We start from the raw sequence: 186,121 nt of genomic DNA, 5'->3' as shown, positions 1-186,121 counted from the left end.
AGAATAAATCAGGTTGGAATGCATGGAAATCTGTACCGGGTCTCCGTTCATCAGTGCCTGGATTCCCTCGGACTGGTTTCCGTTTGTCAGCTGGTCTGCTGCATATATGTTTACTTTTACTTTTCCTCCTGTAGCTTTTTCCATCAGCTCGCCGAACTTGCGGCCGCCATCAGCCCAGGTAGAAGTCTCAGTTGTGGAGCATGCAAAATTCCAGGTAGTCTCCTCCCAGCCAAGGTCACTGTAATCGCCAATTCCGGTAAATGCCTCTACCAGCTCTTCTGCATCCTCGTATCCCTGGGATTTCAATTCCTCAATGAACCACTCATCTACACCGTCAACAGCTTCCTTAAAGGACTCAATGTTCATATCCTCTTTTGCAGTGAAGGTAACGCCGTTTTTGTCTTTCCAGCGGTTCATGATCTCTTCATCACCGGAGCGGTTGATGTAACGTTCGTACTCTACGGCTTTCTGTCCTGCCTCGTCTACAACAGCCTGCTGTTCCGGTGTAAGACCATCATAAATCTCCTGGTTGATACAGAAGAACAGGCAGTCATAGATGGCATCCCACATGGAGCAGTATGGCTGAACCTCCTGTACACTGGCTGCGTCAATTGCAGGAAGCGGGTTCTCCTGACCCTCAACTGTGTTCTGCTGAAGGGCTGTGTAAGTCTCAGACCAGTTCAGGTTGGTTGCATCTGCGCCCCATCTCTTATAGCATTCCATAAGAAGGTTGGAACCGGCAACACGGATTTTCAGGTTTTTCATATCATCCACAGATTTTACTTCGCGGACACTGTTGGTCAGTTCACGGAAACCGTTCTCTGCAATACCCATGCAATGGAGTCCGTACTCACCAAGAATTTCTTTTAATTTCTCACCAGCCTCACCGTCAAACTTAGCATCTGCATCTTCTACAGAGTCATAAATAAACGGCAGGGAAACTACGTTAAATCTTGGGTCAAATGCAGAATAGATCAGGTTGGAATGCATGGAAATCTGTACCGGGTCTCCGTTCATCAGTGCCTGGATTCCCTCGGACTGGTTTCCGTTTGTCAGCTGGTCTGCTGCATATATGTTTACTTTTACTTTTCCTCCTGTGGCCTTTTCCATCAGCTCGCCAAACTTGCGGCCGCCGTCCGCCCAGGTAGAAGTCTCAGTTGTAGAGCATGCAAAATTCCAGGTGGTTTCCTCCCAGCCAAGATCACTGTAATCTGCGATCTCATTGAAGGAATAATCCCCGTCTCCGGCTGCAGAAGCTGCGGATGAGCCGCTGTCACCAGAGGAAGAATCTCCGGAATATGCACCATTTTTAGCAAGTGCTCTCGGAAGAGCCGTTGAAGTTACCGGAATATAGGTAACCACAAGAAGCACGGCCACACAGGCTGCCAGCATGGGCATAACTGCTTTTGAAATTTCCTGAAGGGTAACCTCCATGCCTTTTTTGATCTTGATTCCGATTGCCACAAACAGGTTGACACCAACCGGCGGAGTTACCTGTCCAATTGCAAGGTTTACAGTTGCCATCACACCAAATGCAACCACATCATAGCCAAGTGCTTTGCATACCGGAAGCATAACCGGAATAAAAATGTACATAGCAGAGTTTGCATCGATGAAGCAGCCTGCAATCAGGAAAATAATGTTTACGATCAGAAGGAAGGTAAACTGGTTATGTGCAATGCTTCCAAGAAGCGCTGAAGCTGCGTCTGCGATACCGAATTTGGTACATACATAGGAAAACAGGGAAGCACTTGCTACGATCAGCATGATTCCACCAGTTGTTTTCGCAGAATCCACGCAAATGTCAAACAGGTCTTTTAATTTAACCTCACGATAAATCACCATACCTACAAACAGACCGTATACAACAGATACAGCCGCTGCCTCAGTAGGAGTAAAAATACCGCCATAAATACCACCCAGAATAATAACCGGCATTAAGAATCCCCAGAAAGCATCCTTAAATGCATCCCAGCGCTCTTTTGCAGTCGCTTTCTTCTGGGCTGGCTGAATGCCTTTTTTTCTGGCTTCCACCATAACCACGATCACAAGGGCAACGCCCATCAGAATTCCAGGTACGATTCCTGCCATGAACATATCTGCAATAGATACGCCTGTGATAGAAGCATATACAACAAATGCAATACTTGGCGGGATGACAATGGCGATGGAGCTTGATGTTGCCATCAGGGCTGTGGAAAACGGTGCGCTGAAGCCTCCCCACTCTACCATTGCCGGAATCAGAACTGCTCCAAGTGCTGCTACAGTTGCAGGTCCGGATCCGGAAATTGCGCCGAAGAAGCAGGCTACAATAACGCATACAATGGCGATGCCGCCTCTTTTATGTCCCACGCAGGTATCTACGAATCTGACAAGTCTTTTGGAAATTCCGGCTTTTGCCATGATATTTCCGGAAAGTACGAAAAACGGGATAGCCAGAAGGAGAAATTTACTGATTCCGGCATACATATTGGTTGCAACGATGGTAAGGGAGGTTCCGGAGTACAGGATTGCACAGACGGAGGACAGTCCCAGACAGATTGCAATGGGAACTCCCATGATCAGGAAAACAAAAAATGAAATAAAAAGAACTGCACTTATCATTTATTTATCCTCCTTTTTCAGATTGCCTGTACAATAGTCAAGACAGTATTCAATAAAATGTAAGATCATACATCCGGATCCGATTGGCACGAAGGACCAGAATATCCACTCCGGCCAGTTCAGAACGAAGGTACGTTTTCCGTTTTCCAGCTGTGTGATTACTTTTTCCATACCGAACCAGAATAAGATTGCGGTAAAAATAATGCACAGAACAGTGGTAAGGATAACAGATGGTTTTTTCAGTTTCTCAGGGAGACGGTCTGTAACCAGTGACAGGTTAACCAGTTCTCCTTCGCGGCATGCAAGTGCTGCAGCCATTAAGGTAATCAGTACAAAGACTGCGACCACAAGTTCCTCGGTAAAGGACCAGGAACGATGGATCACTTTTCGGGAAAAAACATTTCCCACGGTCAGAACCAGTATCAGCAGGGTAGACACTACCAGAATACAATTTTCTACTGCTGCTACTGCATTCATGATTTTTTTGAAGACTTTCATGATCTCTCCTCCTCTTAATTTACTTGTCAGGTTTTCGTCTTTCGTAAAATGGAACTATCTGTTATGCAGCCGCAGTACGATCCTGCCCGGCAGAGCTTTTGTGTAACAGGAAGTTCCAACGGAATTTCCTGTTACACAAAAAAAATCCGCCCCTGAACTAGGGACGGACCATATTAGACCGCAACCACCCTGTTTCCCCTTTGAAACAAGTACGAAAAGACAACGTACCGACATACGCGATTCCGATAACGGGGAACAACCGTGGAAACCTACTTGATGCAGTTCTTCACTTCGTATCTGGTTCCTGTTTGAAAAAACGGATACTTATGAAGCGTTCGGCTTCCCTTCTCGGGGATGATCTTCAAAACAGACCTGACGCTGCTTTCCACCGACACAGCTCTCTGTAGACAAGGTGCTTCTGTTTCTACTTCTTCCCTTCAAGGAATTTAATCCTTTTTTAATTTAGTTGTTTAACGAACTGAAGTAATTTTACTACCAAAATATTAGGAAGTCAAGTGTAATTATGCAAGTTGCTATTTAATGTGTTGAAAGTTGTTCAAGGCGGACGCATTCGGACAATGGTGATTGCTCACTCGCCGGCGCAACGCTCCAGCGAACTAACTGCTAACTGCGACTAAATCGTTCAGGAGAGCCTTCACGATTAAGTCTCCGTAAGCAGTGGATTTCGCCTACGCTAAAACCGCGCCTGAAATGGCTCGCTAGAGCAATCACCATTGCCCGAATACTGTGTACTGGCTGGGACTTATTTGTACATAGGAACTTTCAACAGGTGGGGGAGGGTGAGTGATTGGCTTCCCTATACTGTATCGGAAACGAAAATTTATGGGAAATTTGCCGGAAATTAGCGACTTTTACAATTTCTATGAAGTATTTACACATTTTAAGGACTGTTTTGCAAGTAAAAAACTTGACATATTATTTTATGCGCCTTCGATATCCCATTTAGATGCTTGATACTTCGTAGCTTTATTGTTTTTACCTGATCTATCATTGCCAAAAAAAGTATCGGGAAACCAATCACTCCCCCTCCCCTCTTCATTAAAAGTTCTTATCAACCAGCAAGTCTCAGCCAGTACACAGCATTTGGGCAATGTGTATTACTCCAGCGAGCCATTTCAGGCGCGCTCTTAGCGTAAGCGAAATCCAGCGCTTACGGAGACTTATGCGTGAGGGCTCTCCCGAACGCATTAGTCGCAGTTAGCGATTAGTTCGCTGCAGCGTTGCGCCGGCGAGTGAGTAATACACATTGTCCAAATGCGTCCGCATTGAAGAACTTTTAATCAACTAAATAGCAACTTAGCTAAGTACCTTTCTGGACTCCTCATCCGCAAATTGCTGCCGTACCAACTGGTAATAGTAGCCTTTCTTCGCCAACAGTTCCTTGTGTTTTCCCTGCTCTACGATCTTACCGTCACGGACTACCAGAATCAGGTCGGCATTACGGATTGTAGATAATCTGTGAGCGATCAGGAAGGAAGTGCGGCCTTTCAATAGTTTGTCTGTGGCCTGCTGGATCAGCTGCTCGGTTTTGGTGTCGATAGAGGAAGTTGCTTCGTCCAGAACGAAAATGGCGGGATCTGCCAGCACTGCGCGGGCAAAGGAAAGAAGCTGCTTTTCTCCGGTGGAGAGACGGTCGCCGCCTTCACCTACGTCACTGTCATAACCTTTGTCAAGCTTTTCGGCTACCTCATCGGCATGAACTGCCTTCGCAGCAGCCTTTACTTCTTCATCAGTGGCATCCAGTCTTCCATAACGGATATTCTCCATCACAGTCCCGGAGAACAGATGGGGATTCTGAAGCACATACCCGATGTTGCTGTGCAGCCACAACTGACTTCGCTCACGGTAATCTCTGTCGTCGATGAGGATTCTTCCCTTAGTGGGCTCAAAGAAACGGCAGGCCAGGTTCACCAGCGTACTTTTTCCTGCACCGGTCTCTCCGACGATTGCCACATTGGTACCAGCCGGAATTTTCAGGTTGAAGTTGCTGAGCACCTCTTCTTTTCCATCGGGATACTGGAATGAAACGTTTTCAAACTCAATGTCGCCTTTAATGGGTTCCCAGTTCTCCTTGTGGGGATCAAAGAAATCTCCATACTTTTCCAGAACCTCTGGGGAGTCTATCACCTGGGGCTTCTCTTCCAGAAGGGAGGTCACCCGCTCAATATTTGCCTGAGCAGAAATGCACTGGGACAAAATTCCTGCAAGCCTCTGAATTGGTTCAAAAATTCCAACTGCATATGCAGTAAATGCAGCAAGTGTTCCTATGTCCATACTTCCATTCAGAACCATAATGCCGCCACGCTCCAGTACAAGGGCAGTTGCCAGAGCTCCAAAGAAAACTACCAGCGGAATATAAATTGCATTTAATCTGGCAGCCTTGATAGACGCACTTCTCATCTCCTCAGTGACAGAGGCAAACTCCCGGAAGTTTTTCTCCTCCACAACCAGGGATTTCACAGTTTTCGCGCCCATAATTCCTTCGTTGTAGCCACTTGTGATCTTGGAATTGATTTTTCTCACCTGACGGTTCCATGTGAGGATCTTATTCTGGAAATACCAGGTAAGGACTGCAATAGCTGGAACGATCAGCATGATCACCAGAGCCAGTTTCCAGTTCAGAAACAGCATTGCAACAAACACACCCACTACATAAAAGATAGCCCACAGCATATCGATCACATCCCAGGCGATCAACTCTGTGATCCTGGCTACGTCGTTCATTACCCTGGACAGGATATATCCAACCGGAGTTGCATTGTAGTAGGAAAAAGACAGCTTCTGAAGATGAACAAACAATGCCCGTTTCATATCACGGCCTGTTTCCACATCAAGTGTCATGCAGCCTCTGGTGAAACAGATGACGGACCACATCTGAAAGACGATCACTGCAATATACAGCGCAATAAATCCTCCAAGTCCTGCCAGAGTATTTTTCTCGATAAAGGAATCAATGGCCTGTCGCTGAAATAACGGCATGATAATATCCACTACGGAGCAGAGAATATTCATCACAATTACCATAATCAGCACATTTTTCCGAGGTGCAAGGAAAGGGAAAACTTTTTTCCAGATGGAAATGTCAATGGACTTTGTATATTCTTTTTCTTCTATTCGCATGCTGCACCTCCTTCCATGAGACGGATGTCACTGTTCATCTGGATCTCATAAATGTCTTTGTATGGTCCCTCCTGGTGGATCAGTTCCTCATGGGTACCCATCTGCTGGATTACTCCCTTGTCCATCACAATAATACAGTCAGCCTGCATAAGAGATGTGATCCGGTGGGAAATCATAATAACCGTTGCTTTCTCCATCTCTTTTTTCAGTTCTTTGCGGATTTTGTTGTCTGTCTCCGTATCTACTGCGGATAGGGAATCGTCAAATACCAGGATCGGAGCTTCTTTCATCAGCATTCTGGCAATTGCAACACGCTGCTTCTGTCCACCGGACAAAGTGACGCCACGCTCACCTACGATGGTGTCATATCCGTCTGTAAAATGGAGAATTGACTCATCTACACAGGCAATCTCCGCTGCATGGCGGATTTCTTCATCCAGAAGCTTCTCCTTTGTGATGCCAATATTCTCACGGATGGTTCTGGAGAAAAGGAACGGTTCCTGGAGTACCATGCCGATATTCTGGCGCAGGTACTGACGGTCAATGTCACGAATGTCTGTACCGCCAATGGTAATACTGCCGCAGTCTTCCGGCAGATCATATAAACGGTTCAGTAAATGGACCAGAGTTGATTTTCCACTTCCAGTTGTGCCAAGGATTGCAAAGGTGCTTCCGGATGGGATTGTGAAATTGATATTTTTCAGAACCGGGTGGTCTGGAGAATAACCGAAAGATACATCGCGGAAGCAGATATCGCCATCCATGGCAGGTTTCATTCCACTGACAGGTCCCAAAGTCTGCTTTTCTCCACAGCCTTTATTTTCGGAATCCTCACTCGTTTGCTCTGCTGTCCGCGCAGGAATCTTATAAGCCAGAGTTGCCTCACTCTGTCCTGCCTTCTTCTTTTTCGCAATATTCTCTGCATTTTCATTTCTGTCTGTAGACTTAGCTTCACACTTTACAGCAGCATCTTCTTCCTCAGCCTCCAGAATATAAGCCACACGTTCCATGGAAACCCCAGCCTTACTCATATCTGAAATAATCCTTCCCAGGCTTCGCACCGGCCAGGTCAGGGACGCATTATAGGAAATAAATGCCATAAACTCGCCCAATGTGATCTGTCCATTCACGGCAAAAACAACACCAGTCACCATAACCACCAGCACCTGCAGGTTGGTGATCAAATCTCCCGATGCCCAGTAAACGCTCATCAGTTTTCCAAGATATACCCATAAATTGGAGTAGGCATTATTTTTCTCATCAAACCGATCGATCTCATACTTTTCTCTACCAAAAGCACGCACTACACGAACTCCAGTCAGATTCTCCTGCACGGTACTGGAAAGTGCCCCCTCCGCCTCATCAGCATCCTGAAAACGTTTCCCGATCCTGGAATAGAAATAGCAGGAATAACCGATGATCACCGGGAAAAAAGCTGCCGCAGCCAGTGTGATCTGCACATTCATGGAAAACATGATTCCCAGATACAGTACGATCAGGAAACAGATTCGAAACACCTCCGGCAGCTGCCTGCACACAAAGTTACGGATCACTTCCACGTCAGAGGTACATCTCTGAATGATCTCCCCGGTCTGGTGCTTTACATGCCAGGAAAAAGGCAGATACTGGGTGTGGTGATACAAGGTGTCACGGATGGATTTCAGGAAATTCTCTGAGCCTTTTGCCAGGCACATTTTACTTAAGTAATTAAAAACTCCCGAAAGAACTGCCGAAGCAGCTACCAGAAGTGCTGCCAGAAGCAGTGTCTGCCGCACATTCAGACCATCCGGAATTCCATCCAGCACCAGAATATGGTCTGCTGTGTATTTCACGATCTGTGGGATCAACGCATTACATGCTGTAAACAACACCGAAAATAATAGCGTTCCCACAAAAAACCGGATATTTCCTTTCAGGAAACGGAAAATGATCCGGAATTTCCCGGTTTTATTCTTCGTATTCATACTTTCCCCCCATTTTATAGAAAAAGGACACTCCCTGAACGAATCAAGGAATGTCCTCCTTCACTCCAAAAGTTTTACATATTCTTTCCAATGCATCATATTCCAAGGCCTGGTTTCCTACATAACTCTCAAAGGCTCCAAAAAATTCCCAGGCTGCAGGCTGCAGATACAGTTCTTTTTTCACATATCCATCCAGGATCACTGCTTCTGGCAAAAAGCTTTTATAGGCGGCGCTCTGTGCCCCCAGCACATAAATCCTGTGCTCCTTCGACAGCTGCTCCAAAGCTTTTTTCTGCTCTGCAGTTGGTGCAAGCTCACCATTTACCAGAATACTTCCCGGAACCGGCTTTTGTACCAGCTTCATGGAAATACGCTCTCCCTGCAGGTTCCATTTCCCACACACAAGGTAAGTCTCACCATTGTAGGAAACCGTTTCCACCTGGTTCTCCTCTGGTCTGGCTGCAGCAAATACCGGAAGGCGCATTATCCGAAGGCGGTTTTCCTTTCCGTAGTCTCCCAGCTGCTGGCAATCTGCCGGAGCATATATCCGGTCAAATACAGTAAGGGCTTTTCGCCATCTTGCCGGATATTTTTCATGGATGTAAGGCAGAAAATCAAGATCCACCAGAACTTTCATTTTCGCCGGTGCCTCTGCTGCCAGATAATATGGCAGATACCCTATACTTCCAGCCATGATCACCACATCCCAGGAACTGCTGCCGAACAGCCTGTCCCACTCTCTTTTGGCAAGCATTCGCATATATCTTCGTATTTCCGGATTTTCCAGATAAAGAGCCGGATTTTTCTCAATCATACGGTAATTCAGGAAATCTTCCTCACTCAAAGTCATCCTTCCTGCGCCCATCACTTTTGGAAGCTCTTTTTCAAAGGCGAGAAATTCTTTCACATCTCCCCTGCTTCCAAGCCAGCCACTATAAATAACCGTATCATATTTTTCCCTGTCCATACTGTCTGCAAGCTTTCGGACAACAAGCTTAGCCTCCCGCTCGGCTTTCCAGCTGCTAAGGATCAGGACTTTCTTCCTTTCCTCCTGATTTCGAAGGGAGAAAAACTCCATTCCAGGCACTGCATTCTGACTTCGGATACACTCCAGAAGACTGCCTCTGCCTTCTTTTAATCCTTCCTTTTTCTCTATGATCACATTTCCATCATAGACTTTTCCCAGGGTGCATTTTTCCAGCCATGCTTCCTTCGCTTTGCTCTTAGACGGAGCGTAGATATAATCTGTTTTCAGAAGCTCCCTTGCCGTAACTGAGAGAAACTCTGCTGTCTCCACAGACTTCCTATCATAAATTTCCAGCATGGGATTAAAATAAACCTGTGTTTCTTTTTTCACAAAAGAGCCTGGCAAAACCATATTACCGATAATGTAACCTGCCTGGGAAAGCGCCTCCAGATATTCACGACTTTCCTCTTTTACATAGTCCACACCTGTTTTTTTCACCAGATGAAAACCGCCTTTTATGCAGGCCGTAACACTCGCCTTCTCAGAGGAAACATAATTCTTCAGCGAATAGTCCAGCATTTCCAGAAGCAGGTCACTGCCAGGCTTTTTTTCATCTATAAGGAAGAAAAAATGGGAAGCATCCACCGGATTCCCGCATATCTCTGCGTAGGCATAGTTTTTGGAAAGTTCTTTCTTATTCTCATGAATGAATTTCAGAGCCTGACGTTTCACGCTCTCATAATCCTCCATATTATCTTTCAAAATCTTCTCTATCTCATTCATCTGAAGTCCTCTTACCTTCTATCAGCTCATCCAGCTTCTCACTCTGTTCCTGATTCCAGGACCTGGCCTGAAAGCTGTAAGGCATCTCTGTTGTGCAGTCTTCTGCTAGCAGCTTCATATTCATGGTTTTTGCAGCAAGGGTACCCAGGCTTTCTTCTTCCCCTTCCGGGCAGATAAAATAATCGCACAGATTCATAAATGCAAAGGGTTTCTCAAGCCATCCGGTAAGAATCACCCTTCCCTCCAGGTGAAGCTCTGAAACCATAGCTTTCAGCTTCTGATACCCTTTCCCTTTTCCGGTAATGTAAAGACAGGTATTTTTCTCCAGACGGCAAAAGGCTTTCAGAACGTTCTGGGCTTTCTGCTGGTACATACAGATATAATTGACTTTCTCTGTATCCGGTGCCGGAATGGCTTCCACGGTAATAACAGCTGGATTGTTTCCCTGGTATCTGGCAATAAAGTAGCTTTCTGTGGCAGATACGATTACCTGCTGGCCTGCCAGCTCCTTTGCAATCTGTTTTTCCCGGACAAAACGTGCATTGTATTGGAAAAACCGAACGCCATCCATCTCCTTTGCCACCACTGAAAACAGGCTCTTTTTCCCGGTAAGGTCAATTGCACAGTCGAATTTCGCCTCTCCAAACAGGCGCCTTGCCTCTCTCTTGTAAAAAGCATGTGGAATATCTTTTATTTTTCCCTTCAAAAACAGCTCATTCTGCGCGATTTCCTCCGCTTTTCCGTTAAAAGGCTGACCACGGTAAAGGATCCGAAGCCCGGCAGGAAGACCTATGATCTGTTCTTCTGCAAAATCGTCTCCACCACCGCACACAAGCAGGGTAACATCGTATTTCTGAAAATCCAGGTTCTCTGCAAGTCCAAGAAATGCTTCGGTGTCATCTCCCTCCGAAAAATCACCGGCATACATCAGAAGCTTTTTCTTTGGTGACTGCGCCTCATCCTGACAGGCTATACACCGGGAATCTTCTTTTCCGTGGAACACAATGTCTGCAAGGCGGCGGCAGACCTCTCCGTCATCTTGCGGACACGCCCAGGCTGCTTCCCTTTCGTAAACCTTCCGGTATGGCTCCATGGCTCTTTCGGCATCCTTCACATAATCTCCAAACTGCTCATAAGTTTCTGCAACAGGACCCGGCAGCTTATCAATTCCGAAGTATAAGCCTCTGTAATTTTTATATTCTGCAAGATCCGGGATAAAGAACAAAATGGGCTTTTTCGATACCAGATAGTCAAAATAAATACTGGAATAATCGGAAATCAGAACATCTGTAGCACGAAGAAGCTCATTGGTATCTACGGTTGCAGGAATATACTGGCCGGTTATCCCTACTGTGTCTTTAATGTGGTAGTATACAATCTGATGAGGCTTCACCAGCACCTGGTACTCCCTGGTATCCACATTCTCCTCGATAGTGCGGATCATCTTCTCATAGGCATCCAGGCTGGTATCAGGGCTGGAATACCTGCTGCCCTTCCAGGTAGGCGCATAAAGGATCAGCTTCTTCTTTGGATCTGCCTCCACGCCTGCCATCTGCAGCTTCTTAAATATGGCCTCCCGGTCTGTGTGAAAATAGCTGTCATTACGGGGCTGCCCGATTTCCAGGATTTTTCCGGGATAAAGATTTTTCATTTTGAACGCATTCTCATAAATCTCTGTCATAAAATGATTGGGCGCGATCAGATAGTCTGCTGCAAGGAAATTCCTTACTGTATTTCCTGCACTCACCTTGCCTGCCGGAATGTCAAATCCAATGGTTTTTAACGGGATTCCGTGCCAGGTATCCACAAAGATCTGCTCCTTGCGTTTGGTAAAATATCCGGGAAAGCTTACATTATTGATCAGATATTTGGCTGTAGCCAGATATTCCCTGTATTCTACAGACTGGAATTTAATAAATTTCACATTTGGATCATCCCTGTAAAGTCCCATCCATGGTTCATTATCCGAAAAATCGTCAATGACCCAGACATGGAGATACTCCTGAAATTCTGTCTGGGTCAGTAAATACTTGAAAATGGCATGAGGGCTGCAGGTCATGCCTCTGCCCCCAAATGCCTCGTATAGTATACATTTTTCCTTTATGGGACTGTCAAGAAAATCCACGTACTTCTCCCGAAGCTCCTCAGTAAGATTGTATTTTGCCTCATCCCTGGCTCTCTTTAAGGCAGCCTCAAAAGTGTCCTTCTCTTTACCGGAATTTCCATCCGGGCGGACCATCTTTTTCACCAGCTTCTTCAGGTTGTTCACAGTGATCTTCATGTCACTTCCCCCTCTTCTTTGCAACTACACGTTCAAAAAGTCCGTCCCATTCTTTCACAGCCTTGTCGATAGAGAAATCATCAGACTTGGCAATGGCATTCGCAGACATCCGGGCACGAAGCTCTTCATCATGTGCCAGTTTCAGCATAGCCTGGGCAAATTTGTGGGGATCAAACGCTTCAGGAAGGAAACCGGTCTTTCCGTCATCAATGATCAGATCCATGGCGCCCATATGATAAGCGATCACCGGAAGGCCAAACTCAAAGGCTTCCATAATCACCATAGGCCAGCCTTCCCATCTGGATGGAAGAAGGAAAACAGAAGAATTCAGATAATACTTCTCAGGCTCATTGGTATATCCTACAAAATGGACTCGCTTCTCCAGATGACGCTTCTTCGCGTCTGCCCTGATCTGGTCAAAAAGATCTCCGTCTCCGATGATATCAAGCTCCCACTCCGAATCCTCTTTGCAGAACTCTTCAAAGGATTCCATCATCAGATCCAGTCCTTTGGCATATACGAAACGGGTCGCCATGAGAAAACGTTTGGATTTCACATCGCACTTCTTTTCACTGACAAAGCTTCTGGGATTGATTTTTACTTCACAATCTATTCCAAGCTTCTCCATATAATCGCGCTTATCATAATCACTCAACACAATGTAGCGGTCCAGATTTGGCAGATACTGCTGAAGAAGGTTCTCCTGCTGCCAGAAAACGACAGGCTTCACATGAAGATATCCGTCATAGCAGTTATGCTGCCACCCGATGGTTGCGGCTTTCAGCCGGGGCGCGATCATGGCAAGTCTCAGGCTTAGGGATGCTGTGGTAAGGATCACGTCATAATCCTGGGAATTAAAATATTCCACCCATTTCTCTCTTGTTTTTTTGGGAAAAATTGCTTCTGCAAGAATGGAATTCAGGCTTTTTTTATTAAACAGACCAGATCTGTCATTGAGCTTCTTCACCAGATAGCGGGCGCAGAAAGCCGGGGTATGATGCTTATTCACGAACTGGCTGTTGTCAATGAAATCCACATTGATATCTTCACTTAAATGATACATGGTGCGGTCTTCACGAAAGCGGTCTTCATAAGTCATGATCGTCACTTCATGCTCTTTCACCAGCTCGTTGGCCAACAGGGAAACCACTCTCTTGGTTCCGCCCAGATCAAAGATTTTTGTTATCCAGATACATATTTTCATGTTATATACCACCCCTGCAGGGGCTTCCTCCTTTTGCGGGATAAATCCTGAAGCATGTAAAAAAGGCTTTCGTATTTTCTCTGTTATACCGTAATTTTGAAATAATCCAGAACACGTTTGCAGTAATTATCTGTTACATTATGAGTCTTTGCAAGAATTGCCTTACGCTGATTCTCATAGTCATCTTTTCCATTTTTGACATCCAGAACAAACTGTTCAAACTGCTGTACATTGTAAATATGTTCTCCTGGCATGTATTCCAGTGGATTTTCAAATACCCATCCTCTGGACTCCGTATAGGCATCATAGTCATCCAGAGTAAATCCAATAGGTCTGTTGAGAAGCAGATAATCAATTGCCACAGAGGAATAGTCAGAAATCAGGGCATCCGAACAGTTGATAAACTCATAAAGCTGCAAGCCATTGTCTTCCAGATCCTGATTTTCCAGGTAAACAATGTTTGTCAGCACATTTTCTCCGAAGTCATATGGAATCTGGAGATAATGCTTCTTAATTACCACAAGTACATGATTATCACGACAGAAATTATTAAAAGCAAGAAGCCGCTCCTTATCGTCCAGGATCGGGATATTAAATTCATTGTTCAGCGTTTCCTCATTCAGTCTCTCGCTGCTTGCATGACGGTAGGTAGGCATCCACAGGATCAGCTTGTCACTGTCAGCTGCTTTCAGAAGCTTTTCCTTATATGCTCTTGCGGCGTCGCTTCCCTTCATCATCTGATCGTAACGGGGATAGCCAAGTGCAAGAAGCTTCCTGGAACTGCAGCCAAAGAACTCTTTCTTCGTCTCAATAAACACATCTCCTGGCACCAGACAGTAGTCGAAAAATACCTTGCGGTTGTTCTTGTTCGCCTTGTAGCCGCAGCCATGCCAGAGATTTACAAAAGTCTGACCCTTTCTTGCCATTCCGATCCAATTAAACGCCTGGGTGTAGAAAATAAAGGCTGAGGTCAATGCATAGCGGTAAGCTGCTGCCCTGCGGATCGTCGTGTTCTTCTTGAAATTGCGAACAAACTTCACATTCTCCGCCTGGTATTTCTTATACTTCTCCGGCTCATGAACCAGCCAGACAAGCTCATATTTTTTATTATATCCATTTGCAACCATATAATCAAAAAGAGCCCGGCAATTGTCTGTAAAATCATCATTTGTCTCAAACAGGATTCTGTTTTTCACCATACGCGGGGGGAATTTGCGAAGTCTTCTCACTTTCCAGCGGTCATATAAAGCGTAAGTCACATAGCCTTTGAAAGTGGTGAACAAAGGTCCTGCGCCCTGCTCTTTCAAGATTTTTGAAAATTTCTTTAGAATTCTCTGTGCTCTTTCCATGGATTTTACCTTTCTTAATATATTACAATCCAGAGCCTGTTTGAAAAAAGGCTCTAAATCAGTCCGCATTAATACTCTTTCAGTTTCTCACGAAGCATTGTAGAAGAAGTATCTTTGGTGTAGGGAAGATAAACCAGCCTGGCTCCCAGGGCTTCCATCTCTTTCCCGGTGCGCTCCCAGCGCTCATTTCCCTTCCAGTCATCTCCGATATAAATTTCATCGAAACGGATCTTATCCCAGATTTCTTTTTTATCAAGGGTATTTGTGATGATCACCTCGTCCACATATTTAATAGACCGGACGATCTCTGCCCGCTCTTCCAATGGCACGATAGGTCTTTTATTCTTATAGCTTTCCACAAGCTCATCTGTATTTACGCCTACGATCAGATAATCACATCTTCTCTTGGCATTTTTGATCAGGTTCAGATGACCGATATGAAACATATCGTAAGTTCCCTGTGTGTATCCGATTACCTTTCCCATTTATCCCTCTCCTGTATCTGTTTTTTTCGAAAAAATAATCATAGCACATTGTTTTCTAAATAACTATACCACTCACTTGTCTGTGAATCCGATTGATATAATTATTTACGAAATGATGTACTAGAACCTTTTTGGATGGGTAACTTCTGCTTTTATTTTACTTTATATTCAAATACTCTGCAAGTGCCTCGCAGTAACCTGACTTCTTTGGCATAGTGTGCATTGCAGGCAATAATCTTCTTCTCTCTTCTTTAAAAGGATCCTCTCCCACTGCGATATGGGAAAAATAGTCCTTCAGATCCTCTAAATTGTAAATCTTCTCACCTGGCATATATGCTTCCGGATTTTCAAATACAAATCCTCTTGTATTTCGATAGCTTTCCAGGTCTGTGAGCACATAGCCCAGAGGTCGGTCAAGAAGCATATAGTCTACTGCAATGGAGGAATAATCCGAAATCAGTCCATCCATAAGTCCCACCAGTTCATACAGCTGAATGCCCGATTTCTGAAGCATTTCTTCTGTCACATAACGGATATTGGTATACGCACCTTCATCCAGGGACCAGCCAGACTGAAGGGGATGTTTTTTGATGATCAGAAATATTCCGCATTCCCTTAAATGAACATCCAGTGCTTTCAGCTCCGCCTCGCTCTCCAATGCAGGAAGCTGAAAGGGAAGTTCAATTTCATTCTCTGCGCTGATCAGCACCTCACTTTTTCGGAAAGTAGGCATCCAGATCACGGTTTTCATATCCTTATGGGAAAAAAGCTTCTCCAGCGCCTCCCCACGGCTGACAGATGGATGGAGCATCCAGTCATATCTTGGATAGCCAAGGGCAAGAATCTTCTCTTTCTCACAGTTCCAGTAACGGGATTTTGTTTCCACAAACACAGGTCCCGGCACCATGGCATGGTCAAAATGCATCATGCTTTTTCCTTCTGGCGGCTTGTTGTCTTTGGCTGCATCTTTATAGCCGCAGCCATGCCACATGTTCACTGTGGTCTGCCCTTTACAATGGTAAAAATTCAGGTAAGCTGTATTGTTTGTATAGAAAAAAAATCCTGCAACAGCACCATAATAATAAGAAAGGGGGCTGGACCAGCCATATTTATTCTCTGCCGTTACAAATTTAACATTCTTGCATTTCAGTTTCTTACATTTTTTCTTATCGGAAACCATCCAGATAATCTGATAGTTCTCATTTATTTTATTCTGAATCAGATATTCATAAAAGGCCCTGGGATTGTCTGTCATGTCCTGCATGGTACGGTTTTTCAGCACAATGCAGTTCTGACGGAGCTTCCCGTGATTCCCGAACCATTTTCCCACCATGGCAAGCTCCGCTTTTGAACAAAAGCGGCCCAGATAATAAAGAACACTTCCAGCCAGACCCTCTTCTTTTATTTTCCTTTTAAGGGAATCCTTTGTCATCTCTTACCCTCGTTTCTATAATTTGCCTGACAAAAATTACGATACACCAGAGCCTGTATGAAAAAGGCTTTCTGCAATTACATCTCAAAAGACGATTTCTCTGGAAAAATCACTTCAAAGCTTCTCTGAATTTCTTTCTTCTGCTTCTCAAAATCGCCCACATTCACATCATCATTAAGGCAGATCATCTTACACGCCTGTCTGCGAATGGTATGGTGAATCTGCTGATCATGTTTTCCTATGGTGTAAAATCTTCCAAGCTTCGGTGACTGGGGCGTGAATTTTCCTTCCATGTACTGCCAGTATTTCATCACGTACTGGTTCACATCGAATACTGTGCGGAAACGATTTTTACAAACCTCATCCAGAACAGCGCCTTCTTCGTCCCATACTTTCCAATAGGTTGCTTTCAAAAAAGGACTTGGAAGATGTGAATATTTAAAACTGGAAAATTCACGATAAGGCAGCATCAGCACATTGCGGAAGAGCATTGCTCCATAAGCCGGGCTAAACCATTTTTTTGCCTGCTTTTTGATCACTTCTTTTTTATTATAATGCATATTGACAAGAGCTGCATCATTCATAAGAATATTGGCAAAAGGATTGCGGATATTGTCCTGCACAAGGGCAGTCTCAATACAGCAGTCACAGGGGAGTCCGTTTTTGAAAAAATCTTCCTGTTTCACGGAATCAATGAGAAACATATCATCATTAAAAAAGACGAAATGCTCTGACAATCCTTTTATTCGGTGAAGATTCAGTTCTATAGAATTAATATTAAAGGTAGGAAGATAAGCAGGCGCCATAAAATCCTCATGCTTTACAATCTGAATCTTTTCATGCGCTGTGTTCAGCCACTTTGGAACATGTCCCCATGTAACAAAATATATTTTATTTACCCAGGGAGCAAATTTCTCCACACCGCGGAACCAGTACTGAAGATTGTCCCAGTCGCGGTATCTGCTCTCCCCTGCATCTGTTCCTCTGCCAGGCTGATATTCCCTGCGCTGTGCAAGCCAGTCAGGGTCACTGCCATCCACCCAGGTAAGCACAAAATCTATTTTTTCCATTTACGTTCTCCTGCTCTTTAAATGATTGCGGGCTAGAGCGTGTCTGAAAAAGGCTTTCTGCAAGATGTGCGTCACAATTTGTGGGAGGTTTCGCCCGGATGAGGGCGCCGTAGCGGGCTACGGCAACCGAATTCGGGTGAAATATACCGCAAAGTGGGGCGTGCAGATTGCGGGAATGATTTTTCAAACACGCTCTAGAGCCTTCTCAGTCAGCTTATCTGCCATACAGAAGCATCAGCTTCTGCCCTTCCTTATGGATGTCAAATCCTGCTTCTGCCAGCCTTCTGGCCGCTTCTTCTCTTTCGATTCTCCCGGCTTCCTTCATCTTAAACACAGCTTTGGCCCATTTCTCCGGGCTTTCTGCCAGAGAAATCATCGTCACATTTTCCCGGGAGAGTACTGCTTCTCCTGTGATCTGGTCTGAAATCACACAGGGCAGGCCATTGGCCTGAGCTTCCAGAAGAGTAAATGGAAGTCCTTCAAATAAAGAAGGAAACAGGAAAACATCCATGGCGCTTAAGTACCGCTCCACGTCCTGACATACTCCCGTAAATATGATTTTATCCAGGACACCCGCCTTCTTAGCCTGCTCCTGGATCTGTTCCTTTAATTCGCCGTCACCTATAAGGCAAAGCCTTGCAGCTGGCTCTTTTCGTTGGATTTCATGGAAAATACGAAGAATGGCCTCATGATTCTTCTGAATCTGAAACCTGCCTACATGCCCTACTACCAGGGCATCCCCAGAAATCCCCAGCTTTTCTCTGATTTTCCGCCTGTTTGACTCTGAAAAGCCATATTTATCTGTCTCAATTGCGTTTGCAACCAAAGTTACTTCGCCCCGTTCAAAAGCCTTATCTCCGAACAACCATCTGCCTGCTTTTTCGGAACAGGCAAACTTCTCATTCACATAATGCTTCATTCTGGGACGATTCACGCCATCCATCAGCTTACGCACAATTCCCGGTGCTGAAGCGTTATGGGAATGTGCGATCACCTTTCTCACTCCTGCCTGCTTCGCCAGGCGAAGTGGTACGATATTGGCTGCTGAAAGCATATTCACATGCACGACATCGTACTTCTCCCGGGAAAGGAGCTTCCGAAAGGCCTTTATATAGCCAAAGTAATCTTTTTTTACATTGGGGACATAGAAAACCCGTCCCCCAAGCTCCAGGATTTCTTTCTCATAAGCAATCGTTCCATACATGGATACAAAATCAAAGGATACTCCCTGTCTGGCCAGTTCCCTGAAATAATTCATTACAAATGCTTCCATACCGCCAGGATTATTTCCCAGCCCTACCTGCAGGATTTTCATTCAGCCACCTATCATTTTACTGTATTGCTCAGAGATCGGATCAATGTCGCCGTATGCGATCAGCTTGCCTTTTTCCAGAATCATGGCCTTATTGCAAAGGCGCTGTACCTGTTCCAGAGAATGGGATACAAAAAGGACGGTAACACCTGAGTCAAACATACTCATGATCTTCTTTTCACTTTTTTTACGGAACTTGGCGTCACCTACGGAAAGGACCTCGTCCAGGATCAGGATCTTCGGTTCTACTACTGTGGCAATGGAAAAGCCAAGTCTGGATTTCATACCGGAGGAATAATTTTTCACCGGAACATCCATGAATTTCTGAAGTTCAGAGAATTCTACAATCTCATCATATTTGCTGTCAATAAATTTCTTGGTATATCCAAGCATGGCACCATACAGGTAAATATTCTCTTTTCCTGTATACTGCGGGTCAAAACCAGCGCCAAGTTCCAGAAGGGGAACCATTTTCCCATGTTTGTCCACATGACCCTCTGTAGGCTTGAATACACCGGAAATCACCTTCAGAAGAGTACTTTTTCCAGCTCCATTAAGACCAAGGATACCTACACGGTCTCCCTTTTCCACGCTGAAGCTTACATTCTTCAGAGCCCAGAATTCATTGTACTGGATTTCTCTCTTGATGGTTTTAAATATATAATCTTTTAAACTGTCAACCTTCTCACGGCTCAGGTTGAACTTCATGCTTACGTTATCGACTTCAATGGCTGTCTTGCTCATATTTTCTCCTTAACATGTTCCTGTAAATGGTAGTTTAGAGCGTGTTTGAAAAATACTTTCTGCAGGGAATGATTTTTCAAACAGGTTCTAGATGTACAGAATAAAATTATCCTGTTTTTTCTTGAAGCATACAAGTCCGATGATGGTGATCACTACGCTGAATGCAGCTGCATAAATTACATATGGCGCATACATAGGCTCTCCGAAGATTGCAGATCGGAAAATCTGAATGGTACAGTACAGAGGATTGAACTTCAGGATCCATGCCCAGCCACTCTTCAGCAGCTTGCTTGGATAATAGAAGATGGCACATGTATACATGATCAGCATCAGGGCAACAGACCAGAGGTACTCAATATCTCTGAAAAATACACCGATAGTTGCAAGGAACATTCCACTTCCGTAGGAAAGGATCAGAATGATGATCAAGGCAACCGGTGCCTGAAGCAGATAAATAGTCGGTTTCACACCCAGGATCACGCCTACAATGGCAAGCACAACCAGGGAGATCAGAAAAATAATATAATTATAAATTACAGTTGAAAGTGGATACAGATATTTCGGTACATACACTTTCTTGATCATTGCTGCATTGGACCGGATGGATTTCAGCGCAGCTTTGGTTGCAGAGGAATAAAAGCTGTACAGAAGACGTCCGGAAAGAATGTATACAGGGAATGTTTTGTCCGTGTTTCCATACAGGGTTCCGAAGACAATGGTCAGTACCACCATGGAAAGCAGTGGTTCTAGCATGGACCACAAAATACCAAGGTAGGAACGACGATATTTCAGCTTGATTCCTTTTTTGACCAATTCACTTAACAGGAACTGATACTGTCTGAGATTATCTAAATATTTCTTCATATTCACTCCATTATATTTTGAAAAATTTGGCTTTCTGTTTTATCCAAAGCATTCGTATATAAACTTCTTTTTGGAAAAAAGCCAAACTGTATTGTAACATACTCTTTCCCAGGTTGCAATATTGCGATTTAACCTGGAAGCGATCAATCAGTTACTGTGTTACTCCGTGACCAATAACATCAATCATTCCAGATTCTTACTTGCATCTACTGCCATCTGGTAGGCTTCTGCATAAGAAATTCCAGTCTTTCTGCAGATTTCCGCCAGGCTTTCATACTCCGGATAGCATTTCTCTGCTCCTTCTGAACCGCAGATTTTCACTTCCACCTCACCGAAGGGAATCATTACTTTCCGCTTTCTCCGGGGCAAAATCGTGCGCTCCATCTTGACCCTGCGGATACCAATACTGGTAGTTTCTGCAAAAATCAAAGCTTCCATTCCCGGGACATCTTCTTCCTTACAGATTACGGTAAGAAGCCATGCAGGACGGTTTTTCTTCATATATACAGGAGTATAATGCACATCCCTTGCACCGGCCTCAAAAAGCTTCTCCATGACAAAGCCAAGTACTTCACCGCTGCAGTCATCGATGTTTGTTTCCAGCTTGTAGATGTAATCTGCACAATCCGCGCTTTCCGTAACACCGGTCTGAATTTTGGCAGCAGCTTCCCGATTGAAAATTTCAGCAGTTTCATTTGCCGCACTTTCATTTCCTGCCGGAATTCCCACCGTTTTTTCCGGTTTATGGGATTCTTCCGGGTGAATCAGCATTGCACGCAGGATTCCCGGACACTCATACGTCCTCTTGCCAGCTCCGATACCTGTTTTCTCAATTGCAAAGGTCTCCGGTAATTTGCAGGAAGTACGTACTGCTGCCACAATTGCCGCACCTGTAGGAGTTACCAGTTCACCCTGTACCGGAGTGATCCGCAGATCCAGGCCACACTGCTGTACAATATGGGTTACCGCCGGAACCGGAACTGGTAAAATGCCATGCTGGCAGCGGACCGTACCCATTCCTTCACATAATACAGGTACAATGACCTCTGTAATTCCAAGATTGTCCAGGCAGACTGCCACGGACAAAATATCTACAATGGAATCCACAGCTCCAACTTCGTGGAAATGCACCTCCTCCACCGGAACATTGTGGGCTTTTGCTTCTGCCTTTGCCAGAATCTGAAAAATTTTAAGAGCAATATCTCTGGCGCCGTCAGTCATCTTTGTGTCAGCAAGTATCTGACAGATTTCGTTCATACCGCGATGTTTGTGATGACGATGGGGCTCGTGAGTATGTGCTGCTATCTCATCTCCATGATCATGTCCATGTGCTGCCACATTCTTTACAGCTGCCTCATGGCTATGCTCATACTGGTGATTATGTTCTTCTGCCATATGCGTATGACTGTGATTATGTTCTTCTGCCTCATGCGTATGACTGTGATTATGTTCTTCTGCCCCATGCGTATGACTATGATCATGTCCATGCAGATACTCCATATCATGGTCATGTCCGTCTATCTCTGCATCCAGGATTACATCGAAATCACAGGCATCAATCCCGGATTTCGTCACCCTGCTTACTTTTATCTCAAATCCCTGCACCGGAATACTTTCAAGTACATCCTCCAGCACCTTCTGATCTGCTCCCAGATCCAGCAGCGCTGCCACTGTCATATCTCCACTGATTCCGGAATAACACTCCAGATATAATGATTTTCCCATAATTCTCCTCGTTGCAAATTTATCAAATTGCTTTTCAATTTGTGTCTCTTACTTACCAAGCGCCAGCCGGTTCATCTGCGTTGCCAGATATCCGGCTCCATATCCATTGTCAATATTCACGGTGGCAATTCCATTGGCACAGGAATTGATCATGGTCAGAAGTGCTGATAATCCATGGAAATTCGCTCCATATCCCACAGACGTAGGCACCGCGATCACCGGTCGGCTTACAAGACCGCCCATAACACTGGCAAGAGCACCCTCCATGCCAGCCACAGCCACAACACAATTCGCGTCCTGAATGATCTCCAGCCTGGAAAACAGCCTGTGCATTCCACTTACACCAACATCATAAATCCGTTCCACGTGAGTTCCAAAATATTCTGCAGTCTGTGCTGCTTCCTCGGCCACTGGAATATCTGCAGTGCCTGCAGTACAGACAGCCACCTTTCCCTCATGAATCTTATCTGGTTTCTCTATTTTCAGGATTCTGGAAACAGGGTCATACTGAACTTCCGGAAACTTCTCCTTCACCAGCTCATACTGTGCCTGGGAAGCCCTTGTTCCAAGTACTTCTCCCTCTTCCATATATAAACGCTCAAATATTTTCAGCAAATGGGCATCTGCCTTATTGCTGCAGTAAATCACCTCTGCGAAACCAGTACGGGCTTTTCTCCCCGTATCCAGCTTGGCATAATCCATTTCCTTGTAACCATCCTGTCGAATCAGCTTCCCTGCTGCTTCCGGAGAAAGTCCTCCCATTTGCACCTGGGCAAGGATTTCTTCTAGTGTCATGTACAAATCACTCCATTTCCTAAAACGTATTTGAAAAAGGCATTCTGCAAAATGTACGTCACAATTTGCGGGAATCTTTTTTCAAACAGGCTCTAAAATGCAACACAATTATAACGTTTTCTGCTCTTTTATTCAACAAAAAAATCCTGCCTCATTTTGCTGAAGCAGGATTTCTATGCATCGCGAAGCGTGTTACTTGTCACGGAGCGAACCGTAACGGATTTCTTCCAAAGCCGGCTGTTCTGAGCGTAATCAGCGCTCCCAGGACGTCTGATTATGTTTTATTTCGCTTTGGCTGCCTTTTTATCTCCAAGGAAACCAATAGATGTAACACAGATCAGTTTATCGAAGATCATAAACATAGCTGGTAAGATAAACAGTACAACTACCATACTGATGATCGCACCACGGGCAAGCAATGTACAGATAGAACCGATCATCTCAACCTGTGAATAACAGGAAACACCGAAGGTTGCTGCGAAAAAGCTGAGACCACTGCTGATAATGGACGGCATGCTGGTCTTATGGGCAATGCTGATGGCTTCCATCTTATTCTTACCGTGCTGTCTCTCTCTCTGATAACGGGTAGTCATCAGGATCGCATAGTCAACGGTTGCACCCAGCTGGATGGCACCAATAACAATACTTGCAACGAACGGAAGGCTGATTCCCTGATAGTACGGAATGGCCATATTGACAAAAATCGCAAACTCAATAACCGCAACCAGAATGATCGGAAGGGAAATTGATTTAAAGATAATCATAATGATCAGGAAAATGGCACCGATGGAGATTACATTTACACGAACCAGATCGGCATCTGTGGTATCCTGAAGATCTTTCATAAGCGGTGCCTCACCGATTACCATTGCAGTATTATCGTATTTCTTTACTATTTTATCAATTTCTGCAAGCTGGGCATTTACCTCATCTGTAGCAGAACCATATTCAGAGCATACAAATGCAAGCTCATATTGATCTCCTTTGAAAATCTTCTTCAGATCATCCGGGATCATAGACTCCGGAACGGTAGGTCCGATCAGGGAATTCATACCCAGACTCCACTTCACACCCTCAACCTTATCAATATCATTTAACATCTGCTGTTTCTGCTTGGAGTCCATATTCTTATCCATCATAATCATATGGATATTGCCTACTGCGAAAGTTTTCTCCAGCTCATCATTGGCAATGTTGCAATCCAAAGTGGATGGAAGAGATTCTGCAATATTATAGTAAATTTTTGTATGATTGTTTCCATAAATAGCCGGAAGCAGAAGCACCAGGAAAATCACAGTCCAAAGCTTGTAATGCTTCGTAATAAATGCAGACGGTTTATCCAGTCTGGCCAAAAGCAGCTTATGCTGTGTTTTCTCGATTGGTTTGTCGAAAAACAGAACCAGTGCGGGAAGAACGGTTACACAACAGATAACACCAATGATAACGCCCTTCGCCATTACAATACCAAGGTCACGTCCAAGAGCAAAGGTCATAACACAAAGTGCAACGAAGCCGGCTACTGTGGTAACAGAGCTTCCAGCTACAGACTTAAAAGTATTGGCAATGGCATGACCCATGGCACGGTCCTTTTCTCCAGGAAACCGCTTCTTATTTTCCTCGTAGCTGTTCAGAAGGAAAATGGAATAATCCATGGTAACACCAAGCTGAAGTACTGCGGTAAGTGCCTGTGTAATATAAGAGGTCTCGCCCAGAATAATATTGCTTCCCAGGTTATAAAGGATAGCAAGTCCGATACTGAGCAGGAACAAAAACGGAACAACAAAGGATCCGCTTGTCAGCTCCAGAACGATCAGACTGAGTACCGCCGCGATCACAACGTAAATCGGCAGCTCCTGCATGGCAATGTTCTTAATATCTGTAACAACTCCTGTCATGCCACTGAGGAAGCACTGCTCGTTGGCAATCTTACGTAGTTCTGTGATAGCTTCCATGGAAGTATCTGAAGATGTGGTATTATCGAACAGAACCAGCATCATGGTTGCATCGCCATTTATAAATACCTTTCTGTACTTCTCAGGAATCATCTCTACCGGAAGAGTGATATCCGCCACATCATCATACCAGAGAACATCCTTTACATGCTCTACTTCACTGAATTTCTCTTCCAGCTTCTGGACATCCTTCATATCCATATTCTCCACAATTACCATGGAAAAGGCGCCCATACCAAACTCATCCACCAGAATATCCTGACCTTTTACTGTCTCAAGGGTATCCGGAAGGTAACTTAACAGATCATAATTGACTCTCGTCTCTGCGATTCCGATCACAGACGGGATTACCAGCAAAAGTCCGATCAAAAGCACCAGGACCTTATGCTTGGCTATCCATTTTCCTACTTTGACCATTGATGTCATCTCCTTAAATTCATTTCTTTCGTACTATAGTATAACCCAAAATGACCAATAGTCAATATTATTTTTAACAAAAATGAAAAATAGTCATTTTTCTCAAAATCCGATCAAAACGCCGACGATTTTTACCAAAAATGCCGCAATCCAGGCGATCACACACTGACCGATCACCACTCCTGCTGCCCACTTTCCGCCAAGCTCACGTTTTACAGAAGCGATTGCGGCTACACAAGGGGTATATAAAAGGCAGAAGGTAAGAAGGCACACTGCTGCCAGCGGAGAAAGCACCTCCACCAGTGCCGCTGTGCTTCCAAATAATATGGACAATGTGGAAACCACGCTCTCCTTTGCCATGAAACCTGTTACAAGAGCTGTGGAAAATCTCCAGTCTCCAAAGCCAAGAGGCCCAAATATCGGTGCAATAAATCCGGCAAGTACTGCAAGAATACTGTCTTTGGAATTTGTCACAATATTCAAATGCAGATCAAAGGTCTGTAAAAACCAGATCACAATGGTTGCCACAAAAATAACAGTAAAGGCTCTCTGAAGAAAATCCTTTGCTTTTTCCCAAAGAAGCTGGCCAACGTTTTTTGCACCTGGAAGACGATAATTAGGAAGCTCCATTACAAAGGGAACCGCTTCTCCCTTAAACATGGTTTTTCCAAAAATCAGTGCCATCAGGATTCCCATAATAATTCCGCCGAAATAAAGTGCTATCATTACCAGTGCACCGTATTTCGGGAAAAAGGCAGCTGTAAAGAAAGCATAAATAGGAAGCTTTGCCGAACAGCTCATAAAAGGAGTAAGGAGGATCGTCATCTTACGGTCACGCTCTGAGGGCAGGGTTCTGCTTGCCATAACGCCGGGAACTGTGCATCCAAAGCCTACAAGCATTGGGACAATGCTTCGTCCGGAAAGTCCAATCTTTCGAAGCAGCTTATCCATTACAAATGCCACTCTGGCCATGTAGCCACTGTCTTCCAGAAGTGACAGGAAGAAAAACAGGGTGACGATAATCGGCAGAAAGCTGAGCACACTTCCAACTCCATTGAAAATACCGTCAATCACAAGAGAATGAAGCACATTATTTACGTTCCAGGCAGTCATTGCCTGATCCACCACTGCAGTCAGCCAGGTAATTCCCATATCCAGAAGATCCGAAAGTCCCTTTCCGATCACACCAAAGGTCAGCCAGAAAACCAGAGCCATAATACCTGCAAAGCATGGAATAGCTGTATATTTACCTGTAAGTATTTTATCCATCTTCTGACTACGCAGATGCTCCTTGCTCTCATGAGGCTTAATCACGGTCTCCGCACAGACCTTTTCAATAAAATCAAAGCGCATATGGGCAATCGCTGCGGACCGATCAAGCCCACGCTCCGTCTCCATCTGCTTTACAATATGCTCCAGGGTTTCTTTTTCATTCTGATCCAGTCCAAGTTTTTCCAAGATCAGTTCATCCCCTTCTGCCAGCTTACTGGCAGCAAAACGTACCGGGATATCTGCCTGCTGAGCATGATCCTCAATGAGATGCATAATTCCATGAAGACATCTGTGAACGGCTCCGCCGTCATCGTTTGCATCACAGAAATCCAGCCGCTTTGGTTTTTCCTGATATTTTGCCACATGAATGGCATGTGCAACCAATTCATCAATACCTTCATTTTTCGCTGCTGAAATAGGTACTACAGGAATTCCAAGCGCCTCTTCCATCTGGTTCACACGTACAGAACCGCCATTCTGCCTTACCTCGTCCATCATATTCAATGCCAGGACCATAGGAACATCCAGTTCCATCAGCTGCATGGTAAGATATAGATTTCTCTCAATATTGGTTGCATCCACAATATTGATAATTCCTTTTGGATGCTGTTCCAGAATAAAGCTTCTGGTTACGATTTCCTCGCTGGTATAGGGGGACATGGAGTAAATTCCCGGCAGGTCTGTCACCAGAGTATTCTTTTTTCCACGGATAATACCATCCTTGCGGTCTACAGTAACTCCAGGAAAGTTGCCTACATGCTGACTGGAGCCGGTTAACTGATTAAACAGGGTTGTTTTACCGCAGTTCTGGTTTCCTGCCAGCGCAAAGGTAAGAAGCTCACTGTCAGGAAGGGGATGTTCATCTGCTTTTTCATGATATTTACCGCCCTCGCCCAGACCTGGATGAGGAATCGCCCTGACACGGCTGCCTCGTTTCTGTTCTTTTTCATCCCTTACATTATCAATCTGAATCTGGGCAGCATCTGCAAGACGCAGGGTCAGCTCATAGCTATGTATCCTGACTTCAACAGGGTCACCCATAGGTGCATATTTTACCATGGTCACGTCAGCCATGGGAATGATTCCCATATCCAGGAAATGCTGCCGCAGGGCACCCTCTCCTCCTACTACTGTAACTGTGGCAGTTTTCCCGATGGGAAGGTCTTTTAATGTCATATGTACTTGTCCTCTTTTCCCATATGTAAGATTTTTGTTGCTGTTCAAAACTAAGCAGCAACCATTTTTGATAAAATTCGTCTGCTAATGATAAATTTTATCATTAATGTTACAGGAGTTAGTTTATTCTAATATCATCAGGATGTCAATATTATTGAGAAAAATTATTGACAATTTTATCATTATCTGATAAAGTTACAAAACAAGGTTTCCCTGTGAGGGAGTAGCAAGCGTGTCCATAGACGCGTGGCAAGTCAACATACCGACCGTATGAATCTGTTTGTATAGATTGCTGTTCACTGAATGAACAGCAGCTTTTAAAGCAGTGTTTCGATCTGGCTTGCATTAAATTGCGAGACTCATGTATAACGTTATGCTATACATGGAGTCTGTCCTTTTATAAGAATGCAGATGACCCATATATAGCCTGTGGTTATATATTGGGTCTTTTTTCATGCTGTAAGAGGCTTTACTAAACGATCTGTTTCCATAGCAAATTAAAAAATGGAAACCAGCAATAAAATACATTACGGAGGAATGTAAAAATGAACTACAGTTTTGTGTTTTTTCTGAACAGCGCCCTGCTTGGAGTCGGACTTGCAATGGATGCTTTTTCTGTGTCCCTGGCAAACGGCCTTCACGAGCCCAAGATGCGCATGAAAAAAATGTGCGGCATTGCGGGCACATTCGGTGCTTTTCAGGCCATCATGCCAATGACCGGATGGTTATGTGTCCACACCATTGTAGAATACTTCCGGACATTTGAGAAATTTATTCCATGGATTGCGCTGATCCTTCTTTGCTATATCGGAGGCTCCATGCTGATCAATGGTATCCGGGGAACCGATGAGGGTGATGAAATTCCGGGAGTTGGTCCCAAAGCCCTTTTCGTTCAGGGCATTGCAACCTCCATTGATGCCCTGTCCGTAGGATTCACCATCTCAGAGTATGACTGGCTGATGGCTCTTGTCTGTTCCCTGATCATTGCCATAGTCACATTCTTTATCTGCATGACCGGACTTTCCCTTGGAAAACGCTTCGGAACCAGGCTTTCCAACAAGGCGGATATTCTCGGCGGCGTCATTCTTATTGCAATTGGTCTGGAAATTTTTATGAGCAATATGTTTTAATTTTTTCAGCATATTTATCACTATTTAATAGGTACTGTTCCGCAAGGTGTTTTACTATATAAGCGTTGATTTTTACCTGTTGTCCAATCAAAAAAAGCTTTCATCTCTCCCTTTGCGGGATAGATGAAAGCTTTTTCTGCTTTTATTAACGGGCAATAATATATGCGCAATAAACCAAATATACCACTACCATTATAATACCCTCTTTGCGCTCAATTTTTTTCCTGGTTCCTGCAAAGATCCAGACCATAACCGAAAATACCATAAGAAGCACTATATCGATTATGTTTTCCCGGATCAACGCTACCGGACTGATAGCAGATGAGATTCCAAGAACCATCAGAATATTGAAAATATTGGATCCGACTGCATTTCCAACAGCCATATCAACTTCATTTTTTCTTGCTGCAACTACAGAGGTTACAAGCTCAGGAAGTGAAGTTCCGATAGACACAATGGTAAGCCCGACCAGAGTCTGGCTCATTCCAAGCTCTATTGCAATCCTGCTGGCTGTATCAACGGTAAGGTCACCGCCAAAAGCAATTGCAGCTGCACCCACGATCAGAAAGAGAATACTTTTGCCGTATGACAGCTCTTTCATATTGTCACATTCTTCAACGCCTTCTATTTCAACCTTCTGTCCTGCAGCACGCGCTTTCATTGCGCTTCGTACCATTGTGAAAATGTATCCTGCAAACACGATCAGGAAAATAACTCCATCTGCATGACCCAGCGTCATTCCCGTCTTATCTCCCAGTCCTGAAATTCCCAGTACAAGCAGAAATAGTGCACAGCCTAAAGACAAGGGAATATCTCTTACCACAGTTGCTTTCTGGACCATAATCGGCGTCAGAATTGAACAGACACCAATTACAAACATCAGATTAAAAATATTGGATCCTACTACATTGCTGACCGCAAGTTCATTATTCTGTACCAGAGAAGCAGTCACACTCACGGCTGTTTCTGGCAGTGAAGTTCCCATAGCCACAATCGTAAGACCAATGATGATGGGCGGAACCTTTAACTTCTTCGCAATGCTGGAACTTCCCTCCACAAAAAAGTCAGCCCCTTTTACCAGAAAAGCAAATCCCACTGCCAGCAGCAGAATAACAGCTGCAATTGGCAATCCATTAATAATATTTTGCATAATACTCTCCTTTTGTTATCCGCATATTTTTACCTTTACAAATTCTCCAGAGTGTGTTTGAAAAGGCTTTCTGCAAAATGAATGCTACAAAACAGCATTTACTTCATAAGCCTTCTTCTTTGGAATCACATCTGCCGCAAATGTAAAAAGACCCATGTATGCCATAACATGCATACATGAGTCTCATTCTTTAAGATTTGCCAGGCCAGAATCAGATCCGATCAAAGCCGCGACTGTTGACAAACCACGTTTTCACGCAAACTACTCCCTCACAGAATCCATATGTGTAGTTAATATACCAAATTGCCGTTAAGAAGTCAACCTCTAATCTTCCTCTATATGCTCTCTTCCCTGGTCAATGATTGTCCGAACATGCTCATCTGCCAGAGAATAGAATATAGATTTTCCATCCCTGCGGCTTTTTACCAGTTTATTCTGTTTCAGGATACGAAGCTGGTGGGAAATAGCTGACTGGGTCATGTTCAATGCCTTTGCCAGGTCGCACACGCACACCTCTGCTTCAAAAAGTACAAACAGGATCCGGATCCTGGTAGAATCTCCAAACACCTTGAACAGCTCTGCCAGATCATACAGCTCGTTTTCCTCCGGGATGGTCTCGTTTACAATTTGCAGAAGATTTTCATGAACCTCACAGCAATCACAGATTTCCACTTCTTTATCTATGTCTTTTTTCATTCTGAATACCTCGATATCATCATCAAAGATTTTTCACAAACAAAGTACGGATTGCATTGAGCACTGCCAGTACCATAACTCCTACATCTGCAAAAATGGCTATCCACATGTTTGCAATGCCGAGGGCACCAAGTACCAGGCAGATCAGTTTCACGCCAATTGCAAAATAAATATTTTCATATACAATTCGCATACACTTCTTGGCAATGCGAATGGCTTTCCCAATCTTCAACGGGTCATCGTCCATCAGAACAACGTCAGCCGCCTCGATTGCAGCATCAGAACCAAGCGCCCCCATTGCAATACCAATATCCGCTCTTGAAAGAACCGGTGCATCATTGATTCCGTCTCCAACAAAGGCAAGCTTCTCTTTTTCAGACTTGTTTGAAAGAAGCTCTTCCACCTTGGAAACCTTATCCGCAGGAAGAAGCTCGCTGTGAACCTCTCCGATTCCAAGGTCAGCTGCTACAGACTCTGCTACTTTTTTTCCGTCACCGGTGAGCATAACCGTTCTTGTAATGCCTGCTTTTTTCAGGTTCTCAATTGCCTCTTTGGCATGAGGTTTGATAATGTCAGAAATCAGGATATGACCTGCATATTTTCCATCCACAGCCATATGGACAACCGTTCCTACATGATGGCACTCTTTGTACGCAATACCAAGACGGTTCATCAGCTTCGCGTTGCCGGCAGCTACAGACACACCGTCCACCTTTGCAATAACACCGTTTCCACCGATTTCCTCAATGTCTGTGACACGGCTGCGGTCAATTGGCTTGCCATATGCTTTCTGAAGGCTCTTGCTGATGGGGTGTGAGGAAGAGCACTCTGCATATGCTGCATATTCCAGAAGCTTTGCATCCTCCATCTCATTATGGTGGATTCCGCTGACCTCGAATACGCCCTTTGTCATAGTACCTGTTTTATCAAAAACAACAATCTTCGTCTGGGAAAGTGTCTCCAGATAGTTGGAGCCCTTTACCAGAACGCCCTGATTGCTGGCACCACCGATTCCAGCAAAGAAACTGAGGGGAATGCTGATCACCAGTGCACATGGACAGCTGATTACAAGGAACGTCAGGGCACGGTAGATCCAGTCTCCCCATTCCGGAGAAAGTCCCATAAACAGCATTCTGCAAAGAGGCGGAATAACTGCAAGTACCAGAGCACTGTAGCAGACTGCCGGGGTATAATATCTTGCAAATTTTGAAATAAAGTTTTCAGATCTGGATTTCTTGGAGCTGGAGTTCTCAACAAGGTCCAGGATCTTGGAAACCGTAGATTCACCAAATTCCTTCGTGGTGCGGATTTTCAATACACCTGTCATGTTAATGCAGCCGCTGATGATCTCATCTCCCACTTTTGCATCTCGCGGAAGGCTTTCTCCTGTCAATGCGCTTGTATTTAATGTGGAATTTCCGTCTTCAATCATTCCGTCAATTGGAATCTTCTCTCCCGGCTGAACCACAATGATAGTTCCAATCTCTACCTCGTCCGGATCTACCTTTTCCAGCTTGCCGTCCTGCTGGATATTTGCATAATCCGGACGGATATCCATCAGCTCGCTGATATTTCTTCTGCTCTTTCCAACGGCATAACTCTGGAAAAGTTCTCCGATCTGGTAAAACAGCATAACCGCAGTGCCTTCCTGATAATCGCCGAGAGCAATGGCACCAATTGTGGCAACTGCCATCAGAAAGTTTTCATCAAATACCTGACGGTTCCTAATTCCCTTAAACGCTTTTTTCAGAATATCATAACCGATCACCAGATATGGGATCATGTAAAGTGCCATTCGAAGAAAGCCATCTACCGGAAGAAAGCGCAGCAAAACCAAAAGGACAAAAGCAATAATAATTCTGGTCAATACTTTTTTCTGCTTCTTGTTCATATTCTTTCACATGCCCTGAGGGCACGGCCTCCATTATAATGATGTCGCTGGCACGCGACATATTCGCTTAATTCATTTGCGTGACTGAACAGAATACATCCTGTCCGGTTATTGTCTTACTGTTCACTCTGTGCCTAGAGCCTGTTTGAAAAATCATTCCCGCAATCTCCCACAAATTGTGACGTACATCTTGCAGAAAGCCTTTTTCAAACACGCTCTAGTAACTGCTTTTCCTCATTGTTTTTATAAGAAGATCTCGCAGTCGTCTTCTACTTTCTTACAGTTCTTCAGGACTTCCTGCATAACAGCCTTCGGCTCCTGTCCATCTTCAAACTCAACGATCATTTTCAGAGTCATGAAGTTTACAGTCGCATCCTTAACACCAGCAGTGTTCTTAGCAGCTTCCTCCATCTTGTTTGCACAGTTTGCGCAGTCAACATCAATCTTGTAAGTTTTTTTCATGGTAGTGGTCTCCTTTTGAAAATGTTCTCTTTTTCATATGAACAATTATTCATATGTTTGTTTTTATTATAGCATTTAAATAACTTCTGTCAATAGGTTTGGAATAAAATCTTTCTTTTTCCTGTATTAATATAGTAATTTCTTTTTTTGCTCTGTTCAATTCTATTTTTTTCGTGTATAATAACCCAGATGTTATTGGAATGAAATTAGAGGAGATTTTAAACATGAAAAGTTATTTAATCGTTTTTCTCATTTCTATGGTACCGCTGATCGAGCTGCGTGGCGCGATTCCGTATGCTGTAGGTTTCGGAATTCCGCTGGTTCCGGCGTACATTATCGCCATTATCGGAAACATGCTTCCAGTACCTTTTATCTATTTCTTCGCCCGCAAGGTTCTGGAGTGGGGCAAGGATAAACCGGTGATCGGGCGCTTCTTTACCTTCTGTCTTGAAAAAGGGGAAAAAGGAGGAAAGGCCCTTCAGGCAAAGGCCGGCCGCGGATTATTCGTAGCGCTTCTGCTCTTCGTAGGAATTCCTCTTCCCGGCACAGGTGCCTGGACCGGAACCCTGGCTGCTAGCCTTCTGGACATGGACTTTAAGTCAAGTGTTCTGGCTGTAATGCTTGGTGTCATTCTGGCTGGTCTTATTATGGGCGCTGCAAGTGCAGGACTTTTTGGGGCATTATTTGCAGTATTCAGCTGACAGGATTACAAGAAAAAGTATATGAAGTTTATCTGATTACGAATAAACTCATATACTTTTTTTATACCTTAAAAGAAACTAAAACAAGCCTCTGTCGTTTTCGCTCGTCTTAGAGCCTGTTTGAAAAATCATTCCTGCAATCTGCACGCCCCACTTTGCGGTATATTTCACCCGAATTCGGTTGTCGTAGCCCGCTACGACGCCCTCATCCGGGCAAAATCTCCCACAAATTGTGACGCACATCTTGCAGAAAGCCTTTTTCAAACACGCTCTAGTTTCTTTTCCCACTCATTTTTTAATTAATGTTTTTGTTCCTGTTCACAGAAAACCCGAAAATTGCGACGCAAAATCATGCGAATACATGATTTCTGTGCATCGCGAAGCGTACTGCTGGTCAGGTCGTAAGCAGTAACATGTTTTTAGCTTCAGAAATTGTAATACGGTTCCTCATCCCGTGCCCGGTACTCATGCTTCTCATAATAGCCTATCAAAGTTCCGTCCTCATCACGCAGGGCTACCATATATACGTCCTTCGCCTGTTTCTCATTATAAAAAGTATGGATCCGGTTGTGCTCCTTATCTTCTTCAAACCAGGCAACCACTTTTTCAATTATTTCCTTTGACTTCGGATTGTGACAATTCATAAGACTTTTTCCAAGCAGTGCCTCACCACCCCATTTATGATAACTCTCCACAGCCTTCGGATTCATGTAGATAATTTCATGCTTCAGGTTGCAGATGACAACGGATGCAACATCCTGATCGATAATACTTTTAAAATATGGTGTCAGATTCATTTTAAATTTTCCCTCCTGCTATAAAGCCTTTTTCAAACACGCTCCAGATAATGGATCTGGTTTCTGTTTACTTCAATAATCCCTTCTTTTCGCATTTTGCCAAGCTCATTGGAAAGCGCACTTCTGTCTACTCCAAGATAATCAGCCAGTTCCTGCCGGTTAAAGGGGATCATAAACTGGCTGCTGCCCTGCTGCACCATCTCCTGGGAAAAATAGGAAAGCAGCCTCCCCCGGATGGATTTCGGTGCCGTATGAAGGCTTCTTCTGGAAAGTTCCAGGTTCTTCTTCGCCATGACCATCAGCATGTTACGGATCAGTTTCTCATGGCAGGGACAGGTATCCGGACAGGTGTGAAAAATCTTTCCCACCTCCAGAAAAAGGATCTGGCAATCCTCTGCAGCCGTCACCCCTATGAGCAGCTTTTCCCCTGGAATGCAGGCATATGTCTCTCCGAAAACCTGGCCTGGCGCAATCCGATTCAGAATACTCTTGTTTCCCATCATGTCAATGCTCTCAATATGAACACTGCCGTTAAGCACAAGTCCCATCGTCTTCACCTGGTCTCCCACCTGCCAGATCGTGCTGCCCTTGGCATAGCTTTGCGGAGTGGCTTTCAGACAGGAAAGCATGTGCTTTGTTTCTTCTGGACTTGTTCCCTGAAAGAGAAAAGTCCTGGAAAGAAATTCATAATTCATTTTTCTCCTTTTGTTGTTATAACAACATACTTGTTGGTTGGATTATATTATAGTATGCGTACAAAGTCAAGGGCGGAGGCAGAAATAAATTATCCATCTCTGACTTTCTCATGCGAAGCGAAAAGAATTTCCTGTTACTTTTCCTTTCGCAATTACAAAACATTCAGAAACCAATCAACTTATTTTCACGAAATACTTATATCTTATAGAACAATATGATCAAATTCAGGAGGAAACTATTTATGGAACAGAACATGTTTTGCTTTCAGTGTGAACAAACAGCCGGATGTACCGGCTGTACAGGTGCCAAAGGAGTCTGTGGAAAGACCGCGGATACAGCCAGACTTCAGGATGAACTTACCGGAGCTCTCATCGGACTTGCCCATGCAGCAGATGAGAATACACCACTTGCAGAAACCACATGGAAACTGATGGTGGAAGGTCTATTTGCTACCCTTACCAACGTAAGCTTCGATGACAAAGCCATCGCAGAAATCACAGACCGCATCCACCAGGAAAAAGCCCGGCTTCGCCCAGACTGTGGCGGCTGCGCTTCCCCTTGCGGACATAACGACGACTACGATATGAAGCTTCTCTGGAACGCCCAGGAAGACATCCGTTCCCTGAAATCCCTGATTCTCTTTGGAATCCGTGGAATGGCAGCTTATGCCTACCATGCAATGACACTTGGTTATACTGACACAGAAGTAAATGAATTTTTTGCAAAATCACTTTTTGCACTGGGCGAGGACTGGGATATGGACCTGCTTCTTCCTATTGTAATGGAAACAGGTAAATACAATCTTTCCTGCATGGAGCTTCTTGACCGCGCTAACACTGCCACTTACGGCACACCAGCTCCTGTTACAGTACCTCTTACTGTGGAAAAAGGCCCATTCATCGTCATTACCGGTCACGACCTCCATGACCTGAAACTTCTTCTGGAACAAACAGAAGGAAAAGGCATTAATATTTACACCCACGGTGAAATGCTTCCCTGTCATGCTTATCCGGAACTGAAAAAGTACAGTCACCTGAAAGGAAACTTCGGTACTGCATGGCAGAACCAGCAAAAAGAATTTGCAGAGCTCCCAGCTCCTGTTCTTTTTACCACAAACTGCCTGATGCCGCCGAAACCAAGCTACATGGACCGGGTATTTACTACAGGAACTGTCACTTTCCCTGGAACTGTTCACATTAATGAAGAAAAAGATTTCACACCAGTTATCCAGCGTGCCCTGGAGCTTGGCGGATATCAGGAAGACCAGCATTTTACCGGAATCAACGGCGGAACTTCCGTTACAACCGGCTTCTCCCATGGAACCATTCTTGGCGTTGCAGATCAGGTAATTGAAGCTGTAAAAGCAGGTGCTATCCGCCACTTCTTCCTGGTAGCAGGCTGCGACGGCGCAAGAAGCGGACGCAATTACTATACCGATTTTGTAAAGCAGTCTCCTTCTGATTCTGTAATTCTTACACTTGCATGTGGAAAATACAGATTTAACGATCTGGACCTTGGAACCATCGGTGGGCTTCCAAGACTGATGGATATGGGACAGTGCAATGATGCTTACGGCGCGATCAAAGTTGCGGCCGCTCTTGCAGAAGCATTTGGATGTGGGGTAAATGAGCTTCCTCTTTCCATGGTGCTCTCCTGGTATGAGCAGAAAGCAGTTTCCATTCTGCTTACCTTGCTTCACCTTGGAATCAAAAACATCCGTCTCGGCCCGACCCTTCCGGCATTTTTATCACAGAATGTGCTCAATTATCTGATAGATAACTTTGGGATTGCTGCGATTACTACGCCAGAGGAAGATTTGAAAACGTTATTGGGATAAGGAGGATACTCTCATGATCAGAAAAATCATTCATATAGATGAAGAAAAATGCAACGGCTGCGGGCTCTGTGCCCGCGCCTGCCACGAAAGTGCAATTGGAATTATAGATGGAAAAGCAAAACTGCTTCGGGAAGATTACTGCGACGGTCTGGGAGACTGCCTCCCTGCCTGTCCAACAAATGCCATTTCTTTTGTAGAAAAGGAGGCAGCTGCTTACGACGAAGCCGCAGTTCTGGAAAATAAGAAAAAGCTGGAAGCACACTCCCAGCTTCAACAGTGGCCGATACAGATTAAGTTAGTTCCCATCAATGCTCCATATTTTGACGATGCTGACCTTCTTATTGCTGCAGACTGCACAGCCTATGCTTACGCAAACTTCCATCAAGATTTTATCAAAGGTAAGATTACTCTTATCGGCTGTCCGAAACTGGACTCTGTAGATTACAGCGAAAAGCTCACCGAAATCATCCGTCAGAACAATATCAAGAGTGTTACCATCGTGCGTATGGAAGTTCCATGCTGCGGCGGAATCCAGAATGCAGCCATAAATGCCATGAAAGCCAGCGGAAAATTTCTTCCATGGCAGGTGTACACCATCTCCACAGATGGAAGGATTCTTGCCTGATTTTGCCCCACAAAAATCCGGACTGCTCCACACAGCCCGGACTTTTTATCCCTGTAATCCCTTTGATTGATGAATCATATCTTCCACTACAATATCAAAGATTTCTCCAATGGAATTACAAAATTGAATGTACTCCCATTTCTTTATTCTTCTTTTCTCTTATAACTCCAAAATCATCTTTAACACATTCAGTACGCTGTCCGGACCTGGTTTCTCCAGTACGTATCTGGCGGCCTGCTTGGCTTCCTCGCGGGCAGTAGTAACTGCATAGCTCTTTCCAGCTTCCAGAAGCATGCTCACATCATTGCAGTTATCTCCGAAAGCAACAACCTCTTCTCTCTTCGTAATTCCAAGACGGTTACAAAGTTTCTGAAGAGCATTTCCTTTTCCGGAATGTACATCCACGAAATCCACCCAGTAATCACCGGAAGCCATGATCTGAATCTTATCTCCAAAACGCCGCTTCGCTTCCTCTGCTCCTACAGCTGCATCCACTTCTTCATTGTACATGGCAACTTTTGTCATAGTTTCTGGAGCATTCAGTACATCGTCCACTTCATTTACATGAAGCTTGTACCCTTCCCGAAGTTTCTTCACAAAAGCCTGGTCTGCCCGCTCCACGTATGCCTGGGCACTGCCTGCTGTCATGAAAGAAGCTCCCTCCTGGGCTCTCACATACTCCACAACCTCTTTGAGTATATCGGCAGGAATTGCCATTTTCTCAATAATCTCTCTCTGATAGGAAATGATTCCACCGTTTCCTGCAATAAAATAAATATCATCTTTCACAGGTGCAAACACTCTTTCAATACTGTCATATTCTCTGCCGCTGACAGCCGCAAATACAATTCCCTTAGCCTTCAGCTTTCGGATAATGTCATAAATTTCCGGATTAATATCCATGGTGCCTTCTTTCAGAAGTGTACCATCCAGATCTGATGCGATCAGTTTTATCATAGCTCTACCTCATGTATTCTGCTAGTACATAACAGGGGATTCCAACATATTTTCTATTCCATAAAAATCCACAGAACTCCCAACCTTTATCTGTCAGAAATCCTGTGGACTATTATACTATGAAAGGAACACTTTATCCAGAGTATATTAAAAAAATCATTCCTGCAATTCCAAAGACAGTGTTACTGTTCACTCCGTTCACAGTAACACGCTTCGCGATGCACAGAAAGACGAACCTTCTTGTGACAAGCACAAGAAGTAGCGTTTGCTGCGCAAACTTAATTCTCGGGTTTTCTGTGAACTTTGTTCACAAAAAACACCTCGCGGAACGTTACCAGTGAACAGTAACAAGACAGTTACTGTTCCTTCTGTACTTCTATAATATTAGCACAATCTTCATAGCCAGACGGAATCCTGTCTGTAATTATCGTAGATCTGTAAAAATCTGCAAAGGTCACAGAACTGATATTGTCAAACTTGGAACTATCGCAGAGCACATAGCACTCCCTGCACTGCTCCATGGCAGCTGCTTTAACTGCCGCTTCATTGGCATCCGGGGTAGTACAGCCACTCTTTCTGGTAAGTCCATTGGTTCCAAAAAAGCCTTTGGTAAAATGATAACCACGAATCGTATTCATAGCCTGATTACCAATTACTGCTTCTGTAGTGCTCTTCAGCTCTCCACCTACAAGAAGAACCTTAAAGCCTCTTCCTGCCAGTGTCTGGGCATGTACCACTGCATTGGTAACAAATACTGCCCTTGTAACCTTAAGAAACTTCAGGATATCCCCAGTAGTAGTACCTGCATCAATATAGACAAAATCCTCATCCTGGATAAGACCTGCTGCATATTTTGCGATCCGGTCCTTCTCCTCCAGCTTCAGTCCCATTTTCTCGGCAACTGAATATTCATATGCAGTTACCCGCTCCTTCAGTTCCACGGCACCACCGAAAACTTTCTCCAGCTTGCCTTCCTTATCCAGTGCGGTAATATCTCTTCGCACTGTTGACTCTGATGTATCTAAAAGATCCTTCACTTCTGTGACAGTAATACTTCCTTTCTCTCTCAGAAGCTCCAAAATGATCTCATGTCGCTGCTGTGTTAACATTCTTTTCCCGCCTTATAATCTGTAACATTGGTTTCCAGAATGATCTTACGCAGTGGAAGAATACTTCCCGGTGAAACAGAAAGCTCGTCCACTCCCATTGCCAGAAACTCTTTTGTAAGTGACTGGTCAGCACCAAGTTCTCCACAGATTCCAGCCCAGATACCAGCCTTATGAGCATTCTCCATAACCAGGGAAATCATGCGCAGCACTGCCGGATGATGAGGATCAAAAAACAGGTCAAGCTGAGGATTCTGACGATCGATTGCCATAGTATACTGGCTGAGATCGTTGGTTCCGATGCTGAAGAAATCAACCTCTTTCGCAAGATCATCACTGATGATTGCTGCTGCCGGAGTCTCAATCATAATTCCCTGTTCCGGATTACCAAACTCTACGCCCTGAGAGGTAAGCTCCGCTTTCACTTCCTCTACGATTTCCTTGATCTTACGCACTTCCTGTACGCTGGTGATCATAGGATACATAATTGCGATCTTGCCAAATGCACTGGCACGGAATAAAGCACGAAGCTGTGTCTTGAAAATCTCCGGTCTTGTCAGACAGATACGGATTGCCCTGCATCCCAGTGCCGGATTCTCTTCATGCTCCATGTGGAAATAATCGCATTGCTTGTCTGCACCAATGTCCAATGTACGGATGATCACTCTCTTGCCTGCCATAGTCTGTGCAACCTGTCTGTAAATCTGGAACTGTTCTTCCTCTGTTGGGAAATCTTCCTTCTCCAGATAAATAAACTCACTTCTGAAAAGACCGATTCCACCAGCATCATTCTGAATGACTGTTGCCAGATCCTTGATGTTGCCAATATTAGCGTACAGCATTACTTTCTGTCCGTCAAGTGTAACGTTCTCTTTTCCTTTAAGGGTCAAAAGAAGCTGCTTTCTGGAAAGATCTTCTTCCTGGCGCTTCTTCATCTCTGCCAGAGTCTCCTCATCCGGATCTACATAAAATGTACCGTCTGCCCCGTCTACAATTCCAAGTCTGCCATCCATCTCACTCTCAAGAGACACGGAAGTATTTACAAGTGCAGGAATCGCCATGGTCCTTGCAAGAATCGCTGTATGGGAATTCAAGGAGCCTTTCACTGTAACAAAAGAGAGAACTTTATCCTTATCCAGCTGTACAGTCTCTGATGGCGCCAGATCCTCTGCCACAATGATCTTCGGCTCGTCTGCATCTACAGCCCCTGTCTCTTCTCCATTTAAAATGGTGAGAAGCCGCTCAGAAATATCACGAACATCTGCCACACGCTCTCTCATATAATCGTCATCCATTGCAGAAAACATCTGCGCGTAATTGTCACCTGTAGTTGCCACTGCATACTCTGCATTTACGCCCTGGCTGCGAATGATATTCTCTACAGATTCATTATATCCATCGTCCTCCATCATCATCTGATGAACTTCGAAGATTGCTGCATTGGCTTCCCCGACTTCTCTCAAGGCCTTATCGTAAAGTCCCTGAAGCTGTTTAATCCCTTCTGCCTTAGCTTTCTCATAGCGCGCCATCTCCTGTTCTGGATCATCAATCTTCACACGCTTAACCTGCTGCTCTTTTTTCTGATATACGCTGATCTTACCGATGGCAATACCACCGAAAACACTTTTTCCATTATATATCTGCATTTTTTCTCTCCCACTTATTTGATCTGCTGACAGGAGACCAAACGCTCCTTACAGCATTTCCCGTTCTCGTGATACTTACCAAAGACTCACGCAAATATCACTTTGACAGGCTGTTTACAAACAAACAGGGACATACCCGCAGGTATGTCCCCTTCCTGTCTTACAGAGTTTCCTGCATGAATTTGCTCACTGCCTCATATGCAGCGTCTTCATCTGCGCCTTCAAATGTAAGAGTAACCTCATCGCCTTTCTTTACTGCAAGTCCCATAATTCCGAAGATTGCCTTACAGTTCATAGCCTTGCCGCCCTTTGCGATCTTGATATCAGAAGAAAAAGCCTTTACTGCTTTTACAAGTTCTCCTGCTGGACGTGCGTGGATTCCTTCCGGGTCTGTTACAACATACTTAAATTCTCTCATGATTCATTCCTCCATTTTTCTTTTTATCTTTGGTCTCTATTGATTTTCTTATTATTTAATTTCTTTATATCGGATTTCACATTCTGTGTCAATCACTATTCACGATTATGTTACTGTTCATGACCTTCACAATAACACGATTATATCTGCATATCTTTTCCAGACATGGGTTACCATTCATTCCGCAGCCAATATTAGAGCCTGTTTGAACATCCATTGTCAGGCATTTTTCTTTTTCAGAACTCCCAGGAGCACTGCGGAAACAACAGTTCCCACTACCAGTGCACTCACATACTGCACTGCATTTCCCATAACCGGAACTACGAAGATTCCACCGTGAGGTGCCATCAGGGTACAGCCAAATGCCATGGACATTGCACCTGCAAGACCAGATCCCACAATACATGCCGGAAGCACATGAAGCGGGTCGGCTGCTGCAAAAGGAATGGCTCCCTCTGTGATAAAGGCAAGTCCCATAATAAAGTTGGTAGGACCAGACTCCCTTTCTTCTTTCGTAAATCTGTCTTTAAAAAGAAGTGTAGCAAGTGCGATGGCGCATGGCGGAACCATACCACCAACCATAACGGCTGCCATAATATCATAGTTACCAGCTGCAATCGCTGCAGTACCAAATACATATGCTGCCTTGTTAAACGGGCCACCCATATCGATTGCCATCATTCCGCCAAGGATCAGTCCAAGAATGATCTTACTGGAGCTTCCCATGGAGGTAAGTCCGTTATTCAGTGCTGTATTGATACCCCCCATGATGGGCTCTACAACAAACAGCATCAGAAGTCCCATGATCAGAATACCAACAACCGGATAAATCAGAACCGGCGCAATCTTCTCAAGGGCTTCCGGAAGCTTCTCACATACCTTACGAAGTCCCAGAATAATATATCCTGCTGCAAAACCAGCTACCAGAGCACCAAGAAAACCTGAAGTTCCGCTGTGTGCCATCATTCCACCCACAAAGCCAAGTGCAAGTGCCGGTCTGTCACCGATTGCCATGGCAATAAATCCCGCCAGAACCGGAAGCATAAAACCAAATGCCACATCACCGATTTGTTTGAACATAGCTGCCGCCGGAGTAATAGACCCAAAATTAGAGCGCTCGGCTACATCCAGGGCATTCATATCTACCATAAGACCATCGATCAAAAAGGCAATGGCGATCAGAATACCACCGCCAACTACAAACGGAAGCATATGGGAAACACCATTCATCAGCTGGGTGTAAATCTTGTGTCCCACACTGCCGCCGGCCTTATTCTGACTCTGTGATGAGGCTGATGCATTTCCGCTGTGATAAACCGGTACGTTTCCAGACATGGCAAGCTCTACAAGCTCATCAGCCTTATTGATTCCATCAGAAACCTGACGCTGAATCACTTTCTTTCCATCGAAACGATCCATGGGAACCTGGGCATCGGCCGCAACGATAATGCAGTCTGCATCCTGAATCTCCTGCTCTGTAAGCACATTCTTGGCTCCGCCAGAGCCTCTTGTCTCAATTTTCACAAAACAGTTCTTCGCCTTGGCAGCCTTCTCAATTCCTTCTGCTGCCATGTAGGTGTGGGCAATTCCTGTAGGACAGGAAGTAACAGCCAGAATCTTAAACTGATCCGCTTCAGCCTCTCCCATATCGGCCAGACGCTCATCTACGCTCTTCTTCTCCTCATCTGCCTGATCAATGATCGCAAGAAATTCCTCTGGTGTCTTCGCTGCACGAAGGCTCTTGGTAAAGTCCTCATCCATCAGCATCATGGAAAGCTTGCTGAGCACATCCAGATGAACATTATCCTCTGTATTTGGCGCAGCAATAAGAAACAGCAAGGTAACCGGCTCTCCGTCAAGAGAGTCAAAGTCAACCCCTCCCGGGATCACCATAGCGGCAAGTCCTGGTTTCTCTACTGCATCACATTTACCATGAGGAATGGCGATTCCCTCCCCGATTCCTGTAGTACTTTCTTCCTCTCTGGCATAAACCTGCTTACGGTACGCTTCCTCATCATTAATCTTGCCACTTCTGGTCATAAGGGAAACCGCTGCATCCAGAGTCTGAGACTTATCTGCTGGGGCAGCATTTAACGAAATACTTCTTACGTCCAGTAAATCTGTGATCCTCATTTCTTCCTTTCCTCCTGATCCTTTCCTGTGATCTGCTGATATACAGCTTCAATCTCTTCTCTGGTAGCAAGATTCTCAGAAAACGCACTGGCACTTCCAGCTGCGATTCCCATGTGGAACGCATATTCATAATCCTGCTTCTCCATATATCCTGCCATAAATCCGGCAACCATGGAGTCTCCGGCTCCAACACCATTAATCAGCTTGCCTTTCGGTGCAGGCTCCTCATAAACGTCTCCATTCTCAGCAATAAGGACCGCGCCCTCTCCTGCCATGGAAATCAGTACATTCACAGCTCCCATCTCCTGGAGTTTCTTACCATATGGGATCACGGACTGGCGGTCTTTCAGTTCTACGCCGAAGATCTCACCAAGTTCATGGTTATTTGGCTTAATAAGAAATGGATGATAGGGGAGAACCTTCATCAGAAGATCTCTCGTCGCGTCCACTGCGATTCTTACGCCTCTGCCGTCCAGCATAGCCATGATCTTCTGGTAGGCATCATCCGGCATGGATGATGGAATGCTTCCGGAAAGGAAAAGTACATCGCCTTGTCCAAGCTCTCCTAACTGCTTCATCAGCAGATCCACCTTATCAGTTCCGATCTTCGGTCCCTGTCCATTGATTTCTGTACCGTCTATACTCTTCAGCTTCAGATTGATTCTGGAAAAGCCTTCCCCTACCTGGATGAAACCATTCCTCACACCCATCTCCTCAAGACGTCTGATAATCTCATCTCCGGTAAATCCGGCTGTAAATCCAAGGGCTGTACTCTCAATTCCCAGATTCATAAGAACTGTAGAAACATTAATTCCCTTGCCTCCCGGCAAAAGCATCTCCGAACTGGTTCGATTGGTAAGACCAAGCTGGAAGTTCTCTACCGACACGATGTAATCCAGTGACGGATTAAAAGTCACAGTGTAAATCATTTCTGCCTCCTGCTTATTTTTGCTTGTTTTTGATTTGTTGTGCTTATTATACTTTCATATACAGTCAAAGTCAATCAATCTTTTTCACAAGATTTTCACTTATGATTTATTACAATTGCACAAATATGAATTATTTTGACTGTTTTTGATTTTTTATATGCAACGATGTGCCAGAGCATGTTCAAAAAAGCTTTCTGCAAGATGTACGTCACAATTTGTGGGAGATTTTGTCCGGATGAGGGCGTCGTAGCAGGCTACGGCAACCGAATTCGGGCGAAACATACCGCAAAGTGGGGCGTACAGATTGCGGGAATGATTTTTCAGACGCGCTCCAGTACAGTGAAAATTAAGTATCTGCCACATTGGCGCAGTATATGACAGATCAGACAGGTCAATATAGCGGTTATTTACTATTGGCTGTACGAATAGTAATATCCATAAATCACAAAAAAATGCAGATATCAGGCTGTGCCCCAACCTGAACCCTGCATTTTTCTGTATTTTATAATGATGGTCAAAATCAGTCATCAAATTCTGTTATTTTAATCAGTTCGAAGCGCTGTCACCGGATCACTTTTAGCAGCTTTTCTTGATGGAATCAGTCCGCCAAGAAGAGTCAGAACCACGCTCAGTCCGATCAGAACTACTGCTGCTACAGGAGGAAGAGCCGCCTTCACATTCACTCCGTCAGCCAGTGACCGGATAATGCTGTTCGCAGGAATGAGAAGAAGCAATGTAATTCCAATCCCCATAGCACCTGCGCAAAATCCGATAATAAACGTCTCCGCATTGAACACCTGTGACACGTTGTGCCTGGAAGCACCAATCGCTCTTAGAATACCAATTTCTTTTTTCCTCTCCAGAACACTGATATACGTGATAACACCGATCATAATGGAAGAAACCACAAGGGAAATCGCTACAAAAGCCACCAGAACATAACTGATAATATTTACAATATTCGTAACTGACGACATCAGCGTTCCCACAAGATCCGTATAAGTGATCACCTTCTCATCCTCTCCTGCCGCTTCCATATCCGCGTTATACTGATCCAGAATACCTACAATTTCTGATTTACTTTCAAAATCCTTTGGATAGATATTAATTCCGCCAGGAACATTTAGATCTGCATATCCAAGCTTTTTCAGATTTCCGTCATAAGAAGAATTTTCAGATGACAGCAGGGACATCATGAGCTCTGAGAGGTCGTCCTCATTCATGTTCATCTGAATTGCTTTTGCAAAAGCCTCCGGATTAATGGAAAGCGCATCTTCCATATTTCCCATGCCGCTTCCCAATCCGCCAAGTCCGCTCATAGCCTGGCTCATGGCAGAAGTAAGACTCGATGATACACTGGTCATCACAGACTGCATTGCCTCTTGCATACCGGAGCTGATATTTCCAATCATCTGCTCCATAGCAGTCTGGATTCCCTTCGTAAGCTGTTTTTCCACCTGTTCCATTATCTCTGTAAATTTTGACTCAATCCCCTTTGCGATTGCATCTGTGAAAGAAGTCATCATGGATTTCATGTAAATTTCCATTGCCTGGGAAAACTGCGTCTGCACCTCGCTGGTATCCACAAGAGTCATAAGTCCATTCATGAGACGATTCTGCCCATCCTCTGTCTGCATATATTCCAGAAAATAGGTTCCCAGATTAGCCGGGTCCGGAAGGGAATTATTCCTGGCATACTCCGGATAAGCAGCTACAACGTCCTGCATAAGAAGATCCCGTATCTGTTTTGTGGTAATATTCACTGTCACGCTGTTTTTAACCAGATTCTCTGCTTCCTCTTTGATCTGCTGCTGGATTTCCCCCTGACTTAAAAAGGCAAGAATGCTAGCCACATCTGTCTGGGTGATACCATTTGCCTTGGCATACTCCTGATACTGGTTCATCAGCCCCACAGCCACTGCGATCAGTTTTTCCGAAGACATATCCACGTTCACGTTATTTTTCACCAGCTCCTGCAGATCCTTGCACAGACGTTCGTTCATCTCTTTTGATGTCAAATACTGCTTCAATGCTGCCTGCATTTTATCCATATCTGCTTCCGGTTTATCTTTAATGCTTTCCTGATAACCAGTAAGAACCTCTTTCAGCAAAGCAGTTACCTTCTCTTCTGTAAAATCAAACTTCACTGACTTCAGCGCCTGACTCATATCCGGAACCTGGTCTGCCGGAAGATTTTTCAGAATTTCTTCCGGATCAATCATATGGGAAAGATCCAGATCAAGGTCATCCAGCTTGATAAGCTTGGAAAGATCCGGCATACTGCTCTCATCCAGATTTATATTTCCAGCCAGAGCTGACATGTCAGGCATATCCGGCATTTCCACATTCAATCCGGAGGACAGCCCCGAAAGACTGGACAGGTCCATATTAAATCCACTGAGATCTACCTGAAAGGCCTCCTGCAGGGCATCCGCGTTAATGGAAAAAAGGGATTCCATGTCAAACTTACTGTTCTCATTGTCTTCTTTTCCAAATTCCTCTCCGGTAAAAACATTTATCTTTTCATCCGCCAGCTGCTGCTTCACAATTTCACTGGAAGCAGCCTTCTCGATCACATGTTTGGTAAGCTCCGGGGTATAACAGATTCCTGCAGTGAGCATGGAAGCAGTGGCACCTTCCACAGGCTGGACAATTCCCACAATTGTCAGATCTTCTCCGTTTTTCACCAGTTTTTTCATATAAGAGCTGTTGTCTGATTTATCCTTCCAGACCTTATATTCTTCATCATATTCATAATAATCGGTACTGTTTACCAGCTTAAATTTCTTCCCCAGGATTTCATCATAGGTGTATGGGCCCTCGTTTTCTGGCGTTTCCACTGCCTCTTCTGCCATAAATTTCTGAACCATATCATCCAGTTCCTTACCGTCCCGAAGCCCAAGAGTGTACTGGAGAAAATCACTGATATCGCCCTGTGAAGTAAGCACCAGTACACATTCTTTATAATTTTCAGGCCATCTTCCCGCTTTCACGTCATATTGATCCTTATAAAGATCAGCATCTTCCGGCATTTCATGAAAAACATCAGTGCTCATGGTAGAAGACATAATGCTGTTGGAGGAACCAGAGCCCAAACCCATAGCCGAAAAAGATTTGTCCGGATTTACCTGTCGGATATTTTTTCCATTTTCCAGAAAAATCTGGGGAGAAACAGAATACGTATACTCCACCGAATTTGCATACTGGGAAATGCTGCTTTCATTACTGTCCAGGTAAACCTTCAGAGACTCCAGATCATTGGAATTCATTTTGGAGAACATATTAGTCACCATCTGGGCAACTCCTACTTCCCCATCTTTTTTCCCACTCTGCGCTGTGGCTGCTCCCATCATCATAGAGGTAAGATCCACTCCTGTGCTTTGTATCTGCAACGGATATTCTGAAAGTGTTTCTTCTTCCATATTTGTAATGTATTTGTCTACACCATTTGATATGGAAAGGATCAGCGCAATTCCGATAATACCGATGGAGCCTGCAAAAGAAGTAAGTAAGGTCCGGGCTTTCTTAGTCTTCAGATTCTGAAAGCTAAGGGAAAGTGCAGTAAAAAAGGACATGGAGGATTTTCCCATATTCTTGTGAACAGGAGGTGCCATGCTCTCGCTGTCTATCACAAACGGATCTGTATCAGAAAGGAGCCGCCCATCTTTTACCGTCACGATTCTGGTGGCATAAAGCTGAGCAAGCTCCGGATTGTGGGTGACCATTACTACCAATCGTTCCTTTGCGACCTCTTGCAAAAGATCCATAACCTGTACACTGGTATCTGAATCCAGGGCTCCTGTTGGCTCATCCGCCAAAAGAATTTCCGGGTCATTTACAAGTGCTCTGGCAATTGCCACTCGCTGCATCTGACCGCCTGACATCTGACTTGGCTTTTTGTGGATCTGGGCACCAAGGCCTACTTTTTCCAGAGCTTCTTTTGCACGGCGTCTCCGCTCACTTTTTGATACACCGGAAATGGTAAGGGCAAGCTCCACGTTTGCAAGAACTGTCTGGTGTGGGATCAGATTATAACTCTGAAACACAAATCCTATGGTATGATTTCGATAAGAGTCCCAGTCCCTGTCTTTATATTTTTTCGTAGAAATCCCATTGATGATCAGATCGCCTCTATCGTACCGGTCAAGACCACCAATAATATTCAGAAGAGTGGTTTTTCCCGAACCGCTGGGACCAAGAATTGCAACAAATTCATTGTCCCGAAGACTAAGGCTCACTCCGTCCAGGGCACGCTGTACCAAATTTCCTGTTCTGTATTCTTTGTGTATGTCTTTGATCTGAAGCACTTACTACTTCCTTTCTGTCGCATAATAAATGTTTATAACCATTCACCAATTCAGGCAAAATATACCGCAAAGTGGGGCGCCGAAGATTTCGATTTTTATGTGAGTCAGATTCACATAAAATACCTTGCGGAATAATATTTGCTGAATAGTTCAAATATTTTTTATTATAATCTTAAATTGTGAACATATTGTGTTTTTAAAATAAAACCATTCTCTTGAAATCCAACTATTTCTATCGTATAATAAGAAGATACATTACCGCTTTAGAGAGATGATGCATGCAGATTGCGGCTATCGCAGTCTGATATAACTTACTTCAGAAAGGATGAAAAACATGAAGGTTTTACTCTTAAATGGCAGCCCGCGCAAGGAAGGCTGTACGTTCACCGCACTTAGTGAAGTGGCAAAAACACTGAATCATAATGGAATTGATACTGAGATTTTCCAAGCTGGAAATCCGGATACAGATAATGTAAAAGCCGCCGCGGCGAAATTAAAAGAAGCAGATGCACTTATAGTTGGTTCTCCGGTATACTGGGCTTCCCCATCCGGACAGATCATTGAATTTATGGATAAGCTTTGCTCCATGGCAGGCAAAGACATGCTCCACAAACCAGCTGCAGCAGTTGCTTCTGCAAGAAGAGCCGGCACCACAGCTACTTTAGACGTTCTTCAGAAATATTTCAGCTATCATGAAATGCCTGTTGTATCTGCTAACTACTGGAACATGGTTCACGGAAATACTCCTGCAGAAGTTGCGCAGGATGAAGAAGGACTTCAGATCATGCGCTCACTTGGAAACAATATGGCATGGCTTCTGAAATCCCTGGAAGCAGGGAAAGCGGCAGGTATTGCAGTTCCTCAGGCGGAAGATAAGATCAAGACAAATTTTATCCGCTAAATATGGTGCAGTAGTTGTCATATCTTCACATAAATGAAGCTCCAGAGCATATCTAAAAAAGGCTTTTTGCAAGATGTGCGTCACAATTTGTGGGAGTTTTTGCCCGGATAAGGGCGCCGTAGCAGGCTACAGCAACTGAATTCGGGCAAAATTTCCCACAAAGCGGGCGTGCAGATTGCAAGAATGATTTTTCAAACAGGCTCTGGCTGCACCAGTTTAATAATGTGTGTGACATGGAAGCAGTTTCGTTCACATACATCCAAAAAAACTTCCAGAGAGGTATTTTATGCTGCAAATAATCGAAACCATCAACACCGCTGTAAATAATTTTATCTGGGGCGTTCCTGCAATGGTCTGTATTTTCGGAGTTGGTCTTTATCTTAGTATCCGCACCAATTTTCTTCAGATCCGCAAATTCCCCTACGCAATCAAAACAACCCTTGGACGTATTTTCCGCAAACGCGACGCATCTGACGGTGCTATCACGCCTTTCCAGGCAGTGTGTACAGCACTTGCAGCCACGGTCGGTACTGGCAATATTGCCGGTGTAGCAGGCGCTATCGCAATCGGCGGTCCCGGAGCCATATTCTGGATGTGGGTTTCTGCACTGTTTGGCATGTGTACCAAATATGCTGAGGTCACCCTGGCGGTACACTACCGCGAGATCAATGCCAACGGTGAACTGGTAGGCGGTCCCATGTATTACATCAAGAACGGTCTTAGCAAAAAATGGCACTGGCTGGCTTATCTGTTCGCAGCATTCGGCGTGCTCACTGTATTTGGTACCGGCAACGCCACACAGGTCAACACTATCACCACTGCGATCAATTCTGCATTGCTGAATTATAACGTGATCAGCGAAAGCGCCGTTTCCACTTCCAACCTGATCATCGGAATCATAATTGCCATTCTGATCGCCATGATCCTTCTTGGAGGAATCAAACGAATTGGCCATGTTACCGAAAAGCTTGTTCCATTTATGGCTCTGCTTTACATCCTTCTCGGACTGGGAGTTATCCTTCTGAACATTCAGAATGTACCAGCTGTATTCGCTTCTATTTTCAGAGGGGCATTTCAGCCCAGAGCTGTAACAGGCGGCATTGTTTTAAGTATGTTCACCAGTTTAAAAAAAGGTGTTTCCCGTGGTATCTTCTCTAATGAGGCCGGTCTTGGTACCGGATCCATTGCCCATGCGTGTGCAGATACCAAAAAGCCTGTAAAACAGGGTATGTTCGGTATTTTTGAAGTCTTTACAGATACCATCGTGATCTGTACACTGACTGCACTGGTTATCCTTTGCAGCGGCGTTGCTGTTGATTATGGAAAAGCAGCCGGTGCAGAGCTTACGATCCTTGGATTTACTTCTACATATGGAAGCTGGGTATCCATTTTTACAGCAATTGCCATGTGCTGCTTCGCTTTTTCCACAGCAGTCGGATGGGGACTTTACGGTGCCCGCTGCATCGAGTTCCTGTTCTCTGAAAAAGTGATCAAACCTTTTATGGTTATTTATTCCCTGGTTGCCATCCTTGGCGCAACTGCCAACCTTGGACTGATGTGGAGCATTGCCGAGACATTTAACGGTCTTATGGCAATTCCCAACCTGATTGCTTTGTTCCTGCTTTCCGGTACAGTTGTGAAGCTGACAAAAGAATATTTTGCCGGTGAGGGCAAAACAAAATAAATATAAAAAGGGACATCGCATGAACCGTTTTCGCTCATGTGATGTCCCTTTCAGATTATTGATCAATCCTTATTCTCTTCCTCGGCAGCTGCATCTGTAGTTGTATCAGCATCTTCGCTTTTCTCTTCCTCACCGATCTCAACTGCATTTTTTTCTTCCTCAGTCTGCTCCTGCACATCCGTAACGCTTACCTTATGGTCATACCATTTGCCCTTTTTACCAATGATTGCCAGGTCAAATTCTTCATCAAGCTTCTCTACTGGAACATTGAATCCATAAACCTCCTCTGTCATGCCATCGCTGTAAGTTACCTTATCAATAGTAGGCTGAATCAGTTCGGCACCGTCTTTCTGTGCATCCTCTGCTGTTCCAAGAAAAACATTCTCAATATTCTTGGAAACGAGAGTAATATGAACGGTCATTTTACCATCCTTTACAGTGAGGGTAGCTCTTCCGTTGCAAGCCTCATTTACATGGAACATACTGCTGTCTGTGTCAAACTCTACACCATAAACACCGTCTTCAAGTTCGCTGTCTGCGGCATTCTCTGCACCATCTTTGGTTTCCTCTGCCTCAGCCTCTGTGGCTTCTGCAAATGCCGGGAATGCAGTTCCTGCTGTCATAGCGGAAATACTTACAGCTGTTAATAAAATGACTAATGAACGTTTCATAATAACTCTCCTTGCTTTTTCTTTATTTACGGTGCACTTGTGTGTACCGTATTTGTTTTATTACTCAAACAGCTGCCCCACAGTGTAGGAGCAGCTGCTTTTGTTCTGTTGCAATAACAATTTATACCAGAATAATTATTTCGCGATGGAATCAATAGCTGCCTGAGTATGAGCTACATAAAGCTGCTCAACAGCGTCAATTCTTCCAAGACCTTCGATCTGGCAGTCAATCTCATCGAAATTTCCAGAAGCCTCGAACATGCTCTTCCAGGAATCGTCATCATCACCAGCCATATCATTGTTTGCATGGTCACCAGCAACAACCATAAGCGGACGAAGGATTACTTTCTTGAATCCGGCATCTTTTACTTTATTGATAACTTCATCACAAGCTGTATCCTCTGGCTCACCTTCTACAGTACCGATGAATGCGTTTGTGAATCCAAGTTTCTCCATCTGGGTCTGCATCTGGTCATATGTAACGTTTGCTGTATGGGAAGTACCATGTCCCATGAATACAAATGCGGTTCCATCTTCTGCAGCTGCTTCCATGCTGTCATATCCAGCTTCTTTTACAGCTTCATCTGTGATTGCCTGAGCAACAGCAGCTTTGTCATCGTTGATAACGGTAGCGTCATCGCCAACCTCACCAAGCATTGGCTCAGCGATTGCTACAGATTCAAATTTATCTTTGTAAGCATCAATAGCTTCTACCATCTCATCGTACTCAGCACCATGCATAAGATGTGTAGGCTGAACTACAAGATTCTTAACACCGTTTGCTACTGCACGGTCAAGTGCCTGCTGCATGTTATCAATCTTCTCATCATCTCTTGCCTGTACATGGTTGATAATGATCTGAGCGGTAAATGCTCTTCTTACAGACCAATCCGGGAATGCTTCTGCAAGAGCATCCTCGATTCCTTTGATATCCTCTGCACGGCTGTCGTTAAAGGAAGTACCAAAGCTTACTACAAGAAGCTCATTCTCACCGATCTCGTCCTGATTACGCGGATCATCCTTGGAAGCATCACCTGTGTCACGTCCGAAATACTCTGGACTTGCCTCTTCTCCCTCTACAAGCTCTTTCTGAGCATCTGTAAGGGCATCCCATGCTTCTTTAGCTTCCTTGCACTGCTCATCTGTATCATCTGTTCTCTCCTGAACATAAATAGCATCGATAAGTGCTGCTACTTTATCAGCCGCTTCCTTATCTGCATCTGCAGTGTCATCAGCTGCTTCTGCATCGTCTGTTGTCTCAGCATCATCAGCTGCTTCAGCATCATCAGCTGCCTCAGCATCATCAGCTGTCTCAGCATCGTCTGTTGTCTCCTCTGCTGCTTCCTCTGTCTCTGCAAATGCAACAGTTGCTGTTGCTGCTGTCATGCTTGCTGCCATAGAAGCTGCAAGAAGGATTGCTAATAAAGATTTTCTTTTCATTTCTTTTTCCTCTTTTTTTTGTATTTCCGGATAGAATCACGTATAAAGAATCCTATGGGAAATCTATCACCAATCTCCCATTGCATAAAAACAGCCGCATTTTCTGCGACTGCACACATTCTCATATACACACTTTTCTTCCAAAAAACATTCAGGAAATATTCATGTATCGTTATGAGAATACAAGTTCTGTGTACCGCAGACCTAAGATTCCACGCAAAGGCAGTTCTCCTGACTTCGGTCAACACTGCTCCCCCTTCCCGGTTTCCCAGTGGGCTCTGAAGCAGCTCCCTTACACAGTGACGGCATCGTTCCGGACTCTCACCGGATTCTCTTTTGCGCATCATGTTTATGATGCAACCTTTGCGCTATAACCATTATACATATTCGACTCGGATATTTAATATGTACCATATTATTATATATTTTTTATGAACTTTTTATGTATTTTCTATGAACTATAGTGTATTTAGAAAATGCGTTCCGCAAGATGTGCGGCACAATTTGTGGGAGATTTCGTCCGGATGAGGGCACCGTAGCATGAAGACGCCGTAGCTGGCTACGCAAACAAATTCGGAAGAAATATACCGCAAAGTGGGGCGTGCAGATTGCGGGAATAATTTTTCAAACAGATTACTATTCACTCCGTTCATAGCAACACGCTTCGCGATACACAGGAATCATGCTTTCGCATGGTTTCGCGCCGCAATTCTCAGGTTTTCTGTGAATTACTTATTGACAAATACCCCGCCAGGGTATATATTGGTTTCATCAAATACATACCCCTGAGGGGTATATAAGGAAAGGAGTCCGCCTATGACAGCTGATTATAAATCCGAATCCTGCTGCAGCCACACCGCAGCCGATCCTGCAACTCTTTCCAGCCAGGAACCTACCAAGAAGGTCTGTTCCTGCTGTTGTACCAAGCACACCGATCGTTCCGAAGCAGAGCGCAGGAAGCTGGTAAACCGTCTGAAACGTATTGAAGGCCAGATAAGGGGTATTATAGGAATGCTGGAGAATGACGCTTACTGCAACGATATTCTTATTCAGTCAGCAGCTGTAAATGCCGCTGTGAATGCATTTAATAAGGAACTTCTCGCCAATCATATCCGAACCTGTGTGGCAAGAGATATCCGTGATGGTAAAGACGAAACCATTGATGAGCTGGTTGCAACTTTGCAGAAGCTAATGAAGTGAGATACCAGCGCATTCCGAATGTGTACCTGCCTGCGGAGGTACGAATGCGCAGAGCAGTCCGTTGGTATCGAAACACTGTATTCGAAGGAGGAATTTATTATGGAACAATACAACGTCACCGGCATGAGCTGTGCAGCCTGCAGCGCCCGTGTGGAAAAAGCGGTAAACAAGGTTCCGGGAGTTACTTCCTGCTCCGTAAGCCTGCTTACCAATTCCATGGGAGTGGAAGGAACTGCCTCAGCCTCTGCCATTGTCTCAGCTGTAGAAGAAGCCGGATACGGCTGCAGCCTGAAGGGTGCTTCCGGTCAGACGGAATCCGTTTCCGATGCTGAGAAAGCCTTGGAAGATCACGAAACGCCACTCCTCAGGAAACGGCTTATTGCCTCAGTAGGTTTTCTTCTGGTGCTGATGTACTTTTCCATGGGACACATGATGTGGGGATGGCCGCTGCCAGCCTGGTTTGATGGCAACCATATCGCCATGGGACTTGTACAGCTGCTTCTTGCAGGAATCGTCATGGTCATCAATCAGAAATTTTTCATCAGTGGCTTCAGGAGTCTGTGGCACCGCTCTCCGAACATGGATACCCTGGTAGCTCTCGGCTCCATGGCCTCCTTTGTATGGAGTGTCTACGCCCTGTTCGCCATGACCAGAGCCCAGGTTGACGGCAATTCCGAACTTGTCATGCACTACATGATGGAATTCTATTTCGAATCTGCCGCTATGATCCTGACCCTGATCACCGTTGGAAAAATGCTGGAAGCCCGTTCCAAGGGCAAGACCACGGATGCCTTAAAAGGTCTTATGAAGCTTGCTCCCAAGACTGCCGTTGTCATCCGAAACGGCCAGGAAGCCACCGTTCCCATTGACCAGGTTGTAAAAGGTGACACCTTTGTTGTTCGCCCTGGTGAAAACATCCCGGTGGATGGTGTGATTATCGAAGGCTCCAGTGCAGTCAACGAATCTGCCCTTACAGGTGAGAGTATCCCTGTTGACAAAGCTGCCGGAGATCTTGTCTCCGCAGCCACAGTCAACCAGTCTGGTTTCATCAAATGTGAAGCTACCCGCGTTGGCGAAGACACCACCCTCTCCCAGATCATCAAAATGGTCAGTGATGCTGCAGCCACCAAAGCTCCTATTGCAAAAATCGCAGACCGTGTTTCCAGTGTTTTCGTACCTGCTGTTATCACCATTGCAATTATAACAACTATTGTCTGGCTGCTTACCGGTCATGAGGCTGGCTACGCCCTGGCAAGAGGAATTTCCGTTCTGGTCATCAGCTGCCCATGCGCCCTTGGTCTTGCCACTCCGGTTGCCATTATGGTTGGAAACGGAATGGGTGCCAAAAACGGTATCCTTTTCAAAACAGCCGTCTCCCTTGAGGAAGCCGGAAAGGTTCAGATCGTAGCCCTTGACAAAACCGGAACCATCACAAACGGTCAGCCGGAGGTTACTGACATTCTCCCTGCAGACGACGTATCTGAGAACGATCTTCTCACCCTTGCCTACGCCCTTGAAAAAAAGAGCGAGCACCCTCTTGCGAAAGCCATTCTGGAAAAAGCTGCAAGCCTTGGTCTTACAGCCCAGGAAGTCACAGAATTCCAGGCTCTTCCCGGCAATGGACTCTCTGCGAAGCTTGGCGCTTCCACGCTTATCGGCGGAAGCATGAAATACATCAACACTCTGGCAGCTGTCTCTCCGTCTCTTATGAACCAGGCCGAGAAGCTTGCCGAAGCAGGAAAAACTCCTCTTCTTTTCGCAAAAGATGGAAAACTTCTTGGAATCATTGCAGTTGCTGATGTAATCAAACCGGACAGTGCACAGGCGGTCAAAGAGCTTCAGAATATGGGTATCCACGTAGTTATGCTTACCGGAGACAACAAGCGCACGGCCAGAGCCATCGGCGCACAGGCAGGTGTTGACCAGGTTATTGCAGGCGTCCTTCCAGATGGAAAAGAGAGCGTCATCCGCTCCCTGAAGGAAAAAGGCAAGGTTGCCATGGTTGGCGACGGAATCAACGACGCACCAGCCCTTACCAGAGCAGATATTGGTATTGCCATCGGTGCCGGAACGGATATAGCCATCGACGCAGCAGATATTGTCCTTATGAAAAGCCAGCTTTCCGACGTGCCAGCTGCTATCCGTATGAGCCGCGCTACTCTTCGCAACATCCACGAGAATCTCTTCTGGGCGTTCTTCTACAATGTAATTGGTATTCCGCTGGCTGCCGGCGTATGGATTCCAATTTTCGGATGGACCTTGAACCCGATGTTCGGCGCTGCTGCCATGAGCCTTTCCAGCTTCTGTGTAGTTACCAACGCGTTGAGGCTAAACCTGTTTAAAATTCATGACGCAGTTAAAGATAAAAAAATCAAAAATCCGGTTTCCATAGAATCCAATTCTGGAAATATTGCTGATTCCTCTGAAGCATCATCTGCTGTTTTCTCAAAATCATTCAATGCAGATAAAACTTCAGATGCAGAACAAACGATTAATAACAGCTGCAAGCTTTTGAACGAATGCAGCGATATTAATAACAATACTAACAAAAAGGAGAATAATACCATGGTAAAAGTGACAGTTAATGTAACAGGAATGATGTGCGGACATTGCGAAGCACACGTAAACAAAGCAATCCAGGAAGCATTTGGGGTACAGGATGTTGTATCCTCCCATGATGCCGGAACTACTATTTTCTCAGCACCAGAGAAAGTGGACGAGGACAAAATCCGCCAGGTAATCAAAGACGCTGGCTATGAAGTAACCGGAATTACACAGGAGTAATCCATCCCTCACATTCAACTTGACCAATGCAGAAACCTATTGCAAAGGTCCGTTCAAACAGCCGACAGAAACATTTTTCAGCTTCTGTCGGCTGTTTTTTTACTTCTATCCCCTCTTTTTCTCCAGCTTTTATGTTCTTTTTTTCATATCAGCCCCATTCTTTCTTATATTAATGTTAATTTTTCAAGAATCTTCATCCTTGCATTGAAATTCTATAAATTTTTCAGTATAATGATTTCGATACGGGTCTCACAGTGAGACTCCTTTGAGAGCATAATCCGTTGCTGAACAAGCTTTGAACAGCAACTATAGTCTCAACCATTTAAAGGAGGAATTATATTATGGCAACATGGAAAAATCTTGACACACTTGATTCTTTTGGCAAACTGAAAGAGCTTAAGAATCACGTAGACATTGCGGCAGCTCTGTCTGGTGAAGAAGGTGGCAAGCGTGTAGCTGATTATAGTACACCAATGGCAGCTGGTCTTTCTTACAACTATGCAGCCAAAGAAGTAGACGAAACCGTTTTATCCGCACTTGCGAAACTGGCTGACGAGGCACAGCTGATCGACAAATTTCAGGAATTATATAATGGTGCAGTGATCAACACCGGAGAGAACCGTATGGTTCTTCATCACCTTGCACGTAAGCAGCTTGGTAACCCGGTTGTTGTAGATGGTGTAGACAAACGTGAATTCTACGTTGCCCAGCAGAAAAAAGCTGCTGATTTTGCAAATAAGGTTCATGCTGGTGAGATCACCAACGAAGCTGGTGAGAAATTCACCACAGTCGTTCAGATTGGTATCGGCGGAAGTGACCTTGGTCCCCGTGCTCTTTACATCGCACTGGAGAACTGGGCGAAGGCCAATAACACATTCAAGATGGAAGCGAAGTTCATCAGCAACGTTGACCCGGATGATGCAGCTGCAGTACTTGCTTCTGTAGACCTTGCACACTCCTTATTCATCGTTGTATCCAAATCCGGTACAACCCTTGAGACACTGACCAACGAAGCATTTGTAAAGGATGCCCTGACAAAAGCAGGTCTGAATCCTTCCAAACACATGCTTGCCGTTACAAGTGAGACTTCCCCTCTTGCAAAGAGTGAAGATTATCTTACCGCCATCTTCATGGATGACTACATCGGAGGCCGTTACTCTTCTGTTTCCGGCGTAGGCGGAGCAATCCTTTCCCTGGCATTCGGACCGGAAGTATTTGCTCAGCTCCTTGAAGGTGCTGCAGCTGAGGATCAGCTTGCAACAAACCGTGACCTTATGAAGAACCCAGATATGCTGGATGCCCTGATCGGTATCTATGAGAGAAATATGCAGGGATATCCTTCCACAGCTGTTCTTCCATATTCACAGGCATTAAGCCGCTTCCCGGCACACCTTCAGCAGTGTGACATGGAGTCCAATGGTAAAACCGTAAACCGTTTCGGCGAGCCGGTTAACTACGTAACAGGTCCGGTTATCTTCGGAGAGCCAGGAACCAACGGTCAGCATTCCTTCTATCAGTTATTGCATCAGGGCTCTGACATTGTCCCGCTTCAGTTCATCGGCTTTAAGAACAGCCAGCTTGGCGTAGATGTTGACATTGAGAACAGCACCAGCCAGCAGAAGCTCTGCGCTAACGTGGCAGCTCAGATTGTTGCATTTGCCTGCGGTAAAGAGGATGAGAACCTGAACAAGAACTTCAAGGGTAAACGTCCGTCCAGCATTATCATCGGTCAGCAGCTTACCCCTGCTTCCCTGGGTGCATTGCTTGCTCACTTTGAGAACAAGATCATGTTCCAGGGCTTCGTATGGAATCTGAACAGCTTCGACCAGGAAGGCGTTCAGCTTGGTAAAGTTCTTGCGAAACGTGTACTTGCACACAATACAGACGGTGCTCTTAAGGTATTCAGCGATCTTCTGAACATCTGATCTTTCAAACAGGCTCTAAAGCGTGTCTGAAAAATTTACGGCAGCCCGGAAAGTACCGGGCTGCCGTTTTTTTTGCCACATACTATAAAAACAGACCGCAGAAATCCTGTATTTTCATAATCCTCTGCGATCTGATTTCCATATTGACTTGTCTTGCAAAGAACCTTTTTCAAACCATTAATAAACTGACACTCAGGCAACCTGCACGCCCCAGATTTTCTTTGTTTCCAGGCCTCTGCCAGGCTTTCCTGTTACACAGATGCTCTTATTTCTCCAGTTTCCAACACCATTATCCGAGAAACAGATTCCAGCACCATCTGCAGTCTTTTTCACCTGAATCTTCATTTCCAGATTCCGTACCTTGCCATACATCAAACTGGTCTTTACAAGCTCATCCAGATCTTTTTCCAGCTGTGCTTTATCCATATACACGCTAATCTTTTCCTCCGCCAGCTCTGCTTCCAGCCATTCCTGACCTGGTGTAAAGTATTTCTGTCTTGCCTTTACAAATTCATCTATAAAACTGTTAAGCTCCACTTTCTCATTTCTCTGTAATATCTTTCTCATAAAAGAAGCCTCCTTGCCTCAAAAAGCGTTACTGTTCGCTTACTTCGCAGCAACTCAAAAATATCATTCTTTTTTCCTTTTCTGAAAGATATTATAGCTGTCTATGTTAAATTCTGTGTATTGCCAATGTTAAACATATTTAAAATAATTATACCTATTGTAAAGAGCAATATTAAAGTATCTTTTTTATAAAAAATCCCGCAATCCGTTATCATCAATACGGACTGCGGGATTTTCCACTAAAAGGCTACGAGCCAGGGACTTTGGGAATGCGCTTTAAATTTTCCAGTACCCCGTACCACAAACAGCGCATTCAACCAGAGAACCGTCTTCTCTACTGAAAATTGTTTTCGCTTCTGTACTCCCACATTGTGGACAGCAGTTTCGCGCATTCTCCTCGCATCCTCCACCGGACACATTGTCCAACTCATCATCTGAAAGCTCTCTTTTTGTTATTTCGTCTTCCATCAAAAATATCCCTCCATCCAAAATCAATTAATTCTGTGTTTTGGTGGAAGTAGGATCCCAGTAGGTTGCACCGCAGCAGGCGCAGGTTACATAGGTGCAGCCATAAAGTGGCTCTCTGGAAGAAGCCTCCGTACTTCCGCATTTCGGGCAGCTGTATCCTACGTCGCAGGAATCACCGCCTGTTACATTGTCCAGCTCATCATCTGAAAGTTCCTGGGTTACCGGGTGTAATCTGGCATACATTTCTTCTGCCTGTGCAGCATCAAGCTCCATGCCGTTTTCCTTCGCCAGTTTCTGAAGTTCTTCCACAGATCCGGTTCCCTTTGCAGCTTTTAAAACTTCCTTTGTCATTTTGTTCTCTGCCATAGTCAAGATTTACAGCCACCTTTTCCCCGGCAGGTCCACTCCATATGTATCTGCGGTCTGCATCATGCCTGAAAAAATGTGCTCTAAATTTCCATTAAATATCAGTACCCGGATTATAAGCAATTTCCGTATAATTCTCATATTCCTGCAATGCACTGACAGTTTTCTCATAATATCCCTGTCCGAAAAACACACATTTGGAGGGATCTGCCCCCAGTTTGTCCCCGGTCAGCACAATAAAACTTAAGTTAATGGATTATTTACCCATCTGCTTTGCAAAGTATTTGTGAACAGCCTTTATTTATATGGATTTGCGAGGTTCTGCCCATAAAGCTTACGCAAATTTGACGCAACTTACTGAATAAACTGGGGGGTTCTGAACTTATTCTAATTCAGAATGGAGCCGGCTCTTTTTTTCATACCTACCAGCCAAACGCATCACGAATCAGTGCCCCCGTTTCCCCGTCTATGTAAAACAGTTCCTGTTCGTCCGGGGAATCTTTCCACTGGTAAGGGCAGCGAAAGCTCCAGACAGGTCTGTATGTGATTCCGTCTGCGGTTTCATCAATATAGTATTCCAAACATATTTTTGTAACTGGAATCGTGGTGGATTCTGTTTCCTCCGCAGTGTCCTGTTCCGTGAAGAGACCAATTTTGCCTTCTTTTACATATTGTTCCACTGACTTCATAATTTCTTCCATTGGAAGCATAGTAACTGTTTCTTCCACTTTCAACTGAAGCGGAATCGGTATGTTGAAATAACAGTCTTCAGGCGCAGGGCCAAAGCCTGCAGTTCCCAGATAACCATGCTGAGAAAGCCCGCCCACCGGGATCCCATTCAACAGAATCTCTGTATCGTAATAATCATATCCCTCCGTCATGTTGCTGATTGATTTTCTTACAGAAGTTCCCGTTAAATTAGCTTTGGAAAGCAGCTGATTTATAATATTTAATTCCCCTTCCGTATTGTTTTCTAAAGCTCCCAGGTCTTTTTCACTTAATCCGTCACACTGTATTCTTCCGTCTGAAATGAATAACTGCAATCCTTTCTCTTTATTTTCCCAGCCCGTTTCATCTGTCTCAGATTTTTCCCAGCCATCTTCCCCGCCAAACCAGGAGCAGATTTCTTCCTCTGATACGCTGCGTTTTTCCAGAATTCCTTTCGAAACATCGGTGGTACTTCCGGTAATATCAGCCTCTATCGTAAGAGTTCCAGATTTTCCCGGCAAAGAAGCTGTTACATGGCTTTCCTTTACCTGTAATACTGCTGTTTCCGGATCATATTTCTCATTCGCTCCCGTAGCATCTGAAGGATTTTCTGAGTCTGTTGTTTCCTGTGTACTCTCTTCCGTAGAATCCGAAATGGGTTCTACACCAGTATCTTCCGCCTGCATCTTTCCTTCTTTTCTGTATTTTTCTATAATATCCCGTACTTCATCATTTAACGGAAGGGTTACTGTAAGGGTCTGCGGCGTATATCCTCTGTAAGCATCCTCCGCAGGCAGTGCATAAGCCAGCATTCCTTCTGAATCTGTAAAAGAACCAGTTTTAAAAATCTTTCTGAAAGCTTCATCATCTTTCCAGGTGTAATAGATCCTGCCGTTATAATCCGGATATGCCTGAATGGTCATGGAAACCTCTACCTGGGAATCTTCATTTAATATTTTCTCTGTCAAAGCATCATCATACAGGGTAATATGTCCATAATAGAGATCTTCCCCGTCTATCTTATTCAAAGTTGCAAGTGCATCTTCTCCATTCACTGTCGCATGGTCACGGCAGCTGAGCGTATAATTCTCCACCGCCCCGGAAGGATCTCCAAGAAAGCTGAAACCGCTGCCATCAAAATACGCTTCTGTAACAGACAGCATAGACTGGTTCCAATCCCTCTCCTTTGGCGTTATATGATAAGAAGTCACATCTTCCACATTTTCTGCAGTTGAATCAGGTTCTGTGACAACCATTTGAACAGCTTCCTGTTCTGTAACCCCCTGCTGCTCCAGTTCTTTGTGAAGCCATCCAAGTTTTGTTGCAAGTACGCCGGTGCTGACGCCTAATACAGCAGCCACAGGAAGAAGAATCCGGATTATTTTTTTCTTATTCCCTGAATTTTTTGATCTTCCTTTATCTGATTTTACAATTAGATTCTTCGTGCTGCTCATTCTCTCATCTGGAGAATCCAAAATTCCCTTCAGAACATCTTCCATAGCTTTATCAATATTGTCCGGTATCACAGTTTCTTCTTTTAAAATTTTTCTGATTTCTTTTTCATCCATAGTCTTCACCTCCTGATCACCTTTTTTAATTTTGCTCTTGCCCGGGAAAGTTTGGTTGATACGGTGTTGTTGTTCATTTCAAGAAGATTACCAATTTCCTTTACGGAAAATTCATCAAAATAATAGAGTTCCACGATTTTCCGGCTTTCTTCATCCAGACATAAAAGCAATTGTTTCCATTCGCAGAGATCCAGATCTTCACACTGTACACCTTCTGAGAAATTATCCAGTTCCGCGTCATGGTTCTTTTGACGGAGAATGTCTTTGCATTCATTTATCAGAATCCGCATCAGCCAGGTTTTAAAATATTTCACTTCCCTTAATCCCTGTATCTTTTCATAACAGGACAGGATCGTATTTTGCAGTGCATCTGCAATGTCCTGTTCGTTCCGAAGATAAACCCAGGCAGCTTTATACATGCTCTGCTTATTTATCCGGATCAGCTGAACGAACGCTTCTTTATCTCCATTTTTAGCAGCTGTTACCAAAGCCTCCATTTTATTCCCCCTTTTTGTTTTTATAACTATTAGACTTAAAATATGGGAATTTGCTTTCAAAAATTTTTTATTTTTACAAAACAAGACACAGGCAATCGAAACTTGACTGTCTGTGTCCTTTTTATATCTGACTATCATTCTTAAATGTTATTTTGTACAGCAGTTCAACCCTTTCGTTTACATCTGCCTTCCCTGATATTGCACTGTCAATACAAATACTTTTTTCTTGTTTTCATCAACTTTAAAAATAGCAATATAATTGTCAATGATCAGCTGTTTATATTCTTTTCCGGCATAGCGGCCTACCAGACGGTCCTGGTGCGATTTTGGAAACAGTTCCAGCTTTTTTATTGCCTGCCAAATCCGATCCGTCTGTTCTTTTGCAGTTTCAGGTGACAATCTTTCAAGTGCAATATAAGCATAAATATCATGAATATCCCGGTACGCTCTTGGATACAGCATTACCTCATATTTATCCATAATATTTCTTGTTGAGCTGTTCCATTGCACTTTCTAATGAAATCGGCTCTGCTCCTTCTGTGACTTCCTGTTCTGCTTCATAAATTGCCTGATCGATCTTGTTTGTCTGGGCAAAACGTTCATACAGCTCTGAACTCATTACAACTAAGTCACTATATCCATTTTTCGTAATAAATATTGGTTCCTGCTTTTTATGTGCCAGTTCCGATATTTCACTGGTTTTTCTTAAATCTCTAATCGGCATAATTGTTGGCATAATGAACACCTCTCTTTCTTGTGCTATAATTGTATCATAATTATGAGTCGGTGTAAATTCTTATTCTAGAATTTTTGAAAATTATGTATGAACTTCCAGAAATTTTCCGCCTAAAACTCGCACCACAGCCGCAGCTGTGGTGCATTCTTGTCTATTATTTTTTATAACCTTACGACAACTAAAATCTATTCTTAGATCTCGAAATTTTAATTTTTCCGTTTTAGTATTCTGAATCTGAAAAGACTTTACACCTATGCCTAAACATGACACAATCCAGTCAATCATGTTCTCTTCATAATCCTCAAATGTCAAAATCAACATTTTCCCAATATGCTTCACCTCGCAAACGTTTATATCTAATTTCTAATTCAAATGCGCTATACGTGCCATAACTTCTTCCATTGTAATCTGTCTCACAGTTTTAATCCTGCCATCATCTTCCCGTTTCACTATCAGATATATCTTATTATCTTTTGCCTCCTTGCTTCCATTCTGGTAAAAACTTCCATCCTCGTCCATTAGTAAATGAACTTCTTTTCCATGCCACATCCAGCTACCTGTCGCAGAATCGAGGTCTATGCCATTCTGCTTATATTCCTGAATCTTTATTTCTGAATTAAGATTATCTCCTACTACACAGGTACCCTCTGCTGTTTCCACTGCATTTTCAACTGTATCCTTCTGTTCCGCATAATTTGACACCACATCTTCTGTCACTACTGCTGTTTCCGTCGCTGACCCATCATTGGCTTCCGTTACTGTTTCCTCATCGTAAGCAAACATATGAATACTACTTCCCGTTTCTGTATCCACAGCTTCTTGTACATAAGATGATTCTTTTCCAGCCGCTGCTTCCATTTCCTTTGTCCGCTGGTCATATTCTTCCTGTGTAGCAATCCGAACGCCCGTTAATCTGTAATCGTCTTCCCTTACCGTATAGACATCAATTTCACCTTCCGGCATCTGGATCGACTTATAAGTATCCTCAAGCTGTCGGTCAATCAGCCATCTTACGGTTTTCCCCTGATAATACAGTGTATCACTGTCTGCATCATAAGTAACACCGTAGCATTCAAGATAAGCAAGTTCATTACGCATTTCTTCCTTATGCCAGTCGGATAATTTTTCCTTTTCTTCCTCTGTCAGATTGGAAGATGAAGAATCTTCGGAGATAAATACCTTTCCTCCCATATCATATCCGTAAGTCATTGCCTGCACACTGTAGCCGCATACTGCCACAGATAAGGTAGTTCCCATTAATAAAGCTGCAATTTTTCTTTTCATTGTACATCCAACTCCTTTACATTTTTTATTATGTCCATACCATACCATTGAATTTTGTAATGTAATTGGAGTTTATATGTGATTCGTGTGTGATTTATAGAGAAAAGGAAAAACAAACCCCATCACATGTATTACCCATACGATAGCTTGCTCCATGCTGGTCCAAGATCATTTTTACAATATAAAGACCCAATCCGCTTCCACCGGTCTGGCGGTTACGGGACTGTTCCATACGATAAAATGCTTCAAACAAATGGACTAATGCTTCTTCCGGAATAAACACCCCGGTATTTTCAATCTGGCAATATACCGTCTCGGTATCTGTTCCCGGTTTCAGCAAAACTCTGATATGATTTCCTTTTTCTTCCGGCGTATAACGGATGGCATTAAGCAGAAGGTTAGAAAAAACTTTGTCCATCATCACCGGATTCACATCTGCATACAAATGTTCTGGGATCTCCACTTGCAGTTCCAGTTTTTTATTTTCTATCAGTTCAGCCATATCAGCAATCTGCAAGCGGAGCTGTTCTGCTATATCGGTCTTTTGTGTAATAAATTTGTTATTCTCGATCCGTGAAACAGTCAGAAGTTCCTTTACCATGTCTTCCATTTTTTCTGTGGTTTCCAGTGACCGCTGCAAATAGTAATTTCTGTCCCTGTATTCCCCTACTCCCTGCAGCATTCCGGACAAGTGCCCTTTCAATATTGTAATCGGTGTTTTCAGTTCATGGGACACTGCTGAAAAAAATGCAATTCTCTTTTTCTCTATCTTGCGTTCCATTTCGATATCTGACTTAAGCTTTTCATTTGCACTCTTCAGTTCTTCCAATGCTCGTGAGAGGTTTTTGGAAAGCTCATTCAAGCTTTCCCCTAATACTCCTACTTCATCTGTTCTTTTCCCCTGATAGGAACTGTCAAAATCAAGCGCAGCCATATTTTGAGCCAGTTGACTTAACCTAACGATCGGAAATGTCAAATAAAGGGATGCCCCCAGTGCAAACAATATGGAAACTACAATAGCGATTCCAAGGATATACGGCAGTATCTGATATAATATTTCAAGAGCCTGATTGACTGGCTGCATTCCCCCAGAAACAATCATTGTATATGTTTCTCCACCCACTGTAACGCTGTACCGTTTCACTGCTGAATTATCTCCGACTTCTGCAATTCCATCAGCCTGTTGGACGACATCCTCTGTTACGACGTCCGCCTGGCCGATTACTCCCTCTTCATAGGCCGCATTTTCTTCCTGTACGATAGTGGTTTGCTCTGCGCTATTTTCGTGTGTCAATATCATATCACCCATATAACCCTGCTCTACCACACCATTATCCAATACATCTTCTGTCACGGCTGTACTCTCAGCCGGCCATATCCTATTTCCCTGTTCATCCAAAATCACGACTGAAACTTTCGAACCTGCTTCAAACAATTCAATGGCATAAGAAGCTTCATTAATCGTTTCATAAGAATGAATGGTTTCAATCATTTCCTGTGAAACCGAATCAATATCCTTCTGTAGCTGTTTACTATAATAGGTTGGAAGGAATCCTACAATTACCGCATATGTAATTCCACTGGATACTGCCAGTAAGACAGCAATCAGTGTGCAAATTTTTATGGTCAGACTGTTTTTAATTCTCTTTATCAATCCGGTATCCCACCCCTCTTATTGTACTAATCAGATTTACTCCCAGCTTTTTGCGGATATTCTTAATATGTGTATCCACAATTCGCTCTTCCCCATAATAATCTTCTCCCCATACCATATTTAGAAGTTTCTGGCGTGTCAAAACGATTCCTTTGTTAATCAGCAGAACATATAGCATTTCAAATTCTTTCTGTGTTAATTCAACCTCTATCTGTTCTCCCTTTTCTGCTTTACTAATATAAACATGATGCCCCTTCACATCCACGCTTAACGTTTTATAAGAAATCACCTGCAATTCATCTTCTCTTTGTGTCCTTCTCAAGATTGCTGCAATTTTTCTCAATAAAATGGGTATAGAAAACGGCTTGGTGACATAATCATCTGCATTCATATCAAAGCCTTTGATCTGATACGCTTCTTCATCTAATGCCGTAAGCATGATAATTGGTACATTCGATTCTCTACGGATTAATTCACATACTCCAAAACCGTCTATCTTTGGCATCATAACATCCAACAGCACAAGATCAAACTCGCCATTGTGAAATTTTGCAATCCCATCCACACCATCATACGCCAGTGTAACTGCATATCCTTGATCTATCAAATAGTTTTCTAATATTTTCTGAATGTCATCCTCATCTTCAACAACCAATATTCGATACATAAAATCACTCCCCACAATTTCTTTTTAATATTTCCTGTAATTATACATTAGATATATGGAGTTACGATGGAGTTAATAAAAAATATAGAATTATTTTCACACATAAAATCTATATCATTATAATAAAACCATTTTCTTTTCATGGCAATGCGTTTTAATCATTCCGATGTTACAACATAATTGGCTAAGTAATCGGAACACTACTCCAAGATTGATAGTGGTAGTGGTCTTTCCTCCACCTTCCTGCAGACATTCTGGCTTCACACTGCCATTTTTAAAATCATAAATTTTGTTAACGTGTTTTCGTGTATCTCTGTCAATTCCAAGACAATATACCAATGCTTCATGATATACGTCTTTCCATCTGCATTTAGGCAGATATTCCAAATAGAATTCCTTATGTTCTTTGCTCATAAAAGTTATTGTGCGAGCATCCTCGCCAGCTGCGCCTATCGCTGTACTTGCCATATTGATTTCCTCCTTATGCAATTAGTTTTTAAGTTTATAATTTGATTTTTGAAAATTATGGCGATCTGATGAAACCGCTGATAATTTGAGTAACTTCGCTGAAGATTGCAAGCCTTTGCTTTTACTCAGTTTTTCCTTACTCAATACTCAATTTTTGGAGATTCTTGGTGATTTCCAGCGATGCTTGGCGGTATTTAGGACTTTTTTAGAAAAATATAGAAAAAAGCCCCGAAAACCTTATAATCACTGTGAAACGTAGTGTTTATAAGGCTTTCAGGGCCTTTAAATACTTAAATTCAGACTTATTAAAATAATAGAAAGAAAACTTAAGTTAATGGATTATTTACCCATCTGCTTTGCAACTTCCTCAGCAAAGTTCTCTTCTTTCTTCTCGATTCCGTCTCCGGTCTCGTAACGAACGAAGCCTTTGATTGTGATCTTAGCGCCGTTTTCTTTAGCAACCTGTGCTACGTAGTTTCCAACGGACTGTTTTCCGTCTTCTGCTTTTACGTAAATCTGGTCAAGAAGGCAGATCTCTTTAAGCTCTTTCTTGATACGTCCTGTGATCATTCCCTGAATAACCTTCTCCGGTTTCTGGGATTCCTTAGGATCGTTCTGGATCTGAGCCATAAGGATTTCTTTCTCATGCTCGATATACTCAGCACTTACTTCGCTGTCGCTTGTGTAAAGAGGTTTCAGAGCTGCAACCTGCATTGCAACGTTCTTAGCCATCTCTTTAACAGCGTCGTTTACAACATCTGTCTCAACGTCAACAAGAACGCCGATCTTTCCGCCCATATGTGTGTAGGAAGCAACGAAACCGTTCTCCTCTTTCATCTGAGCGAATCTACGGATGTTCATGTTCTCACCGATAACTGCGATCTGAGCTGCAAGAGCTTCTTTAACAGTCTTAGTGGTATCAAGTGCCCATGCCTCTGCAAGGAAAGCATCGATATCAGCTGCTGTAGTTGTCAGAGCCTGAGCTGCAACATCTGCAACATACTGCTGGAATTTCTCGTTCTTAGCAACGAAGTCTGTCTCGGAGTTAACCTCAACAACAACTGCGTTCTTAGCATCGTCAGCAACAAGTGTCTTGCAAAGACCCTCTGCTGCAACACGGTTTGCTTTCTTCTGAGCGGTAGCAAGACCTTTCTCGCGAAGGAACTCTACTGCTTTATCCATATCGCCTTCTGTAGCTGTAAGAGCTTTCTTACAGTCCATCATACCAGCGCCGGTCATCTCTCTTAACTCTTTTACCTGTGCTGCTGTAATAGCCATTTTCATTTCCTCCTGATTGATAGTGTGTTGTAAGGACCTGTCCGTCAGCTGTGGATATGCCTATGCAGGCATAGCTCATTCACAGCTGACGTCCAGAATTTTCACAAATTATTCCTCTGTAGCGAACTCTTCAGACTCAGCCTGGATTTCTCCCTCAGCGTCTGTCTGTCCCTGGTTTGCTTCGATAACTGCGTCAGCCATCTTGGAAACGATCAGTTTTACAGCACGGATAGCGTCATCGTTACCCGGGATTACGTAATCCAGTTCTTCTGGGTCACAGTTAGTATCGCAGATTCCGATAAGCGGAATTCCCAGTGTATGAGCTTCCTGAATGCAGATTTTTTCCTTCTTAGGATCTACTACGAAGATAGCATCTGGAAGTCTCTTCATTTCTTTGATACCGCCAAGGTTCTTCTGAAGTTTATCTAATTCTTTTCTTAAAGCGATAACTTCTTTCTTAGGCAGAACATCGAATGTTCCATCAGACTCCATGGTCTCGATCTCTTTCAGTTTCGCAATACGGCTCTGGATAGTCTTGAAGTTGGTAAGCATACCGCCTAACCATCTCTCATTTACATAGAACTGTCCGCAACGCTCAGCCTCTGTCTTGATAGCGTCCTGAGCCTGTTTCTTAGTACCAACGAAAAGGATATTTCCGCCGTTAGCTACGATATCAGCGATTGCATTATAAGCATCGTCAACCATTCCTACAGACTGCTGTAAGTCGATGATGTAGATACCATTTCTCTCTGTGTAGATGTATGGAGCCATTTTAGGGTTCCATCTTCTTGTCTGATGTCCGAAATGAACACCTGCCTCTAAAAGCTGTTTCATTGAAATAACGCTCATGTCTTTTTCTCCTTTTGGTTAAATTCTTCCGCATGGATCCTTTTCCTCTCGGACCCAGCCTCACACCGCAGGGCACCATCCTGGGAATCTCCATGCGTGTTTGATGGTTTACAACTTTTGCATTATAACATGACAAAACCCTCCGTGTAAAGAGGGTTTTTGCAAATTTTTCCGCTAATTTTTCCGCTATTTTACAGTGAAAGTCCCAGACGACAGCCATGAATGAGCCGGGCTTGCATGAGCGAATTCATGGATATCGGGCGGACTATACCGTATGAGTAAGTAGGACGATAGCCCGAATTACGAATACGGTCGGCAGCTGCAAAGCAGCTGACTTTCATATTCAACAATATCTGCGTAAACAGACATATCCTTTTAGGAGTTTTAGCATTTCAGAGCCGACAGTTCATCAGGCGTCAGTTCCCTGGCCTGGCCTTTCAGCAGGTCATCTGGCAAAGTCAGCGACCCCATAGAAATCCGTTTCAGATAAATTACTTTCTTTCCAACAGCTTCCATCATTCGCTTCACCTGATGAAAACGACCCTCGTGGATTGTCAGAAGAATTTCAGAACACCAGATGCTGCCCTCCGGATCTGCCTTATGTCCTGCAGCATTTGAATTGGCTATCACTGCTCCTGATTCACCTTCGATATTTTTACGGTCAACATTCTCTTCCCATGTTCTGAGAATCTCCAACTTCCCCGGCAAGGTCGGCTCCTCATCTCCAATATCCACACCTAACCGTATCTTCTCTATATCCTCCGGCACCACTTTTCCTTCTGTCACCGCGAAATACGTCTTATCCACATGTTTCTTCGGAGAAAGCAGCTGGTGGGCCAGCTGGCCGTCATCTGTAATAAGAAGCAGGCCTTCCGTATCCTTATCCAGACGTCCTACAGGAAAAAGATTCCGCCTGCCATCCTTTGGCACCAGTTCCAGAACTGTCTTTTCCCTGGTATCTTCTGTGGCACTTACATATCCGGCAGGCTTGTGCAAAAGATAGTACACAAACTCTGCCCTTGCTCCAATATGCTCTCCGCCAAATTCTACCACGTCCGTCTCCGGATCTATTTTCAGTTCCGGTTTTTTCGCTTTCTCACCATTTACCTGAACCATTCCTTTCTGGATCAGCTTCTTCACTTCCGTTCTCGTACCTGCTCCTGAATCCGCCAGAAATCTGTCCAGTCTCACTGCTTTTCCCATTCTTTATAGTAGCTCTCCTTCTTTATTCCTTTTCAAAAACCTCAAAGGATAATGCCCGCTGTGAATCCTCTTTCATAAATTCCGGAACATCCTTCGCCATTATGGACCACGCTGCCTCTGATTCCACTCCGTCAATCACAACCTTCAGGCTGGCCCATTTATCAGCTTCCCTTTTTTCCCAGAATGGCACCATCTGGTAACATCTCAGAACCTTTTTCAGTTCTTCCAGCTGTTCCGGTTGATCGTAAACTACAGGAGAAGAATATTCATTGTGCTCCTCATTCATATAATATTCCACTTCCACAGCGCTCAGCTTCACATCCTCCATAGAGACAGGATACCCTGTTTCCTTCAAAATTCCAACTGTCCTTTTGAACTGCGGGAATACATAAAAGCATGCGGAAAAATAATAGTCTCCGGTTCTGCCAGGCACCATGGCATCAACTGATTCTGCAGATGGTACTCCGGAATACTCAATGTTCAGGCTTGCACATGGCTCTCCGGTCAGCACTTCCGGATCCGCCTCCTCTACATCCTGACGAAATGCATCCACCAACAGCTGTCTCTTTGCCTTATTGTCCTGGAAAAGGGAAATAGATTCTCCTGTAATAAAATCACAGCGCACCTCATCCACATATTTATCATCCAGCTTTAAAATGGAATAGCGCTCAGACTTTAAGGTTCCCTCCGCATATCCCTCTTTATACAAGTTCTTCTGATTCTCTGTGCTGACCATATAAGAGCGATAAACAGTTTTTCCGGATTTCAGGTCATAACGCATCTGAAGTCTTGATGTATCGTTAGAAGAATCCCATATATCGCCGTTCCACAGCGCTCTGTTGTCACTATCTTCTGAAAGGGATCGGCATATAACCTTGTTTTCCTTCACAATCTGCTCCACACATGCATAAATATCAGGACTAATGCCCAGATTATTGCCCAGAAGATCTCCATTCCTATAATATCCGGAATCCTGTGTGGAAATCTTGCCATCTTCATTTATTTCAACGCTATAAGTATTCTCCCATCCACCGCCATCCGTAAATTCAGCTGCAATATTTTCGATTTTATCATAAGAAGGGATATAGTTGTCGTATCCAGTCAGGTCAAATAAGAACATACAGGCCACAAATGCTACACAGGCCCCGCTTACCACAAACTGTATTTTATTGGAGAAAAATTTCCGGAAATCCCTGTAATAAATAATTCCCATTATCCCACCTGAAAAAAGGGTTCCAAAAATCAATCCGAAAATCCACCATACAATTCTGGAATTGTCACTTGGAAGCATATAGAAAATAAGTCCGATTCCAAGTCCTCCGGGAACCACAATCATAAATCTTATGATTGTGCCAACCCATGGAAAAACAAAGGCCATACCGGTTCTTTCGGATTTTCTGTTTACAAATGCATAATATCCAAGAACGCCAAAAGCGATTGTCACCAGAAGCACAATTCCCAGAATGCCACCATAATTTCCTTCTGCATATTTTCCCACAAAGGTGTAGGCAAGGATGACTGGTGACGCCATTTCTCTCAAGCCTTTTATAAAGCCATAGACACCTACACTGCTGGTATAATAAAAGACTTTTTCGTAAAACTGCAGAGTAACAGAAAGCACCGGTCCATAAGCAGCCACTGCAATAAGCAGAAGAGCTCCCATAAGCAGATGGCCGGTAATGCAGATTACAAACACAACCGAAAAATACAAAAGCAGATATAAAAGCAAATGAAATACCATCATCAAAAATGCCAGTTTCATAAGATGAAGGCTGAAAAATCCCCTCATTGCCCCGATGCAGACGGAGAAAAATTCCATTGCCAGATATGGAAGCAAATAATACAAAAGGGACTGCAAAGTCTTATGCCAGAACATTCTGCTTCGTTTCACCGGAAGACTGTGATAGAAATCAATTTTCCGCGGTGAATAAAGATACCAGAACTGGCTGATTCCGTTAAACAATGCTGCAGTTGCCGCAACTGCAAGTCCGGTGAGCATAAATCCATCCTGCCACAGATTTGCATAAAGTGCATTGATCTCACTGGTGGTGTATCCCATTCCAAACCAGTTTCCCAGCATGATCAGCTCTGCCACCGGAAATGCCAGAAGAAATCCGATGGTCACAAAAGCCGGAATCCACATCATGCCTTTTGATGACACCTTCATATATCTGCTAGAATAAATTTTTGATTTCATAGCCTGCCACCTCCGTTTCACTGATAAAAATTTCCTCCAGGGTCAGAGGAAGCACCTCCATAAAGAGAGGATTTTTGGCCTGGATCTTCTCTATGATCTCACTTCTGGTTCCCCGGGCTGTTATCATAAGAAGAGACCCCTGATGCTGCACCTTCAAAACCTGAAGTTCCTTTTCCAGTTCTTTTTCCTGCTGTCTTCCGCTAAGCACACACTGTATCTTGTGAATGTGAAATTTCATGTCTTCCAGATCTTTGGAAAGAAGAATCCCCCCTTTATGCAAAAGCCCGACATGGTCGCAGATATCCTCCAGTTCGCGCAGATTGTGAGACGCGATCACAGGAGTAAATTCCCGGTTCATAATCTCCGACGCAAACAGGCTCTTTACTGCCTGACGCATTACCGGATCAAGTCCATCAAAGGTCTCATCGCAAAACAGATATTTCGTTGCCGCGCACACACCGATGATTACCAGAACCTGTTTTTTCATACCTTTGGAAAAAGTTGCAATTCTGCGATTTTCTTCCAGATGGAATTGTTCCATCAGTTCATGAAAAAACCTGGTTCGAAACTGAGGATAGAAGTTCCGGTAAAAGCGCACCAGATCCATTGCTGTATAATTTGCCGGAAAATAACTGTCATCTGAGATATAGAAAAACAGTTTCTTTGCTTCTTCATTTTCATACACTGGCATACCGTCAATCTGGATTTCCCCTTCATCTGGCCTTATAATTCCAGCCATCATCCGAAGCAGGGTGCTTTTCCCGGCGCCGTTACTGCCCACAAGACCAAACACTTCCCGCACTCCAACATCCAGAGTTGCTTTATTGACCGCTTTGACAGTGCCAAACGCCTTACTGCATTCTTTGACTTCTATCATGGCTTCTCCTCCTTGTAACACTCCCCGATAATATAGATCAGCTCTTCCTCATTCATTCCCATAGCCTTTCCCTTCTGAATCATGGCTTTTAGTTCTTTTGTATAGGAAGCTTTGCTAAGCTTACGCACTTCTTCACTGTCTGCGATAAAATTTCCTGTTCCTTTAACCGGGTAGATCAGTCCCTCCTGTTCCAGCTGCATGTAGGCTCGCTGGATGGTGTTGGGGTTGATCGATAATTCCATGGCCAGCTGCCGCACAGAGGGCATTCTGGAGCCTGGCTCCAGTACTCCCTTCAGGATCAGGTTCCGGAATTTCTCCTCCACCTGCTCGTACAGTGGCCTTCTGTCCTGATAATCTAAAACGATCATAGACAGGCCTCCTCCTTTCTAAGTGTATTAATACGTTTAATACACTTAAGATAGCATATGTGTACTTTAAATTCAAGACGGGAAATTCTTAAATGTTTATAAAGTGGAATGCGCCAACAAAAAACCTTCTCACAATCTCCCCTGTTTTTCCAGGATTTTGTAAGAAGGTCTTCTATTTTTCTTAATATATTTCTGATTATGCTTTATATCAGCCTCGTACATCCTCGTTTCTGATAATTCTTATAGCATCTCCAGATACCATAAGTTCCTGCAAAAACAAGAAACAGATTCAGTGCAATTACGGATGTGGCTCCTGTATGATCCAGCATGTACAGCATCACATCACTGACCAGCAGGCTCCAGATATTTGCCCCCATATGAAGAAATACACTGGCAAACAGATTTCCTCTCCATTCCAGGATCAATGCGAAAAGCAATCCCATAATAGTTGCATACACTCCCTGGAGCAGATTCATATGGTAAATTCCAAATGTCAGTCCTGAAAACAGTGCAGCTGTGATCACGCGCATATTATCTCTCATACGAAGAAATACCAGCCAGCGGAAAATAACCTCTTCTGCAAAAGGTGCTGCAATCCCCATCCAGAAAATCAGACTCCAGATACTTTTCCCCTCGGAAATCAAGGACTGAGTTTCCTGATAAGCTTCCGGATTCAAATATTGCTGAAAAAGCCCTACCAGAATGTTTCCATATTGACCAAGAAATGCGCCAATTATAAGAAACCCCAGAATTTCAGGAACAGGAAGGTGACGATCAGCTGCAGGATATAATATCCCGGTTTCTTTTCTTCTTGAAAAATCGCCCCGATACAACAATATGCAGGGAACTGCAGCCAAAATCCCTGTCAGACCAGTCAGCATAAGCACATGCTGGTAATATGCACTCATATCTGCGCCAGTCCGCTGCACCAGAAAATACAGTCCCAGATAGGAGACAAGCTGGGAAAGCACAAAATGGATTCCCACCGGATACAGACACTTCCATGCCAAAACCGGCATTTTCTGTTTTCTTCTGGGGCTCAGGCGAAAAAATCCAGTATTTCCTCTGCCGAATTCACAATTTTAAAAGGATGGGCATTTTTCAGTTCTTCTTCGGTTCCGTACCCATAGGAAACTGCAATGCATTCCAATCCGGCGCGTCTTGCCCCAAATACATCATGCTCTTTATCCCCCACCATGATCACCTGGTCACGGTGTTCCGAAAATCCCAGCCGCTTCAGAGTTTCCTCGATCACCTCTGTCTTATTGGTTCGTCTACCCTCAGGCTCACTTCCAACCATCTCGTCAAAATAAGAATCAATATGGAAATATTCCGCAACGATCTTCACGAAATTCTCTGGTTTGGAAGACGCAATGGCAAGCTTGTATCCTCTTTGTTTCAGTCCGGATAACATTTCCGGAATGCCAGGATACAGTTCATTCTCATAAATCCCCACTGGTGCGTATCGTTCTCTGTAAATCTCAACTGCCTTTCTTGCTGTTTCTTCGTCAATTCCCGCATATTCCTGAAACTGCTCCAAAAGGGGCGGTCCCACAAAAATGCGCAGCTTCTGAAGATCTGGTTCTGGTTTTCCTACCTTCTCCAGAGCATATTGTACGGATTTGGTGATTCCCTCCCCGGAATCGGTGAGAGTTCCGTCCAGATCAAATAAAATAGCTTTGTACATCTGTGTTTTGCCTCCTGTACCGTCATGTAATTTTTGTCGTTGATTTTTCAAGTCTTTCGCTATATGGGTGTTAATTATAACATCATTTCTTTATAACGTCCAGATGGCAAAATCTTAGTTAATGGTTACCATTCACTCCATGACCAGTAACAATTGATGCACACTTTCAAAACTCCCATATAGGCATATGCACAATTCTTCTCCCATCTATTACAGCAATCACCTTCACAGTATTTTCCTTCGCTGTAATCGGCTGGTCAAATATAAGGGTATCCCCCTCCTGGTGCCAGAAAATCTCATCACCATTTAAGTTCAAAGACAGAATTGTAACATCCTGCTCACCGGTAGTTCTTATAACTTGTATTTCAGGATATTCATTTACAGGGACTGTTTCTTCGTGTACAAAACGTATTGTGCCGTTTTTATTATCATTTATGTTATTGTTTTTATTTATGTTTTCATTTTTTTCTCTATTTTCATCATTTCTGTTATAGAATCCAAGTCCATGAGATGTCTTTGCCATTCCTACTGCTGTAAAAACCGTGCCGACCCCCGTGAGCTTCAAGTACTCACTGGTATTTTCTTTTTTGGAACTTTCCGTAATTTTTGCTTTGACCCTATTCTCTTTTTTCCGATCAGTATTCTTTGTTTCTCTGGCAGTAATCCTGCTTTCACTTATATTTTCATCTGCTGCGGTATCTTCTGACTTTTCTTCTTTGCTTTTTGAGCTATCCTTCTTTACACGAGAAGTGTTTTTTGTAGTATTGCTTTTAGACTCAATTCCATTGGCACTGTTGTCTGCATTTATATTCGTTTTCTTATTCTCTGCGTTTTTGTTTGCCGGTGAGGCTGCCGTGACACTGTTTTCTTTCTTTATTTCTTTCCTATTTTCTTTTGGTCTTCTCTCAGAACCCGCAGCTTGAGGTTTTTCCCAGCCCTCCTTATCACCTGTGTTGTCACCGTTCTCTGTTTTCGACAAGCCAGCTCCTGCGTTGCTATTATTGCTATTATTGTTGTTACTGTTATTATTCCCGCTGTTGTTATCGTTACTGCTGCCGCTATTATGACTGTTATTATTACCGTCATTTTCTATGTCATTACTGCTAATACCGCCATTCGCGCTGTCATTATTGCTGTTGTTATTACTCTCATTACCATTGCTGCTCCCATTTTCTTTCTGCTCTGGCTCCGTAGTTTCCTGATTTCCTTCAGCCTCCTCCCAATTATCAAATATACCTTCATCAGCACCAATATCGATATCAAATCCTCCAAATTCCCCACCATAAGTGTAAAGTATACCAACTTTGGTAATAAGTAAAATCACTGTCACCATCAGATAAATTCCAGGTTTCCGAAAGTTATTCCAGATGCTGTGCGAATATATACCTTTTCGATTTGAATTTTTCGCAATTTTTCTCCTTATGCTTCTCCATCTTTTCATTTTCCCTCACCTGTTTCACTTTCCATCTGTTTTTCCCAGATTTCAACGCTCTTACAATCCGTCCCATCTGCCTTACTGCTTCTGTATAAAACATAAAGTCTCCTGCTGGAATTCTTCTGACCTCTTCGCAAAAGGAACAGTCCATATTTCCCATACCCTTCTGCAAATTCCGGCGCATACAAAAGCAGCTGCTCATAATACACGGCGGCCCGTTCCCACTCTTTCTGAAGTTCCGCATTTACCGCCAATAATAAAAGCATTTTTCTCTGCTCTTCATCTTTCGTATATTCTTTTTGCAGTTTTTGCAAAGCACTTTCTGCATGCTCGCATTTTTTAAGAAGAAATTTATCTACTTCTTTGTCTGTACTTTTTTTATCCGCTTCTGCTGCAAATTTCTTTGACAACGAAGAGGACTCATTTTCCTCTATCTCGTAATATCCTTTCGTTACTTCTGCCAATGCACTTTCGAAAGCTGCCTGCTGCTCTGATCCTGCAAGAAATACACCTGCAGCCAGCAAAATCCCCGTAGTTCCAATCACCACCGCTGCATTTTTTCTGGCAAGCCCTTTTCTTTTTCCTATACCAGAAAGCATTTTTCTTGCCTGTGCCGCATTTTCAAATCGTCTTTTCCCCTGAGGCCGGGTACATTTATAGAGAAACAAAGCAAACCCAGGAACTTTCCACAAAACAGATAACCAGTTTTTTCCTGCCAGCGCCTGTAATGTTTTTCCCAAAGCATAAAGATCACTGGAGCTGTTTACTTTTCCCTCATATTGTTCTGGAGCTGCAAAGCCTTCTGTTCCCATACAGATCCGCTGATTTTCTCCAAATCCAAACACCGCGCTCCCAAAATCCACCAGATACAATTTGCCCGAATCTGAAAGCATAAGATTATCCGGTTTCAAGTCCCCATAATATACCGGCGGCTTTTGCCCATGAAGATATTCCAGAACTGCAAGCACAGTGTCTCCGTGGGAAAGAAGCTCATCCGCTGCAAAAACATGTCCCTCCTTTAACATCTGTCCAAGGGACTTTCCACGAATATATTCCATGATCAGATAACAATGATCCCCATTTTCCACATAATCTACCATCCGTGGAATGGATGGATGTTCCAGAAGCCGCAGCAGTCTGGCTTCACGCTTTTTCTCAAGGGGAAGTTCTTTTACTGCCCAGTAATTTCCAAGCTCCATATCCCTGGCAAGGTACAAATGCCCCTCCCCACCTGCGCCTACCTGCTCCAGGATACAGTAACGCATTTTCAAGATCATACCTGTAAGATTGATGATAATCACCTCGATTTTCACATAAAACGCAACCCTTTACCAACAACAAAAACGAGACAAAAAAGGCTTCAACTCCTTGTCCGCGTAAATTAAGTGAATGCTGCCGATGACTTCCGGCAAATGATAAATATAAACAGAATAAAAATTAGTGATTATGAAATGCCCGCTATTCTGAAGCATGATAAAAAACTCCAGATCAGACATGTAAGAATGTAATCAGAATTATAACATTTAAAGTCCACTGTGAAAAGCACTTTATAAAAATTTTATAAGTGCTTTTCACAATCTCAGATTAAATCTGAATCGTCCTTCCCAGTTCTGCGGACGTTCTGTGTGAAATGGAAATAACGGTACGATCCTTTGCCACACGTTTCAATGCGGCCAGAACAGCCTTCTCTGTCTCCGCATCCAGGTTTGCAGTGATCTCATCCAGAAGAAGCAGTTTGGGCTCTGCCACTGCTGCCCTGGCGATGGATAGCAGCTGCCACTGTCCCTGGGAAAAAATCTCCGGGGTGCAATAAGTATCGTAACCATTTTCCAGACTCTCAATTGCCTCTTTTAAACCTGTAAGCTCTGCAACAGCCTTTACCTGACGCTCAGAGATCCGGTCATCATATAATGTAATCTGGTCGCGTACGGTTCCCGGCACCATGTGAAAAGTCTGCTCTACGTATCCAAAGAGTTTCCGTCGTTCTCCAGCCCTCACAGCCGTTGCCGGAATGCCGTGGAGCAGTACCTGTCCCTGATCCGGCTCATAAAGTCCAAGAAGCAGCTTCAATATCGTACTCTTTCCTGCACCAGTTCGTCCGAGTAGAGTCACCTGATCGGTATCCATCACCTTGAAATTCAGATGTTCCAGCACCACATGCTCATCATAGCCGAAGGTTACATTCCGGAATTCTACAAACGGAAAACTATTACTGCCAGAAGCTCCCAGTCTGTGCCTTTCTTCCATATCAGCCATCGCTTCCTTTCGGCTAATCTTTTCATTTCTGTTTTCTTCTATTTTTGTTGCCGGATTATTCCAGGTTTTCTCGGTATCTCCATTCTCCTGTGCGCCATTTTCTTTCTCCTCCAGCCCAAAGAATTCATTAATCCTATGGATTCCAGCTACCGCGGACTGGATGGTCTGAATCTCCATTCCAAGACTTTCCACCGGCGAAAAAATCTGTGAAATATAGTTGATCACAGCCACTGCAGTTCCCGCAGACATTCCAAAAAACGTGAGCACCATCTTATTTCCAGATGCTGAAAGCAGCATCACAGCTGCAACCACGACTGCATTTAAAATCAAGATCACCGGTGAATATACTGCATCATAAAAATTGGTTCTCTCCATTGCCTGGTAACTTTCACCGATGTAAGTGTCGTAACGCTCTTCCATATATTTTTCCCTGCCAAGGCAATGGATGGTACGGATATTATGAAGGGTTTCCGGCACATGTCCAGAGGCTCTTCCCACAGCCTTACGGTTTTCGATCTGGGCTGCCAGCATGTTTTTCTGCACATGTCTGGTAAACCAGAAAAGAAATGGCAGTATTACAAGAAGCACCACAGCGAGACCCTTATTTTCAAACCAGATCACCACCAGAATACTGATAATCTTGCAGGCGTCAGCAAACATACTGATGATCCCTGAGGTAAAAAGATTTTCCACAGTATCTACATCACCAACAAAGCGTGAAGCCAGAGTTCCAGGTTCCAGCCCTGTCAGTTTGTCAGAAGTAAGGCATATGAATTTTTCCATAAGGCTGCTTCTAAGTGCATGTGTGATTTTCTGCCCAAATACGGTAAGCAGACCTTCCCTGGCAGATTCCATGAATCCGGTAAGTGCAAGCATTGCAAAATAAAGGAAAATCACCCAGAATGTCACGGCTTTTCCCGCTGTGACTGTATCTACGATTTTTGCCAGGATCAGCGGCGGGATAAGAGCCGTTACCACTGCGCCTGCTACAGCAAAGACAATACCCATAGCCAGCCATTTCTGCTGCAGAACTGTTTTCCAGATCACACCTTTTACCTGTCTTTTTTTCGCTTTTGCAATTTTCCCTTTTCCCTTGTTTTCTACCGGAAAAACATTTGCATCTGACCTTCTGCTCTTTTCCAAAATCATATTTTCTTCTGATTTCACGTTGTTCTTATTTCTGTCTGTCTTCACTCTCTGCACCTCCTTCCTCAGTAAATAATTTCTTATACTCCGGTACCTTCACAAGTAATTCTTCATGCGTACCCACCACTGTTTTTCCATCTTCCATCCAGATGATCTGATTCATCTGCGGAAACAGATACAGACGGTGGGAAATCAGCAGCACAATATTCTCTTTCGCCTGTGCTTTCAAATTGGCAAAAATCTGTCTCTCGGTGCTCTTATCCAAAGCCGAAAAAGGATCATCCAGAACCAGAACTGGCTTTTTGTGGCAAAGAGTTCTTGCAAGAGCCAGACGTTTTCCCTGTCCGCCCGAAAGACGTACGCCACCATTTCCTACCAAAGTCTGTAAACCATCATCCATCTCATTTACTTCTTCTGCCATGCAAACCATTTTCAGGAAATCCTCTGTCTTTTTCTGTTCACCCATAAGCACATTGTTTTCCACGCTGTCGTTAAACAGCTCCGGATCATGACCAAGATAGCCTATGATATTCGTCTGCCAGGATTGGGGCATATTCTGAAGCTCTTTGCCATCCACAAGAATCTGACCTTCATATGGATACTCGCACAAAAATACTTTTCCCAAAGTAGACTTTCCGCAGGCCACTGGTCCGGTAATTCCGATTATCTGCCCTTTTTCAGCCTTGAAGGAAATATCCTTCAGAATCTGTTTCCCATCCGGATAAGCAAAATTCAGATGACGGACCTGCAATTGTTTTACGTTCCTGTAACGAATTTCTGACTGGGCTATCTCTAGCTGAGATAGCTCTTTCTGCGACAAGGTTTCTTCTGCCTGTTTAGCAGACATATTTTCCTGCCTTTCCACTTTCCCATTTTCCAGAATTCCAGACACATTTTTCTCACTCTTTGGGATTTCTTCCTGCTTTGTCAAAAGCGGCTTAATACGCTTCCAGGAAACCTGCGCCTTATGCACTGCATTAAACAGCTTCGCTGCACTGGATGACTTCACAGACAGCTTCACAAAACATGCCAGGAAAGTAGTAAAAGATGCAATCGTCCATGTGCTCCAGCCTGTTCCCAGAACATTTTTCTGTCCAAAATACAGGATAAACAGTACCCCGGTCATGGAAATGATCCGGTACAAAGGCGGCATGATGGAATTCCAGATATTCGCTTTTACTGCTGACTTTTCATAAGCGGTAAGATTTTCTTCATATGCCTTGCGGCGCTCCTCTTCACATCCAAAAACACGGTATGTAACAGCATTTTCCGCCCGGTCCAGAGTCGCTGTACTTAAATGTCCAGACTGCTCTTTGTATGCAGTTCCGGTTATCTGGATCATTTTTTTCATTTTTTCCGCCGTCATATAAGAAACCGGCGGGAAAATCATGCAAAGCAAGGCAAGCCTGAAATCATACCACAAAAGCATTCCTGCATAAGCAGCCAGGGCAACTCCTGTATCAAAAATCTCCGTAGTGAATTTGCGCATTCCCTCTACGCAGTCATCCACATCCAGGATTGCCTTGGTCATAATGCTTCCCTCGCCCTCTTCCCGAAGGCTTGCACGACTTTTCCGCACCAGACTGGCATACAGGATTTCTTTCATTCTGCCATTTACATTGTTGGCAAAACGCCGCACATAAAACCGCTTAATATACCTGGCAGTCTGGACAATTGCAATGGCGATCACATAGCCCGGCACCAGAACCAGCATATCTGAAAACTGGTCAGCCCCTTTCAGGATATCCACCAGGCATCCGGTCATTTTCCCCTCAAACCAGGGGCCTGCCAGAAGGCCGATATTATAAATCAAACCGGATATAGCCACTGCCAGAAGCACTTTCCATTCTTTCAGGAAATAGGAAAACACCCTGTCCGGCTGAAAATTTGTATGATGTTTCGCTTTCATCTGACATTTCCTTTCTGCCTTAGAGCGTGTTTGAAAAATCATTCCCGCAATCTGCACGTCCCACAAATTGTGACGCACATCTTGCAGAAAGCCTTTTTCAAACACGCTCTAAAGCATAACGATACAAAAAAGGAGCCGCTCACTTCCAGCTTTTCCAGAAAGTGCCGCAGCTCCATACCACAGACCATGCCCTCATAATCTGCTTATTATTTTATTACATCTTATCCGGTGCCTCGAATCCAAGAAGATCAATACTTGTCTCAAGCACTCTCTTGGTCAGCTGCAGAAGACGGATATAGGATTCCTTCTGCGCCTGATTCTCTTCACTGAGGATCTTGGTCTCATGATAAAAGCTGTTGAATGCATTGGAAACCTCATAAATATATGCACAAATTTTATGCGGGGCTTTTTCCTCAAATGCACTCTCGATCATACTTCCAAATCCACTGAGCTGAAGCATCAGGTTCTTCTCGCTGCCGTTAGATGCCGGAAGGATCTCACCTGCTTCAAGATTTCCGCCTGCTTCCACATAACGGTTCAGGATGGATTTGATACGAACGATTGTATAAAGGATGTACGGACCTGTATTTCCCTCGAAAGAGGTGAAGCGGTCTACATCAAAAATATAATCCTTGGTAGCCTGATTGGAAAGATCGCCATATTTAATTGCTGCCAGACCTACAATCTTAGCAGTATCTCTTGCATCTTTATCACGGACACTTCTGTTCTCTACGATCTTTGTGAACATTTCCTCATCAATATCGGCAATCAGGTTCTCAAGGCGCATAACACCGCCCTCTCTTGTTTTAAACGGTTTGCCATCTTTTCCATTCATAGTACCGAAGCCAAGGAAGGAAAGCCTTGTGTCTTCTTTCACAAGACCGGTCTTTCTTGCGCAGCGGAAGACCTGGATAAAATGAAGCTCCTGACGTTTGTCAACAACGTAAAGGATCTCATCTGGCTGGAACAGCTTCATACGCTCTACAATTGTGGCAAGGTCTGTAGTAGTATAAAGAGATGCTCCATCTGATTTCAGAAGCATACATGGCGGGATTTCCTTGGTATCGGTCTCCTCTTTAACGTCTACAACAAGCGCTCCCTGATCCTCATATGCAAAGCCTTTTTCCTTCATCATCTCTACCATGTCCGGAATGTAAGGCTGCGCATCAGACTCTTTTTTCCACAGATCAAAGGATACGTTCAAATTCGCATAGTTTCTCTTAAGGTCTGTAACAGAAACACTCATAATGTGGTTCCAGAGAGCCATGTACCCCGGCTTACCCTGCTGAAGAAGATGAGTTGCCTCCAGTGCTTCCTGACGGTATGCCTCATCCTCCTTGGATTTGCCGCTTGCACATGGATAAATCTCCTCAAGCTCACTGATAGTAAAAGGTGCCTCTGCAGGATATTCACCTGTATAGCTGTCATCAAAATATACAAGCTCCGGCTGTCTGTGCTTCAGCTCTGTAATGATCAGTCCCATCTGAAGTCCCCAGTCACCAAGATGAACATCACCGATCACCTTATGGCCTACGAAACGACCGATTCTCTTAATACTTTCACCAATAATTGCAGAACGGAGATGACCTACATGAAGAGGTTTGGCAACATTCGGTCCGCCGTAATCGATTACGATGGTCTTCGGCTCTTTGGCTGTGTCTGCACCAAGCTTCTCATCCTTCTCCATCTCTTTCAGATAATCTGCAAGAAACTCTTCGCTGACTTTCAGGTTGATAAATCCGGGCTTTACCATTTCTTTCATGGAAAATACTTTGGAATCTGCCAGATTGCCCACTACGTCATCTGCGATCATAAACGGCGCTTTCTTATAAGCCTTAGCTCCCGCCATGGCACCATTGCACTGGTATTCGCAAAGGTCAGGACGGTTGGAAACGCCTACTTTACCGTAGGATGAATCGTATCCTGCTTTTTCAAATGCTGCAGAAAGCTCTTCTGCCATGTAGTCTGTAAGTTTTTTCATAAATCCTCCTAAATTTTCTTCTCAGAGAGAATACTTCTGTTTTCTTCTGAATTCGTTCCGAAAATATATATTCTATTTCGGAATCTTTTCTAAAAAAATCAATTCTTTTCAATTACTATCTATAGGTGACATCCAAAACTAATGTTTATAAACTATAGCCATTTCTTAGCTTCTATGCAGTCACTTTCTTAGAACATGCGATTGCAAGAGAACCATATCCAATATGGCATGCCACACTAAGTGACAGCGGATCCATATGGATTTCCATACCAGGAAAGGTTTCCTGCATCTCCTGCTTCCACTCTTCTGCCTCTTCCGGATTACCTGTGTAAGCAGCCTGAAGACACATTTCTCCATTCTGGACAAACGGTGCAAAGCGTCCCTCAAAATCTGCCTTCATAGCCTTCAGCATAGTACGTCTGGCCTGCTTCTTGCCTCTTACCTTGGCAAAAGCATCCAGCTTCTCACCCTGGAGCTGCAGCACCGGCTTCAGATTCAAAACGGTACCTATTGCAGCTGCAGCAGGTGTGATCCTGCCGCCCTTTTTCAGATATTTCAGGGTTTCCAAGGTAATATAAATACTGGAATTAAATTTCTCTTCTTCCAGGATCTTCTTAATTTCAGCTCCGCTTTTACCTGCATCCCGAAGGGCAATCGCGTCCACCACAGATTGACGCTGGGTTACGGAAATTCTCTGATTATCTACCACGTGCACTCTGCCCTCATACTCCTGGGCAAGTCCCATTGCAGTAGCACAGGTAGCGCTGAGACCACTTGACATGGGGATCTGTACAATCTCATCATACTCTTTCAGAAGGTTGTCCCATAATCCCATAGTCTCTCCCGGGCTTGGCTGGGAAGTGGAAATAGAAGCATCCGACTTCAGCCACTGATAAAATTCATCCTGGCTCAGGGTAATTCCCTCCAGGTACATTTTCTCATTAATAAAAAAAGGCATAGGAATAACAGACACTCCAAGTCTGCGTCCTTCCTCCTGTGTAATGCCGCTGTTACTGTCCGTTACAATGGCAATCTTACTCATTCAATCTCTCCTTATCTCATAAAAACTCATGTTCCTGTTCACTTCGTTCACAGCAACAGGCTTCGCGAACCTTACCAATGAACAGTAACAAACTCGCCGCCGTCCTGCCTTTTCTTCTGGCAGCTGGTTCTTTTTTCCCAGTAAACAGCGACTGTAAATCTTCTTTCCCTATTCAGGGTCTTAAAGTCTATTATAATACCTGCGCTCCAGTCTGGCAAACACTTTAAAGAAAAGTCTCGAAAAAAATGTACCAAAATATTTCTTCATCTATAAAATTCTTTTGGCAAAAAAGAAAAAAGACAGCCTACACCGCCCCTATAAGCAGTGCTGCTGCCCCACATTTTATAATACAGCCAATTCCGCTCATCAGCCGCTCCGCCTGCGCCATAGTTTTCGGGAACATGATGTACCAGCGGAAAGCTTCCATTGTTTTCCGGAGCTTCGCAGGCCAGAAAGAGAAATCTGACCATTTGTCCGGCAGCCAGCTCTGGGGAATATGGGATAAGAGCCTTACGCAAAAAAAGAGGCCGATTCCCCACAGTAAAATTCTAATAACAAAGCAGCTACATTTTCTAAAATCAATTTTCTTTTCTCTACTTCTTTGAATTCCATTTTCCCAGGTTCCGCGCTCCATCTCATACAGCCACCTGGAAACAGTTCTTATAAGCATTACAAGAAAAGTCACTGGAAACCAGGGCAAAATCACTTCCAGCCAGCTGTCATCCACTAATATTCCGGATAGTCCGTTTCCCACGAGAAAATCAGATGCAGCACCCTCCAGTTCCTGACCTTTTTTACCTCGGATCAAAACCTGAGTGCAAACCAGATTTTTTTGTGGCGGACGGATAAGGATCATATGCTGATTCCAGGATACCACACCTCGCACTCCGTAAATCTGCTCTCCCACAGTCAACTGACTTCCCGCACAATTTTCACTGCCGAAAAGCTCCAGGGCTGTGTCTTTATCGATCACGCATCCGGTTTCATCATTCTCTTCTAATAAAGCAGCCTGTCGGTCGTACAAAGCAGCCATTCCCACAACGCCTGTCACCCGGGCATTTGTCTGTCTGAAATCCTCTGGATTCGTAACCACCTGTACTCCTCCATTCCACACAAAACAGAAATCTGTAATCTCATCACTACTTTGATAATTTTCCCAGATCTGCTTCGCCAGGTTTACTGCAGGATAATCTCCATACAGTTCAACCACCGCTGTATCTGTTTTTCCCACCTTCACATAATCTTTCATTCCAGAATAAAATAAAGCTGCGGCCAGCAATACTGCCATAACAACCTTCAGATATTTGGAACAGTAATTCTTCTTTTCACTTTCCATGCTAATTTTCAGAAATCCTCACCCTGCTTCCATCCTTCAGTTCCCTGTCTGCCTGGACGATCACAGCCTGATCCGTAGAAAGGCTTCCCTCACCCAATGCAGCAGTTGTCTGGTTTCTATCCTGCACAGTAACTTCCACTTTTCTTGCAACCATTACCGTTCCAAGCACTGTATTTTCTGTGTCTGTAACATACACATAAACCTTCCCATTCTCCTGGTACAGCGCTGAAAGCGGAACGCAGCAGGAATAAGGTCCAGCATCTTTTGATATGGAAAAATCTCCGCTCTGACCGATGGACAGACTGTTCGCCGGCATTATGATGGACAGGTCACAAATATCATTATCCTCCTTATTTTCTGTTATATTTTCCACTGTTGCTCCAGAAATATCATTATTGTTATTATATGTGATTTTCACATCTGCGCCGACAGATACATATTTTATATCATCTTTTGAGATGGTACCAGTCATTCGAAGAGCACCATCGGCTGAATATAAAACTACTGCTGCAGTCTGTCCTGTAAGGTCTCCGGTTTGCACGGACAGACTTTTGATCACACCGTCAGAAGGAGACGAAATCACTCCCTCTGTACTTTGAAGCACTGTAACCTTTTCCATATCTGCTCTGGCATTTTCCAATTCTCTTTGTACGTTCTCCAAGGTACTGTCTGAAGCCTCCGGCGTACTGGCATCGGACACCGCTTTTCCAGCACTTGCCAGAGTCTGGTTTCTTCCCGCGATCACTTCATTTAATGCTTCCTGTCTGGCTCGCAGATCATCCTGAAGGGCAGTTTCTGTGGCGGAATCATCCTCCTGTGTTACAGTGGTCTCACCATCATTAAATCCTTCCTCTCCATCTGTGAAGCCACTTAAATCATCCCCGGAAGTCTTTGCTTCCTTTTCCCTGTAAAATTCGTCAAGCCGCTGTTGGGCTATCTGAACTTCCGCCCTTGCATTATCCACGGAAACATTTCCGCTTTGCACAGCCAGATCATAAGAATTTCCAGCCCATGTCTGCTCCGCTGCACGCTTCTGGCTGTTCACCTTTTTCTGGCTTTCCAGATCCTTTGCCTGCCCTTCCAGAGTTTTTACTTTATCATCCAGATTCTTCAAAGCCGCCTGAATGCTGTTCTGGGATAGCTTCAATAAAATATCCCCTTTTTTCACAGTCTGCCCTGCATGTACCATCACCTGCTCCACTTGCAGATTTTCCAGTACAAACACCGCCACTTCCTGACTGCCCTCCACTTTTCCAGAGCCTTTCACCTCATGAGTGATCATCTGATTTGCCGGGTTCTTAGTCTGGATCTGTATCACATTTACAGAATCCGAAACTCTTGACAATATGGTAAAAATCAGCATCATTACAAAAAACAGGCAAGTTGCCTGAATTAATTTTTTCTTCATGTCAAACTCCCATTCTGTTCCTGAACATATTTGTAAAACACTCTGCATTCTAACTATTTCTTTTAAATTCCATTGACAATATATTTTATCAAACTGTCGTTTTTTATCGTCACTTTCCAGTTGTTTCTCTTTTTATTCTTTTACCGCCGTAGAGACAATTCCCTGCTCCAGATAGTCCTGTCCGGACAAAAATACCAGAACTGCCGGGGCCAGTGCCACCACAGAGGCCGCAAATGCAAACCCTGCCTGTTTCAACTCAATATTAGGCAGGTACAAAGACAACGGCCACAATTCTTTTGTTTTCAAAAATGCCATCGGCTGTTCGATCAGATTCCAGTATTCCAGAAAGCCCAGAACAATGGCAGAAATGACGCCAGGTGAGCCCAAGGGGATGGCAACTATAAAAAACAGTTTAAGCTCACCTGCACCGTCAAGTCTTGCCGCTTCCAGAAACGCCAGAGGAATCCCTTTGAAAAAGCGGTACATAATAAATATGGGGAATGTAGAAAAAACCGCCGGGAAAATAATCCCCAAAAGCGAGTCAAGAAGCCCAATTTTATCCAACACCAGATAATTGCCAAGAAGCATAACCTGAAACGGCATCATCATCAGTGCAATATACAAAGTAAACAATATATTTTTCCCTGGAAAATCAAATTTGGCAAATCCCCATGCAGCAGGCATTCCAACCAGAAGCCCGCCAGCGAGGGCACCAACCGTAATCTTCACCGAGTTCCAGAACATTACGAAAAATTCCGGTGAATCCAGCAATACTTCCACATAATGTTTCAGAGTCGGATATTCCGGAAACAGCTTCCAGGAAGCATATCCTTTCGCCCCCTCCTGCAGCACTGGAAACAGCAGATCTGTAAGCTCATTTTTTCCCATAAGAGAACCAACTACCAGAAATAAAACAGGAAATATAAAGACCAAAGCTAAAAGTACAAGAAAAAAACAAGTTATCTTTTTCACTTCTTAATCCTCTCTTTCCCATGCTTTTTGCAGTAAAAGTACCAGAACCATGATCGCAATTCCAGTAACCACTGCCGCAGCCGCCATCTTATCCATGGCCAGGTCTCTGTACCAGTTATTGAACAGATGCTGCAGAAGATACATGTTCTCCTGTGGATAATCTCCTGCGACCAGATAAGCCTCCCGGAATACTTTAAAGCCGTTCAGCAGCGACAGAACTACAATGGTAAAAAGAGAGGGTAAAAGATTGGGACAGGTAATCCTGGTAAAGCATTTCCAGGCACCTGCTCCATCCACCTTTGCTGCCTCATAAAGAGATTCCGGAATTGTGGAAAGGCCTGCCAGCCACAGTACAATGTCATACCCTAAATTTCGCCAAATATAACTGATCACCAGCACCCAGAAGGTAGCCTTTGTATTCAACCAGTCTATACTTTTCAACGACAACATTTCCAGAAAATGGTTCAAAAGCCCCTGTCCATTAAAGAGTACTTTCCATAAAATTGCCACAGAAGCAACTGGAATGGCCATTGGAAGCAGAAATGCGGTTTTCATCAGCTGCTTCTGATTTTTTCCAAGTCCATTTAGCAGGACAGCAGCTGCCAGTGACAAAACCACCAGTAACGGAATACAGATTCCGAAAAACCGCAAGGTATTTTTCCCGGCAAGAAGAAATGCCTGATTGGAAAATATCATCTGATAATTCATAAATCCAGTAAACACTCCATTTACAGCTCCAAAAAAAGATCTGCGGATCACATCCACATAAGGAAGCAGCCAGAATACACAGACTCCTGCAAAGCTAGGGAGAATAAATAAAATCCCTTTCAGGGCATGTTTTCTTTTCAAAAAATTTCCTCTTTTCTACCTTTCATTCAGCATTATAAAAATAGCAAAGAAATCTCTATTCTTTCTCTAAAGCGTGTTTGAAAAAGGCTTTCTGCAAGATGTGCGCCACAATTTGTGGGAGATTTTGTCCGGTTTTCAAACAAGCTTTAAAATTAATTAGAGAAATTTTAGAGATTTGCGTATATAATGGATAACAGATTATAAGAAGAGGAGTTTCTTATGAGAATCTTAATAATAGAAGATGACAAAGATCTGGCGCAGCTTACAAAGCTTGCACTTGAAAAAGAAAATTTCACGGTAGATATATGTCTGGATGGTGCGGAAGGTCTTTACTATATGCAGGAAAATATGTATGATCTGGTACTTCTGGACCGCATGCTTCCTTCCATGGATGGAACCCAGGTTTTGAAAGAAGCCAGACAGTCCAACATCTCAACCCCTGTTATTTTCCTTACGGCACTTGGCGAATTACAGGACAAAGTCAACGGATTGAACTGCGGAGCAGATGATTACATGGTAAAGCCCTTCGCTTTTGAAGAGCTTCTTGCAAGAATCCACAGCATTATGCGCCGTCCCGGAAAATGGGGTGACTTAAATCTTCTGAAGCTGGGAGATATTGCTTTTGATCCTGAATGCGGGCGCCTTACCAAGGGTGCAAAAGAATGCACTCTTTCCGGCCGCGAAAGTGCCCTTCTGGAAGTATTTCTCCGAAATCCCGGTCAGGTTCTTCCCAGAAACCTTCTTCTCTCCCGCGTATGGGGCATGGAATCCGACGTAGAAGAAGGAAATCTTGACAACTACATACATTTTCTCCGTCGCCGCCTGAAATCTGTGGAAAGCACACTGGTTCTCAAAACCATACGCGGGATAGGTTATCAGTTGGAAGTCTGTCAGTAAACAGCATTCTCGTTTTATTTCGGTAATCTTATCACAAATGTACTTCCGCCACCCGGAGTATCCAGAATACGGATACTCCCTTTATGTAACGTCACAATTTCCCTGGCAATGCAAAGTCCAAGTCCAAAATGCTGTTTCTCCTTTCTGGCCGGATCAGCCCTGTAAAATCTTCGGAATACAGCCTCCTTATTCTCATCCGAAATTCCCGGACCATTATCCTGTACATAAAGCTGAAAATATTTTTCATTTTCTTTTACTCCCATTTCCATCCTGCCACCGACCGACACATAGCTTGCCCCGTTATCCAAAAGGATTCCCAGTACCTGACTGATTCTGGCACTGTCACACTTACAGATAGAAAGAGGCTCCTCTGGCAGAACTACTTTCAAGGAAATCTTTTTCCCATGCAGAATAGGCTGGTATTTCTCATATGTATCCAGAAGCAAGGTATCAAGCTCACAATCTGTCTTCATAATACTCCAGGATTTATTGTCAGCATTTGCAAGAGAAAGCATATCCCCGATAAGCCGGGACATCCTGTCTCCCTCACTTTTTATGGTTTTCAAAAATCTGCCGGCATTTTCCCAGTCAGATTCCATTGCCTGTACACTTGACAATATCACAGCTAGCGGAGATCTCAGTTCATGGGATGCCGAAGCAATAAACTGGATTTGTTTCTTTTGATTCTCTTCCAGAGGACGAAGCATTTTTCCTGTAAAAAACCAGGAAAATGTAACCAAAGCCAGAACTGCAAGCAGCACCATACCTCCAAACCAGACTCTTTGATGAAAGATCTGTGTTTTCAACCCATCAAGAGGATATATCAGCACCAGGCTTAACACGCCGCTTCCCTTAGGAATCAAGGCTGTACAGGCATAAAAATCTGAAGTTTCAAAATAAACCGTTTTGGAAAGAGAGAGGCTTCCCATATAGTCCACATCAAGCCCCTGCTCTTCCCGGGAAATTCTGGCAGCCTCTGTCAGCATATTTTCTACAGAGCTCAGCTCATCTTCCTTTTTATCCTGATTCCGGCTTTCTGTATCCAGCTTATCAAAATACAGCTTTTTTCCGTTATTCCGAATGCGAAATTCCACTTTGTATTCCTGCTTTGCTTCCAGTATCCACTTGTGAGAAAGCACAGTCTGATTTTCCAGATAAGCCACACAGGAATTTCCATTATTTAAAAATCTCTCGTATGTATTATAGGTAAGTCCCCTCTCGGAGATCACAAGACAGGAAGCTGCCATCAGGATCAGTATTCCGCTTGTGATCAGTGATGCAAATATGGTCATTTGCCTGTGAAGCTTTTTAAACATCTCTTACTCCTTCTATTCTGCCAAATATAGGTTCACCTGCTGCATGACTGCATTTACCGCCTCATCAAGGCTGATTTCCCCATTCAGGTAACGCACTCCGTTTTCACAGACAGCACTGGTAATGATTGTATTATCCAAAACCGGAGTTGTAAGCATTTTTCCAAGCTGTTTTAATTCATTCACCTTATCAGCGGACGGAACTTTTATACTGTATACCAATTCCTGACCGTTCTCGCTGTTACTGCTGCCGCCAGTAACTAACACGTTTCCAGCCTCTCCCTGATTCCAGTAGTCCTCTCCATTGTAAACAGCTTCCACTACAGGGAACCCATCTTCTCTGGAAAGCATCTGTCCTTCCTCAGAAAATAAATATTCCACGAATTTCTCAGCAGCAGCTTTCTGGGAAGCTCTGGAGCTGATTCCGATTCGGCTGACCGGAATGAAACAATTTGCCATCTGCCCATTCCAAAGTGCATAGGACAAGGAAGTATCTATCTCTGCCATAGAATTTACAAATGCAAAATCCAAAGGCGAAAAAATATCACCCAACGCAAATTTACAGTTATTGGAAAGCAGCACGGCAGTTTCTCCCGAAATACTGCCCGCTCTTTCATATACTGGCTGTCCACTGTCATCAAAGGCCTGTGGATAGGCAGCCTTTAATTCATCCATAGCATCCTTTCCAGCCTGATAAATCCTTTCGGACTGTTCCAGAAATTCCTTTATCTTTTCTTCATCCAGAGTTCCATCCTCTTTCATCCATGCTGCGGAGCTGTTATCTGCCAGTTTTTCCAGAAGTGCCTGTGGATACATGGAATAAAGTAAGGGCAGCTTATAGATGTTTTCCGGGGTCAGTCCATATTCATCCTTGTACTTCGTGAGCACATCAGCCAGAGAAGCCAGGTCTGTCACTGCCTGCACATCCTCGTTGTTTCCCTCTATCATGGGAATTCCAAATTTCACTGGCATCTCATAGATACTTCCATCCTCTTTTGTATAAGCACTTTCTATGTTGTCCAGTAATCCTGCCTCTTTCAGAATTCCACTTAAATCCTCCAGCATTCCCTGTTCTATATAGGTTTCGGAAGAAATTCCGTCCAGAATCAGAATATCCGGTCCTTTTCCTGCCATAATCTCCGTATTCAGTGTTTTTAACGCATCCGTACGTGTTACACCATCGTTTCCGGACATTCCGGTTTCCAGTGTGAGATAAATATCCGGATATTTCTTCTGAAACATAACAACTGCCTGTCGAATACCGGAATTCTCTTCCAGGGAATATATGGTGAGCTCTGTATCCGGTACAGTTGGAGTATCTGCAGAATACTTATAAGAAACCAGCCTTCCGCAATTTAAACCGAAGCTGTAATCAATTTCCCCAATGTAAAACACGCCTTCCTGATCCATTGCCATACAGTTAAATGCCTTATTCGAAGAGCTTATGGAATTCAGGCTTCCATCAATTACCTGCTCAATTACATTGCCGCCAAATGCATAGCGGTATAAACCAGTCTGATCCACATAGAATATGGTGTTTTTCTCATCGCCATCCAAAAACAGCAAAGCAGTACCGGAGGAATTTCCAAATTCCAGATTTGCAGGAGTCTTTTTCAGCTGCGCAGTCAGTGCATCGCCTCCACCTGCCGGCTTGCCGGAAGCCACATCATAATAATGCACATCTCCATCTGCAATCACAATCAGATACTCTGCAGTCACACACATATAATCTGTGGATTTTCCTTTCTCATACTCATGAACCACAGCCCCGTCAACAGGATTGATTTCCCAGATTCCATTTCCCGAAATCTGCAAAAACAGGTTGCCATTTTCCCCAATATCTATACTCCAGGCCATGGTTTCATCCAAAGCTTCTCCGATTTCTACCTTCTTTCCTTCACCGTCAGCGGGACAATAATAATATTCCATACTTCCCATGCTGTTCTCATCTTCAGATTCTATATACACGCCAATCAGAATACTTCCGTCTCTTCCAAGCGCTGCTTTATAAATGGATTCCCCTTCCACACCGAAAAAACCGGCAACCTTCTTCCCTTCTTCCCAGGTCTTGCCCTTGTCAGAGGACTGGTAGAGCATCAATTCGTAGTCACTGTTTCTTGCAAGCATTTTCAGGCTTCCCTCTTTCATAACCTGCAAATCCACAATCTCCATACATCCTTCCGGCACAGACAGTTCATTCTCCAGATACCGTCCCATTGCTTTGGATTCCACGGAATCTGCCTTGTCCTTCCCTCTGTCAGTACTGCCGCAGCCCATCAGGCTTCCCGCTCCCGCAATGCTCAGACATACTGCTGTAGAAACAGACAGAACTTGTTTCCATTTTTTATATTTTTGCATATTAAAAATCTCCTTCCAGTGGTATGCAATAATCCTACCAAAGGAATCTCTATGTAATCTCTAAACAAGTATATCATGTTTCCCCTTATATTTTGCAAAATTATAACCGACGAAACATAACATTGTCTATAGCCTGTCCTAAAAGCATTTCCACAATCTGCACACTCCACTTTACCCAAATAACAAAAAAACATACTTGGACACATGAATTGACTCATAAAAAGAACGGCCGTTAGCACAAATCATCTAATTTATGCTTTCAGCCGTTCGTTTTTATAACAATATTAACATTTATTGCAAAATATTAACCATTACTCACTTCTAAGTGCATCAATCGGATTCAGGTTGGCCGCCTTAACAGAAGGAAGCAGACCAAAGATGATACCGATCAGCATAGAGAATACTACAGAGCCTATAATCGCCGGAACGCTGATGGCTGTAGGTGAGCCTGCCACCTTGGATACTACTTTTGAAAGTCCGATTCCAAGAACAACTCCGATAATACCTCCAACACTGGTAAGTACTGCTGCCTCCGTCAGGAACTGTCCCAGAATCACCTTCTTTCTGGCACCAATTGCCTTCTTCAGACCAATCTCCTTGGTACGCTCGGTTACAGATACCAGCATGATATTCATAACACCAATACCTCCAACCAGAAGAGAAATACTTGCGATCCAGATCAGCTGGGAGTTGGTGCTCTCACTTAAATCCTGAAGATCCTTTACCCGCTGCATAACATCATCTGCTTTATACTTGAAGCCGCTGCTTCCACTGCCAGTGCTGCTGATAGATTTATTCAGGATTTTCGCCACAGCTGAACCTGTTTCACTCATGTTGTCCGTGCTGTCTACTTTGACGATCGCATTCTCAGGCTCATCAAATTTGTAAGAAATCGGCCAGCATTTATTTGGAATCATTACGGTTCCAATTACATTTTCATAATAGCTGTTGAAATCACTCGGTGTATCCATGTTGGGCAGGCTGTCAGCCGACTGGCGTACAACTCCTACAACTGTATAGGGTTCAGAACCGATCTCAATGATTTTTCCCACCGGATTCGCTCCCGGAAACATGGTATCAGCAGCATAGCTGTCCACCAGTGCCACCTTGCGGAAATTATCATAGTCAGCCTGTACAAATCCCCTTCCGGAACGAACCTGATAACCGCAGGTATTCAGATAATTGGTATCAATGCCATAGACCTTACCACCGGAAAAACTGCTGTTCTCATAGTAAACACTGCTGTTGTAGTCTGTTCTGCTGTAAAAAAATGTTGCATTCTCCACATGGTCTGTTTTTAACACTTCATCCTTCAGGCTCTGACTGAGGATCGGTGTAGAGCCGGAAGAACTGCCATCATAATAATCCACACTGTAAGCACTGTCACCCTGTGACAAAGTTACATTTACCGTGTTATTTCCAGAACCGATCAGGTTATCCTTAATCTGCTCACTCGTTCCCTTAATCGTGGAAACAATGGCAATAATAGATGCAATACCGATAATAATACCCAGCATTGTAAGGAAAGATCTCATCTTGTGTGACCAGATTCCCTGGAATGCCAGACGTATATTTTCAAACATGAAATCCCTCCTTAACCAAGACCGCCATATGATGTGGAATCATATCCCATAAACGTATCCAGCGATCCTTCCTTTGTCTTCATACCTTCTTTAATGGATTTCGAATAAGGGAATGCAATCTTGTCATCCATGGACAAGCCGCCGCTTACCAATACATAAGCACCACCGTTTACATTCTCTTTTACCTTAACGATCTGTTTCTTCAGCACACCATTGTCATCCTTGTACACATAGCTTACGCCGTCTTCCGTACGGACAAAAGCCTTGGAAAGAACAATGCCGTCAGTACTCTGCGCCTGCTGTTCCAGCTGGATATCCACCCAGTCTCCAACACTTACCTGCACGGTGTCATCTGTGATCTTGGCAGTAAAATTATAAGAAGAAACATTTGGATTGCTGTCTCCATAGTAATAATAGGAGCTGTCTCCATCAACTGCATAATCAGAAACCTGGATCACCTCAGCCTCAAAATTCATATATCCATTCTCACCATAAGAATTACAGTTCAAAATTGTGCCTTCCTTCACCTGGTCAAGCATAAGTTCCCCTACAGTTCCCTGTACGTAATAGCCGTCTTTGCTCTTAACGATCATAAAGGAATCAGATTCTGAATTGGTACCTGTAGCTGCATCTCCCACAGTGGTTACAATACCATCCAGCTTACTGGTGATCAGCTGTCTGGCAGCTTTCTTCTGAAGCTTACTGATACTGATCTCACTCTCCTGCACATCCAGTTCCAGACTGGCAATCCGGTTCTTCTGGATCTTAATGGCCTCAGAACGGGACAGGGAAGAGCTTCCGCCACCACTACCTCCATCACCAGGAATATCCGGCTCGTCATCTCCATTATCATACTGCATAGCCCCGTCAAGGGTAAAATCCATTTCTGCAAAACGGTCAACCGGATTGCTGAGCATATTTCCATCGACCAGATAGTATCCGGTACAGGATCCTTTTCTGTTGGTATAATCAGCAATGGTATCCTTCTTATGGAATTCCAGCAGATACCAGTATCCGCCCGGATGAAGAAGAATGGTTCCGTCAGCATTATAGCCAGCCATCTTATTCAGAAAAGCCCCGGTTACATTAACCTTGCCTTTTGCACTGGAACAAAGATACAGATAAGGATCTTCTTCGGTTCCTGTTCCCTGATAAGGTTCTGTATCATAATCCAGAGTCAGGTAAAAAGGTTCCTCTCCATCTACAAATCCGTCATTTCCAACGGTAGCATTATTCTGTGCGGAACCAGAATTGCTTCCATCTGAAAATCCTCCCTGATTCGTGTCTGAAATATCACTGCTAAAACCATCACTGGAAGGTTCATCATAAAATCCGGAAGCAGTACCCGGATCGCCGGTACTATCCTCTGAATCATCTTCAGAATCATCTCCGGAATCAGCTTCTGTATCAACAGAAATATCTCCTGTGTCACCGCTTGTCATTTCATCTGCAGAACCAATATCTCCGCTTCCCGTTTCCTGGGTATCTGCAGAAGTAATTTCCCCATTTCCAACTGCCTGAGCGTCTGCAAATCCATCTGTCACAGCAGCCAGAAGCATTGGCTGCAAAACAGCTGCCAGATAATGATCAGAAGCAGTTACTGCGGAAGACAGTTCATCATCTCCCATAGAATCTGAGCTGTCATCTTCTGTAGAATCCTTTCCTGAATCAATCAGATTGTCTGCGGAGGAAGAATCGGAATCAAGAATCGGTCCGCCATTTTGCAGGCTGGCAAGTCTTTTCTTTGCAGCAGCAAGATCCTGCTGCTGCTTCTGAAGCTTCAGCTTGGCAATGTTCAGTTCCATTTCCACAAGCGTCATATCAAAGGATATCAGCTTGTCTCCCGGCTTTACCTCATCCCCTTTGCTCACATAAACTTCCTGGATGATCATGTCTTTCTCTACGGAAATCCTCTGTGTTGCATTGGCATATACAGTTCCACTCAATGTAGCATCGGAATCATATCTCTCACCTGCCAGATCACTGACGCTTGCCACCAGCACCTCCTTCTGGCTTCCTTTCCGTACATACATCAGTCCGCCGCCAATACCGGTTCCTACAAGGGCTGTGACTACTACACCTATTATAATTTTCTTCGCTTTTCCCATAGGATCACCTCTTTTCCTGAAGCTCACCGTCACGGATCATAACTACCCGCTTGGCATGTGCTGCAATATCCGGATCATGAGTGATCATAAGAACAGAAACGCCTTCATCATTCAGCTTCTGGAAAAGCTCCATAACCTGTCTGCCAGACTTACTGTCCAGTGCACCGGTAGGTTCATCAGCCAGTAGAAGTCTTGGATTATTTACAATGGCACGGGCGATGGCAACTCGCTGCATCTGTCCACCTGAGAGCTGATTGGGTCTGAAATCCACACGGTCTGCAAGCCCCACCCTGTCAAGTGCTGCAAAAGCGCGCTCACGTCGCTCCTTCTTTGGCACATGAGCATAGTTCAGCGGCATTTCCACATTGGAAATAGCAGACTGTCTCGGCAGAAGATGAAAGCTCTGAAATACAAATCCAATCTTGTTCAGACGGATATCTGACATCTCATTCTCAGAACATTTGCTGATGTCCTGCCCATCCAGGAAAAAAGTTCCCTTGGTTGCCTGATCCAGACAACCGATTATATTCATCAATGTAGATTTACCAGAACCGGAAGGTCCCATGATGGCTACATATTCGCCCTCTTCCATGGAAAAGTTTACGTCCTTCAATACGGGGACAATCATTTTTCCCTGCTGGTAATCTTTATAAATCCCCTTCAGTTCAAGTATCATCCTGCGGCCTCCGTATCATCAGAACCATACTGTCCAGGCTCATCAATGCTCTCATCAGTAAAATCTTCGTAATCGTCCCCTTCTGAATCATCCTCTATAAAATCTTCATCTGAGAAATCTTCTGAAAAGTCTGTATAATCACCATCAATGGCTGCATCCATGCTCTCATCAGAAACACCTGTCTCAAAGTCCGCACTGGAATAGTCTCCATCCATAGGCTCCATGGTATCCCCGTCTGAGTACTCACTGCCATCCAGATTACTTTCCATATCAACAGCCTCCAGATCCTCATCTGTCATCTCAGATACGTCCTTTGTCCGCATTCCCTCTGCCAGGCTGTCTGACGGGAACGCAATACTGTCATCCTCAGTAAGACCATCTGCGATCTCATATTCTGAAAGATCATCATCATGCTGCCCAAGAACAACAGAGCGCTTCTCCAGCCTTCCCTTGGAATCTACAGCCCACACATATGGGTTTTCTGTATCTGCATCCACAATATAATAATCTCCCAGCCAGATACCTTTCTTCTGCTCTTCCTGTCCCTCATCCATTTCTATGTATACATGCTGTCCTAACATAAGTCCCTCTGATGAATCCAGAGTTACATAGAAAGGATAGCTACTGGAACTTGTAGTATCATCACCGCTGGACATTCCAAAATAGGAATTACTGCTACTGCTGTTCGTAGAATTCTGCTCGTCCACAGCCCCCATAGTTCCATGCCAGATCTGATTCTCATCCACTCTGGAACGCACAATAACTGCAGAGCCTGGAACAACCGTATTACGATTCTGCTCATTTACCTGCCCCTTAATACGGTAAGCACCTGTACTGAGAATGGTGATAAAAGAATTATCAGAAGAATCACTTCCGTAATCAGCTCCCATGCTGTCATCCAGAGTATCTCCATCATCGCTTCCCAGCTTACTGGTATCAATTTTCTGGATGACTCCGTCGATTTCGCTTCGTACTTCTGTATTGGTGGTAGCTGCCTGCAGCTTATCAATCTCTGCCTGCTTGCTCACCTGGTCATATTCGTTCTTCTTCAGATTCATCTTATTCGTCTCAATCTCAATGGTATAAGAAAGCTGGCTGTTCTTATTGGCTTTCTTCTTCTCTTTCTCAAGAGTAGAGATCTGTTCAGTAAGACTGAGGGCTTCATTCTTCAGCCTGTCAAGAGCCAGCTGCGCTTCCTTCAGGCTGTCCTGGATACTGCTCAGGTCGTATTCAAAAAGCAGCTGTCCCTTCTTTACCTCATCTCCAACCTTCACCTTTACTTCGGTAACAGTTCGATTGTTCTCAATATTTACCTTTACCGTCTCCTGAGGCTCTACCACGCCTGCGAACCGGTTCAGCACTCCGGAATCTTCTCCAAGAAGAGTGCTGATCTTAGTCACATATGCAACTTCACCAGAAGCCGCTGCAGAATCCCCATAATTTTCTTTATAGTAATACCAGCCACCGGCACCAGCTGCTCCAGCAAGAATGATCAGCCCTCCGATGACAAAACCTTTTTTCTTCATGGTTACCTCCTATACGATAACTCAATGGTTTTTCAATATCTTTTGCAATTATAACAGATATATCTCCACATCTGTCATCTGCATTTACCCTGTTTATAATAACAGATTCAGCCTCAAAAGAAAAGCATTCTAAGCTGATAATGCATTTTTCACAATTTATTCACTCTTTTTTTAGAAATATCGTCTAAATTTTAGGCATTTTTGACTTTTATGAAAAAAAATGGTATAATAAAAAAGTTTTATAAACATTTTACGTAATAATTTGAAAGGAAAGAACTCTGTATGAAGTCAGTCAGATTTCTGCTTCCTCTTCTTTTGCTTCTCTGCACTTTTTCACTATGCGGCTGTACCAGCAAGGAGGAGAAAAAAATCGAGGACGCAGTAAAACAGGAACTGGATCAGCTAAAGGATCTGGATTCCATTACCACACAGAAATACATCTCCTACCAGGAGCTTTTCCCCGGTGAACCCGAAGATATCACTATTTCTTCTGATATTGAAGAAGTCTTTTCTCTCTTTTTCCAGGATTTTGATTATAAAATTCTGGATGTTAACGTAGACAAGGACAAACAATCCGCACAGGCGAATCTCAGGCTGGTCACTCTGGATGCCCATGCGCTTGCTGAAGATTTTTCCAAGGCGCAGCTGAAGCATGAAATTTCCCAGTCCGCTTCCTCTGAAGAAGCCACGGAACAGACCATTTCCCTTGAAGAGCGCTACACGCTTCTGAATGAATTGCTTAAGAGTAATGACTACCAGACTGTGGAGCGTAACTGTACCATCTCCTTAGATGCCTCAGATAAAGACGGCGAAACCAGTTGGGAGATCCGGCGCACCAATACACTGGAAAATGACCTTGTCGGCGGTCTTATGAACGATCTCACAGACCCGGATATTTTATCACCGGAAGACACAATCTTAGTTTATCTGAATACCCTAAAAAATATGACTGCAGAGGAACTGGGCAATTATTTAAATGCAGATTCCATTATCAGCACAGAAGATCCTGCAAAGATCAGCCTGGCAGAAGCACTGGTAAAACAGGTTCACTCCACCTTTGATTATTCTATTGGGGAAACCACTGTTTCCGGCTATACAGCCACAGTTACAGCCAATATTACCACCTTTGACAGCGATGCTATTCTGGAAAATTATCAGAAGGAGCTGGATACCTATCTTGCCTCTGTGGATGCTGTTATCGACGGTGCCCAAAAACGATATGAAAAGTCCTACAGTCTGCTTCTTGAATATATTGAAGAAAATACAGCTACTAAAACAGTGGAAACAACTTTCACACTGATCAACGACGGTGCTTCCTGGAAACTGGAAGACGCAGGAACGGTGTTTGGACAGGCATTGTTTGGAACTTTAAGTTCTAGCCCGGTAGAAGACAAGCAGGAAACCAACGGATGATATAGTTAAAATTTACGCCTCTGCAAACTTGTGCGGGGGCGTTTTTATTTGTGCTGACAGCGAACCCAAAGTCCATGCCTGCCAGAGCGTGACAACATTCTTCCATAAGAAAAATCCCACCCATTTTTGCAGGCAGGATTTTTCAGTCAGCTTATTCCAAGTTATAAGCTAAGTTATCTCTTGTTGTATTTCTTTTCTTATTCCTCAGTCTCTGGAGCAGCTTCTTTCTCAACTTCAAGTCCCAGCTCGTCCAGCTGTGCTTCGCTTACGCGCTGCGGTGCCTGAGTCATCAGACAGGATGCATCTTTTACCTTCGGGAATGCAATTACGTCACGAATACTGTCAACCTTGGCAATGAGCATAACCAGACGGTCAAGACCATAAGCCAGTCCGGCGTGAGGCGGAACTCCGTATTTGAATGCATCCAGAAGGAATCCGAACTGCTCATGGGCAGCTTCCGGGGTAAATCCAAGCTCTTTAAACATTCTCTCCTGAATATCATCCTGATGGATACGAACACTGCCGCCGCCGATCTCGTTACCATTCAGTACAATATCGTAAGCCTTCGCACGAACAGCGCCCGGATCTGTGTCGAGAAGCGGGATATCCTCATCCATCGGCATTGTAAATGGATGGTGCATAGCTGTGAAACGGTTTTCTTCCTCGCTCCACTCAAGAAGCGGGAACTCCGTTACCCATACGAAGCGGTATTCGTTCTTGTCAAGAAGATCCATCTGTTTTGCAAGCTCCAGACGAAGTGCGCCAAGAACATCATAAACCAGTTTCTTCTTATCCGCTGCAAACAGAAGCAGGTCACCTGCTTTACCGTCCATAGCAGCTACAAGAGCATCCATCTCCTCATCTGTCATAAACTTGGCAAAGGAAGACTTTCTGGTGCCATCTTCTGCGATTGCAATGTATGCAAGACCTTTTGCACCATATCCCTTGGCAAACTCTACTAACTTGTCAATTTTCTTACGAGGCATGCTGCCCTGGCCTTCTGCGTTGATACCACGAACGCTTCCACCAGCTTCAAGAGCACCTGTAAATACGGAGAATCCACAGTTCTTCACAATATCGCTTACATCATGAAGCTCCATGCCAAATCTCATATCCGGTTTATCAGAACCGAAACGATCCATTGCTTCTTGCCATGTGATTCTCTCGATTGGAAGTTTCACATCGATACCAAGAACCTCTTTGAACAGGTAGGAAAGATATCTCTCATTTACATCGATTACATCATCTACATCTACGAAAGAAAGCTCCATATCGATCTGTGTGAACTCCGGCTGACGGTCAGCACGAAGATCCTCATCACGGAAGCATCTTGCAATCTGGATGTATCTGTCATATCCGGAACACATCAGAAGCTGTTTGTACAGCTGCGGTGACTGCGGCAGACCATAGAAGCAGCCAGGATGTACACGGGATGGCACCAGATAATCTCTTGCACCTTCAGGAGTACTCTTTCCAAGCATAGGAGTCTCAATCTCCAGGAATCCCTCGTTTGTGAAAAAGGATCTTGTCAGCTGCATTACACGGCTCTTCAGGATCAGGTTTCTCTGAAGATCCGGACGTCTTAAGTCAAGGTAACGGTATTTCAGACGTACATCCTCTTTTGTTTTGCTGTTCTCCTCAACCGGGAATGGCGGAACTTCTGCCTCGGAAAGAACACGGAGAGATTTTGCTCTCACTTCGATCTCACCTGTTGCAAGATTCTCATTTACTGCACCACCACGTTTCTCAACGGTTCCGGTAACTGCGATCACAAACTCACTTCTCAGCTTGCCGGCTTTGGCAAAGCCTTCCTCATCAATGGAACCATTTTCAAAGATCAGCTGCATAATACCACTGCGGTCACGTAAATCTACGAAAATGATTCCTCCTTTATCTCTTGCTTTCTGAACCCATCCCATAAGTGTTACTTCGCTGCCTACCATCTGTGTGGTCACTTCTGCACATCGACAGGTTCTGTGCAGTCCCTGCATACTCTCAGCCATTTTAAGGCGCCTCCTTATTCTATGGGGTTTCCCCCAGCTTTCTCTGATTATGAACCATTCAGCTGTATTGCTTTAAATGATCCATAAAATATCATTGACGGCTGTTTTTCAAAAACAACACGTTAAATCTCTTTATCAGCGTTTAAAGAATTCCACAAATTCCGTATAGCCTTCAGCTGTCATCTGGTCTTTCTGGAATTTCTTATTCTTCTTCATAATAGAGATATTGACCTGAACTCCGGTCTTTCTCTCTTCTTCTGCCTGACGGAAAATCTCAATCAGCTTGTCTGACGGCATATTTTTCTCAATAAGATATGCCTTCTTAGTCTTTGCTGTGGGAATCTGATATCCTCTTTCAAGAAGGAGCATAACAATACGCTCAAATCCAATAGAGAATCCGCATGCACTTGTACTGTTTCCTGTAAATTTACCAATCATCTCATCATAACGTCCGCCGCCGCCAACGCTGCCGCCAAACTCATCCATGGAAATTTCGAAGATCGGACCGGTGTAATAAGACATGCCGCGAACCAGTGTAGGATCAAATGCCATCTTAAAGTCAGCAGTCTTCACAGCTTCCACAGTGGAAATGATCGTCTCGAGATCTGCTGCAATCTGTTCATCAAGAACATCTGCCAGTTTCTCCTTGCAATATCTTACGCCCTGGATATCTGAGCTGATTTCTTTAAACATCGCAAGATAAGTATCAATGCTTTCTTTTGCAAAGCCTTCCTCTTCCAGTTCTTTCGCTACGCCCTCAAGACCAATCTTATCCATTTTGTCAAGAATGATAAATACAGTATCAAAGCTTTCCTTCGGAAATCCGCTATACTCAGCCATAGCCTTCAGAATACGGCGGTCATTGATACGGATAGTGAAATTATGGAAGTCAAGCTTGCCAAGAAGTGTAGTAGTCGCAAGTACCAGCTCGATTTCTGCCATATAAGTAGGCTCACCTAAAATGTCAATGTCACACTGCATAAACTGACGGAAACGTCCTCTCTGCGGACGATCAGCTCTCCATACATATCCCATCTGAAGTGCCTTAAATGGTCCAGGCAGTTCATTAGAGTTATTTGAATAATATCTGGAAAGAGGTACTGTCAGATCATAGCGAAGACCTGAATCCACAAGATCAGCTTCTTCTTTTGCCTGGTCAAGTTTCAGCTTCTCACCTCTTTTTAAGATTTTGAAAATCAGCTTCTCGTTATCACCGCCCTGTTTGCTGCACAGGTTCTCAATGTGCTCCACTCCCGGAGTCTCAATTGAAGTAAATCCAAAGGAACCATATGTCTCACGGATCAGTCCTGTAACGTAGTTACGGACTTCCATCTCCTTTGGTAAAATATCTTTCATGCCGGTAACCGGCTTCTTCTTTAATGCCATGTGTCCTCCTTATTTACCAGCCTGGCTGGCGTGTACTACTCTTTGAAATGCAAGAAATACTTCCAGATCAAAGTTTTTTATTTCATCTATCATCAATTCCATCACAGTATGCTTATCAAAAGCCTTGCGGTAAGACCGCTCCTGACTCAATGCACAGAATACGTCGCATACACGAAGAATCCGGGCACCAATGGGAATCTCCTTCCCTGCCAGATTGGACGGATAACCGCTTCCATCGTAATTTTCATGATGATAAAGAATACTCTCAAGAACAAAATCCGAATAGCCCTGGTCTTTCAGTTCCTCATAGCCAAGTGTAGAATGCATGCGGACATATTTCAATTCCTCAATTACCATGGGATTACTTTCCTGCCCGTTGATATAGCTTCTCAGTTTCAGCTTTCCTATGTCGTGAAGCATTCCTGCAATTGCAAGATCGTAACACTGCTCATGAGGAAGTCCAAGCTCCTTACTTAACGCGTACGCCAGATTACTCACTGCGATTCCATGCCTTAACTCTGCTGATAAATCAAATTCCAGAACTCTGTCGGATGTTTCTGACTGTTCACTGGAAAGCTTTTCCAAGAATTTTCCCTCCCTCCTACAACCAGGTTCCAATTCCTGTTCGCTTTCTTTCAATCATCTCATCAATACGGGCAATATAGCTTGTGACATCTTTCACATTCTCCACCCGCTCAATACGTTTGCCATGGTCAAAGACCAGTTTGGAAGAACCGCCTGCTCCAAGAGCAATGATCGGTTGTTTTTCTTCCATAATCAGTATATTGTAAATCCCGGCTTTGTCAACCTTTGCATAGCCTACATTTTCAAAATTTCCCTTCATATTCTTCTGACGGTACAGATAGTAAGGTCCCATTTCCATGGAATATGCAGTCTGCTGTGTCAGATCCATGATCTCCTGGTTATTTTCAAATGTCATCTCCTGATATTTGTCCTTAAACATATTCAGGCGTGCTGCACGCTTCACAGCCAGAGAATGTACGGTAAGGCTGTCCGGGGAAAGCTCTTTTACTTTCTCCAATGTGTATTTCACCTTGGAAATATCCTCTCCAGGCAGTCCTACAATGAGATCCATGTTAATATTGTTATAATTCAGTTCTCTGGCAAGATGGAAAGCTTCTATGGTCTGTGCCACAGTATGACGTCTTCCAATGATTTCCAGAGTATCCTGATTCATGGTCTGAGGGTTAACAGAAATTCTGGTCACAGGAAATTCTTTGATCGTCTCAAGCTTCTCCCTTGTAATACTGTCTGGTCTGCCAGCTTCAATGGTAAATTCTACAAGTCCATCAAAGCCAAAGGACTCTCCCAGCTGATCAAGAAGCCTTTTCAGCTGATACGGCTCTAACGTGGTAGGTGTGCCTCCGCCGATATAGATCGTATCCAGTTTGTAGTTCTTCATCATCCTGGCCGTTTCGCGAATTTCCAGACATAAAGCATCCAGATATTCATCTACTCTTTTTGCCCAGAGCTTCAAAGGGTAGGAGCTGAAGGAACAATACAGACAGATACTTGGACAAAAGGGAATACCTACATATAAGCTGTAACCATGCTCATAATCAATATCCTGAAGAAGTGCCCGCTCCCTGTTTGCTATGGTGATGGCAAGAGCAGTTTTCTTTGCGCTTACCAGATAACGCTCCCGCATTTCCTGTGCGATCTCGGTATTTTTCATACCACTCTCGATCATCCCCATGGCAAGCTTGGCCGGACGGATTCCCGTAAGATTCCCCCATGGAAGGGTTCTGCCGGTAAGCTTCACCAGAACATTGTACAGTGCATATTTCAGACTGTCCTTGTTGGCTTTACGAAGCTCATGGGCATCCATGAGTTTCTCATGAGTTTCCTGACTGGAATCCCCGTCTGCCCCCCGGATCACCTCTGCGCTGGCAACACCTTTTTGATCCTTCGTATCATATTTTATAACAAAATTGTCATTATCTTTTTTCACAGTAAAGAAGATATCGTATACCGCTTCGTCTTTTTCGTAGAGGCTGTGGATATCTCCTTCCGGATAAAATGCTTTTATTAATTCATATATATCATGCTCGAAATCCCTGTCAAGCAGCAGGATTCCTATTTTACACAAATGGATTGTACCTCTTTTCGTAACCGATAGTTGTAGATGTATCATGCCCCGGATAAACATTTGTTTCATCTGGAAGGGCATTTAACAGCTTATGAAGGCTCTCCCGGATTTCACGGGAACTGCCGCCAGGAAAATCCGTTCTTCCAACAGAACCACAGAATAATGTGTCCCCGCTGAACAGAACCCTTTCGTCTTTCAGATAGTAGCAACAGCTTCCTTTCGTGTGTCCTGGAGTGTGGAGCATCTGAATAGAAAATCCAGCAGCTTCAAATACCTGCAGGTCCTCCAGAAAAACATCAGGACGCACAGAACATGGTTTATGCATCCGGTCAGTCATATTCACAGAAGGCTCCCGAAGCATTTCTTCTTCCTGGCGGCAGGCATAAACCGGAATCTGATACTCAGCTTTCACAGCCTGTACTGCCATAATGTGGTCAAAATGGCCATGAGTCAGAAGGATTCCTACCGGCTTTGCACCCATATCTTCCATCTTCTGAAAAATTCTCTTCGGTGAATCTGCCGGATCAACGATCAGCGCTTCACCGGTTTCTTTATTTTTTAAAAAGTAGCAATTGGTATATACAGGGCCAAGAACCATCTGCTGTAATTCAAGTTTTCCCATAGATTATCCTTTCATGGCAGCTGACATGCCATTTATGTTATTATTCCGTTATTGTCCGTGTCCTGACCGGTAACATACCATCCAATGCTCAACGTACTGTATATCTCCAACCAGTTCACATTTCCATTGTTTCTCAGCCTGTAGTTCTTTCTACATCCAAAACACTTTCCAGCTGACGTATCTTCTCGATAAGGGAATTCAGTTCATCCTTACAGCTGACGTTAAAGCTTACAGAAATAGTGGCCTTCTCCTGCTTGTTTGTTCGGCAGTTAATATTTCGGATGTCAATCTTACGCTCTGTAAAGATCTTGGAAATATCAACCAGAAGACCGGTACGATTATTAGCATATACATTGATCTCAGCCATGTAATGCTCATCCGGCTTGATCTCCGGATCCTGCCACTCTGCTTCCAAAAGACGGCTTCTGTCCATTTCAGACATATTCATCACATTTACACAGTCAGTTCGATGAATGGTAACACCACGGCCTCTTGTAACATATCCAACAATTTCATCACCGGGAATCGGATTACAGCATTTGGAGAAACGTACTGCAACGTCATGAATGCCCCGCACTACAATGCCGCTCTTGCTCTTGATATGATGCTTCTTGTCCTGATTCTCTGCGGCTGCTGCCTCCAGAACTTCTTCATCTGTGAGATTCTTTTTATTCTCTTTATCATAAGCTTCTACAAGCTTATTAAATACCTGTCCCTCTTTCAGTCCGCCATGTCCGATGGCGGCAAGTACAGAATCCCAGTCACGGAAGCCATATTTACGAAGGACCGCGTCCAGATACTGAGTCTTGGTGTAATTAGCGAATTTAAAGCCCTTACTCTTGGCATACTGGGCAAGCATTTCCTTGCCCTTCAGAATATTATCTTCCTTCAGTTCTTTCTTGAACCACTGATTGATCTTATTTCTGGCCTGTGTACTCTTGACCACCTTCAGCCAGTCACGGCTTGGTCCCTGGGAATTCTGGGAAGTAATGATTTCAATACGGTCACCATTCTGGATCCGGTACTCAATGGGCACCAGTTTGCCATTTACCCTGGCACCTACCATTTTGTTTCCTACAGCACTGTGCACGCTGTATGCAAAATCAATGGGGGTGGAGCCGTTAGGAAGGGTTTTCACATCTCCCTGTGGAGTAAAGCAGTATACACTGTCTGCAAACAGATCCAGATCATTTTTCAGAAGACTCATGAACTCTTTATTATCAGACATGTCTCTCTGCCATTCCAGGATCTGGCGCAGCCAGTTCAGCTTCTCCTCCTCACGATTGCCTGAGGAAGCCTTACCGTCAGAAGCCTCTTTATACTTCCAATGTGCAGCAATACCGTACTCGGCAGTCTTATGCATCTCAAAGGTTCTAATCTGAATTTCAAAAGGCTGTCCATTCGGTCCGATCAGCGTGGTATGCAAAGACTGGTACATATTTGGTTTGGGCATTGCAATATAGTCCTTGAAACGTCCTGGAATTGGCTTATACATCTCATGGATCACACCAAGTGCCGCATAACAGTCCTTCACTGTATCTACCAGGATACGCACTGCAAACAAATCGTAAATCTGATCAATCGTCTTATTCTGATTTACCATCTTTTTATAGATACTGAAAAAGTGTTTTACACGGCCGTCAACCTGTGCCTTAATTCCGGCTTCTACCATATGCTGATGCACAGTCTTGACAATATTCCCTACGAATTCCTCACGGACGCTTTTACGAAGTGCTACTTTCTCAACCAGATCATAATAAACATCTGGTTTCAGATATTTCAGGGAAAGGTCATCCAGCTCTACTTTGATCTTGGAAATACCAAGACGCTGTGCGATAGGCGCATAGATGTCCATCGTCTCTCTTGCCTTCTCCTTCTGTTTCTCAGGAGTCATGTACTGAAGAGTACGCATATTATGAAGACGGTCTGCAAGCTTGATCAGAATAACACGGATATCCTTTGCCATGGCAAGGAACATCTTGCGAAGGCTCTCTGCCTGTAGCTCTACTTTATCCTTGGAATAGGACAGCTGACCGATCTTAGTTACCCCATCTACCAGAAGCGCAACCTCAGGACCAAATTCTCTGGTGATCTCATCACAGGTCATCCAGGTATCTTCAACAGCATCGTGAAGAAGGCCTGCTACAATGGTCTCCTTGTCCAGTTCCAGATCCGCCAGAATAATGGCAACACATAAAGGATGAATAATGTAGGGTTCCCCGGACTTTCTCTTCTGATCCTTGTGGGCTTCCCTTGCAGTCTCGTATGCCTTCTGGATCATGGTTATGTCCGTAGAAGGATGATATTTCTTTATGCTGGCAATCAGCTCATTATATAATACTTCAGGGCTTGTAAAGTCGTGCATGGATTTTACAGCTGCATCTGCTTTCTTCACAGACTCCAGCTTCTCCATATCCTCTTTTGATACTTCAGGCTCCTTGCCCTGCTCGTTAACAATATCAGCCATATTTCACACCTGCCTGTTTAAATACTATCTGCGTCAGCATCCGCCCACCTGTTTCCACGGGGGAATCTGGCGAAACAGACACATCCTTTATTTACCTTCATAACGGATTACAGAAGCAACGTCATATTTCTCCAGTTTCTTACGCCCCTCAAGACCCGCAAGTTCCATCAGAAATACGATCTTCACTACCACTCCACCAAGCTGCTCTACCAGTTTCGCTGCAGCTTCAACTGTACCGCCTGTTGCGATCAGATCATCAATGATAACTACCTTCTGTCCTGGCTTAATGGCATCCTTGTGAATCTCAATCTCAGCTTTGCCATATTCCAGATCATAGCTTGCAGAAACGGTCTCACATGGGAGTTTTCCTTTCTTACGTACTGGTACAAAAGACTTATGAAGATTATAAGCAATTGGCATTCCAAAAATGAATCCACGGGATTCTGTTCCCACTATTACATCCACATCCACATCCTTCAGACAATCCTGCATGGAATCAATTGCAAGCTTCAGTCCGTCTGCGTCCTGAAGGATACTGGTAACATCTCTGAAAATAATGCCTGGTTCTGGAAAATCAGGTATACTTCTTATATATTCTTCTATTTTTTTCATAATAGCCTCCTCAGATTAATGGATGTTGTGGGGAAAGCCTCAGCCACCCCAGAGCGTGTTTAAAAAAAGAAAGCCTTTTTCACACATGCTCTAGCATCATAAATATTTTTTAGTATAACACTTTTTAAATCGGGAATCAACGCAAAACCGACAGGCTCACTGGAAATACTGCATTTTTCGTGGTTTTACATGATTATCCCCTTTTTAGCAATAATTTTGTATGACAATTTGCAAAGAGTCTCTTCCCATATAGGAGTTGATCTTCGGATAATAGGTTACAGAAATAGTTCCATGAGACCTTGCAAACTCTGCAAACTCCTTTGCCTCGCCCCAGTAAACCCCATCCATCACCGTGCCGGATTCGTCCATCAGCTGCAATTTCACTGTATTCTGAGTCTTTCCATATATTCCGGTTTTTAAAACGCGGAGATTTTTCTGGGCAAAAACAGGCTTCGCATTTCCTTTTCCAAAGGGTTCCAGAACAGAGAGCTGACGGATCAGATTCTCGTTTATGTAAGAAATGGGCATTGGTACATCGATCACGATTTTTGGGATCATATCTTCCTCTGTCAAGGTGCAGTTTTCATTGAGCTGACGGCGAAATGCTTCCACATTTGCTTCTTCTATAGAAAGACCTGCTGCCATAGGATGGCCACCATACTGGAGCAACAGACTGTCACATTTTACAAGCTCCTCATACATGGAATAATTTTCTGTAGATCTGCCGCTGCCTTTCACCGATTTTTCCCCTCTTGTAAGAACAAAAGCAGGCTTGTGATATTTTTCACGGATTCTTCCTGCTATGATTCCTGCAAGACTCTCATGACAATCCGGCAAAAATACAACCATTACTCTGTCATTTTTCAGATTGCTGCCCTCTATCAGCTTGTAGGCAGCTTCTGTACCCTGTTCCGTCAGTGCCTTACGGCTGTCATTCAATGCTTTCAGATCGTTTGCAAGCTTTGCAGCCTCTTCTTCATCTTCACACTGTAATAGGGACAGGGAGCGCATGGCTGTATCCAGTCTTCCGCTGGCATTAATGCACGGACCAAGGCGAAAACCAATATCGTAGGAACTGATTTTCTGATTTTCCAGACCAATTGCTCTTATCAAAGCTTTCAGTCCCTTATTTTTTGTATGAGGCAGACGTAAAAGTCCCTCTTTTACAAGAATACGGTTTTCTCCCTGAAGGTCCATAATATCTCCAACTGTAGCGATAGCCGCAGGTTCCAGATAATCTTCTTTCTCACTCTCCGGGATTCCATATTTTTCATACAATGCAAAAACCAGTTTCATTGCAACCACTGCGCCACAGATATTTTTATTTGGATACGTACAGTCAGACTGTTTTGGATTGATAATTGCATCTGCCAGAGGAAGCTTGTATTTTCGCCCTTCTTCTGTATCTTCAAAAGGGACCTCGTGGTGATCCGTCACTACCACTGTCATGCCCATTTTTTTTGCAAATGCAATCTGATCTGCAGCCGAAATTCCATTGTCACAGGTCACGATCGTATCTACTCCATCCTCTTTTGCTTTCTCTATAAGATGATTATGAATTCCATATCCATCTGCAATGCGGTCCGGAATATAAGTATCTACATTCGCCCCCAGGCGTTTAAATCCTTTTAACAGAATATAAGTTGCAGTTACACCGTCAATATCATAATCTCCTATAATTCTCATCCTGGTTCCCAGATCTATTTTTTGCGAAATAATTTCCACAGCTTTGTCAATATCCTTCAGACTTTTCCAGGATGGAATGTCATCCAGGGTTCCGTTCAGATACTGATTAATTTCTGCATCTTCTGTAATATCCCTGTTCCGAATAATTCTGGCTATCACCGGATCTATTCCATACTTCCGGCCAATCTCCTGAAAATCAGCTCTTTTCGCCGCTAATACCCATTTTTCCATGCTTTGTCTCCTGTTGTAAATTGTATTGCTATTTAGTGTGTTGAAAGTTGTTCAAGGCGGACGCACTCGGACAATGGTGATTGCTCACTCGCCGGCGCAACGCTCCAGCGAACTAACTGCTAACTGCGACTAAATCGTTCAGGAAAGCCTTCACGATTAAGTCTCCGTAAGCAGTGGATTTCGCCTACGCTAAAACCGCGCCTGAAATGGCTCGCTAGAGCAATCACCATTGCCCGAATGCTGTGTACTGGTTGGGACTTATTTATGCGTAGGAACTTTCAACAGGTGGAGCGGGTGAGTGACTGGTTTCCCTATACTGTATCGGAAGCGAAAATTTATGGGAAACTTGCCGGAAATTAGCGGCTTTTACAATTTCTATGAAGTATTTGCACATTTTAAGGGTTGTTTTGCAAACAAAAACTTGACATATTATTTTATGTGTCTTCGATACCCCATTTAGCTGGTTGATACTTCGCAACTTTATTGGTTTTACCTAATCTATCATTGTCAAGAAAGTATCGGGAAACCAATCACTTCCCCTCCCCCTCGTTAAAAGTTCCTAAATAACCTCAGTTCCAGCCGACACACAGCATTTGGGCAATGTGTATTACTCCAGCGAGCCATTTCAGGCGCGCTCTTAGCGTAAGCGAAATCCAGCGCTTACGAAGACTTATGCGTGAGGGCTCTCCCGAACGCATTAGTCGCAGTTAGCGATTAGTTCGCTGGAGCGTTGCGCCGGCGAGTGAGTAATACACATTGTCCAAATGCGTCCCTACTGAAGAACTTTTCAACACACTAAATAGTAATAGAATTTTACATAAAAAGCAAGCCAGGACAGATGTTTCCACCTGTCCTGGCTTAAGTTCATTTAATTATCTGTCTTCCTCAGAAGAACCATTCTCAGCATTCTTAGCCGCCTCCTGGGCTGCAAGACGCTCCTGAACTCTCTTACGATTTTTCTTCTTCGGCTGGGTCTGTCCATTTGCAGCTGGAGCACTTGGTGCCTTTGCACTTGAAACAGACTGTTTAACCGGAGCAGCACCAGCTGTAGCTTTTACAGTCTGAGCCTGTCCGCCGCCAATTTTCTTTTTCATTACCAGCCAGAGGGCTCCGGTAATGCATACAGAAGAATAAGCACCGCAGATAATACCAACCATCAGCGGAGCTGCAAACTCACGGATGGAAGATACACCCATGATATAAAGAACAGCTACCATGATAAAGGTAGTAAGGGAAGTATAAATACTTCTGGTAAGTGTCTGTGTAATACTCTTATTCACCACTTCCTCGAGCTCATCTACGCGCTTGCTTCCGTGAAGATTCTCACGGATACGGTCGAAGATAACGATCGTGGCGTTGATAGAATAACCAACAATAGTCAACATACAAGCGATAAAAGTATTTCCTACGGAAATTCTGGAAATCGCATAGAATGTAAGGACAACAAGCACATCATGAAGAAGTGCAAGTACCGCACTTCCTGCAAAACGGATATCCTTGAAACGGAACCAGATGTAAAGAAGCATGAAAATAGTGGCAACAAAAACGGCTACTACAGCATCTCTTCTCATTTCGTTGCTGACAGTGGAGGAAATACTCTCTGCCTGGATCAGGGATTCATCTACACCAAACTTGTCAACAAGTGCCTTATTCAGTGCCTCACGTTCGTCAAGATTCAGGGAACGTGTCTTGATGATAACCTGATTTGTTCCAACAACCTTAGTAGGCTGTACATTCTTATCTCCTGTAACCTCTTCCACTACAGGTGTAACCTCAGAATCAATGGTCTTAATGTCCATATCTTCGTTAAAGGTGACATTGGTAGAAGTACCACCTGAAAACTCAAGGCTGTAGTTCAGGGCTTTTCCGCCTGTAGCCTTGTGGATCAGCATAGTGGCTGGTCCGGCAAGGATCAGGATAATGGAAAGGGTGAAGCATAATCTTCTCTTTCCAACAAAGTTAATGACTTTCTTCTCTTCAGTCTTTCCATAGAATTTCTCATCGCGAACGCCAACTGCATATAATGCATTGATCACAAGTCTGGAAAATACCAGAGCTGTAAACATGGAAATCACAATACCAAGTGCCAGTGTATATGCAAATCCTTTAACAGAACCAGTACCCAGCCACATCAGAACGAATGCTGCGATCAGGGTTGTGATGTTTCCGTCAAAGATTGCGGAAAAAGCCTTGGAGAAGCCAGCTTTGATCGCGGATCTTACGGTAGAGCCTGTACCGATTTCCTCACGGATACGTGCATAAATAATAACATTCGCATCTACTGCCATACCAATGCCAAGGATGATACCTGCAATACCCGGAAGCGTAAGGGTAATGTCAAATGCATTTAAGGTAAGCAGAATGGTCGCTGTGTAGAAAATCAGGGAAAGGCCTGCAACTGCACCAGGTACACGGTAAGCGATGATCATAAACAGAATTACGATAATCAGACCGATCAGACCTGCAATAAGGCTGGTGGAGATTGCTTCTTCACCGAGCTGTGCAGCTACAACGCTGGAACGAAGCTCTGTCAGTTCAAGGCTCAGGGATCCGATACGGATATAGGAAGCAAGCTCCTGTGCTCTCTCAACACTTTCCATACCACTGATCTGTGCCTTACCGCCTGTGATGGCTTCATTTACTCTTGGAGCGCTTAATACGCCGTTGTCATAGATAATCGCGATCTGTTTTCCAACATTGTTCTGAGTTGCCTCTGCGAATTTTGTTTTTCCCTCGTCTGTAAGAGTCAGATCTACCACGTACTCTCTGCTGCTGGAATTCTGCTGCTGGATTGCACCGCCTGTAGCATCTGCCACATCTGTACCTTCCAAAACCACAGAGCCGGCTGCACGAATCTCGTCAAGACTTCTTGCCAGAGAGTATCCGGTCTCGCTGCTGGAATCTGCCTGGAAATTTGCGTTTCCATCCTCGTCCTGCTGTGTGATAAAGCACAGGGAACCTGGCTGGCCAAGTTCTTCCAGAATAGCATTTGCATCTGTTACACCAGGAATCTCTACATTGATACGGTCAGAGCCTTCTTGATATACCTGAGCCTCTGTACTGTACTGCTCAACACGTTTCTGCAGCTTGTACACAGTATCGCTCATGTCTTCACTGCTTGGGTTGCTGTCCTTTGCCTGATATGTAATGCTGACACCACCAGCCAGATCAAGTCCGGTCTTGATATTCTTCATGGCACCGGTTCCTGTAGGACCAATACCTACAGCAGCCGTATAGCAAAAGAATACGGTAACGATGGCAGTCAGGATCAGGACTAAGATACCTCTTGATTTTTTCATTGTTCTGTCCCTTCTTTTTTGTTTTTCGCAAAAGCAGGGACTGACAGAAATCTTCGCAGCTGGCGAAGTGCTATCAGTCTTCTGCCAGTGCAGCTTTTATCATGATGGCGCACTCCACACGCTTCCTCTGGAGCTCGCATCCGATTTCATAATTGCTTCTGATATCCTTATGGGCATGATATCCGTTTGCTGCGCATCCGCCACTGCAGTAGAATCTTGCAAAACAATCCTTGCAGGCTGGCTTGGTGTAAACATTGCAGCATCCGAAATCCTTCTGGATGTCAGGTCTCGTAATCCCTTCATCCACATTTCCCATCAGATATTCTTCTTCCCCAACAAACTGGTGGCATGGGTAGAAATCCCCCCATGGAGTTACGGCAAGATATTCTGTGCCGCTTCCACATCCTGAAAGCCTCTTGTATACACAAGGGCCACCGGTAAGGTTGATCATGAAATGGAAGAAATTAAAGCCTTTGCCTTCTTTCTCGCGTTTTATCATCTCTTTCGCAAGAAGGTCGTATTCTTCCATGATCTTCGGCAGATCTTCCTCCCGAAGTGCGTACTCCTCAGATGGATCTGCCACTACAGGCTCTACAGAAATCTGCTTGAATCCAAGGTCTGCAAGATGAAGAACATCCTGGGAGAAATCAAGATTATGATGAGTGAAGGTTCCTCTTACATAATACTTGTCCTGGTTACGGGACTCTGCAAATTTCTGAAACTTCGGAAGGATCAGATCATAGCTTCCTGCCCCTTTGCGGAATGGGCGCATAAAATCGTGAACTTCCTTACGGCCATCAATACTGAGGACCACATTTCCCATCTCTTTGTTGCAGAATTCCATTACCTCATCGTTCAGCAGAACACCGTTGGTAGTAAGGGTAAAACGGAATTTTTTATTGTGGATTTTCTCCTGCTCACGGCCGTATGCTACCAGGTCCTTAACAACCTGCCAGTTCATAAGCGGCTCGCCGCCAAAGAAATCCACCTCCAGATTGTGTCTGGAGCCTGAATTAGCGATCAGGAAATCCAGTGCCTTCTTCCCTACCTCAAAAGACATGAGAGCTCGTCTTCCGTGGTACTCTCCTTCTTCTGCAAAGCAGTAGCGACAGGCAAGGTTACAATCGTGGGCGATGTGCAGACAGAGCGCTTTTACCACTGTCTGACGGTTCTTGGTAAATGTATCAATAGCATTCTCATATACATCTCTGGTGAAAAGCATGCCATCGGCTTTCAGCTTCTCACACTCTGCCACTGATGTCTTAATATCTTCTTCTGAAAACTGATCTCCCAGTTTTCCTACAATGGCAGCTGTGTCCAGACCTTCTTCCATATAAGGAAGTACTTCGTAGGTCACTTCATCCACAACATGGATACATCCGCTGTTGATGTCCAGCACGATGTTGTAGCCATTGTTCTGATAACGGTGAATCAGACTCATGTTAGTATATCCTTTCATTCTTTCCTATTGCATGAATAAGCAGCGGCTTTTACACCGCTGCTTACATACGTTTCCAGTTGCCCGACTTATTTGTTCTCGCAGCTCTGGTTTCCTACTGTACAGGATGTCTTGCATGCGGACTGACATGATGTCTGGCACTCGCCGCAGCCGCCTTTCTTTACAGTGTTCTGCAGGTTCTTTGTATTTAATGTTTTGATATGCTGCATAGTATTAGCCTCCTTATGTATATAATCTTTGCCTAGTATATCATATTTTTTTTTATTTTTAAAGCATTTTTTATTGGACAGAGTGCGAATCTTTTCAAAAAATGCGGGAATGATTTCTCAAACACGCTCTAAGACAACATCCCACCAAGAGCACCACCACCCAGACACATAAAAAAAGTAGTTACTGCATGTACCAGACTCATTTCCCATTTTCCCTGCACTACAAAAGATACTGTAATCAAAAGCAAATAGTAAAAAGCCCCTACCAGAATTCCCCATAAATACTTATCTTTGCGCAGAATTTTTCCTGACATGAAGCCTCCTGAAAAACAGGACAAAATATACACAGCTACAATTCCTGCTGACACAGGCTTTTCTCCCAGGTCAAACTGGAATAAAAGGAATGCCAGAAGCAAAAGAAACGCTCCGGTAACTGCATAGGAAAAAAGTAAAGATTTTAAAATGACTTTTACTTTCATAAAAACAGCCCTCCCATATGTAATATATGGAAGGGCTGGCTTCGTTATTCATGGATTATGAATGTCCGTTTTAATTATCCTGTCTGCTTTATCTTTTCTTTTTGCGGACAATAATCACAATAATGATCACAGCGGCTGCAGCGATCACAAGGATCACAAAGGGAAGGATCATGGTGTTGTCACCAGTTTTTACTGCATTTGAGGTCTGACTCTGACCGTTATTTCCGTTTGAGGTAGCAGCCGTATTTCCTGCAGTGTTGCCTGTAGTGTTTCCGGCAGTCTGTCCCGCATTTGTACTGGAACCTGTTCCATTTGAAGAACTGCCATCTGTTGTACCAGAATTTACAGTTCCATCAGATGCCACACCTGGTGTATTGCTGGTTCCGGAATTGTCACTGCCGTCAGAGCTTCCGGTACCAGATGAAGAACCACCATTTCCGTTTCCTGAAGTCCCATTGGAAGAGCCATTTGTATTTCCATTGCTGATTCCATTTGAATCACCTGTATTTCCACCAGTTTCATTTCCGCTATTGCTATCCGTTTTACCCGTTCCGGATCCATTTGTTCCATTCGTGCCAGTTCCGGTCACAGATGGAGACGGGGTAGGTGTTCCACTGATTGTCACAGTAGGTGTAGGAGTTGGTGTACTTCCATCGCCATACGCTCCATTTGCAATGTCCTCTCCTACGATTGGACGAAAACCTGCGATTCCAAACGGGCTGAAAGAATGTGTGCTGAATACCATGGTGCTTCCGTTTACACTGGGAATAATGGTCTCTGTCGCACCATTATCAAGAAGATGCTCAATCGAATATTTATATCCTTCTTTGACAGGAATCGTTACGCTTACATACTGTCCATCCGGAATTTCATACTCTGTATTATTCTTCAGATCCCATAATTTAAATTCATAGGATTGGAAGATCGTAGCATTATCTTCATTTTTAAATTCGTAATTTTCACCACTGGTCACCTGGAACTGGACATACCAGGGAAGATCTATGCCTGATACCGAAATTCCCTCACAGCTGTGATTCTGGGCTGCCCTTGCATCCTGCTCTTCTTCTGTAAGATCGTCCTCAGCAGTTGCCGGTCTTGTATCCGCTGTGGTAAAGTCAAGAGGATTATCAAATATATTTTTCTGGTCATCCTCTGTAGGGTCTGTTGTGTCTTTTACATCCGTGGTGTCTGTTGTATCTGTGGTATCTTTTTTCTCTTCTGTGTTCTCATTTTTTCCAGAATCCCCTGTACCATCAAGAATGGTAGCACCAGGCATCACCTCACCAAAAGTTTCGTTCAGTTTTCCAGTATCATCTGAAGAATCTGCGGTCTGCACATTATCAGAATTTGTACTCTCTATGCTATCTGCGGCTGTATCTGAACCTGTATCAGCTTTTGACTCTTCTGCAGCTGTATCTGAACTTGTATCAGCTTTTGACTCTTCTGCAGCTTCCTCCTGAATATCTTCAGAATCTACAGTTTCTTCCATTGCAGGAGCCGCTGCTTCTGTTTTTTCTGCCGGGGTTGTAATTCCCGCAGCAGCCTCGGTGTTGTCTTCAGATTTTGCTTCATTAGAAGCAGGAGTGCTCTCGATGGTTTCTTCTTTCTTATCTGCTTCACTGTTCTGCTTGTTTTCCGCATTCTCAGTCTGATCTTCTGTCTTCCCTGAAGTTTCTGAATCATTCTGCTGATTCTCACCTGGAACTGCCTCATCATCAGATTTTATATCTGTATCTTTATTGTCAGAAGTTGTGTCATCCGGGACAGATGCTTCACTGCTCTCATCACCTGTTTCCACATCTGCAGCAGTATCAGAAGGCTGATCTTCAGAACTCTCTTCTATGCTGCTGACAACAACTGTGATCTTACCTTTCACAACTTTTTTCTCAGAATCCCATCCGGAAATATAAGAAAGATCCACGTCTGCTGCTGGTTTAAATACTACTTCGCAGGTCTGCACTCTTTTATCCGGTATATATGAATCATCTGCCCAGGAAAGCGTTCCATAATCACTCTTGGGCAATGCCACTTCCGAAAGAGCAACTGGCTGATCAATTGTGATATTATCCGGAATCAGACTGGATTTCTCAAGTCTGGTCTCTGTATTCTGCCCCCATGCAGCTACTGGATAAACCTGTCCAGTCATAAGTACTGCTGTCATCGCAGCTGCCGCAAGTAATGATACGCTTTTTCTGTACATAACGTTTTTCTTCTTTTTCATCCTGGCACCTCTGTCGTAATATGTATATTAAATGTAACTGCCCACATCCCTAGAGCCTGTTTGAAAAATCATTCCCGCAATCTGCAGGCCCCACTTTGCGGGAGATTTCACCCGAATTCGGTTGCCGTAGCCCGCTACGGCGCTCTCATCCGAGCGAAATCTCCCACAAATTGTGACGCACATCTTGCAGTAAGCCTTTTTCAAACACGCTCTAGTCAAATCCACATCAATCATAAAATCTATATAATCCAAAGGCAGTACAACTGTCCAAAATCAATCTCAAATTATAAACAGGTGAATTTTCACACTGTGATTCACAGTAGTTATTCAGCCCTTAACCTACACTATATCAAATCTTTACTCTTTTGTAAATATTTTGTAATAATTTATTTTTTTACCGAACTGAATTATAACACAGTTCTTCTTTTTTCGACACCCCCAATTCCACTTTTTTCGTTACTTTTCGCAATCCATAAACTCAAAGTTACTGTTCACTCCGTGACCAGTAACGCGCTTCGCGATGCACAGAAAAACGAGCCTTCTTGTGACAAGCACAAGAAGTAGCGTTTGCTGCGCAAACTTAATTCTCGGGTTTTCTGTGAACTTTGTTCACAAAAAACACCTCGCGGAACGTTACCAGGAACAGTAACAACTCAAATGCTTTTTTCTTGCATTTTAAGCCTGAATCATGTATATTCTTTTTAATACATAAAAAAAGGAGTGAATATAGTTTGGATTCAAGTGTCCCTATACAGGCGGTCACCATACTGATTCTGGTGCTGTTGTCCGCCTTCTTTTCCTCTGCGGAGACATCCATGACGGCTGCCAACCGCATTCGGATCCATTCCCTGGCTGAACAGGGAAACAAGCGAGCCATTATCCTGGAAAAAATAATTTCCAATTCTGGAAAAATGCTCAGTACAATTTTAATCGGAAACAACATTGTAAACATTGCAGCCTCTTCCCTTGCTACCACTTTTACCATGAAAGTATTTGGAAGCATGTATATCGGCGTGGCTACCGGCGTTATGACATTGCTGGTACTTCTGTTTGGCGAGATCACCCCGAAGACCATTGCCACACTGAAAGCGGATGATCTGGCGCTCACCTATGCCAGACCTATATATGCGCTTATGACAGTACTAACCCCGGTTATTTACATTGTGGGAAAACTGGCTAACGGCATTCTTTTTCTCCTTCGTGTTGACCCCAATGCGAAGAAAGACACCATCACAGAACATGAGCTTCGTTCTATGGTAAATGTAGGGCAGGAAAACGGTGTTATTGAGCGGGAAGAAAAGCAGATGATCTACAATGTGTTTGATTTCGGTGATTCTGCTGCCAAAGATGTAATGATCCCCAGAATTGACATGACTTTTATTGACGTGAATTCCACTTATCAGGAACTTATGGATATTTTCAAAGAAGATATGCACACCCGTTTTCCTGTTTATGAGGATAACACAGACAATGTGATTGGAATTATCAATATTAAGGATCTTCTTCTCTATCCGGAAAATGAACCGTTTTCTATCCGTAAGATTCTCCGTGAGCCTTATTTCACTTATGAATATAAGCGTACCACAGATCTTATGATGGAAATGAGAAAAGCTTCCGTAAACCTTGCAATTGTTCTCGACGAATACGGCTCCACTGCCGGTCTTGTCACTCTTGAGGATCTTTTGGAGGAAATCGTAGGTGAAATCCGTGATGAATATGACGAAGATGAGGAAGAACCGATCCGTGAGATTCAGCCTGGCCGGGAGTATGAAGTTCTTGGTTCTGCCAAACTGGATGATGTCAACGAAGCACTGGGTACCAAACTTGAATCAGAGGACTACGATTCTGTAGGCGGATATATTATTGAACAGCTTGACTGCCTCCCACGCGAGGGCGAATCTGTCACTTTGGAAGACGGCATGCATCTTGTTGTAGATGAACTGGATAAGAACCGTATTGAACTGGTGCATATCTGGCTGCCAGAGCATAAAGAAAATCCAGAAGCCGCTGACGCATAAATGAATCTGTCATACTTCTGATTTTTTCATAATCTGCAAGCCTGCAAATGCCGGTATTTCCGGTAGATTTCAATTGTAAAAATCCGAATGTTTCCAAAACGGATCATTCGGATTTTTCTTATCTCACCGATTTCCCAGCATTAAACAAAACTGCTTGACAATCCTGTCTATTTCGCCGGTAACAGCCTCCACACCAGTTTCTGTTTCTCTCCAGTTCTCCCTGGTAATTCCATCCGGGCAGGCCGGACATACCATAATTACCGTCTCCGGATATAAAAGCTGATAATACATCAGTGATCTTCTGGCATGGTAAGTTTTGCAGCACAGAATCGCTTTTTTCACCTGAATTTTGTGAAGGTCTGTCACCTGCCTGGAAAAAATTGCATTTTCATAGGTAAAGGTAGCCTGATCCTCTCTCAGAATAGCCTCTTCCGGAACTCCGTTTTTCAAAAGTACATTTTTCAGGAATTCCCATTCCGTCTCATAATCTCCGCCATATATTTCTTTTTTTGACTGCACACCTGCAAATTTGCCAAGTGTAATACTGTATCTTCCGCTTGGCAAAATATAGGGGGCATATCCTTCTCTATATAAAGAAGCTGCTTTTTCTGCCATATCCGGGAAACCATTTCCCGGCACGAAAATGATATCTGCTTTTTCCGGCTGGCTCTCGGCAAAAACAAACTCCTCCACATTTTTCATAAATTCATTATAATTCACGCTTTTGTTCCTTCTTTCTGCCAGAGGACTTTCCCCTGCACTTATGATTTTCCATTATAACTTTTTTTCCTGCTTTTTTCTACTTTCTTTTCACTTCGTCACAATCAACGTACAGTACCCATCCTCCCGCAATTTCTGTTCCATACGGATAGCATTATCCAGCTGTAAAAATGCACCTACCTGAACCTTATAAAGTTCTCCATCCTGCAAAATATATGCCGGATAACCTTTTTCCTGAAGCAAGTAAAGCATTCGATCCGCATTTTCCCGTTTGCGAAAAGCTCCAGTCTGTACACGGTAATACAAAGGTTCTTCACCCTGCTGCTGATCCAGAGTTCCAAGAATCGCCCCGGCAATAGCCTGCGCGATCTCAGCATTTTTTTCATCATAAAGCTGATTATCTTTGTCAGAATTTAAAAATCCGGTTTCAATAAGCAACGCCGGCATTTTTGTTTTTCGCAGCACAACAAGGCCCGGTCTTGCCTGGACTCCAATTTCCCGGAATCCCAATTCGCCCAGAGCACCTACAATATTCTGTGCCATTTCATACTTAATTCCGCTTTTATCATAAACCAGCACTTCTACACCATTATACTGATTCACCTCAGGGCTGCTGTTCCTGTGAAAAGAGATAAAAAAATCCACTTTTGCCTCATTCGCCAGCCTTGCCCGCTCAAAAGGAGAAATGTAATCATCTGTAGTTCTTGTATATAAAACATCAACTCCGTTTTCAGACAGAATTCTTCCAACCTCCATAGCCAGAGCAAAATTGTCATCTTTCTCCCTGCGCCCTTTATATACCGCTCCCGGGTCGTTGCCGCCATGCCCGGCGTCAATCATAATAGAATATGGCATGTCAAAATTTCCTTTTCAAATACTATTTCTCTATTAGGATATGTGAAAAAATTACAAAAGCGACTTGACTTTTACGCTTTAAAGCGGTATTATTTTGTGCAGGCAATACTTTAAAGCAGAAAAAGCACTTTAAAACACGAAAACACTTTTTAAGGAGGAAATAAAATATGAAAAGAAAGGTTTTGTCAGTAATTCTGACCGGAGCTATGGTAGCAGGTCTTGCAGGTACAGTAACCGTACACGCTGAAGAGCAGAAAACATACAACATTGGTATCTGCCAGTTAGTTCAGCACGAAGCACTGGATGCAGCAACACAGGGATTTGAAGATGCAGTAAAAGAAGGTCTTGGCGAAGAAAACGTAACATTTGATGAGCAGAATGCACAGGGTGATTCCGCAACATGTAGTACGATCATCAACAATTTCGTATCCAGTAACGTAGACCTTATCCTTGCAAATGCTACTGCTTCTCTTCAGGCAGCAGCTGCCGGAACAAGCGATATCCCGATTCTTGGAACTGCAGTTACAGAGTATGGCGTAGCTCTTGACCTTACAGATTTTGATGGTACTGTAGGCGGCAATATTTCCGGTACTTCAGACCTTGCTCCTCTCGACCAGCAGGCAGCAATGCTGAATGAACTTTTCCCGGATGCTAAGACTGTAGGACTTCTGTACTGCTCCGCAGAACCAAACTCCCAGTATCAGGTTGATACGGTGAAGGCAGCTCTTGAAGATCTTGGATACACTTGCGAATACTACGCATTCTCTGACTCCAACGATATTTCTTCTGTTGTAACAAATGCAGTTGCAGACAGTGACGTTATCTATGTTCCTACCGATAACACAGCAGCTTCCAACACAGAGCTGATCAACAACATCTGCCTTCCGGCAAAGGTTCCGGTAATCGCAGGTGAAGAAGGAATCTGCTCCGGATGCGGTGTTGCTACACTTTCCATCAGCTACTATGATCTTGGAAAAGCAACTGGTGAAATGGCAGTTAAAATTCTGAAAGATGGTGAAGATATCTCTACAATGCCAATCGAATATGCACCAAACTTCACAAAAGAATACAATGCAGACATCTGTGCTGAGCTGGGAATTGAAGTTCCGGATGACTATGTTGCAATCGGTGCTGACGCAGAATAATTACTGATTTATAACATATGCAGTAATGCACAATAAAAATTTTCATATTTGTTTGACAGTTAATTTAGACATTCAGTTGCTTTTAGAGCTTGTCAAAAGACTCTGACAGTAATCAACACAGACAGCGGGAAGGGAAGCCTCTCTCGCTGTTTGTGTCGTTTCTGAAGGAATGTATTTTTAAGTATATTTTATGCATAATTATGCATAAAATAGCATTTCTTCCAAAATGAATATTTCTGTTTACGCAAATAACAAAAAGCCAGTTACTCCACATACAAAACACTATAAAGATTCCAGTAACTGTCTTTTTCAAACATTTGTCCACAAAACAAATGTTGATGTTCACACAGTGAACACCAGAGTGTATTTGTAAAAGGCTTTCTGCAAGATGTGTGTCACAATTTGTGGGAGATTTTGTCCGGGTGAGGTCGTCGTAACGGGCTACGACAACCGAATTCAGGCAAAATATACCGCACAGTGGGGCGTACAAATTGCGAAAATGTTTTTTCAAACACGCTCCAGCAAACAAATCACGCATGCAGGAGGATAAAGACATGCAAATTGCAAACTTAATCATGGCACTTCCGGGTGCCGCTGCCCAGGGTCTGATCTGGGGTATTATGGCTATTGGCGTATATCTTACATTCCGTGTCCTTGACATCGCCGATCTGACCGTAGACGGTACCATGTGTACCGGAGGTGCTGTCTGCGTCATGATGATGACCAGCGGACATAACGTATGGGTATCTCTTTTAGTTGCCACTTTGGCTGGTATGACAGCTGGTCTTGTTACCGGTATTTTCCATACCTTTATGGGAATCCCGGCCATCCTTGCTGGAATCCTGACACAGCTTTCCCTGTACTCTGTTAACCTGAAAATCATGGGAAAAGCAAACCAGGCTATCAACGTTGATAAATACCCGATCCTGATTTCCTTACGCCGTATAAAAAATGTACCGATCACTCAGAACACAATTCTTATCGTCGCTTTATTTATTGTTGTGATCATCGCAGTTCTTTACTGGTTTTTCGGAACAGAGCTTGGATGTTCCCTCCGTGCTACCGGATGCAATCCAAACATGTCCCGTGCACAGGGTATCAACACTGATTTTTGCAAAGTACTTGGACTTATGATTTCCAACGGACTTGTTGCTCTTTCCAGCGCCTTGCTTGCACAGTATCAGGGATTTGCAGACGTCAATATGGGACGTGGTGCTATCGTAATCGGACTTGCTGCTGTTATTATCGGCGAAGCGATTTTCAGCCGTATTTTCCGCAATTTCGCGCTCCGTCTTCTGGCCGTAGCATTTGGTTCCATTCTCTACTATCTGGTTCTCCAGACTGTTATCTGGATGGGTATCGACACTGACCTTCTGAAAATGCTGTCTGCACTTGTAGTAGCTGTATTCCTGGCAGTGCCTTACTGGAAGGGAAAATATTTCGCAAAACCAGCAAAACGCGGAGGTAAGAACAATGCTTGAGATCAAAAACATATATAAAACCTTTAATCCAGGAACCATCAACGAAAAGGTGGCTCTGAACGGACTTTCCCTGAAATTAAATGAAGGCGACTTTGTTACTGTCATCGGCGGCAACGGTGCCGGAAAATCCACAATGCTGAACGCAGTTGCCGGTGTATGGCCAGTAGACGAGGGACAGATCATCATTGACGGAACAGATGTCACCAAACTTTCCGAGTACAAGCGAGCAGCTTATCTGGGACGTGTATTTCAGGATCCCATGACCGGAACTGCTGCTACCATGGGTATTGAAGAAAATCTTGCCCTTGCAAAACGCCGCGGAAAAACAAGATTTCTTCGTTCTGGTATTACAAAAGCCGAACGAGAAGAGTACAAAGAGCTTCTGAAGATTCTGAATCTTGGTCTTGAGGATCGTCTTACCTCTAAGGTGGGTCTTCTTTCCGGAGGTCAGAGACAGGCACTTACGCTTCTCATGGCAACCCTTCAGAAGCCAAAGCTTCTCCTTCTTGATGAGCATACCGCAGCCCTTGACCCCAAAACAGCTGCCAAGGTGCTGGATATCACAGACAGGATTGTCAACCGCGATCACCTTACTACACTGATGATCACACATAACATGAAGGACGCCATTGCTCACGGCAACCGCCTGATCATGATGATGAACGGAAAAATCATTCTTGATATCCAAGGAGAAGAAAAGAAAAAGCTTACCGTAAAACAGCTTCTTGATAAATTTGAGGAAGCCAGCGGAGAAGAGTTCTCCAACGATTCCGCAATTCTCGGATAGAAATTCATAATTTGGTTTTTAGAAACTGCAGCAGATTGGTTTACAATCTGACTGCAGTTCTTTTTTGCAATCAAAATTTCTGCCGAAAACACCCATTGTACAAAAAGTCCGAAAATGACGTAACTACACTTGTTTCTATCTGTTTATCCGTTCTCTTCACTGTCAGATTTCAACTTGTTTAAATCAATAAATACGGTGCCTTTATACATCAGAAAATCTCCGGTCTCTCTACAATATCTGTATATTTTGTCCGTGAGAAAATCTTCTTCCGGAGTTGCCTCCCGCAAAGTTTCTCTCAAAACATTTTCAAGATCCTCCGGATAGGAATGATCAGCGTTGTGGATCATCACCTCATGAATGCTCGTAAAAACCATATAGAAATCTGCATCCATCAGATCTGCAAGCCTTTTGGCCACGCCTGGCAAGAATATTGCAACGGCTCCGTTTGTCCTTCTGGCAGTGCTCAGACAGCTTCCGATGCTGTCCCTTGTCAGATAGAATTCATGGTTCAGATCCATGAAGCATTCTCCATCATAATCTGGATTGTAGACCAGTTTTTCCCAATAAAAAATTCTGGGCGGCGAAATAAAATACGTGTTTAGAAGAGCTGCGTCAAAAACTGTCTTTTCATCCTTTCCCCATTCTTTTATGTTATCCGTGCGTATTTTCATGCTGCTGATCCGGCCATCCAAATTTCCCACCTGCATGTATAGCACAAGTGCAATATCGCCCACTACACGGTATACTGCCTTCGACAGTTCCCGTTCATGGCGTTCTACATTAAGTGCCCGGATAAAAAGATCATTTTTCACCTTTTCGTAGTTATTCAGATTTTTGGTTTTCTCAAAAAATCCAGCTGTTTTTAATTTACGTATTTCACTTTCCACTGTTTTTGCAATCTGTTCCAGTGAAACACCATCCTCATAATCCTCAAAAAGCTCTTCCGTGTGAATTCCGCAGACTTCTTTTCCCACTGAAGACGCATTGCACTCTACAAACAGCCGGTCGCCGTTTGGTGTCATGCCATTTTCGTCCCGTTCTTCAAAGTAAATCTGTTTCTCATTAAGTCCAAGCCGTTCCATTAGAGATTGGCGCAGACTCTCCACAAATACCTCATACTCTCTGCTCATATATAATTCCTTTCTTGATAAAAACGGGCGAAATGCCCTAACGAATACTGACCTTGCTGTGCACTGCAAATGATCCGTATTTGAAATAAAAGATGGAAGCAGATATTTAGAAATAGATAAGGCTTCCATTTGAGTTGCTGTATGGATAGTATATAAGATATGAATGTGTTTGTAAAGGATTTTCTATCGACAATTTCCCCTTGCAATAAAAGCTGTTATTACTGTTCACGACCTTCACAGCAGCACGCTTCGCGATGCACAGAAATCATGTTCACATGATTTCGCGCTGTAATTCTCGTATTTGCTTTAAACTTTGTTCACCAAAAAAACGCCTCGCGGGACGTGAACAGCAACAAGCTGTGGTGGTTGTTTTCTTCATTCACAGAAAACATTTTATAAATATTTCCAGTATAAACAACAAAGGGCCTGCCGTAAATACGGCAGACCCTTAAATAATCTTAAATGATTATGCCTGAGGACCAGCTGCAACAAGTGCTTTACCAGCTGCATTTCCTTCATATTTCTTGAAGTTCTTAACGAAACGATCTGCAAGATCTTTTGCTTTAACTTCCCACTCAGAAGCATCAGCGTATGTGTCACGAGGATCAAGGATACCTGTGTCAACGCCTGTAAGCTCTGTAGGAACCTCAAAGTTAAAGAATGGAATCTTCTTAGTCGGTGCTGTTAAGATAGCGCCGCTGAGGATTGCATCGATAATACCACGAGTATCTTTGATGGAGATACGTTTTCCGGTTCCATTCCATCCTGTATTAACCAGGTATGCTTTTGCTCCGCTCTTCTCCATTTTCTTAACCAGCTCTTCAGCGTATTTTGTCGGATGCAGTTCAAGGAATGCCTGTCCGAAGCAAGCTGAGAATGTAGGTGTAGGCTCTGTGATTCCACGCTCTGTACCAGCAAGTTTAGCTGTGAATCCAGACAGGAAGTAGTACTGAGTCTGCTCTGGTGTCAGGATAGATACTGGAGGAAGTACTCCGAATGCATCTGCGGAAAGGAAGATAACATTCTTAGCAGCCGGTGCGGAAGAAATCGGGCGAACAATTTTCTCAATGTGGTTGATTGGATAAGATACACGAGTGTTCTCTGTAACGCTCTTATCAGCGAAATCAATCTTTCCTTCTGCGTCAAGTGTAACGTTCTCAAGAAGAGCATTTCTCTTGATTGCATTGTAAATATCCGGCTCAGAATCCTTGTCGAGGTTGATAACCTTAGCATAGCAACCGCCCTCGAAGTTGAACACTCCATTGTCGTCCCAGCCGTGCTCATCATCACCGATAAGGAGTCTCTTAGGATCTGTGGAAAGTGTAGTCTTACCTGTTCCTGAAAGGCCGAAGAAGATAGCGGTGTTCTCACCGTTCATATCTGTATTTGCAGAGCAGTGCATGGAAGCGATGCCCTTAAGTGGCAGATAGTAGTTCATCATGGAGAACATACCCTTCTTCATCTCTCCGCCATACCATGTATTGACGATAACCTGCTCACGGCTTGTAATGTTGAACATTACAGCTGTCTCAGAGTTAAGACCTAATTCTTTGTAGTTCTCTACTTTAGCCTTGGAAGCGTTGTAAACAACGAAATCTGGCTCGAAGTCTTTCAGTTCTTCTTCTGTAGGCTGGATGAACATGTTTGTTACAAAGTGTGCCTGCCAAGCAACCTCAACGATGAAACGGATTGCCATACGGGTATCTTTGTTAGCACCGCAGAATGCATCAACTACGAAAAGTCTCTTGTCGGAGAGCTCTTTCTTAGCGATCTCTTTCACTGCTTCCCATGCTTCCTGTGATGCAGGATGGTTATCATTCTTATATTCGTCAGATGTCCACCATACGGTGTCTTTAGAATTCTCATCCATTACGATATATTTGTCTTTAGGAGAACGTCCGGTATAAATACCTGTCATAACGTTAACAGCGCCAAGCTCGCTGACCCGTCCTTTTTCAAAGCCCTCAAGACCTGGTTTGGTCTCCTCTTCAAATAACATTTCATAAGAGGGGTTGTAAACAATTTCTGTAGTTCCGGTAATACCATACTTTGTTAAATCGATTTTTGCCATCTTACACTTAACCTCTTTTCTCTAAAATGGAATTCATCTGCGAATGCAGATTTATAGCTTCAGTCCGCATCTCACCGTAATACATATCAAAGAATATTACCTGCGGTCACAGCCTCTATGGTACAAAACCAAAGGAATGGAACCGGATTGATTCCCTTTTTCCTTATCCTATATTATACATATCTGAGGGATAAAATCAACACAATTTTCCGTTTTTTTGTATTTTTGTTAAAGTTTTATCATATAGAAAACACGCCTCTGACATTTTATGAGACGTGTTTTCTAATGATATTTTTATTGCATTAGAGCGTCATTGCGAAATTCTTAAATTGAGGTTATTGTAGTCCTGTTGAATAAAATTGTCACTAGAATAGGGAATAGAAAATGTTCAAAACGCACATTTTTGCATTGTTTTTTTTGTTTTTACTATTTTTATTTCATCATTACGTTTATCATATTGCGTATACTCTTCCAACCTATATCTTCTCATTTTTCTCCAGATACGCAAGAAATCCTTCGCAGCCTTCTACTACATCTCTATAAGTAGATTCAAAATCCCCCGTATACCACGGATCAGCAATATCTCTGGGATTATCTGAATAATCCAGTAAGAGCTTCACTTTCCCTTCCGGATCCTTTCCTACAATTCGCAAGATATTCCGAATGTTTCTCTCTTCCATTCCCAGAATATAATCATATTTTCCATAATCTGCTTTGGTGATCTGTACCGCTCTTTTCCCCTCGCAGGAAATCCCATGCTTTGCCAATTCCCGCTTTGCCGGCGGATAAACCGGATTCCCGATTCCATTCCAGATTTCCTCTGTACTAGTGGCTGCAGACGCAATGTAAAATTTAGCCTTGATGCCTCGTTTCGTAACCATATCCTTCATAACGAATTCAGAAATTGGGCTGCGGCAGATATTGCCGTGGCATATAAATAATACTTTTATCATTTTATAGTTATACCTCCTTATGCTGACTTATGCGGATTTATGCAGGATTTACGCGGCTTTCCGGATTTCTGGTATTTTACTCTAACTCCTCATAACTCTGTATATCTCTGCATATCTATGACGTCATTCATGTTAAAAATCATGTTAAATTGAAATTCCATAACATGGACTGTTTTTTTAGCCATTTTTCATCATCTTCTCGACCTCGTCCCTGGCGTCATCGAATTTCAGATGCGTGTAGATATTCAGTGTGACACCTATATCTGAATGTCCCATCAGATACTGCAGGGTTTTGGGATTCATACCAGCCTTTGCCATGTTACTGCAATAGGTGTGGCGGCATACGTGCGGGGTGATCTTCGGCAGCGGAATCTTAAACAGACTATTATATTTCTCCTGTGCATGTTGAAAATACTTCTCCCAGTGCATACCTACCATTGGCATACCATTTTTGTCTATGTACAGAAATCCACGGTAACCGTCAATTACCGGCTCAATTTTTCGTTTTTCACGTTTTTCCAGGATTGCCTTGAAACACTGGTAAACGTCCTCTGTCATGGGGAGCTGTCTCGTACCAGCATTTGTTTTTGTGCTCTCAATCCCGTACTGCATATCAGACCAACGGATTAATTGGTGGTCAATATTGATCTTCCGCTCCTTCATGTCAATGTCCTTCACGGTCAGTCCGCAGAATTCCGAAATACGCATGCCGGTATGGAATAGAATATAAAATGCCTCGTAATACCTAGAGAAATGAATATCATGCTGTACAAATCGTAAAAATCGCAGCATGTCTTTGTTGCTAATTGCCTCCCTGGTAACAGAATCGTTGATAACCACCGAACTCAATGGGAAATCAACCGGATTTTTTAAAATCAGGTTGTCATCCACCGCCATCTGGAATGCCGGACGAAGGACCCCACGTACAGACCGAATAGAGGCAAACTTTTTGCCCTCCTCCTGTAATTTCAGAAAGAACATTTTTACCTCCGACATGGTCACATCGCCAATTTTTCTGTTGCTAAAAGGATACCTTTTTAGCAACTGTAGTGCTGTTTTATGTCCTGCCTGAGTTGTTTTTTTCAGGGATACATCCCGGATTTTTACATAACGTTCTGTTAACTCCATTACCGTCATATTTTCCTGTCGGATCCCCTGAAACTGCTGCAGCTGCAGCTCCTTTTCCTGTTCCCGGAGCGATTTGCACTGCCTTTTTCCAGCTGGTAATTTGTCGTGCAGCTCCAATTTCCAACTGTAAAGGTTCTTCTGTTTACCGTTTACATAATAACTGTAGCGGTATCTTCCATCTGGGGCCTGACTTTCGCCATTGCGCAAAATACGCCCTTTACTATCTCGCCTCTTTATGCTATCATTTTTCATATAAACACCCTTTCAAAAATAAAAGGGCACCAGTACAATTATAATATCATACTGGTGTCCTTTTTGTCATCGTTAAATTGTGTTTGTTTCGTCTAACCATTCAGAAAACTTTTCCCTTTTAAACAGCAGTTTTACGCCATTGTAAATCACGATCCCAGAATCCTGATTTTCTTCTGCGATCTGCTGTAATTTCCGTTCTCCAATTCCAAAAAACGCAGCCGCTTCTGTTAATGTTAATGCGTATCTGTGCCAGAGAGGGACTTCATTCGTTTTCACATTCATATTAATACCTCCAATCTTCTTATTTCGGTATTAATATGTTATTTTTTTCGTAAAACAGCAAAAAATCCAGTGTCTATATATATCTTTTCATATTTACTCCATTTTTTTCATATTTTATCTATTTTTCTTCTGTTTCTGATTATTTACCCAGTAAATAATAATCCCTTCTATTTTCAATTCTAATTTTTGTGCTATACTGTTTAATAGCTTAATTCATTTGGAGGGGAAATAAATTGAACTATTGTATAATAATGAAATATTCTTCGGAAGAAAAATGTTATATTGTGACCGTTCCGGATCTGCCGGGATGTATGGCGGATGGAAGGACACCTAACGAGGCATTTGAAAATGTAAAAAATGTGATACAGGAATGGATAGATACGGCAAAGGCAGCAGGGAGGGAGATACCGGAACCATCTTTTGGGCAAGATAATTTTTAAGGGACAGCTTTTTAAGAGCCGTCCCTTTTTCTATTTCTTCTATATTATTAAAAGAAGATGAAATCTATAATACGATGTAGCAAGGATTGATGTTGTTGTGTCGCTACCTGTTGAAACTCGTCCTGTTGCTGTCTCATTTCCTCGAATTGTCTTTGTTGGAAATCATTCTACTGTTGCTGGAATAACTCCTGTTGCATTGCGTCCTGTTGGCAGTACAGGTTATTCATAGAAAAATCATCAAAGCCACCGCCAAAACCAAAATCATCAAACATCTCTCATACCTTCACTTGTTATTATTGTAGGCTCCGGGATCAGGATACCTTCCTCAATTGCTGCAGTTATCCAGGCACGTTTCGCGTCCTCGATCATTGCCGGAATATCCTGCCATCGTTGGCAGCAGGTGATACATCCGGGTAGATCTGGAATAGATACAGTGTAGCCGCCCTCAACTGGATCCTCAATTACCAGCATTGGATACGTTTCTATCATACCTGCAATCCTCCATTCTGATATTGATGACTAAGCCTGTAAAATGTTGTTCTGCTTAATCCAGTTAACCCCATCGCAGCCGCTGCGGTAATCTCTCCACGCGTCCAACGCTGCATTACCTCGCTGTAATTGGCTGGCAGCTGTACTTGTGGCCTGCCGTAGTTTTGCCAGGCCGGCTTATCCCGAATCCGGTCAACACCCTGTTTTTGTCGTTTTTGCGTGCGTTCTATCTCTTGGCTGATTGTATAATCCAGGGTACTTATTACGGTATCCAGAATCATATTACTAATTTCCGGATTGCCACAAGAATCAATTGTGGTTGTTGGAATGTCCACGATTTTTACGCGGATGTTATGAGCTCTATAATATTCCAACTCACTCTTTGCACTTCGTTTTCCGCCAAGAGCCTCCAGATCGTAGACGACCAGTGTGTCGCCTGATTTCAGTAGGTGGTTTTTGAGGTGCTGATATTCTTCACGTTCCGGTATTTTGCCATGAAATCGTTCGATTATGGTATTGTCGTCAGCTGCTCCTACCGCCTTTAATTTCTTCTTGTGAGTGGCGGTCCTATACGTAGATATGTAATAATAGGTTTTGTTTACATGCTCTATGGATCCTCCTAAGTGCTATTTTTCTTATTATCAGACGCGTCCGGGTGTTGCCGTATGTAGTAGGATTTGTCCGGCCACCGATCATAAATGGTGGACTTTTTGGAATATTATTGCTGAGTATCGTTGTGATTAACAGAGCGGTATTTCTGCCAGCGTGTAATCAGGGTTGCTATCGGTAGCAATACGGATACTCTTCGGCTGTTTTTGCTGACTGACAGAGTTTCTTCCTATTAAATGCTGTAATGTAATATTAACTGTTCTGTTTGCCTCTTCTGGTGTCAATCCAACATAATTGATAAGCGCAAATTCTGTTTTTTCAAGGACCTCATCAATATTTCTTTCTACAAGTTCGCTTAAATAATGGATCTCGTTTTCTGGCATATTATGTGCGCTCCTTCCTTTTTTGAGGTTTGCGGGGGGATCTCTGAGTTGATACACATTACAGGCTGTTAATCTGATTTAATAGCTCGTAATTTTATCAGCTCAAACACTGGTAGCCAATGCTAACGCATTCGTCAAAAAATAAAAACTGTCGATATTTTTATAAACTCTTAAAAATATGTTCCTGTCCTCTCCTACTTTTAAATAGATGTAACAGCTCAAGATTATTTTAACAACTGTTGGTTTTGCTTATCGTTTTATAAAACTGTGCATTTTGCACAAAACAAGTAGTTTTAAAAGCCGTTTTATTGACATTTATGTTACAACCGTACCCTTATAATATATATAGAGTACGGTTACCACTAGAACTTTTTGTTCCGTAAAACCAACAATCATTAACGAGCTCTTGGGCTGTTAAATTTATCTAAAAGTAGCACCGGTTAGAGACATAAATTTAATAGTCTTTAAAATAATCTATGGTTTATATACTCGAAACAAACGCTTTGCGTTGACCACGTCTTTAGGTTAATAAATATTACCGGCTAGTAAATTAATTTAATAGCTGGTATATCGTACTCGCTTAGGGCTCCCCGGCAAACCTCATTTTTCAGTTGTAAAAGTTCTTTTTTTCTGGAATTTCTTTGAAGCATCGGGCCGCTCCAAGAACAACCCGTATATAACAGGGAGAATGAACATCTCCTTCAGATCTGATATATACATTATAGAACGACCGTCCCAAAAAGTCTATTGACACACCGCACAAAAGCTATTGTGCGTAACTCTCATCCAATTCATTTAATAAACTGACAACACTCACCTTTTTCCTATAAGAACAAACACATACAAAATTTTATGCTATAAAGCCATTCTTGTTGTGAAATCTACACATAATTTTATTGCTTTTCTTCACTTTTCTCCTTAAAAATCGTTCGTCATTTTGCACAACAGAATATTCAGATATCTGAATAAAAATTGAAGTATCCCAAAAAGCATTCCAAAAGTCAAACTGACGAAAATGCTATTTATCCACATAAATACTGTATTTTCAAGGATTTCTATGATACTATTTCCACATAATCATACAGAAAAGAGGTGTTGTGCAAAATGACCAATAAAATTGATTACGGTGAATGGAATCCTGACCGCATTGAAACAGATAACGAGGATCTGAGGAGGACTATCTACGCCTATTACTGCAACAAAGGCTACCCGGACGACCTTCAGTGCATTATTGATAATGCAGCGCATATAATAGCAGCTGACAGGTCTATGGACGAACATAGGATCGGAGATATGTTAATGACCGCCGCTGGCGCAGCTGACATCTGGGCATTCTGGGAGGGGTTCAAGGCCTGTACAGATATTGTGACCGGTAGCCTTTTTCAGAGAATCCTTATACAGCATAGCGAAACGGAGTACTCCGATGAGTGAGCCGTGGGAAATCTTTCAACGTGCATGGGAGCATGGTTTCAATGTTGGATATCTGCAAGGTTATATACCGTTTAGGTTCATCCTAAACCGTTACTATTATTTTTCCTCCAAGGGGGTTGAACTGGAGGACGTGTACAAAAAACTAACAGATGAGGGCTTTTTTGATTGGTATTTATATAATAGGTAGGTGATAATTAAAATGAAATACAAAAAAAATTTTGAGGTAGCGGATATTCTGGAGCTCATCAAAATTTCAAACGAATTTATCGAGAGGAATCGCAAAATCTGTGAACGACTTGCTGCCGGCATTCCCACCCATGGAATCATAGACTCTCTGGTTCCGGAATTGGTCAATCTATATGGCGATTACGTGGTCCAAATAAATCAGTATGAGTCCGACGAATCCTACATTACCCTGGCAATATTAGTCTCCAATGATTATGACATATCCGCTCATAAATTGATTTCTGAAGCCCGGCAGCGACTGCTAGAAAAATACAACAATCAATACGGAGATGCTACCCTGTCACTCATAGAGTATCAATATAACTCTATAATTGATCTTAAACTCCATAGCCCCCAAGCTCACGCGATCCGCAAGGGGAATATACTTTGGAAACGAACCGACAAACATTATATTCTGAATACTCTTATACCGGAATTAGTTCATATATACAGCAATTATATAATACAGATTGTTCAGTACAAAACGAGTCTAGCGGATATTTCGCTAGCTATACTAACCAGCAGTGATCTTGACGATTATGAACGCGCATTAATTTACCGGCAGCGTCAAGGCATCGAACGAAAATATAATGATATGTATGAGGCAGGTACACTAACTATCATTGAATACAGTTATGATCCGGTAGTTAATCCGGAAGTACACGATCCGGTGGCCGACATGCTCCGTGGAGGAGATATACTTTGGAGAAGAGAGGAGAATAACGATGAGTCAAAATGAAGAAAAAACTGCCGAGGAGCTGGCTTATTGTGTAAAATCAGACATGGATATAGAAAACATTGTCGGTAAATTTAAACATGATCTGCAGGAACTGGATTACGGAAACATGGTTGCTGCTATCCGAAAAGCCATCGAACACCTGAACCAGGGCTGCACGGTTAATTATGTTGCAGACGGCTTCAGAGAATGGTATGGGATAGCTATTGATACAGATGAACTAAAGAAAATATTGCTCCAATCAAAAGACCTTTTACCGGAAGAGGAACGAAAGGGAAATATCGATAAGAACTTGCTCACCATAGAGAGACCGGAGGACGGCAAGAAAATTGACCTGGCTTACTTGCAGCACAAATACAAAAAGGGATATTCTTATATAGATGATCTGTATAGGAAAAATATATTTAACTACAGCGGCAGTGATCTCTGCGAGGCTCTGTATTTCCAGGCGGTCTGCAGCCTATGCAAAGACCGCTCCGAGATAGACGAGTACTTCAAAAATCTGAAAATGGAACGAGAAGCCGCACAGAAGAAAGAAGAACAAACAACTGAATAATTTTCTCCTGTAGAAAGAGACCCACTCCCCGGGTCTCTTTTTCCGTATTCTCCAAAATCGCCCCAAAACCCCTAATATCACCTCAAAACCTACCAATATCGCACCAAAAACTACCAATATCGCACCAAAACCGTTTTTTCCCGACATGTATGTCGGGAACATCAACTGTCCCTATCCTAATTACGCCACATACGGCATTATTGCCTTTTACTTATGCCACATACGGCATTAACTTTTAATGCTTATGCCCTATACGGCATTTTTAATTATCAATTATGCCTCATACGGCATTAACAACTCTTTCTAAAATATCACTTATGCCGTATGCGGCATTAACACCCTTTGATTATGCCGTATTTGGCATTTTCTATTTTTTCTCAATACCTGTTCTGATATACCCCCGTTTTAAAAATCCGTATTTTTCTAAAGTAGACCTGCTTAGAATAGAATTTACGCGCCGTCCTTTTTCTGAAAGTGCTGATTTTAGGACAAGTGTTTCCGGATTCTTTAAAATATCAACTTTTACGGAGAACCAGGATTTCTAAAAGTTGGCAGTAGGATTAATCAAAAATTACCTGGAAACCAAACAAACCATTCTATAAATCATATAAATATTGCTACTTTTTTAACTTTTATTGTTCTAAATTCCAACTTTTATAAAAAAATGTCAACTTTTTGTTCTAAAAAAACAAGTGATTTTACTAGAAGAGAACAACTTTTACTCCCCTAAAAGTTGACGTTTAAAAGTTGAAACAGAACCTGAAAACCGGTCCTACTGATTAATGAATTCTAATGTATCGGATGCACCAGCATAATATGCCAGTTGTTCTACGCGCTCGCTACGGGATCTCATACAGAAAATCAGATCGTCTATAATACTCCTGTCGTTATTTGTTAATTGCAAATTCTCATACCGCCATTGTAGTTCCTCTAAATCCCTGTTGTCCTGTGCTACCGCCTCAGTTTTGCCTATCTGTCGCATAGATTCCAGCCGGCGTTGTTCAAAAATGCCGCCAATGTTAATTTCAATCTCATCCATTTTGTAAAAAACCTCCCACATAATTATAATTATACTATACCTATGTACAGGATATTTTACAATTATTACCGTTCGCCATTTTTCGACACTTGAACGGTGTCTATTTTATTGTCGTCCGATGTCTAATATGCTATATTTGTATTAATATGGAAGGAGAAATTTATAAGCACTATAAATCATGCTGCAGCAGCCAAAAATTTTTATGAATATTGGATGGACAAATGATATGAAAAAGGCGAAAGTCAGCCGTTCTGGTTGTCGCTGCTACGACAGGTTTTTGGGATTAAAGAACCGGAAAAATATATAAAATTTGAGGAGCAGGTAAAATTAGATCATACGAACTTCATTGATGCATATATTCCACAGACAAGAGTATTGATAGAACAAAAAGGGCGAAAAAGAGACCTTCGAAAACCTACCAGACAGGCAGACGGTTCTATCCTTACTCCATTTGAACAAGCTAAACGATACAGCATTGAATTACCATTTTCAAAACACCCGCGCTGGGTAGTAGCGTGCAACTTCAAAGAATTTCATATTTATGATATGGAAAAACCTGACGGTGAACCAATAATAGTCGAACTTAAAAACCTTTACAGAGATTATTATTTGTTACAATTCCTAGTAGAGGAACGTGAAGAACCATTAAAGCGCGAGGTTGATATTTCAATGGCTGCCGGCGATATCGTTGGCAGGCTTTACGATGCTCTTGCTAACTAGTATGATGATCCCACCTGCGAACATTCCCTGCGTAGCCTTAACATACTATGTGTACGATTTGTATTTTGTCTGTATGCAGAAGACGCTGGAGTATTTCCTCATCATGGACAGTTCAGAGATTATCTTTCTGGGTATAGTCCGCGTCATATGCGTAATGCTGTAATAGATCTATTTCAAACGCTGGATACTGAAATAAAAAACAGAAGCTCCTACCTCCTGGATGAATTGAAAGATTTTCCGTATGTAAACGGCGGTCTGTTTGCGGACGAATGAAGAGCGATTACAGTTATTCGACACAGCTTGTATACAACACTTTTCCATGGCCATCTCCTACTGAAAACCAAAAAGCTCGTATAGAGCAGACCGCCCAGACAATTTTGGACGCAAGAGCGTTATATCCGGATTGCAGCCTAGCAGATCTTTACGATCCTGTAACGATGCCAGAGGAATTATCTAGGGCACACCGTTTGAATGATAAAGCTGTTATGGAGGCTTATGGAATTACGAAGGATGATCCGGCTTTTTTCTCTGAAGAGGCATGTGTAGCTGAGTTGATGAAAAAATATCAAGAATTGACATCTAAATAACCGCTAAGGAGGTCCCTATGAAACAGCTTGTCTTCCAGACCTTAGAAGAATCTGAAAAATATTGGTCTTCAGCACCTATCGAGGAAAAGAAAAAGATAATTCAGTTTAGTCATCAAAAAGATTCTCTTAATACAAATTATTCTATCTGGGGCGCGCCAACAGTTGAATTTTTAAGAATTCTTTTGTGTGATCTATATCAAATCTGCGATATATATTCAAGATACGATTCTCTAAATCAATTGGAAAAACATGGATTAGCGCACATAATTATTTCCGCTACATCTGCCTATATTGAAGGTAGATATAAACATATTTTATTAGCACATTATCCTGAAGATAACGTAAATAAAGTCGTATTTTTATCCATATCTTCAGATTGTTCTAAGACGATGAATAAACTTCAGGTTTTCTCTATGGACACTTTGCAGATAACTAATGAATTCAAAATTCCGGACCATATAAAAACAGATAATGATTTAAAAAACTGGTTACAAACTGAATGCAATACTAAAGAAATCCATCTCTTTAACGATGTATTTGAAAAATATGATCCAAACATTATTGATTATTTTGGAAATTATATACATCCGAGAGTAAAGCAAATCATCGGTCATGACGATATCTGGGATCGAATCAAAAACTACAGAAATTTGTTGGCTCATCCGCAAGAAAAAGTCAATGAGCGGGCTTTAAAGATGGCTTGTGAGGCACTCCTCTCTGAGGAGTTTATGCATAGAATAGAAGGAATTTCTCTCTGGTTGTTATTATTACTACCATCGCAGCAGCAAGAACTTATAGATAGGTTGAACTTTTAAAGCCTTGTCAAAAAACGGAATATATTGTATTATAAAAACAGACTACTAAGGATAAAACCGTAGGAATACGGGTGAATGAAACTGTTAACCAGGTCTTAAAGAAAAGGAGTTAAAATGAACCAAGAGCTTGTGTTAAAGGTAGTCGCCTATATCGCCGACCGCCTCGGCAACCTTCCGGATGACTCGGTATCCGGATTCGAAAATTACACAAATGATGAAATTGATGCTGTTGTGAAGCACTTAGCGGAAATAGGAGTGATTAATATTGCTCAATCAAGAGCATATTCCTATTGCGGTATTGGAAATGAAAAAGGCCACGATGATTATGATGAACATTATACGTCAAGAGCCTTTATCTCAGAAGAAAAATTTAAGGAATTCAAAGCATCGTAAAAATAAAGAGCTGACCCGGTGAATCTCAAATTATTCTTTTCGCTGGTGCTAAACATATTTTACAGGAAAATGGTATAGACCTGAAACATCTTTATTCCAATAAGTTACAAGCGCAAATTGCAGATCTTATTTCCAGAAAGGAATCACTAAATACTCAATACGTTTCCTTTAAGCAAGAAATAAAAGAGTTGGAATTGATACATCAAAATCTGTCCAAATATCTCAAACAGGATGCTCCTGAAATACAAAGATCTTCTCATAACAAACTTCCTTCTTTGTAAAACCATAATAATAGGCAGTGATTTCACTCGCTGCCTAAATTCCCGTTAAACCGATATCCTACACCTCGTACTGTTTGTATATATAATGGTTGTCCAGGATCATCTTCTATTTTTTCTCTGATATTGCAGATATGTCGCATAACCACATTATAATCACCGGAATAAGGTTCATTCCACACCAAATCATAAACCATTTCTTTTCCAAATATTCTACCTGGACTTTTCGCTAAAAGAAGTAAAATATCATATTCATATTTTGAAAGATGAACATCACTATCATTCTTTTTAACAATTCGTTCCTGTAGATATATTTTTAATTCTCCAAACCTTATAATTTCCGGTATGAATTGGTTTTTATGTTCCCAGCTAGTCAATATGTTTTCACTTATGCTTCCATTAGCATCTGTGATTCTCTCAATAATTTCTATCTTTTTCACCTTTATTGCCTCTACATTATTAATTTTATATTCTATATATCATCTGCCATTTGACTTTTTTCTTCTACAAGTAATATAATATATTTATTACATATGTAGGATTTAGCAGGAGGATTTTATTATGTCACTACCCCAAATTTCAGAAGCCGAATTTGAAGTTATGAAAATTGTATGGAAATATGCTCCCATCAATACAAATGAAATTACAGAAAAACTTACTCTAACTACCAGCTGGAGTCCAAAAACAATTCAAACTCTTATCAAGAGACTTGTTTCCAAAAAAGCTCTTTCCTACGAAAAACAAAGCCGGGTATTTGTCTATACTCCATTAGTCCAAGAAGATGAATATATACGCCAGGAAAGCAATTCTTTTTTAAAGCGATATTATAATGGAAATCTTTCTTCTATGCTGGCTTCTTACCTTGAAGACGATAAGCTCTCTTCAACAGAAATTGATAACTTACGCCATTTATTATCAAAACATCAGAAATAGGAGGTTTTGAATGAGCAACTGGATCATCCACTTTTTAATCAGTAATATCTTCATATGTATTTTTACACTTGTAATAATCGGAACAAAAAAACTTCTGAAAAAATATTTATCTGCGGCTACACAGTACCATCTCTGTTTTCTTTTATTTTTACTACTTGCCGTGCCATTTTTTCCTGTACAGATTCATGGCTCACAACTTTTTTCATGGTTACATTTTTTTCAAACTGACTCAAGACTTAACTCTGGTACCGACACGCTATCCGAACTTACCAGTAATACACAAAATATTTTGTTAAACCAGGTGAATGATTTTTCAATTTCCATCAGTAGTCAATTTTTTGGAGGCTTGAATACCATACTCTTTCTAATATGGATAACGGGTGTTATGATTATGTCAGTCCTCACCCTTCATTCATTAAACTATGTACGTTCCATAAAAAGATCTGCTCTCCCGCTTCAAAATCAGCAGGTAAAAACTATTTATTACAATTGTTTAAAGGAACTTAAAATCTCTCACCCAGTATCAGTCTACAGTACTGCATTTTTAAAATCACCAGTTTTAATCGGAATAATACATCCCAGGATTTACATTCCCATCCATTTAATTTCCGAACTGAATCCTGATGATATGCGTTTTATGCTGCTACACGAATTACAGCATTACCGTCACAAAGATACATTTATTGGCTTCCTCATGGTCATAAGTAATATACTCTACTGGTTTAACCCTTTTGTTTGGTACACTTTAAAAGAAATTTTCTGTGACCGTGAAATAGCCTGTGATTCTGCTGTATTGCAGATGATTTCTGCTGATGAATACCAAGCTTATGGAACTACACTGATTAATTTTGCGGAAAAAATATCCTCTTTTTCCTCTCCACTGGCAGTTGGAATGTCCGGAAATTTCAGGCAGATGAAACGACGTATTCTCAACATCGCCGTTTTTAGGAAAGAAACTCTTTATCAAAAAATGAGAGCATTGATAATTTATCTGGTCATTAGTGCTGTTTTTATTGGATGTACACCCATTTTATCCATTGATGCCTCTACTCAAAGCGTATATCATTTTAGTGATACAGACAAAAATATCTCCCTGTTAGATATATCCGAAACATTTGGAACATATGATGGATCATTTGTTTTGTATGACAATAATTTGGATTCCTGGAAAATATACGATCTTGAAGAAGCCACCAAACGTATTCCGCCAGAGTCTACCTACAAAATATACGATGCATTATTAGGGTTGGAATCCGGAATCATCACACCAGAACACTCTTCCATGACATGGAATGGTGATGCCTTTCCTTTTCCATCCTGGGAAGCTGATCAGGATTTAAACTCTGCTATGCAAAATTCCGTTAACTGGTATTTCCAGGCAATTGATTCGCAGCTCGGAATTAACAGAGTCCAGGAATTTTTGAATAAAATAGAATATGGAAACCAGACAACCAGTTCAAATCTGGATTTATACTGGTCCGATTTTTCATTAAAAATCTCGCCTTTAGAGCAAGTAACATTATTGAAAAAATTTAACACAAATGAATTCCATCTAAATTCCCAAAATGTATTTTCTGTTAAAAATGCTATAAAAATTGCCAGTACACCTAATGGTAATTTCTACGGAAAAACTGGAACCGGTCGTGTCAACGGACAGGATATCAACGGCTGGTTTATCGGATATGTAGAAACTTCCGATAACAGCTATTATTTTGCAACCAATATCCAAAGTGATTCTAATGCAACTGGCAAAAAGGCATTTGAAATCACTTCTGATATCTTAAAAAAATTACATATATGGAATTAACAAATATGAAAGGGCTGATAGTTGTTATCAGTTCTTTCTTTTTATTCTATATTGATATTTGGGAACTTCTTTCGTACCATTATTCAGAATTTTATTCCCCATATATTTAAAACTCTTATCATCGTTGAACTTAACAGTCAGCTCACTTGTAATAACGGCATCATTACATATAAATGTATCACATACAGCATCAACAACCAGCACATTGTTTCCCTCTCCGCTATCTCTTATTTCAACGACCTCCGGTAAAGATGTTCCAAAATAAGTAGGGCTATAATTTAAACAACCTAATCGTTCCCAGTCATAAGTTTGATGTTCCGAATCAAATACTGCCCATTTTTTAATTTGCTCCGCTGTTATCGGCAAAAACTCCATTATCAGATTTTCAAACTCTTCTGCCGGAATTCCACTTGAGTTACCTGAAAACTCATATCTCTCCCCGTATTTCATTCGATATAAATATTCATATAAACCATTATAATCTAACCCTTCCATATCAGATCTATCCCAATCAGAACATAAAAGATTATTCCCCTGATATCCAAGCAAATACACACACCTCTTTGAAACTTCCCTGCATTCATCACTTAAAGGTTTAATTCTTATCATAGAACTGCCATCAACCGCTTCTGATACTTCCGGATATTTTGGAACACATAGCGTATAACCAAACCAGCCTTTTTCTGTATATTTCCATTCTTCTATCCTTGTATACGAAACATATACAATAGATGGATTGTCGTTCATACCCCAAACAACTTTCACAGCCAACAAATACATATCTGTCCCATCATAATTGAATTTGAGTCTTTCTATCCCACCATCCCTGTTAATCCTATATAAGACGATATCTCCTGGCAGATCCTGTTCTGCCTTGAAAAGAAATTCTTCCATTTTAGAATAATTAGCCATATTTGAATACGGCGCTGATGTAATAACAGGGACATTTTTTTCCTTTAATACTTCCTGCATTTCTTCCATTACTGTCTCAGAAACTACTACATTCGATGAAGTTCCTTTATCCGCCTTTTGATAAATGGCTTTCATCTGATTCATAACATTCTTACAATCTTCAATAGCTTCTTCTTTCACGACTTCATCTACTGGCAAATCATATCCTCTTTCTTGTACAGCATAATTCGCAGTTTCCTGTGAAATATATTCTAAATCAGCCCCTTTACATTTTGTATTTCCTATGAAAAAGCATCCCAAAATAAATAAAACACTCACCATCTTTTTCAGTTTTCTTTTTGTACTCATATCAATTATCTCCATAACATTCCTCCCACTTTTCGTCTGATAATCTTTCCGTATACCAGGTAACCTCTATTTCTGACCTTGATACATAATTGGATACATATTGAAATCTATCTTTATCTAACAGCCGAATGGTTACGCTATGACAAAACGCCTGATCTAATTCTTTTTGTGGCCATACCGCATTTACTTCCAGTGTTATTGTTCCATCTTGATTTTCTATGTAGGAAACAACTTCCGGATATGGAATATATGGTGTGGGAGCAAAATCATATACGATTCCTCTGGTTCGATACCGATATGTCTGTGTTTCCGTGTGAAATACCGTTCCTGTCTGCAGTATCTCTGCGCTTATATTAAAATATTTTTGAAATATCGCTTCAAATGATTCTTTTGGGATTTCATAAGTCTTTCCTTCCTTAAATTCATCAGTTTTTTCTTCCATTGAAAGTAAACGGTCAAAAACATCATAAAAATTTATTCCATCATAATTTTTTTCACTCCAATTAGAAGTAAACAATTTATTAAGTGTATATCCAAAAGGAAGTATATATTTTCGATTCAGCTCCCTGCATTTTTTATTTAACGGCACTACCCGAAAGGCCCGATATCCAGACGGTCCATCATATCCAGCCGGATGATATTCTTCCATAAAGAAATACCCGTTTTCTGTATATTTCCATGAATTAGCTCTAAACTCATGATAATATGTTTCCTGCCAAGTATCCTCTTTCCATTTAAAAGAGCTTACTTCAACGTCTATTTTCCCCTGTTTGGTTTTCAGATCATACCGAATAAAATGATCCCCTGCTATAACTTGAAATATAGTAGTTTTTCCATTTTTCTCTTTTTCTGCTTTTTTCAAAAAATCATCTACTTTAATACTTTGAACCATATCCAGCTGATTGTAGGAATCAATTACTGCATATCCATATTTTCCAAAATAATCCATACTTTTTTGTATTGTACTCAACTCATATAGTGCATTTTCTTTCGCAGCATTCTCATATATGCTCTGATAGTCTTCTGCCAGCATTTCACACTCTCTGTAAATTTTTTCTTTCGTATCTTCAATTGTCTTTTTCTGCTCTTTCTTTATGCCACATCCACTACAGACAGCAAGAAAAATAACTCCCACAAATATTTTCCAAATTTTTTTCATATCATTTTCCTCTTACATTTGTAATATTTAAAGGTAAAAATTATTCATTACCAAGATATTCATCCAGTATCGCCTTATCCTTTTCCACCACATAACCGCTTCCTCCAATATCTTTCACATTCTCTACCATACTGATGAGCAAAATAGGATTCTTTGTATCTCTATCTGTAGTAAAAACTGTAAACCAGCCAATTTCTGTTCCAGATGTATCTTCTTTTGTAGCTTTCAGTTCCGCTGTTCCGGTTTTTCCTGCTAATCTAATGTCTTCCCGGCATGCTCCATAACCAGTTCCTTCCGGGTTATTCACTACACCCTCTAACCCCTCCATAACCTCCGAAACAATTTGTGGTGAAAAAGCATCTTTTATCCAGATTTCACTGGAAGTGCTTCCACCATCCGCGTGAAGATATGGCTTTATCATATTTCCATCATTTAGAAAAGCCGTATAAATGCTTGCAAGATGCAAAGGATTTACCAGAATCTGTCCCTGTCCATACCCACTGTCAGCAAGCTGGATTTCTGTTTCTATCTTGTCCATATTAGAATATTGGGACTCTGACATTTTAATATCAAATGGAAGTTCCTGATTAAATCCTATTTGATTTAGAGACTGCATCAGTTGATCCGCACCAATTTTTAATGCTGCTTTTGCAAAATAAATATTATCTGAATAAATAAGCGCATTTTTCAAGATCACAGGTGCATAATCATGAAGTGTAGTCACTGTATAATCTCCCCACGAGGAATCTTTCTGCCATGCCAGACCCTCATTTCCAAAATCGTCATTTGCAGTAAATGCCCCCACTTTTAATCCAATTGCAGCAATTACAGGTTTAAAAGTTGAGCCTGGACACCATGTCTGGCGAAAGCGGTTGTATAAAGGCCTGTCTTCATTTTCATTTAATGCACTCCACTGGCTATTGTCCATTCCACGTACAAAATCATTATCATAAGATGGCGTACTTACCAACGCCAGTACTTCCCCTGTATAAGGATTCAAGGCTACAGAACATCCTCTGTCTTCTTTAAATTGTTCATAAAGAGTACTTTGAAGATCACCATCAATCGTAGTATGGATATCTTCTCCATCTTTTCTAGGCTCATATGCAATAACACTTTTTTTATTTCCATTTGCATCTACAATACAGATTTCACACCCATCTGTTCCTTTTAGTTCTTTTTCATAAAGCGTTTCCAGTCCAGTCTTTCCAATCACACTGTTTGTACGATACCCTTCCCCTTTATGTTCCTGCAAATCTTCGGCTGTAACCGCCTGTACATACCCTACCAGATGAGAGGCAGCTTCTTTTAGATAATAAGTTCGTACTTTTACATCAGATAACATAATACCTGGAATCTTCAATAATGTGTCCTGCTTTTCTTTTTCTTCCAGAACAGTTTTATCCGGATTCACTGTCAAAAGATCGACCTCTTGTATTTTAGGAATTGTTGCTACTGGTACAAAAGAATCTGCTTTTACCCAACCGGCTTTTAACTTATCCTCAATTTCGTCTGCTCCAATTCCAAGATACTCTGCCAGTTTTTTTATTGTATCTTCTCTGTTCTCCATCCTGCCCGGAACAATTCCTACCGAAGATGCAGTTCCCTCTCCAGCCAACTGACGACCATTTCTGTCTAAAATATCTCCTCTCTTTGCCTCTTCTGACGTTACCTGAACTTTATCCGTTGCAGATAACTCTGGAAAAATCAACTGATCCTGCCAGATTAAATGATATCCTGTCCAATCATGTGAAAATACCGCATCGTTGGTAAATTCTACATTTCCTGCAGCAGTCTGCATATTTGTTGTATAGGAAACTGCCGCATTTCCGTTTTCTTGTCTTTTTACTGTAATATCGGTTATGGACAGATCAGACATCTCAATGCCTTCATATATTTTAGAATTTCGTTCTATAAATTCTTCCTTACTGTTCATGCTGCTTTTTTTCTGATCCAGCATGGCATACATTTGCTCATATTCCCCTTTTTCAATATATTTCATATATTCCATTAGTCTTTTTTCAGGAACATTACAATTCATTATTGTTACAATACCGCTTCCACCACCAATCAATATACCGCTAAATAAAACTATTTTTGTAATAATCTTCGTGTGTTTTTTTCTTTTCTTTTTTCTCATATAGTTTTATTTCTCCTTTTTTCATATTTTCTTAAATATTACACTTGTAATATTTAAACGTCAAGCTTTTTCTTAGGTTTATATATGTAGACAAGAGAAAAGATTTGCATAAAAAAGAAAGGGCATCTCAAAGCCTTCTTTGATAAAGAACTTTACGACACTCTGAGGTAATGGTTTCTCCGGATGTTTCCCAAACGCTATAATCACTCTCCAGAAGAACCAAAAACGATTTTTAATTTTCTCTCAGAAAAAAAAGAACTACTCTAAATCTGCTGATCTTTGAAATAACCCTGCTCGTTTCTTATAATCACAAACATATTCAGGCAACACATTCTTTGCTGGCAGATTATTATAGCGGAAAACGCAACAAATCCCTTTATTAACTTTTGTTCCATATATTTCCTGTACCAATCCTATTGTTTCATCATCTGAACAAAAGCTCTTCGGAATCTCCCTACAATCCCTGATAATAACGCAAATCTGTTTACTATGTCCTCTCTGTCAGTATACAAGCCAGCTAATCTCTTTATTATAGTATCTAAATACTTCTTCCCAATTCCACTACTCAAAATTTCTTCAGTCACTGTTTCTGCAGATGTGTTTTTATATCAGCCAGAGTTTCCCTGGCTGAATTCTTCCAATATATACCTGTTAACACTTCTCAAAGTTCCCGACATTGGGGTCAGACCCTATTAAACATACTGGACAAAAACGATATTGGCTCCGGCCCAAGCGGTTCGGACTCCATCCGACAGCGAAAGGTGCAGAAGCGATGGGGCAAGAGCCACCAGCGGTAGGATGCTCACAATGAGCGCAGCGATACTAACTGATTGAAATTTTTTCTTTTCCATAGTTTTACCTCATTTCTTTTTTCCCAAATTGGGTGACAGCCAGCGCGAAAAACAGGCCAAACACTACAATCGCGCACGGCAGGAACGGAAACACCGAAAACGAAAAAGCGGCGTCGGAAGTTTCTGCTGTAAAGTCATGGAGAGAGCAGGAAACGAGATAACCGCTGTAACAGTACGGGTAGGCGATCCACAGCGGCGTATTCGCAACCAATACACCGGGAATCACAAGCAGCAGATTTAATCCCACAGAAAGAAGCGGTTTTTCAAACAGCACAGTGATGGCCCACATAGCCACAATGCACGGCAGCATAGTCAGAAACAGCCCCAAGCACCATTTCAGAAGATATAGGATCGGCAGGGTTTCTGTTACTCCCATTGTCTGTGTCGCAATCAGCCCAGCGATTACAAATACGACAAGAAACACCACCATCTCCATAAACAGATAAAAGGTAAGCACACAGAATTTGGCAATGGATAATGCGCAGCGGCTGACCGGTAGCGCCAGCATTTTCAGAATCCCGTTATTTCCTGTTTCTCGTCCTGCGATCATCACGCAAACCACGATCATGCTGAATGGAAGCAGATAGTAGGCGTAAACAAGCGCACTTTGAATAAACATGGCAGGCCACGCATTGGTGTATTCCGGTGTAAAGTAGTTGCTCAAATTCGCAACCCCGGAAACCACCACCAATAAAGGTGCAATGAAAATCAGGGGTACGATTTTGGAGCGTTTTACTTTCATAAACTCGATTTTGAGTAAATCCAAAAAGCTCATTTCTTATTATCCCTCCTTACTCGTAGCGTCTGTACTTCGCCAGCCACAAGCCCACAGCAAGGAACAACAGTGTTTCCACCAAAGCGACAAGGGCAACCGTCGAATCAGGCTGGGCACTCATGGCTACTGCTGGTTTCAGAATAATCACAAAAGGATGCACCAGCAAAAGCATCAGCCCCGAATTTGCAAGGGCCATACCACTCAGAAAACCGGCAACACCAATTCCAAGCGGCACCCACATATTTTCAAAGCGCGAGGAAATCAACAGCATAAACGACAGTACCGGCATGGATGTGAGAAAAGAGTATCCGGCAAAGCGTACCAGCGTACCCATCTCAAATGCTCCGTCCGGCAAGTCCGTCATTCCAATCTGTGCAAGTGCCAGGTTTTGCAGCACGATTGCAACCAAAAACATGACCGTCAGAATCAGAAATTTGCACAGATACATGGCCGGGACGCTGACGGGAAGCATATACATCTTCTTTACGGCACTTCCCTTAAATTCCATGTTGTAGATCATGCAGGTAGCAACCACGATACCGAACAGATTCAGCACCATAATCATGCCGTAGAGCTGGGTCAACAAGACATCCATCGGGGCCAGCGGCAAATTCAGAAGTGTGTCTTTCCGCACAATGAAATTGACAAATGCGTAGGCGGCTCCCAAGACACCAACGGCCAGCAGCACGGGAATCACGCCGGTTCGCTTTCCTTTCCGAAGTTCGATTGCCAGCGTTTTCATAATTTTGCCCTCTGCTTTCTGTCCATGTTATCTTTCTCAACCATAGAAAGAAACACATCTTCCAGATTGTCCGCAGCGAAGCCGGATTGCAGGGCGTATTGACGCAGATCATTCATGCTTCCCTCAAACAGCAGCCTCCCGTGGTTGAGAATCCCAATGTCATCTGCAATCAATTCGATTTCAGACAGCATATGGGACGAGATCAGCACCGTGCAGTCGTAAAGGCTGGGCAAGGATTTTACCAGATTGCGGATTTCGTGGATACCAGACGGGTCAAGACCGTTTGTGGGTTCGTCCAGAATCAGAATCGGCGGACGCCCCAAGAGCGCCCCGGCAAGGCCCAAGCGTTGCTTCATTCCCAGCGAATACTGTTTTGCCAGCCGGTCGCCAAACTCGGTCAGCCCTACCAGTTCCAGAGCATCTTCCACATCAGCTTTCGGCAGTCCCAAAATGCGGCGGATAATGTCAAGATTTTCCCGCCCGGTGAGATTTGCGTAGAAAGATGGCGCTTCGATGAAAGAGCCGATCTCTTTGAGAATGGCAATCCGATCCTGCGGAAACTGTTTCCCATCAATGGTAAAGCTGCCTTTTGTGGGAGCGGTCAACCCCAACAGCATTTTCATGGTAGTGGATTTGCCTGCCCCGTTCGGGCCAAGAAAACCATAAATGCTGCCCTTGCGAATATGAAGCGAAACATGATTGACCGAAGTGAAGTTCTTATATTTCTTGGTCAAATGTTCCGTTGTAATGATATAGTCCATAGAAACATCTCCTTTCGATGCTTCTATGGTACAACTTCAACCTGACATCTACATTCTCCCGTCCTTACTTTTACCTTACTTTTTGAGGATGCCCTCCGCAGACTTGAAATCCTATGTTATAATACTTTCGGGAGGTGACGCTATGGACAACTCTTTTCTGCATCGGAAGAAGCTCTTGCTTGTAGACGATGAGCCAGATTTGCTGAAAATGGTATCCGATATTTTAAGCGATGCTGGTTTTGAAACGGTACTTACTGCCGCAACGGTAAAAGAGGCTATAATAACGGCAGAAAAAGAAAAACCCGACTTGATGGTTTTGGATGTCATGCTGCCAGATGGGGACGGCTTTTCCCTGATGAAGCAGCTCCGCACTTTTACAAATGTGCCAATCATCTTTCTGACCGCAAAAGACGAAGCAGCAGACAAGTTGGCCGGTCTTGGCCTTGGAGCAGACGATTATATTTCAAAGCCGTTTATGCCGCAGGAGCTATTACTGCGTGTCTATGCGGTTTTGCGCCGAACTTATAAAGAGGACAGCCCGCGGGTTTTCCTGGATGGATGTACGATTGATTTTAGCCGGGCAGAGGTCAACAAGGGCGGCGAGATTATCCCCCTGACCGCAAAAGAGCATACCCTGCTGGAAACGCTGGCCCGCAACGAGGGAAAGATCGTTACGGTTGACGCTCTTTGTGAAGCATTATGGGGCGACAATCCTTTCGGCTATGAAAATAGCCTGAATGCCCATGTACGGCGGATTCGGGAAAAAATTGAAGCCGATCCCTCAAAGCCCGTTTCCCTGATTACGATCAAGGGGCTGGGTTATAAACTGATTACAAGGAAGTGACGCCATGAAATCTTTTGGAACCTATATTTCAAAGCACTTGGCGTCTTTCGCTGCATTTCTTTTGATCCTGGTAATTGTCAATGTCGTTCTGTATGGCGTGACTTTCTATCACACAGTTTCAGAGGATTACGGAGAAGCGTCCCCGCGCGCCATGCTTGAGCTGACCTCTACTGCGGCTACCACAGAAGGTTTGCCCGATTACGCAGAGCAGAAATTGCGCCAGTACAATATCTGGGCCATGTATCTAACGTCAACGGGCGAATGCTTCTGGCGGCTCGATGTGCCACAAGAAGTGCCGCAACATTACAGCATTCAAGAGGTAGCTTTATTTTCCAAAGGCTATCTGGAGGATTATCCTGTTTTTGTCTGGAGTACAGAGGATGGATTGTTAGTTTTAGGGTATCCAAAGAATAGCTATATGAAGCTCACCAGCAACTACTATTCCATGGAGACTATTCAGAAAATTCCCCTCTATGTGATAGGAATGTTGGGCATGGATGTGCTGTGCCTGTTTTTGGCCTACTATTTTTCAAAACGCAGGATCATCCAGAACACGGAACCGATTGTAGATGCCATTGAAACATTGGCCGATGGCAAACCCGTTTCTCTCCATATTGATAGAGAGTTATCCGAAATTGCGAACAGCGTAAATAAAGCCTCTCTGATATTAAGCAGGCAAAACGAAGCCAGAGCCAACTGGATCAGCGGGGTCTCTCATGACATCCGAACTCCGCTTTCTATGATTATGGGCTATGCAGACCGGATCGCCGCAGACAAAACAGCCAGTGAGGGGGGGAAAAGAGCAGGCTGTGATCGTGCAAAAGCAAAGCGCCAAAATCAAAGAACTCGTGCAGGATTTGAATTTAGTATCGCAGTTGGAATATGAGATGCAGCCGCTTCATAAAGAGATGGTTCGCTTATCCAAACTACTGCGATCCTATGTAGCAGACCTGTTGAATACAGGAATTTCCGATAGCTACAACATCGGAATTAAGATCACTCCTGACGCCGAAAATGCTGTGTTGGAATGTGATGCCAGATTGATTTCGCGAGCTGTAAACAACCTTGTCCAGAACAGCATGAAACACAACCCACAGGGCTGTGAAGTCTGCATTTCTCTTACAGCATCGCAAAACCATCTTATCTTGGCGGTTACGGATAACGGAATGGGTCTGCCTGCTGAAAAGCTGCAAGAGCTGGAAGAAAAACCGCATTATATGGAAAGCACAGATGGACGGCTTGATTTAAGACATGGGCTTGGATTGCTGATTGTCCAACAAGTCGCCATAGCTCATAACGGCACTTTCAAACTTACTAATGTTTTCCCGAAAGGGTGTGAAGCCACTTTAATATTCCCGTATATCGGATAAACAGGCAAGTACAAATCTATAAGAAAACGCCAGATGCAGAGGTGCTACGCCCCTGGATCTGGCGTTTTCTTAATAAGCGCACTTCAAATCGGTATAACCTTCTTATTAACACTGACAAAAAACAGGCTCATCAAATGAAATTTTATCAAAAATATTTTACAAGCTGCTTTAATCCACGGCGGATACTGTCTCGGACACGGCTTGGGTCTACACCTTCTACTTCGGCAATTTCGTTTACCGCCATTCCCAGATAGTATCGGGCATAAATGCGCTTTGCCTGTTTCTCCGGCAGCTTCATCACAGCGGCATAGACCTGCTCCTGAAACTGTTTTTCCTCCAGAAGCATCTCCGGTGTTTACAGCTTCAATAGCACCGCATTTTCAATGCCATTCTCGCAATCCAGAGAATACTGTGCTTTATAACGATACATCTTTCGCTCATACGCAGCCTCCGCACGTTCAGCTGCTCGAATAGTCTCCATTACTTTCTCTGTCACATCTACAAAAAAGTCTGTTGTATAAACATCAGGATAAAGTTCCCGAAGGTTAATTTTCTTCATTATGTACCTCCATTTCGATTCACGGGTGATTGACGGGTGAATCGAATGGAGGCGGAGACCGACACCGGCAGACAACCGGGTCATCTCCGAAAAAATGGCAACAAAAAACGCCAGATTTCCGTGAGGGAAAACTGGCGCGCCAAGAACAGTCATTATTATACTGAATTACATGGAACGATAATGCCGATGCAATGTTATACTTGCCCGGAGGAGGAGCAATGCTTTTTTTAACTGATGTAGATCATGTGAGCTTTGAAAAAGCAAACGAAACACGGCAAAATAACCTCCAATCGGCTACCGTGTCCCTGCAAGTCGTCATAGGATTGTGTAAACGCAAAGAAACGGCGGCTCTGAAATCAAAGCCGCCGTTTCAAATGGGCGTGTCAAATTGTCTGCTGTACGACGGCTTTTTTTCTTTTGCCGTCGTCCGGCAGAATGTTATTCAATATTTAATTCAATGCTTCCTGTGAAACTCTCGCATTCAATGCCGACATAATTTCCGCCATCAGGAAGTGTAATTGTGTCACTATAAGTTCCGGTTGTTTCAATCAAAGTGACTGCTTTATCAGATCCAGAAATCCAAAATACTTTTGCAGTACCTTCCGTAACCTCCAAAGTGCAGTCAATAGACAGCTCCTTACCGGCTTCTCTTTTTATGGAAGTTCCTCCGAACAAATACTCTGTATCTGAAAAATCCTCATAATCAGCCGTATAAGTTCCCGTATAATCATCGATTCCTTTTTCTTTTGTTCCTTCCAAAGATGACTTTCCTGTAAGCTCTATGGCTCCAGCCGACTGAACGATATTATTATAATGATCAAGAATTTCATCTTTTGAACAGCCAGAAAGCATAAAACTTCCTAAAAGAACGAATGTTAATACTAAAGCACTTTTCTTCATACAATCATCACCAGCCTTTCTTTGGAGCTACCTTTTTGGCCTTTTTCTTTGTTTGGGTTGCTTCTCGTTCTTTCATGCACAAAATCAAGATGGCAGAAATAACGACAGCAAGCGCAAGACTGCAAGAACAGGTTCCGATATTCCAGTTGACTGCGGTATCATAGCTACGGTAGCCTACCATTCCAAGACTTGCGGTAATCGGATAAAGGTTTGCTAATGTCATATTTCCTGCGGCAAACATCCCTCCATATCCATAGACAAAAGCAATGATTACACCGACTAAAAAGCTGCCTGCCCTCCGACAAGTAAGAGCGATAATCGGCAGAACCGCAAGATATAAAAAGAAATTAACCGCAGTAATCTGCAAGGCTGCTTTTAGAGCTAAGGAAATCTCAAAGCCGGGAAATCCCACAATCATTTCTGCTATGATTGTAAACAGACTGCATATCAGCCCGAAAATAATAGACAATACGCCGCACACAATCAATTTTCCGGTCAACAGTTTCTTAAAAGAGATCGGCACAGTCAGAATATTTTTTAATGTGTCATCCGTCTGTTCACGAGAAATCATATATCCAGCAATTAGGCTGATACACATCGGAAAAATCATGGACATATTGTTTTTGATGACCTGTTCTGTAAGATAGGCAAAATCCCAAACGGAACCATCATTCGCCATAGAGGTAAACAAGGTCAGCAGGACGGATAGGAGCATGAGTGCAACGCCCGCCCAAAGGATATGATACCTTTTCAATTTATAAAATTCTGTTTTTACAATGCGAACCATGTTTATTCCCCCCTCTGCTTATATAATCTGTCAATCAGTAAGAACGAAACGAATGCCATAATCCCAAGAATGAATACAACTTGAAATGTTGAGGGAATTAGCCCTGTCATTTGCTCTAAGTCCATTTTTATTCCATGAGCCGCCATATCTCCCGCACTCCAAAATGTAGTCAGTGGCGTGGGCAGAAGCCATAACATAGTTTTAGGCAGTGTGTCAAACAATGCCGTAGCACTCATGTTCAGAACGCTGTAAAAGACACACAACAAAATGGAAAAAACATAGGTCTTACTGAAAAAGACAACAAGGACAATCAACGGGAGTGTTCCTGCCGTAATGAAGATCCCCGTTTCAACCGCCAAAAACAGCTTATAACCAATTCCATAAACTTCTAATGTTCCAATTCCGCAAAGAATTGTTGCAATAGTAGAAGCCACGCAAAAAACAATTCCAAAGATAAAAAGGACAATAATCTTTGCAAGTACCATTTGCGTGCTGGTTACGGGAATTGTACGCAGATTTTTGAATGTATCGTTGTCGCGTTCCATAAAAAACAGAATAGCGGCAATCACTCCGATAATGCAGGGCAGTAAAAACTGGATACCATATCCCAACACCATGTTAAATAGTCCATCGAAAGCATCTGCCCGATCCGTATATCGCTCCATCATAGAGGGCGTTGTCATCAGATAAGTCAGCGGGATTGGAAACAGGAACGCAGCCAAAATAATCAGCGGAATAAATTTCTTCCGTTTCAATTTCAAAAATTCGCATTTGATTAGTTTAAGCAATTCCTTCGCCCCCTGTCACACGCTTGAAGTAATCTTCAAGACTTTCTTCACAGGTATGTGCTTCTGATACCTCCAATCCGTTTTCTACAAAAGCAGTTACAATTTTCCCCACGGGTAGCTCCATATTGTGTAGACGCAGATTGTGGTCGTCTTGTATGGAAAAATGGGTTTCATGGAAATTGCGTTCCAAAATTCTTGCCGCCTGTGCAGTATCAGAGAGCGTAAACCAGATATGTTTACTGCTTTTTTGCTCCAACTCAGCAAGGCTTTCTTCTTCCAGCAATGCACCGTGGTCAATAATTCCAATATTGTCAGCCAGCAAGGAAATCTCCGAAAGAATGTGACTGGAAATTAAAATGGTTTTTCCTCTTGTGTCGCAAAGCTCACGGATAAAGGATCGCACTTCTGCAATACCGATGGGATCGAGACCGTTGATCGGCTCATCCAAAATCAAAAGCTCCGGATCGTGCATGACTGCAAGGGCAATCGCCAACCGCTGCTTCATGCCAAGAGAGTATTGCGAAAACAGCTTTTTATCCTTGTAAGGTAGCCCGACCAAATCCAGAGCGTCTTTGATGGCATGATTGTTTGGTACTCCACGCAGGGTAGCAAAGATACGCAGGTTCTCCGTACCGGTCAGATTGGGATAAAAACCAGGGGACTCAATCAAACTGCCAATGCGGGGCAGCAACTTCTTTTCATTTCCTTGCAAAGACTTTCCCCAGATTTTGACCTCACCGGAAGTAGGCTTCGTTAAACCCAACAGCATTTTCATAGTTGTGGTTTTTCCGGCTCCGTTTCTACCCAACAGACCATAAATTCTCCCACGCTTGACATGGATATTTAAGTCAGCCACACTCTTTTGTGAGCCGTATTGCTTTGTCAGATTTTTTGTTTCAATAATATAATTTGAATCCATATTCAAAACCTCCTGTTCTGTAAGGTATTCTATCACGCCAACCTTGCATGAACCTTGCCACAACCTTGCATTAACCTTGCAATTTGAAATCCGACAAAATAAACAAAAGTTCCCGTCACAAGGACGGGAACCCGCTTAAATCTCCAAGGGAAAACGCAAAGAAAATTCAGTTCCTTTTCCCGGTATACTTTCAACAGCTATGCTTCCGCCCATTTTTTCTACAAGTTGATGGACAATGGAAAGACCAAGACCGCTACCTTTCTCAGACCGACCTTTATCGCACTTATAAAGCCGTTCAAAAATGTGTTTCAAATCTTCTTTCTCAATTCCAACTCCATTATCTGCCAGCAGCAGCTCCATGCTGTTTTCCTTCTTCGATAAGGAGATTTTAATTTTGTCCGCATGGCTATGAGCGATGACATTTTGAATGAGATTATTGATGATTCTCATATAGCTGTCTATATCCAATCTTACCCGGACAGGCTGTTCGGAAATATCAATGTCATAATCAACCTGTTTATCCTCAAAAATCGGTATCCAGTCAATCAGGATATTCCTTGTAAACTCTGCGGCCTCAATGCTCTGGATTTCCAAAGCAAACTCGTTGGAATTTAACTTGAACCAGTCAAAAAGCACATCAATATATTCTTTCAGATCGTGGGCTTTCCGGCGAGCAGTTTCAATATAATCATCCCGGTCTTTTCCCGTGACAATACCTTTGTGTGCAGCATCAAGATACCCGATCAGAGTGGTAAGAGGCGTCCGAACATCGTGAGAAAGGCTCGTCATAAGCTGGCGGTTGGTTTCTTCCGTCTGTCGCACAGCAGAAAGCCTGCTTTCATAAGCCACAACGATCTCATTGATTTCATAGGCAAGAGGGGCTGTCAGTTCATTTGTTGCAGACAAAATACGCCGATTGCCATTTCCATTTTTCACATCAACCAATGCATCGGTCATTTCTGCTATTTGTTTTTTTATACGCCGAACGAGAACGATGGAAGTCAATACAGCCACAACAGCAATCACAATGGACAAGAATACGATGATTTCCATGCTGACTACACCTCCTTGTTAAAGCGATAACCGATCCCTTTGACAGTTTGGATGTACTTTGGACTGGAGGGGTTGACTTCTAATTTTTTACGAAGCCGACTGATAATCGCCATAATGTTACTGTCATCATAGAAATATTCTTCACCCCATACTTCTTCATAAATCTGCTGCTTTGTTAAAATCCTTCCTTGATTTTTTACACAATAGAGCAGCAAATCAAATTCCTTTGGTGGAAGTTCAAAAGTGCCGTTTCCCGTAGTAACGGAACGATTTTCAAGGTCAATTTGTAATCCATCAAAATTCAGCTTTTGCATCGTTCCGGCTTGCTGATTAAAGCGAGTATAACGGCGAATGAGGGACACAATACGGGCAATCAGCTCATCCATATCAAACGGCTTTGTCAGATAATCGTCCGCTCCGGCCCGTAACCCCCGCACCTTAGAAATGCTGTCATTTTTGGATGTGAACATTAAAATTGGCAAACTATGCTCTTTGCGGATTTCTTCCAGTGTTTCAAACCCATCCATACCGGGCATCATCACATCCAGTATTACAAGCTGATATTCCTGCTCTTTTAATTTCTGCAAGCCCTCTTTTCCGGTATTACAAAAATCGGCTGCTATATTTTCCGTTTGTACGCTGCGCTTAATTAAGGCACACAGTTCTCTGTCATCATCTATAATCAAAATTCTATTCATGGTACAATTCTCTCCCTTGTTTTGTCCGACCATCCACAGGTTTTTATGCTGATTTTGGTATCAGCCAAACCATTCCCATCTTTACAGGTCCTGGAATACGTCCACCAGAGCAAAAATAATTTATCCAACGAGGTGTTACTCCCCATTTTGCACTAGCTTCTTTTAATATCATATAATCCATATCCATTCCTCCGAATATTATTATAATTCGTTCTTTCGAATAATACAATCATATGCCTTCTACATTGGCACATCCTTCGGGAGTGCATGAAAGGATACCTAGCAAACACTTCCTATGTCATGACACAGACGAAATTTCCCACACTTTCCTAACGTCTGTACAATTAAATTTCCATAGGAAAGTCTTCCTGGCATTCTTCTGATTTTCTTTAATTTTCCGCTAGAATATCTTGACTTTTCACGCCGTCTGTATCATTAGTTAAATTTTTTCATGTATCTTGTGAATATCTCTTGGGTGTTAAAAAGGAAAAATAAGCAGTGATCTGGAATATTTTCACAGACCACTGCTTAAATTTTTATTAAAGCGATACCCAACTCCCCACACTGTCTGTATGTACATTGGTTTACTTGGATTATCTTCTATTTTCTCACGTAGGTTACGGATATGACTCATAACAATATTATAATCGCCAAAATATGGTTCTTTCCAGACACAATCGTAAATCTGCTCTTTACTGAACACTATTCCGGCATTTTGTGCTAATAGCAATAAGATTTCAAATTCTGTATAAGTCAATTCAATTTCAGTTTCACCATGGATCACTACTCGCCTATATTTGTCTATACTTAGTCCCTCAAAGCACAGGTTTTTATTTTCAACAATGTCTTGTTTGAAAATTTTTGTTTTTTCATCTACGCATGATAATATCTGATCAATAATATTTTCTTCCCCATCCTCAAACGACAGTATTAAAATTTTCCCAAGTAATCACCCCTTTTCACATCTGTAACGAATTACTCATTTTTATGAAAATTGCTTTGACTTATAAAATACCAGTCCTTTTACCAAACATCCTACGGCAAAACAAATACTTATTCCCAACACAATATACCATATCTCATATATGTCATTTATAATTACGTTTATAATAAGAAAAATCGGCATAGAATCTACTATAATCCATATAATTCCTCCAAAAAATATTCTTATCAATGCAGGAAGTCCCCAGCATATAGAAGCAATAATTACCGCACCAAAAGAGCTACTTTGATATGCTGAGACGCATAGTGTAAGCGCACATAATGATAAAAATGCCTGAAAAGCTAATCCTAATAAAATTCCTAAATATTTCAAGAACAATATAGGTCGACGCATATATTGCGAAAGTATTATCCACGATATGTTATTAAATCCATTCAATCCATATACCATCCAACATAGGATCAAATTAACCACCACTATCCACGCAAATATGAAAACAGTAAATGTGAAAGAAGCAAAAATTTTAGCCCAAACATCCTTTCTTCTTCCTTCCTGTGTACTGAAAATTAATGGCAGCATTTTTGTTTGGCTTTCCTGTGCGAAAACAGTTGATACTTCACAGATAATCAATATACTTCCCAAAATCAATCCAAACTGAAGAATTTCGACAAATACTTTCCATCCTCTTGTATATGCCAAATAAGGTGTTTTCCCAATTTCATCATAAAATTTTCCTAATTCTGTTTCCTCCAGAGAATATTTTTCCGTTGGAAGTACACCGTTTTCCCACGCACCATTGGTAAAATATTCTGTAACAAAATCGTTTAAAAAATTTCCATCTCTCCACCCTGGCATATTTTCTTCAATTTTTGCAGGCAATCCATATTTTTCAATTATTTGATTTACTTTTTCATCCGTCAGATCACCTTCAAATTCTTTCGTAATTTTCCGATTTATCTGGACTGCTTCATAACCAGAATAAAACTTTCCATCTACTGTCGCTATTTCCCCACCTACCTCAGCAAAGCAAAAATACAGAAGTATCAATCCTGTCACAGCTAAAATTCCTATTTTAAATATTTTATTATAAAAAAGTTTAAAAAGCTCCGTCTTATAAAGTCGCATTTTTTTCTTCCCCTGTTATTTGTGTATGATAAAGATATGCATCTTCCAGTGTACTTTCTATATTTTCCGCACCTACCACCGGCTGCCTTTTTGAAACAATTCTTAATTCAACACTTTCGCCTCTGCTTCTCATATTGCTTACAATAAAACTACTGGTTATCTGTCCTGCTTCCTTTTCAGACACGATACACTTCCAAACACATCCTTCCACTTTATCCGTAATCTCTTTCTCTGTTCCTTCCTGGATCAATTCTCCGTTTTTCATAATTAAAATACGATCTGCAATATAATCTATATCAGATACAATATGTGTAGACAGTAAAACCATTCTGTTTTTTCCAAGCGAACTAATCACATTTCGAAAACGTACTCTCTCCTTCGGATCAAGCCCTGCCGTAGGTTCATCTAAAATCAAAATCTCAGGATTATTCAAAAGTGCTTGTGCAATTCCTATCCTTCGTATCATGCCTCCTGAATAAGTCTTGAGTTTCTTCTTTTTCACATTTTTTAATTCCACCATATCCAGAAGTTCATCAATACGACTATTAGCATAATCTTCCGGTAGTGCCTTCAATGCTGCCATGTATCGTAAAAAACGTTCTGCCGTGAAATCACCATAATATCCAAAATCTTGCGGCAAATAACCTAACAGCTTACGATATTCTGCCCCCATACTGACTATCTCAATATTATCGCAATAAATACTCCCTCCCGTTGGCTGCAAAACACCACAAATTAATCTCATTAATGTTGTTTTTCCCGCACCATTTTCTCCCAGAAGTCCATACACACCATTGGTAAATGTATAATTAAATTTTCTAACTGCTTCTTTATCTTTATATTTTTTCTGTATATCCAGCAACCTTAATTCATGCATAATATTTCTCCTTTTTCTATTTGACTCAGTAATTTCTTTACCTGTATTACAAATATAAATCCTGATACTAAAAAGGCTATTCCCCATATCCAAAGAGCAGTTACCAAAAGTATTTTCGGAATCGAACCAATCACTATATAACATATTGACAGAAAAACTGAACTCATCCAAAACAAAAGTGAACTTTTTCCCCTTTTTTCTATTGATAAAATTCCTAATGCAACTATATTTGACATCAGATATGGAGTCAGAATATATAACCCAACCTGTAATAAGCCAACTTTCTGGAAGTAACTTAAATAACCAGTCACAAATAGCAACAGCACAATATTTATCATACCTGACAGTGCCAACCACGCAGCCACACACTGCTTCGTATTGAAATAGCAACATTCTCCTAACTCCGCCATTCTTCCAAAAAATACTTTATCAATTATACTGATAGATACTACGCTCAGAATGCCTGCTCCAACCATACATGCAATAATTATCTCATTTTGATTCACCCCAATGTATTGTAATGCTGCAATAGAAACAATTCCCAAGCAAATAATAACACCATAAATAATAAAAAAAACTTTATCCATGTACCAAATTTGATGAAGCAAAATATTTTTTATAGACATCATTGGCGTTCTCTGCTTTTCCATTGTCTCAAGCATCATATTATAAGTTTCTTGTTTTCTTATTTCATCAACCTGAATTTGCTCCTCTGCCTTTTCAAAAAGAGCCTTTATTTTGCTATTTCTCATAATCATTCTCCATTAGCTTTTTTAACTGATTTATGCCTAATCGAAATCTTGACTTTGTAGTAGAAACACTGCACCCCATAATCTTTGCAATATCCTTAAATTTCATTTCTTCATAAATGCGAAGAATAATAACTTCTCTCGTATCCTGAGAAAGTTTCTTTAATAAATTTTTCAAATAAACAGCATCCTCCACTTCAATCAACATATCTTTCCAATTTGGAATTTTATCAATCTCTTCCTTTTCTATGACTGCTACTTTTTCTTTCTTATCACGGAAATAGTTGAAACATATATTCCTTGCAATGGTCAGGAGATACCCTTTGAGATTATGATGTTTATAGGAAGTTCCATATTTCATAAATTTTAAAAAAGTTTCCTGAGCAATATCGTAAGCATCATTCTCTGTTTGAACCATATATAAACAAAAGCGATAAATATCTGCATAATATCGTTCAACAATAATACTGACTGCTTCTTTATTCCCGCTATGCATTTTTTGAATTAACTCGCTGTCTTTCATAGCGTTTTCTCCAATCATAAAACGTTTTACACCTTATATAACCACTACACAATCAAAAAAGTTCACCACAAAAAAATTTGTTTCATTTCTTTTCAAATACTTATAATAACTCACGTAATTCTACATCCTGCAGTTAGGGACTATGAAAAAAATTTGTTTTAATCGAAATATAAAAATTCTATAATGCGTCTTTTCGCAACTTGTAAAATAAAATAGGCAGCTAGTTCTTCTTAGCTGCCTACCCGCCAATGGAATATTTGGATTCAGGCATTATCCACGCCTTCCTACGGTCATTTTTATTATATTCTCAAGTCAATTTATTATCCCTACAAATACAGTATTCTATCATATAGATCTTTCCAGTTTGCTGGTAATATATTCATTTTATATACATCAATTTTTGTCCTGGAAATGAGTCTGTCTAATTCGTTCATCAACATATCAGCATCTTGCTGCAGTAATATTTTCTTTAAAGCATATAATCTTGAATACAAATTTGTATTATCCGGAAGAACATCTGTGCTATCTCTATTATCTGGTATTACCACAGAAGAAGTCATGCCAACTACCATCGAATGATGTGCACAATAATTTCTTAAATTTCTAACAGCATCCAACCATGTATCCATCTGCTTTGTTACTTCTTTCTTATAGTTGGAAGCAGAATATGTATAATCCAACACCTCTTTTCTTAAGTCGCCACGCAAATATGAATAAATCATCACAATCGTACCCATTTCAAAATAAGAAAATGCTGCCCATACAGGTAATACATTGTTTTGGCGAGTTCCCCCTTTACGGTACTCCCTTAGTTCCGGATGTTTTACAACATCTCGTCTGAGTTTTTCCTCATCATTTGCTAAATTGGCAAAAAATTTCGTATTAAAAAAAGTTATATTTCTATTTCTGGTCTTTTTATCTTTCTCGCTCTTAGTAGGTGTGTAGTATTGTCTATCCAAATAAAAGCCTGCATCTCCGGTCTTTAACGAAACAGCATTGGCAATCGCACTTTTAAAACGAACCTCTGCTTTCTTACAATACTTAAATAATAATAACCTTAATTGCACATCAAAATCATATAGTTCAAAGAAAACTTTTGAATTCGCCTTACTTCCAAACGCATTGACTTGTGTCAAAAGAAATTTTCCATAACGGCTTGCTCTGAAATAACCTGCATAACCAAGAAATTCTCTCATCTTTTTTCTCTGACGAAAAGTGATATATTTTTTCATTAATACAACCTGGGATTCTAAATCCATTGGTAACTCAGTATTCGGCATTTGCAGCACCCTCTTTCATAGTAAAAAAAAAGAATGGATATACCATTCTTAATCCCGCCAATGGAATATTTGGATTCGGGCATTACCCATGCCTTCCTACGGTCTATAATTATATTAACACATGACATTTAAAATATCAACAATTTATTCAAAAATCCCTTATGTATCCAGGCTGTCCTTCTCCTTTTTTCTGTAAATCGGCTTATATAATAAATCAATCATTTTTAGAGCAAGTTTCGCAATGTAGCACAATAACCCTTTTCCGGGTTTACTGGCCACTTGCAACTTGATGGGGATTTCGTTTCCCCATACCCTCGACCGTAATCAAAGATATGCGTATTGGTTTCCATTTACATGGTCACAGCGTGATGATTCTCCATCACTTGCTTTCACAGCAAGCTGTAAAATTTCCTTATGCGGAACCTTTATGCAAAGAGGAGCATTTATGACACGACCCAAAAAAGGCGAATCCCTTATCAAAACCAAAGACGTTCATCTACGTATGAGTGAAACAGAATATGAAATTCTGTCGGAAAAAGCTATCGCAACAAACATGAGTATTTCTGATTTTATCCGAAATGCCTTGAACACCCAGAATGTTATTATCAAATATGAACTTACCGCAGATGTTCCAGAAATAAAAAAACTGATTGGTGAATTTGGAAAGATAGGAAACAACCTCAACCAGATTGCCAGATATTTTAATCAAGGCGGTATTATCTCTTCAGAAATGAGAACAGAAATAAAAAAATCTCTCCGGGATATTTATGAAATGAAATATGAAGTGATGAAAATGGCAGGTGATTTCCGTGGCAGTAATTAAACATATCGCAAGCAAAAACGCTGACTATGAAGAATCGGAACGGTATCTTATCTTCCAGCATAATGAGTATACGCAAAAACCGATTCTTGATGAAGAAGGGCACATGATGTTGAGAGAAGAATATTATCTGGACGGTCTGAACTGTGATCCGTTCTCGTTTGCTTCAGAATGTCAGGAACTAAACAGCTACTATCACAAGAACAAAAACTTCAATGAGATAAAATCCCATCACTATATCATCAGCTTCGACCCGAAAGACAGGGATGAATGTGGATTAACCGGTGAACGTGCCCAGCAGCTCGGATTAACTTTTGCAAAGAAAAATTTTCCCGGTCATCAGGCTTTAGTCTGCACTCATACTGATGGTCATAACAAAAGTGGAAATATCCATGTACACATCGTAATCAACAGTCTCCGTAAATATGACATGCCACAAGAACCCTATATAGACATGCCACAAGAACCCTATATAGAATTTGACTGTGAAGCAAAAGCCGGATACAAACATCATCTAAGCGTAGCATACCTTACCCATTTAAAACAGGAAGTTATGGATATGTGTAAGAAAGAAGGACTACATCAGGTTGATCTGCTCACTCCTGCTGAAAGAAAAATCACAGAAAAAGAACATTGGGCACAACGCCGGGGACAGGAAAAACTCGATATGTTAAATCAGAAAATGAAAGAAGATGGAATCACGCCAAAGGAAACTCGTTACCAGACAGAAAAACAATTTCTTCGTGACGCTATTGATGATACTGCAAGTACCGCACGATCACCAGAGGAATTTTCAAAAATCCTTGATGAAAAATATCATATTATCTTCAAGATCAGTCGAAACCGGTACAGCTATCTTCACCCTGGCAGAAAAAAATATATCACTGGAAGGAATCTTGGAACCAGATACACAGAAGATTTTCTCTTGAAAGCATTTGAGGAAAACACGAAATCCCATAGAGAACAGAAAGAAGAAATTCTGGAACAGCAGTCTCCGAATACTTCCACAGATTTACCAACTGTTCCTTTCTCTGATACTTCTGCTATCCCTGCACCATTCATTTTCATAAAATCAGATCTCCGGCTTGTCATAGATCTGCAAACCTGTATTAAAGCTCAGCAAAGTGAAGCCTATGCTCAAAAAGTAAAGCTCACCAATTTGAAGCAGATGGCTCAGACTGTTGCCTACCTACAGGAACATGGCTATGATTCTCTTGATGATTTCCATGCAGCACTCGATCAGGCATCAGACCAGACCAGTGCTTCCAGAAAATCTTTAAAAGATACTGAACAGCAACTTAAAGATGTGAATAAGCAGATTCATTTTACCGGACAATATCTGGCATATAAAAATGTGTACGCCGATTATCGTAAGAGCCGCAACAAGGATAAATTTTATGAAGAACACCGGGCAGAACTTTCCTTGTATGATACAGCCCTCCGAACACTCAAAGAAAAATCTTGCGGGAATAAATTGCCTTCCATGAAAGCTCTCTATGCTGAAAAGAACCGGCTTGTTGAATTGAGGGATAGACAGCGTGAAGATTTTTCTAATCACCAGGATTATGAACGGGCGCTTCGCACTGTGTCTATGAATGTTGACATGATTCTTGGGAAGAATCATAGACAGGAACAGCAACTTGAAACCGGAAAGGATTTGTAAGAGCAGGCAGGATGCCTGCATGGACCGTATTATCCACAATGCATATCGATTTGAATTTAACGGGAGGAATATGAGAAACCCTTCCAAGTAGCCTACAAATAAATCTACAAGTGGTCAGATAAAGCGAACTGATCGGTCAGCTCATCCGAGCCGACCGATCAGTTCGACCGAATTTGGCAAGCAGGATCAAGTAATTTGATAAATTCATTCATACAGATATCCCTCGACATAAATATAGTTTTAGATATTATATAGCTTTAGCACTTTAAAATCAACCAAGCACAGAAAGAACCTTTTAAACGCTTACTTTATAAATGATGACACAAGCAAATAAAAACCACTGAATCCCATGATAACCCTCACATATAATTTCAGTAATTTTTGTTTACATTTTGCGGCCTTGCAATGTTCAATTGTCTGAGAAGAATAGAATTTAATTATAATCCGGAACGTCTAGCAAACGATTCATAATCCACTCCAATAAATAGCACCAAAATCTGACACAATACTGTAGATTGTCCCATGTACCAATAGTTCTCTCTTCAAAAGAATATTTATCCCTTGCATACAAGGTGATATGGTTATCTCTCATTCTTTATAAATCTGCCTATAATTTTCTCCGAAAGTATATACTTTCGGAGAAAACCAATATCAATTCAGAGCTTCTAACAACGTTCACTACTTCAACAAATCAGCAAGATATAACTCATCATTCCGGTGTTTTCCTTTCAATTGCTTATAACGCTTAATAGTATCTACCAGCAAATCGATCCGCTCTCCATAATAGATACGATAAAATTCTGTACTGTTATTATAACGTGTACGATTATAAACAATATTTTCTTTGCTGAATGTCTTAGGAGATATTTTAGATTTTACTTTTTCAAAATCCAAATTCCTGTTTTCGGAAATAATAAGTAGCATCTCTAATTCAGGTTTCGTACAGTATTTTCTGATATTTTTGATTTTCCCTTTGTACTCTTTGGGAATTTTTAATTCTTCGTTCAATTTATCTCCAATGCGTAATACTTCCACATCACCATAATACAGATTCAATGCATTCTTTACAGCAGCATTATTTCTGACCTGCCTTGCATGATAAGGAACCAAGTTCAGTAAATCATCTTCTGTGAAAATCAGTTTGTCATGTTCTAACAACATCCTGATAATCTCAAGCTCATTAGGACCTTCACACATAATCAGATACTTCATCTCATCAGCTCCTTTTTCAATGCCATAAGATCTTCATAATTAACAGAAGTATCAAATACATTATTATAAAACTGGCGGCTCTTTAAGAGCTCTGTTCGAATATTGTAATTCTCATACATATTTTCCAGATGAATTTTGTTATCCGATTTTGCGATCCAGATATTATCCTGACGATTAAACAGATCCAACACTTCACAGTAATGAGTTGTAAACATCAATGTTGCATATTTCTTATTCACAGTTTTATCTTTGAATAAACTGATCATATTTTCAACCAGAGTCTTATGAAAGTGATTCTCCACTTCATCAATTAGCAGGTCAAAACCATTTTCCAAAGCTGCAACTACAAAAATGTAAAGCAGCACTCCCTTTGTGGTACCACTGGAAAGTATATAAACAAGTTCGGAATCTGAAAGTTCCTTTACGTGATCCTGATAAATAAGTTTATAATGTTTTTCATCAACCATTTCTAAACTTTTTATCTTATCATCAAAGATTTTGATTACCTTTACTAGAATATTTTCAGGTATTTTATACGTTTTCATCGCTCTGAACAGCAGGTGATACGTATCAGCACCTTCTCCATTACAGTTAAAATATACTGCACGAGTAGCTTTCTTTTTTAAAATAAAAAAAACAATTGATGTATCTTCCGGAAGTTCTCCAAAACCTGTAATTTCTTCAAATCCCTCAACAGCATAAATTTCTTTTACTTTGGATTTATAATATTTTTTCTGATAAATATGTTGCTCTGTGAAATTTGCTTTACTTCCCAAATTCGGATCAGATTTCAATCCTGTAGTGTATTTATAAATATTTCCTTTGTAATAGAAAATTATTTCTAATTTCACATTATCATAATTGTAATGTTTATCTTCCAAACGGAATTCACTGAGAATTGAATAACAGCACTCCATCAGTTCTATTGCGGAAGTTTTTCCTGAAGCATTTTTACCAACAAAAGCTACTGTATTAAAAACATACAAGTCATCCGCAATCTCTTGCAGTTCGTATTCTTTATCTTCACTTGTCTTTTTCGATTTAGCCACCAGATCAATCGTAAAATCATCGCAGCAATTTTTATAATTTGATGCACGAACCCTTAATAATTTCATATACCACACCATCCTTTACTTCCATTTATCTATATTATGGCACAAAAATAAAATTAAAACAACATTTTTGTTTTAATTCGTTTTTACAGTATGTAATATCATAGTTACTGTCTATTGAATACATATTTTCTATTCTAGTTTAACCAATATATATCTTACAAATCCATATCCATAATATTCCGGACTATGTATCCCACATCTCACACTGTCCTTATCAACATAATATCCTTTAATTGCTTTAGGCTTCGTTTGAAAAGTACTTCTCTCTGATATTACTTCTATCTGTGGTTCCGGGACCTTTAAATTCTTACTTCTGCTCCATCGCTTTTTCTGGAGCGCACCATCTTCTTTTTTTCTATGTTTGTCTGTATATTTGATCAGATAACTCGCAAGTTTTGCATAATTTCCTGTATCATCCAACTTATAGGCTTTTATTTCACTATGCTTATCATAGGCTTTATTCCAGCATTTCTGCAATATTGCTACATCGATATGATTTACGACCAAGTGATGGTGTCTGGCTCCTCTTTCTCCGATTTCCATCACATGGATATATTTGAATTCTAATCCGGCTTTCTTATACTCTTTACGGCACTGTCGAAGAAAAACATCAATATCATGACGCATCTCTTCCTCTGTTCGATCAGCTTCTCCATCTCCTCTTAGATAACCTAATATGATGTGATTATCCCCTCCAACAAAATTAGCATTTAACAGTAATCTTAACATTTTCTCAGCATTTCTCTTGTTAATTTCTTTCTGCTGTTCTGATGTGGGCTTAACCTTATCTCTCCTCTTTTGACCTTTTTTTCCATATCTGTTTGTGTAGCATTTCTCTACTTCTATAGTTTTCCCTGCGAAGTATGTTTTCTTTAAGTATGGCATATTATTCATCTCCTATCTTGTCGGTAAGTTAATGCTCTTATCAAGTGTGCAAGCCAGATTTCTCTGGCCATTTGTCGTAATATACACTTATATAATTCAATATGTCATTTATTTTGCTTCGTGTCGGAAATTAGTTCAAGCTAACCTGATATTCTTATTTTTCGCACAAAAAAAAGAAGAGCTACTGCCCTCCCTCATACAGATCACTTTAATATTCAATTTTTGTTCTATTTTCCATTCAAAAATACTTAAAACTGGTGCCCTTTTTCGTCATTCATGTTAAAATCATGTTAAATTCAATTTCCTGTGTCCGCAAACCCGCATAAACACTGGATTTTTCGCAAAACGTCAAATATTGCCGTGGCAAATGAATAATACTTTAATCATCTTTTTATATCTCCATTTAAGTCTTGTATTTCTTCTCAAATGCTTGATTTTTCAGGGTTTTCCGACTTTTGAGTTTTCCTTTCTTTTCAAGATATTTTCTCAAATCTTCTCGTATTTTCTTATGTTTTTCCCTGCAATCTTGGTAAATCCATTGGTAAAGCAAGCGTCCTTACCAACGGGCTTTTTTAACTATTTGCTATCCGATATACTTCTTCCTTTGCGTCATCAAAATTCACATGGGTGTAAGTGTTCAAAGTTACACTGATGTCTGCGTGACCCATGATATACTGCAAGGTTTTCGGATTCATCCCGGATTTTGCCATATTAGAGCAAAAGGTGTGCCTGCATACATGTGGATGTGTCAAGTATAGGACAAAAAAAATTTTATTTTTTTCTGCCGAAGACTATCTGACGCTTCCATCAGGTAGTCCCAGCACCTTTATTATCTTTTGATAAGTCATTCTTGTCCTGCTCAAGTTATCTCTGTTCTGAAAAAATATCGTCAAAATTCCATTCGATTTCAATTTCATCCTGACTATGAACACGGATCACCTTGATAACCTCACGCAGCTTCTCTGTATCGAACTTCTGAATTCCCAAGAAATCTTTTAGTTTTATTTTATCAGAAAGTTCATTTTGTTCAAGAAGCTTTTTACTATTCTTCGCATCTTCTATCTTTCGTTTTATTTCATCCAGCTGTACACTTATCTTTTCAGCTCTCTGCTTATACGAATCACGATCTATACGACCATCTTTGTAATCATCATAGAGTTTCATCTTTTCCGAGGTCAACTGTCGGCTCTGTTTTTGCAATTCTGTAGTATTGATCTCTTTGTATTCACATTGTCTTTTGGAAGATACTTTCTTTCCTTTTTTCAACATTGACGCTGCATACTGACGGACAAGCCCAAGGATATTCTCCTCCATCGGTTCCCTACGAATCACCAGACTTCGGCACACAGGATCACCATTGGTTCTGGCATCTAAACATTTCAGCAGATGCTCTGTTTCTTTTAACAGAGAATGCCCACAGTTGGCACATATCAGCAAGGCCGGCTGTTTTTTACGTCTTTCCAGAGTAAAATTGGTGCGTGATTCTGCAACACTTCTCTTCTTTTTCGGATGCATTTCATTTGCTTTTTCAAACAATTCCCTGTCTATAATTGCCGTATGATGATTTTCCAGGCGAACCCATTCTGTTTCATCATTCAGAACTGCTTTATGGCCCGTATGCATACTGCAACGTGTTTTGCCCCAGATTCTGGTTCCAATATAAATCTCATCCCGGACGATTGCCGATACTGTCGTAGGGCTCCAGTGTTTCTTTTTGATCGTGTCAAACCTCTGGAACTGCACCTGATCCCCTCTTGATAATTTCTGCTCATCACAAGTAGCAATCGCCTGTCTGTTCAATTCCCTTGTAATATCTGCAAAACTTGTTCCCTCCGCTGCCATCTGAAAAATCATTTTCACGACTTTTGCAGCCTCCGGATCAACTTCCAGCCTTCCATCTTTTCCTTTTTTATAGCCATATCTGGCATTTACCGGAAGACGTGTACCATTTTTTGTTCTCGTCTGCATTGCTGATGAAATTTTCTTGGACAAATCCAGGCTATACATATTGTATACCAGATTCTGCAATGCCACATTCATTCCACCAGTCATTCCGCTGCTTGCTGCACTGTCATAGCTGTCATTAATCGAAATAAATCGAATCTGCAGAAGTGGAAAAATATATTCAATATAAAATCCAACTTCCAGATAGTCTCTTCCGAATCTGGAAAAGTCTTTTACAACTACACAGCCGATTTCTCCACTTTTCATGTCATCCTGCAGCTGTTGAAATCCCTGCCGTTTAAAATGAGTACCGCTGACACCATCATCCACATATTCCAGGATATCTGCCTCATCTACACCCAGCTGATCAATCACAAATGATTTTAACAGAATTCTCTGAGAAGTTACACTGTCGCTCTCTTTTTTAGCTCTGCCATCTACATTGTCATCTTCTGCGGATAAACGGATGTAAACAGCTGTTTTTCTATGATCTGTCATCTTGACTGCGCCTCCTTCTCTTTCTTTAATTTCTGTAAATCTGCAAACTGATCGTCATATACCAGCTTGATCTCATAATCATACTTACCATGGATAATAATTGAATCCACAAAGGCATCTGCCATTTCTTTTGTCAGCTTACGCTTTGACATATAAGTATGTATCACTTTTCCCCATCCTTCCTCGATATGATAATCCTTGGAATACCGTACCTGTGCCGCCAATACTACATCCAGGCGGTTCTTGATGTTTTCTATTTCATTGGAATAGATACGGGAAAACTGCATGTATTCTTCTTCTGTAATCAGACGTTCCGAATAATCCTCATATAAATCAGATTTACGCTTGCTGATCCTGCTCAACTCCCGCCGAAGTTTCCCCACTTCCTTATCCAGAAGCAAATACTGTGTCTGGTTTCTGGAAGCAGAATTCATTTCACGGATCAGTTTCTCTGTATCCAATACGGCTTTCATATGTGACTGGATCAGGCGAAGGACGTCTTCATCCACGTATTCTTTTTTGACTCTGTGCCCCTTACACTGATTTCCTCCGGATTTATGGTTCGCATCTGCACCACAGATATAATAAAATGTCCCTGTTTTTTCTCTGGACAACACCATGCGGTTCCCACAACCCCCACACCTGATCTTGCCGGTATAGAAATTATGATTCCGAATGGCTCCATTATTCAGCTGATGCTTCTTTTTGTATGCTTCCGTAAATTCCCGGATTTTTTCCTGTACCTGCCGGAACAGTTCTTTATCAATAATTCCTTCGTGGGTATTCTCAGCATAGAGCCACTCACTCTCCGGTAGATTTCTCTGCTTGTTTCCTTGAAAAACACTCTGCTGATATTTTCCATATACAGAATCTCCGGTACAATGGACATCCTGAAGTACACGTTTCACTTCATAATTATTCCAAGGTTTGGATTCCGGTGAAGGCTTTTCGCCTGTTTTATAATATTCCCTCTGCAAAGTCGGGGAAAGGATACCATCTGTATTCAGTCTTTTTGCAATATCGCTGTAGCTGCATCCATCCATATACATAGTAAAAATTTCTCGTAAATGTCCGGCAGCCTCCTCGTCAACTACCAGCTGGTGTCTGTCCTGTTCTGATTTCCTGTATCCATAAGGTTCCCATGCACCAGTAAATTTTCCTTCTTTCCACAGGGCTTTTTTGGCACTGCTGCTCTTTTTTGCAAGGTCTTTGGAATAAAACTCATTGATGATATTTTTTAAGGGAACTGTCAGATCCACTCCCTCACGGAAAGAATCAAAGTCATCCGTCACAGCAAGAAACCGCACATGAAAAAACGGAAATACACGCTCAATATAATTACTTGTCTCTACATAATTCCTTCCAAGTCTGGATAGATCCTTTACAATCACACAGTTAATTTTTCCATGCTTGATATCTTCCATCATCTGCGTAAAACCAGGACGGTCGAAATTTGTACCAGAATAATCAGAATCCTTATATATTTCTGCAACTGCGATGTCTTCCGTATCTGCCACAAAGTTTTTCATCAGTTCCACCTGGGTTTCTATCGTTCCTCTTTCTAAGGTTTCTTCTGTTTCCATTGAAATTCTGGCATACAATCCTGCCCGGAACGGTCTGCTCACCTCTGTCTGGACGGTTGCACTGCTGACTACTTCCGGAATGTTTTTCCTGCTCTTTCGTGCCATTTTATACAACCTCCTTTACATTGACCTGCAGATTGTTATCATCATCTATTACCATATCAACTCCCATAGCAGGTAATTGATTCAGCAATGTCTGATAACAATCATCAAAATCAAAAGTGATCTCTATATTCTTTTTATCATATACTCTGATTTGCCTGATCAGTTCTACCACCACAGTGCGGGACAGTTCTTCAATATCCTGATATTTCACAAAATAATCCAGCCAGGTATTGGCTTTGTCTGCTTTTTCCAGCTCGTTATCCATTTCTTTCTGGATCGCACGGATACTCTCTTCCGCATTTCTAAGCCGCTTTCCATATGCTGCATGAAGCTCTACATAGTCTTCTTTTGATACAATGCCCTCTTTCATATCCGAATAGAGCATCATCCGTAACTCCTTACAGCGTTCTTTCTCCTGCTTTTTCTTCTCCAGCCTGTCCTGCAGCTTTTTCATATTGATCTCCTGAAATGGCACAGTACCGATAAATTCCAGGACTCTTTTCAGGTGCAGGATATTCTGGATATGCTGTTTCAACATCACTAATACGGCATCTTCCAGATCCTTTTCCGGTATTCTATGACTGGAACAGCGTTTTGTTTCTTTATTTGTGGAACATAGATAATAAGCATATTTTTTTCCTGCCACAGTAGAAACCTTTCTTGTCATAGGTGCTCCACAATCCGCACATACAGCAATTCCGGATAACAGATATACCTGCTTTTGGTCAGGTGAAGTACGTGTATCCATGCCAAGAAGCCTCTGAACAATTTCAAAATCACGGTCACTCACCAGAGGTTCATGATTTTTCTCAATCCGGATCCAGTCATCTTCCGGTTTCACATAAGTCTGCTTCACTTTATGGTTTGGAGTTGTCCTTTTTCCCTGTACAAGGTTTCCGATATAAACCTCGTTTTCCAGTATCCTGCGGACCGTAACGGAACTCCAAAGTGCCTGTTCTTTCTGCCGGAAACCTGTTTCATAACGACTGCCGCTGCTTATTTTATACTCAAATGGGGAAAGAATACCCAGTTCATTTAAACGATTAGCGATCGCATCCTGACTCATTCCCTGCAGCTTCATCTTAAAAATATCCTGTACTACACCGCCCGCCGATGGATCAATCTCTAATTTATGCTTATCTGTCTTTGTCTTCCTGTATCCAAATGCTACAAACGGAGTCACGCACTCGCCTTTTTTCCTCTTAATCTCAAGATTACTCCTGATCTTAATAGAAATATCACGACAATAAGCATCGTTGATTAAATTTTTAAATGGGATAATGATTTCGTCTGCCTGATTCTTTCCCTTAAGACTGTCATAATTATCATTGATGGCAATAAAACGCACACCAAGAGCCGGGAATAATCTCTCGATATACTTCCCGGAATCAATATATTCCCTTCCAAATCGTGATAAATCTTTTACCACTACGCAGTCTACAATCCCATGCCGGATATCTTCCAGCATTGCCTGGAATGCAGGGCGCTCAAAATTAGAGCCTGAGTAGCCATCATCAACTCGGACTGAAACAACTTCAATATCTTTTTTGTCTTTCAGGAAATCCAGAATCAAAGCTTTCTGGTTAGAAATGCTGTTACTTTCCAGTTTTGCTGAACTGGAAATATCGCCATCTTCTTTAGATAATCTGACATAGATGGCGGCATGATAGATTTTGTTGATATTCTGATACATATCTTACCTCCTTTTATTACGTCAGAAAATCCATGTAATAAAAGGGGGCTGCATAATTTGTCCTTACCGACATTCTAACACAGTCCCCTCAATTTTACCAGTACTTTTTCAGACACTCAGAAGCATATTCTCAAATGCCTGCTCCATAGATATACCGTTATTTGCAAATCTGACTTTTACTTTCATATTACCGATCCGGACCAGATAAGGATTTCCTACTTTATTCAGAAAAATATCTCTCCGTTCCTGAAGCGATTTATTTCTGTCTGTTTTTATCATCCGTAGATCAGTCATTTCATTGATATCCACATCACTGAAATCCTGATCCAGATAATTTCTATATTCCTCTGCTGTCATGCCCTTCTCCTTCCATTCCCATCTGAATCCGTACTGCTTTCAGTACCCGATCCAGGCTCCACTTATTTACTCTTCCGCATTTCTCAATAATACATTTTGTAGAAATACTCATAACCTGTTCAGCCAATGCCAGGCTTCCTTTTCGGATCCCTGTCATATCGTACTTACTGATAAATACATGTGTTGGCAAATACCGCTTCTTATATATTCTTGACGTCAGCGGAACTACTGTAATGACTGAACTGTATGTATTAGCTTTGTTGTTACTTACTACGATCACCGGTCTTACTCCACCCTGAACCGAAGTTGTCGGAAACATACCGAGATCCGCCCATAAGATATCTCCTCTTCGAATCGTCACTTGTCATCTCTCCAATCTTTTTTTATTTGTAAAGCATCCCTAGCGCTATATTGGCTCCACAGGAATACGGCAGAGTTCCTTTCCAAGATGGAAAGCTCTGCCGCATAACCTCTATAACCAATTTGATTATTAAACAGTGCTCGCTCGATTCTATTTATCCTCGATACCCCGAATCGTTGCTCCTGCATCTGCAGGAAGGGAATAATAACCTGTCCGAATGCTATACTCCGGACCACAACCCAAAAACTCTCGTTTCCAGGCTCTGGCAGTTCATAGGTTTACCAATTACAGACTTCTCAGGGTCTGCAAGTGTATCGCATCTCACACATGTCATCGCATCACCAGCCTGCCGACTGGCTTTGGTCAGTGCTTTTTCGCAGCATTATTAGCTCTAAAAATGTTTTTACGTCTTATAATCCTATAGCGGCATCTTCCTCGTGCTCACTGTATGAAATGTCACGTCAGTTATTATTGGATATTCAGTTATCACGGTGCGTTTTAGGGAGTCCTTAAAGCTCCTCTAATTACTAAAGTCAAATGACTTCGGAAGATGCAAAAGATTTTGAAAAATTTTTTAAAAAAATTTATTCATATACATTTCACGCATCTTATTAAGAATGGATTTCAGCTTGTATGACAGCATCTGTCTGGAAATTCCCATAATCTCTGCCATCTGTGTCTGTGTCTTGTTTTCAAAGAAAATACCGTAAATAATCATGCGTTCCTCGGAGTTCAGCTGATTGATCACTTTGTGGATATCCTGCTGTTCCATTTTTGTCAGCACACTATGCTCCACATCACAATTCAGATCCGGAAAATCCTCTATCATAAAGCCTTCTCCATCAATGGACTGACCACTGTAAGGTACTTCCCTCAACATCTTGTCCACGACCTCTCCCAATTCGTTTTTGATTTCTACCTTTTTTGCCTTGCTGCTTCTATAAAAATTGTTCATCGCATACGCAACCTCTTTTGTAATCTCAATCATCTCTCCATCAATATTTGCGTAATACTTTCCTTCATAAAAATATGGGTGTTCAATATACATGTCCGTTCCTCCTGAATTTGAAATCTCGTTGCTTGTTTCAAATCCAGAAGGCGGACCTCTGTTTAGAATCATGCCTGCTCCGCCTTTATCCTGCCGGGACATACCCGCAGTTATTGGCTGAGAAATTCAGGCACGAAAAAAAGCCCCAGTAGTTTTTTTCTTAACTACTGAGGCTTTCGTCTCTTTCTTATATTCAGTTATCTATGCCTTCTTTCATCAGCATAATCATTGTATCAGGATAAAGTTCACAAAGTATCCGCAATACATTCCTATAAGTTCACATCATTATTGAAATCGTACATATTTCAGTATAAAAAGTTCACCGTGTTATTCTTCTACTTCTTTTCCATCTATATATAGTTGAAATTTATCAGGATTATTGACAACATCATAGTCCTTTCCATATTCTACAGGTCTGTATTCGGCTGTCATTACCGATTCCCCATCTTCAATATCCTCTTTCCATAAATAGATGTTCATATCAAGACTCGTCGCATATCCCCTGTCTGTGGAGAATTTTGTCGAATGAAAAGAATTCTCCTTGTACATCTGCAAAAGTTCTCTTGCAAACGCTTCTCTATCCTCAATATTTTCCCGGTTAGCTACTACGGTTAGATTTTCATCCTGATTTATGGAAAATGTTCCTACTACATCAGGTTCACCTTCCTTATGACCAGATTCAGGTTTCCCATAAATACTTCCTGTAGCAATTATCAAGATGACTGCTCCTGAGATTACTGCAATTATCTTTCTTTTCATATTTTCATTAATTTCCTTTTAATTGTTTTACTGCGTAATTGATTACTTCTTCCGGTGTGGGTCTGTCTCCTTTAAGTGTCATTTTCTTCCATTCTTCCTGCACATCCGGATCAGGATTATCAAATCCTGCATCTATGGCTATCTGCATTTCTCTGCGTACCTCTTCTGGTGTTGTGTTGTACTTTTTTGCAATTTTCTCATAAATAGTTTTCTCTCTCATTCATTTTCCTCCAATATATAAGTAGAATTACACATTGTTCTATAGAACTAATTTAGCATATTTCTATTATCATGAAAAGACACTTTACAATTTAAAGCGGAATAAAAAGTCAAAAAAAAGAAGAGCTACTTGCTCTTCCCATTTTGTCATATTACTCTTCCAATAATGTATGAATTACTTTGATAATTTTTTTCTGCTCTTTGATCGGAAGTTTTTCTATTTTCTCTGTCAGCTCATTGGTAACACCTGTAACTGAATGTGCCACAACATCAATCAAAAGAGTATCTGCAGAAACATCTAATGCATTTGCAATTGCAACAAAGGTATCCAATTTTGTAACTTTCAAGCCTCTCTCTATTACACTCACATGCGTCGGACTTAAATTTACTAATGCAGCCAGTTCCTCTTGCGTGAGATTTTTTGCTTCTCGTGCTGATTTGATTCGCTGTCCTACTGCCTTCAAATCCATCGTAACACCTCCTCCAGAACGAATAATCGTTCTGGATTTAGTATACTTGTGGATATCTTAAATATACAGAATCGCAAAGCCAAGTTCTAATTCTACAGAACTATATTTCAAGATTTTCTTTGCATATTCGTAAAATAGAGTTATGATTGAAGCAGCTAAATCAAAGGAGGTATCAAATCATGAAATCACATAAATACTGGTCCCTAGGCGCACTTTTCTGTATGTTGGGATGCATTTATTCTGGAATCAGAAAATCTATGACTGCACATAAATACTTTGCCTATTCTTCATTGCTTTGTATGGGCATGTCCATTTATTCCGGTCACAAACTGGTTTCTCCAAAGAAGAAAAAAATCACTGAATCAAACAATAGTGAAAATAATTGAACAAAAAATTGACCTCTATTCATCAAAGACAAAGTTGCTGGAGAGTTTTTTCCCTCCAACAACTTTCTTCATCTTTAAGCCATTGAAACACAATACTGTCCAATCAACTTCATCCAACTATTATATTTATTCTTTTCACACACCTTTCGGCAAATTTCATTTTCCATCAGTACACAGAACATCTTATCATAATCAAATGCCCAAACAGCACCATTCACATGGTTTTCCACTGCTTTCTGATCTATGCTTTTCAAGCGTGTGACCATTTTCTCAATTTCTCCATTTCCCAAGTTACCGATATTTTTGCAGATAAACCGAAAGAAATTCAACGTTGCATATTCGTCATGCCAATGGAACTCTTCTGGATTGTTTTTTATTTTACTGGCTCGCTGCTGTTCTTTGATTATCTGAGCAGCTACACCTTTCATCGAATCTTCGTATCTCATATTACTCACCTACTCTTCCTCTACGCCCAGTGACGGTTTAAATCTTTTATCCTTTGCCTGCGGTACCACGATCTCATAAAAATAAAATCCTAAATATCCAAGGGCCTGCTTCTTCATCTTATAAAAAGAAGTCCTGCCTATTCCCAGTTCCTGCTGCACTTCCACATCTGTCTTATTGTAATGACTGCAAAAGCAGGAATGAAGAATTTCACTGAGTGTCACACCATTGGGAGCATAAAATTTCACCAGTGTCATTCCCCGATAGATCATGTCCGACAGTCCATAAATAATCATCAGGTTATTCATCTCCCGGTGCATCTTTGGCACGTTCAGCTGATGATTATAAATGCTCAGGTAGCTTAACGCATATGCCATATCTTCATTGATCTTCTCCTGGCACTCCATATCCAGTTCTTCCAATACGACCTGATTTTCCAAAATCAGCTTCTGGTAACTTGTCATCAGTTCTTTAATATCAGTATAATGTCTTTCGATTGTAACTTCCAGATAATCCTGTGCATGGCTTGCCATCTGGAAGGTAATCTCTTTCATTGATTTAATTGCATAATCTCTGTCTGTCATCAGTTTCAAAATCTCCTTATCATCATCACACTAACTGGCGGTCTTTCAGACCAGTTCGCTTTCCCCATGATTTTGATGGGAAGCAATTACTTACTACAATTTGCAGAAGCGGATATCCAAAAGGCATTGTGGGAGTTGCCTTTGCTGACCGGAATCCATCTTCTTATGTAAAACCTGCAGGAATATAAAGGGAAAGTGACTATCCCTGCCGGTTAATAATCCAAATAATATCGTCTATACCTATCTCTCCTTATGCTGTTTTTCTCTCCATAAACCATTTATCCACTTCGTAAAACAAATGGCTTTCCTGTCCCTGTATCATACAGGTGTACATCATTCCTACACCGCCTGCCTTTCTGCTGGCGCATCGCTCGATTTTCAAAATTCTGTCAATGCTATACTTTCTTCCATCCTCCCATGTAAAAAATATGGGAACCAGCTGTCCGTCTTTCCGAAACTCTGCCACTACATCTACATATACTTTGTTCATGCCGACACCTCACTATAAAATCTCGATTGCTCTTGGCGATGCCGGAATCCTTCGGATATATCCGTTTTGCTCCAACTGCTTGATTCTGGAAAAAGCAGATGATGTTGATTTCACCCCGATCAACTCTCCAAATTCCCGAACTGTCGGCGGATATCCATGCTCCTTCGTATAATTCAAAATACACTGATAACTTTCTTCCTGTTTTCTGGTTAATGCTTTTTTCAAATCTATCCCTCCAATTACCCATGAAAATAACTGTGTGGATGGACCGTGTGCGTACCAGCGTCTAAGTGGGATAAGACTTTATCCTGGTACATTGCCGCTCGCTGTATACTGAAATATCCAAACCGTCGTCTTATCTCATCTACAGTACGATCCAGCTTCTCTAACTTTTCTTTTTTCTCCTGATTTCCAAATAAATCCAACTGCACGGGAATATCATCTAACACAAGATCCGCAGCTCGGATTCCCAGGCTTCTAATGGGATGTTCCCATTTGTAATTATCTTTAAATAGCTGAAATGCTGCAGTTACAATCTCATTTGTAATATTCGTTGGCTGTCGTAAATGTATCTGTCTGGAAAAACTATACAATCCATTATCTCGAACTGTAATTTCTACTGTTTTGCATTTAAATCCATGTTTCCGCAATCGTGCAGCTACACTTTCTGCCAATGCTATTTGAATGATCCAAACATCCAGATCATTTTCCAGATCTCTCGGTGTTGTGGTGCTATTACCTATCGACTTTACTGGAGCTTCATACCCTTCCTTGCAAACCGGATCTTCATCCCAGCCATTTGCGAAAGCCCATAATACATTTCCTATTTTTCCAAAATGGCTCTCTAACAACTTTTCGTCTGATTCCGCAAGTTGCCCGATTGTCCGGATTCCAAGTTTTTGCAATTTCTTATTTGTCTGTCTTCCGACATAAAGCAAATCTGACGCAGGAAGCTGCCATATCCTGTCTTTATAATTTTCTCGATTAAACTCTGTGATTGCATCCGGCTTTTTGTAATCTGAACCAAGTTTCGCATAAATCTTATTCCAGGAAATTCCAATACTCACTGTTACTCCAAGTTCGTATTTAATCCGATGGCTGATTTCTCTCGCAATCGTCATTCCGCTTCCTTTCAGATTTCCACTATCTGATACATCCAGCCAGGCTTCATCAATTCCATATGGCTCAATTTTATCTGTATACTCTGAATAGATTTCCCTTGCCATTTGAGAAAATCGCAAATATAAATCCATCCGTGGTGGTACAAAAATAATTTCCGGGCAAACCTGTTTCGCCTGCCATAATGCCATTCCGGTTTTTACTCCTTTTTTCTTGGCAATATAATTTGCTGTCAGCACAATTCCATGCCGGGCTTCCGGATCACCACCGACTGCCAGAGGCATTCCAGCAAATTCCGGATGATGTAGCATTTCTACACTGGCATAGTCGGGTAAGAGAAGAGCATTACTGTCCTTCCCTCCCCTAAGAACCGTACGTGATAGTTTCCCATCATACGGCTCAAGCCTTATAAAGCCTATTGCTGCCACAATAAGCCGGTTGTATA

At 42.3% G+C, this 186,121-nt stretch carries 170 protein-coding genes, 8 pseudogenes and 1 riboswitch; of the genes and pseudogenes, 39 read left to right on the top strand and 139 right to left on the bottom strand.

Annotated features, from left to right (window positions below):
- The 19 genes from ABHC48_RS10155 to feoB all read right to left on the bottom strand — a co-directional run.
- The coding region (locus ABHC48_RS10155) for a TRAP transporter large permease subunit (protein ID WP_347505460.1) at positions 1–2,604 on the bottom strand (2,604 nt) is incomplete at its 3' end.
- Positions 2,605–3,102, bottom strand: a complete 498-nt coding sequence (locus ABHC48_RS10150; protein ID WP_118583920.1) for a TRAP transporter small permease — start codon at positions 3,100–3,102, stop codon at positions 2,605–2,607.
- Between the two features lie 1,317 nt (positions 3,103–4,419).
- Positions 4,420–6,243, bottom strand: coding sequence for an ABC transporter ATP-binding protein (locus ABHC48_RS10145; protein ID WP_195700002.1), 1,824 nt, complete (start codon positions 6,241–6,243; stop codon positions 4,420–4,422).
- A complete protein-coding gene (locus tag ABHC48_RS10140; protein ID WP_243284559.1) occupies positions 6,234–8,207 on the bottom strand; it encodes an ABC transporter ATP-binding protein in 1,974 nt (657 codons plus the stop codon). The genes ABHC48_RS10145 and ABHC48_RS10140 overlap by 10 nt, the downstream gene beginning before the upstream one ends.
- 43 nt (positions 8,208–8,250) lie before the next feature.
- Positions 8,251–9,957, bottom strand: a complete 1,707-nt coding sequence (locus ABHC48_RS10135) for a hypothetical protein (RefSeq protein ID WP_195700001.1) — start codon at positions 9,955–9,957, stop codon at positions 8,251–8,253.
- Complete coding sequence (locus ABHC48_RS10130; protein WP_195700000.1) at positions 9,950–12,238, bottom strand: CDP-glycerol glycerophosphotransferase family protein; 2,289 nt, start codon at positions 12,236–12,238, stop codon at positions 9,950–9,952. The genes ABHC48_RS10135 and ABHC48_RS10130 overlap by 8 nt, the downstream gene beginning before the upstream one ends.
- Before the next feature lies 1 nt (position 12,239).
- Complete coding sequence (locus tag ABHC48_RS10125; protein WP_195699999.1) at positions 12,240–13,442, bottom strand: glycosyltransferase; 1,203 nt, start codon at positions 13,440–13,442, stop codon at positions 12,240–12,242.
- Between the two features lie 83 nt (positions 13,443–13,525).
- Positions 13,526–14,791, bottom strand: coding sequence for a CDP-glycerol glycerophosphotransferase family protein (locus ABHC48_RS10120; RefSeq protein ID WP_195699998.1), 1,266 nt, complete (start codon positions 14,789–14,791; stop codon positions 13,526–13,528).
- Positions 14,792–14,859: 68 nt separating this feature from the next.
- The gene (locus ABHC48_RS10115; protein WP_118579597.1) at positions 14,860–15,276 is read right to left on the bottom strand and encodes an adenylyltransferase/cytidyltransferase family protein; all 417 of its coding nucleotides are present in this window, start codon (positions 15,274–15,276) and stop codon (positions 14,860–14,862) included.
- A 157-nt stretch (positions 15,277–15,433) separates the two neighbouring features.
- Positions 15,434–16,708: a CDP-glycerol glycerophosphotransferase family protein gene (locus ABHC48_RS10110; protein ID WP_187566082.1), complete on the bottom strand. Its 1,275-nt coding sequence runs from the start codon at positions 16,706–16,708 to the stop codon at positions 15,434–15,436.
- A gap of 77 nt (positions 16,709–16,785) precedes the next feature.
- Complete coding sequence (locus tag ABHC48_RS10105) at positions 16,786–17,778, bottom strand: Stealth CR1 domain-containing protein (RefSeq protein ID WP_195699997.1); 993 nt, start codon at positions 17,776–17,778, stop codon at positions 16,786–16,788.
- Positions 17,735–17,965 (bottom strand): DUF6783 domain-containing protein, encoded by a 231-nt coding sequence (locus ABHC48_RS10100; protein ID WP_334285699.1) that lies wholly within the window; start codon positions 17,963–17,965, stop codon positions 17,735–17,737. The genes ABHC48_RS10105 and ABHC48_RS10100 overlap by 44 nt, the downstream gene beginning before the upstream one ends.
- A gap of 27 nt (positions 17,966–17,992) precedes the next feature.
- A complete protein-coding gene (locus tag ABHC48_RS10095) occupies positions 17,993–19,093 on the bottom strand; it encodes a glycosyltransferase family 1 protein (RefSeq protein ID WP_195699996.1) in 1,101 nt (366 codons plus the stop codon).
- Entirely contained in the window at positions 19,094–19,834 is a 741-nt protein-coding gene (locus ABHC48_RS10090) for an ABC transporter ATP-binding protein (RefSeq protein WP_118579582.1), read from the bottom strand. It lies immediately after the preceding gene.
- An 87-nt stretch (positions 19,835–19,921) separates the two neighbouring features.
- On the bottom strand, positions 19,922–20,698 hold the full coding sequence (locus tag ABHC48_RS10085) for an ABC transporter permease (RefSeq protein WP_118579579.1): 777 nt from the start codon (positions 20,696–20,698) through the stop codon (positions 19,922–19,924).
- A gap of 183 nt (positions 20,699–20,881) precedes the next feature.
- Positions 20,882–22,423 carry a nickel pincer cofactor biosynthesis protein LarC gene (gene larC / locus ABHC48_RS10080; protein WP_195699995.1) on the bottom strand — a complete coding sequence of 514 codons (1,542 nt, stop codon included), beginning with the start codon at positions 22,421–22,423 and terminating at the stop codon, positions 20,882–20,884.
- 48 nt (positions 22,424–22,471) lie between these two features.
- Positions 22,472–23,218 (bottom strand): nickel pincer cofactor biosynthesis protein LarB, encoded by a 747-nt coding sequence (gene larB, locus ABHC48_RS10075; RefSeq protein WP_173774229.1) that lies wholly within the window; start codon positions 23,216–23,218, stop codon positions 22,472–22,474.
- A 281-nt stretch (positions 23,219–23,499) separates the two neighbouring features.
- On the bottom strand, positions 23,500–25,587 hold the full coding sequence (locus tag ABHC48_RS10070; protein WP_195409725.1) for an MMPL family transporter: 2,088 nt from the start codon (positions 25,585–25,587) through the stop codon (positions 23,500–23,502).
- 102 nt (positions 25,588–25,689) lie between these two features.
- Complete coding sequence (gene feoB, locus ABHC48_RS10065) at positions 25,690–28,035, bottom strand: ferrous iron transport protein B (RefSeq protein ID WP_195699994.1); 2,346 nt, start codon at positions 28,033–28,035, stop codon at positions 25,690–25,692.
- Between the two features lie 545 nt (positions 28,036–28,580).
- Here feoB and ABHC48_RS10060 point away from each other — a divergent pair.
- Complete coding sequence (locus ABHC48_RS10060) at positions 28,581–29,165, top strand: manganese efflux pump MntP family protein (RefSeq protein WP_195699993.1); 585 nt, start codon at positions 28,581–28,583, stop codon at positions 29,163–29,165.
- A gap of 145 nt (positions 29,166–29,310) precedes the next feature.
- On the opposite strand, the gene ABHC48_RS10055 is transcribed toward ABHC48_RS10060, so the two are convergent.
- From ABHC48_RS10055 to ABHC48_RS10040, 4 genes are all read right to left on the bottom strand, one after another.
- The gene (locus tag ABHC48_RS10055; RefSeq protein ID WP_148461874.1) at positions 29,311–30,315 is read right to left on the bottom strand and encodes a calcium/sodium antiporter; all 1,005 of its coding nucleotides are present in this window, start codon (positions 30,313–30,315) and stop codon (positions 29,311–29,313) included.
- A gap of 324 nt (positions 30,316–30,639) precedes the next feature.
- Positions 30,640–31,011, bottom strand: coding sequence for a metalloregulator ArsR/SmtB family transcription factor (locus ABHC48_RS10050; RefSeq protein ID WP_148461875.1), 372 nt, complete (start codon positions 31,009–31,011; stop codon positions 30,640–30,642).
- Between the two features lie 22 nt (positions 31,012–31,033).
- A complete protein-coding gene (locus ABHC48_RS10045; RefSeq protein WP_195699992.1) occupies positions 31,034–32,902 on the bottom strand; it encodes a heavy metal translocating P-type ATPase in 1,869 nt (622 codons plus the stop codon).
- Between the two features lie 243 nt (positions 32,903–33,145).
- Entirely contained in the window at positions 33,146–33,364 is a 219-nt protein-coding gene (locus tag ABHC48_RS10040; protein ID WP_118579549.1) for a cation transporter, read from the bottom strand.
- Between the two features lie 224 nt (positions 33,365–33,588).
- Here ABHC48_RS10040 and ABHC48_RS10035 point away from each other — a divergent pair, with 224 nt between their 5' ends.
- A complete protein-coding gene (locus ABHC48_RS10035; protein ID WP_118579636.1) occupies positions 33,589–34,065 on the top strand; it encodes a small multi-drug export protein in 477 nt (158 codons plus the stop codon).
- A gap of 78 nt (positions 34,066–34,143) precedes the next feature.
- Here ABHC48_RS10035 and ABHC48_RS10030 read toward each other — a convergent pair.
- Positions 34,144–34,269: pseudogene (locus ABHC48_RS10030) on the bottom strand (DUF6783 domain-containing protein); the annotation flags it as partial.
- Between ABHC48_RS10030 and ABHC48_RS10025 the strand changes: the two are divergent.
- Positions 34,228–34,368 carry a DUF6783 domain-containing protein gene (locus ABHC48_RS10025; protein ID WP_308768423.1) on the top strand — a complete coding sequence of 47 codons (141 nt, stop codon included), beginning with the start codon at positions 34,228–34,230 and terminating at the stop codon, positions 34,366–34,368. The pseudogene ABHC48_RS10030 and the gene ABHC48_RS10025 sit on opposite strands and share 42 nt — an antisense overlap.
- Before the next feature lie 122 nt (positions 34,369–34,490).
- Here ABHC48_RS10025 and ABHC48_RS10020 read toward each other — a convergent pair whose 3' ends face one another.
- Together ABHC48_RS10020 and ABHC48_RS10015 are read right to left on the bottom strand one after the other, a co-directional pair.
- A complete protein-coding gene (locus ABHC48_RS10020; protein ID WP_173719399.1) occupies positions 34,491–34,862 on the bottom strand; it encodes a PAS domain-containing protein in 372 nt (123 codons plus the stop codon).
- 32 nt (positions 34,863–34,894) lie between these two features.
- Positions 34,895–35,557 carry a Crp/Fnr family transcriptional regulator gene (locus ABHC48_RS10015; protein WP_195699991.1) on the bottom strand — a complete coding sequence of 221 codons (663 nt, stop codon included), beginning with the start codon at positions 35,555–35,557 and terminating at the stop codon, positions 34,895–34,897.
- 242 nt (positions 35,558–35,799) lie between these two features.
- Between ABHC48_RS10015 and hcp the strand changes: the two genes are divergently transcribed.
- Positions 35,800–37,395 (top strand): hydroxylamine reductase, encoded by a 1,596-nt coding sequence (gene hcp / locus ABHC48_RS10010; RefSeq protein ID WP_243284558.1) that lies wholly within the window; start codon positions 35,800–35,802, stop codon positions 37,393–37,395.
- A gap of 13 nt (positions 37,396–37,408) precedes the next feature.
- Complete coding sequence (locus ABHC48_RS10005; protein WP_173715931.1) at positions 37,409–38,020, top strand: 4Fe-4S binding protein; 612 nt, start codon at positions 37,409–37,411, stop codon at positions 38,018–38,020.
- A 159-nt stretch (positions 38,021–38,179) separates the two neighbouring features.
- Here ABHC48_RS10005 and ABHC48_RS10000 read toward each other — a convergent pair whose 3' ends face one another.
- From ABHC48_RS10000 to ABHC48_RS09970, 7 genes are all read right to left on the bottom strand, one after another.
- A complete protein-coding gene (locus ABHC48_RS10000; RefSeq protein ID WP_118579537.1) occupies positions 38,180–38,977 on the bottom strand; it encodes an HAD family hydrolase in 798 nt (265 codons plus the stop codon).
- A 356-nt stretch (positions 38,978–39,333) separates the two neighbouring features.
- Entirely contained in the window at positions 39,334–40,086 is a 753-nt protein-coding gene (locus ABHC48_RS09995; RefSeq protein WP_118579534.1) for a DeoR/GlpR family DNA-binding transcription regulator, read from the bottom strand.
- Positions 40,080–41,729 (bottom strand): phosphoenolpyruvate--protein phosphotransferase, encoded by a 1,650-nt coding sequence (gene ptsP, locus ABHC48_RS09990; protein WP_195699990.1) that lies wholly within the window; start codon positions 41,727–41,729, stop codon positions 40,080–40,082. Before ptsP ends, ABHC48_RS09995 begins: the two co-directional genes overlap by 7 nt.
- A 160-nt stretch (positions 41,730–41,889) precedes the next feature.
- On the bottom strand, positions 41,890–42,147 hold the full coding sequence (locus tag ABHC48_RS09985; RefSeq protein WP_118579528.1) for an HPr family phosphocarrier protein: 258 nt from the start codon (positions 42,145–42,147) through the stop codon (positions 41,890–41,892).
- A gap of 219 nt (positions 42,148–42,366) precedes the next feature.
- Positions 42,367–44,280 carry a fructose-specific PTS transporter subunit EIIC gene (locus ABHC48_RS09980; protein WP_118579525.1) on the bottom strand — a complete coding sequence of 638 codons (1,914 nt, stop codon included), beginning with the start codon at positions 44,278–44,280 and terminating at the stop codon, positions 42,367–42,369.
- Positions 44,277–45,209, bottom strand: a complete 933-nt coding sequence (gene pfkB / locus ABHC48_RS09975) for a 1-phosphofructokinase (RefSeq protein WP_148461884.1) — start codon at positions 45,207–45,209, stop codon at positions 44,277–44,279. Before pfkB ends, ABHC48_RS09980 begins: the two co-directional genes overlap by 4 nt.
- 153 nt (positions 45,210–45,362) lie before the next feature.
- Positions 45,363–45,491, bottom strand: a complete 129-nt coding sequence (locus ABHC48_RS09970; RefSeq protein ID WP_313721186.1) for a DUF6783 domain-containing protein — start codon at positions 45,489–45,491, stop codon at positions 45,363–45,365.
- Between ABHC48_RS09970 and ABHC48_RS09965 the strand changes: the two are divergent.
- Positions 45,450–45,587, top strand: a pseudogene (locus tag ABHC48_RS09965) (DUF6783 domain-containing protein); the annotation flags it as partial. The gene ABHC48_RS09970 and the pseudogene ABHC48_RS09965 sit on opposite strands and share 42 nt — an antisense overlap.
- Positions 45,588–45,751: 164 nt before the next feature.
- Here ABHC48_RS09965 and ABHC48_RS09960 read toward each other — a convergent pair.
- Positions 45,752–49,516 carry an ABC transporter ATP-binding protein/permease gene (locus ABHC48_RS09960; protein WP_195699989.1) on the bottom strand — a complete coding sequence of 1,255 codons (3,765 nt, stop codon included), beginning with the start codon at positions 49,514–49,516 and terminating at the stop codon, positions 45,752–45,754.
- A gap of 334 nt (positions 49,517–49,850) precedes the next feature.
- Here ABHC48_RS09960 and ABHC48_RS09955 point away from each other — a divergent pair, with 334 nt between their 5' ends.
- Positions 49,851–50,417, top strand: a complete 567-nt coding sequence (locus ABHC48_RS09955; protein WP_118579516.1) for a flavodoxin family protein — start codon at positions 49,851–49,853, stop codon at positions 50,415–50,417.
- A gap of 73 nt (positions 50,418–50,490) precedes the next feature.
- Entirely contained in the window at positions 50,491–50,556 is a 66-nt protein-coding gene (locus tag ABHC48_RS09950) for a DUF6783 domain-containing protein (protein ID WP_306797093.1), read from the top strand.
- Here ABHC48_RS09950 and ABHC48_RS09945 read toward each other — a convergent pair.
- Positions 50,533–50,652 (bottom strand): annotated as a pseudogene (locus ABHC48_RS09945) (DUF6783 domain-containing protein); the annotation flags it as partial. The gene ABHC48_RS09950 and the pseudogene ABHC48_RS09945 overlap by 24 nt on opposite strands.
- Positions 50,653–50,703: 51 nt before the next feature.
- On the opposite strand from ABHC48_RS09945, the gene ABHC48_RS09940 reads away from it, so the two are divergent.
- Complete coding sequence (locus ABHC48_RS09940) at positions 50,704–52,101, top strand: sodium:alanine symporter family protein (RefSeq protein ID WP_173774153.1); 1,398 nt, start codon at positions 50,704–50,706, stop codon at positions 52,099–52,101.
- A 62-nt stretch (positions 52,102–52,163) separates the two neighbouring features.
- On the opposite strand, the gene ABHC48_RS09935 is transcribed toward ABHC48_RS09940, so the two are convergent.
- Complete coding sequence (locus ABHC48_RS09935; protein ID WP_319017265.1) at positions 52,164–52,772, bottom strand: hypothetical protein; 609 nt, start codon at positions 52,770–52,772, stop codon at positions 52,164–52,166.
- 135 nt (positions 52,773–52,907) lie between these two features.
- A complete protein-coding gene (locus tag ABHC48_RS09930; RefSeq protein WP_195699988.1) occupies positions 52,908–54,212 on the bottom strand; it encodes a sirohydrochlorin cobaltochelatase in 1,305 nt (434 codons plus the stop codon).
- Positions 54,213–54,415: 203 nt separating this feature from the next.
- Positions 54,416–54,592, bottom strand: a riboswitch (cobalamin riboswitch).
- Between the two features lie 110 nt (positions 54,593–54,702).
- Here ABHC48_RS09930 and ABHC48_RS09925 point away from each other — a divergent pair.
- The 4 genes and pseudogenes from ABHC48_RS09925 (at position 54,703) to ABHC48_RS09910 (ending at position 60,121) form a co-directional block, all read left to right on the top strand.
- Positions 54,703–54,867 (top strand): annotated as a pseudogene (locus ABHC48_RS09925) (DUF6783 domain-containing protein).
- Between the two features lie 161 nt (positions 54,868–55,028).
- Positions 55,029–55,412 carry a metal-sensing transcriptional repressor gene (locus ABHC48_RS09920; protein ID WP_118579507.1) on the top strand — a complete coding sequence of 128 codons (384 nt, stop codon included), beginning with the start codon at positions 55,029–55,031 and terminating at the stop codon, positions 55,410–55,412.
- Between the two features lie 99 nt (positions 55,413–55,511).
- Entirely contained in the window at positions 55,512–58,196 is a 2,685-nt protein-coding gene (locus ABHC48_RS09915; RefSeq protein WP_195699987.1) for a heavy metal translocating P-type ATPase, read from the top strand.
- Positions 58,197–58,537: 341 nt separating this feature from the next.
- The gene (locus ABHC48_RS09910; RefSeq protein WP_195699986.1) at positions 58,538–60,121 is read left to right on the top strand and encodes a glucose-6-phosphate isomerase; all 1,584 of its coding nucleotides are present in this window, start codon (positions 58,538–58,540) and stop codon (positions 60,119–60,121) included.
- Between the two features lie 192 nt (positions 60,122–60,313).
- Here ABHC48_RS09910 and ABHC48_RS09905 read toward each other — a convergent pair whose 3' ends face one another.
- The 30 genes from ABHC48_RS09905 to ABHC48_RS09760 all read right to left on the bottom strand — a co-directional run bounded on the left by ABHC48_RS09905 (position 60,314) and on the right by ABHC48_RS09760 (position 91,897).
- On the bottom strand, positions 60,314–60,688 hold the full coding sequence (locus tag ABHC48_RS09905) for a hypothetical protein (RefSeq protein ID WP_148461890.1): 375 nt from the start codon (positions 60,686–60,688) through the stop codon (positions 60,314–60,316).
- Between the two features lie 276 nt (positions 60,689–60,964).
- Positions 60,965–61,156, bottom strand: a complete 192-nt coding sequence (locus tag ABHC48_RS09900) for a bacteriocin (protein ID WP_118579498.1) — start codon at positions 61,154–61,156, stop codon at positions 60,965–60,967.
- A 27-nt stretch (positions 61,157–61,183) separates the two neighbouring features.
- Positions 61,184–61,507: a bacteriocin gene (locus ABHC48_RS09895; protein WP_173718330.1), complete on the bottom strand. Its 324-nt coding sequence runs from the start codon at positions 61,505–61,507 to the stop codon at positions 61,184–61,186.
- A gap of 437 nt (positions 61,508–61,944) precedes the next feature.
- Entirely contained in the window at positions 61,945–63,798 is a 1,854-nt protein-coding gene (locus tag ABHC48_RS09890) for a hypothetical protein (protein WP_347505450.1), read from the bottom strand.
- 5 nt (positions 63,799–63,803) lie between these two features.
- The gene (locus ABHC48_RS09885; RefSeq protein WP_173772047.1) at positions 63,804–64,295 is read right to left on the bottom strand and encodes a sigma-70 family RNA polymerase sigma factor; all 492 of its coding nucleotides are present in this window, start codon (positions 64,293–64,295) and stop codon (positions 63,804–63,806) included.
- Between the two features lie 177 nt (positions 64,296–64,472).
- Positions 64,473–64,775: a type II toxin-antitoxin system RelE/ParE family toxin gene (locus tag ABHC48_RS09880; RefSeq protein ID WP_118579489.1), complete on the bottom strand. Its 303-nt coding sequence runs from the start codon at positions 64,773–64,775 to the stop codon at positions 64,473–64,475.
- Complete coding sequence (locus tag ABHC48_RS09875) at positions 64,768–65,031, bottom strand: type II toxin-antitoxin system prevent-host-death family antitoxin (RefSeq protein WP_118579486.1); 264 nt, start codon at positions 65,029–65,031, stop codon at positions 64,768–64,770. The genes ABHC48_RS09880 and ABHC48_RS09875 overlap by 8 nt, the downstream gene beginning before the upstream one ends.
- An 81-nt stretch (positions 65,032–65,112) precedes the next feature.
- Positions 65,113–65,343, bottom strand: coding sequence for a hypothetical protein (locus tag ABHC48_RS09870; RefSeq protein WP_195380009.1), 231 nt, complete (start codon positions 65,341–65,343; stop codon positions 65,113–65,115).
- 51 nt (positions 65,344–65,394) lie between these two features.
- Positions 65,395–66,315 carry a hypothetical protein gene (locus tag ABHC48_RS09865; protein ID WP_195380008.1) on the bottom strand — a complete coding sequence of 307 codons (921 nt, stop codon included), beginning with the start codon at positions 66,313–66,315 and terminating at the stop codon, positions 65,395–65,397.
- 94 nt (positions 66,316–66,409) lie between these two features.
- Positions 66,410–67,969 carry a HAMP domain-containing sensor histidine kinase gene (locus ABHC48_RS09860; protein ID WP_195380007.1) on the bottom strand — a complete coding sequence of 520 codons (1,560 nt, stop codon included), beginning with the start codon at positions 67,967–67,969 and terminating at the stop codon, positions 66,410–66,412.
- Positions 67,953–68,636: a response regulator transcription factor gene (locus tag ABHC48_RS09855; protein WP_195380006.1), complete on the bottom strand. Its 684-nt coding sequence runs from the start codon at positions 68,634–68,636 to the stop codon at positions 67,953–67,955. Before ABHC48_RS09855 ends, ABHC48_RS09860 begins: the two co-directional genes overlap by 17 nt.
- 117 nt (positions 68,637–68,753) lie before the next feature.
- Positions 68,754–69,104 (bottom strand): DUF6075 family protein, encoded by a 351-nt coding sequence (locus ABHC48_RS09850; protein WP_118579471.1) that lies wholly within the window; start codon positions 69,102–69,104, stop codon positions 68,754–68,756.
- Positions 69,105–69,443: 339 nt separating this feature from the next.
- Positions 69,444–70,382, bottom strand: coding sequence for a translation elongation factor Ts (gene tsf, locus ABHC48_RS09845; RefSeq protein WP_148461897.1), 939 nt, complete (start codon positions 70,380–70,382; stop codon positions 69,444–69,446).
- Positions 70,383–70,490: 108 nt separating this feature from the next.
- A complete protein-coding gene (rpsB, locus tag ABHC48_RS09840) occupies positions 70,491–71,231 on the bottom strand; it encodes a 30S ribosomal protein S2 (protein ID WP_118579468.1) in 741 nt (246 codons plus the stop codon).
- Between the two features lie 384 nt (positions 71,232–71,615).
- Positions 71,616–72,434, bottom strand: coding sequence for a pseudouridine synthase (locus tag ABHC48_RS09835; RefSeq protein WP_195380005.1), 819 nt, complete (start codon positions 72,432–72,434; stop codon positions 71,616–71,618).
- A 22-nt stretch (positions 72,435–72,456) separates the two neighbouring features.
- Positions 72,457–74,631, bottom strand: coding sequence for a DUF6449 domain-containing protein (locus ABHC48_RS09830; protein WP_195380004.1), 2,175 nt, complete (start codon positions 74,629–74,631; stop codon positions 72,457–72,459).
- A complete protein-coding gene (locus tag ABHC48_RS09825; protein WP_173715908.1) occupies positions 74,609–75,508 on the bottom strand; it encodes an ABC transporter ATP-binding protein in 900 nt (299 codons plus the stop codon). The genes ABHC48_RS09830 and ABHC48_RS09825 overlap by 23 nt, the downstream gene beginning before the upstream one ends.
- Entirely contained in the window at positions 75,505–75,876 is a 372-nt protein-coding gene (locus tag ABHC48_RS09820; protein WP_118579456.1) for a GntR family transcriptional regulator, read from the bottom strand. The genes ABHC48_RS09825 and ABHC48_RS09820 overlap by 4 nt, the downstream gene beginning before the upstream one ends.
- Positions 75,877–76,079: 203 nt before the next feature.
- Positions 76,080–76,895, bottom strand: coding sequence for a CPBP family intramembrane glutamic endopeptidase (locus ABHC48_RS09815; RefSeq protein ID WP_118579453.1), 816 nt, complete (start codon positions 76,893–76,895; stop codon positions 76,080–76,082).
- Between the two features lie 20 nt (positions 76,896–76,915).
- Positions 76,916–77,563, bottom strand: coding sequence for an HAD-IA family hydrolase (locus ABHC48_RS09810; protein ID WP_148461902.1), 648 nt, complete (start codon positions 77,561–77,563; stop codon positions 76,916–76,918).
- Positions 77,564–77,729: 166 nt separating this feature from the next.
- Positions 77,730–79,004, bottom strand: a complete 1,275-nt coding sequence (locus ABHC48_RS09805; protein ID WP_195699983.1) for a hypothetical protein — start codon at positions 79,002–79,004, stop codon at positions 77,730–77,732.
- On the bottom strand, positions 79,001–80,311 hold the full coding sequence (locus ABHC48_RS09800; protein WP_195699982.1) for a serine/threonine-protein kinase: 1,311 nt from the start codon (positions 80,309–80,311) through the stop codon (positions 79,001–79,003). Before ABHC48_RS09800 ends, ABHC48_RS09805 begins: the two co-directional genes overlap by 4 nt.
- A gap of 271 nt (positions 80,312–80,582) precedes the next feature.
- Complete coding sequence (locus ABHC48_RS09795; RefSeq protein ID WP_334285698.1) at positions 80,583–82,448, bottom strand: ABC transporter ATP-binding protein; 1,866 nt, start codon at positions 82,446–82,448, stop codon at positions 80,583–80,585.
- A complete protein-coding gene (locus ABHC48_RS09790) occupies positions 82,429–84,309 on the bottom strand; it encodes an ABC transporter ATP-binding protein (RefSeq protein WP_195699981.1) in 1,881 nt (626 codons plus the stop codon). The genes ABHC48_RS09795 and ABHC48_RS09790 overlap by 20 nt, the downstream gene beginning before the upstream one ends.
- Before the next feature lie 214 nt (positions 84,310–84,523).
- Complete coding sequence (argS, locus tag ABHC48_RS09785) at positions 84,524–86,290, bottom strand: arginine--tRNA ligase (RefSeq protein WP_118579438.1); 1,767 nt, start codon at positions 86,288–86,290, stop codon at positions 84,524–84,526.
- A gap of 172 nt (positions 86,291–86,462) precedes the next feature.
- A complete protein-coding gene (locus ABHC48_RS09780) occupies positions 86,463–87,332 on the bottom strand; it encodes a DegV family protein (RefSeq protein ID WP_173771893.1) in 870 nt (289 codons plus the stop codon).
- Between the two features lie 304 nt (positions 87,333–87,636).
- Positions 87,637–88,668 (bottom strand): ABC transporter permease, encoded by a 1,032-nt coding sequence (locus tag ABHC48_RS09775; protein ID WP_195699980.1) that lies wholly within the window; start codon positions 88,666–88,668, stop codon positions 87,637–87,639.
- Position 88,669: 1 nt separating this feature from the next.
- Positions 88,670–90,076 (bottom strand): biotin/lipoyl-binding protein, encoded by a 1,407-nt coding sequence (locus tag ABHC48_RS09770; protein WP_195699979.1) that lies wholly within the window; start codon positions 90,074–90,076, stop codon positions 88,670–88,672.
- Positions 90,077–90,208: 132 nt separating this feature from the next.
- Positions 90,209–91,048: a carbohydrate ABC transporter permease gene (locus ABHC48_RS09765; RefSeq protein ID WP_272067034.1), complete on the bottom strand. Its 840-nt coding sequence runs from the start codon at positions 91,046–91,048 to the stop codon at positions 90,209–90,211.
- 3 nt (positions 91,049–91,051) lie between these two features.
- Positions 91,052–91,897, bottom strand: a complete 846-nt coding sequence (locus ABHC48_RS09760; RefSeq protein WP_173770078.1) for a sugar ABC transporter permease — start codon at positions 91,895–91,897, stop codon at positions 91,052–91,054.
- Positions 91,898–92,116: 219 nt separating this feature from the next.
- Here ABHC48_RS09760 and ABHC48_RS09755 point away from each other — a divergent pair, with 219 nt between their 5' ends.
- Positions 92,117–92,794 carry a response regulator transcription factor gene (locus ABHC48_RS09755; protein ID WP_118579423.1) on the top strand — a complete coding sequence of 226 codons (678 nt, stop codon included), beginning with the start codon at positions 92,117–92,119 and terminating at the stop codon, positions 92,792–92,794.
- A gap of 14 nt (positions 92,795–92,808) precedes the next feature.
- On the opposite strand, the gene ABHC48_RS09750 is transcribed toward ABHC48_RS09755, so the two are convergent.
- The 6 genes from ABHC48_RS09750 to ABHC48_RS09725 form a co-directional block, all read right to left on the bottom strand.
- Positions 92,809–94,110: a HAMP domain-containing sensor histidine kinase gene (locus ABHC48_RS09750; protein WP_195699978.1), complete on the bottom strand. Its 1,302-nt coding sequence runs from the start codon at positions 94,108–94,110 to the stop codon at positions 92,809–92,811.
- A 12-nt stretch (positions 94,111–94,122) separates the two neighbouring features.
- Positions 94,123–96,465 (bottom strand): ABC transporter substrate-binding protein, encoded by a 2,343-nt coding sequence (locus ABHC48_RS09745; protein WP_195699977.1) that lies wholly within the window; start codon positions 96,463–96,465, stop codon positions 94,123–94,125.
- A 311-nt stretch (positions 96,466–96,776) separates the two neighbouring features.
- A complete protein-coding gene (locus ABHC48_RS09740; RefSeq protein ID WP_118579414.1) occupies positions 96,777–98,048 on the bottom strand; it encodes an ABC transporter permease in 1,272 nt (423 codons plus the stop codon).
- An 11-nt stretch (positions 98,049–98,059) separates the two neighbouring features.
- Positions 98,060–100,156: an efflux RND transporter periplasmic adaptor subunit gene (locus ABHC48_RS09735; protein WP_187566051.1), complete on the bottom strand. Its 2,097-nt coding sequence runs from the start codon at positions 100,154–100,156 to the stop codon at positions 98,060–98,062.
- A 4-nt stretch (positions 100,157–100,160) separates the two neighbouring features.
- Complete coding sequence (locus ABHC48_RS09730) at positions 100,161–100,832, bottom strand: ABC transporter ATP-binding protein (protein ID WP_148461915.1); 672 nt, start codon at positions 100,830–100,832, stop codon at positions 100,161–100,163.
- Positions 100,829–102,358, bottom strand: coding sequence for an efflux RND transporter periplasmic adaptor subunit (locus tag ABHC48_RS09725; protein ID WP_195699976.1), 1,530 nt, complete (start codon positions 102,356–102,358; stop codon positions 100,829–100,831). Before ABHC48_RS09725 ends, ABHC48_RS09730 begins: the two co-directional genes overlap by 4 nt.
- A gap of 282 nt (positions 102,359–102,640) precedes the next feature.
- Here ABHC48_RS09725 and ABHC48_RS09720 point away from each other — a divergent pair, with 282 nt between their 5' ends.
- Positions 102,641–103,771 carry a hypothetical protein gene (locus tag ABHC48_RS09720; protein WP_195699975.1) on the top strand — a complete coding sequence of 377 codons (1,131 nt, stop codon included), beginning with the start codon at positions 102,641–102,643 and terminating at the stop codon, positions 103,769–103,771.
- Between the two features lie 197 nt (positions 103,772–103,968).
- Here ABHC48_RS09720 and aspS read toward each other — a convergent pair whose 3' ends face one another.
- From aspS to ABHC48_RS09650, 14 genes are all read right to left on the bottom strand, one after another.
- On the bottom strand, positions 103,969–105,774 hold the full coding sequence (gene aspS, locus ABHC48_RS09715; RefSeq protein ID WP_148461918.1) for an aspartate--tRNA ligase: 1,806 nt from the start codon (positions 105,772–105,774) through the stop codon (positions 103,969–103,971).
- Between the two features lie 135 nt (positions 105,775–105,909).
- Complete coding sequence (gene hisS, locus ABHC48_RS09710) at positions 105,910–107,160, bottom strand: histidine--tRNA ligase (protein WP_195699974.1); 1,251 nt, start codon at positions 107,158–107,160, stop codon at positions 105,910–105,912.
- Positions 107,161–107,169: 9 nt separating this feature from the next.
- The gene (locus ABHC48_RS09705) at positions 107,170–107,745 is read right to left on the bottom strand and encodes an HD domain-containing phosphohydrolase (protein WP_118579396.1); all 576 of its coding nucleotides are present in this window, start codon (positions 107,743–107,745) and stop codon (positions 107,170–107,172) included.
- A gap of 16 nt (positions 107,746–107,761) precedes the next feature.
- Entirely contained in the window at positions 107,762–109,270 is a 1,509-nt protein-coding gene (hemZ, locus tag ABHC48_RS09700) for a coproporphyrinogen dehydrogenase HemZ (RefSeq protein WP_330634142.1), read from the bottom strand.
- On the bottom strand, positions 109,263–109,892 hold the full coding sequence (locus tag ABHC48_RS09695; protein ID WP_195699973.1) for an MBL fold metallo-hydrolase: 630 nt from the start codon (positions 109,890–109,892) through the stop codon (positions 109,263–109,265). The genes hemZ and ABHC48_RS09695 overlap by 8 nt, the downstream gene beginning before the upstream one ends.
- 133 nt (positions 109,893–110,025) lie before the next feature.
- Positions 110,026–112,305 (bottom strand): bifunctional (p)ppGpp synthetase/guanosine-3',5'-bis(diphosphate) 3'-pyrophosphohydrolase, encoded by a 2,280-nt coding sequence (locus ABHC48_RS09690; protein WP_334285700.1) that lies wholly within the window; start codon positions 112,303–112,305, stop codon positions 110,026–110,028.
- Between the two features lie 141 nt (positions 112,306–112,446).
- The gene (locus ABHC48_RS09685; protein ID WP_118579390.1) at positions 112,447–112,971 is read right to left on the bottom strand and encodes an adenine phosphoribosyltransferase; all 525 of its coding nucleotides are present in this window, start codon (positions 112,969–112,971) and stop codon (positions 112,447–112,449) included.
- A 204-nt stretch (positions 112,972–113,175) separates the two neighbouring features.
- Entirely contained in the window at positions 113,176–114,888 is a 1,713-nt protein-coding gene (gene recJ, locus ABHC48_RS09680; protein ID WP_118579387.1) for a single-stranded-DNA-specific exonuclease RecJ, read from the bottom strand.
- Between the two features lie 872 nt (positions 114,889–115,760).
- Positions 115,761–118,187 (bottom strand): protein translocase subunit SecD, encoded by a 2,427-nt coding sequence (gene secD, locus ABHC48_RS09675; protein WP_187566047.1) that lies wholly within the window; start codon positions 118,185–118,187, stop codon positions 115,761–115,763.
- Positions 118,188–118,260: 73 nt separating this feature from the next.
- Positions 118,261–119,622 carry a thioether cross-link-forming SCIFF peptide maturase gene (scfB, locus tag ABHC48_RS09670; RefSeq protein ID WP_334285721.1) on the bottom strand — a complete coding sequence of 454 codons (1,362 nt, stop codon included), beginning with the start codon at positions 119,620–119,622 and terminating at the stop codon, positions 118,261–118,263.
- A gap of 92 nt (positions 119,623–119,714) precedes the next feature.
- The gene (scfA, locus tag ABHC48_RS09665; protein ID WP_021926839.1) at positions 119,715–119,855 is read right to left on the bottom strand and encodes a six-cysteine ranthipeptide SCIFF; all 141 of its coding nucleotides are present in this window, start codon (positions 119,853–119,855) and stop codon (positions 119,715–119,717) included.
- 128 nt (positions 119,856–119,983) lie between these two features.
- Positions 119,984–120,334 (bottom strand): TIGR04086 family membrane protein, encoded by a 351-nt coding sequence (locus tag ABHC48_RS09660; protein WP_118584282.1) that lies wholly within the window; start codon positions 120,332–120,334, stop codon positions 119,984–119,986.
- 88 nt (positions 120,335–120,422) lie between these two features.
- The gene (locus tag ABHC48_RS09655) at positions 120,423–122,555 is read right to left on the bottom strand and encodes a hypothetical protein (RefSeq protein WP_195700218.1); all 2,133 of its coding nucleotides are present in this window, start codon (positions 122,553–122,555) and stop codon (positions 120,423–120,425) included.
- 27 nt (positions 122,556–122,582) lie between these two features.
- Positions 122,583–122,738 carry a DUF6783 domain-containing protein gene (locus ABHC48_RS09650; RefSeq protein ID WP_334285720.1) on the bottom strand — a complete coding sequence of 52 codons (156 nt, stop codon included), beginning with the start codon at positions 122,736–122,738 and terminating at the stop codon, positions 122,583–122,585.
- Between ABHC48_RS09650 and ABHC48_RS09645 the strand changes: the two are divergent.
- Together ABHC48_RS09645 and ABHC48_RS09640 are read left to right on the top strand one after the other, a co-directional pair.
- Positions 122,676–123,119: pseudogene (locus ABHC48_RS09645) on the top strand (DUF6783 domain-containing protein); the annotation flags it as partial. The gene ABHC48_RS09650 and the pseudogene ABHC48_RS09645 sit on opposite strands and share 63 nt — an antisense overlap.
- 167 nt (positions 123,120–123,286) lie before the next feature.
- Complete coding sequence (locus ABHC48_RS09640) at positions 123,287–124,573, top strand: hemolysin family protein (protein WP_173772873.1); 1,287 nt, start codon at positions 123,287–123,289, stop codon at positions 124,571–124,573.
- 123 nt (positions 124,574–124,696) lie between these two features.
- On the opposite strand, the gene ABHC48_RS09635 is transcribed toward ABHC48_RS09640, so the two are convergent.
- Both ABHC48_RS09635 and ABHC48_RS09630 read right to left on the bottom strand, forming a co-directional pair.
- Positions 124,697–125,293, bottom strand: coding sequence for a YdcF family protein (locus ABHC48_RS09635; protein ID WP_330386275.1), 597 nt, complete (start codon positions 125,291–125,293; stop codon positions 124,697–124,699).
- A gap of 90 nt (positions 125,294–125,383) precedes the next feature.
- On the bottom strand, positions 125,384–126,148 hold the full coding sequence (locus tag ABHC48_RS09630; protein ID WP_195700217.1) for an N-acetylmuramoyl-L-alanine amidase: 765 nt from the start codon (positions 126,146–126,148) through the stop codon (positions 125,384–125,386).
- 167 nt (positions 126,149–126,315) lie between these two features.
- Between ABHC48_RS09630 and ABHC48_RS09625 the strand changes: the two genes are divergently transcribed.
- A complete protein-coding gene (locus ABHC48_RS09625) occupies positions 126,316–127,293 on the top strand; it encodes an ABC transporter substrate-binding protein (RefSeq protein ID WP_173715881.1) in 978 nt (325 codons plus the stop codon).
- A gap of 112 nt (positions 127,294–127,405) precedes the next feature.
- Here the strand turns inward: ABHC48_RS09625 and ABHC48_RS09620 are convergent, their stop codons facing one another.
- Positions 127,406–127,753, bottom strand: a complete 348-nt coding sequence (locus tag ABHC48_RS09620; RefSeq protein WP_306467812.1) for a DUF6783 domain-containing protein — start codon at positions 127,751–127,753, stop codon at positions 127,406–127,408.
- Here ABHC48_RS09620 and ABHC48_RS09615 point away from each other — a divergent pair.
- The 3 genes from ABHC48_RS09615 to ABHC48_RS09605 are packed head-to-tail and all read left to right on the top strand — an operon-like array spanning position 127,682 to position 129,561.
- Positions 127,682–127,843, top strand: coding sequence for a DUF6783 domain-containing protein (locus ABHC48_RS09615; protein WP_306467811.1), 162 nt, complete (start codon positions 127,682–127,684; stop codon positions 127,841–127,843). The two genes, ABHC48_RS09620 and ABHC48_RS09615, sit on opposite strands and share 72 nt — an antisense overlap.
- 4 nt (positions 127,844–127,847) lie before the next feature.
- Positions 127,848–128,774: an ABC transporter permease gene (locus ABHC48_RS09610; protein WP_118578496.1), complete on the top strand. Its 927-nt coding sequence runs from the start codon at positions 127,848–127,850 to the stop codon at positions 128,772–128,774.
- On the top strand, positions 128,767–129,561 hold the full coding sequence (locus ABHC48_RS09605; RefSeq protein WP_118578495.1) for an ABC transporter ATP-binding protein: 795 nt from the start codon (positions 128,767–128,769) through the stop codon (positions 129,559–129,561). The genes ABHC48_RS09610 and ABHC48_RS09605 overlap by 8 nt, the downstream gene beginning before the upstream one ends.
- A gap of 143 nt (positions 129,562–129,704) precedes the next feature.
- Here ABHC48_RS09605 and ABHC48_RS09600 read toward each other — a convergent pair whose 3' ends face one another.
- The 5 genes from ABHC48_RS09600 to ABHC48_RS09580 all read right to left on the bottom strand — a co-directional run bounded on the left by ABHC48_RS09600 (position 129,705) and on the right by ABHC48_RS09580 (position 135,377).
- Complete coding sequence (locus tag ABHC48_RS09600; protein WP_118578494.1) at positions 129,705–130,691, bottom strand: DUF5688 family protein; 987 nt, start codon at positions 130,689–130,691, stop codon at positions 129,705–129,707.
- A 466-nt stretch (positions 130,692–131,157) separates the two neighbouring features.
- Entirely contained in the window at positions 131,158–132,762 is a 1,605-nt protein-coding gene (pckA, locus tag ABHC48_RS09595; RefSeq protein WP_148461930.1) for a phosphoenolpyruvate carboxykinase (ATP), read from the bottom strand.
- A gap of 476 nt (positions 132,763–133,238) precedes the next feature.
- Complete coding sequence (locus ABHC48_RS09590; RefSeq protein ID WP_195700216.1) at positions 133,239–133,715, bottom strand: low molecular weight protein-tyrosine-phosphatase; 477 nt, start codon at positions 133,713–133,715, stop codon at positions 133,239–133,241.
- 177 nt (positions 133,716–133,892) lie between these two features.
- Positions 133,893–135,095 carry a site-specific integrase gene (locus ABHC48_RS09585; protein ID WP_195700215.1) on the bottom strand — a complete coding sequence of 401 codons (1,203 nt, stop codon included), beginning with the start codon at positions 135,093–135,095 and terminating at the stop codon, positions 133,893–133,895.
- A gap of 72 nt (positions 135,096–135,167) precedes the next feature.
- Positions 135,168–135,377: an excisionase gene (locus tag ABHC48_RS09580; RefSeq protein ID WP_195700214.1), complete on the bottom strand. Its 210-nt coding sequence runs from the start codon at positions 135,375–135,377 to the stop codon at positions 135,168–135,170.
- Between the two features lie 233 nt (positions 135,378–135,610).
- Here ABHC48_RS09580 and ABHC48_RS09575 point away from each other — a divergent pair, with 233 nt between their 5' ends.
- Positions 135,611–135,817 (top strand): type II toxin-antitoxin system HicB family antitoxin, encoded by a 207-nt coding sequence (locus ABHC48_RS09575; protein WP_243284586.1) that lies wholly within the window; start codon positions 135,611–135,613, stop codon positions 135,815–135,817.
- Between the two features lie 264 nt (positions 135,818–136,081).
- Here ABHC48_RS09575 and ABHC48_RS09570 read toward each other — a convergent pair whose 3' ends face one another.
- From ABHC48_RS09570 to ABHC48_RS09560, 3 genes are all read right to left on the bottom strand, one after another.
- The gene (locus ABHC48_RS09570; protein WP_195700213.1) at positions 136,082–136,306 is read right to left on the bottom strand and encodes a type II toxin-antitoxin system HicB family antitoxin; all 225 of its coding nucleotides are present in this window, start codon (positions 136,304–136,306) and stop codon (positions 136,082–136,084) included.
- Positions 136,303–136,887, bottom strand: coding sequence for a recombinase family protein (locus tag ABHC48_RS09565; protein ID WP_272067054.1), 585 nt, complete (start codon positions 136,885–136,887; stop codon positions 136,303–136,305). The genes ABHC48_RS09570 and ABHC48_RS09565 overlap by 4 nt, the downstream gene beginning before the upstream one ends.
- A gap of 159 nt (positions 136,888–137,046) precedes the next feature.
- Positions 137,047–137,298, bottom strand: a complete 252-nt coding sequence (locus ABHC48_RS09560; RefSeq protein WP_195700212.1) for a hypothetical protein — start codon at positions 137,296–137,298, stop codon at positions 137,047–137,049.
- Between the two features lie 1,104 nt (positions 137,299–138,402).
- On the opposite strand from ABHC48_RS09560, the gene ABHC48_RS09555 reads away from it, so the two are divergent.
- From ABHC48_RS09555 to ABHC48_RS09545, 3 genes are all read left to right on the top strand, one after another.
- Complete coding sequence (locus tag ABHC48_RS09555) at positions 138,403–138,729, top strand: hypothetical protein (protein WP_195700211.1); 327 nt, start codon at positions 138,403–138,405, stop codon at positions 138,727–138,729.
- Between the two features lie 199 nt (positions 138,730–138,928).
- Entirely contained in the window at positions 138,929–139,693 is a 765-nt protein-coding gene (locus ABHC48_RS09550; protein ID WP_118393012.1) for a hypothetical protein, read from the top strand.
- On the top strand, positions 139,680–140,246 hold the full coding sequence (locus ABHC48_RS09545; protein ID WP_195700210.1) for a hypothetical protein: 567 nt from the start codon (positions 139,680–139,682) through the stop codon (positions 140,244–140,246). Before ABHC48_RS09550 ends, ABHC48_RS09545 begins: the two co-directional genes overlap by 14 nt.
- 772 nt (positions 140,247–141,018) lie before the next feature.
- Here ABHC48_RS09545 and ABHC48_RS09540 read toward each other — a convergent pair.
- Positions 141,019–141,285: a hypothetical protein gene (locus ABHC48_RS09540; RefSeq protein ID WP_161286453.1), complete on the bottom strand. Its 267-nt coding sequence runs from the start codon at positions 141,283–141,285 to the stop codon at positions 141,019–141,021.
- 240 nt (positions 141,286–141,525) lie between these two features.
- On the opposite strand from ABHC48_RS09540, the pseudogene ABHC48_RS09535 reads away from it, so the two are divergent.
- The 5 genes and pseudogenes from ABHC48_RS09535 to ABHC48_RS09515 form a co-directional block, all read left to right on the top strand.
- Positions 141,526–142,005, top strand: a pseudogene (locus ABHC48_RS09535) (type IIL restriction-modification enzyme MmeI); the annotation flags it as partial.
- Between the two features lie 27 nt (positions 142,006–142,032).
- The gene (locus tag ABHC48_RS09530) at positions 142,033–142,278 is read left to right on the top strand and encodes a type IIL restriction-modification enzyme MmeI (RefSeq protein WP_334285719.1); all 246 of its coding nucleotides are present in this window, start codon (positions 142,033–142,035) and stop codon (positions 142,276–142,278) included.
- On the top strand, positions 142,275–142,592 hold the full coding sequence (locus ABHC48_RS09525) for a type IIL restriction-modification enzyme MmeI (protein WP_195700208.1): 318 nt from the start codon (positions 142,275–142,277) through the stop codon (positions 142,590–142,592). Before ABHC48_RS09530 ends, ABHC48_RS09525 begins: the two co-directional genes overlap by 4 nt.
- Before the next feature lie 17 nt (positions 142,593–142,609).
- Complete coding sequence (locus ABHC48_RS09520) at positions 142,610–143,407, top strand: hypothetical protein (RefSeq protein WP_195700207.1); 798 nt, start codon at positions 142,610–142,612, stop codon at positions 143,405–143,407.
- 114 nt (positions 143,408–143,521) lie between these two features.
- On the top strand, positions 143,522–143,800 hold the full coding sequence (locus ABHC48_RS09515) for a hypothetical protein (RefSeq protein WP_195700206.1): 279 nt from the start codon (positions 143,522–143,524) through the stop codon (positions 143,798–143,800).
- 304 nt (positions 143,801–144,104) lie between these two features.
- On the opposite strand, the gene ABHC48_RS09510 is transcribed toward ABHC48_RS09515, so the two are convergent.
- Positions 144,105–144,518, bottom strand: a complete 414-nt coding sequence (locus ABHC48_RS09510; RefSeq protein ID WP_005426519.1) for a response regulator transcription factor — start codon at positions 144,516–144,518, stop codon at positions 144,105–144,107.
- A gap of 118 nt (positions 144,519–144,636) precedes the next feature.
- Here ABHC48_RS09510 and ABHC48_RS09505 point away from each other — a divergent pair, with 118 nt between their 5' ends.
- Together ABHC48_RS09505 and ABHC48_RS09500 are read left to right on the top strand one after the other, a co-directional pair.
- The gene (locus ABHC48_RS09505) at positions 144,637–145,011 is read left to right on the top strand and encodes a BlaI/MecI/CopY family transcriptional regulator (protein WP_092073165.1); all 375 of its coding nucleotides are present in this window, start codon (positions 144,637–144,639) and stop codon (positions 145,009–145,011) included.
- 10 nt (positions 145,012–145,021) lie between these two features.
- Positions 145,022–146,818, top strand: a complete 1,797-nt coding sequence (locus ABHC48_RS09500; RefSeq protein ID WP_195700205.1) for a BlaR1 family beta-lactam sensor/signal transducer — start codon at positions 145,022–145,024, stop codon at positions 146,816–146,818.
- Between the two features lie 27 nt (positions 146,819–146,845).
- Here the strand turns inward: ABHC48_RS09500 and ABHC48_RS09495 are convergent, their stop codons facing one another.
- From ABHC48_RS09495 to ABHC48_RS09465, 7 genes are all read right to left on the bottom strand, one after another.
- Positions 146,846–148,093 (bottom strand): DUF6070 family protein, encoded by a 1,248-nt coding sequence (locus ABHC48_RS09495; RefSeq protein WP_117628249.1) that lies wholly within the window; start codon positions 148,091–148,093, stop codon positions 146,846–146,848.
- The gene (locus ABHC48_RS09490) at positions 148,080–149,237 is read right to left on the bottom strand and encodes a DUF6070 family protein (protein ID WP_195700204.1); all 1,158 of its coding nucleotides are present in this window, start codon (positions 149,235–149,237) and stop codon (positions 148,080–148,082) included. Before ABHC48_RS09490 ends, ABHC48_RS09495 begins: the two co-directional genes overlap by 14 nt.
- 40 nt (positions 149,238–149,277) lie before the next feature.
- Complete coding sequence (locus ABHC48_RS09485) at positions 149,278–151,377, bottom strand: penicillin-binding transpeptidase domain-containing protein (protein WP_195700203.1); 2,100 nt, start codon at positions 151,375–151,377, stop codon at positions 149,278–149,280.
- Positions 151,378–152,069: 692 nt separating this feature from the next.
- Positions 152,070–152,228 (bottom strand): hypothetical protein, encoded by a 159-nt coding sequence (locus ABHC48_RS09480; RefSeq protein ID WP_171030307.1) that lies wholly within the window; start codon positions 152,226–152,228, stop codon positions 152,070–152,072.
- A 4-nt stretch (positions 152,229–152,232) separates the two neighbouring features.
- On the bottom strand, positions 152,233–153,003 hold the full coding sequence (locus ABHC48_RS09475; RefSeq protein ID WP_195700202.1) for an ABC transporter permease: 771 nt from the start codon (positions 153,001–153,003) through the stop codon (positions 152,233–152,235).
- A gap of 16 nt (positions 153,004–153,019) precedes the next feature.
- On the bottom strand, positions 153,020–153,745 hold the full coding sequence (locus ABHC48_RS09470) for an ABC transporter permease (protein WP_138344406.1): 726 nt from the start codon (positions 153,743–153,745) through the stop codon (positions 153,020–153,022).
- A complete protein-coding gene (locus ABHC48_RS09465; protein ID WP_119243647.1) occupies positions 153,742–154,506 on the bottom strand; it encodes an ABC transporter ATP-binding protein in 765 nt (254 codons plus the stop codon). Before ABHC48_RS09465 ends, ABHC48_RS09470 begins: the two co-directional genes overlap by 4 nt.
- Before the next feature lie 142 nt (positions 154,507–154,648).
- Here ABHC48_RS09465 and ABHC48_RS09460 point away from each other — a divergent pair, with 142 nt between their 5' ends.
- The 3 genes from ABHC48_RS09460 to ABHC48_RS09450 are packed head-to-tail and all read left to right on the top strand — an operon-like array spanning position 154,649 to position 156,720.
- Positions 154,649–155,350 (top strand): response regulator transcription factor, encoded by a 702-nt coding sequence (locus ABHC48_RS09460; protein ID WP_025581231.1) that lies wholly within the window; start codon positions 154,649–154,651, stop codon positions 155,348–155,350.
- 4 nt (positions 155,351–155,354) lie between these two features.
- The gene (locus ABHC48_RS09455; protein ID WP_334285718.1) at positions 155,355–156,236 is read left to right on the top strand and encodes a histidine kinase dimerization/phospho-acceptor domain-containing protein; all 882 of its coding nucleotides are present in this window, start codon (positions 155,355–155,357) and stop codon (positions 156,234–156,236) included.
- Complete coding sequence (locus ABHC48_RS09450; RefSeq protein WP_334285717.1) at positions 156,166–156,720, top strand: ATP-binding protein; 555 nt, start codon at positions 156,166–156,168, stop codon at positions 156,718–156,720. The genes ABHC48_RS09455 and ABHC48_RS09450 overlap by 71 nt, the downstream gene beginning before the upstream one ends.
- Before the next feature lie 145 nt (positions 156,721–156,865).
- On the opposite strand, the pseudogene ABHC48_RS09445 reads toward ABHC48_RS09450, so the two are convergent.
- A pseudogene (locus ABHC48_RS09445) lies at positions 156,866–157,279 on the bottom strand (sigma factor-like helix-turn-helix DNA-binding protein).
- A 218-nt stretch (positions 157,280–157,497) separates the two neighbouring features.
- Here ABHC48_RS09445 and ABHC48_RS09440 point away from each other — a divergent pair.
- Positions 157,498–157,749, top strand: a complete 252-nt coding sequence (locus tag ABHC48_RS09440; RefSeq protein ID WP_138344404.1) for a hypothetical protein — start codon at positions 157,498–157,500, stop codon at positions 157,747–157,749.
- Here the strand turns inward: ABHC48_RS09440 and ABHC48_RS09435 are convergent.
- The 13 genes from ABHC48_RS09435 to ABHC48_RS09375 form a co-directional block, all read right to left on the bottom strand.
- Positions 157,718–158,179, bottom strand: a complete 462-nt coding sequence (locus ABHC48_RS09435; RefSeq protein WP_195700201.1) for a hypothetical protein — start codon at positions 158,177–158,179, stop codon at positions 157,718–157,720. The two genes, ABHC48_RS09440 and ABHC48_RS09435, sit on opposite strands and share 32 nt — an antisense overlap.
- 7 nt (positions 158,180–158,186) lie before the next feature.
- A complete protein-coding gene (locus tag ABHC48_RS09430) occupies positions 158,187–158,966 on the bottom strand; it encodes an ABC transporter permease (RefSeq protein WP_002594767.1) in 780 nt (259 codons plus the stop codon).
- A 2-nt stretch (positions 158,967–158,968) separates the two neighbouring features.
- On the bottom strand, positions 158,969–159,754 hold the full coding sequence (locus ABHC48_RS09425) for an ABC transporter permease (RefSeq protein WP_024738632.1): 786 nt from the start codon (positions 159,752–159,754) through the stop codon (positions 158,969–158,971).
- The gene (locus tag ABHC48_RS09420; RefSeq protein ID WP_195700200.1) at positions 159,747–160,673 is read right to left on the bottom strand and encodes an ABC transporter ATP-binding protein; all 927 of its coding nucleotides are present in this window, start codon (positions 160,671–160,673) and stop codon (positions 159,747–159,749) included. Before ABHC48_RS09420 ends, ABHC48_RS09425 begins: the two co-directional genes overlap by 8 nt.
- A 135-nt stretch (positions 160,674–160,808) precedes the next feature.
- A complete protein-coding gene (locus ABHC48_RS09415; RefSeq protein WP_002594770.1) occupies positions 160,809–161,726 on the bottom strand; it encodes a HAMP domain-containing sensor histidine kinase in 918 nt (305 codons plus the stop codon).
- 5 nt (positions 161,727–161,731) lie between these two features.
- The gene (locus ABHC48_RS09410) at positions 161,732–162,424 is read right to left on the bottom strand and encodes a response regulator transcription factor (protein WP_110102441.1); all 693 of its coding nucleotides are present in this window, start codon (positions 162,422–162,424) and stop codon (positions 161,732–161,734) included.
- Between the two features lie 43 nt (positions 162,425–162,467).
- Positions 162,468–162,605, bottom strand: a complete 138-nt coding sequence (locus tag ABHC48_RS09405; RefSeq protein ID WP_080633534.1) for a DNA-binding protein — start codon at positions 162,603–162,605, stop codon at positions 162,468–162,470.
- A 333-nt stretch (positions 162,606–162,938) separates the two neighbouring features.
- Entirely contained in the window at positions 162,939–163,208 is a 270-nt protein-coding gene (locus ABHC48_RS09400; protein ID WP_330410728.1) for a helix-turn-helix domain-containing protein, read from the bottom strand.
- A 201-nt stretch (positions 163,209–163,409) separates the two neighbouring features.
- Positions 163,410–164,492, bottom strand: coding sequence for an ABC transporter permease (locus ABHC48_RS09395; RefSeq protein WP_195700199.1), 1,083 nt, complete (start codon positions 164,490–164,492; stop codon positions 163,410–163,412).
- Positions 164,479–165,369 (bottom strand): ABC transporter ATP-binding protein, encoded by an 891-nt coding sequence (locus ABHC48_RS09390; RefSeq protein WP_118632997.1) that lies wholly within the window; start codon positions 165,367–165,369, stop codon positions 164,479–164,481. The genes ABHC48_RS09395 and ABHC48_RS09390 overlap by 14 nt, the downstream gene beginning before the upstream one ends.
- Positions 165,357–166,121 (bottom strand): hypothetical protein, encoded by a 765-nt coding sequence (locus ABHC48_RS09385; RefSeq protein WP_243284585.1) that lies wholly within the window; start codon positions 166,119–166,121, stop codon positions 165,357–165,359. Before ABHC48_RS09385 ends, ABHC48_RS09390 begins: the two co-directional genes overlap by 13 nt.
- A complete protein-coding gene (locus ABHC48_RS09380) occupies positions 166,111–166,641 on the bottom strand; it encodes an RNA polymerase sigma factor (protein WP_118632999.1) in 531 nt (176 codons plus the stop codon). Before ABHC48_RS09380 ends, ABHC48_RS09385 begins: the two co-directional genes overlap by 11 nt.
- Before the next feature lie 326 nt (positions 166,642–166,967).
- The gene (locus tag ABHC48_RS09375; RefSeq protein ID WP_195700197.1) at positions 166,968–167,921 is read right to left on the bottom strand and encodes an Abi family protein; all 954 of its coding nucleotides are present in this window, start codon (positions 167,919–167,921) and stop codon (positions 166,968–166,970) included.
- 427 nt (positions 167,922–168,348) lie between these two features.
- On the opposite strand from ABHC48_RS09375, the gene mobC reads away from it, so the two are divergent.
- Positions 168,349–168,744, top strand: a complete 396-nt coding sequence (gene mobC / locus ABHC48_RS09370; protein WP_334285716.1) for a plasmid mobilization relaxosome protein MobC — start codon at positions 168,349–168,351, stop codon at positions 168,742–168,744.
- Positions 168,731–170,404 (top strand): relaxase/mobilization nuclease domain-containing protein, encoded by a 1,674-nt coding sequence (locus tag ABHC48_RS09365; RefSeq protein WP_195700196.1) that lies wholly within the window; start codon positions 168,731–168,733, stop codon positions 170,402–170,404. The genes mobC and ABHC48_RS09365 overlap by 14 nt, the downstream gene beginning before the upstream one ends.
- Positions 170,405–171,082: 678 nt before the next feature.
- Here ABHC48_RS09365 and ABHC48_RS09360 read toward each other — a convergent pair.
- The 13 genes and pseudogenes from ABHC48_RS09360 to ABHC48_RS09300 form a co-directional block, all read right to left on the bottom strand.
- Positions 171,083–171,616 (bottom strand): GNAT family acetyltransferase, encoded by a 534-nt coding sequence (locus ABHC48_RS09360; RefSeq protein ID WP_195700195.1) that lies wholly within the window; start codon positions 171,614–171,616, stop codon positions 171,083–171,085.
- Positions 171,613–172,731, bottom strand: a complete 1,119-nt coding sequence (locus ABHC48_RS09355; RefSeq protein ID WP_195700194.1) for an AAA family ATPase — start codon at positions 172,729–172,731, stop codon at positions 171,613–171,615. The genes ABHC48_RS09360 and ABHC48_RS09355 overlap by 4 nt, the downstream gene beginning before the upstream one ends.
- A 129-nt stretch (positions 172,732–172,860) precedes the next feature.
- Positions 172,861–173,616 carry a hypothetical protein gene (locus tag ABHC48_RS09350; RefSeq protein ID WP_195700193.1) on the bottom strand — a complete coding sequence of 252 codons (756 nt, stop codon included), beginning with the start codon at positions 173,614–173,616 and terminating at the stop codon, positions 172,861–172,863.
- A 572-nt stretch (positions 173,617–174,188) separates the two neighbouring features.
- Positions 174,189–174,359, bottom strand: a pseudogene (locus ABHC48_RS09345) (tyrosine-type recombinase/integrase); the annotation flags it as partial.
- A gap of 121 nt (positions 174,360–174,480) precedes the next feature.
- Positions 174,481–176,058, bottom strand: coding sequence for a recombinase family protein (locus ABHC48_RS09340; RefSeq protein ID WP_195700192.1), 1,578 nt, complete (start codon positions 176,056–176,058; stop codon positions 174,481–174,483).
- Complete coding sequence (locus ABHC48_RS09335) at positions 176,055–177,746, bottom strand: recombinase family protein (RefSeq protein WP_012744258.1); 1,692 nt, start codon at positions 177,744–177,746, stop codon at positions 176,055–176,057. The genes ABHC48_RS09340 and ABHC48_RS09335 overlap by 4 nt, the downstream gene beginning before the upstream one ends.
- 1 nt (position 177,747) lies before the next feature.
- A complete protein-coding gene (locus ABHC48_RS09330) occupies positions 177,748–179,439 on the bottom strand; it encodes a recombinase family protein (RefSeq protein WP_023922627.1) in 1,692 nt (563 codons plus the stop codon).
- A 108-nt stretch (positions 179,440–179,547) separates the two neighbouring features.
- Positions 179,548–179,796: a DUF6870 family protein gene (locus tag ABHC48_RS09325; RefSeq protein ID WP_012744260.1), complete on the bottom strand. Its 249-nt coding sequence runs from the start codon at positions 179,794–179,796 to the stop codon at positions 179,548–179,550.
- Positions 179,777–180,157, bottom strand: coding sequence for a type II toxin-antitoxin system PemK/MazF family toxin (locus tag ABHC48_RS09320; RefSeq protein ID WP_012744261.1), 381 nt, complete (start codon positions 180,155–180,157; stop codon positions 179,777–179,779). The genes ABHC48_RS09325 and ABHC48_RS09320 overlap by 20 nt, the downstream gene beginning before the upstream one ends.
- Before the next feature lie 574 nt (positions 180,158–180,731).
- Positions 180,732–181,205: a sigma-70 family RNA polymerase sigma factor gene (locus ABHC48_RS09315; RefSeq protein ID WP_023922628.1), complete on the bottom strand. Its 474-nt coding sequence runs from the start codon at positions 181,203–181,205 to the stop codon at positions 180,732–180,734.
- A 327-nt stretch (positions 181,206–181,532) separates the two neighbouring features.
- Positions 181,533–181,964, bottom strand: coding sequence for a hypothetical protein (locus ABHC48_RS09310; RefSeq protein WP_012744263.1), 432 nt, complete (start codon positions 181,962–181,964; stop codon positions 181,533–181,535).
- Positions 181,965–181,971: 7 nt separating this feature from the next.
- On the bottom strand, positions 181,972–182,184 hold the full coding sequence (locus ABHC48_RS09305) for a sporulation initiation factor Spo0A C-terminal domain-containing protein (RefSeq protein WP_012744264.1): 213 nt from the start codon (positions 182,182–182,184) through the stop codon (positions 181,972–181,974).
- 151 nt (positions 182,185–182,335) lie between these two features.
- Positions 182,336–182,653 (bottom strand): helix-turn-helix transcriptional regulator, encoded by a 318-nt coding sequence (locus tag ABHC48_RS09300; RefSeq protein ID WP_008688152.1) that lies wholly within the window; start codon positions 182,651–182,653, stop codon positions 182,336–182,338.
- A gap of 179 nt (positions 182,654–182,832) precedes the next feature.
- On the opposite strand from ABHC48_RS09300, the gene ABHC48_RS09295 reads away from it, so the two are divergent.
- Entirely contained in the window at positions 182,833–183,039 is a 207-nt protein-coding gene (locus ABHC48_RS09295) for a DUF6219 family protein (RefSeq protein WP_015524569.1), read from the top strand.
- A gap of 74 nt (positions 183,040–183,113) precedes the next feature.
- Here the strand turns inward: ABHC48_RS09295 and ABHC48_RS09290 are convergent, their stop codons facing one another.
- The 5 genes from ABHC48_RS09290 to ABHC48_RS09270 all read right to left on the bottom strand — a co-directional run bounded on the left by ABHC48_RS09290 (position 183,114) and on the right by ABHC48_RS09270 (position 185,987).
- Positions 183,114–183,485: a hypothetical protein gene (locus ABHC48_RS09290; RefSeq protein ID WP_012744266.1), complete on the bottom strand. Its 372-nt coding sequence runs from the start codon at positions 183,483–183,485 to the stop codon at positions 183,114–183,116.
- Between the two features lie 9 nt (positions 183,486–183,494).
- A complete protein-coding gene (locus ABHC48_RS09285; protein ID WP_012744267.1) occupies positions 183,495–184,067 on the bottom strand; it encodes a hypothetical protein in 573 nt (190 codons plus the stop codon).
- A gap of 250 nt (positions 184,068–184,317) precedes the next feature.
- A complete protein-coding gene (locus ABHC48_RS09280) occupies positions 184,318–184,557 on the bottom strand; it encodes a hypothetical protein (protein ID WP_005344271.1) in 240 nt (79 codons plus the stop codon).
- Between the two features lie 12 nt (positions 184,558–184,569).
- Positions 184,570–184,782, bottom strand: a complete 213-nt coding sequence (locus tag ABHC48_RS09275; RefSeq protein ID WP_023922630.1) for a hypothetical protein — start codon at positions 184,780–184,782, stop codon at positions 184,570–184,572.
- 14 nt (positions 184,783–184,796) lie between these two features.
- On the bottom strand, positions 184,797–185,987 hold the full coding sequence (locus ABHC48_RS09270; protein WP_195700220.1) for a DNA polymerase IV: 1,191 nt from the start codon (positions 185,985–185,987) through the stop codon (positions 184,797–184,799).
- Positions 185,988–186,121 lie beyond the last annotated feature (134 nt).

Source organism: Ruminococcus sp. 1001136sp1 (genome assembly GCF_039841815.1).
In the GTDB taxonomy this organism is placed as follows: Bacteria; Bacillota; Clostridia; order Lachnospirales; family Lachnospiraceae; genus Blautia_A; species Blautia_A faecis.
The sequence above is the reverse complement of the archived record's forward strand: the minus strand, read 5'-3'. Positions and strand labels throughout refer to the sequence as shown.

Excerpts from the sequence above, each read along its gene's own strand:
- ABHC48_RS10150 (WP_118583920.1), bottom strand. The coding sequence starts at position 3,102 with ATGAAAGTCTTCAAAAAAATCATGAATGCAGTAGCAGCAGTAGAAAAT.
- ABHC48_RS10145 (WP_195700002.1), bottom strand. The coding sequence starts at position 6,243 with ATGCGAATAGAAGAAAAAGAATATACAAAGTCCATTGACATTTCCATC.
- ABHC48_RS10140 (WP_243284559.1), bottom strand. The coding sequence starts at position 8,207 with ATGAATACGAAGAATAAAACCGGGAAATTCCGGATCATTTTCCGTTTC.
- ABHC48_RS10135 (WP_195700001.1), bottom strand. The coding sequence starts at position 9,957 with ATGAATGAGATAGAGAAGATTTTGAAAGATAATATGGAGGATTATGAG.
- ABHC48_RS10130 (WP_195700000.1), bottom strand. The coding sequence starts at position 12,238 with ATGAAGATCACTGTGAACAACCTGAAGAAGCTGGTGAAAAAGATGGTC.
- ABHC48_RS10125 (WP_195699999.1), bottom strand. The coding sequence starts at position 13,442 with ATGAAAATATGTATCTGGATAACAAAAATCTTTGATCTGGGCGGAACC.
- ABHC48_RS10120 (WP_195699998.1), bottom strand. The coding sequence starts at position 14,791 with ATGGAAAGAGCACAGAGAATTCTAAAGAAATTTTCAAAAATCTTGAAA.
- ABHC48_RS10115 (WP_118579597.1), bottom strand. The coding sequence starts at position 15,276 with ATGGGAAAGGTAATCGGATACACACAGGGAACTTACGATATGTTTCAT.
- ABHC48_RS10110 (WP_187566082.1), bottom strand. The coding sequence starts at position 16,708 with ATGACAAAGGATTCCCTTAAAAGGAAAATAAAAGAAGAGGGTCTGGCT.
- ABHC48_RS10105 (WP_195699997.1), bottom strand. The coding sequence starts at position 17,778 with ATGGAAAAAATAGATTTTGTGCTTACCTGGGTGGATGGCAGTGACCCT.
- ABHC48_RS10095 (WP_195699996.1), bottom strand. The coding sequence starts at position 19,093 with ATGAAAATCCTGCAGGTAGGGCTGGGAAATAATCCTGGCGGTATGGAA.
- ABHC48_RS10090 (WP_118579582.1), bottom strand. The coding sequence starts at position 19,834 with ATGAGCAAGACAGCCATTGAAGTCGATAACGTAAGCATGAAGTTCAAC.
- ABHC48_RS10085 (WP_118579579.1), bottom strand. The coding sequence starts at position 20,698 with ATGAAGAAATATTTAGATAATCTCAGACAGTATCAGTTCCTGTTAAGT.
- larC (WP_195699995.1), bottom strand. The coding sequence starts at position 22,423 with ATGGGAAAATCATTATATCTGGAGTGTTATTCCGGAATCAGTGGAGAT.
- larB (WP_173774229.1), bottom strand. The coding sequence starts at position 23,218 with ATGACACTAGAAGAAATCCTTGCCCAGGTGCAAATGGGAGGACTTTCT.
- ABHC48_RS10070 (WP_195409725.1), bottom strand. The coding sequence starts at position 25,587 with ATGGTCAAAGTAGGAAAATGGATAGCCAAGCATAAGGTCCTGGTGCTT.
- feoB (WP_195699994.1), bottom strand. The coding sequence starts at position 28,035 with ATGACATTAAAAGACCTTCCCATCGGGAAAACTGCCACAGTTACAGTA.
- ABHC48_RS10060 (WP_195699993.1), top strand. The coding sequence starts at position 28,581 with ATGAACTACAGTTTTGTGTTTTTTCTGAACAGCGCCCTGCTTGGAGTC.
- ABHC48_RS10055 (WP_148461874.1), bottom strand. The coding sequence starts at position 30,315 with ATGCAAAATATTATTAATGGATTGCCAATTGCAGCTGTTATTCTGCTG.
- ABHC48_RS10050 (WP_148461875.1), bottom strand. The coding sequence starts at position 31,011 with ATGAAAAAAGACATAGATAAAGAAGTGGAAATCTGTGATTGCTGTGAG.
- ABHC48_RS10045 (WP_195699992.1), bottom strand. The coding sequence starts at position 32,902 with ATGAACAAGAAGCAGAAAAAAGTATTGACCAGAATTATTATTGCTTTT.
- ABHC48_RS10040 (WP_118579549.1), bottom strand. The coding sequence starts at position 33,364 with ATGAAAAAAACTTACAAGATTGATGTTGACTGCGCAAACTGTGCAAAC.
- ABHC48_RS10035 (WP_118579636.1), top strand. The coding sequence starts at position 33,589 with ATGAAAAGTTATTTAATCGTTTTTCTCATTTCTATGGTACCGCTGATC.
- ABHC48_RS10020 (WP_173719399.1), bottom strand. The coding sequence starts at position 34,862 with ATGAATCTGACACCATATTTTAAAAGTATTATCGATCAGGATGTTGCA.
- ABHC48_RS10015 (WP_195699991.1), bottom strand. The coding sequence starts at position 35,557 with ATGAATTATGAATTTCTTTCCAGGACTTTTCTCTTTCAGGGAACAAGT.
- hcp (WP_243284558.1), top strand. The coding sequence starts at position 35,800 with ATGGAACAGAACATGTTTTGCTTTCAGTGTGAACAAACAGCCGGATGT.
- ABHC48_RS10005 (WP_173715931.1), top strand. The coding sequence starts at position 37,409 with ATGATCAGAAAAATCATTCATATAGATGAAGAAAAATGCAACGGCTGC.
- ABHC48_RS10000 (WP_118579537.1), bottom strand. The coding sequence starts at position 38,977 with ATGATAAAACTGATCGCATCAGATCTGGATGGTACACTTCTGAAAGAA.
- ABHC48_RS09995 (WP_118579534.1), bottom strand. The coding sequence starts at position 40,086 with ATGTTAACACAGCAGCGACATGAGATCATTTTGGAGCTTCTGAGAGAG.
- ptsP (WP_195699990.1), bottom strand. The coding sequence starts at position 41,729 with ATGCAGATATATAATGGAAAAAGTGTTTTCGGTGGTATTGCCATCGGT.
- ABHC48_RS09985 (WP_118579528.1), bottom strand. The coding sequence starts at position 42,147 with ATGAGAGAATTTAAGTATGTTGTAACAGACCCGGAAGGAATCCACGCA.
- ABHC48_RS09980 (WP_118579525.1), bottom strand. The coding sequence starts at position 44,280 with ATGAGGATCACAGATTTACTGGACGTAAGAAGTATTTCGTTAAATGCT.
- pfkB (WP_148461884.1), bottom strand. The coding sequence starts at position 45,209 with ATGATTTACACTGTGACTTTTAATCCGTCACTGGATTACATCGTGTCG.
- ABHC48_RS09970 (WP_313721186.1), bottom strand. The coding sequence starts at position 45,491 with ATGTTTCGCCCGAATTCGGTTGCCGTAGCCTGCTACGACGCCCTCATC.
- ABHC48_RS09955 (WP_118579516.1), top strand. The coding sequence starts at position 49,851 with ATGAAGGTTTTACTCTTAAATGGCAGCCCGCGCAAGGAAGGCTGTACG.
- ABHC48_RS09940 (WP_173774153.1), top strand. The coding sequence starts at position 50,704 with ATGCTGCAAATAATCGAAACCATCAACACCGCTGTAAATAATTTTATC.
- ABHC48_RS09935 (WP_319017265.1), bottom strand. The coding sequence starts at position 52,772 with ATGAAACGTTCATTAGTCATTTTATTAACAGCTGTAAGTATTTCCGCT.
- ABHC48_RS09930 (WP_195699988.1), bottom strand. The coding sequence starts at position 54,212 with ATGAAAAGAAAATCTTTATTAGCAATCCTTCTTGCAGCTTCTATGGCA.
- ABHC48_RS09920 (WP_118579507.1), top strand. The coding sequence starts at position 55,029 with ATGACAGCTGATTATAAATCCGAATCCTGCTGCAGCCACACCGCAGCC.
- ABHC48_RS09915 (WP_195699987.1), top strand. The coding sequence starts at position 55,512 with ATGGAACAATACAACGTCACCGGCATGAGCTGTGCAGCCTGCAGCGCC.
- ABHC48_RS09910 (WP_195699986.1), top strand. The coding sequence starts at position 58,538 with ATGGCAACATGGAAAAATCTTGACACACTTGATTCTTTTGGCAAACTG.
- ABHC48_RS09905 (WP_148461890.1), bottom strand. The coding sequence starts at position 60,688 with ATGAGAAAGATATTACAGAGAAATGAGAAAGTGGAGCTTAACAGTTTT.
- ABHC48_RS09900 (WP_118579498.1), bottom strand. The coding sequence starts at position 61,156 with ATGGAAGACGAAATAACAAAAAGAGAGCTTTCAGATGATGAGTTGGAC.
- ABHC48_RS09895 (WP_173718330.1), bottom strand. The coding sequence starts at position 61,507 with ATGACAAAGGAAGTTTTAAAAGCTGCAAAGGGAACCGGATCTGTGGAA.
- ABHC48_RS09890 (WP_347505450.1), bottom strand. The coding sequence starts at position 63,798 with ATGGATGAAAAAGAAATCAGAAAAATTTTAAAAGAAGAAACTGTGATA.
- ABHC48_RS09885 (WP_173772047.1), bottom strand. The coding sequence starts at position 64,295 with ATGGAGGCTTTGGTAACAGCTGCTAAAAATGGAGATAAAGAAGCGTTC.
- ABHC48_RS09880 (WP_118579489.1), bottom strand. The coding sequence starts at position 64,775 with ATGGATAAATATGAGGTAATGCTGTATCCAAGAGCGTACCGGGATATT.
- ABHC48_RS09875 (WP_118579486.1), bottom strand. The coding sequence starts at position 65,031 with ATGCCAACAATTATGCCGATTAGAGATTTAAGAAAAACCAGTGAAATA.
- ABHC48_RS09865 (WP_195380008.1), bottom strand. The coding sequence starts at position 66,315 with ATGAAAAGAAAAATTGCAGCTTTATTAATGGGAACTACCTTATCTGTG.
- ABHC48_RS09855 (WP_195380006.1), bottom strand. The coding sequence starts at position 68,636 with ATGTATCGAATATTGGTTGTTGAAGATGAGGATGACATTCAGAAAATA.
- ABHC48_RS09850 (WP_118579471.1), bottom strand. The coding sequence starts at position 69,104 with ATGGCAAGTACAGCGATAGGCGCAGCTGGCGAGGATGCTCGCACAATA.
- tsf (WP_148461897.1), bottom strand. The coding sequence starts at position 70,382 with ATGGCTATTACAGCAGCACAGGTAAAAGAGTTAAGAGAGATGACCGGC.
- rpsB (WP_118579468.1), bottom strand. The coding sequence starts at position 71,231 with ATGAGCGTTATTTCAATGAAACAGCTTTTAGAGGCAGGTGTTCATTTC.
- ABHC48_RS09835 (WP_195380005.1), bottom strand. The coding sequence starts at position 72,434 with ATGGGAAAAGCAGTGAGACTGGACAGATTTCTGGCGGATTCAGGAGCA.
- ABHC48_RS09830 (WP_195380004.1), bottom strand. The coding sequence starts at position 74,631 with ATGAAATCAAAAATTTATTCTAGCAGATATATGAAGGTGTCATCAAAA.
- ABHC48_RS09825 (WP_173715908.1), bottom strand. The coding sequence starts at position 75,508 with ATGATAGAAGTCAAAGAATGCAGTAAGGCGTTTGGCACTGTCAAAGCG.
- ABHC48_RS09820 (WP_118579456.1), bottom strand. The coding sequence starts at position 75,876 with ATGATCGTTTTAGATTATCAGGACAGAAGGCCACTGTACGAGCAGGTG.
- ABHC48_RS09815 (WP_118579453.1), bottom strand. The coding sequence starts at position 76,895 with ATGCCGGTTTTGGCATGGAAGTGTCTGTATCCGGTGGGAATCCATTTT.
- ABHC48_RS09810 (WP_148461902.1), bottom strand. The coding sequence starts at position 77,563 with ATGTACAAAGCTATTTTATTTGATCTGGACGGAACTCTCACCGATTCC.
- ABHC48_RS09805 (WP_195699983.1), bottom strand. The coding sequence starts at position 79,004 with ATGAAAAGATGGAGAAGCATAAGGAGAAAAATTGCGAAAAATTCAAAT.
- ABHC48_RS09790 (WP_195699981.1), bottom strand. The coding sequence starts at position 84,309 with ATGAAAGCGAAACATCATACAAATTTTCAGCCGGACAGGGTGTTTTCC.
- argS (WP_118579438.1), bottom strand. The coding sequence starts at position 86,290 with ATGAAAAAACTTACAGACTACATGGCAGAAGAGCTTTCTGCAGCATTT.
- ABHC48_RS09780 (WP_173771893.1), bottom strand. The coding sequence starts at position 87,332 with ATGAGTAAGATTGCCATTGTAACGGACAGTAACAGCGGCATTACACAG.
- ABHC48_RS09775 (WP_195699980.1), bottom strand. The coding sequence starts at position 88,668 with ATGGAAAGTGAAAAGAAGAATTACTGTTCCAAATATCTGAAGGTTGTT.
- ABHC48_RS09770 (WP_195699979.1), bottom strand. The coding sequence starts at position 90,076 with ATGAAGAAAAAATTAATTCAGGCAACTTGCCTGTTTTTTGTAATGATG.
- ABHC48_RS09755 (WP_118579423.1), top strand. The coding sequence starts at position 92,117 with ATGAGAATCTTAATAATAGAAGATGACAAAGATCTGGCGCAGCTTACA.
- ABHC48_RS09750 (WP_195699978.1), bottom strand. The coding sequence starts at position 94,110 with ATGTTTAAAAAGCTTCACAGGCAAATGACCATATTTGCATCACTGATC.
- ABHC48_RS09745 (WP_195699977.1), bottom strand. The coding sequence starts at position 96,465 with ATGCAAAAATATAAAAAATGGAAACAAGTTCTGTCTGTTTCTACAGCA.
- ABHC48_RS09740 (WP_118579414.1), bottom strand. The coding sequence starts at position 98,048 with ATGTTTGAAAATATACGTCTGGCATTCCAGGGAATCTGGTCACACAAG.
- ABHC48_RS09735 (WP_187566051.1), bottom strand. The coding sequence starts at position 100,156 with ATGGGAAAAGCGAAGAAAATTATAATAGGTGTAGTAGTCACAGCCCTT.
- ABHC48_RS09730 (WP_148461915.1), bottom strand. The coding sequence starts at position 100,832 with ATGATACTTGAACTGAAGGGGATTTATAAAGATTACCAGCAGGGAAAA.
- ABHC48_RS09725 (WP_195699976.1), bottom strand. The coding sequence starts at position 102,358 with ATGAAGAAAAAAGGTTTTGTCATCGGAGGGCTGATCATTCTTGCTGGA.
- ABHC48_RS09720 (WP_195699975.1), top strand. The coding sequence starts at position 102,641 with ATGAAGTCAGTCAGATTTCTGCTTCCTCTTCTTTTGCTTCTCTGCACT.
- aspS (WP_148461918.1), bottom strand. The coding sequence starts at position 105,774 with ATGGCTGAGAGTATGCAGGGACTGCACAGAACCTGTCGATGTGCAGAA.
- hisS (WP_195699974.1), bottom strand. The coding sequence starts at position 107,160 with ATGGCATTAAAGAAGAAGCCGGTTACCGGCATGAAAGATATTTTACCA.
- ABHC48_RS09695 (WP_195699973.1), bottom strand. The coding sequence starts at position 109,892 with ATGGGAAAACTTGAATTACAGCAGATGGTTCTTGGCCCTGTATATACC.
- ABHC48_RS09690 (WP_334285700.1), bottom strand. The coding sequence starts at position 112,305 with ATGGAGAAGCTGGAGTCTGTGAAGAAAGCAGATGCAGCTGTAAAATCC.
- ABHC48_RS09685 (WP_118579390.1), bottom strand. The coding sequence starts at position 112,971 with ATGAAAAAAATAGAAGAATATATAAGAAGTATACCTGATTTTCCAGAA.
- recJ (WP_118579387.1), bottom strand. The coding sequence starts at position 114,888 with ATGGAAAAATGGGTATTAGCGGCGAAAAGAGCTGATTTTCAGGAGATT.
- secD (WP_187566047.1), bottom strand. The coding sequence starts at position 118,187 with ATGAAAAAATCAAGAGGTATCTTAGTCCTGATCCTGACTGCCATCGTT.
- scfA (WP_021926839.1), bottom strand. The coding sequence starts at position 119,855 with ATGCAGCATATCAAAACATTAAATACAAAGAACCTGCAGAACACTGTA.
- ABHC48_RS09660 (WP_118584282.1), bottom strand. The coding sequence starts at position 120,334 with ATGAAAGTAAAAGTCATTTTAAAATCTTTACTTTTTTCCTATGCAGTT.
- ABHC48_RS09655 (WP_195700218.1), bottom strand. The coding sequence starts at position 122,555 with ATGAAAAAGAAGAAAAACGTTATGTACAGAAAAAGCGTATCATTACTT.
- ABHC48_RS09650 (WP_334285720.1), bottom strand. The coding sequence starts at position 122,738 with ATGTGCGTCACAATTTGTGGGAGATTTCGCTCGGATGAGAGCGCCGTA.
- ABHC48_RS09630 (WP_195700217.1), bottom strand. The coding sequence starts at position 126,148 with ATGCCATATTCTATTATGATTGACGCCGGGCATGGCGGCAACGACCCG.
- ABHC48_RS09625 (WP_173715881.1), top strand. The coding sequence starts at position 126,316 with ATGAAAAGAAAGGTTTTGTCAGTAATTCTGACCGGAGCTATGGTAGCA.
- ABHC48_RS09615 (WP_306467811.1), top strand. The coding sequence starts at position 127,682 with ATGTGTGTCACAATTTGTGGGAGATTTTGTCCGGGTGAGGTCGTCGTA.
- ABHC48_RS09610 (WP_118578496.1), top strand. The coding sequence starts at position 127,848 with ATGCAAATTGCAAACTTAATCATGGCACTTCCGGGTGCCGCTGCCCAG.
- ABHC48_RS09605 (WP_118578495.1), top strand. The coding sequence starts at position 128,767 with ATGCTTGAGATCAAAAACATATATAAAACCTTTAATCCAGGAACCATC.
- ABHC48_RS09600 (WP_118578494.1), bottom strand. The coding sequence starts at position 130,691 with ATGAGCAGAGAGTATGAGGTATTTGTGGAGAGTCTGCGCCAATCTCTA.
- pckA (WP_148461930.1), bottom strand. The coding sequence starts at position 132,762 with ATGGCAAAAATCGATTTAACAAAGTATGGTATTACCGGAACTACAGAA.
- ABHC48_RS09590 (WP_195700216.1), bottom strand. The coding sequence starts at position 133,715 with ATGATAAAAGTATTATTTATATGCCACGGCAATATCTGCCGCAGCCCA.
- ABHC48_RS09585 (WP_195700215.1), bottom strand. The coding sequence starts at position 135,095 with ATGAAAAATGATAGCATAAAGAGGCGAGATAGTAAAGGGCGTATTTTG.
- ABHC48_RS09580 (WP_195700214.1), bottom strand. The coding sequence starts at position 135,377 with ATGAATGTGAAAACGAATGAAGTCCCTCTCTGGCACAGATACGCATTA.
- ABHC48_RS09570 (WP_195700213.1), bottom strand. The coding sequence starts at position 136,306 with ATGATAGAAACGTATCCAATGCTGGTAATTGAGGATCCAGTTGAGGGC.
- ABHC48_RS09560 (WP_195700212.1), bottom strand. The coding sequence starts at position 137,298 with ATGCCAGAAAACGAGATCCATTATTTAAGCGAACTTGTAGAAAGAAAT.
- ABHC48_RS09555 (WP_195700211.1), top strand. The coding sequence starts at position 138,403 with ATGACCAATAAAATTGATTACGGTGAATGGAATCCTGACCGCATTGAA.
- ABHC48_RS09550 (WP_118393012.1), top strand. The coding sequence starts at position 138,929 with ATGAAATACAAAAAAAATTTTGAGGTAGCGGATATTCTGGAGCTCATC.
- ABHC48_RS09545 (WP_195700210.1), top strand. The coding sequence starts at position 139,680 with ATGAGTCAAAATGAAGAAAAAACTGCCGAGGAGCTGGCTTATTGTGTA.
- ABHC48_RS09540 (WP_161286453.1), bottom strand. The coding sequence starts at position 141,285 with ATGGATGAGATTGAAATTAACATTGGCGGCATTTTTGAACAACGCCGG.
- ABHC48_RS09525 (WP_195700208.1), top strand. The coding sequence starts at position 142,275 with ATGAAGAGCGATTACAGTTATTCGACACAGCTTGTATACAACACTTTT.
- ABHC48_RS09520 (WP_195700207.1), top strand. The coding sequence starts at position 142,610 with ATGAAACAGCTTGTCTTCCAGACCTTAGAAGAATCTGAAAAATATTGG.
- ABHC48_RS09515 (WP_195700206.1), top strand. The coding sequence starts at position 143,522 with ATGAACCAAGAGCTTGTGTTAAAGGTAGTCGCCTATATCGCCGACCGC.
- ABHC48_RS09500 (WP_195700205.1), top strand. The coding sequence starts at position 145,022 with ATGAGCAACTGGATCATCCACTTTTTAATCAGTAATATCTTCATATGT.
- ABHC48_RS09495 (WP_117628249.1), bottom strand. The coding sequence starts at position 148,093 with ATGGAGATAATTGATATGAGTACAAAAAGAAAACTGAAAAAGATGGTG.
- ABHC48_RS09490 (WP_195700204.1), bottom strand. The coding sequence starts at position 149,237 with ATGAAAAAAATTTGGAAAATATTTGTGGGAGTTATTTTTCTTGCTGTC.
- ABHC48_RS09485 (WP_195700203.1), bottom strand. The coding sequence starts at position 151,377 with ATGAGAAAAAAGAAAAGAAAAAAACACACGAAGATTATTACAAAAATA.
- ABHC48_RS09480 (WP_171030307.1), bottom strand. The coding sequence starts at position 152,228 with ATGGAAAAGAAAAAATTTCAATCAGTTAGTATCGCTGCGCTCATTGTG.
- ABHC48_RS09475 (WP_195700202.1), bottom strand. The coding sequence starts at position 153,003 with ATGAGCTTTTTGGATTTACTCAAAATCGAGTTTATGAAAGTAAAACGC.
- ABHC48_RS09470 (WP_138344406.1), bottom strand. The coding sequence starts at position 153,745 with ATGAAAACGCTGGCAATCGAACTTCGGAAAGGAAAGCGAACCGGCGTG.
- ABHC48_RS09465 (WP_119243647.1), bottom strand. The coding sequence starts at position 154,506 with ATGGACTATATCATTACAACGGAACATTTGACCAAGAAATATAAGAAC.
- ABHC48_RS09460 (WP_025581231.1), top strand. The coding sequence starts at position 154,649 with ATGGACAACTCTTTTCTGCATCGGAAGAAGCTCTTGCTTGTAGACGAT.
- ABHC48_RS09455 (WP_334285718.1), top strand. The coding sequence starts at position 155,355 with ATGAAATCTTTTGGAACCTATATTTCAAAGCACTTGGCGTCTTTCGCT.
- ABHC48_RS09440 (WP_138344404.1), top strand. The coding sequence starts at position 157,498 with ATGCTTTTTTTAACTGATGTAGATCATGTGAGCTTTGAAAAAGCAAAC.
- ABHC48_RS09435 (WP_195700201.1), bottom strand. The coding sequence starts at position 158,179 with ATGAAGAAAAGTGCTTTAGTATTAACATTCGTTCTTTTAGGAAGTTTT.
- ABHC48_RS09430 (WP_002594767.1), bottom strand. The coding sequence starts at position 158,966 with ATGGTTCGCATTGTAAAAACAGAATTTTATAAATTGAAAAGGTATCAT.
- ABHC48_RS09420 (WP_195700200.1), bottom strand. The coding sequence starts at position 160,673 with ATGGATTCAAATTATATTATTGAAACAAAAAATCTGACAAAGCAATAC.
- ABHC48_RS09415 (WP_002594770.1), bottom strand. The coding sequence starts at position 161,726 with ATGGAAATCATCGTATTCTTGTCCATTGTGATTGCTGTTGTGGCTGTA.
- ABHC48_RS09410 (WP_110102441.1), bottom strand. The coding sequence starts at position 162,424 with ATGAATAGAATTTTGATTATAGATGATGACAGAGAACTGTGTGCCTTA.
- ABHC48_RS09405 (WP_080633534.1), bottom strand. The coding sequence starts at position 162,605 with ATGGATTATATGATATTAAAAGAAGCTAGTGCAAAATGGGGAGTAACA.
- ABHC48_RS09395 (WP_195700199.1), bottom strand. The coding sequence starts at position 164,492 with ATGCGACTTTATAAGACGGAGCTTTTTAAACTTTTTTATAATAAAATA.
- ABHC48_RS09390 (WP_118632997.1), bottom strand. The coding sequence starts at position 165,369 with ATGCATGAATTAAGGTTGCTGGATATACAGAAAAAATATAAAGATAAA.
- ABHC48_RS09385 (WP_243284585.1), bottom strand. The coding sequence starts at position 166,121 with ATGAGAAATAGCAAAATAAAGGCTCTTTTTGAAAAGGCAGAGGAGCAA.
- ABHC48_RS09380 (WP_118632999.1), bottom strand. The coding sequence starts at position 166,641 with ATGAAAGACAGCGAGTTAATTCAAAAAATGCATAGCGGGAATAAAGAA.
- ABHC48_RS09375 (WP_195700197.1), bottom strand. The coding sequence starts at position 167,921 with ATGCCGAATACTGAGTTACCAATGGATTTAGAATCCCAGGTTGTATTA.
- mobC (WP_334285716.1), top strand. The coding sequence starts at position 168,349 with ATGCAAAGAGGAGCATTTATGACACGACCCAAAAAAGGCGAATCCCTT.
- ABHC48_RS09360 (WP_195700195.1), bottom strand. The coding sequence starts at position 171,616 with ATGAAGTATCTGATTATGTGTGAAGGTCCTAATGAGCTTGAGATTATC.
- ABHC48_RS09355 (WP_195700194.1), bottom strand. The coding sequence starts at position 172,731 with ATGAAATTATTAAGGGTTCGTGCATCAAATTATAAAAATTGCTGCGAT.
- ABHC48_RS09350 (WP_195700193.1), bottom strand. The coding sequence starts at position 173,616 with ATGCCATACTTAAAGAAAACATACTTCGCAGGGAAAACTATAGAAGTA.
- ABHC48_RS09340 (WP_195700192.1), bottom strand. The coding sequence starts at position 176,058 with ATGACAGATCATAGAAAAACAGCTGTTTACATCCGTTTATCCGCAGAA.
- ABHC48_RS09335 (WP_012744258.1), bottom strand. The coding sequence starts at position 177,746 with ATGGCACGAAAGAGCAGGAAAAACATTCCGGAAGTAGTCAGCAGTGCA.
- ABHC48_RS09330 (WP_023922627.1), bottom strand. The coding sequence starts at position 179,439 with ATGTATCAGAATATCAACAAAATCTATCATGCCGCCATCTATGTCAGA.
- ABHC48_RS09325 (WP_012744260.1), bottom strand. The coding sequence starts at position 179,796 with ATGACAGCAGAGGAATATAGAAATTATCTGGATCAGGATTTCAGTGAT.
- ABHC48_RS09315 (WP_023922628.1), bottom strand. The coding sequence starts at position 181,205 with ATGTATATTGAACACCCATATTTTTATGAAGGAAAGTATTACGCAAAT.
- ABHC48_RS09310 (WP_012744263.1), bottom strand. The coding sequence starts at position 181,964 with ATGAAAAGAAAGATAATTGCAGTAATCTCAGGAGCAGTCATCTTGATA.
- ABHC48_RS09305 (WP_012744264.1), bottom strand. The coding sequence starts at position 182,184 with ATGAGAGAGAAAACTATTTATGAGAAAATTGCAAAAAAGTACAACACA.
- ABHC48_RS09300 (WP_008688152.1), bottom strand. The coding sequence starts at position 182,653 with ATGGATTTGAAGGCAGTAGGACAGCGAATCAAATCAGCACGAGAAGCA.
- ABHC48_RS09295 (WP_015524569.1), top strand. The coding sequence starts at position 182,833 with ATGAAATCACATAAATACTGGTCCCTAGGCGCACTTTTCTGTATGTTG.
- ABHC48_RS09290 (WP_012744266.1), bottom strand. The coding sequence starts at position 183,485 with ATGAGATACGAAGATTCGATGAAAGGTGTAGCTGCTCAGATAATCAAA.
- ABHC48_RS09285 (WP_012744267.1), bottom strand. The coding sequence starts at position 184,067 with ATGACAGACAGAGATTATGCAATTAAATCAATGAAAGAGATTACCTTC.
- ABHC48_RS09280 (WP_005344271.1), bottom strand. The coding sequence starts at position 184,557 with ATGAACAAAGTATATGTAGATGTAGTGGCAGAGTTTCGGAAAGACGGA.
- ABHC48_RS09270 (WP_195700220.1), bottom strand. The coding sequence starts at position 185,987 with ATGCTACATCATCCGGAATTTGCTGGAATGCCTCTGGCAGTCGGTGGT.